Annotated in this window: 210 protein-coding genes, 1 tRNA gene, 4 pseudogenes and 2 riboswitches (1 of these 217 running past the window's edge); of the genes and pseudogenes, 130 read left to right on the forward strand and 85 right to left on the reverse strand. The window is 72.5% G+C overall.

What is annotated here, in order from left to right; genetic code table 11:
* Both ABZ808_RS03985 and ABZ808_RS03990 read right to left on the reverse strand, forming a co-directional pair.
* Positions 1 to 1,340, reverse strand: partial view of a contractile injection system protein, VgrG/Pvc8 family gene (locus tag ABZ808_RS03985; RefSeq protein ID WP_357000561.1) — the 5' portion only. It extends 256 nt beyond the left edge of the window; 1,340 of the gene's 1,596 nt are visible here — the first part of the coding sequence; the start codon lies at positions 1,338 to 1,340; its stop codon lies beyond the left edge, outside the window.
* Positions 1,337 to 2,359: a hypothetical protein gene (locus ABZ808_RS03990; protein ID WP_357000564.1), complete on the reverse strand. Its 1,023-nt coding sequence runs from the start codon at positions 2,357 to 2,359 to the stop codon at positions 1,337 to 1,339. The genes ABZ808_RS03985 and ABZ808_RS03990 overlap by 4 nt, the downstream gene beginning before the upstream one ends.
* 692 nt (positions 2,360 to 3,051) lie before the next feature.
* Between ABZ808_RS03990 and ABZ808_RS03995 the strand changes: the two genes are divergently transcribed.
* A complete protein-coding gene (locus ABZ808_RS03995) occupies positions 3,052 to 3,531 on the forward strand; it encodes a hypothetical protein (RefSeq protein WP_357000567.1) in 480 nt (159 codons plus the stop codon).
* Between the two features lie 754 nt (positions 3,532 to 4,285).
* Here the strand turns inward: ABZ808_RS03995 and ABZ808_RS04000 are convergent.
* From ABZ808_RS04000 to ABZ808_RS04025, 6 genes are all read right to left on the reverse strand, one after another.
* On the reverse strand, positions 4,286 to 4,768 hold the full coding sequence (locus ABZ808_RS04000; RefSeq protein ID WP_357000569.1) for a phage tail protein: 483 nt from the start codon (positions 4,766 to 4,768) through the stop codon (positions 4,286 to 4,288).
* A 3-nt stretch (positions 4,769 to 4,771) separates the two neighbouring features.
* Positions 4,772 to 6,013, reverse strand: a complete 1,242-nt coding sequence (locus ABZ808_RS04005) for a phage tail sheath subtilisin-like domain-containing protein (protein ID WP_357000572.1) — start codon at positions 6,011 to 6,013, stop codon at positions 4,772 to 4,774.
* A gap of 23 nt (positions 6,014 to 6,036) precedes the next feature.
* Positions 6,037 to 6,735 (reverse strand): carboxypeptidase regulatory-like domain-containing protein, encoded by a 699-nt coding sequence (locus ABZ808_RS04010; RefSeq protein ID WP_357000575.1) that lies wholly within the window; start codon positions 6,733 to 6,735, stop codon positions 6,037 to 6,039.
* Positions 6,732 to 7,340: a glycine zipper family protein gene (locus ABZ808_RS04015; protein WP_357000578.1), complete on the reverse strand. Its 609-nt coding sequence runs from the start codon at positions 7,338 to 7,340 to the stop codon at positions 6,732 to 6,734. Before ABZ808_RS04015 ends, ABZ808_RS04010 begins: the two co-directional genes overlap by 4 nt.
* 11 nt (positions 7,341 to 7,351) lie before the next feature.
* Positions 7,352 to 7,696: a hypothetical protein gene (locus ABZ808_RS04020; RefSeq protein ID WP_357000581.1), complete on the reverse strand. Its 345-nt coding sequence runs from the start codon at positions 7,694 to 7,696 to the stop codon at positions 7,352 to 7,354.
* A gap of 145 nt (positions 7,697 to 7,841) precedes the next feature.
* Positions 7,842 to 8,621 carry a DUF3153 domain-containing protein gene (locus tag ABZ808_RS04025; protein ID WP_357000584.1) on the reverse strand — a complete coding sequence of 260 codons (780 nt, stop codon included), beginning with the start codon at positions 8,619 to 8,621 and terminating at the stop codon, positions 7,842 to 7,844.
* Positions 8,622 to 8,823: 202 nt separating this feature from the next.
* Between ABZ808_RS04025 and ABZ808_RS04030 the strand changes: the two genes are divergently transcribed.
* Positions 8,824 to 9,240: an NUDIX domain-containing protein gene (locus tag ABZ808_RS04030; protein WP_357002736.1), complete on the forward strand. Its 417-nt coding sequence runs from the start codon at positions 8,824 to 8,826 to the stop codon at positions 9,238 to 9,240.
* A gap of 201 nt (positions 9,241 to 9,441) precedes the next feature.
* On the opposite strand, the gene ABZ808_RS04035 is transcribed toward ABZ808_RS04030, so the two are convergent.
* Entirely contained in the window at positions 9,442 to 10,431 is a 990-nt protein-coding gene (locus ABZ808_RS04035; protein WP_357000586.1) for a LacI family DNA-binding transcriptional regulator, read from the reverse strand.
* A 206-nt stretch (positions 10,432 to 10,637) separates the two neighbouring features.
* Here ABZ808_RS04035 and ABZ808_RS04040 point away from each other — a divergent pair, with 206 nt between their 5' ends.
* A complete protein-coding gene (locus tag ABZ808_RS04040; protein WP_357002738.1) occupies positions 10,638 to 11,858 on the forward strand; it encodes an MFS transporter in 1,221 nt (406 codons plus the stop codon).
* A gap of 73 nt (positions 11,859 to 11,931) precedes the next feature.
* Positions 11,932 to 12,828 carry an aldo/keto reductase gene (locus ABZ808_RS04045; protein WP_357000589.1) on the forward strand — a complete coding sequence of 299 codons (897 nt, stop codon included), beginning with the start codon at positions 11,932 to 11,934 and terminating at the stop codon, positions 12,826 to 12,828.
* Between the two features lie 106 nt (positions 12,829 to 12,934).
* On the opposite strand, the gene helR is transcribed toward ABZ808_RS04045, so the two are convergent.
* From helR to ABZ808_RS04065, 4 genes are all read right to left on the reverse strand, one after another.
* Positions 12,935 to 15,118: an RNA polymerase recycling motor ATPase HelR gene (helR, locus tag ABZ808_RS04050; protein WP_357000592.1), complete on the reverse strand. Its 2,184-nt coding sequence runs from the start codon at positions 15,116 to 15,118 to the stop codon at positions 12,935 to 12,937.
* Positions 15,119 to 15,245: 127 nt separating this feature from the next.
* The gene (locus ABZ808_RS04055; protein WP_357000594.1) at positions 15,246 to 15,734 is read right to left on the reverse strand and encodes a hypothetical protein; all 489 of its coding nucleotides are present in this window, start codon (positions 15,732 to 15,734) and stop codon (positions 15,246 to 15,248) included.
* A 69-nt stretch (positions 15,735 to 15,803) separates the two neighbouring features.
* Positions 15,804 to 16,517, reverse strand: a complete 714-nt coding sequence (locus ABZ808_RS04060; protein ID WP_357000597.1) for a hypothetical protein — start codon at positions 16,515 to 16,517, stop codon at positions 15,804 to 15,806.
* Positions 16,510 to 17,091, reverse strand: coding sequence for an RNA polymerase sigma factor (locus tag ABZ808_RS04065; RefSeq protein ID WP_357000600.1), 582 nt, complete (start codon positions 17,089 to 17,091; stop codon positions 16,510 to 16,512). Before ABZ808_RS04065 ends, ABZ808_RS04060 begins: the two co-directional genes overlap by 8 nt.
* A 119-nt stretch (positions 17,092 to 17,210) precedes the next feature.
* On the opposite strand from ABZ808_RS04065, the gene ABZ808_RS04070 reads away from it, so the two are divergent.
* The gene (locus ABZ808_RS04070; RefSeq protein ID WP_357000603.1) at positions 17,211 to 17,546 is read left to right on the forward strand and encodes a hypothetical protein; all 336 of its coding nucleotides are present in this window, start codon (positions 17,211 to 17,213) and stop codon (positions 17,544 to 17,546) included.
* Between the two features lie 66 nt (positions 17,547 to 17,612).
* Here ABZ808_RS04070 and ABZ808_RS04075 read toward each other — a convergent pair whose 3' ends face one another.
* The 6 genes from ABZ808_RS04075 to ABZ808_RS04100 form a co-directional block, all read right to left on the reverse strand.
* Positions 17,613 to 19,772, reverse strand: a complete 2,160-nt coding sequence (locus tag ABZ808_RS04075) for an FtsX-like permease family protein (protein WP_357000606.1) — start codon at positions 19,770 to 19,772, stop codon at positions 17,613 to 17,615.
* Positions 19,769 to 20,449: an ABC transporter ATP-binding protein gene (locus ABZ808_RS04080; RefSeq protein WP_357000609.1), complete on the reverse strand. Its 681-nt coding sequence runs from the start codon at positions 20,447 to 20,449 to the stop codon at positions 19,769 to 19,771. The genes ABZ808_RS04075 and ABZ808_RS04080 overlap by 4 nt, the downstream gene beginning before the upstream one ends.
* On the reverse strand, positions 20,446 to 20,970 hold the full coding sequence (locus ABZ808_RS04085; protein WP_357000612.1) for a PadR family transcriptional regulator: 525 nt from the start codon (positions 20,968 to 20,970) through the stop codon (positions 20,446 to 20,448). The genes ABZ808_RS04080 and ABZ808_RS04085 overlap by 4 nt, the downstream gene beginning before the upstream one ends.
* A 124-nt stretch (positions 20,971 to 21,094) precedes the next feature.
* On the reverse strand, positions 21,095 to 21,457 hold the full coding sequence (gene crcB, locus ABZ808_RS04090; RefSeq protein WP_357000616.1) for a fluoride efflux transporter CrcB: 363 nt from the start codon (positions 21,455 to 21,457) through the stop codon (positions 21,095 to 21,097).
* Positions 21,454 to 21,930 (reverse strand): CrcB family protein, encoded by a 477-nt coding sequence (locus ABZ808_RS04095; protein ID WP_357000619.1) that lies wholly within the window; start codon positions 21,928 to 21,930, stop codon positions 21,454 to 21,456. The genes crcB and ABZ808_RS04095 overlap by 4 nt, the downstream gene beginning before the upstream one ends.
* Positions 21,931 to 22,284: 354 nt before the next feature.
* On the reverse strand, positions 22,285 to 23,043 hold the full coding sequence (locus tag ABZ808_RS04100; RefSeq protein ID WP_357000622.1) for a class I SAM-dependent methyltransferase: 759 nt from the start codon (positions 23,041 to 23,043) through the stop codon (positions 22,285 to 22,287).
* Between the two features lie 565 nt (positions 23,044 to 23,608).
* Here ABZ808_RS04100 and ABZ808_RS04105 point away from each other — a divergent pair.
* The 3 genes from ABZ808_RS04105 to ABZ808_RS04115 are packed head-to-tail and all read left to right on the forward strand — an operon-like array spanning position 23,609 to position 25,230.
* Complete coding sequence (locus tag ABZ808_RS04105) at positions 23,609 to 24,175, forward strand: dienelactone hydrolase family protein (RefSeq protein WP_357000625.1); 567 nt, start codon at positions 23,609 to 23,611, stop codon at positions 24,173 to 24,175.
* Between the two features lie 56 nt (positions 24,176 to 24,231).
* Positions 24,232 to 24,627, forward strand: a complete 396-nt coding sequence (locus tag ABZ808_RS04110) for a hypothetical protein (RefSeq protein ID WP_357000627.1) — start codon at positions 24,232 to 24,234, stop codon at positions 24,625 to 24,627.
* Between the two features lie 57 nt (positions 24,628 to 24,684).
* Positions 24,685 to 25,230 (forward strand): YciI family protein, encoded by a 546-nt coding sequence (locus ABZ808_RS04115; RefSeq protein ID WP_357000629.1) that lies wholly within the window; start codon positions 24,685 to 24,687, stop codon positions 25,228 to 25,230.
* 2 nt (positions 25,231 to 25,232) lie between these two features.
* Here the strand turns inward: ABZ808_RS04115 and ABZ808_RS04120 are convergent, their stop codons facing one another.
* Positions 25,233 to 27,389, reverse strand: coding sequence for an adenylate/guanylate cyclase domain-containing protein (locus ABZ808_RS04120; protein ID WP_357000631.1), 2,157 nt, complete (start codon positions 27,387 to 27,389; stop codon positions 25,233 to 25,235).
* A 192-nt stretch (positions 27,390 to 27,581) separates the two neighbouring features.
* Between ABZ808_RS04120 and ABZ808_RS04125 the strand changes: the two genes are divergently transcribed.
* From ABZ808_RS04125 to ABZ808_RS04145, 5 genes are all read left to right on the forward strand, one after another.
* Complete coding sequence (locus tag ABZ808_RS04125; RefSeq protein ID WP_357000633.1) at positions 27,582 to 30,479, forward strand: AAA family ATPase; 2,898 nt, start codon at positions 27,582 to 27,584, stop codon at positions 30,477 to 30,479.
* Between the two features lie 131 nt (positions 30,480 to 30,610).
* Positions 30,611 to 31,381: a DUF5995 family protein gene (locus ABZ808_RS04130; protein WP_357000636.1), complete on the forward strand. Its 771-nt coding sequence runs from the start codon at positions 30,611 to 30,613 to the stop codon at positions 31,379 to 31,381.
* A gap of 355 nt (positions 31,382 to 31,736) precedes the next feature.
* Positions 31,737 to 32,138: a hypothetical protein gene (locus ABZ808_RS04135; protein WP_357000637.1), complete on the forward strand. Its 402-nt coding sequence runs from the start codon at positions 31,737 to 31,739 to the stop codon at positions 32,136 to 32,138.
* An 87-nt stretch (positions 32,139 to 32,225) separates the two neighbouring features.
* A complete protein-coding gene (locus ABZ808_RS04140; protein ID WP_357000640.1) occupies positions 32,226 to 34,322 on the forward strand; it encodes an amino acid transporter in 2,097 nt (698 codons plus the stop codon).
* A 171-nt stretch (positions 34,323 to 34,493) separates the two neighbouring features.
* Complete coding sequence (locus ABZ808_RS04145; protein WP_357000642.1) at positions 34,494 to 35,999, forward strand: hypothetical protein; 1,506 nt, start codon at positions 34,494 to 34,496, stop codon at positions 35,997 to 35,999.
* Positions 36,000 to 36,223: 224 nt separating this feature from the next.
* On the opposite strand, the gene ABZ808_RS04150 is transcribed toward ABZ808_RS04145, so the two are convergent.
* Positions 36,224 to 36,430: a hypothetical protein gene (locus ABZ808_RS04150; RefSeq protein ID WP_306271566.1), complete on the reverse strand. Its 207-nt coding sequence runs from the start codon at positions 36,428 to 36,430 to the stop codon at positions 36,224 to 36,226.
* Positions 36,431 to 36,682: 252 nt separating this feature from the next.
* Here ABZ808_RS04150 and ABZ808_RS04155 point away from each other — a divergent pair, with 252 nt between their 5' ends.
* Positions 36,683 to 37,510 (forward strand): hypothetical protein, encoded by an 828-nt coding sequence (locus tag ABZ808_RS04155; protein ID WP_357000644.1) that lies wholly within the window; start codon positions 36,683 to 36,685, stop codon positions 37,508 to 37,510.
* Positions 37,511 to 37,525: 15 nt separating this feature from the next.
* Here ABZ808_RS04155 and ABZ808_RS04160 read toward each other — a convergent pair whose 3' ends face one another.
* The 5 genes and pseudogenes from ABZ808_RS04160 to ABZ808_RS04180 form a co-directional block, all read right to left on the reverse strand.
* Positions 37,526 to 38,731, reverse strand: coding sequence for a low temperature requirement protein A (locus tag ABZ808_RS04160; RefSeq protein WP_357000647.1), 1,206 nt, complete (start codon positions 38,729 to 38,731; stop codon positions 37,526 to 37,528).
* A gap of 267 nt (positions 38,732 to 38,998) precedes the next feature.
* Positions 38,999 to 39,316: pseudogene (locus ABZ808_RS04165) on the reverse strand (helix-hairpin-helix domain-containing protein); the annotation flags it as partial.
* A 1,030-nt stretch (positions 39,317 to 40,346) separates the two neighbouring features.
* Complete coding sequence (locus ABZ808_RS04170; protein ID WP_357000650.1) at positions 40,347 to 41,696, reverse strand: NAD(P)/FAD-dependent oxidoreductase; 1,350 nt, start codon at positions 41,694 to 41,696, stop codon at positions 40,347 to 40,349.
* A gap of 1 nt (position 41,697) precedes the next feature.
* Positions 41,698 to 42,045, reverse strand: a complete 348-nt coding sequence (locus ABZ808_RS04175; protein ID WP_357000652.1) for a TcmI family type II polyketide cyclase — start codon at positions 42,043 to 42,045, stop codon at positions 41,698 to 41,700.
* A gap of 93 nt (positions 42,046 to 42,138) precedes the next feature.
* Positions 42,139 to 42,933: a BTAD domain-containing putative transcriptional regulator gene (locus ABZ808_RS04180; protein WP_357002740.1), complete on the reverse strand. Its 795-nt coding sequence runs from the start codon at positions 42,931 to 42,933 to the stop codon at positions 42,139 to 42,141.
* 449 nt (positions 42,934 to 43,382) lie between these two features.
* On the opposite strand from ABZ808_RS04180, the gene ABZ808_RS04185 reads away from it, so the two are divergent.
* The 10 genes from ABZ808_RS04185 (at position 43,383) to ABZ808_RS04230 (ending at position 53,298) form a co-directional block, all read left to right on the forward strand.
* The gene (locus tag ABZ808_RS04185) at positions 43,383 to 43,721 is read left to right on the forward strand and encodes a TcmI family type II polyketide cyclase (RefSeq protein WP_357000655.1); all 339 of its coding nucleotides are present in this window, start codon (positions 43,383 to 43,385) and stop codon (positions 43,719 to 43,721) included.
* Positions 43,718 to 45,463, forward strand: coding sequence for an acetyl-CoA carboxylase carboxyltransferase subunit alpha (locus ABZ808_RS04190; RefSeq protein ID WP_357000658.1), 1,746 nt, complete (start codon positions 43,718 to 43,720; stop codon positions 45,461 to 45,463). Before ABZ808_RS04185 ends, ABZ808_RS04190 begins: the two co-directional genes overlap by 4 nt.
* Complete coding sequence (locus tag ABZ808_RS04195; protein WP_357000660.1) at positions 45,460 to 46,125, forward strand: biotin/lipoyl-containing protein; 666 nt, start codon at positions 45,460 to 45,462, stop codon at positions 46,123 to 46,125. The genes ABZ808_RS04190 and ABZ808_RS04195 overlap by 4 nt, the downstream gene beginning before the upstream one ends.
* An 18-nt stretch (positions 46,126 to 46,143) precedes the next feature.
* Complete coding sequence (locus ABZ808_RS04200; RefSeq protein ID WP_357002742.1) at positions 46,144 to 47,586, forward strand: acetyl-CoA carboxylase biotin carboxylase subunit; 1,443 nt, start codon at positions 46,144 to 46,146, stop codon at positions 47,584 to 47,586.
* A complete protein-coding gene (locus ABZ808_RS04205; RefSeq protein ID WP_357000663.1) occupies positions 47,583 to 48,338 on the forward strand; it encodes an SRPBCC family protein in 756 nt (251 codons plus the stop codon). Before ABZ808_RS04200 ends, ABZ808_RS04205 begins: the two co-directional genes overlap by 4 nt.
* Positions 48,331 to 48,726, forward strand: coding sequence for a cupin domain-containing protein (locus ABZ808_RS04210; protein WP_357000665.1), 396 nt, complete (start codon positions 48,331 to 48,333; stop codon positions 48,724 to 48,726). Before ABZ808_RS04205 ends, ABZ808_RS04210 begins: the two co-directional genes overlap by 8 nt.
* The gene (locus ABZ808_RS04215) at positions 48,723 to 49,994 is read left to right on the forward strand and encodes a beta-ketoacyl-[acyl-carrier-protein] synthase family protein (protein WP_357000668.1); all 1,272 of its coding nucleotides are present in this window, start codon (positions 48,723 to 48,725) and stop codon (positions 49,992 to 49,994) included. Before ABZ808_RS04210 ends, ABZ808_RS04215 begins: the two co-directional genes overlap by 4 nt.
* Positions 49,991 to 51,238, forward strand: coding sequence for a beta-ketoacyl synthase N-terminal-like domain-containing protein (locus ABZ808_RS04220; RefSeq protein WP_357000671.1), 1,248 nt, complete (start codon positions 49,991 to 49,993; stop codon positions 51,236 to 51,238). The genes ABZ808_RS04215 and ABZ808_RS04220 overlap by 4 nt, the downstream gene beginning before the upstream one ends.
* The gene (locus ABZ808_RS04225) at positions 51,235 to 51,552 is read left to right on the forward strand and encodes an antibiotic biosynthesis monooxygenase family protein (protein ID WP_357000675.1); all 318 of its coding nucleotides are present in this window, start codon (positions 51,235 to 51,237) and stop codon (positions 51,550 to 51,552) included. The genes ABZ808_RS04220 and ABZ808_RS04225 overlap by 4 nt, the downstream gene beginning before the upstream one ends.
* A gap of 357 nt (positions 51,553 to 51,909) precedes the next feature.
* Positions 51,910 to 53,298 (forward strand): class I adenylate-forming enzyme family protein, encoded by a 1,389-nt coding sequence (locus ABZ808_RS04230; protein ID WP_357000678.1) that lies wholly within the window; start codon positions 51,910 to 51,912, stop codon positions 53,296 to 53,298.
* Here ABZ808_RS04230 and ABZ808_RS04235 read toward each other — a convergent pair.
* Complete coding sequence (locus ABZ808_RS04235) at positions 53,226 to 53,888, reverse strand: 4'-phosphopantetheinyl transferase superfamily protein (protein ID WP_357002744.1); 663 nt, start codon at positions 53,886 to 53,888, stop codon at positions 53,226 to 53,228. The two genes, ABZ808_RS04230 and ABZ808_RS04235, sit on opposite strands and share 73 nt — an antisense overlap.
* Before the next feature lie 30 nt (positions 53,889 to 53,918).
* Here ABZ808_RS04235 and ABZ808_RS04240 point away from each other — a divergent pair, with 30 nt between their 5' ends.
* From ABZ808_RS04240 to ABZ808_RS04295, 12 genes are all read left to right on the forward strand, one after another.
* Positions 53,919 to 54,185 carry an acyl carrier protein gene (locus ABZ808_RS04240; RefSeq protein ID WP_007460627.1) on the forward strand — a complete coding sequence of 89 codons (267 nt, stop codon included), beginning with the start codon at positions 53,919 to 53,921 and terminating at the stop codon, positions 54,183 to 54,185.
* On the forward strand, positions 54,185 to 54,430 hold the full coding sequence (locus ABZ808_RS04245; RefSeq protein ID WP_357000681.1) for an acyl carrier protein: 246 nt from the start codon (positions 54,185 to 54,187) through the stop codon (positions 54,428 to 54,430). Before ABZ808_RS04240 ends, ABZ808_RS04245 begins: the two co-directional genes overlap by 1 nt.
* Positions 54,423 to 55,517 carry a beta-ketoacyl synthase N-terminal-like domain-containing protein gene (locus ABZ808_RS04250; protein WP_357000684.1) on the forward strand — a complete coding sequence of 365 codons (1,095 nt, stop codon included), beginning with the start codon at positions 54,423 to 54,425 and terminating at the stop codon, positions 55,515 to 55,517. Before ABZ808_RS04245 ends, ABZ808_RS04250 begins: the two co-directional genes overlap by 8 nt.
* Positions 55,518 to 55,624: 107 nt before the next feature.
* Positions 55,625 to 56,113: a beta-ketoacyl synthase chain length factor gene (locus ABZ808_RS04255; RefSeq protein WP_357000686.1), complete on the forward strand. Its 489-nt coding sequence runs from the start codon at positions 55,625 to 55,627 to the stop codon at positions 56,111 to 56,113.
* The gene (locus ABZ808_RS04260; protein ID WP_357000689.1) at positions 56,110 to 57,726 is read left to right on the forward strand and encodes a class I adenylate-forming enzyme family protein; all 1,617 of its coding nucleotides are present in this window, start codon (positions 56,110 to 56,112) and stop codon (positions 57,724 to 57,726) included. Before ABZ808_RS04255 ends, ABZ808_RS04260 begins: the two co-directional genes overlap by 4 nt.
* 22 nt (positions 57,727 to 57,748) lie before the next feature.
* Positions 57,749 to 58,987: a beta-ketoacyl-[acyl-carrier-protein] synthase family protein gene (locus ABZ808_RS04265; protein ID WP_357000692.1), complete on the forward strand. Its 1,239-nt coding sequence runs from the start codon at positions 57,749 to 57,751 to the stop codon at positions 58,985 to 58,987.
* 71 nt (positions 58,988 to 59,058) lie between these two features.
* The gene (gene hppD / locus ABZ808_RS04270; RefSeq protein WP_357000694.1) at positions 59,059 to 60,144 is read left to right on the forward strand and encodes a 4-hydroxyphenylpyruvate dioxygenase; all 1,086 of its coding nucleotides are present in this window, start codon (positions 59,059 to 59,061) and stop codon (positions 60,142 to 60,144) included.
* Complete coding sequence (locus tag ABZ808_RS04275; RefSeq protein WP_357000696.1) at positions 60,141 to 61,070, forward strand: phytanoyl-CoA dioxygenase family protein; 930 nt, start codon at positions 60,141 to 60,143, stop codon at positions 61,068 to 61,070. Before hppD ends, ABZ808_RS04275 begins: the two co-directional genes overlap by 4 nt.
* A gap of 1 nt (position 61,071) precedes the next feature.
* Entirely contained in the window at positions 61,072 to 61,863 is a 792-nt protein-coding gene (locus ABZ808_RS04280; RefSeq protein ID WP_357000698.1) for a DUF3050 domain-containing protein, read from the forward strand.
* On the forward strand, positions 61,860 to 62,831 hold the full coding sequence (locus ABZ808_RS04285) for a thiamine pyrophosphate-dependent dehydrogenase E1 component subunit alpha (RefSeq protein ID WP_357000701.1): 972 nt from the start codon (positions 61,860 to 61,862) through the stop codon (positions 62,829 to 62,831). The genes ABZ808_RS04280 and ABZ808_RS04285 overlap by 4 nt, the downstream gene beginning before the upstream one ends.
* A complete protein-coding gene (locus ABZ808_RS04290) occupies positions 62,831 to 63,805 on the forward strand; it encodes a transketolase C-terminal domain-containing protein (RefSeq protein ID WP_357000704.1) in 975 nt (324 codons plus the stop codon). The genes ABZ808_RS04285 and ABZ808_RS04290 overlap by 1 nt, the downstream gene beginning before the upstream one ends.
* Positions 63,802 to 65,160: a hypothetical protein gene (locus tag ABZ808_RS04295; RefSeq protein WP_357000707.1), complete on the forward strand. Its 1,359-nt coding sequence runs from the start codon at positions 63,802 to 63,804 to the stop codon at positions 65,158 to 65,160. Before ABZ808_RS04290 ends, ABZ808_RS04295 begins: the two co-directional genes overlap by 4 nt.
* Before the next feature lie 39 nt (positions 65,161 to 65,199).
* Here the strand turns inward: ABZ808_RS04295 and ABZ808_RS04300 are convergent, their stop codons facing one another.
* Both ABZ808_RS04300 and ABZ808_RS04305 read right to left on the reverse strand, forming a co-directional pair.
* On the reverse strand, positions 65,200 to 65,937 hold the full coding sequence (locus ABZ808_RS04300; protein WP_357000709.1) for an SGNH/GDSL hydrolase family protein: 738 nt from the start codon (positions 65,935 to 65,937) through the stop codon (positions 65,200 to 65,202).
* Between the two features lie 43 nt (positions 65,938 to 65,980).
* Positions 65,981 to 66,919, reverse strand: a complete 939-nt coding sequence (locus tag ABZ808_RS04305) for a sialidase family protein (RefSeq protein WP_357000711.1) — start codon at positions 66,917 to 66,919, stop codon at positions 65,981 to 65,983.
* 242 nt (positions 66,920 to 67,161) lie between these two features.
* Here ABZ808_RS04305 and ABZ808_RS04310 point away from each other — a divergent pair, with 242 nt between their 5' ends.
* Positions 67,162 to 67,734, forward strand: a complete 573-nt coding sequence (locus ABZ808_RS04310) for a hypothetical protein (RefSeq protein WP_357000714.1) — start codon at positions 67,162 to 67,164, stop codon at positions 67,732 to 67,734.
* A 228-nt stretch (positions 67,735 to 67,962) separates the two neighbouring features.
* Here the strand turns inward: ABZ808_RS04310 and ABZ808_RS04315 are convergent, their stop codons facing one another.
* Both ABZ808_RS04315 and ABZ808_RS04320 read right to left on the reverse strand, forming a co-directional pair.
* Entirely contained in the window at positions 67,963 to 69,207 is a 1,245-nt protein-coding gene (locus tag ABZ808_RS04315) for an MFS transporter (RefSeq protein WP_357000716.1), read from the reverse strand.
* Entirely contained in the window at positions 69,204 to 70,766 is a 1,563-nt protein-coding gene (locus ABZ808_RS04320; RefSeq protein WP_357000719.1) for an AMP-binding protein, read from the reverse strand. The genes ABZ808_RS04315 and ABZ808_RS04320 overlap by 4 nt, the downstream gene beginning before the upstream one ends.
* Before the next feature lie 308 nt (positions 70,767 to 71,074).
* Between ABZ808_RS04320 and ABZ808_RS04325 the strand changes: the two genes are divergently transcribed.
* The 5 genes from ABZ808_RS04325 (at position 71,075) to ABZ808_RS04345 (ending at position 76,256) form a co-directional block, all read left to right on the forward strand.
* Positions 71,075 to 72,349 carry an SGNH/GDSL hydrolase family protein gene (locus ABZ808_RS04325; protein WP_357002746.1) on the forward strand — a complete coding sequence of 425 codons (1,275 nt, stop codon included), beginning with the start codon at positions 71,075 to 71,077 and terminating at the stop codon, positions 72,347 to 72,349.
* Between the two features lie 182 nt (positions 72,350 to 72,531).
* Entirely contained in the window at positions 72,532 to 73,500 is a 969-nt protein-coding gene (locus ABZ808_RS04330; RefSeq protein ID WP_357000722.1) for an alpha/beta hydrolase, read from the forward strand.
* Positions 73,493 to 74,596, forward strand: a complete 1,104-nt coding sequence (locus ABZ808_RS04335; protein ID WP_357000724.1) for an alpha-hydroxy acid oxidase — start codon at positions 73,493 to 73,495, stop codon at positions 74,594 to 74,596. The genes ABZ808_RS04330 and ABZ808_RS04335 overlap by 8 nt, the downstream gene beginning before the upstream one ends.
* Positions 74,597 to 74,602: 6 nt before the next feature.
* Positions 74,603 to 75,928 carry a PLP-dependent aminotransferase family protein gene (locus ABZ808_RS04340; RefSeq protein ID WP_357000726.1) on the forward strand — a complete coding sequence of 442 codons (1,326 nt, stop codon included), beginning with the start codon at positions 74,603 to 74,605 and terminating at the stop codon, positions 75,926 to 75,928.
* 67 nt (positions 75,929 to 75,995) lie between these two features.
* The gene (locus ABZ808_RS04345) at positions 75,996 to 76,256 is read left to right on the forward strand and encodes a hypothetical protein (protein ID WP_357000729.1); all 261 of its coding nucleotides are present in this window, start codon (positions 75,996 to 75,998) and stop codon (positions 76,254 to 76,256) included.
* A 153-nt stretch (positions 76,257 to 76,409) separates the two neighbouring features.
* Here the strand turns inward: ABZ808_RS04345 and ABZ808_RS04350 are convergent, their stop codons facing one another.
* The 4 genes from ABZ808_RS04350 to ABZ808_RS04365 form a co-directional block, all read right to left on the reverse strand.
* Positions 76,410 to 77,846: a glycine hydroxymethyltransferase gene (locus ABZ808_RS04350; RefSeq protein ID WP_357000732.1), complete on the reverse strand. Its 1,437-nt coding sequence runs from the start codon at positions 77,844 to 77,846 to the stop codon at positions 76,410 to 76,412.
* A gap of 18 nt (positions 77,847 to 77,864) precedes the next feature.
* A riboswitch (ZMP/ZTP riboswitch) is annotated at positions 77,865 to 77,954 on the reverse strand.
* 103 nt (positions 77,955 to 78,057) lie between these two features.
* A complete protein-coding gene (locus ABZ808_RS04355) occupies positions 78,058 to 78,927 on the reverse strand; it encodes an NAD(P)H-hydrate dehydratase (protein ID WP_357000735.1) in 870 nt (289 codons plus the stop codon).
* Entirely contained in the window at positions 78,911 to 79,642 is a 732-nt protein-coding gene (locus ABZ808_RS04360; protein WP_357000738.1) for a histidine phosphatase family protein, read from the reverse strand. Before ABZ808_RS04360 ends, ABZ808_RS04355 begins: the two co-directional genes overlap by 17 nt.
* A 72-nt stretch (positions 79,643 to 79,714) precedes the next feature.
* Positions 79,715 to 81,274 (reverse strand): glycosyltransferase family 39 protein, encoded by a 1,560-nt coding sequence (locus ABZ808_RS04365; protein ID WP_357000741.1) that lies wholly within the window; start codon positions 81,272 to 81,274, stop codon positions 79,715 to 79,717.
* Between the two features lie 210 nt (positions 81,275 to 81,484).
* Between ABZ808_RS04365 and ABZ808_RS04370 the strand changes: the two genes are divergently transcribed.
* The 4 genes from ABZ808_RS04370 to ABZ808_RS04385 are packed head-to-tail and all read left to right on the forward strand — an operon-like array spanning position 81,485 to position 85,706.
* A complete protein-coding gene (locus tag ABZ808_RS04370) occupies positions 81,485 to 82,375 on the forward strand; it encodes a glycosyltransferase (RefSeq protein ID WP_357000744.1) in 891 nt (296 codons plus the stop codon).
* A 20-nt stretch (positions 82,376 to 82,395) separates the two neighbouring features.
* Positions 82,396 to 83,370 (forward strand): NAD(P)-dependent oxidoreductase, encoded by a 975-nt coding sequence (locus tag ABZ808_RS04375; protein WP_357000747.1) that lies wholly within the window; start codon positions 82,396 to 82,398, stop codon positions 83,368 to 83,370.
* Positions 83,371 to 83,392: 22 nt separating this feature from the next.
* Positions 83,393 to 84,697: an acyltransferase gene (locus ABZ808_RS04380; protein ID WP_357000750.1), complete on the forward strand. Its 1,305-nt coding sequence runs from the start codon at positions 83,393 to 83,395 to the stop codon at positions 84,695 to 84,697.
* A 37-nt stretch (positions 84,698 to 84,734) separates the two neighbouring features.
* Positions 84,735 to 85,706, forward strand: a complete 972-nt coding sequence (locus tag ABZ808_RS04385) for a DNA primase small subunit domain-containing protein (RefSeq protein ID WP_357000753.1) — start codon at positions 84,735 to 84,737, stop codon at positions 85,704 to 85,706.
* Between the two features lie 4 nt (positions 85,707 to 85,710).
* Here the strand turns inward: ABZ808_RS04385 and ABZ808_RS04390 are convergent, their stop codons facing one another.
* Positions 85,711 to 86,145, reverse strand: coding sequence for an Lrp/AsnC family transcriptional regulator (locus ABZ808_RS04390; protein ID WP_357002748.1), 435 nt, complete (start codon positions 86,143 to 86,145; stop codon positions 85,711 to 85,713).
* A gap of 177 nt (positions 86,146 to 86,322) precedes the next feature.
* Here ABZ808_RS04390 and pdhA point away from each other — a divergent pair, with 177 nt between their 5' ends.
* The 4 genes from pdhA to ABZ808_RS04410 all read left to right on the forward strand — a co-directional run bounded on the left by pdhA (position 86,323) and on the right by ABZ808_RS04410 (position 91,687).
* Positions 86,323 to 87,489 (forward strand): pyruvate dehydrogenase (acetyl-transferring) E1 component subunit alpha, encoded by a 1,167-nt coding sequence (gene pdhA / locus ABZ808_RS04395; protein WP_357000755.1) that lies wholly within the window; start codon positions 86,323 to 86,325, stop codon positions 87,487 to 87,489.
* Entirely contained in the window at positions 87,486 to 88,502 is a 1,017-nt protein-coding gene (locus ABZ808_RS04400; RefSeq protein WP_357002751.1) for an alpha-ketoacid dehydrogenase subunit beta, read from the forward strand. Before pdhA ends, ABZ808_RS04400 begins: the two co-directional genes overlap by 4 nt.
* Complete coding sequence (locus tag ABZ808_RS04405) at positions 88,499 to 89,875, forward strand: dihydrolipoamide acetyltransferase family protein (RefSeq protein WP_357000757.1); 1,377 nt, start codon at positions 88,499 to 88,501, stop codon at positions 89,873 to 89,875. The genes ABZ808_RS04400 and ABZ808_RS04405 overlap by 4 nt, the downstream gene beginning before the upstream one ends.
* A gap of 132 nt (positions 89,876 to 90,007) precedes the next feature.
* The gene (locus ABZ808_RS04410; RefSeq protein ID WP_357000759.1) at positions 90,008 to 91,687 is read left to right on the forward strand and encodes a right-handed parallel beta-helix repeat-containing protein; all 1,680 of its coding nucleotides are present in this window, start codon (positions 90,008 to 90,010) and stop codon (positions 91,685 to 91,687) included.
* A gap of 136 nt (positions 91,688 to 91,823) precedes the next feature.
* On the opposite strand, the gene ABZ808_RS04415 is transcribed toward ABZ808_RS04410, so the two are convergent.
* Positions 91,824 to 93,929, reverse strand: coding sequence for a PQQ-dependent sugar dehydrogenase (locus tag ABZ808_RS04415; RefSeq protein WP_357000761.1), 2,106 nt, complete (start codon positions 93,927 to 93,929; stop codon positions 91,824 to 91,826).
* A gap of 23 nt (positions 93,930 to 93,952) precedes the next feature.
* On the reverse strand, positions 93,953 to 94,909 hold the full coding sequence (locus ABZ808_RS04420; RefSeq protein ID WP_357000764.1) for a sugar phosphate isomerase/epimerase: 957 nt from the start codon (positions 94,907 to 94,909) through the stop codon (positions 93,953 to 93,955).
* Between the two features lie 646 nt (positions 94,910 to 95,555).
* On the opposite strand from ABZ808_RS04420, the gene ABZ808_RS04425 reads away from it, so the two are divergent.
* Complete coding sequence (locus tag ABZ808_RS04425) at positions 95,556 to 96,824, forward strand: Ig-like domain-containing protein (protein WP_357000767.1); 1,269 nt, start codon at positions 95,556 to 95,558, stop codon at positions 96,822 to 96,824.
* Between the two features lie 86 nt (positions 96,825 to 96,910).
* On the opposite strand, the gene ABZ808_RS04430 is transcribed toward ABZ808_RS04425, so the two are convergent.
* On the reverse strand, positions 96,911 to 97,927 hold the full coding sequence (locus ABZ808_RS04430; protein ID WP_357000769.1) for an SMP-30/gluconolactonase/LRE family protein: 1,017 nt from the start codon (positions 97,925 to 97,927) through the stop codon (positions 96,911 to 96,913).
* 372 nt (positions 97,928 to 98,299) lie between these two features.
* Between ABZ808_RS04430 and ABZ808_RS04435 the strand changes: the two genes are divergently transcribed.
* A complete protein-coding gene (locus ABZ808_RS04435) occupies positions 98,300 to 98,752 on the forward strand; it encodes an STAS domain-containing protein (protein ID WP_357000772.1) in 453 nt (150 codons plus the stop codon).
* Positions 98,753 to 99,012: 260 nt separating this feature from the next.
* Here ABZ808_RS04435 and ABZ808_RS04440 read toward each other — a convergent pair whose 3' ends face one another.
* Both ABZ808_RS04440 and ABZ808_RS04445 read right to left on the reverse strand, forming a co-directional pair.
* Positions 99,013 to 99,405 carry an FKBP-type peptidyl-prolyl cis-trans isomerase gene (locus tag ABZ808_RS04440; protein WP_357000775.1) on the reverse strand — a complete coding sequence of 131 codons (393 nt, stop codon included), beginning with the start codon at positions 99,403 to 99,405 and terminating at the stop codon, positions 99,013 to 99,015.
* 348 nt (positions 99,406 to 99,753) lie between these two features.
* A complete protein-coding gene (locus ABZ808_RS04445) occupies positions 99,754 to 100,311 on the reverse strand; it encodes a hypothetical protein (protein WP_357000778.1) in 558 nt (185 codons plus the stop codon).
* Positions 100,312 to 100,502: 191 nt separating this feature from the next.
* Here ABZ808_RS04445 and ABZ808_RS04450 point away from each other — a divergent pair, with 191 nt between their 5' ends.
* Complete coding sequence (locus tag ABZ808_RS04450) at positions 100,503 to 101,192, forward strand: CBS domain-containing protein (protein ID WP_357000782.1); 690 nt, start codon at positions 100,503 to 100,505, stop codon at positions 101,190 to 101,192.
* 141 nt (positions 101,193 to 101,333) lie between these two features.
* Positions 101,334 to 102,293 (forward strand): annotated as a pseudogene (locus ABZ808_RS04455) (TerC/Alx family metal homeostasis membrane protein); the annotation flags it as partial.
* A 42-nt stretch (positions 102,294 to 102,335) separates the two neighbouring features.
* Here the strand turns inward: ABZ808_RS04455 and ABZ808_RS04460 are convergent.
* The 4 genes from ABZ808_RS04460 to ABZ808_RS04475 are packed head-to-tail and all read right to left on the reverse strand — an operon-like array spanning position 102,336 to position 103,933.
* Entirely contained in the window at positions 102,336 to 102,890 is a 555-nt protein-coding gene (locus tag ABZ808_RS04460) for a hypothetical protein (protein ID WP_357000783.1), read from the reverse strand.
* Positions 102,887 to 103,411, reverse strand: coding sequence for a DUF6286 domain-containing protein (locus ABZ808_RS04465; RefSeq protein ID WP_357000785.1), 525 nt, complete (start codon positions 103,409 to 103,411; stop codon positions 102,887 to 102,889). The genes ABZ808_RS04460 and ABZ808_RS04465 overlap by 4 nt, the downstream gene beginning before the upstream one ends.
* 1 nt (position 103,412) lies before the next feature.
* Positions 103,413 to 103,748 (reverse strand): Asp23/Gls24 family envelope stress response protein, encoded by a 336-nt coding sequence (locus ABZ808_RS04470; RefSeq protein ID WP_357000788.1) that lies wholly within the window; start codon positions 103,746 to 103,748, stop codon positions 103,413 to 103,415.
* On the reverse strand, positions 103,745 to 103,933 hold the full coding sequence (locus ABZ808_RS04475) for a hypothetical protein (RefSeq protein WP_357000790.1): 189 nt from the start codon (positions 103,931 to 103,933) through the stop codon (positions 103,745 to 103,747). Before ABZ808_RS04475 ends, ABZ808_RS04470 begins: the two co-directional genes overlap by 4 nt.
* A gap of 160 nt (positions 103,934 to 104,093) precedes the next feature.
* Between ABZ808_RS04475 and ABZ808_RS04480 the strand changes: the two genes are divergently transcribed.
* Together ABZ808_RS04480 and ABZ808_RS04485 are read left to right on the forward strand one after the other, a co-directional pair.
* Positions 104,094 to 104,972 (forward strand): DUF2726 domain-containing protein, encoded by an 879-nt coding sequence (locus ABZ808_RS04480; RefSeq protein WP_357000793.1) that lies wholly within the window; start codon positions 104,094 to 104,096, stop codon positions 104,970 to 104,972.
* 292 nt (positions 104,973 to 105,264) lie between these two features.
* Positions 105,265 to 106,605: a hypothetical protein gene (locus tag ABZ808_RS04485; protein WP_357000795.1), complete on the forward strand. Its 1,341-nt coding sequence runs from the start codon at positions 105,265 to 105,267 to the stop codon at positions 106,603 to 106,605.
* Between the two features lie 107 nt (positions 106,606 to 106,712).
* Here the strand turns inward: ABZ808_RS04485 and ABZ808_RS04490 are convergent, their stop codons facing one another.
* Positions 106,713 to 107,060 (reverse strand): Lsr2 family protein, encoded by a 348-nt coding sequence (locus ABZ808_RS04490; protein WP_357000797.1) that lies wholly within the window; start codon positions 107,058 to 107,060, stop codon positions 106,713 to 106,715.
* Positions 107,061 to 107,169: 109 nt separating this feature from the next.
* Positions 107,170 to 107,547 (reverse strand): hypothetical protein, encoded by a 378-nt coding sequence (locus ABZ808_RS04495; protein ID WP_357000800.1) that lies wholly within the window; start codon positions 107,545 to 107,547, stop codon positions 107,170 to 107,172.
* Positions 107,548 to 107,570: 23 nt separating this feature from the next.
* On the opposite strand from ABZ808_RS04495, the gene lon reads away from it, so the two are divergent.
* On the forward strand, positions 107,571 to 109,901 hold the full coding sequence (gene lon / locus ABZ808_RS04500; protein WP_357000802.1) for an endopeptidase La: 2,331 nt from the start codon (positions 107,571 to 107,573) through the stop codon (positions 109,899 to 109,901).
* Between the two features lie 133 nt (positions 109,902 to 110,034).
* The gene (locus ABZ808_RS04505) at positions 110,035 to 110,439 is read left to right on the forward strand and encodes a DoxX family protein (protein ID WP_357000805.1); all 405 of its coding nucleotides are present in this window, start codon (positions 110,035 to 110,037) and stop codon (positions 110,437 to 110,439) included.
* A 48-nt stretch (positions 110,440 to 110,487) separates the two neighbouring features.
* On the opposite strand, the gene ABZ808_RS04510 is transcribed toward ABZ808_RS04505, so the two are convergent.
* On the reverse strand, positions 110,488 to 112,221 hold the full coding sequence (locus ABZ808_RS04510; protein WP_357000808.1) for a DEAD/DEAH box helicase: 1,734 nt from the start codon (positions 112,219 to 112,221) through the stop codon (positions 110,488 to 110,490).
* A 132-nt stretch (positions 112,222 to 112,353) separates the two neighbouring features.
* The gene (locus tag ABZ808_RS04515) at positions 112,354 to 113,118 is read right to left on the reverse strand and encodes a hypothetical protein (protein WP_357000810.1); all 765 of its coding nucleotides are present in this window, start codon (positions 113,116 to 113,118) and stop codon (positions 112,354 to 112,356) included.
* Positions 113,119 to 113,159: 41 nt separating this feature from the next.
* Here ABZ808_RS04515 and ABZ808_RS04520 point away from each other — a divergent pair, with 41 nt between their 5' ends.
* From ABZ808_RS04520 to ABZ808_RS04570, 11 genes are all read left to right on the forward strand, one after another.
* The gene (locus tag ABZ808_RS04520; protein WP_357000813.1) at positions 113,160 to 113,324 is read left to right on the forward strand and encodes a hypothetical protein; all 165 of its coding nucleotides are present in this window, start codon (positions 113,160 to 113,162) and stop codon (positions 113,322 to 113,324) included.
* A 160-nt stretch (positions 113,325 to 113,484) separates the two neighbouring features.
* Positions 113,485 to 114,639: a histidine kinase gene (locus ABZ808_RS04525; RefSeq protein ID WP_357000816.1), complete on the forward strand. Its 1,155-nt coding sequence runs from the start codon at positions 113,485 to 113,487 to the stop codon at positions 114,637 to 114,639.
* The gene (locus tag ABZ808_RS04530) at positions 114,636 to 115,241 is read left to right on the forward strand and encodes a response regulator transcription factor (RefSeq protein ID WP_357000819.1); all 606 of its coding nucleotides are present in this window, start codon (positions 114,636 to 114,638) and stop codon (positions 115,239 to 115,241) included. The genes ABZ808_RS04525 and ABZ808_RS04530 overlap by 4 nt, the downstream gene beginning before the upstream one ends.
* Before the next feature lie 106 nt (positions 115,242 to 115,347).
* Positions 115,348 to 115,866: a 2'-5' RNA ligase family protein gene (locus tag ABZ808_RS04535; RefSeq protein WP_357000822.1), complete on the forward strand. Its 519-nt coding sequence runs from the start codon at positions 115,348 to 115,350 to the stop codon at positions 115,864 to 115,866.
* Between the two features lie 166 nt (positions 115,867 to 116,032).
* Positions 116,033 to 116,776 carry a winged helix-turn-helix domain-containing protein gene (locus ABZ808_RS04540; protein ID WP_357000825.1) on the forward strand — a complete coding sequence of 248 codons (744 nt, stop codon included), beginning with the start codon at positions 116,033 to 116,035 and terminating at the stop codon, positions 116,774 to 116,776.
* Positions 116,777 to 116,874: 98 nt separating this feature from the next.
* Positions 116,875 to 117,909 (forward strand): cytochrome P450, encoded by a 1,035-nt coding sequence (locus tag ABZ808_RS04545; protein ID WP_357000828.1) that lies wholly within the window; start codon positions 116,875 to 116,877, stop codon positions 117,907 to 117,909.
* Positions 117,906 to 118,757: an isocitrate lyase/phosphoenolpyruvate mutase family protein gene (locus ABZ808_RS04550; RefSeq protein ID WP_357000830.1), complete on the forward strand. Its 852-nt coding sequence runs from the start codon at positions 117,906 to 117,908 to the stop codon at positions 118,755 to 118,757. Before ABZ808_RS04545 ends, ABZ808_RS04550 begins: the two co-directional genes overlap by 4 nt.
* 157 nt (positions 118,758 to 118,914) lie before the next feature.
* Entirely contained in the window at positions 118,915 to 119,883 is a 969-nt protein-coding gene (locus ABZ808_RS04555) for a DUF5715 family protein (protein ID WP_357000833.1), read from the forward strand.
* A gap of 4 nt (positions 119,884 to 119,887) precedes the next feature.
* Positions 119,888 to 121,477 (forward strand): asparagine synthase-related protein, encoded by a 1,590-nt coding sequence (locus ABZ808_RS04560; protein WP_357000836.1) that lies wholly within the window; start codon positions 119,888 to 119,890, stop codon positions 121,475 to 121,477.
* Positions 121,478 to 121,555: 78 nt separating this feature from the next.
* Positions 121,556 to 122,383, forward strand: coding sequence for a MerR family transcriptional regulator (locus tag ABZ808_RS04565; RefSeq protein ID WP_357000839.1), 828 nt, complete (start codon positions 121,556 to 121,558; stop codon positions 122,381 to 122,383).
* A 63-nt stretch (positions 122,384 to 122,446) separates the two neighbouring features.
* Complete coding sequence (locus ABZ808_RS04570) at positions 122,447 to 122,920, forward strand: DUF1203 domain-containing protein (RefSeq protein ID WP_357000842.1); 474 nt, start codon at positions 122,447 to 122,449, stop codon at positions 122,918 to 122,920.
* Positions 122,921 to 122,937: 17 nt separating this feature from the next.
* On the opposite strand, the gene ABZ808_RS04575 is transcribed toward ABZ808_RS04570, so the two are convergent.
* Both ABZ808_RS04575 and ABZ808_RS04580 read right to left on the reverse strand, forming a co-directional pair.
* The gene (locus ABZ808_RS04575) at positions 122,938 to 124,176 is read right to left on the reverse strand and encodes an SLC13 family permease (protein WP_357000845.1); all 1,239 of its coding nucleotides are present in this window, start codon (positions 124,174 to 124,176) and stop codon (positions 122,938 to 122,940) included.
* 248 nt (positions 124,177 to 124,424) lie between these two features.
* Entirely contained in the window at positions 124,425 to 125,870 is a 1,446-nt protein-coding gene (locus tag ABZ808_RS04580) for a hypothetical protein (RefSeq protein ID WP_357000848.1), read from the reverse strand.
* Between the two features lie 138 nt (positions 125,871 to 126,008).
* Here ABZ808_RS04580 and ABZ808_RS04585 point away from each other — a divergent pair, with 138 nt between their 5' ends.
* The 4 genes from ABZ808_RS04585 to ABZ808_RS04600 all read left to right on the forward strand — a co-directional run bounded on the left by ABZ808_RS04585 (position 126,009) and on the right by ABZ808_RS04600 (position 131,245).
* Positions 126,009 to 126,710, forward strand: coding sequence for a DUF305 domain-containing protein (locus ABZ808_RS04585; protein WP_357000850.1), 702 nt, complete (start codon positions 126,009 to 126,011; stop codon positions 126,708 to 126,710).
* Positions 126,711 to 126,744: 34 nt separating this feature from the next.
* Complete coding sequence (locus ABZ808_RS04590) at positions 126,745 to 127,953, forward strand: sensor histidine kinase (protein ID WP_357002753.1); 1,209 nt, start codon at positions 126,745 to 126,747, stop codon at positions 127,951 to 127,953.
* Entirely contained in the window at positions 127,950 to 128,615 is a 666-nt protein-coding gene (locus ABZ808_RS04595) for a response regulator transcription factor (RefSeq protein ID WP_357000853.1), read from the forward strand. Before ABZ808_RS04590 ends, ABZ808_RS04595 begins: the two co-directional genes overlap by 4 nt.
* Positions 128,616 to 128,761: 146 nt before the next feature.
* A complete protein-coding gene (locus ABZ808_RS04600) occupies positions 128,762 to 131,245 on the forward strand; it encodes an ABC transporter permease (protein ID WP_357000856.1) in 2,484 nt (827 codons plus the stop codon).
* 105 nt (positions 131,246 to 131,350) lie between these two features.
* Here ABZ808_RS04600 and ABZ808_RS04605 read toward each other — a convergent pair whose 3' ends face one another.
* Together ABZ808_RS04605 and ABZ808_RS04610 are read right to left on the reverse strand one after the other, a co-directional pair.
* Positions 131,351 to 132,613: a nucleotide sugar dehydrogenase gene (locus ABZ808_RS04605; protein ID WP_357000858.1), complete on the reverse strand. Its 1,263-nt coding sequence runs from the start codon at positions 132,611 to 132,613 to the stop codon at positions 131,351 to 131,353.
* Positions 132,614 to 132,709: 96 nt separating this feature from the next.
* Positions 132,710 to 134,074, reverse strand: a complete 1,365-nt coding sequence (locus tag ABZ808_RS04610) for a serine/threonine-protein kinase (protein WP_357000860.1) — start codon at positions 134,072 to 134,074, stop codon at positions 132,710 to 132,712.
* 515 nt (positions 134,075 to 134,589) lie between these two features.
* Here ABZ808_RS04610 and ABZ808_RS04615 point away from each other — a divergent pair.
* The 9 genes from ABZ808_RS04615 to ABZ808_RS04655 all read left to right on the forward strand — a co-directional run bounded on the left by ABZ808_RS04615 (position 134,590) and on the right by ABZ808_RS04655 (position 142,369).
* Positions 134,590 to 135,339, forward strand: a complete 750-nt coding sequence (locus ABZ808_RS04615; protein ID WP_357000863.1) for an RNA polymerase sigma factor — start codon at positions 134,590 to 134,592, stop codon at positions 135,337 to 135,339.
* 1 nt (position 135,340) lies between these two features.
* Positions 135,341 to 136,210 carry a hypothetical protein gene (locus ABZ808_RS04620; RefSeq protein ID WP_357000865.1) on the forward strand — a complete coding sequence of 290 codons (870 nt, stop codon included), beginning with the start codon at positions 135,341 to 135,343 and terminating at the stop codon, positions 136,208 to 136,210.
* 152 nt (positions 136,211 to 136,362) lie between these two features.
* Positions 136,363 to 137,598, forward strand: coding sequence for an ergothioneine biosynthesis glutamate--cysteine ligase EgtA (gene egtA, locus ABZ808_RS04625; protein WP_357000868.1), 1,236 nt, complete (start codon positions 136,363 to 136,365; stop codon positions 137,596 to 137,598).
* A gap of 116 nt (positions 137,599 to 137,714) precedes the next feature.
* Positions 137,715 to 139,052, forward strand: coding sequence for an ergothioneine biosynthesis protein EgtB (gene egtB, locus ABZ808_RS04630; RefSeq protein ID WP_357000871.1), 1,338 nt, complete (start codon positions 137,715 to 137,717; stop codon positions 139,050 to 139,052).
* A 40-nt stretch (positions 139,053 to 139,092) separates the two neighbouring features.
* Complete coding sequence (gene egtC / locus ABZ808_RS04635) at positions 139,093 to 139,839, forward strand: ergothioneine biosynthesis protein EgtC (RefSeq protein ID WP_357000874.1); 747 nt, start codon at positions 139,093 to 139,095, stop codon at positions 139,837 to 139,839.
* 45 nt (positions 139,840 to 139,884) lie between these two features.
* A complete protein-coding gene (gene egtD, locus ABZ808_RS04640; protein WP_357000877.1) occupies positions 139,885 to 140,850 on the forward strand; it encodes an L-histidine N(alpha)-methyltransferase in 966 nt (321 codons plus the stop codon).
* 215 nt (positions 140,851 to 141,065) lie between these two features.
* Entirely contained in the window at positions 141,066 to 141,653 is a 588-nt protein-coding gene (locus ABZ808_RS04645) for a TMEM165/GDT1 family protein (RefSeq protein WP_357000879.1), read from the forward strand.
* A gap of 39 nt (positions 141,654 to 141,692) precedes the next feature.
* Positions 141,693 to 142,055, forward strand: coding sequence for a DUF1622 domain-containing protein (locus ABZ808_RS04650; RefSeq protein WP_357000882.1), 363 nt, complete (start codon positions 141,693 to 141,695; stop codon positions 142,053 to 142,055).
* On the forward strand, positions 142,052 to 142,369 hold the full coding sequence (locus ABZ808_RS04655) for a hypothetical protein (RefSeq protein ID WP_357000884.1): 318 nt from the start codon (positions 142,052 to 142,054) through the stop codon (positions 142,367 to 142,369). Before ABZ808_RS04650 ends, ABZ808_RS04655 begins: the two co-directional genes overlap by 4 nt.
* A 29-nt stretch (positions 142,370 to 142,398) precedes the next feature.
* Here the strand turns inward: ABZ808_RS04655 and nhaA are convergent, their stop codons facing one another.
* A complete protein-coding gene (gene nhaA / locus ABZ808_RS04660) occupies positions 142,399 to 143,760 on the reverse strand; it encodes a Na+/H+ antiporter NhaA (RefSeq protein ID WP_357000887.1) in 1,362 nt (453 codons plus the stop codon).
* Positions 143,761 to 144,142: 382 nt separating this feature from the next.
* On the opposite strand from nhaA, the gene ABZ808_RS04665 reads away from it, so the two are divergent.
* Positions 144,143 to 145,603 (forward strand): polysaccharide biosynthesis tyrosine autokinase, encoded by a 1,461-nt coding sequence (locus tag ABZ808_RS04665; protein ID WP_357000890.1) that lies wholly within the window; start codon positions 144,143 to 144,145, stop codon positions 145,601 to 145,603.
* On the opposite strand, the gene ABZ808_RS04670 is transcribed toward ABZ808_RS04665, so the two are convergent.
* Entirely contained in the window at positions 145,584 to 146,138 is a 555-nt protein-coding gene (locus ABZ808_RS04670; protein WP_357000893.1) for a low molecular weight phosphatase family protein, read from the reverse strand. The genes ABZ808_RS04665 and ABZ808_RS04670 overlap by 20 nt on opposite strands.
* Before the next feature lie 168 nt (positions 146,139 to 146,306).
* Here ABZ808_RS04670 and ABZ808_RS04675 point away from each other — a divergent pair, with 168 nt between their 5' ends.
* The 4 genes from ABZ808_RS04675 (at position 146,307) to ABZ808_RS04690 (ending at position 151,890) form a co-directional block, all read left to right on the forward strand.
* Complete coding sequence (locus ABZ808_RS04675; protein WP_357000895.1) at positions 146,307 to 147,554, forward strand: glycosyltransferase family 4 protein; 1,248 nt, start codon at positions 146,307 to 146,309, stop codon at positions 147,552 to 147,554.
* Between the two features lie 99 nt (positions 147,555 to 147,653).
* Positions 147,654 to 149,438, forward strand: coding sequence for a DUF4012 domain-containing protein (locus ABZ808_RS04680; protein ID WP_357000898.1), 1,785 nt, complete (start codon positions 147,654 to 147,656; stop codon positions 149,436 to 149,438).
* A gap of 13 nt (positions 149,439 to 149,451) precedes the next feature.
* Positions 149,452 to 150,075, forward strand: coding sequence for a hypothetical protein (locus ABZ808_RS04685; RefSeq protein WP_357000901.1), 624 nt, complete (start codon positions 149,452 to 149,454; stop codon positions 150,073 to 150,075).
* A 1,254-nt stretch (positions 150,076 to 151,329) separates the two neighbouring features.
* Positions 151,330 to 151,890, forward strand: coding sequence for a hypothetical protein (locus tag ABZ808_RS04690; RefSeq protein ID WP_357000903.1), 561 nt, complete (start codon positions 151,330 to 151,332; stop codon positions 151,888 to 151,890).
* Between the two features lie 341 nt (positions 151,891 to 152,231).
* On the opposite strand, the gene ABZ808_RS04695 is transcribed toward ABZ808_RS04690, so the two are convergent.
* Positions 152,232 to 153,704, reverse strand: a complete 1,473-nt coding sequence (locus tag ABZ808_RS04695) for an MFS transporter (protein WP_357000905.1) — start codon at positions 153,702 to 153,704, stop codon at positions 152,232 to 152,234.
* A gap of 55 nt (positions 153,705 to 153,759) precedes the next feature.
* The gene (locus ABZ808_RS04700; protein ID WP_357000907.1) at positions 153,760 to 153,996 is read right to left on the reverse strand and encodes a hypothetical protein; all 237 of its coding nucleotides are present in this window, start codon (positions 153,994 to 153,996) and stop codon (positions 153,760 to 153,762) included.
* Positions 153,997 to 154,147: 151 nt separating this feature from the next.
* Here ABZ808_RS04700 and ABZ808_RS04705 point away from each other — a divergent pair, with 151 nt between their 5' ends.
* Both ABZ808_RS04705 and ABZ808_RS04710 read left to right on the forward strand, forming a co-directional pair.
* A complete protein-coding gene (locus ABZ808_RS04705) occupies positions 154,148 to 155,305 on the forward strand; it encodes a geranylgeranyl reductase family protein (RefSeq protein WP_357000910.1) in 1,158 nt (385 codons plus the stop codon).
* A gap of 263 nt (positions 155,306 to 155,568) precedes the next feature.
* A complete protein-coding gene (locus tag ABZ808_RS04710) occupies positions 155,569 to 155,742 on the forward strand; it encodes a hypothetical protein (RefSeq protein WP_167524833.1) in 174 nt (57 codons plus the stop codon).
* Positions 155,743 to 155,797: 55 nt separating this feature from the next.
* Here the strand turns inward: ABZ808_RS04710 and ABZ808_RS04715 are convergent, their stop codons facing one another.
* Positions 155,798 to 157,588, reverse strand: a complete 1,791-nt coding sequence (locus ABZ808_RS04715) for a 5'-nucleotidase C-terminal domain-containing protein (RefSeq protein ID WP_357000912.1) — start codon at positions 157,586 to 157,588, stop codon at positions 155,798 to 155,800.
* A gap of 163 nt (positions 157,589 to 157,751) precedes the next feature.
* On the opposite strand from ABZ808_RS04715, the gene ABZ808_RS04720 reads away from it, so the two are divergent.
* The gene (locus ABZ808_RS04720) at positions 157,752 to 158,654 is read left to right on the forward strand and encodes an SDR family oxidoreductase (protein WP_357000914.1); all 903 of its coding nucleotides are present in this window, start codon (positions 157,752 to 157,754) and stop codon (positions 158,652 to 158,654) included.
* A 243-nt stretch (positions 158,655 to 158,897) separates the two neighbouring features.
* Here ABZ808_RS04720 and ABZ808_RS04725 read toward each other — a convergent pair whose 3' ends face one another.
* Together ABZ808_RS04725 and ABZ808_RS04730 are read right to left on the reverse strand one after the other, a co-directional pair.
* A complete protein-coding gene (locus tag ABZ808_RS04725) occupies positions 158,898 to 159,557 on the reverse strand; it encodes a nucleotidyl transferase AbiEii/AbiGii toxin family protein (RefSeq protein WP_357000916.1) in 660 nt (219 codons plus the stop codon).
* Positions 159,554 to 159,895: a hypothetical protein gene (locus ABZ808_RS04730; RefSeq protein WP_357000918.1), complete on the reverse strand. Its 342-nt coding sequence runs from the start codon at positions 159,893 to 159,895 to the stop codon at positions 159,554 to 159,556. Before ABZ808_RS04730 ends, ABZ808_RS04725 begins: the two co-directional genes overlap by 4 nt.
* 1,042 nt (positions 159,896 to 160,937) lie before the next feature.
* Here ABZ808_RS04730 and ABZ808_RS04735 point away from each other — a divergent pair.
* The 10 genes from ABZ808_RS04735 to ABZ808_RS04780 all read left to right on the forward strand — a co-directional run bounded on the left by ABZ808_RS04735 (position 160,938) and on the right by ABZ808_RS04780 (position 172,536).
* The gene (locus ABZ808_RS04735; RefSeq protein WP_357000921.1) at positions 160,938 to 161,522 is read left to right on the forward strand and encodes a hypothetical protein; all 585 of its coding nucleotides are present in this window, start codon (positions 160,938 to 160,940) and stop codon (positions 161,520 to 161,522) included.
* Positions 161,523 to 162,046: 524 nt separating this feature from the next.
* Positions 162,047 to 165,319, forward strand: a complete 3,273-nt coding sequence (gene fdh, locus ABZ808_RS04740; protein ID WP_357002755.1) for a formate dehydrogenase — start codon at positions 162,047 to 162,049, stop codon at positions 165,317 to 165,319.
* A complete protein-coding gene (locus ABZ808_RS04745) occupies positions 165,294 to 166,283 on the forward strand; it encodes a 4Fe-4S dicluster domain-containing protein (RefSeq protein WP_357000923.1) in 990 nt (329 codons plus the stop codon). The genes fdh and ABZ808_RS04745 overlap by 26 nt, the downstream gene beginning before the upstream one ends.
* On the forward strand, positions 166,280 to 167,452 hold the full coding sequence (gene nrfD, locus ABZ808_RS04750) for an NrfD/PsrC family molybdoenzyme membrane anchor subunit (protein ID WP_357000925.1): 1,173 nt from the start codon (positions 166,280 to 166,282) through the stop codon (positions 167,450 to 167,452). Before ABZ808_RS04745 ends, nrfD begins: the two co-directional genes overlap by 4 nt.
* Before the next feature lie 34 nt (positions 167,453 to 167,486).
* Positions 167,487 to 167,582: transfer RNA gene (locus ABZ808_RS04755), tRNA-Sec, on the forward strand.
* Between the two features lie 21 nt (positions 167,583 to 167,603).
* Entirely contained in the window at positions 167,604 to 168,908 is a 1,305-nt protein-coding gene (gene selA / locus ABZ808_RS04760; protein WP_357000928.1) for an L-seryl-tRNA(Sec) selenium transferase, read from the forward strand.
* Between the two features lies 1 nt (position 168,909).
* On the forward strand, positions 168,910 to 170,664 hold the full coding sequence (gene selB / locus ABZ808_RS04765) for a selenocysteine-specific translation elongation factor (protein ID WP_357000931.1): 1,755 nt from the start codon (positions 168,910 to 168,912) through the stop codon (positions 170,662 to 170,664).
* Between the two features lie 69 nt (positions 170,665 to 170,733).
* Entirely contained in the window at positions 170,734 to 170,931 is a 198-nt protein-coding gene (locus tag ABZ808_RS04770; RefSeq protein WP_030327722.1) for a hypothetical protein, read from the forward strand.
* 70 nt (positions 170,932 to 171,001) lie between these two features.
* Positions 171,002 to 172,279: a hemolysin family protein gene (locus ABZ808_RS04775; protein ID WP_357000934.1), complete on the forward strand. Its 1,278-nt coding sequence runs from the start codon at positions 171,002 to 171,004 to the stop codon at positions 172,277 to 172,279.
* 71 nt (positions 172,280 to 172,350) lie between these two features.
* The gene (locus tag ABZ808_RS04780; RefSeq protein ID WP_357000937.1) at positions 172,351 to 172,536 is read left to right on the forward strand and encodes a hypothetical protein; all 186 of its coding nucleotides are present in this window, start codon (positions 172,351 to 172,353) and stop codon (positions 172,534 to 172,536) included.
* A gap of 5 nt (positions 172,537 to 172,541) precedes the next feature.
* Here ABZ808_RS04780 and ABZ808_RS04785 read toward each other — a convergent pair whose 3' ends face one another.
* Entirely contained in the window at positions 172,542 to 173,192 is a 651-nt protein-coding gene (locus ABZ808_RS04785) for a hypothetical protein (RefSeq protein WP_357000940.1), read from the reverse strand.
* 133 nt (positions 173,193 to 173,325) lie between these two features.
* Here ABZ808_RS04785 and ABZ808_RS04790 point away from each other — a divergent pair, with 133 nt between their 5' ends.
* Positions 173,326 to 173,532 (forward strand): hypothetical protein, encoded by a 207-nt coding sequence (locus tag ABZ808_RS04790; protein ID WP_357000943.1) that lies wholly within the window; start codon positions 173,326 to 173,328, stop codon positions 173,530 to 173,532.
* On the opposite strand, the gene ABZ808_RS04795 is transcribed toward ABZ808_RS04790, so the two are convergent.
* From ABZ808_RS04795 to ABZ808_RS04805, 3 genes are all read right to left on the reverse strand, one after another.
* Positions 173,529 to 174,005 (reverse strand): hypothetical protein, encoded by a 477-nt coding sequence (locus tag ABZ808_RS04795; RefSeq protein ID WP_357000946.1) that lies wholly within the window; start codon positions 174,003 to 174,005, stop codon positions 173,529 to 173,531. The genes ABZ808_RS04790 and ABZ808_RS04795 overlap by 4 nt on opposite strands.
* Complete coding sequence (locus ABZ808_RS04800; RefSeq protein ID WP_053661037.1) at positions 174,002 to 174,214, reverse strand: hypothetical protein; 213 nt, start codon at positions 174,212 to 174,214, stop codon at positions 174,002 to 174,004. The genes ABZ808_RS04795 and ABZ808_RS04800 overlap by 4 nt, the downstream gene beginning before the upstream one ends.
* A 71-nt stretch (positions 174,215 to 174,285) precedes the next feature.
* Positions 174,286 to 175,170, reverse strand: a complete 885-nt coding sequence (locus tag ABZ808_RS04805; protein ID WP_357000949.1) for a universal stress protein — start codon at positions 175,168 to 175,170, stop codon at positions 174,286 to 174,288.
* A gap of 112 nt (positions 175,171 to 175,282) precedes the next feature.
* Between ABZ808_RS04805 and ABZ808_RS04810 the strand changes: the two genes are divergently transcribed.
* The 15 genes from ABZ808_RS04810 (at position 175,283) to ABZ808_RS04880 (ending at position 186,886) form a co-directional block, all read left to right on the forward strand.
* Positions 175,283 to 176,029 (forward strand): SAM-dependent methyltransferase, encoded by a 747-nt coding sequence (locus tag ABZ808_RS04810; protein WP_357000952.1) that lies wholly within the window; start codon positions 175,283 to 175,285, stop codon positions 176,027 to 176,029.
* Between the two features lie 71 nt (positions 176,030 to 176,100).
* On the forward strand, positions 176,101 to 177,279 hold the full coding sequence (locus ABZ808_RS04815; RefSeq protein ID WP_357000955.1) for a PP2C family protein-serine/threonine phosphatase: 1,179 nt from the start codon (positions 176,101 to 176,103) through the stop codon (positions 177,277 to 177,279).
* Between the two features lie 53 nt (positions 177,280 to 177,332).
* A complete protein-coding gene (locus ABZ808_RS04820; protein WP_357002757.1) occupies positions 177,333 to 177,797 on the forward strand; it encodes a MarR family transcriptional regulator in 465 nt (154 codons plus the stop codon).
* 330 nt (positions 177,798 to 178,127) lie between these two features.
* Positions 178,128 to 178,721 (forward strand): CDP-alcohol phosphatidyltransferase family protein, encoded by a 594-nt coding sequence (locus ABZ808_RS04825; protein WP_357002759.1) that lies wholly within the window; start codon positions 178,128 to 178,130, stop codon positions 178,719 to 178,721.
* Positions 178,718 to 179,671, forward strand: coding sequence for a DUF881 domain-containing protein (locus ABZ808_RS04830; protein WP_357000959.1), 954 nt, complete (start codon positions 178,718 to 178,720; stop codon positions 179,669 to 179,671). The genes ABZ808_RS04825 and ABZ808_RS04830 overlap by 4 nt, the downstream gene beginning before the upstream one ends.
* Positions 179,668 to 180,000, forward strand: a complete 333-nt coding sequence (locus ABZ808_RS04835) for a small basic family protein (RefSeq protein ID WP_007460356.1) — start codon at positions 179,668 to 179,670, stop codon at positions 179,998 to 180,000. Before ABZ808_RS04830 ends, ABZ808_RS04835 begins: the two co-directional genes overlap by 4 nt.
* Before the next feature lie 10 nt (positions 180,001 to 180,010).
* Positions 180,011 to 181,015: a DUF881 domain-containing protein gene (locus tag ABZ808_RS04840; RefSeq protein ID WP_357000962.1), complete on the forward strand. Its 1,005-nt coding sequence runs from the start codon at positions 180,011 to 180,013 to the stop codon at positions 181,013 to 181,015.
* Positions 181,016 to 181,074: 59 nt separating this feature from the next.
* Positions 181,075 to 181,455 carry a glycine cleavage system protein GcvH gene (gene gcvH, locus ABZ808_RS04845; protein WP_357000965.1) on the forward strand — a complete coding sequence of 127 codons (381 nt, stop codon included), beginning with the start codon at positions 181,075 to 181,077 and terminating at the stop codon, positions 181,453 to 181,455.
* Between the two features lie 217 nt (positions 181,456 to 181,672).
* Positions 181,673 to 182,125 carry an FHA domain-containing protein gene (locus tag ABZ808_RS04850; RefSeq protein ID WP_007071101.1) on the forward strand — a complete coding sequence of 151 codons (453 nt, stop codon included), beginning with the start codon at positions 181,673 to 181,675 and terminating at the stop codon, positions 182,123 to 182,125.
* A 50-nt stretch (positions 182,126 to 182,175) separates the two neighbouring features.
* On the forward strand, positions 182,176 to 182,868 hold the full coding sequence (locus tag ABZ808_RS04855) for a MerR family transcriptional regulator (protein WP_357002761.1): 693 nt from the start codon (positions 182,176 to 182,178) through the stop codon (positions 182,866 to 182,868).
* Between the two features lie 185 nt (positions 182,869 to 183,053).
* Positions 183,054 to 183,518, forward strand: coding sequence for a bifunctional nuclease family protein (locus ABZ808_RS04860; protein WP_030327706.1), 465 nt, complete (start codon positions 183,054 to 183,056; stop codon positions 183,516 to 183,518).
* A 189-nt stretch (positions 183,519 to 183,707) separates the two neighbouring features.
* Positions 183,708 to 184,304 (forward strand): MerR family transcriptional regulator, encoded by a 597-nt coding sequence (locus ABZ808_RS04865; RefSeq protein WP_357000967.1) that lies wholly within the window; start codon positions 183,708 to 183,710, stop codon positions 184,302 to 184,304.
* Between the two features lie 319 nt (positions 184,305 to 184,623).
* Complete coding sequence (locus tag ABZ808_RS04870) at positions 184,624 to 185,022, forward strand: group 1 truncated hemoglobin (RefSeq protein ID WP_357000969.1); 399 nt, start codon at positions 184,624 to 184,626, stop codon at positions 185,020 to 185,022.
* A 2-nt stretch (positions 185,023 to 185,024) separates the two neighbouring features.
* A complete protein-coding gene (locus ABZ808_RS04875; protein WP_357000971.1) occupies positions 185,025 to 186,194 on the forward strand; it encodes a globin domain-containing protein in 1,170 nt (389 codons plus the stop codon).
* A complete protein-coding gene (locus tag ABZ808_RS04880; RefSeq protein WP_357000974.1) occupies positions 186,191 to 186,886 on the forward strand; it encodes a cell division protein DivIVA in 696 nt (231 codons plus the stop codon). Before ABZ808_RS04875 ends, ABZ808_RS04880 begins: the two co-directional genes overlap by 4 nt.
* A gap of 52 nt (positions 186,887 to 186,938) precedes the next feature.
* Here the strand turns inward: ABZ808_RS04880 and ABZ808_RS04885 are convergent, their stop codons facing one another.
* On the reverse strand, positions 186,939 to 187,595 hold the full coding sequence (locus ABZ808_RS04885) for an SDR family oxidoreductase (protein WP_357000977.1): 657 nt from the start codon (positions 187,593 to 187,595) through the stop codon (positions 186,939 to 186,941).
* Positions 187,596 to 187,716: 121 nt separating this feature from the next.
* Here ABZ808_RS04885 and ABZ808_RS04890 point away from each other — a divergent pair, with 121 nt between their 5' ends.
* Both ABZ808_RS04890 and gcvP read left to right on the forward strand, forming a co-directional pair.
* The gene (locus ABZ808_RS04890; protein WP_357000979.1) at positions 187,717 to 188,556 is read left to right on the forward strand and encodes an NAD-dependent protein deacetylase; all 840 of its coding nucleotides are present in this window, start codon (positions 187,717 to 187,719) and stop codon (positions 188,554 to 188,556) included.
* A gap of 60 nt (positions 188,557 to 188,616) precedes the next feature.
* Positions 188,617 to 188,715: riboswitch (glycine riboswitch) on the forward strand.
* Between the two features lie 73 nt (positions 188,716 to 188,788).
* Complete coding sequence (gene gcvP / locus ABZ808_RS04895) at positions 188,789 to 191,611, forward strand: aminomethyl-transferring glycine dehydrogenase (protein ID WP_357000981.1); 2,823 nt, start codon at positions 188,789 to 188,791, stop codon at positions 191,609 to 191,611.
* A gap of 125 nt (positions 191,612 to 191,736) precedes the next feature.
* Here gcvP and ABZ808_RS04900 read toward each other — a convergent pair whose 3' ends face one another.
* Positions 191,737 to 191,937 carry a DUF5999 family protein gene (locus ABZ808_RS04900; RefSeq protein ID WP_357000983.1) on the reverse strand — a complete coding sequence of 67 codons (201 nt, stop codon included), beginning with the start codon at positions 191,935 to 191,937 and terminating at the stop codon, positions 191,737 to 191,739.
* Between the two features lie 123 nt (positions 191,938 to 192,060).
* Between ABZ808_RS04900 and ABZ808_RS04905 the strand changes: the two genes are divergently transcribed.
* Together ABZ808_RS04905 and def are read left to right on the forward strand one after the other, a co-directional pair.
* Positions 192,061 to 193,260: a chorismate-binding protein gene (locus ABZ808_RS04905; protein ID WP_357000985.1), complete on the forward strand. Its 1,200-nt coding sequence runs from the start codon at positions 192,061 to 192,063 to the stop codon at positions 193,258 to 193,260.
* Positions 193,261 to 193,291: 31 nt separating this feature from the next.
* On the forward strand, positions 193,292 to 193,801 hold the full coding sequence (gene def, locus ABZ808_RS04910; RefSeq protein WP_357000988.1) for a peptide deformylase: 510 nt from the start codon (positions 193,292 to 193,294) through the stop codon (positions 193,799 to 193,801).
* A 14-nt stretch (positions 193,802 to 193,815) separates the two neighbouring features.
* Here def and ABZ808_RS04915 read toward each other — a convergent pair whose 3' ends face one another.
* Positions 193,816 to 194,589 (reverse strand): TSUP family transporter, encoded by a 774-nt coding sequence (locus ABZ808_RS04915; protein ID WP_357000990.1) that lies wholly within the window; start codon positions 194,587 to 194,589, stop codon positions 193,816 to 193,818.
* 184 nt (positions 194,590 to 194,773) lie between these two features.
* Between ABZ808_RS04915 and ABZ808_RS04920 the strand changes: the two genes are divergently transcribed.
* The 3 genes from ABZ808_RS04920 to ABZ808_RS04930 all read left to right on the forward strand — a co-directional run bounded on the left by ABZ808_RS04920 (position 194,774) and on the right by ABZ808_RS04930 (position 198,498).
* Complete coding sequence (locus ABZ808_RS04920) at positions 194,774 to 195,553, forward strand: endonuclease/exonuclease/phosphatase family protein (RefSeq protein ID WP_357000993.1); 780 nt, start codon at positions 194,774 to 194,776, stop codon at positions 195,551 to 195,553.
* Between the two features lie 113 nt (positions 195,554 to 195,666).
* Positions 195,667 to 197,766 (forward strand): M14 family zinc carboxypeptidase, encoded by a 2,100-nt coding sequence (locus ABZ808_RS04925; RefSeq protein ID WP_357000995.1) that lies wholly within the window; start codon positions 195,667 to 195,669, stop codon positions 197,764 to 197,766.
* Between the two features lie 90 nt (positions 197,767 to 197,856).
* Entirely contained in the window at positions 197,857 to 198,498 is a 642-nt protein-coding gene (locus ABZ808_RS04930; protein ID WP_357000998.1) for a fasciclin domain-containing protein, read from the forward strand.
* On the opposite strand, the gene ABZ808_RS04935 is transcribed toward ABZ808_RS04930, so the two are convergent.
* Positions 198,499 to 199,515, reverse strand: coding sequence for a tyrosine-type recombinase/integrase (locus ABZ808_RS04935; RefSeq protein ID WP_357001001.1), 1,017 nt, complete (start codon positions 199,513 to 199,515; stop codon positions 198,499 to 198,501).
* 57 nt (positions 199,516 to 199,572) lie between these two features.
* Between ABZ808_RS04935 and ABZ808_RS04940 the strand changes: the two are divergent.
* Positions 199,573 to 199,719: pseudogene (locus ABZ808_RS04940) on the forward strand (AAA family ATPase); the annotation flags it as partial.
* A 79-nt stretch (positions 199,720 to 199,798) separates the two neighbouring features.
* Positions 199,799 to 200,167 carry an AAA family ATPase gene (locus tag ABZ808_RS04945; RefSeq protein ID WP_357001003.1) on the forward strand — a complete coding sequence of 123 codons (369 nt, stop codon included), beginning with the start codon at positions 199,799 to 199,801 and terminating at the stop codon, positions 200,165 to 200,167.
* A gap of 441 nt (positions 200,168 to 200,608) precedes the next feature.
* On the opposite strand, the gene ABZ808_RS04950 is transcribed toward ABZ808_RS04945, so the two are convergent.
* Positions 200,609 to 202,330, reverse strand: coding sequence for an L-lactate permease (locus ABZ808_RS04950; protein ID WP_357001005.1), 1,722 nt, complete (start codon positions 202,328 to 202,330; stop codon positions 200,609 to 200,611).
* 159 nt (positions 202,331 to 202,489) lie between these two features.
* On the opposite strand from ABZ808_RS04950, the pseudogene ABZ808_RS04955 reads away from it, so the two are divergent.
* The 5 genes and pseudogenes from ABZ808_RS04955 to ABZ808_RS04975 all read left to right on the forward strand — a co-directional run.
* A pseudogene (locus ABZ808_RS04955) lies at positions 202,490 to 202,618 on the forward strand (MerR family DNA-binding transcriptional regulator); the annotation flags it as partial.
* Between the two features lie 561 nt (positions 202,619 to 203,179).
* Positions 203,180 to 204,856, forward strand: coding sequence for a hypothetical protein (locus ABZ808_RS04960; RefSeq protein ID WP_357001007.1), 1,677 nt, complete (start codon positions 203,180 to 203,182; stop codon positions 204,854 to 204,856).
* Entirely contained in the window at positions 204,853 to 206,418 is a 1,566-nt protein-coding gene (locus tag ABZ808_RS04965; RefSeq protein WP_357001009.1) for a hypothetical protein, read from the forward strand. Before ABZ808_RS04960 ends, ABZ808_RS04965 begins: the two co-directional genes overlap by 4 nt.
* 14 nt (positions 206,419 to 206,432) lie before the next feature.
* Entirely contained in the window at positions 206,433 to 209,210 is a 2,778-nt protein-coding gene (locus tag ABZ808_RS04970; protein ID WP_357001011.1) for a hypothetical protein, read from the forward strand.
* A gap of 114 nt (positions 209,211 to 209,324) precedes the next feature.
* Positions 209,325 to 210,077, forward strand: a complete 753-nt coding sequence (locus ABZ808_RS04975; RefSeq protein WP_357001013.1) for an FCD domain-containing protein — start codon at positions 209,325 to 209,327, stop codon at positions 210,075 to 210,077.
* Between the two features lie 6 nt (positions 210,078 to 210,083).
* Here the strand turns inward: ABZ808_RS04975 and ABZ808_RS04980 are convergent, their stop codons facing one another.
* The 16 genes from ABZ808_RS04980 to ABZ808_RS05055 all read right to left on the reverse strand — a co-directional run bounded on the left by ABZ808_RS04980 (position 210,084) and on the right by ABZ808_RS05055 (position 227,654).
* Positions 210,084 to 211,295, reverse strand: a complete 1,212-nt coding sequence (locus tag ABZ808_RS04980) for an LLM class flavin-dependent oxidoreductase (protein WP_357001015.1) — start codon at positions 211,293 to 211,295, stop codon at positions 210,084 to 210,086.
* Positions 211,292 to 212,038: an alpha/beta hydrolase gene (locus tag ABZ808_RS04985; RefSeq protein WP_357001017.1), complete on the reverse strand. Its 747-nt coding sequence runs from the start codon at positions 212,036 to 212,038 to the stop codon at positions 211,292 to 211,294. Before ABZ808_RS04985 ends, ABZ808_RS04980 begins: the two co-directional genes overlap by 4 nt.
* Complete coding sequence (locus ABZ808_RS04990; RefSeq protein WP_357001019.1) at positions 212,035 to 212,880, reverse strand: alpha/beta hydrolase; 846 nt, start codon at positions 212,878 to 212,880, stop codon at positions 212,035 to 212,037. The genes ABZ808_RS04985 and ABZ808_RS04990 overlap by 4 nt, the downstream gene beginning before the upstream one ends.
* Positions 212,877 to 213,401 carry a flavin reductase family protein gene (locus ABZ808_RS04995; RefSeq protein WP_357001021.1) on the reverse strand — a complete coding sequence of 175 codons (525 nt, stop codon included), beginning with the start codon at positions 213,399 to 213,401 and terminating at the stop codon, positions 212,877 to 212,879. The genes ABZ808_RS04990 and ABZ808_RS04995 overlap by 4 nt, the downstream gene beginning before the upstream one ends.
* Positions 213,398 to 214,273, reverse strand: a complete 876-nt coding sequence (locus tag ABZ808_RS05000) for an FAD:protein FMN transferase (protein WP_357001024.1) — start codon at positions 214,271 to 214,273, stop codon at positions 213,398 to 213,400. The genes ABZ808_RS04995 and ABZ808_RS05000 overlap by 4 nt, the downstream gene beginning before the upstream one ends.
* A gap of 136 nt (positions 214,274 to 214,409) precedes the next feature.
* Positions 214,410 to 215,243 carry a CoA ester lyase gene (locus tag ABZ808_RS05005; RefSeq protein WP_357001026.1) on the reverse strand — a complete coding sequence of 278 codons (834 nt, stop codon included), beginning with the start codon at positions 215,241 to 215,243 and terminating at the stop codon, positions 214,410 to 214,412.
* The gene (locus ABZ808_RS05010) at positions 215,240 to 216,706 is read right to left on the reverse strand and encodes a dihydroorotase family protein (RefSeq protein WP_357001028.1); all 1,467 of its coding nucleotides are present in this window, start codon (positions 216,704 to 216,706) and stop codon (positions 215,240 to 215,242) included. The genes ABZ808_RS05005 and ABZ808_RS05010 overlap by 4 nt, the downstream gene beginning before the upstream one ends.
* Before the next feature lie 43 nt (positions 216,707 to 216,749).
* The gene (locus tag ABZ808_RS05015) at positions 216,750 to 218,180 is read right to left on the reverse strand and encodes an MmgE/PrpD family protein (protein WP_357001030.1); all 1,431 of its coding nucleotides are present in this window, start codon (positions 218,178 to 218,180) and stop codon (positions 216,750 to 216,752) included.
* Entirely contained in the window at positions 218,173 to 219,027 is an 855-nt protein-coding gene (locus tag ABZ808_RS05020) for a cyclase family protein (protein ID WP_357001032.1), read from the reverse strand. The genes ABZ808_RS05015 and ABZ808_RS05020 overlap by 8 nt, the downstream gene beginning before the upstream one ends.
* 30 nt (positions 219,028 to 219,057) lie before the next feature.
* The gene (locus tag ABZ808_RS05025) at positions 219,058 to 220,257 is read right to left on the reverse strand and encodes a CoA transferase (protein WP_357001035.1); all 1,200 of its coding nucleotides are present in this window, start codon (positions 220,255 to 220,257) and stop codon (positions 219,058 to 219,060) included.
* A 95-nt stretch (positions 220,258 to 220,352) separates the two neighbouring features.
* The gene (locus ABZ808_RS05030; RefSeq protein WP_357001037.1) at positions 220,353 to 221,627 is read right to left on the reverse strand and encodes an MFS transporter; all 1,275 of its coding nucleotides are present in this window, start codon (positions 221,625 to 221,627) and stop codon (positions 220,353 to 220,355) included.
* Entirely contained in the window at positions 221,614 to 223,038 is a 1,425-nt protein-coding gene (locus ABZ808_RS05035) for an aldehyde dehydrogenase family protein (protein WP_357001040.1), read from the reverse strand. Before ABZ808_RS05035 ends, ABZ808_RS05030 begins: the two co-directional genes overlap by 14 nt.
* Positions 223,031 to 224,764: a thiamine pyrophosphate-dependent enzyme gene (locus ABZ808_RS05040; RefSeq protein WP_357001042.1), complete on the reverse strand. Its 1,734-nt coding sequence runs from the start codon at positions 224,762 to 224,764 to the stop codon at positions 223,031 to 223,033. Before ABZ808_RS05040 ends, ABZ808_RS05035 begins: the two co-directional genes overlap by 8 nt.
* The gene (locus ABZ808_RS05045; protein ID WP_357001044.1) at positions 224,761 to 225,834 is read right to left on the reverse strand and encodes an ABC transporter substrate-binding protein; all 1,074 of its coding nucleotides are present in this window, start codon (positions 225,832 to 225,834) and stop codon (positions 224,761 to 224,763) included. The genes ABZ808_RS05040 and ABZ808_RS05045 overlap by 4 nt, the downstream gene beginning before the upstream one ends.
* 128 nt (positions 225,835 to 225,962) lie before the next feature.
* Positions 225,963 to 226,835, reverse strand: coding sequence for an ABC transporter permease (locus tag ABZ808_RS05050; protein ID WP_357001046.1), 873 nt, complete (start codon positions 226,833 to 226,835; stop codon positions 225,963 to 225,965).
* 21 nt (positions 226,836 to 226,856) lie between these two features.
* A complete protein-coding gene (locus ABZ808_RS05055; protein ID WP_357001050.1) occupies positions 226,857 to 227,654 on the reverse strand; it encodes an ABC transporter ATP-binding protein in 798 nt (265 codons plus the stop codon).
* Positions 227,655 to 227,770: the final 116 nt, after the last annotated feature.

A 227,770-nucleotide genomic window follows, 5' to 3' on the forward strand; every position in this document is an offset into this window, starting at 1 on the left:
CCTGCGGTGCGCAGCGACCAGCGTCGGGCCCGCCCGTCGTCGATGCCCGCGTCGTACGGCTCGACGGCGCCGAAGAGCGAGCCCAGCACGATGCCCGAGGCCGGCTCGCCGCCCGGCAGCACCACCAGCACGGTGTCGTCCGGGTCGGGCAGCGCCACCAGCCCCTTCCCGCGCCCCGCACCCGGGCAGAGCACGCCGAGCCAGCCGGCGTCCAGGTCCCCGTACGCCGGCAGGGTCAGCCGTACCCGGCCCAGCCCGTCCGGGTCGGCGACGTCGGTGACGGTGCCGAGCGTGACCACCGCACCGGCGCTCGTCGGATGGGACGGTGCTGCCGGCGGCACGGTGGAGAACCGGGTCAGGTGCCCGTTGCCGTCCACGGTGTGCACTACCTCGGTCAGCACGTACGCCCCGGCGACCGGGTCCGGCACGCCGGTCAGCGCGATCCGTCGGCCCGGCCGCAGCGCCGGATCGCCGTCGGCCACCCCCTCGGCGGTGACCAGTGCGGCGGCGCGCGTGTCCAGCCGTGCCTGGGCCAGCGCTGCCAACTCGTCGTCGCTGCGGCCGGGCTGGTCCACCGCCGTGCGTACCCCGTCTGCGCCCACGTCGGCCGGGTCCGGCCGGTCCCGGGCCGGCCGCCCGCAGCGCGCCTCGTCGACCTGCTGGCTGATCGGCTCGGCCCGCTGCGGATGCCAGCCCAGCGCCGCGCTCGCGCCGCTGGCCTGGTCGGCGTTCGTAGCCAACCGCAGGGTGTGCACGTCCACGCCGAGAGCCAACGCGACCGGCTCGCCATAGCCGGCCAGGGTGATCAGGCGTACCCCGTCGCCGTCGGCGGCCAGGTGCAGCCCGGCCCGGCCGGTCACCTCGCACAGCAGCTCAAGGTCGCTGTGCCGGTGCTGCAACAGACGCTCCAGCCGTGGCCCGTCGCTGTCGGCGGTCACGCTCAACCCCACCTCGCCGCACAGCTCACCGGCCAGTTCGGCCGCCGTCACCGACGTGAAGACCCGCAGCCCCTGCCGCTTGCGCAGCCGGTGCAACGCGTCGTACGCCCGCAGCCGCAGCACCGCCGCGCCATCGGCGGCGTACTCGACCTCCACGCAGGTGACCTCCCCGGTGAACAGCGCGTCGGCATGGTCGGCGAGCCGCACGCCGAGGGTCGTGCCTGGCCGCACCGGGGGGTCGAACGCGCCGATCCCGGCGCCGGTGGCGAGCACCAACTCGGCCTGGGTGGGCTGGTCGAGTCGCGCGGACACCCGCAGCGAGCGGACCCGCTGGCGGGCCGCTGCGCTCAGCTCGGCGCCGTCCAGCAGGACGGTCAATGCCCGGGGCGCGATGCTCGTCATGGCGTACCCCCCGGGTCGGTGCTCGGGTTGGTGCCGCTTGGCTCGGTGCTGCTCGGGTCGGTGCCGCCTGGGTTGGTGCTGCCGGGGCTCGGGCTGGTTGGGGTGGGGGTGGGTGTGGGGCTGGTGGTCGGGGACCAGCCTGCGGCGGTGGCGACGGACGTGCCCACGAACGACGCGCCGGCGCCCACCGCGCCCGCCACCGCCCGGGCCATCCCGGTCAGCGTCAACCCGCCGCCGCCGTCCGTGCCCCCGATGCCCCCGCCGCCGATGCCGCCGCCCCCGATGCCGATGCCGCCGCCCGGCGTGCTGGTGGGGGGCGGGACGGCCAGTGTGGTGCCGGCCGGCACCGCCAGCGGATCGGTGATCCGGTTGTGTTCGGCCAGCAACCGCCAGCGCAGCGGCGACCCCAGCGCGTCGTTGGCCAGCAGATCGAAGCGCACCCCGGTGCGGCCCGGCTCGGCGGCACCGTCACCGGCGGCGACCACCGCGCTGCCGGGGGCGGCGGTCGGGGTGCTCGCGGCGGCCAACTCCTCGGCGAATCCGGCCTCCGCCTGGTCGGCCGTCTCGGCGGCCCGGACCAGCTTCAGCCGCAACCAGGAACGCCGCGGTGAACCGGTACCGGTGAACGCGTCGAACCGCTCGGCCACCGCGATGATCACGCCCGGCACGTTCCAGGTCTTGCCCCAGACCAGCCGCACCAGCGGCGGTCGCAGCCACCCGTGCTCGGCGCTGGAGTTCTCCGCCAGCATCCACAACGGACGGGTGAGCACCCGCACGTCGGCCGGGCGGACCTGCGCCTCCACGAAGTCGACGTCGAAGAGCAGGTCGAGCACCAGCTCGGTGCGACCGCCTCCGGTGAAGACCAGCGGATCGTCCGCCAGCCCGGACCCGGTGAGCTGCCCGCCGGCCACGCCCCGATGGCGTACCCCGGCGAGCCTGGTCACCTGCACGGTCTCCGGGTTGAGCAGGCAGTCCACCCGCTCCCCGGAGGAGTCGATGAGGAAGGCGACGCGTTCCATCAGCCGCCCGCCTGTTCCCGATCCAGCCGGTCCACCTGGGTCGCGCCCAGCGTCTCGCCGGGCACCGCCCACAGCGGTCGGTCATCCGGCAACGCCGGCCACGGGTCGGCAGTCCTGGACGCCCATCCGCCGTTCCTCAGTCCATCGGCCCCGCCAGTCGCAGCGGCCCGCTGTCCGGGCCACACCGTCTCGTCTGGCAGCGCAGGCCAGGGCCCGCTGCCGGCGGCGCGAGCCACCTCAAGCGGCCCGCCGCCAGCCCCGCCCTTAGCGCTCGCTGCGGCGACGCCGCCACCACCCGCTACGAACCGGCTACCCAAGCCGCCTCCAGCTACGAACCCGGCGCCGGCGGCAAACCCCGCACCTACCGCAAATCCAGTCCCTGCCGCGAGCGCCGCCCTCGCTGTCGACCCGTTCCGTGCCGCGAGCCCGGCCCCTGCCGTCAACCCGGCCTCTGCCGCGAGCCCGGCTTCTGGTGTCAACCCTGCGGCGGTCGCCCCGGAACCTTCGACGGCCCTCGTACCGGGCGGCCTCGCGCCCGCCGCGAACGCGGCAGCGGCCGAACCGCTCTGCCCGGCCGGCCAGGGGACTTCGCGCGAACCCCGTTCAGACCATCCGCCGTCCACCGCCGACCTGCCGAGATCACCACGAGCGCCCGGATCATTCGGTGCGAACCGATCGCCCTCGACTCCGCGATGGCCGCCCCGGACTCCACGCTGACCGCCCTCGACTCCGCGTTGGTCGCTCTTGACTTCGCGCTGGTCGCCTACGACTCCGCGTTGGCCGCCGCCGATTCCGTGTTGCTCGCCCTCGACTTCGCGCTGACCGCCCTCGACTCGGCGTCGGTCGCCCTCGACTGCGCGTTGGTCGCCGCCGATCCCGTGTTGCTCGCCGTCGGCTGCGCGTTGGTCGCCGTCGATTTCGCGTTGGCTGTCGCTGGACCGCCGCTGGCCGCTCGCCAAGCCGCGCTGGTCACCAGGCCATCGTGTGTCGTGCCCGAGCCCTCGCGGGTCGTCCTGGAAGGCGCGCGGGTTGCGCCCGAACTCGCTTCGCTCGCCTCCGAACCCTTCGTCACCGCCCTCGTGCGCGGTCGCCCCCACCGAACGCCCTCGTCCACCCGATGCGGAGCGCCCCCAACCCCGCAAACCCGTCCCAAACCAACCCCAGCCCCCTGAGTACCGACCGCCGTCCGGGGTCGCAGCAGATCTTGGAAGGAAACCGCCCCTGGAGGGGCCGGAATCTTCCAAGATCTGCGCTGGCCAGTCGGACGGGGGGCGGGTACTGGTGGGGTGGGGGACTGCGGGGCGGATCGTCGGGCGGGTTCGCGTGGTGGATTCTCTGGCTGGGGCGGCAGAGTGACTCCCTGTCGAGCTGCCACGGTCGGTCGAACTGGCCATCCACGAGCGTCCCAGCGGCATTCCGCCGCTCGCCGGGTCACCCGGCACACCGAAACCGTCAGCTCCACCGACAACAGCCGAGCCGGCCACGCCGAGCGAGCTGCTGGTGCCTGACTCCGGGAACCTAACCTCCGCCGCGACCGGGCCCGCCGGATCGGCGGGGGACGGCCGTCCCGGGCCGACGTCTTCGCTGGCCCACCCGGTCGAATGGGGTACGCCGGAGCGTTCGTCCTGGTGGCCGGTTGGGGGCCGGTCGAGGTCCAGTTCGCGCAGCAGCCCGGGGGCGTGGGCCGCGACGAGGTCCAGCCAGTGCCGCGGTGGTTCCCCGAACCGGCGTGGCGTTGCCTCGCGGACGTCCGTCGGCGCAGGCCTGCCCGAGGCCGGGCCGGGTAGCACGGTCAACCGGCTCTGCGCCGACGGCCGATCCGACGGCCGATCCGATGGACGGTGCGTGGTCGCGTCGGCGTGCTCGACCTGGCCGGCGAGGCGCAGCACCGCCCCGGCGGCCGAGCGCAGCTGACCGGCCAGCCAGCTACGCGGGGGTCGGCGCGGTGGCACCGCCGGACTCCAACTCAAGGCCTTCGTAGCGCAGCGTCAGCGACGCGACGGCGATCTCGTGGCTGAGGGTGTTGAGGTGCGCGCCGCGCCACCGGGTGGGCCAGGCGTCGATCAGGTTCCAGCGCAGCACCTCGGCGGTGCCCACGGAGTCCAGCAGCACCACCGACACGTTGCGGCGGTTGAGGGTGCCCTGGGCGGTGGCGTTCACCCAGTCCCACAGCTCGCGGGACGCGGTGAGGCCGAAGTGCAGCGTCACCGGCTCGTACTCGGCCTGGCCGGGCACCATCCGCATCCGGCCGAGGCCGTGCTCGCGGTACGGCTGCCCGGGGATGTTCACCTCCAGCCCGCTCATCTCGGTGAAGTGGCCGTTGGTGACGCCGTTGATGAGCAGCCGGAAGTTGTACGCCCGGTACGGGTCGACCGGGGCGCCGGGCTGCGGGGTGGCTGTGGTGGGCATAGGTCAGCCTCCGATCGTCTCGGTCTCGGTGCCGCCGGCCCACTGGCTCAGCTTGAACACCACGAATTCCGCGGGCTTGACGACGGCGATGCCGATGTGGGCGATGACCATGCCCGCGTCGCGTACGTCCGGCGGGTTGGTCTCCTCGTCGCACTTGACGAAGAACGCCTCCTCGGGGCTGCGCCCGAGCAGCGCGCCGTCACGCCACACCCGGGTGAGGAACGCCCCGATGTCGCGTCGGATCGAGCGCCAGAGCGTGAAGTCGTTCGGTTCGAAGACCATCCAGCGGGTGCCGTTGGCGATGGCCTGCTCGATGGCGATGCTGAGCCGACGTACGTTGAGGTAGCGCCACTCGCTGGCCTCGGCGGCGAGCGTACGGGCGCCCCAGACGCGGATGCCCTCGCCGGCGAAGTAGCGGATCACGTTGACGCCCTTGGGGTTGAGCACGTCGTGCTCGGGTCGGGTGACCAGGTAGCCCAGGTCGACGGCGCCGCGCACCGGCTCGTTGGCCGGTGCCTTGTGCACGCCGCGCAGGGCGTCGGTGCGGGCCCAGATGCCGGCGAGGTGCCCGCTCGGCGGGGTGAGTTCCAACTCCCCGCTGATCGGGTCGCGCACCCGCAGCCAGGGGTAGTAGAACGCGCCGAACTCGGACTGCCGGGGCCGGTACGCCGCCCCCTCCGCGCCACCCGAGCCAGCAGAGCCCCCCGAGCCAGCAGAGCCCGTACCCTCGGCGGGTTTCGGGGGTTTGCCGGAGGACGGCGTGGCGACCTTGGTCAGCGCGGCGATGTCGTCGATGTCGGGAGCCGGATCGCAGATCGCCACCATGGTGCGGGTCCGCTCGGCCATGCTGAGCAGGGCCTCGTGGGACACCACGTCGTGGAAACCGGGCGCGGCGATGATGGAGATCTCGTCGACCGCCTCCAGCAGTTGCAGGCCGGCGCGGCGCTGGCCGGTGCCGGTGATGGCGCCGCCCTCGCCGACGTTTACCACCCAGCAACGAGCGCCGCCGTTGTCCAGGAAGCCGAAGACGGCTCGCGCCAGTGGGGTGCTCTCGGTCTGGTCCCCGTCGGCGAAGAGCCGCAGGAACTCGGTCCAGTTGTTGACCGGCACCGCCCTGCCCAGTTGGGCGGTGCGGTTCGGGGCGACGCCGACGAACGCGGCGATGCTGGTGCTCGCCGGTCCGATCGGTCGGGCGCCGCTGGGGACCTCCTCGACGTAGATGCCGGGGGAGAAGTAGCTGGGCATCGGTCCTCCTGTGCGGGTGAGCGTCAGTGGGTCGGTGGCGCGCAGACGATGACGATGTCGTCCTCGCCCGCGTCGACGTCGGCGGTGAGCACGAGCCCGCGCCCGCTCAGTCGGAGCCGTACCGGCGCGGGGTGTTCGGGGTCGTGCGGCACCCCGCCGATGCGGAACCGGCCGTCGGGGCCGGTGCGGACGGCGGACGCCGTGGCGGGCAGTTCGACGCGCATGGCGGCAAGGGGTTGGTCCTCGGGGCCGACCACCCGGCCGGTGAGCGTGCGGACCTCCAGCTGGCGCAGCCGCAGCGGTTGCAGGACCGGCGGCGCGGCCGGCGTCGGGTGGTCCACCTGTGCCGGTACGTCGATCAGCAGCGCCGGGCGGGGCGCGGCGCCGAACGCGCTCCACAGCGGAGCGTCGCCGGCCTCCAACACCACCGGGTACCTGCCGTCACTGGTCGCGGCGGTGAGCACCCGATCCAGTCGGGGCAGCCCGGCCGGCCCGCTCACGCAGAGCAGGTAGCGGACCGTGAACCGGTACGGCTCGCGGACCACGCCGCTGGAGCGGGTCTGCCGGGCCGGGCGCAGGTCGAGGGGCCAGAGGGTGAGCCCGGCGGCGTCGCCGTCGGTGCGGGGCGGGCCGATCGGGACGGGTTCCCCCGCCGCGCTGGTCAGCCAGGCGGCCAGCTCGGCGGTGGCCGTCTCGATCGGTCCGCGCCCGTCGGTGCTCATCGCGGCGGCGTCCCCTGGATCCGGTACGCGATGGCCTCGTTCCACACGTGCGGGTAGACGCCGATCTCGAAGTAGCGGGTGAAGCGGTTGATCGGCGCGTTGGTGTGGTCGTGGTAGAGCAGCCAGACCGGTGCGATGGTGAACAGCACGTAGTTGGCCAGCACCAGCGGGATGTAGAGCGGGCCGAGCAGGCGGCCCTGGAAGATGTGCACGTCCTCGTGCCGTTGGATGCCGGAGCTGGAGCCGGCGCAGACGGTGCCGATGGTGGTGGCGTAGCGGGGCGAGACCCCCTCCACCACGCTGACCCGGCCGCTGCCGGCCGAGGTGGGCCGGTCCAGCGAGTGCCCGAAGATCAGGTGCACGGCCAGGTAGATGGCCCCGACGACCGTGTTGGGCAGGCTCCACGTGTGGTCGACGACGAAGAGGAAGATGCCGCGGGCGTCCGGCGCGTACACCCCGGCGGAGGCGACCGCCCAGCCGAACACCGCGCCGACCAGCAGGCCCACGACGGCGCCGATGAGCAGCCCGATCGGGCCGCCGGCCAGGAGACCGAACAGGGCGCCCAGGATGACCTGGAGCGCCGCGCTGATGATTCCGAAGATCATGATGACACTCCTCAGACCCAGGAGCGGAAGACACGGGGCTCGCGACCCTGCGCGAGCTGGGTTGGCGACGCCTGGGTCGCCTGCCGGTTGCCGGGCGGGATCTGGTTGACGCCGAGCGCGGCCGAGAAGATCACCAGCGCGTTGAAGAACGCGATGATCCACTTCTCGCCGCCGGCGTCGTCCGCGAACGCCGCGGTCACATAGGACAACAGCAGCGCGATGCCGATGGCGATCCACTTGCGGGCCTTGTCCCCGCTGGGACCGATCAGCCCGCCGATGACGTTGGTGGCCAGCAGGGTGGCGGCGCTCGCGCCGGCCAGACTGCCGAGGGCGGCCCAGGTGAAGAGATCGTTCACGGCGATCCCCCTTTTCTGCGATGGTGCGACCGGGATGTGGTGGTGGTGAGGTCCGGTGCTCCCGGTTGGGAGCACCGACGCCGGTCGCCGTCGTCGCGGGGCGGCCGGGGCCGGGCGCGGCCGGCAGAGCCGGCCACCGAGTGGATCAGCCGGGCGGCCCCGACGAGGTCGGGCCGGAGGCGGGCGGCGTGGTCGGGGCGCCGGCGGCCGGCGCCGTCGGGCGTCGGCGTCGCAGCAGGAGTACGCCCACCGCGGCGAGCACCAGCACCAGGAGTACGCCGCCGACGATCAGCAGCCACGGGAACCCGCCTGCGTCGGCGGCGGCGACCGGCGAGCCCGAGGGTCGGGGCGGCGCCTCGGCGACGGCACGCAGCTCGGTCGGCTTGTCCTGGTTGGAGTCCACCTTCCAGGTGACCGACCGGCCGTTGACGGTGCCATTGGTGTCGATCACCCGGCCGGGAAATGTCACCGAGATCTCGAACGACATCAACTTGAGGAAGGCCTGCTGCTGCTGGGGATTCTGCTGGGCTATTTTCCCGCCGTATTTCTTCGGGTCGAGCGACAACGTGAAACGGTAGAAATCGCCATCCCGCACCAGTTTGACGCTGTCGCTGTCGAAGCCCGCCAGCGGCGCCCGGTGATAACTGATCTGGGTGCCGAAGAGTTTGTTGTCCTCGTAGCCGGTCTCCTCGCCGGGCGGCAGCGCGGGAATGTTCTGCCGCAGCTCCGCGAAGGCCGCCGGGATGTTCTTGTTCCGGGAGCTGAGCAGGGATTTCTGCGCGGTCAGCAGGAGCTGCCCGTCGACCGTGTCGTCGGCGTTCACGGTGAGACCCATGCTGAGTTGCATGCAGCCGCTCAGAGCGGCGAGAAGAAGGAGGCACACCGCGACGCGGAGTGCCTTACCGCGGTTGACTCTCCTGTTCATGGAGTCAGTGTGTGTGATCGCTTTCACCATGAGCAGTCAGCGATCAGTCACAACGCAGTCGCCGATCTTACCGGTGGGCTGTCACATTAGGATGAGGTCGATCCCAGCGCGAATGGCTATTCTGGAGTTTTGGGCCCAGCGCCGTTTCAGATCGCCGTTTCGACCCTCGGGGCACCCGCTGGCATAGGCTGCGGGGGTGCTCATGAACGCGTGTGTGCTACTGGTGGATCCCGACGGGCGGGTGCTGCTGCAACTGCGCGACGGCAACGCCGCCTTCTACCCGAACGTCTGGGGATTGCCCGGTGGCTACGGCGAGGCGGGGGAGACCCCGCAGCAGGCCGCCGAGCGGGAGCTGTGGGAGGAGACCGGCCTACGCGCCGACGGTCCGCTACGCCCGCTCGCCGTGCAGTCGCTGACCGAGCTGGGCCTGGAGGTGCACTACTTCGTCGGCAGCACCCACGCCCGGCAGGAGGACGTGGTGCTCGGCGAGGGCGCGGCGATGCTCTTCGTGCCCGGTGATGAGGTTCTCGACGGTCGCCCCTACACGCCGGGCACCGTCGAGGTGCTGACCCGGTTCCTCACCTCACCCGAGTACGCCGACACAACCCCCGCCAGCTAAGCCCACGCGCGTGCCCCCCGCGCGCCGCCCCGTGCCCCCGCGCGCCGCGCCCCGCCCCGCGCGCCCCGCCCCGCCCCGCCCCCCTCGCGCGTCGATCATGGAGTTGTGGTGGGCGATTGAGGCTGATGCACGGCTTTTGCGAGGCACCACAACTCCATGATCGACCGGGCCGGGTGGGCCGGGGGAGGGGGACTGTTGGCGTCAGGCGCTGGCTCGGGCCACCAGGGCGGACGGGAAGACGGTCACCGGTGCGGCCGGGCGGCTGTCCAGCACTGCGATGGCCGCGGCGGTGGCGATCCGCCCCACCGGGTGACTCGCGGTGGTCAGCGCCGGGGTGGTCAGGCCGGCCAACGGAATGTCGTCGAAGCCGGCCACCGCGACGTCGCCGGGCACGCGTACCCCGCCGCCGCGCAGCGCCGCGATCACCCCGAGGGCGGTCTCGTCGCTGATCGCGTAGATCGCGTCGAGGTCCGGCCAGCGGCGCATCGCCTCGTTGGCCGCCACCCGGCCACGCGCGGCGGTGAAGTCACCGGGCAGCACCCGCTCCGGCAGGCCGGCCTGGTGCATCAACCGGCGGTACGCCGCCACCGGGCGCTGGGAGCACGGGAGCCATTGGGGGCCGGTCACCATGGCGATCCGGCGGCAGCCCGTGGCGTACAGGTGGCGCAGCACGTCGCCGGCGCCGCTGGCGTTGTCGACGTCGAACGACGGGACGGTGGCCGAGCCGATGCCGATCGAGACCACCCGGCCGCGCAGCGATCGTGGCACGGCGGCCAGCAGATCCTCGGTGGTGTTGACCAGCACCACGCCGCACACGCTGCGGTCCCCGGCGAGTTGGTCGAGGGGCCTCCGCTCGCCGAGCGGCAACCAGTGCAGTGCCACCCCGACGCCGGCTGGCCCGCAGACCCGGGCGGCCGATCCGACGACCCGGTGGACGTACGGGTCGTCCAGCACCGCTTCGCTGGTCCCCGCGACTGCCACCACCAGTCGTACGCCGCCGCCCCGGACCAGCGCTCGGGCGGCCGGGTTGGGCACGTAGCCGAGCTGGTCGACGGCCACCGCCACCCTTTCCCGGGCGGCCGGCGAGGCGAACCCGGTCCCGGCGATCACCCGCGAGGCCGTGGACCGGGACACCCCGGCGATGCGAGCGACGTCCTCCAGGGTGGCCGGTCGGTGTGCCGCTGTCGTCATCGTGCCCTCCCCGTGGTCGCCGTCCGGGTGAACGTACGCCTGCCAGGAATCATCCCCGGCCGTGGCGTCCCTGGTAAGGGGCCGTAACCCGCTTGTGGTGGTAGCGCTCTCAGGTGTGCGATCGTGCAAGAAGATCGCCCCCCGAGGAAGAGGAACCACCCCACGTGAGCGCCCCCACCAGCTCAACTGTCGCCCCGGACACCGACCTGCCGTCGAGGGTCGTCCGGCTCGCCCGCAACGGTGTGGCCGTGACCTTCACCCTGAACGGCCTGGCTGTCGGCAGCTGGTTCTCCCGGGTGCCGGCGGTCCGCGAGGCGTTGGATCTCTCCGCCGGCCGGCTCGGTCTGCTGCTGCTGGCGATGAGCGTCGGCGCGCTGCTCGCCATGCCCACGGCTGGCCTGCTCGCCCAGCGTCTCGGCCCGGCCCGCACCGTGACGCTCGCCACGGTGCTGGTGGCGGTCGGCCTGACCGTGGCCGGGCTGGGCGCGACGGTCGCCGGGTCGGTGGTCGTCGTCGCGGTGGGGCTGCTCTTCTTCGGCTACGGCTCCGGCGCCTGCGACGTGGCGATGAACGTGGAGGGCGTGGCGGTCGAGCGACGGTTGGGGCGTACCATCCTGCCTCGTTTCCACGCGGCGTGGAGCCTCGGGTCGGTGGCCGGCGCAGGGCTCGGCGCCGGGGCGGCCCGCCTGGACGTGGCGGTCGGCGCGCATCTCTGCGCGGTGGCGGTGGTGGTGTTGACCGGCACCCTGCTCGCCACACGGACGTACCTGCCGCAGTCGGTGCACGATCCGGTCGGCGACCCGGCGGACGCCACCCCGGCAGGCCGTCGCCGGGCGCAACTCGCCGCGTGGCGGGAGCCCCGTACCCTGCTGATCGGGCTGTTCGTGCTGGTCGCGGCGTTCACCGAAGGCGCTGCGAACGACTGGCTGGCGGTCGCGTTCGTGGATGGCCGGGACATGAGCGAGGCGGCGGGAGCGGCCGTCTTCGGTGTCTTCGTCGTCGGCATGACCCTGGGGCGCACCGCGGGCACCGTCGCGCTGGACCGGTGGGGTCGCGTGCCGGTGCTCAGCGGCACGATCGGGCTCGCCGTGCTCGGCGCGGGCCTGGCGGTGCTGGCCGGCTCGGGGCCGGTGGCGATCGTCGGTGTCGCGTTGTGGGGCCTCGGCGCGTCGCTGGGCTTCCCGGTCGGCATGAGTGCGGCAGCCGACGAGGAGGCGCACGCACCGGTGCGGGTCAGCGTGGTCGCGGTGATCGGCTACACGGCGTTCCTGGCCGGCCCGCCGCTGCTGGGGCTGCTCGGCGACCACGTGGGCATGTTGCGCGCGCTGCTGGTGGTGCCGTTGCTGCTGCTGCCGACCCTGTTGCTGGTGCCGGTGCTACGTCCGTCGCACACCGCCGAGCCGGCCCGCCCTACCCCCAAAATCTAACCCGGCCGGCAGCTCAGCGGTATCGGGTGCGCGGCCGACTGCGGGCCGCGCCCCGGCTCGCTACGGTCGCCCGGTGCCAATCGAGGAGATCACCGCCGCCGCGGCGGGCAGCTGGACCCTGGGCGACCGCACGGTCCACCGGATGGGCTTCGGCTCCATGCGGATCACCGCGAACCCCGACCGGGACCGGGCCGTCGCCCTGCTGCGCCGCGCCGTGGAGCTGGGCGTCAACCACATCGACACCGCCGCCTTCTACGTCTCGCCGGGCGGGACGCTGCGGGTGGGCACCGGGCCGGCCCGGTACGCCACCGAGCTGATCCGTGCGGCGCTCTCCCCGTACCCGGAGGATCTGGCGATCGCCACCAAGGTCGGCTTCGGGTACGACCCGGTGGAGGGCTTCACCGAGGCGTACACCTCGGCGCAGTTGCGTGCCCAGGTCGAGGAGAACCTGCGCCGGCTCGGCCGCGACCACCTGGACGTGGTCAACCTGCGGCTCGGCCGGGGGGTCGGCCCGGTGCCGTTGGCCGATCGTTTCGGCGCGCTGGCCGAGCTGCGCGCCGCCGGGCTGATCCGGCACCTCGGGCTCTCCAACGTCCGGCCCGAGCAGCTGGACGAGGTGGCGGGCATCGCGCCGGTGGTCTGCGTGCAGAACAACTACGGCGTGGACGCCTACCGGGAGCAGGACGCGTTCGTGCGGCTCTGCGGTGAGCGGGGGATCGCCTACGTGCCGTTCTTCGCGGTGGCCGGCACCGGCCGGGAGGCGGGCGCGAGCGCCGAGCAGGGCGAGGCCGTGGAAGCCGTCGCGCGAGCCCACGGCGTCACCCCGCACCAGGTACGCCTGGCCTGGACCCTCCACCAGGGCCCCCACGTGCTGGCCATCCCCGGCACCAACAACCCGAAACACCTGGAGGCCAACATCGCCGCCGCCAACCTCAACCTGACAAAAGAAGACCTAACCCTCCTAACCTGACCCCGCCCCGCCCCGCCCGCCCAACCCCGTCGATCATGAAGTTAGAGCCGTCGAGGCCGGCGTGTCGCGCCGCTAACTTCATGATCAACGGGGGTGGGGCGGGGGCTTAGGGCGAGGTGAGGACGACGAGTTGTTGGGTCGCGCGGGTCATCGCGACGTAGCGGTCGACCGCGCCTTCGACGCCCTCGCCGAACGCGTCGGGGTCGACGAGCACGACCAGGTCGAATTCGAGCCCCTTCGCCAGCTCCGGGGTCAGCGACCGGACGCGGGGCGTCGCCGCGAAGGTGGGATCGCCGATGACGCAGGCGATGCCCTCGGCGTGCGCGGCGAGCCAGGTGTCGAGGACCGAATCCAGATCAACAGCAGATCCGTGTACGACGGGGACGCCGCTGCCGCGGATCGAGGTCGGCACGTTGGCGTCCGGGAGTACGGCCCGGATGACCGGCTCAGCCTCCGCCATGACCTCTTCGGGCGTCCGGTAGTTGATGCTCAGGGTGGCCAGGTTGATCCGGTCCAGCCCGATCCGTTCGAGCCGTTCCCGCCACGACTCAGTGAACCCGTGCCGGGCCTGGGCGCGGTCCCCGACGATGGTGAAGCTCCGCGACGGGCAGCGCAGCAGCAGCATCTGCCACTCGGCGTCGGTCAACTCCTGGGCCTCGTCCACGACGATGTGTGCGAACGGGCCGGCGAGCAGGTCCGGTTCGACGCTGGGCAGCGCGGCCTCGTCGACCAGGGCGTCCTGGAGGTCCAGTTGGCGCAGGCTCGACAGCACACCTTCACCGTCGTCGTACGCGTGGGCTTCGATCAGGTCGTCGACGACCTCGGCCATGCGTTCGCGTTCGACGGCGATGGTGGCGTCGTGCCGGTGCTGGCGTCCGGACGCCTCCCGGTCGCCGAGCCGCTGCCGTGCCGCGTCCAGCAGCGGCAGGTCGGACACCGTCCAGGCTCGGGCGTCGCCGCGCTGGAGCGTGCGGACCTCGTCGGTGCTGAGCCAGGGAGCGCATCTGCGCAGGTAGGCGGGCACTGACCACAGGTCTCCGACGAGGTCGGCCGCGTCGAGCAGCGGCCACGCGCGGTTGAAGGCCGTCCGCAGCTCCCGGTTGCGCGACAGCGACCCGCGGACCAGGCCCTCCGGCTCGTCGCCGTCGTACTTGTCCAGCAGGATCGTGAGTAGCGCCTCCCAGATCTCGTCCCGCGCCTCGTTGTGCGGCGTGCCAGGACCCGGCGCCTCGAACGCCTCGGCCCAGTCGTCGGCGCCGAGCCTGAGATCGGCGTCCTCGGTCTCGACCGTCATCGCGGTGGACGGTGGCTCCTCGTAGAACCGGACGGCCGCCTCGATCGCCGTCACCAGCTCCGCGGACGACTTCAGCCGGGCCACGTCGGGGTCGGTCTCGATGGTGGCTCCGACGCCCTCGGGGACCAGGTCCCGCAGGGTGCAGGTCTGCACGTCCTCCTCGCCGAGGCTGGGCAGGACGTCGGCGACGTACGCCAGGTAGGGCTGGTGTGGCCCGACGAACAGCACGCCGCCGCGTCGGTGACCGAGGCGCGGGTCGGCGTAGAGGAGGTAGGCGGTGCGGTGCAGCGCGACGACGGTCTTCCCCGTACCCGGCCCGCCGTCGACGACGAGCGCGCCGCTGGATCCGGCGCGGATGATGGCGTCCTGGTCGGCCTGGATGGTGCTCAGCACGTCCCGCATCCGGCTCGACCGGCTGCTGCCCAGGCTGGCGATGAAGGCGGACTGGTCGTCGAGCGCGACGTGCCCCTCCAGCCCGTCCGGGGCGAACACCTCGTCCCAGTAGTCGGTGATGCGGCCCAGGGTCCAGCGGTACCGGCGGCGGCTCGCCAGCCCCATCGGGTTGGCGTGGGTCGCCCCGAAGAACGGCTCGGCGGCGGGGGAGCGCCAGTCGAGGAGCAACCGTCGGCCCGTGCTGTCGGTGAGGCCGCGTCGTCCGACGTACACCGGGTCGAGGTTGTCGGCGCTCACCATGCGTCCGAGGCACAGGTCCAGACCGAAGCGCCGCAGCGTCCGCAGCCGGCCGGTCAACCGGCGGACCTCCTGGTCCCGGTCCGATGCCTGCCGGCCCTTGCCGGCGGGCGCCCTGCGCGCGGTGTCGAGGCGGTCGGACAGGTCGGCGAACGCCTGCTCCAGGCTCTCCGCGATGGCCGTGAAGTGGTGCTCGTCGCGGGCGATCAGCGTCGGGTCGGCCTTGGCGCGGAGGCGGTCGGGGAGGTCGAACACGCTTGTGGTCAGCGGCGTGACGTCATCAGCCCGCATTCTTGTGACTCCCATTTCCGCAGGTTATGGCGTTGGCTGGGCAATTCTGGGGGATCACCCGGGTCTTGCCACAAGGCCCAGCCTGCGGTATATGTTGAGAGTGGAAGGGAGTGGGTAGGTACCTCCCTTTTCCTCGACCCGGTCAGGGCAGTTGTTCGGCGTACACCAGGGCCATCGTGTCGGTGTGCCCGGCCCATCGGAGCTCCAGGTGCCAGCAGCCCGCCTGAGGCAGGTCGATGATCGACGGACCGGGGCCGCCCGCGACCTCCCGGGCCACCCTGGTGTCGGTGCCGTCCAGGGTCGCGGTGATCGCCAGCGTGTCGGACGACGTCGGGGCAGGGCGGGGGACCCACAGGATCTTGTTGTTCGACCCGTCCCGCCTGACCTGCGTCAGCGGGTGGCCGAACAGCACGGCCACGATGTCGCCCTTCGCGCCGAACACGTGCGGGACGCGGGCGTCCCCGCTGAACCCGGCGTCCGCCCAGTCCGGCAGGGCCCCGGTCTCGACCCGCGAGCCGCATCCGGCCGACGTGCCGGTGGCCGGAGCGCCGTCCGGCGTGGCTGGCTGGCCGCTCGTGCAGCCCGCCAGCAGGACCGCCGACACCAGCAGGACTCTGCCCCAGGAACCCATCTCGCCCCTCCCGACCAGTGTGGACGTACGTCTCACCAGCACGACACCGGCCGAGCCCGCCAGGTTCCGCTAGCGCAGCGATTCGGCGATCGCGATCGCCTCGGGCCTGGTGAGGTCGCCCTCCAGTCGGTAGCTCACGCCACGGTCCTGCCAGATCAGGGTCGAGGCGGCGAGCCGGCCGGTCTCCGTTCTCACCTGCCCGGTCCGGTCCACATAGGTCAGGGTGTGGGGGCCGTCGACCCACACGGCGAAGTCGCCGTTGACCTGCGTCCACTCCGCCACCGGGCTGCTGGCCTGCTTGTGGAAGGCCAGGTCGAGACGACCATCGAAGGCGTCGATGCGCAGCGCGCCCCCGTCGTACAGCAGCGTCGCCACCCGGTAACTGCCCGCGCCGTCGGGGTCAGCGACCAGCACCCGCTCGGGTACGCCCAGCCCTGCCGGGAGGCGGATGGGGAAGCGCACCGCTCGTTGCGCCTCATCCAGGGCCGCGGTCCGCTGCAACGGCAACGTCGACGGAGTGCCGGTGGGCGGTTCCGGGGCGGGCGACGTGGCGACGGTGACTCCGGCGAAGCGCAGCAGCCCGGTGACGGCGTCGGCGAGGGCGGCCCGTCCCGGCGGCAGCACCGCCACCAGCAGGGCGACGAGCGCCGCGACGGCGTACCGGCGCCACCGGCGTCGACGGGGCGCGGTGAGCTGTGCGCGTACGCGCGCGGTCACGTCGGGCGCGTCGGGTGTCTCCAACCAGGCCGTGAGGTCGCGCAGCTCCCTTTCGAGGTCACCCATGCCGGACCTCCGCACCGTCGAGCAGGCCGCGGAGCTTCGCCAGTGCCCGCGAGGTCCGCGACTTCACCGTGCCCCGGGGCCAGCCCAGCATCGCCACCGTCTCCTCCTCGCTGAGGTCGAGGAGGAACCGGCAGACGATCACCTCGCGATCCCGCTCGGGCAGTTGACGCAGGGCCCCCACCAGCATGACCCGGCGCTCCCCGGCCAGGACCGCGTCGACCGCGTCGTCCCCGGCGATCCCGGACGCCGGGCTCGCCGCCGCGGCCCGCAGGACGAGCCCGTCCCGCCGGTTGCGCGACCGGTGCAGGTTGCGGGTCTCGTTGGCGACGATCGCCAGCAGCCAGGACCGGAAGGACGAATCGCCCCGATAACGGACAAGGCTGCGGTACGCCTTCACGAACGCCTCCTGGATGACGTCCTCGGAGTCCGAGCCCGCGCCGAGCAGCACCGCCGTCCGGTACGCGGACGCGGTGTGCCGGGCGACCAGGAGGTCGTACGCCTCCAGGTCACCTGCCCGAGCGCGGGTGACGAGTACGTCGTCGTCCAGGGGTGCCTCCGGTTGGGTCACACTCATGACACCGCCCGCGCTCCGGAGGTTCCATCCGTGGCTCGACCAGGTCACTCCCACCTGGCGTGCAGCGTATTGCCAGGATTCGGTGGTGCACTGGAGGACGTCGAGGAGAGGGGTGGGGCATGGGCTGGTTCAGTCGACGGTCCCGGGGCACCGAGGCGACCCCGACGAAGCTGGACCGGGAGGCGACCCGGGAGGACCTCGCGGCGCTGGAGGCGTTCGTCACCAGCCGGCAGGGGGTGGAGTTCTACCTGGAGCCGGAGACCACCGCGACCGACACCACAGTGATGGCGATCGCCCACGACGGCGAGTGGATCCGCCGCCGGACCGGCACGCCGCGCGCGGCGGGTGCCATCGCCCGCAAGCACGCGGTGCCGCTCTACGAGGCGGCCCGCACCGGCTATCCGGAGCGGATGCGGGTGTGGAACCGGGCACACCCGGAACGCCACGCCCGCTGAAATCCGGCGGCGGTTGGCCGCCGTCCTCGGCCCGGTGGTCGCTCTCACGACCACCGGGCCCGGCGCTCATTCGCTGCGGGCGGTCTCGGGGCCGGTGATGCTCTCCAACAGCGGCAGGGTGGACGCGATGATGCCGAGACAGGCCGCCAACCCGACGAGCACGATCCCGTAGAAGCCCGGCCCCGGCGCGATGAGCGTGTAGGCCATCTGCGCCCGCAGGAACAGGTGCGCGGCGAGCAGACCCATCCCGACGGCGACCCCGGCGACGGCGAGCATCGGTACGGCGCTCTCCAACGCGACCACCCGACGCAGGACCCGCACCGGTGCGCCGCTGAGGCGCAGCAGGCTGAACGGGCGTCGGCGTTCGGTGAGGCCGCCGATCACGCTGACCGCGAGGCTGCACCCGGCCAGCGCGAGGCTGGTGATGATGGTGACGTTGGCCAGTTGTTCCCAACCGCGCAGCGTGTTGGCGAACTCCGACTCGAAGTCGCCGGGCACGTTCGGTGCCACCCGGAAGGCCGGGAAGGTGGTCTCGAGGACGGTGCGCGTGCGCTCTACGGCGGCGGCGGACCCGTCGGTGCCGACGACGATCGACATCACCGGCAGCCGCTGAAGGTCGCCGAGCGGGACCGACGCGGCCGGCCAGACCCTTGTGGACGACGCCGACTCCCGGAAGGGGACGAGACCCGTCGCCACCTCGGCCACATCCGCGCCGTCGACACACCGGCCGTACGCGCTCGGAAGGTCCGTGCACGCGATCAGGCCGGGCTCGCTGGCGCTCATCATGTCCGGGTTCTCGACGACCGCGGTCGCGTGCCGCACGCCGGTGGCCGCGCGCAGATCCGCGAGCAGTGTGTCGGGCGCCGACGGTGACTTCTCCCCGAAGTACATGGACACGGTGCCCGCCTCTGTCGAGCCGATCGGCGCCGGGCCGCGCTCGGCCACGATCGTGGTGATCGTGCCGACGGCCACGCTCGTGACGAAGAGCGCGAGCATGATTCCGCTGATCGCCCGGAAACCGGCCTTCGGGTTGTCGGCGAGGCGGCGGGCGGCGATGAGGGTGGCGGGGCGGCCGGCGTACCGGGCCATGACGCGGGCGCCGACCATCGTCAACCACGGGCCGGCGAGGACCAGGCCGGCCATGATGAGAAGCAGACCGGGCAGGAAGATGGCCGTCTGGCCGCCGGACGTCTCGGGCCGGTAGCCGAGCGCGAACACCAGCACACCGACGCCGAGCAGGAGCGGGATCAGCCGGTACGCGCTCGGTGCGCCCGGGGTGACCCGGCGGGTGACGCCCAGCGGCGAGATCCGTACCCGGCGCAGGGAGACCTGGGCCGCCACCGCCGCGCCGGCCGGGACGCCGAGCGCGACGAGGAAGACGTCCAGCACGCCCAGCGACATGTCGCTGGGGAAGAACGGCATGCCGGTGAACGGGATGCCGGCGAGTGAGCCCCGGAACGCGGCGAACAGCAGGAAGCCGACGGCGGTGCCGGCGACGGCGGCGGTGGCCGCCTCCACCGCGGCGACCACCGAGATCTGCTTCGGTGTCGCGCCGACCAGACGCATCGCGGCGAAGCGCTGCTCGCGTCGGGCGGCGCTGAGCCGGGTGGCCGTGCCGATGAAGATCAACACCGGGAACAGCAGCCCACCGGCGACCACACCCAGGATGAGGTTCACCGTGGTCTCGGGCAGCGCGGGCGCGTCGCCGACGCTGGTGACCCGCTTGGCGAGGGGCAGCTTGGCGACGGCATCGGGGGTGCCGCCCATGACGACGAGCAGGCTGCCCGGGGAGGCCAGTCCGGCCGGCCCGATGGTGCCGAGGTCGCGCCCCGGATAGCGGTCGCCCAGTTGGTCGGCCGGGTGGGTGGCCAGCAGCTTCTGCATAGAGGGCGAGGCGTAGTACTCCCCGGGACCGGGAGTGGTGGGGATGCCGACCGGGGTGGGCGCGTCCGGACCGGTGGCGGCGACGTCGATCCGGATGATCTGTTTGCCGTGGAAGTAGTCCTCCCGGGTCGACCACCACAGCGGGTCGACGTCGCCGCCGCCCGCCGAGGCGCTGGGATACATCGATGCGTACCGGGTGAGTTGTGTGTTGACGGCGTTGACACCGGCGAGGGTGGTCAGCAGCAGCCCGCTGCCGACCGCCACGGCGGCGGCGATGATGGCCAGCCGGGTGAGCGCCTCGCGGCCACCGGCCACGGCGAGGCGGAGCCCGAAGCCGATCACGAGGCGATCCGGTCCGGCGCGTTCACGCGCCCGTCGCGGACCATGATCTCGCGGTCGGCGTACGCCGCGATCCTGGGTTCGTGGGTGACCAGGATGACCGTGGTGCCCTGCTCGCGGGCGGCGCTGACCAGCAGGTCCATGACCTGCTCGCCGGTGAGCGAGTCGAGCGCGCCGGTCGGCTCGTCGGCGAAGAGCACCCGCGGCTCGGCGACCAGACCGCGGGCGAGGGCGACCCGCTGCGCCTGCCCGCCGGACAGCTCGCCCGAGCGGCGCTGCTCCATGCCGTCCAGGCCGAGGCGCTCGAACCAGATGTACGCCCTGCGCAGCGCCTCCGTCCGGCGTACCCCGCTGAGCAGCAGTGGCAGGGCGACGTTCTCCGCCGCGGTGAGCTCGGGGACGAGCTGGCCGAACTGGAACACGAAGCCGAAGCGGTCCCGACGCAGGCTGCTGCGTGCGGTCTCGGCCAGGGTGTCGACCCGGGCCCCGTCGAAGAGGACCTCCCCGGAGTCGGGCACGAGGATGCCGGCCAGACAGTGCAGCAGGGTCGACTTGCCCGAGCCGCTGGGGCCCATGACGGCGAGGATCTCGCCGGTGTCCACGGCGATGCTGGCACCGCGCAGCGCGGGCGTCCGGCCGAAGGAGAACTCCACGTCGCGTGCTTCGATCACGACGCTCATGGCCGCACCGCCTTTCTCAGGGCGTCCAGTCGGGCGCCGGTCATCTCGATCCACCGGAGGTCCGCCTCCAGGTGGTAGAGGCCGTGGTCGGCGAGCAGCGCGTCGACGAGGCTGCCGGCGCGCTTGATCTCGGTGAGCTCGCGCATCCGCCGCAGGTGCGCGCGACGCTGGGTGTCGAGGTATTCGTCGGCGGGACGGTCCAGCATCAGCGCGAGCACGACCTTGGCGAAGAGCACCGTCTGCAGGTGCGGTTCCGGATCGACCGGCTGGATCAGCCACTGTTCGACCTCGGTCGCACCCCGGTCGGTGATGATGTAGCGCTTGCGGTCGGGGCCGGAGCCGGGTGCGACGTCGCTGATCACCACCTTCCCGTCCCGGGCCAGCCGGCTGAGGGTGGAGTAGACCTGGCCAAACGGCAGCGGCTTGCCCCGCCCGAAGAAGGCGTCGTAGTCGCGCTTCAGGTCGTAGCCGTGGCTGGGCTCCCGTTCGAGGAGGCCGAGAAGGGTCAGTGGCACGCTCATGCCAGGAGACTACACCGAGGGTATACCTCGCGTATATACCTTCGGTGTACGTTGGGCCGCGACGGGTCTCGGGCGTGGGTTGGGTGGGGCGGTCAGTCGGTCAGTCGGTCAGCCGGTCAGTCGGTCAGCCGGTCAGGGCGCGAGCCAGGGCGAAGCCGGCAGTGGCGGCGGCGAGCCCGGCGGCGACACTGACCGACACGTTTGTCAGCGCGAGGAGCCGTCTGCCGGCCTGCGCCAGGCGCAGCGTCTCGTAGCTGAAGGTGGAGTAGGTGGTAAGCGCGCCGCAGAACCCGGTGCCGAGCAACGCGGTGACCGCCGGGCCGGCCGGCAACCCGACGAGTACGCCGAGCAGCAGCGAGCCGACCACGTTGACGGTCAGCGTGCCCCAGGGGAACGCCGAGTCGTGCCGGGACTGCACGGCCCGGTCGGTGAGGTAGCGCAGCGGTGCCCCGACGGCCGCGCCCAGCGCGATGAGCAGGACGCTCATCGGGCTGCCCTGCGCCGCAGCAGTCCGCCGGTGACGGCGTCGCCCAGCCCGACGGCGACGAGCGCCCCGAGCACCGTCGCGGCCAGGTACGCCAACGCGATGCCCGGAGCACCAGCGACCAGCGCCTGCTGGACGTCCACCGCGTAGGTGGAGAACGTGGTGAACCCGCCGAGCACCCCGACCCCGAGGAACGGGCGGGCCAGCGGGTGCCCGCCGCCGAGGTGCCCGAGCACCGCCATCAGCACGCCGATCAGCAGGCAGCCGGACAGGTTGACGCCGAAGGTCGCCCACGGGAAACCGGTCGGCGGGTGCGGGACGGCGTGTTGCAGGCCGGCCCGGGCCAGCGCGCCGAGCACCCCGCCGACCGCGATCGTGGCGAGGATCGTCGCCGGCCGCGCGGTCAACTCCCGCCGGTCGGCGCGGACGCGTAGGTCGACGTCGGGGTCGGTACGCGGCTCGAACGGCTCTGACACGGGGCCTCCCCACCAGCACGGGCATCACTGGCAGGGACCGTTGGCGAGCGACGTCGCGGTTCTCCCGACCTGCGCGGGACGGCGGGCCCCACCGCCGGGAACCACTGCGGTTCCGGGCGTCAGCATATCGCCGCGCCCGCTCAGCGGCGCGCTCGACGGCAGGTCAACGCACGCGGCGGCGTCGTCCGTGCTGCCGTGCCGTCGGTGCTGCTGTGCCGTCGTGCTGCCGTGCGGTGCCGTGCCGCAGTGCTGCGGTGCTGCGGTGCCGCTGTGCCGCTGTGCCGCTGTGCCGCAGTGCCGTCGTGCCCGCGTGCCCGTGCTGCCGTGCTGCCGTGCCGGCGCGACGGCGGCGGCTCAGCGCACGGCCGCGACGGCAGCGTCCGAGCCGCCGCGCCACACCGTTCCGACCTCGGTGAACCCCGCTGCGGTGAGCGCCGTCAGGTGCCAGGACGCCGGAGGGTTCCACTCGGGGCTGTGCCCGCTCGGGTAGATGGCGTGCCGCTGGGCGACCAGCGGGGCCAGCGTCGGGTCCGCGCCGGCCCGCGCCCACCAGTCCGACCAGGACGGCACCGAGCCGGCGGCGTACCGCGCGTTGCGGCGGTCGCGTGCCCGGTCGGCCAGCCGCTTGGTCAGCTCGGGCAGGGTGTCGTCGGGCATGTGGTCGGCGTTGACGAAGATCCCGCCCGGTCGCAGCACGTCGCGGATCTCGCCGTACAGCGCGCCGAGCCGGTCGCCCGGCAGCCAGTGCAGCGCGGTGGCGGTGAGCACGCCGTCGTACTCCCGGTGGGGGAGCGCCGAGCGCCATTCCGGGGTGCCGAGGTCGGCGGTGACAATGGTGGCCCGATCGGCCAGCGAGGCGCCGGCGATGGCGAGCAGCGCCGGGTCCAGATCCAGCAGGGTCACCTCGGCCCCGGGGAAGCGCGCCAAGGCCCGCAGCGAGATGGTGCCGGTGCCGCCGGCCAGGTCGAGCAGGCGTGGCGGCCGGCCATCGAGGACCGCGTCGAGGGCGTCGAGCATCGCGGTGAACCGGTGCTCCCGGTCCGGCATGTACGCCTCCTGCTGGCGGTCCCAGCTCTCCTGCCACGCCCAGGAATCCATCATGTAAGGAGTCATGCCGAACAGGCTAGTTACGTCTCGCGGCAGATGTCCAGAGCTTGTTGCACATAATTTGCAACTGCGAGAGACTGGCAACGCGATGATCAGAGGTGCGCCGGGTCGGTCATCCGCCCGGCCCGGCGCACCGCGCATTCCCGGGTCAGGTTGCCCGGTCGACGGAGGTCCCGAGCGGCGTCGCCGGTCGACGCCCTGCCGCCTGCCGCCACCCGGCCCGGCCCGGTACCCCGGCTCCGGCCCGCTACCCCGGCCCGCCTCGCTACCCCGGCCCGACCCGCTGCCCGCTGGCCCGTCCGGCCGTCCGGCGACCAACGGCAGGCCGGCTGAACGGCCGGCCGCGCCTGGTCGGCACCGTCCGGCCACCCGGTGATCGACTCCATGTCGCCGACATGGGGGTATCCGAGCGCCCGGTTACCCCCATGTCGGCGATGCGGTGTCGATCACGCGAGGTGCGAGCCGGGACCGTCCCTCGGATGTCGTGACCGGTCGGCGACGCAGGGGCTGGTCCGACGTCCGTCCCGCGTGGCCACACCGGACGGACGCCCGGCTGCGGCAGGATGATCGGATGCGACACGTCGTGCTGTTCCACTCCGTGTACGGGCTGCGGCCCGCCGTGCGTACCGCCGCCGACCGGATGCGCGCCGCCGGGCACCGGGTCACCACCCCCGACCTGTACGGCGTCGCGGCCACGGACACCGTCGAGGACGGCTTCGCGCTGCTCGACAAGATCGGCCACGAGGTGGTGCTCGACCGGGCCCGGGCAGCGCTGCGCGACCTGCCAGCGGAGACGGTGCTCGCCGGCTTCTCGATGGGCGCCGGTGTGGCCGGTGCGCTGCTGGCCGAACGCCCCGACTCCGCCGGTCTGCTCCTGCTGCACGGCACCGGTGGCGCGCCGGACGTGGTCCGCGCCGGGCTGCCGGTGCACCTGCACCTCGCCGACCCCGACCCGTACGACGCGCCGGACGAGGTCGATGAGTGGCAGCAGGCGATGATCGACACCGGCGCCGACCTGACGGTCTTCCGCTATCCCGGCGTGGGACACCTGTTCACCGACCCGGACCTGCCCGAGTACGCCCCGGAAGCTGCCGCGGAGGCGTGGCCGAGGGTGCTGGGGTTCCTGGCGGCCTGCTGACCGCCGGTCGGTTGTCGACCGGCGGCGGTCATCGAAGGCACCTTCGATCCGATACGTTGGGGCCTCACCCAGGTCCGCCCCGGGCACAGGGTCTCTGGGCCGAGATCTTCCAGGCCGCCGGGGTCGCGCGCCTGACGGCTGCGCCCAAGGTGGACGCGGACAAGGACTTCCCGCGTACGTCCGATGGGTTGGCGGGTCTGCTCGACGCCGCCGGGCTCACCGGAGTGCGTTGCAGGACGGTCAGCTGGGCGCATCGCACGGACCCGGAGGCGTGGTGGAGCGGCCCGGCCAACGGCATCAGCACGCCGGGTCTGGTGATGGAGGCCCAGCCGCCAGAGATGATCTCCCGCATTCGTGCCGCATACGACGAGCTGACAACCGCCTACCGCAACACGGAAGGACTGCTGGCGCTCCCCACCGCGGCGCTGCTGGCCTCGGCGTCCGTGCCGTAGGACGACCAACCAGGGCCCGTCCCGTGGCGGCGTGCCACCGCGTCGAGAATGGGGGGCATGGAGTTTCTGTGCTATCACCGTGACCGGCCCGGCTCGGCGACGCTGCGGGACGAGCTGCGGGAAGAGCACTGGTCCTACATGGACCGGTACGCGGCGACGATGATCGCCCGTGGCCCGACATTCGTCGGCGACACGCCCACCGGGAGCGTGCACATCGTCGGTGTGCCCGATCCGGCCGCTGCTCGGGCGTTCGCCTTCGACGAGCCGAACTATCAGGCCGGCGCGTACCGGGACGTGCTGCTGCGCCGGTGGCGCAACGCGCTCGGCCGCACGATGTGGGATTTTCCTGGAGGTCGGACTGGCGGCGACCGGTACCTGGTGCTCGGCCTCGGTCGAGGGCAGGCCGCCGACCTGGCCGTGCCGCCCGACTCGCAAGACCTGATCGCGTACGGGCCGATGCTGTCCGACGACGCCGCCACGTGGCTCGGTACCGCCGCACTGGTGCGGGCGTCGGACCCGGACGCGGCGCGTGCCATCCTGACCCGGGATCGGTACGCCGACATCGAAGTGCACAACTGGCAGTTCGGCGGGCGGCCGTCCTGACCTCAGGCGGCGGCCAGATGGCCCGAACGGCGGATCAGCGGCGAAAGCGGCACCGCGTGTGCGGTGCCAGGCGGAGCGCCGACGCCGGAGAGTGGGCCGCGTCCGGCTGATCCCAGGACAGCGGGCGGCGTGCGGGTCGACGCTGGGCGTCGGTCGCGGCCCGGGGACCGGTGAACACCCGTGTTGGCGGGCGGCCCGGACGAGTGGGTCGGCGGCACGGCACCGGCCGCCGCGACGGCTCGCAGGTGGCGGTAGGACGGCGGACGGCTGATACCGGGAGTCGGCGTGGCCGCTCGGGTGAGTGTCGTCGCGGTGGGGATGAGCTGGTGCACATCCTCCACGTGCGGGGCGGCGGCACGAACGGCACCAGCGCGATCCTCGCGCGGGACGGCGCGCGGCCGGACGGTGTCCAGGCGCGGGGTGTCCAGGCGAGGGACGTCGGCGCCCCGGCGGACGAAGACGGCCCGCAGCGCGCGCGGTAGCCGCTCGGCGGCGACCTGGCGCAGAGCGGGCGCGGCGAACACGTAGCCGCCGGCGCGGCGGGGGAGCAGCAGGCCGGCGGCGACCAGGTCGCGCAGCGCCTCGGTCGACCGCCCGGGCGTCCAACCGAGGGCCCGGTCGACGGTCGCTCCGGAGATCTCGCCGCCGAGGGTGCCGGCCGCCATCAGCACCGCCCGGTGCTCACCGCCGAACTGGTCCAGCTCCGCGCCGGCGTCCCGACGGACCGCCTCGGGCAGCTCGGGCGCCGCCGGGTCCGCGCCCGCCGTGACCGCCGCGACGTACGCGACCGCGTGCCCGGCTCGCCCGCCCACCAACGGCAGCAGCCGATCCACCAGGGCGACCGGCTGGCCGGCACGGGCCAGCAGATGACGCAGCAGCCGGCCGGACTGCACGGTGGCCAGCGGCCGGACCGTCACCCGGCGGGCGGGGCCGGGCCGGGTGTCGGCCCACTGCGGCTGGTGCACGGTGATGACGGCCAGCGGCAGCCCGCGCGCCGTCGCCGCGCTGAACAGCGTGTGCAGGAACCGGCTCGCCGCGGGCGCAGCCCGGTCCACGTCGTCCACGGCGACGACCAACGGTCGGTCAGCGGCCAGGCGCAGCAGGACGTCCCGGCAGATCGCGGCGCCGGTCAGCGCCTCGGCCGTGCCGTCCGGGGCGGCCAACAGGCGCTGCAACGCCGGCACCGCCGTGGCGACCCGGTCCGGCGCAAACAGCGGCGTCAGGGTGCCGGTCAGGCGTTCGCGGACGGTTGCCAGGCCGTCACCGTGACGGATCCCGGCGAGGCCGCGGAGCAGCTCCGCGACCGGGGCGAGGACCTGGTCCGGGTACGGCGGGCAGGCCACCACGCACCAGCGCACCGGCGTGCCGTCCACCGTGGGCAGTGCCCGGGTCAGCTCGTGCAGCAGTCGGCTGCGGCCGCTGCCGGTGGGGCCGACCAGGGACACCCAGCGGGGGCTGCGCTCGTGCAGCGCCCGGGTGAGCTGCTCGGAGATGGTGGCCAGCTCGCGGCGGCGGCCGATCAGCGGACCGTCGTGCCGGTCGGCTCTGGCGCGTACCGGGCCGACGGCGTGCCAGACGGGCATCGGCGGGACCCGGCCGCTGACCGGCACCGGCGCCAGTTGGCGTTGGGCGATCAGGCCGGCGGTGGCCCGGGCGGTGGTGGCGCAGAGCGCGACGGCGCCGGCTGGGGCGTACTCCTGGAGGCGGGCCGCAGTGGTGATCACCGCGCCGCTGGCCACGCCGTGGCCGCCGCTGACCGCGTCGCCCAGGTCGACCACCACCTCGCCGGTGGCCACGCCCACGCGGACCCGCAGCCTGATGTCGTCGACCATCGGCCGACGGTCCAGCGCGGCCTGGATCTCCAGCCCCGCGCGCACCGCCCGGTACGCGTCGAAGCCGTCGGAGTGCCGTGCCCCGAACAATGCCATCACCGCGTCGCCGACGTACTTCTCGACCACGCCCTGCCAGCGGTGCAGTACGCCGGCGACGGTGTCGAAGTACGCGCGTTGCAGGGCGCGGACGTCCTCCGGGTCGAGCCGGTCGACCAGCGCGGTGGAGCCGACGATGTCGACGAACAGCACGGTGACGGTGCGTCTCTCCGCCGGCACCGGCCAGTGTGGGTGGTCGGTCCGCGGACTGTCGGCGACAATGGTGATCATGGGTAGCGCACCGGTCCTTCCCCGCTGACGGCTGACGACCTCCGGAGATTGGCATCTGTGGGCTGACAGGGGATCTGCTGAACGACGTATGTCGGCCACACGCAACCTTTAGTCGCAATGTCGACGCGAGGAGTACCACAAGCGGCAGATGGCCGTAGAACGGTCCGGGGCGGTGTGATTAGGCTGCGTGCCATGGCCAGCGATGTGGACACCGCACCGCTCGTGGGCCGGGCCGAGCTGGTGCAGACGGTTCGGTCCGCCCTGATCGGTGACGTGGCACAGGGGCAGACGGCCGCCGTCTTCCTCACCGGCGAGAGCGGTGTGGGCAAGACGCGCCTCCTCGGTGAAATCGGTGCCGGCCTGCGTGACCAGGGCGCACTCGTGCTGACCGGCAGTTGCCTGGACATCGGCGACGCCTCCCCGCTGCACCCGTTGCTGCAGGCGCTGCGGCGTTTCGACAACGACCTGGCCCCCTCGCAGACGCGTACCTCCGCGGCGGTGCGGGGCCTGTTGCAGATGTTCGCCGACGAGACCGGCAGCCCCGACGGCGCGGGCGCGCTGCTGGAGCGGGTGTCCCGTGGGCTGCACCTGATCGCCGAGGGGCGACCGCTGGTGCTGATCCTGGACGACCTGCAGTGGGTCGACCGCAGCACCCGGCAACTCCTGCTCTACCTGCTGGCCGGTCTCGGTGACCTCCAGCTGTCCGTGCTGGCCGCGGTGCGCGCCGAGTCGTTGCAGGGCGCGCACCCGTTGCGCCGGGTGCTCACCGAGCTGCGCCGGCTGCGGACGGTGCGGGTGCTCGACCTGGCGCCGCTGGATCGCGCCGACACCGAGGTGCTCGCCGCCGCGGTGGTCGGCCGTGCGCTAGCCGCCGAGGCGGCCGAGCAGGTGTGGCAGCGCAGCGGCGGAAACCCTTTCGTCGTCGAGGAGTTGGCGCGCGATCTGCGCGACGGGCGGGACGGGCTGTCCGAGACGCTGCGGGAGATCTTCCTCGACCGGGTGGACGCGCTGCCGCAGCACGCGCACGCCGTGGTGCACGCGGTGGCCGCCGGCGTCGAGCCGGTGCAGCACTGGCTGCTGGCCGAGGTGCTGCGGCTGCCGGAGGAGGAGCTGATCGACGCGGCCCGCGCCGCCGTCGCCCACCGGCTGCTGGTCGGCGCCGACGACGGCTACCGGCTGCGACACCGTCTCGTCGCCGAGGTGCTGGCACACGAGTTGCTCCCGGCCGAACGCTCCGGGCTGCACCGTCGCTACGCCGAGGCGCTGACTGCGGCGCCGGGCGAGCTGCACCAGGCCCGGTTGGCGCATCACTGGCGGCTGGCCGGCGAGCCGGCCCGGGCGTTGCCGGCGGCGGTGGCCGCGGCCCAGGAGGCCGAGCGGCTGCACGGCTACGCCGAGGCGCACCGGCACTGGTCGGCGGCGTTGCAGTTGGCCGGCGACTCGGGTTCGGTGGCGGCCGACCGCGTCGAGCTGCTCGGCAACGCGGCCGAATCGGCCCACCACTGCGGGGAGCACGCCCGCGCGCTGGCCCTGCTGGAGGAGCTGGCCGAGGTGCAGGGCGGGGAGCCGACCTGCGCGCTGCACATCCGCCGGGCCCGTTACCTGGCCGCGGCGGGGCGTTCGGCGCTGGCCGAGGAGGAGTACGAGCGGGCGCTGGAGGCGGCGGACTGCTCGCCGCGCGAGCGGGCCACCGCCGCCGCGCGCCTCGCCGAGCTGCTGCTGCACCTGGGCCGGTACGCGGACGCCGGGCAGCGGGCCCGGGAGGCGCTGGCACTGGCCGCCGACGTGGAGGGCTCGGCCACCGAGGTGGTGTTGGCCAGCTCGGCGCTGGGCTTCAGCGACGCCTGCCTGGAGGACCCGGAGGCCGGGCTGGCCGTCATGCGCCAGGCCCTCGACACCGCCGAACGCGCCGGTCAGCCGGAGGACGTGGCCTGCGCGTACCTGCACCTGGCGGAGCTGTTGACCGGGCCACTGAACATCCTCGAGGAGGGGGTGGTGGTGGCCCGGCGGGGCGCCGAGCGGGTGGCCGAGCTGGGTCTGGGCCGTACCTGGGAGACCCGGCTGCTGGCCATCGCCACCAACGGGCTGTTCCGGGTGGGCCAGTGGGCCGAGGCGGAGAAGGTGGTCGCCGCCGCGCTGCGACACCGACCGTCCGGAGCGGACGCTGTCGAGCTGCTGCTGGCCCGCTGCCGACTCTCGGTGGGCTACGGCGACATCGAGGCCGCCGACCGGGATCTCGACGCGGTCGCGACAGTGCTCGCCGGTGGCGGCGCCCGGCACGTCATCCCGCTGCTCACCCTGCGCGCCGGACTGGCCATGTGGGAGGGCCGGCACGACGTGGCGCGGCAGGCGGTGCAGCGCGGCCTGATCGAGAGCCGTTCGGACGACGTCACGATCCTGTCCGCGCTGGTCTGGCACGGCCTGCGCGCCGAGGCGGAGGCGCACGCGAGCCGCACCGTCGAGGTGGACCCCACGGCGGTACGTCGGCTGCGCGACGTGGCCGACCGCGTCGCTCGCAAGAGTCTCTCCGCGGCCCCGCCGGTGCGGTCGGTGGTGGACGGCTTCCTGGCCCTCTGCGCCGCCGAGGTGAGCCGCCTCGACGGCAGCGACCCGGAGCTGTGGGCCACCTCGGCCGCCGAGTGGGACCGGCGTAACCACCCCTACCCGGCGGCGTACTCGCGGCTGCGGCAGGCCGAGGCCCTGCTGGCCCGGCGCAGTCGGCTGGCCACCGCCGGCCGGCTGCTCCGTGAGGCGTACCAGATGGCGCAGGGGTTGGGCGCGGTGCCGTTGACCTCGGAGATCCGGGAGCTGGCCGGGCGGGCCCGGGTGCCGCTGCAGGAACACGACAACGCCGGCGCCCGGGGCGGCGCGCCGGCCGAGTCGGTCGACGACGATCTGGCCGCACTCACCGCGCGCGAGCGGGAGGTGCTCGCCCTGGTCGCCGAGGGGTTGACCAACAAGGAGATCGGGCAGCGGCTGTTCATCAGCGAGCGGACGATCGGCGTGCACGTGTCGCACATCTTCGACAAGCTCCAGGTCCGCACCCGGGTCCAGGCCAGCGCGATCCAGCTGCGCAACGGGCGCGGCTGACCGGCCGGTCCGTCAGCGGCGCCTGTGCGCGCCGGATACGTCGTTCTACTGATCCCGCGTACGGGTGGTGGCTGAGAGGCTGTGCCCCGTCGACGGCGGCACAGTGGTGCTGCGCACACCATGGAGGAGAGATGACCGAACCGGTCTGGGGGCCTGTCCACCGGGACATCGTCGACCTGCTCGCCGATCACCCCGCGGACGTGCCGGCGGTGGTCGATCACCTCACGAAGCTCCAGGACATGCTGGTGCGACTGCCGCCGTTGGAGGAGAGCTGCCCGCTCGCCGACTTCAACAAGCTCTACCTGACGATCACCAGCAGCGTGCTCGACGGCCTGTACGACGACCGTTTCGTCGACCCGGTGTTCCTCTCGCGGCTGGACGTCGAGTTCGCCGCCCGGTACTTCGACGCGATGCGGTTGTGGACCGACTCCAGCCCCGGCACGCCGAAGGCGTGGTCGTGCCTCTTCGAGCGGATGCGCGGGCCGGACGCCCGTCCGTTGCCGTCGGCGGCGGCCGGCGTGAACGCGCACATCAACTTCGACCTGCCGTTCGCGCTGGTGACGACGTTCGACCACCTGGAGTCGGAGCCGGTCGACGGCAGCGACCAGCACCACGACTACCTCGAGATCAACAACATCTTCGCGGACAAGATCCCCGGTCTGCGCCGCGGCTACCTGGAGCGGTGGCAGCTGCTGATCGACATGCTCAACGGTGAGATCGACGACTGGTACCAGGGGGAACTGGTCGAGTACACCCGCGATGTCGCCTGGCGCAACGCGCAGAGGATCTGGCGGTGCCGGCACGATCCGGACGCCCACGAACGTGAGCGCAGGCGGTTGGACAACAACGCCGCCGCGCTCGGCCGGCTGCTGCTCTCGCCCCTGGGGGCGTTCCTGCAGTAGCCGGGACGGGGGGTCCCCGCGTTCCGCCCGGTGGGGGGCGGCGGAGCGCGGGGGCGCGTCCCGTCCGCTCCGCCCACCCCGCGTTCGTGTTCCGCGGCGCGGGGGGAGGTGGCCGGTCGGCCCCGGGGGGTGTCGACCGTCCGCCGCCGTCGGCCGGCCCGGGGGGTGCCGGCCGGCGGGGGAGCGGCCTGGCGTCGGCCGAAAATCCCGGGTGTCGGGGGGCCGGTACGGGGTACGCCCGCGCCATGACCGTCCTGGCCCGGCGCCGGCCCGCCGCCCGACCCCGGCCCGCCCGACCCGGCCCGCTGCGCCCGGGTGGCCCGGTGCCCCGGCCCGCCGCCCGGCCGGGTGCGCGATGACCGGCACCCCGATCCGGTTTCCGTTCCGCTTCGACCCGGTGTTCCGCCCCGCGCTGGCGCTGCTGGGTGTCCGGCCGGCGACCGCCTGGGTCGCGGTCACCGAGCGGGATCTGCTGATCCGGTACGGGCCGTGGCGCCTGCGGACCGACCGACGGAACGTGACCGCCGCCGAGGTGACCGGCCCGTACCGCTGGTGGCGGGTGATCGGCCCGCACCTGTCGCTGGCCGACGGTGGTGTGAGCTTCGGCAGCAGCACGGCCGGCGGCCTCTGCCTGCGCTTCGGCGTACCGGTGCCGGCCCTGGCGCCCGGGGGGTGGCCCCGGCATCCGGCGGCCACGGTGACCGTGGCCGACCCACCCGCGCTGAGCCGGCTGCTCAGCGCACCGGACCGACCCTGAGCAGGCCATCCACGTGCCCGGTTCCGCCGGTCGGGCCGTGGGCTACCGCCTACCGTCGGATCAGAACCTGCGAGGGTGGGACGGGCGATGGCTGACGAGCACCAGGGGAGACCGCGACGGTGGAGCGGCCGACGCCACACATCGACCGGGCCGGACCCGGCGCTGCGCGCCGCCCGCGACCCGGCCCGCCCGCATCGGGGCGGCCGCCGGGGTGTCGTGGTGCCCGAGCGGGTCGCCAGCCCGGCCCGGTCGGCGCCGCCGACGAGCCCGCTGCGCCGGTGGCTGTTCCAGCACCAGGTGCAGCCGCCCGGCCCGGAGACGGCCGAGGGGCAGAACCGCCGGCACGCCTGGTGGCAGGTGATGTGCCTGACCGGGGTGGACTACTTCTCCACCCTGTCGTACCTGCCGGGCATCGCGGCGGTGGCGGCCGGTGCGCTCTCCCCGCTGGCGACGCTGCTGATCGTCGCGCTCACCCTGTTCGGCATGCTGCCGATGTACCGCCGGGTGGCCCAGGAGAGCCCGCACGGGCAGGGCTCGGTGGCGATGCTGGAGCGGCTGTTGCCGTTCTGGCGGGGCAAGATCTTCGTGCTGGTGCTGCTCGGGTTCGTGGCCACCTCGTGGATCATCACGATCACCCTGTCGTCGGCCGACGCCACCGTGCACCTGCTGGAGAACCCGTACCTGCCGGACGCCATGCACGGCCCCGTCGTCCCGGTCGTGGTCACGGTCGTGCTGCTGCTCGTCCTCGGCGGGGTGTTCCTGCTCGGGTTCCGCGAGGCGGTGGTGGTCGCGATCCCGCTGGTGGCGGTCTTCCTGCTGCTCAACGCGGTGATCGTGGTGGTCGCGGTGTCCCGGATCGTCGCCGACCCGGCCATCGTGTCGGACTGGACCGCGGCGCTGACCGAGGGCGGCGCTGGCCCGGGCCAGGTGCTCCTCACCGCCGTGCTGGCCTTCCCGCTGCTGGTGCTGGGCCTGTCCGGGTTCGAGACCGGGGTCAGCATGATGCCCCTGGTGGCGGCCGACGGGCCGGACCGGCAGGCCCGGCTGGCGGCCCGGATCCGCAACACCCGCCGGCTGCTCACCACCGCCGCGCTGATCATGTCGGTCTACCTGATCTCGACGACGTTCGTGACCACCGCGCTCATCCCGGCCGAGGAGTTCCGCCCGGGCGGCGGCGCGAACGGCCGGGCGCTGGCCTTCCTGGCGCACGCCTACCTCGGCGAGGCCTTCGGCACGATCTACGACGTGAGCAGCGTGTTCATCCTGTGGTTCGCCGGCGCCTCGGCGATGGCCGGGTTGATCAACATCGTGCCGCGGTACCTGCCGTCGTACGGCATGGCCCCGGAGTGGGCTCGGGCGGTGCGCCCCGTGGTGATCGTCTACACCGTGGTCAGCGTCGCCATCACGATCGCCTTCCGGGCCGACGTCAACGCCCAGGCCGGCGCGTACGCGACAGGCATCCTGGCGATGATGGTCTCCGGCGCGGTGGCGGTGACCATCTCCGCGGCCCGCCGCCACCAACGCCGTGCCGCCGTCGGCTTCAGCGTGCTGAGCCTGGTGCTGCTGTACGCGCTGATCGAGAACGTCTTCGAGCAGCCGGACGGGATCACCATCTCGGCGCTGTTCATCCTCGGCATCGTCGCGGTGTCGCTGATCTCCCGGATCACCCGGACCACCGAACTGCGGGCCGAGCGGATCGAGTTCGACGAGCCGGCCCGCCGGTTCATCACCGAGTCGTTGGCCCACGACGGGCAACTGCACCTGATCGCCAACAAGCGGCAGAACGGCTCGCTGAAGGAGTACACGATCAAGGAGCGTGCGCAGCGGGGGATGAACCCGGTGCCCGGCGCCGCCGACGTGCTGTTCCTGGAGATCGACGTGGTGGACCCGTCGGAGTTCAGTCAGGTGCTGCGGGTGCACGGGGTCGAGGTGGGCGGCTTCCGGCTGCTGCGGGCCAGCAGCCCGGCCGCGCCGAACGCGATCGCCGCGATCCTGCTGGCGTTGCGGGACGCCACCGGGGTCCGGCCGCACGCGCACTTCGAGTGGTCGGAGGGGAGCCCGATCGCGCACCTGCTGCGCTATCTGATCCTCGGCCGGGGTGACACCCCACCGGTCGTACGGGAGATCCTGCGCCGTACCGAGCCGGATCCGTCACGTCGACCGGGCATCCACGTCGGCGGGTGAGTTGCGCACCATCTGGTGAAGAAAAGATGAATGACAGCGTTCTTCACGTTCACACCTTCCTGTCCGTATTGCGGACATATCGTGACGTTTGGTGGTCGGCGGTTCGTCGAGTGCCCCGCGCCCGGATCGGCGCGCGGTCACGTTTACGCAGCCAGGAAGGCAGGCACCCTGATGTCCACGTACCAAGGAGGAGACCCGGCACGACCCAGACGGCGGTCCCGATGGTTCTTAGCCGGCGGCTTCCTGGCCGGGAGCCTGGTGGTGGGGGCGGCCGGAGTGGCGGGCGTCGCCGCCGCGGCCGACCGCGACCTTTCGCTCCCGGGCCTGGGCAGGCTCAGCGCCGCGGCCCGCGAGGACGACCGGCGGGTCGACGACCGGCCGGAGCGTGCCGGCGACGACGCCGCGCGGGCCCCACGACAGGCGCCGGGCACCGGCAGGCGTGGCGTGGTCGAGGTGCCCTGCGACCCGGCGAAGCTGGTGGCGGCGCTGGTGACGGCCAACGCGGAGGGCGGCGGGGAGCTGCGGCTCGCGCCGAAGTGCCGCTACACCCTCGCCGACGCGTTCCAGGAGAAGGACCAGTACGACGGTGGGATCCGCGACGCACGGGAGGCGGCCGACGCCGCGGAGACCCCCGGTGACGCGGAAGCGCCGCCGCGCAACCCGGCCGACGACACCGCTGGCCTGCCGGTGATCTACCAGCCCATCACGATCGACGGGGCGGGCGCCACCATCGCCCGGGACGCCCAGGCCGCCGCGTTCCGCTTCTTCACCGTCCGCGACGGTGGCGAGCTGACCCTTCGCGACGTGGAACTGCACAACGGCCGCTCGGCCATCGAGGGTGGCAGCCTGCACGTGGTGCACGGCGCCACCGCCGTGGTGGAGCGCGTCACCGTCACGCAGAGCACGTCGCTGTCGCCCGAGGGTGGCGGCGGTGGCTTCTTCAACGACGGCAACATGGTGGTCACCGACTCCACGTTCATCGGCAACAGCGCCGCCGGCGCCGCGGGCAAGGGCGGGGGCCTGCTCAACGGTGGTGTGCTGACGCTGAAGCGCTCCGAGTTCCACCGCAACAGTGCCAACGCGTACGGCGGCGGGCTGGGCAACTACCGGGGCGCGGCCGAGGTGGAGGGCGCCTCCTTCACCCAGAACAGTGCCGTGCAGGGCGGCGGGCTTGCCAGCTTCTCGGCCCGGACGAAGGTCTTCGACACCGAGCTGTTGAACAACACCGCGCAGATCGGTGGCGGCGCCGCGAACTCCGACGCGGTGCTGGTGATGCGCAAGATGACCATCCGCGGTAACACGTCCACCGTCAACGGTGGCGGCATCTCGACCGTGAAGGGCCTGACGCCGCTCGACGACAGCGTGGTCGACGGCAACACCACCCACGGCCTCGGTGGCGGCATCTACGCCGAGAAGGCGAACCTGCTGGTACGCGGCAGCGACGTGACCCGCAACGAGGCGGTCGGCGCGACGTCCAAGGGTGGCGGCATCTACGCCACGGCGGGCTCGGTGGCGCTCTACACCAGCAAGGTCACCCACAACGCGGCGACGGTGAAGCCCGGCGGCATCTTCGCCTCGCACGCCCAGGTCAAGCTCGACGACGAGAGCGTGGTCGTCGAGAACGAGCCGACCAACTGCGAGGGCAGCGCCGTGCCGATCTCGCACTGCTTCCGCTGAGCGTCAGACGCGCTACCCACCCCGAGCACGCTGCCGGTCGCCCGGACGATCATCGATCGTCCGGGCGACCGGCACGGTTCCCGCCCTCCGCGCCGACAAACGCGATCCGGAGGAGCGCAGGCCAGCCTCCTAGGACGCCCAAGGCGGTGTGTGCGGAGTGACGACTGGCGGGCAGCGAACGGCCCGCGCCCCTGGTCGGGCGCGGGCCGGCGGCTCGTGGTGTCCTACTTGGACGGCTCGGGCAGCTTGCAGTCGACCTTGGGGTTGGCGCCGATGTAGTTCAACGGCCCGGCCACGATGGTGACCAGGATGGTGCCGGCCTCGGCGCAGTTGGTGTCGTCTCCGCTGTAGTAGCCCCGCTGGCCCGCGGCGACCGCGCCGATCACCAACCAGATCACGACGATGACTCCGAGTATCGAGGTGCCGCGCATCGCTGCCTCCTGAAGGAATGTGGTGGATCTGAGGTGTACGCGTTGTACCCAATCGGGTCGCGCGGCTAACGGTGGTCGCCCACGACCCCGCCGGCTCATCCGTCCGGCCGATGCCATCGGCCCGTCGGTACCGCACCGGCATCGGCCGCCCGCACCGCGTACCGGTGCCCGGCTATCGGATCGACGACGGACCTCGCCGTCGCACGGGTCGCTGGACGTAGAACTGCGTCACGGCCTTGCCCAGGAGGACTCATGGACGCCCCGATACCGCCCCTGTACATCGACTGCCCGGAGGACGTCGCGGTCGCCGCCCGCGCGTTGGCCGGCGGCGCGGTCGTCGCGGCGGCGTTCGCCAACTTCTACGCCATCGTCACCCGTCCGGACGCCGCCACGGTGCGCCGGGTCAACCTGGCCAAGGGTCGCCCGATCAACCAGGTCGGCAGCGTCACCACCGGCGTCGGGCGGATTCCGGCGATGTTCGACTGGTCGCGGATCTCGCCCCGGTTGCCGGTGGGCCGGGTGCGGGCCCTGATGGACGCCCTCTACGGCGCCGGGCCGTTCGGCTTCCGGGGCCCGGCCACCGACGGGCTGCCCGAGCACCTGACCCAGGTCGACTGCGGTCTGCGCACCACCCAGGTCATCGCGCCCGGACTGACCTGCCCGTCGAACGCCTTCTTCGAGAGGGCGCTCGCCGAGACGGGCTCCGATCACCTCTACATCACCTCGGCGAACCGGTCCCGGCACCGCACCGGCGCGACCGACGAGCCGGCGCACTGGAAGTCCGGGGCCCTCGCCGCCGACTTCGCCGACCTCGACGACCTGGTGGTCCTCGTGCACCGCGACGAGGCGGCGGCCCGCGCCGCCTACCCCGGCTACCTCACCACCTCGGTGACCCTGCTCTCCTTCCACGCACCGGAGGGCGAGCTGGAGGAGCCGCCGGTGCTCACCGTGGACCGGCACGGCTCGCTGCACCTGGACGACGTACGCCGGGCCGCGGCGCCGCTCGGCCTGCAGGTGCGCCTCGGCGGTGCCGCCGGGCAGCGGCTGCGGGTCCGGGGGTACGCGGGCGCGCTGGTGTGAGGGGGACCGCCCAGCTCAGTGCGGTGGGACCGGCACCTCGGGTGGTCTGCCCCGACTGCGGCGATAGTCGGCGTAGGCGACGCCGGCCAGCACCAGCATGGCGCCGAGCGAGGCGAAGAACGGCGGCAGGAACAGCGCCGGCGACGCGATGGTCAGCAGCGCCAGGATGCCGCCCGGCCGGGACAGCGACACCCGGCTGAACACCTCGTACTCGAAGGCGGACCGGCCGGCCAGGAACAGCGCCGGGCCGCCGAGGATCACCGTCAGCCAGGCCGGTGGCGTACGGCCGGGGTGTTCGCGCAGCAGCAGCTCGAACCCGGAGGCGGTGGCCACCACTCCGGCGATCATCAGCAGATGGGTGTACGGCGCGCTGACCAGGAACCTGCTCGGTGACCGGGCCGTCTGGATGGCCACCGGCAGCAGCTGGCCGGACTTGTGGACGTAGATCCGCCACAGCAGCAGGGTGGTCCCGAACGCCACCGCGAACGCCCCGATGTTCACCGCCTCGGAGTGCGCCAGGCTGAACATGGTGCCGATGGTCAGGATGGCGTTGCCGAGGGCGATGATGAAGAACTGCTGGTACCGCTCGGAGAGATGCTCGGCGGTGACGTTGCGCTGCGCCTCCGGCACCACTCCGAGGCCCGGCACCGGGTACGCGAGCCGGAAGCCGACGTAGTCGATGGCGAGCGCGAGAGCCCAGCAGGCCAGCCGGGCATCACCACTGACGAACGCGCCGACGAGCCAGGGAATCGCCGACACCGCGAACCAGGTGAAGATCCGCGCCGCCCGGCGCTGGAACTGCGGGTCGTGACGCACGGTCGGCATCAGGAACAGCCCGCGCCCGAGGTGGATCGCCACGTAGGCGCCGGCGAAGACGAGACCCCGGGCGCCGAACGCCTCCGGGATCGCGGTCGTCATCAGCAGCGCGCCGAACATCACCGCGCTGATCAGCAGCTTGATCTCGGTTCGTTCCGGGTCGTACAGGTCGGTGACCAGAGTGGTGATCGCCCACGTCCACCAGACGGCGGCCAGCAGAATCAGCGCCTCGCCGGCCCGGTGCCAGTCGAGCCGCTCGACCAACTCGCGGGAGATGAGAGCGAGCGCGACCACGTACACCAGGTCGAAGAAGAGTTCGAGCAGCGTCACCCGGCGAGAGGCCTCCGGGTCGCGTGCCCGCACCCGGGCCTCGCGGGGCCCGGGCTCCGACGCGGAGTGGGGCACTGTCGCTCCTGCGGTGCCGGTCGACTCGGCGGACCATCCGGTCCACGTCGACCGACGCTAGCGAGCAGACGGCCGCGCTGCCCGGACTCGTCCGGTTTCCCCCCCGAACGAGGGTGATCCCTCTGGTCCCCTGGACGTCCGGGCGGCGCACTGTCCACGGTCGTGCGGCCGAGCCGATCACGGGCAGCGTGCGGTTGCCCGCCCGAACGGGCCGAGCCCCCGGCCGGCCGTCCCGTGGGAACGGCCGCCAGGGGCTCGATGTCACCGTCAGCCCTGGTCGCCGCCGGGCAGCACCGCGACCGCCTCGTCCGCGGCACCCGCCAGCACCCGCGCCTGCTGGGGCCAGGTCGCCAGGCTGGGCGCGGCCCGCAGGCCGGCGGCCCGGATCAGGTCCCGCAGCGCCGCCTCGTCCAGCTCGGCGAGCTGGCCGTACGTGCGGACTCCGGCGGACTGCAACGCCGCCGCCATCTTCGGCCCGACCCCCTGGATCCGGCGGAAGTCGTCGGCCGGGCCGGCGTCCGTGGCATCCGGTGCGCTGTCGGTGACCGAAGGCGCCAGCGGCGTGGCGGCCGGCCGGACCGGCGGCGTGGCCCGCGCCGGCTCGGCGTCGTCGGCGTCCGCCGACGTCGCGCCCGCCGCAACCGCAGCCGTCGTCTCGGCCGGGATGACCTCGGTGTACGCGACCTCGGCCGGCGTCGTCTCGGCCGGGATGACCTCGGTGTACGCGACCTCGGCCGGCGTGGCGTCGGCCGGCGTGGCGTCGGCCGGCGTGGCGTCGGCCGGCGTGACCTCGGCCTGCGGGGCGTCGGCCTGGGTGGCCTCGGCCGCCGGGGTGTCGGTGTGCGGGATGTCGTCCGCCGGCTCGCGGGGAGCGACGATGGTCGCCGGGGCGGGCTGCTCCTCGGTCGCGGCAGGCTCCGGCTCGGCGCGCACGTCCGCCGCGTCCGCCGCGTCCGCCGCGTCCGCCGCGTCCGCCGCGTCCGCCGCGTCCGCCGCGTCCGCCACGTCCGTGGCCGTCGCGGCCGGGACGGGCGGCGGGGCGTCGGTCAGGGCCATGTCGCCCAGGTCGACGGTGTTCGGGGCGTCCGCCGGGGCGGGATCGTCCGACGTGGTCACCGCGGCCGGAGCGCTGACCGTGTCGACCGGGGCCGGCTCGTCGACGAGCGCTACCGGGGCGGGGTCGACGGTCGCCGCCGGCCGGGCCTCGTCGGTGGTGGCCGGCGCCACCGGAGTGGCCACCCTGGCCAGGCCGGCGACCGGGTCACCATCCACGATCGACGGACCCTGCCCGCTGGCCCGTGCGTCCTGCCGGCCGCGCAGCAACCACCCTGCGGCCAGGCCCAGCACCAGTGCCAGTACCACTATCAGCGAGTGTCCGATAGACCACTCCACGGCGAACCTCCCTCTCCTGTCGTCGGAAAAGTCACGAGAAAAACTCGCCGCAGCTTCGCACATGCGCTGTGACGACGACAGGAGGGATCGGTCGGGGAGGGTGTGGGTGGGACGAGCACCTCGCGGGGTGCGTGACAGGTGACGCAGCGTCGCGCCGGGACGCCCTCGCGCGGCAACCGACCCGGGCGCGGGGACGCCGTGCCCGGGTCGGTGGCGGCGGGGCTCAGTCCTGGTCGCCCTCGTAGGTGTGGAAGTCGTCGACGAACCGGCGACGCAGGCGCGGGACCCGGCTGGTCACTCCGAAGTAGCCGCGTGCGCCGAGCAGCGCGAGCCGACCCACCACCGGCCGGTACATCCGGTCGTCGCCGTTGGTGCCGCTGCGGTTGAGCGACTCGGTGACCCGCGCGAAGCCGTACGGCACCATCGCTGCCTCGTAGTCGGCCACGGCCTGCACCAGCGTCTTGTCGCCGTCGACGGCGCGGGTGAGCTGCTGGCAGAGCAGGCGGGCGTCGCGCAGCGCGGTGTTCGCGCCCACCCCGCGTCCCGGTGTCATGGTGTGGATGGCGTCGCCGAGCAGCGTGACAGTGGTGCTCTTCCAGGGCGGCACCGGCACGGAGGTGGCCACCCTGATCGGCAGGGCGCTGCCCGGATCGGCGCGACTGAGCAGTTCCCGCAGGTGCGGATGCCAGTTCGGGGTGAGGTCCAGGGCGAGCCCGATCAGGGCGTCACCCCGTAACTGCATGACATCGGCGGGAAAACGGCGGGCGGTGCTCCAGATGATCAGGTTGATGTTGTCGGTCGTGGTGTCGTGGGCCAGGCCGGGCCAGCCGCGCAGCAGAGCGGCGTCGGCGTCACCGACGCCAGGTTTGATCGCCCGGTCGGCGCCCCACTTGAACTCCATGACGTGCAGGACGCCCATCATCCCGCCGGTGCCGAAGATCAGCGAGATGCCCTGACGGACCCGCTCCGGAACGAGGTCGCGGGTGTGCGGGGTGAGCGGGATCCTCGTGGCGATGTTGATGGTGCCGGCGTCCCGGATGACCGCGTGCGGCAGGTACTGCCGGCGTACCGCCGAATGTGTGCCGTCGGCGGCCACCAGCAGGTCGCCGGTGGCGTTGGTGCCGTCGGCGAAGTACGCGGTGACGGTGCCGTCGTCGCGCTGCTCGTACCGGACGAAGGTCTTGTCGAAGTGCACCACGTCGGTCAGGCCGGTCAGCAGGACCTGGCGCATCGTCATCCGGGCCACCGAGTGCTCGGTGTGCACCGGGTCGGCATCCGGTCGCAGCGCGAACGAGGCGGTTTCGCTCAGCTTCTGGGTGACCACGTTGAAGTAGCGCGGCGGCCGGGCGCAGGTGGCCAGGAAGGTGGCGAACAACTCCGGGGGAAGGCACTCGCGCAGCGCCCGGCTACCGGTCGGGCCGATGCCCACCCGGTAGCCGAGCAGCCCTTCGGTGCGGTGGTGGTGCCGTTCGTAGACGGCGACGCTGATCCCGGCGCGGCGCAGGCCGTGCGCCAGGCACAGCCCGCCGGTGCCGGCACCGATGATCAGGACGTGGGGCGTCGTGGCGGACACGTCAGCCGGCCGGGTGCGCCGCGGTCGCGTCGACCGCGTCCCATCGGTAGAAGCAGGCGGCGATCGCGTCCTGTGGGGAGCGCCAGGTCGACAGGTACGGCGACGTGTGCGCGGCGAGCCGCTCGTTGACCTGCCGAAAGAGCGGATGGTTGCGGGCGGCGGCGAGCGCGTCCGGGTCGACGTCCGAGGTCTCGATCAGGTGCACGTACAGGTCGTTCAGGCTGTAGAGGGATCGGTGGACGACACCGGTGAGACCCGGCAACTCGGTCGCGTCGGACTCGGCGAAGATCTGCGCGACCCGACCCTCCGCGCCCGGGACGATCCGGCTGACGATCAGCAGACGACTCATGGAACCCCTTCCGCCGGTGGCCGCTTCCGGCCCTCGGGCCGGCGGTCACGTGCTCGTTTCGCCCACCGTCGCGCAGGGTGTGTCACCTCGCCGTCACGTGCGCCGGCCCGCCGGTGACGGCCGGCCGGAGACCTCCCGGCCGGTGCCCACCGGGCGGGAGGCCGCGCGGATCGGGGCGAGCGTGTCGTCGAGCAGGGCGCTCATCGCCGGGCTGGGCTCCAGCCGCAGCTCGCGGCGCAGCAGGTCGCGGTAGACGTAGAAGGCGTGCACGGCCTCGAAGGCGTTGCCCTCGGCGAGATGGATGCGGACCACCAGCCGGTGTGGCGTTTCGCGGAGCGGCTCGGCGGCCATCGCCTCCAGCGCGGCCTGCAACGCCTCGCCGTGCCGGCCCGCGACGAGGTGCTGCGCGGCCACCTGCTCCAGCATGTGCAGGCGCAGTTGACGCAGTCGCTCGCGTTCCAGCAGCACCCAGTCGTCGTACCAGCCGGGCAGCAGGTCGTGGCGGCCGGCGGCGAGCGCCCCGGCGGTGGTCCGCACGTCGTCGCCGTCGCGGACCCGGGCGGCCGTGCCGACCAGCTCGTCGACGTCCAATCGGACCGTCGGGTGCAGCCGGACCGTGTCGCCGGCCATGGTCATCGGGCAGCACGGGTCCTGTCGCAGCCGCCACAGCGCGGTGCGCAGCGACGACAGCGCCCTCTCCTCCGACGCGTCGGGCCAGAGCAGCCCGGCCAACTGGCTGCGAGGGGCGCCGGGGCGCAGCCCGATCAGCGCCATCACGCGCTGCAGACCGCGCGGCACGACGACCGGTGTGGTGTCGCGCAGGAGCCGGAAGCCGCCGAGCAGGTGCAGCGAGACGTCGGCTGCTTGAGGACCTCCGGCGGTCGGCATGGGCGGATCAGCGGTCACGGCGGCACCCCCTGCGGAACGCTCGTCCCGACTGTCTGCTGTGTCCCGGATGGTTGCCCGTGACGCCGCTGTCGACCCCTGCGGTGGGGCGCGACCACGGCCACCCGGGCGCGGCGCCGCCCGCCGGAGCCGCCGGGCTGACCGCGGTGAAGATTATCAATCGCGGTCACGGTGAGTCAACGGCGGCGTCAGCCTTCTGTCGATAGTCGGGCAACCGTGAGATCGGTTCTGAACTGCTCAAACATTGATCGAGGGGCAGCGTGCACATAGCTGACTCACAGGTTGAATCAACGCAGCGTCACCATCTGGCGTCGCTGGCCGGTCGGTCGCGGTGACGCCGTCGTGACGAGGGCTGCCGCATCGTGTCGGCAGTCGTCCAGCGCGCCCGGGGGCTCACCCGCCGGCCGGACGCCGTGGGGGGAGGCCCAGCCATGGACCGATCGTTGATTGTCGCGAAGGTCGTCCCGACCGCCGAGGAACAGGTGGCCGAGATCTTCGCCGAGTCGGACGCGACGGAGTTGCCGCGCCTGGTCGGCGTCCGGCACCGCTCGCTGTACCGACTGCACGACCTCTACGTGCACCTGCTCGAAACCGAGCATCCGGCGCAGGGGGCCGTGGAGGCCGTCCGGGACCACCCCGAGTTCGTACGGGTCAGCGATCGGCTCCGGCCGTACGTCTCGCCGTACCTGCCGACCTGGCGTTCGCCGCGCGACGCGATGGCGCAGTGCTTCTACCGGTTCGACGCCGCGGACGCCGGGCGGCGCTCGTGACCGCCACCGCGCCTCGGGAGGAGCAGCTGTGGTCCCGCTGCGCCGGTTGCGCGAGCCTGCTCTACCGCAAGCGGTTGCGGCGCAACCTGGACGTCTGCCCGGAGTGCGGGAAGCACGCCCGGCTCGGCGCCCCGGAACGGTTGCGGCAGCTCGTGGACCCGGGGTCGCTGTGCCTCCTGCCCGACCTGCTGCCCGAGGTGGACCCGATCGACTTCGTCGACGTGCTGCCGTACCCGCACCGACTCACCGCCGCGCGGGCCGGCACCGGCCTGCCCGAGGCGGTCGTCTGCGGCACCGCCACCATCGGCGGGCACCCGGCGGCCCTGGCGGTGATGGACTTCCGCTTCCTCGGGGGCAGCCTGGGCTGCGCGGTGGGCGAAATGATCACCCGGACCGCCGAGCGGGCGCTGGACGACCGCATCCCCCTCATCCTCGTTACCGCGTCCGGCGGGGCGCGGATGCAGGAGGGCGCGCTGTCGCTGATGCAGATGGCCACCGTCAGCCAGGCCATCGCCGCGCTGCGCGAGGCGGGTCTGCTCACGGTCAGCGTGCTCACCGACCCGACCTACGGTGGGGTGGCGGCGTCGTTCGCCACCAACACCGATCTGGTGCTGGCCGAGAGCGGTGCCCGGATGGGCTTCGCCGGCCCTCGGGTGATCCGCCAGGTCACCGGCCGGGCGCTGCCCGAGGGGTTCCAGACCGCCGACTTCCTGCTGCGCCACGGCCAGGTGGACATGGTGGTGCAGCGCCGTTCACTGCGCGGCCGACTGGCGGCGCTGCTCGCCGCCGCTCCCGGTGGCCGCCCGGCCCGTCCGCCCGTACCCCGGCAGGAGCCGGCGTCGTACCGCGGGCGCCTGACCGGCGGCGGCCCGGTGGTGGACGCGACGCGCGGGGCCGCCGTCGACGGCGGCCCGCAGCCGGCGGGACAGGACGCCTGGGACACCGTGCGGATCGCCCGTCACCCGGGCCGACCGACCACACTGGACTATCTCGACTCCGTCTTCGACGGGTTCGTGGAGCTGCACGGCGACCGCCTCGGCGGGGACTGCCCGGCCGTCGTCGGCGGCGTGGCCCGGCTGGCCGACCGGCACGTGATGGTGATCGGCCACCAGAAGGGCCACACCACCGCAGAGCTGGTGGCCCGCAACTTCGGCATGGCCAGCCCGGCCGGGCACCGCAAGGCGCTGCGGTTGATGCGCCTCGCCGCCCGGCTCGGCCTGCCGGTGGTCACCCTCGTCGACACGCCCGGCGCCGATCCGGGCGTCAGTGCCGAGGAGCACGGCCAGGCGGCGGCGATCGCGGAGAACATCCTCGCCCTCACCGTGCTGCCCACCCCCGTGCTCGCGGTGATCACCGGGGAGGGTGGCAGCGGCGGCGCGCTGGCCCTGGCGGTCGCCGACCGGGTGCTGATGCTCCAGCACGCCGTCTACTCGGTGATCAGCCCGGAGGGCTGCGCGGCCATCCTCTGGCCGGACCGACCCGCGGCGCCGCAGGCCGCCCGCGCGCTCCGGCTGACCGCGCCCGAGCTGTGCCGCCTCGGCGTGGTCGACGAGATCGTGCCGGAGCCGGCGACGGCGGCGCACGACGACCCGGCGGAGACGGCCCAGCGGCTGCGTGCCGCGTTGCTGACCAACCTGCTGCCGCTGCTGGACGTGCCGCCCGCGATCCTGGTCCGCCAGCGCAGGCAGCGGTTCCGCCGGTTCGGCGCGGCCCGCGCCGGCACCCGGGCGGGTGCCCGGTGACCGCCGGACCGGGCGCCGACATCGCCGCGACCGACAGCCTCGTCGGCCTCGACGACCGGCTCGGCGGGCACGACGAACCCCGTCGCGACACCCACCCGCCGCGCGACCCGAGCCCCGTCGCCACGACGTCGAACGGCGGCGTCCGCCTCGACGGGCGCCGCCCGAAGGACGAGCCCGGATCCGCCGACGACGCGGTGGACGGCGAGGAGGTGCTCGCCGGGCTGCGCCGACAGGCACGGCACCTGATCGCCGAGTTGGCCGGGCCGGTACGCCGCATCCAGTTGCGCAGCGGGCCGACGGTGCTGGAGGTGGAGTGGCACCCCGGCGAGGCGGCGGCACGGCCGGACGTACCCCCGGATCCGCCGCCGAGTGGGACGGCTCCCACCCCGCCGGTGTCGCTGATCCGGCCGCCGGTTCCCGGGCGTACGGCCGTCCGGGCACCCATCGTCGGCACCTTCTACCGGGCGCCGGAACCCGGCGCCGGACCGTTCGTCGCGGTGGGCGACCTGGTCCGCCCGGGACAACCGGTCGCCATCGTCGAGGCGATGAAACTGATGAACGAGGTGACCGCCGACCGTGCCGGTCGGGTGGTCGCGATCCTCGTCGAGGACGGTCAGCCGGTGGAGTACGACCAGCCGCTGGTCGAACTGGATCCGGCCTGACGGCGCGGGTGAATGACCATGTTCGAGACCGTGCTGATCGCCAACCGGGGCGAGATCGCGCTACGGGTGCTGCGGGCCTGCCGCGAACTCGGCGTCCGGACGGCGGTCGTCTACTCCGCCGCCGACGCGGACTCGGCGGCGGTTCGCCTCGCCGACCAGGCCGTCCGGATCGGCCCGGCGTCGAGCCGCCGCAGCTATCTCAACGCCGCCGCCATCGTGGAGGCGGCCCGGCAGGTGGGCGCGCAGGCCGTGCACCCCGGGTACGGCTTCCTCTCCGAGGACGCCGACTTCGCCGAGATCTGCGCGGACAACGGGCTGATCTTCATCGGCCCGCCGCCCGCGGTGATGGCGGCGCTGGCCGACAAGTCGTCCGCGCGAGCCCTGATGAGCAGGGCCGGCCTGCCGCTGCCGCCGGGCAGCGTCGCGCCGGTGCCGACCGCCGCAGAGGCGGCCGAGGTGGCCGACGCGATCGGCTACCCGGTGATCGTGAAGGCCGCCGCCGGAGGTGGCGGCCGGGGGATGACCGTGGTGCACGCCCCGAGGGAACTGGCCCGGGCGTACGCGCGGACCCGCGCCGCCGCGCAGGCCGCCTTCGGCGACGACCGGGTGTACGTCGAGCGGTACCTCAGCACGGCCCGGCACGTCGAGGTGCAGGTGCTCTGTGACTCGCACGGCAACGGTGTGCACCTGGGCACCCGGGACTGCTCGGTGCAGCGCCGGCACCAGAAACTCGTCGAGGAGGCACCCGCCCCGACGCTGCCCGCCGCCACCCTCGACACCATCGCCCGGACGGCGCTGCGCGGTGCGCTGGAGGTCGGTTTCGTGGGCGCCGGAACGCTGGAGTTCCTGGTCGACGCGGAGGAGGCGTTCCACTTCCTGGAGATCAACTGCCGGATTCAGGTGGAGCACCCGGTCACCGAGATGATCACCGGGATCGACCTGGTGCACGAGCAGTTGCACATCGCCGCCGGGGTGCCGCTGCGCTGGCGGCAGGAGGAGATCCGGCTGCACGGCGTCGCCGTGGAGTGCCGGGTCAACACCGAGGACCCCGACCGCGACTTCGCACCCACCCCCGGCCGGCTGGAACGGTTCACCCCGCCCGGCGGCCCGTTCACCCGAGTGGACACCCACGCCCGCGCCGGCTACCTGGTCGGCCCGTGGTACGACTCCCTGCTGGCCAAGGTGGTGGTCTGGGCGCCCGACCGGGAGTTGGCGCTCAACCGGCTGGAGCGCGCCCTGGAGGAGTTCGACATCGCCGGGCCGGGCGTGCACACCACCATCCCGTTCGTCCGGCGGGTGCTCGACGACGCCGCGTTCCGCAAGGGCCGCTACACCACCGGCCTGGTCGACCGCCTGCTCGCCACACCACCTCCGACGCCCGCGCAGCGGTCGACGGCCACCACCGCAGCCCGCACCGCGACCGCCGCGGAGCCCGACGTACCCCACAGGAGGACCCGATGACCGTCACCCATGGTCGCCCGATGACCGCCGAGATCACCGACATCCTGGTGGCGCACTGCGGGCTGGACGCGGACGCCGCGGCCCGCGCGCCCGCCGCGTCGCTGGAGGAGTTGGGCATGGACTCGCTCGCCCTGCTGGAACTCTCCGCGGTCGTCGCCGACCGGTGGCAGGTGAGCATCCCGGAGCAGGCCGGGCAGCTGAGCATCCCCGCGGTGGCCGACCTGGTGGCCCGCCGCGCCGACCCGCCCGGGCACACCGAGAACTCCATCGTCATCGACGCGCCGCTGCCTGTGGTCTGGGAGGTCACCAACGACGTGGCGAACTGGACCGAACTGTTCACCGAGTACGCCGTGGTGGAGATCCTGCAGCGCGACGGGCACACGGTGCGGTTCCGGCTCACCATGTACCCCGACGAGAACGGCGTGTCCTGGAGTTGGGTGAGTGAACGCACCGCGGACCCGGTGAGCCGGCAGGTCCGGGCGCACCGGGTCGAGACCGGGCCGTTCGAGTACATGCGGATCCACTGGCGCTACACCGAGGAGGCCGGCGGCACCCGGATGGCCTGGACGCAGGACTTCGCGATGAAGCCGACCGCGCCGGTCGACAACGCGGCGATGACCGAGCGGATCAACACCAACAGCGTCATCCAACTCACGGTGATCAAGGACCGGGTGGAGCGGATCGCCCGGCACCGCGCCGAGCAGGGCGACCCCACCGACCGCGACGAGCCGACGGAGGCCGGCGATGAGTGACCTGAGCACCCGGCCGATCGCCGCCCAGGACGTACCCGCCGACCGTCGGCGCGGCGGTGAGCTGCGGGTGCTGCTCGGCCCCCGCACCGTCGGCAGCACGTCGGGCTTCCTCGGGGTGGCGACGCTCGCGCCGGGGGAGCGGATCGCCGAGCACTACCACCCGTACAGCGAGGAGTTCCTGTACGTGGCGCGCGGCGCGATCACCGTGGACCTGGACGACCAGCCCACGTTGCTGGCCGCCGGTGAGGCGCTGTTCGTGCCGGTCAACGTGCGACACCGGCTGCGCAACACCGGCGTCGAACCGGCCGAGGTGGTCTTCCACCTGGGCCCGCTGGCGCCCCGCCCCGAGTTGGGGCACGTCGACACCGAGCTGGTCGAGGCACCGTGAGCGGGCGTCGCACGGTGGTGACGGGCGTCGGGGTGGTCGCCCCCGGCGGGGCCAGCCGGGACCGCTTCTGGAAGACCATCACCGAGGGGCGTACGGCCACCCGGCGGATCAGCTTCTTCGACCCGTCGGCGTTCCGCTCGCAGATCGCCGCCGAGTGCGACTTCGACCCGGTCGCCGCCGGGCTGACCGACGCCGAGCGACGCCGGGCCGACCGGTACGTGCAGTTCGCGCTGGCCTGCTCGGCGGAGGCAATCGCCGACGCCGGCCTGGTGCTCACCGACGCCGAGCGGGACCGGGCCGGGGTGGTGCTCGGCACCGCCGTGGGCGGCACGATGGCCCTGGAACAGGAGTACGTCCGGGTCAGCGAGCACGGTCGACGCTGGCTGGTCGACGCGGCGCTCGGTGGCCCGTACCTCTATCAGGCGTTGGTGCCCAGCAGCCTGGCCGCCGACGTGGCCTGCCGGCACGGGCTGCACGGCCCGGCGCAGGTCGTCTCCACCGGCTGCACCTCCGGCATCGACGCCATCGGCTACGCCCATCAGATGATCGTGGACGGCGAGGCCGACGTGGTGCTCGCCGGGGCCGCCGACTCGCCGATCTCGCCGGTCACCGTCGCCTCGTTTGACGCGATCAAGGCGACCAGCCCGGACAATGACGACCCGGCGCACGCCTCCCGCCCGTTCGACGCCGACCGGCACGGGTTCGTGCTGGCCGAGGGCGCGGCGGTGCTGGTGCTGGAGGAGGCCGGGCACGCCCGGCGGCGCGGCGCCCACGTCTACTGCGAGGTCGCCGGCTACGCCAGCCGTAGCAACGGCTACCACATGACGGGGCTGCGCCCGGACGGGCTGGAGATGGGCCTGGCGGTCACCGACGCGCTCCGGCAGGGCCGGATCGCCCCCGAGCAGGTCTCCTACATCAGCGCACACGGCTCCGGCACCCGGCAGAACGACAGGCACGAGACGGCCGCGTTCAAGCGGGCGCTGGGCCAGGCCGCCTACCGGGTGCCGATCAGCTCGATCAAGTCGATGGTGGGGCACTCGCTCGGCGCGATCGGGTCGATCGAGATGGCGGCCTGCGCCCTCGCCATCGAGTTCGGCGTGGTGCCGCCAACAGCGAACTGGAGCACCCGCGACCCCGAGTGCGACCTGGACTACGTGCCGAACGAGGCGCGGGAGGTCCCGGTGGACGTGGCCCTGTCGGTGGGCAGCGGGTTCGGCGGGTTCCAGTCGGCGATGGTGTTCCGCCGCCTGACCGGAGCGGTGGCGTGACCGCCCGAGCGGTGGTGACCGGCATCGGGGTGGTCGCGCCCAGCGGCATCGGCGCGGACGCGCACTGGCGTACGGTCCTCGCTGGCACCCGCCGGACCGGGCCGATCACCCTGTTCGACCCGTCCGGCTACCCGACCCGCCACGGCGGGGAGGTGCCCGGCTTCGCCGCCGACTCGTACGCCGACAGCCGACAGTTGGTGCAGACCGACAGGTGGACGCACCTCGGGTTCGCCGCCACCCGGCTGGCGTTGGCCGACGCGGGTCTGCCCGACCGTGCACCCGACCCGTACGGCTACGCGGTGACCCTGGCCAGCTCGTCCGGCGGCAACCTGTTCGGCCAGCGGGAGCTGCAACGGCTCTGGGGCGGTACGTCGCGCACCGTCGGCGCGTACCAGTCGATCGCCTGGTTCTATGCGGCGAGCGTCGGGCAGCTCTCCATCCACCACCAGTTCAAGGGCCCGAGTGGCGTGCTGGTAGCGGAAGCCGCCGGTGGGTTGGACAGCCTCGCGCACGCCGCCCGGGCGGTGCGCCGGGGCACCCCGGTGGTGATCGCCGGGGCGACCGAGTGCCCGCTGAGCCCGTACGCGCTGGCCTGTCAGCTGCGCTCCGGGCTGCTCAGCGACGTCGCCGACCCGGAGCGGGCGTACCGGCCGTTCGACGCCACGGCCAGCGGTTACCTGCCGGCCGAGGGCGGCGCGGTGTTCGTGGTGGAGGAGTTGGGGCACGCGCTGTCGCGGGGCGCCCGGGTCTACGGCGAGGTGAGCGGTTGGGGCTCCACCCACGACGCCGCGCACACCACGGCGGACAGCGCCGGCGATCCGGCCCAGTACGCCCGCGCGATGCGGCTGGCCCTGGACCGGGCCGGCGTCGCGGCGGCCGGGATCGACGTGGTGCTGCCCGACGCCCTCGGCGTGCCCCGCTACGACCGCAGCGAGGCCGAGGCGCTGCGTGCGGTGTTCGCGGACCGGCCGCCCCCGGTGACCACGCAGAAGCCGCTCACCGGGCGGGCGCACCAGGGCGGGTCGGCGTTGGACGTGGCCACCGCGTTGCTCGCCTTCGCGCACGACACACTGCCCGCGTCCGCCGGCCCGGACGAGGTGGCCGCCGGGTGCGAACTGGACTTCCTGCGCGAGCACCGCCGGCCGCGTGGTCGGCTCGCGCTGGTCTGCGCGCGGGGCTTCGACGGGTTCAACAGCGCGCTGGTCCTGCGGGGGGCCGCGCCGACGACGGGAGGAACGTCATGAGCGAGCAGCGGGCGCGGGTGGTCTTTCTGGTCCGGGTGCCGGTGCCGCGCACCGAGGCGTTCCTGGCCGCGTACGAGGAGGTCCGGCACCTGGTGGCCGGTGGTGTGCCGGGGCATCTGGTCGACCAGGTCTGCCGCTCGTCGACGGACCCGGAGCAGTGGCTGATCACCAGCGAGTGGGCGAGTCTCGCCGACTTCGAGAACTGGGAGCGCAGCCCCGAGCATCGGGACCTGGTGCGTCCGATGCGGGAGTGCTTCACCGACGCCCGCTCGCTGCGCTTTCACATCCACGCCCAGACGCCGGCCCTGGCCTGAGGGTCCGCACGCCGCCGAGTCGATCGCGCTCGATCCATGATGTAGTGGCCTCGCCCTCGGGTGGAGGCCACTATTTCGTGGTACGAGCCGGATCGGTACGACCGCGACGCCATCGGCCATCCGGCTCAGGGCGCGCGACGTCTGTACGAGGCGTCATTCACCGATCACACTGTGTCGGCACATCCGCCCGATGTTGCCCGTCGAACGGGCGGTCGGCAATCCGGCCAGCCGCCTCTATTGATCCAGCCATTTGCATCTGGCGATGGCTTTGCGGGCACCGTATGGTTCCCCGCAACACCCCGACAGGCGCACTCTATGGGCAGATTTGCCCTCATTGATGCTGGGCGGTGATCGACAGTGGTGGCAGAAAATCCTCCGGCGGCAGACCCCGGATGGGTGGACGAAGTCCTCCTCACCGGCCGCCCGACGGATGTTTGTCTCCGATTGTCCGAACCGATCGACCGGGCCACCCTGCACCGGCTGGTCACCGCCGCACAGGACCGCCTCACCGAGGCCGGACTGCGCCCCGGCGGCGCCGCCGCGCTGCGGCTGCCGCCCTCGCTGGCGTACGTGGTCAACCTGCTGGCCACCTGGCGCGCCGGGGGGCAGGCGATCCTGCTCGACCATCGGCTGACCGACCACGAGGTGGACCGGGCGCTGGCCCGGCTCACCCCGCAGGTGGTCGTCGCGCCCCTGCGGACCGGCGGCGGCGCGCTGAAGATCTTCGTCGACGTCACCGAGACCATCACCCGGTACGCCGACCGTCCGGCGGTCAGCGGCCACGCCGTCATCCAGCTCAGCTCGGGCTCCACCGGACCCTCCAAGGTGATCGGCCGCACCGCCGCCGACCTGGTCGCCGAGGTGCACCGCTACACCCGGATCGACGGGGTGGCGCTGCCCGGCGAGCGGATCATCCTGCTGCCGTCCATGGTGCACGTTCTCGGGCTGGTCGGAGGCCTGCTCTACGGCCTGCACGCCGGCGTCGAGCTGGTCCCGCCGCAGCGGCTCAGCGGCGACGCCGTGCTGGCGGCCATCGCCGCCGACCCGACGCCCGCCACCGTGCTCGGCGTGCCGTTCCACATCGGCCTGCTCGCCTCCACCCGACCCGCCGGCCCGCTGCCGCAGCTGCGGCGCATGACCACCGGCGGGGAGCTGGTGCCGGCGGCGGTGGCCCGGGCGTTCGCCGACCGGTACGGCGTGCCGCTGGGCAACATGTACGGGATGACCGAGGTCGGGGTGATCGGCACCGACCTGCACGGCACACACCGTCCGTCGATCGTCCCGGCGCCCGGCATCGAGGTCCGCGAGTCCGGCGGTGAGCTGTGGGTCTCCTGCCCGGCGTCGCCGTACGTCGGGCTCAGCGACGAGACCCGGTGGGCCGACGGCTGGCTGCGCACCCGCGACGCCGGCACCGTCGACCCCGACAGCGGCCTGGTCACCGTCCGCGGACGGCTCGACTCGCAGGTCTCCGTGGGCGGCCTGAAGGTCGACCTCACCGAGGTGGAGTCCACGGTCGCCCAGCTGCCCGGGGTGACCGCCGCCGTGGTGGTGTGGGACGACGGCATCACCGCGTACGTCCAACCCGACGGCCCGCTGTCCGAGGAGACGCTGGACAAGCTCCTGGCCGAACGGCTGGCCGGCTTCAAGCGCCCCCGGGTGCTGCGCCTGCTCGATCAGCTGCCCCGCACCACCACCGGCAAGCTCGTACGCTCGATCGACGCCCTGCGCGCGGCGGCCACACCGTGACCAGTCCACTGCACCACCTCGACGTCGACCGACGCCTGCGCCTGCACCGCGACCGCCACGACGAGACCCCCGCCCAGCTCCGGATGGCCGACCCGCAGGGGCTCGCCACCGGGCACCGGCCGCAACGACCGCCCTGGTGGTGGCATCGGCCGGAGCAGCCCGCCGTCGCGCAGACCCCGCCCGAGCGCCTTGCCGACCGCCTCCTTCGCGGTCCACAGCCGCAGGAAGTCCACCGCCCGTTCGGCCTCGGGCCGACCGGCGAGCCAGGCCAGCTCGGCCGGCGGGAACCAGCGGCGGGCCAGCGCGAGCGCCGGCAGCGGGCGGACCCGCTCCACGTCCACGCCGACCGGGCCGGCGACGCGGGCGGCGACCACCACGATCCCGGCGGTGCGGCTGACGCTCACCGGCAGGGTCGCCCTCCCGTCGACCCGGACGAGCGGTTGTCCTCCGGTGTCGTGCGTCAGCACCACCTCCGACTCCGCACCGCCGAGCAGCGCGGCACCCGCCCGCCGCAGCAACCCTCCGGCCGGGCCCGGCTGACCGCCGGCGTCCCGACCGACCCACACGTAGGCGGTGTCCCGACCGGACATCGTCAGCTGGCCCACGCAGAGAGGGTATCCATGAGAGCCGAGGTCCGCGCCTTCGTCGTCGAGCAGCTCGCCGACATGAACTACGACGTCGAAGGGCTCGACGACGACACCACGCTCGGCCCGTCCGGCGTCGACCTGGAATCGCTCGCCCTGGCCGACCTGTCCGTCCGTGTCGAGGACCGCTACGGCCTGACGTTCGCCGACGACGAGTCGGAGAAGCTGGCCCTGATGACGGTCGGCGAGTTCACCACCATGGTCGCCGACCGTGTCGCCGAGGCGACGAGCGACAACGCCTGATGACCGGTCAGCCCGACCTGGGGCGAGCTGACCTGCTGACCATGCTCGCCGAACTCACCGCGAAACCCGCCACCGAGGTGCCCGACCGGATCGGGTCGATGGAGCTCGCCTGGCTGGTGCACCTCGTCGAGCAGCGCTACGAGCGGCGACTCGACCTCACCGACGACGACCTGGCCGGTATCCGTACCGTCGACGACGCCCTCGCGGTGTTCCGCGCGTCGTTGACCGCTCCCGCAGATGGCTGAGTCACGCGTCGCCCAGCTCACCGGTGTGCACGCGGTAAGCGCCCTGGGCCGGGGCGCGGACGCGCAGCTCACCGGCGTCCTGGCCGGCGCGGCGGCCTTCGCCCCGGTACGGCGCTTCGACACCGCAGCCCGCCGGGTGACCGTGGCGGCCACCCTGCCCGACGTCGGCACCCTCGCCGACGAGCTGGCCGCCGCGATCGACGCGGCCTGCGCGGCGGCCGGACTGGACCGCCCGCGACGGGCCGAGTGCGCGCTGCTGCTCGCCGTGCACGGCGGGCCGGTGGCGTCCGTGCTGGCCGGTCAACTGGCCGACCACTGTGGACTCGGCGGTCGTACCCGGGTCTACACCAGCGCCTGTGTGTCGGCCAGCACGGCGGTGGCCGACGCGGCGGCACTGATCGGCCGTGGTGACCTGGACCGGGTGGTGGTGGCCGCCGGTTACCTGGTCGAGCCGGACCAGTTCGCGCTCTTCGACGCCGGCCGCGCCCTCGCCGACGACGGGGCGGTACGCCCGTTCAGCGCCGGCCGGCGCGGGCTGCTGCTCGGCGACGGGGTGGCCGCGGTGGTCCTCGAATCCCGCGCGGTCAGCCGTCGCAGTGGCGTCGATCCCCTGGCCACCGTGGTCGGCTGGGGACGCGCCGGGGACGCCTTCCACCCGTGCCAGCCGGACCCCAGCGGCACCGGACTGGCCCACGCGGTCAGCTCCGCGCTGCGTTGGGCCGGGCTGCCACCGCAGGCCGTCGGCTACGTCAACGCCAACGCCACCGGCACCGCGCAGAGCGACGCGGCCGAGGCGGCGGCGCTGCACCGGGCGCTCGGCGGTCACGCCGCGCGGGTCCCGGTCAGCTCCACGAAGTCGGTGCACGGGCACGCCCTGGAGGCGTCCGGGTTGCTCGAACTGGTGGTCACCGCGTACGCGCTGCGTCACGGCGAACTGCCGGTCAACGCCGGCTGGCTGGCCCCCGACGAGGCGTGCCCGGTCACCGTCGTCACCGACGCGTCCCGCCGCTCGACAGCGACCCACGCCCTGACCCTCAACGCCGCCTTCGGTGGCGCCAACACCGCCCTGCTGGTGGGCATCCCGTGACCGCCCCCCAACACCCAACGCGATCTTGCACTTCCTGCCCTGGCGAAGCCGACAAAAGCCCCGATTCGGCGACCGAAACTGCAAGATCGCCGGGGGAGGGGGTGGGCGTGCGGGCGTGGGCGCGGTGGCCTGAGGTTGGCGACGGGGAGGCGCCGGGGGTTCCGGGGTTCGTGCACTCGGGGTTCGCGCCGACGGTGGTGGCGGTCGCGGAGCGGTGTCTGCGGCGGGGGTACGGGGCGGCACCGGCGCCTTCCGGGGTGCGGACGGGGATCGTGCTGGTCAGTGCCAGTGGGGACCTCGCCAGCGCCGAGCACGTGCGGGCCACGGTGGAGACCGGCGGGCGGGTTGGTCCGCTGTTCTTCTTCCAGTCCGTGCCCAACAGCGTCGCCGGGCACATCGCCGCCCGATGGGGGCTGCGCGGTCCGGTGGTCTGCCTGAGCCCGACCGGTGACCCGTACGCCGACGGTGCTGCCGAGGCGGACCTGCTGCGGTACGACGGCGACGCCGACGAGGTGTTGCTGATCCTGATCGAACAGGCACCCGACACGCCCACCGAGGCGGTCGCGGTGCTGCTGGGTGAAGGAGCACAGCCATGAGGACCAGGGGACTGCGCGGCGCGTTGGCCGCCGACACCGAGCTGGGCGCGGGCAACATGCTGGCCCGGGTGCTGGCGCACGGGGCCGACCCGGACGGACCGGGGTTGACGTTCGACACCGCCGTCGACGGGCACCCGGCCGAGGCGCCGCTCACGCTGGGCCGGCTCGACGAGCGGGTCGCCGCCCGCGCCGCCTGGCTGCACGAGCGCGGCGTACGCCCCCGCGACCCGGTCGCCGTCTGGGCCACCGCCGCCGCCGACATGGTGCTCAGCTTCCTGGCGCTGGCCCGGCTCGGGGCGATCCCGGCGCTGATGAACGGCAAGCTCCGTCCGGAGATCGCCACCGAGTACATCCGCCGCCTGCGGGGCGTCGGTGTGCTCGCCGACGACGAACACACCGCGCTGCTGGCCGGGCACGATGTCGGCGTACCGCTGCTCGGCACACCCGCGCGGGCCGGCACGGGCGACCCGGCCGCCGCCCCGGCGCACTACCGGCACCACCCCGACGACCCGATCGTGATCACCCACACCTCCGGGACCACGGGGGTGCCCAAGGCGGTGCTGCACTCGCACGCCAGCCTCTTCGCCGCCACCCGGCACCTGCTCACCATGCCGCAGGCGCAGGGCACCAGCCGGATCCTCAATGCGCTGCCCGCCCCGCACACCGCGACGGTGCTGATGGTCAACCAGGCGCTGGGCAACCGAGCGGAGATGTTCCTGCTGTCCGAGCAGGGCGGTGAGCGGGTGCTGGACGCGATCCAACGGTGGCGTCCCGACGGGGTGTTCGGGTTCTCGGTCACCTGGGCCGAGCTGGCCCGGTTCGACCTGTCCGGGTACGACCTGGAGTCGGTGCGGCTCTGGTTCAACACCGGCGACGCCTCGCACGAGCCGCACATCCGCCGCCTCGTCGCGGTCGGCTCCCGGGACACCGTCACCCGCGACGGTGTGGTGCGGGTGCCCGGCTCGGTCTTCATCGACGGTCTGGGCTCCAGCGAGATGGGGCACTCCATGTTCCACATCACCCACCGCGCCGACACCGACCGGTACGGCCGCTGCATCGGTAGGCCGTACCGGTTCACCCGGGTCGCGGTGCTGGACGCCGACGGTGAGCCGGTGCCGGTCGGCGAGGTGGGTTTCCTGGGCATCGACTCGCCGTCGCTGTTCCGGGGCTACTGGAACGACTCGGTCACCACGTACCGGTTCCGCCAGCGCGGTTGGTACCTCACCGGCGACCTGGTCCGCGCCGACGCCGAAGGTCGCTACTACCACCTGGACCGGGCGGTCGACTCGGTCGACGTCGGCGACGGTCGGCGCTTCTACACCGCGCTGTCGGAGGAGCGGATCCTGGCCGCCTGCCCGGACGTCACCGACTGCACGGTGGTGATCGTCGCCGAGGCCGCCGGTGTGGTCACCGACGTGCTGCTGGAGTTGGCCGCCGGCGCGGACGACGCCGAGGACCGCACCGAACGGGTTCGCGCCGCGCTCGGCCCGGACGTCGGCGCCACGCTGCGCCGGGTGGTGCCGGTCCGCTCCGCCGACATCCCGGTCACCGTCACCGGCAAGGTCCGCAAGGTCGTCCTGCGCGAGCGCTACCTCACCGAGGCGTCGTCGTGACCGGGCGGTCCGGAGCGCCGTCGTGACCGCCCTGATCACCGGGATGGGCCTGTTCACGCCGGTCGGACGGGGCGTCGAGGAGACCTTCGACGCGCTGACCACCGGCCGGTCCGGGCTGACCCGCCCACCCGAGGGACACCCGGCGCGCGAGTCACTCGACGTCGCCGGCCTGCTGCCCGACATCGACCCGCGCACCGTCGCGTCCGGGCCGGAGACCCGGGTGCTGGACCGGATCGTGGTGCTCGCGCTGCTGGCCGCCGCCGACGCGCTCGCCGACGCCGGCATCGAGGTGGGCCGCGACGTCGACCCCGACCGGATCGGGGTGATCGTCGGTGGTGTCGGCGGGATGGCCACCCTGGAGTCACAGGTGCTGGCCCGCGCCGCCCGGGGCCGCGCGGCGGTCAGCCCGTACCTGCTCACTGGCATCCTGCCCAACATGCCGGCGGCGCGGATCGCCATCGCGCACGGCATTCGGGGCTACAGCTCGTCGGTCGGCACCGCCTGCGCGTCCGGCGCCCAGGCCATCGCCGACGCGGTCCGGCTGATCCGGGCCGGGGAGGCCGACGTGGTGGTCTGCGGTGCCAGCGAGGCCCCGCTCTTCCCGACCTTCGCCGACACGTTCGGCAACGCGCGGGCACTGGCCCGCGCCGGCGGCGACCCGGCCCGGGCGAGCCGACCGTTCGACACCTCCCGCAGCGGGTTCGTGCTGGCCGAGGGCGCCGCGCTGCTGGTTCTCGAAGCCGCCGACCACGCCGCCGCACGCGGCGTCACCGGGTACGCCGAGGTGGCCGGCTACGGGGCGACCACCGACGCGTATCACCCGACCGCGCCCCGCCCGGACGGCGCCGGCGCGGCGGCGTGCATCCGCCACGCGCTGCGCGGCGCCCGCGTGCCCGCGGCGGCGGTCGGCTACGTCAACGCGCACGGCACCGGCACCAAGCTCGGCGACATCGCGGAGACCACCGCCCTCGCGGACGTCTTCGGCGTCGGCGGCGTGCCGGTCAGCTCCACCAAGGCGCTCACCGGCCACCTGCTCGGCGCCTCCGGGGCACTGGAGGCGGCGGCCACCGCGCTGGCGCTCGGTCGGGGGCTGCTGCCACCGACGTACCACCTCGACGACCCGGACCCGGCCTGCCCGGCGGACCACATCCGTGGCACGCCCCGCAAGGCCGACCCGGAGTACGCGCTGACCAACTCGTTCGGGTTCGGCGGCCAGAACGTGAGCCTGCTGCTCGCGCGCGTCGCCGAGCCGAGGAGGTGATCGACGCGGCATCCCGGGCGGGGCGCGTCCGGACGGCAACACGGGGGATCCGTGGGAAGGGCACAGGAGACATGGACATCCGTGGCATTGACCACATCGAACTCTACGTGGGGGACGCCCGGCAGGCGGCCTTCTACTTCAGCACCGCCGTCGGCTTCCAGCTCTGCGGCCAGGGCGGCCCGGAGACCGGGCTGGCGGGGCAGCGCTCACTGCTGCTCTGCCACGGTGACATCCGGTTGCTGCTCACCTCCGGGCTGAGCGCTGAGCATCCGGCGGCCCGGTACGTGCAGCGGCACGGCGACGGCATCGCGGTGATCGCGGTCGAGGTCGACGACGTCGCCGACGCGTACGCCGAGTTGGTGGGTCGGGGGGCGACCGGGGTGACGCCGCCGACCACCGTCACCGGCGCGGACGCCGAGGTGGTGACCGCCGAGGTGAACGGCTTCGCCGACGTGCGGCACCGCCTGGTGCAGCGCCGTGGCGACCGGAGCGACTTTCTGCCGGGCGTCATCACACCGTCCACGACGGACGCGCCACCACCGGTGCTCGTCGAGGTCGACCACCTGGCCGTCTGCGTGCCCCCCGGCGAACTCGACGAGACGGTCCGGCACTTCGAGCGGCTGTTCGACTTCTCCCAGATCTTCGAGGAGCACATCGAGGTCGACGGGCAGGGAATGAACTCCAAGGTGGTGCAGAGCCCGTCCGGGCGGGTCACCGTGGTGCTGCTGGAACCGGACAACACCCGCCGGCCGGGGCAGATCGACGCGTTCCTCGACCAGCACGCGGGCGGCGGCGTGCAGCACCTGGGGCTGCGCACCGACGACATCGTCGCCGCCGTCGAGGCGTTGGCGCGGCGCGGGGTGCGCTTCGCGGGCACCCCCGGGAGCTACTACGACTCCCTCGAAGCGCGGGTCGGCCGGGTCGACGGGCCGCTGGACCGACTGCGTGAGCTGGGCGTGCTTGTCGACTCCGACCACGGCGGCCAGCTGTTGCAGATCTTCGCCGAGTCGATGCACGTGCGCCGCACGCTCTTCCTGGAGCTGATCGAGCGGCGCGGCGCGAGTGGCTTCGGCAGCGGCAACATCAAGGCCCTCTACGAGGCCAAGGAACGGGAACTGGCCGCAGCGGCGGCCACACCACAGGGGGTGGGGGCATGACCGCGACGGAGTACGAGCCGACGCTGACCGCGCAGGAGCGGGCGCTGTTGCCCTCCGACGACGACGTGCGGCACTACGCCGAGCACGGCTGGTACCTGTCGAAGAAGCTCTTCACCGACGACGAGGTGGACGCCCTCACCGCCGCCGCGCGGCGCTACTACGACGGGGAGCGCGACCGTCGGCTGCCCGTCCGGCCGCCGAAGCTCGCCTACTGGGAGCCGTCCCGGGGGCCGGTGCAGCGGCACAACGACTACGTCCACCACGAGCACGACGGGTTCGGCGCGATCCTGCGCAAGCCGCTGATCGGCGCGGTCGCCGCCCGGCTGGCCCAGGCCGACGAGATCCGGATCTTCCAGTCCACGCTGATCTACAAGCCGCCGATCTCCGGCGAACCGAGCAACATCGTGCCCTGGCACTTCGACAAGCACTACTGGGCGGCGTCGTCGTCGGAGAAGATGCTCACCGCGTTCATCCCCTTCCACGACTGCGGGGAGGAGATGGGCACCATCACCATGGTCGACGGTTCGCACCGGTGGAGGGAGTTCGGCGCGGACGACACAGTGGTGCGGCACTTCGCCGACCGCGACCACGGCCAGTTGGAGGCGATGCTGGCCGAGAACGCGGCGCACAACGACGCCGAGATCCGCAAGATCCCGATGGTGATCCCCAAGGGACACATGAGCTTCCACCACTGCCGCACCTACCACGGCAGCGGCCCCAACGTCAGCGGCCGCCCCCGACAGGCGATTTCGCTGCACCTACAGGACGGCGACAACGCCTGGCGGGAGTTTCCGCTCTCCGACGGCACGTTCGCCTCGTACAACCACGACGTGCTGGTCCGCCGCACCCACGACGGGCGGCCGGACTACGCGGACCCCGACTACTGCCCGGTCATCTGGCGCCACCGCGCCCAGCAGGGAGGCTGACATGTCACGGTACGACTGGGGTAAGACGCACCCGGGCATCGAGCGGTTGGAGCGGGCGGTGACCGAGCGGCGCGACGTCGTGGTCAAGCACCCCCTCTACGCCAACCTGGACACCCACGAGGCGCTTGTCACGTTCATGGAGCACCACGTCTTCGCGGTCTGGGACTTCATGTCCCTGCTGAAGTCGTTGCAGCGGCAGCTGACCTGCGTCAGCGTGCCGTGGATCCCGACCGGCCCGACCGGCAGCCGCCGCCTCATCAACGACATCGTCATGGTGGAGGAGAGCGACGAGCTGGACGGGGGCTACATCAGCCACTTCGAGCTGTACGTGCAGGGCATGGCCGAGGCCGGCGCGGATACCACCGCCGTGAACACCCTGATCGACCTGCTGCGCGCCGGCCGGCCCGTCACCGACGCCCTCGCCGAGGCCGGGGTGCCGGCGGCGTCGACCGCGTTCGCCGCCACCACCTGGCAGATCATCGAGTCCACCCCGGTGCACTGCCAGGCGGCGGCGTTCGCGTTCGGCCGGGAGGACCTGATCCCGGACATGTTCACCCAGGTCGTCGCGGTCAACGAGCGCAGCAACCGGCTGCACACGTTCGTCGACTACCTGGAACGGCACATCGAGGTCGACGGCGAGCAGCACACCCCGATGGCCATGCAGATGCTCGCCGACCTGTGCGGCGACGACGACACCAAGTGGCAGGAGTGCGCCGACACGGTGAACACCGCCCTCGCTGCCCGCGCCCGACTCTGGGACGACATCCTCAACGCGATCAAGGGACCGGCGTGACCGACGCCGACCCGGTCCGGCTCTACCGCACCGTCCGGCTGATCCGCCGGTTCGAACAGCGGGCGGTGGAGCTGGTCCACGGCGGGCAGATCGTCGGCGGCATCCACCCGTACCTCGGTCAGGAGGGGATCGCCGCCGGCGTCTGCGCCGCCCTCGGTGCCGACGACGTGCTCGCCGGCACCCACCGCGGGCACGGGCACGTGCTGGCCCGCGGCACCGACCCGGCCCGGATGCTCGCCGAGCTGTGCGGTCGGGTCACCGGCCTCAACGCCGGGCGCGGCGGCTCGATGCACGCCGCCGACCTCAGCCTCGGCGTGCTCGGCGCCAACGCGATCGTCGGCGCATCCGGGGCGATCATCACGGGTGCGGTCTGGGCCCACCGCCGCCGGGGGCGCGACACCGTCGGGGTGAGCTTCTTCGGTGACGGCGCGGTCAACGAGGGGATGCTGCTGGAGGCGTTCAACCTGGCCGCGCTCTGGCGGGTGCCGGTGCTGTTCGTCTGCGAGAACAACGGTTACGCCACCACCATGCCGGTCGCCGGCGCGGTCGCCGGCAGCATCGCCGGCCGCGCCGCCGCGTTCGGCATCCCGGCGGTCCAGGTCGACGGCCAGGACCCCGAGGTGGTACGCGCCAGCGCGGCCGCCGCCGTCGACCGGATGCGCGCCGGCGGCGGCCCCGAACTGATCGAGGCCCTCACCTACCGCTTCGACGCCCACCACACCTTCGAACACGCGGTACGCCTCGACTACCGCGCCCCCGACGAGGTGACCCGGGGCCGGTCCCGGGACCCGGTGCTCATCCAGGGCGAACGGCTCACCGACACCGACCGCGCCGCCGTCGACGCGGAGGTCGAGGCGACCCTCGACGCGGCGGTGCGGTACGCCCTGACCAGCCCGGAACCCGACCCGGCCGACGCGCTGGCGTACCTGTACGCCAGCGGCATGACCGCCCGCACCGGAGGTGGCTAGTGCCCCGACTGTCGTACCGCCGGGCGTTGACCCGGGCCCTCGCCGACGAGCTGGCCCGCGACGAGGCGGTGTTCCTGCTCGGCGAGGACATCCAGGTCGGCGCCTCGCTGGTGACCACCGGGCTGGCCAAGCGGTTCGGCGTCGACCGGGTACGCGACACCCCGCTGTCGGAGCAGGCGTTCACCAGCTTCGCCACCGGGGCGGCGCTGGCCGGGCTGCGACCGGTGATCGAGTTCCAGATCCCGTCCCTGCTGTTCCTGGTCTTCGAGCAGATCGTCAACCACGCCCACAAGTTCCCGCTGATGACCGGTGGGCAGTGCGCCGTGCCGGTCACCTACCTGGTGCCCGGCTCCGGCTCGCGTACCGGCTGGGCGGGGCAGCACTCCGACCACCCGTACAGCCTCTTCGCCCACGTCGGGGTGGTCACCGTCGTGCCCGCCACCCCCGCCGACGCGTACGGGCTGCTGGTCACGGCGATCCGGCACGACGACCCGGTGGTGGTGTTCGCCCCGGCCGGCGCGATGGACGTACGCGAGGACGTCGACGCCGTCGATCTGGCGCCGGTGCCGCTGGGTCGGGGCCGGATCCACCGCGCCGGCGACGACGTGACAGTGGTCGCGGTCGGGCACCTGGTGCACGACGCGCTCGCCGTGGCCGAGGACCTGGCCGACCAGGTCTCGGTGGAGGTGTTCGACCCCCGCACGCTCTACCCGTTCGACTGGGACGGGTTGGCCGAGTCGGTGGCCCGCACCGGGCGCCTGGTCGTGTTCGACGACGCCAACCGCTCGTGCGGGATGGCCGCCGAGATCATCGCGTCGGTGGTGGAACGGGTGCGGCTGCTCGCGCCGCCGCGCCGGGTCACCCGGCCGGACGGGGCGGTGCTCCCGTTCGCCCCGGCGCTGGACCGGGCGGTGCAGCCCGGCCGGGACCACCTCGCCACCGCCATCCACCTGACCATGAAGGACGGAACATGATCGACCCGAGCTACTCGTGGCCGCCGGCCGACCGCGCCTGGGCCGACCTGCCGGAGCAGGCCCGCCAGGCCATGGTGGCCAGTGGCGCGGCGGCCTGGGAGTCGGTCTTCCACGGCCGGGCGACCTACAACAAGCAGTGGCGGTTGGCCCGGCCCCCGGTGCTCAGCGCCGACGCGTGGCGGGAGCTGAACGAGGTCTGCGACCGGCTCGCCCACCTGATCCTCGACACCTGCCGCCGTCGGGTGGGCACCGCCGGGGAGCTGCGCCGGCTGCTCGGCGTACCGGCGGGGGAGACCCGGCTGCTCGACGAGTCCGAGCCACTGACCGAGGCGTTGCTCGCCGCGTACCGGCCGGACGTGCTCTTCACCGACGGGGTGCCGAAGTTTGTCGAGTACAACATCGACAGCAGCCTCGGCGGCGGCTTCGACGCCGACACCGTGATCCAGCGGTTCGCCCAGCTCTACCGGGAGCGGGGCATCCTCGACGACCTGCCGGTGCGGGCCGCGCCGTCGCTGCTGGACCAGCGGTTCGTGGCGATCCGCGAGGAGCTGCGGCTGCCCGACGGCGCCCGGGTGGCGCTGCTGATGGACTTCGACGCCGACTACCCGGGCCTCGACGACCCCGAGACGTTCATCCGCATCCTCAGCCCTCTCGCGGTACGCGCCCGGGACTTCGGCATCGACCTGGTCATCGCACCGGTGTCCACGGCCACCCTGGACGCCGACCAACGCCTCGTCGTCGACGGCGCGCCGGTCGACGCGCTGTTCCGACTCTTCGTGCCCAACCGGGTCACCCCGACCGACGGCCTGGACGCGGTGGCCGGGGCCCTGGCCGCCGGCACGCTGCCGATGTTCGTGTCGACGGCGGCCTGGCTGCTCGGCAACAAGACCACGTTCGCCTGGCTGTGGGAGGACGTGGACGCGCTGCCCGCCGACGACCAGGCGCTGATCCGCCGGCACGTGCCGTACACGGTGCCGTTGACCGCCGAGGTGCTCGACCGGGCGATGGCCGAGCAGGCCGAACTGGTGGCGAAGCCGGCCGACGGCTCCGCCGGGCACGGGGTGCTGATCGGCCCGGAGCTGAGCCCGGCGGACTGGGCCAACGGCCTACGCGCCGCCGTGGAGCAGGGCGGGACGATCCTGCAGGAGTACCTGCCGACCGACCGGGTGCCGATGGACTTCGTCCAGATCGAGACCGGCGAGACGGTCACGGCCGACGTCCCGTACACCCTGGCCCCGTACCTGTTCGGCCGCCAAGCCTCCGGCGCCCTGGCGAGGGTCGGCTACCCCGGCTGCGACGGAGTCCTCAACCTGGCCCACGGCGTCCTCCTAACCGGAATCCTCCTCAAAACCTAACACCCCCACCCCCGGGCCGGCCCCCCGGTGATCATGAAGTTATTGCCACGACTCGCCGAGGTTGGGGGCAACAACTTCATGATCACCGTGGGGTCCGGGGGTGGGGTGGGGGCGGGTGGACAGGGCGCGGAGGGTTTCTGCTGTTGCTATGGCGTCGCTGCGGGCGCTGCCGTGGCGGCCGTCGGTGCTGTAGAGGGTCGGGTCGGCCGTCAGGGGATGGTCGGTCAGGTGGACGTGCAGGGTGCTCAGCCGCTCGGCCAGCCTTGCGGTGTGGGCGGACAGTCGGCGCATCCGCTCGGCGAGACCGGCGCGCAGCGCCTCGGGGACCGCCGGGCTGTGCGACACGTCGAACATGCCGACCGTGATGACGTCGGCGCCGGCCCCGCGCAGCGCGCTGATCATCGCGGTCAGCTCGGCGTCCACCGCATCGGCGTCGTAGGCCGGGTGGAAGGCGTCGTTGCCGCCGCAGACCACCAGCGCCAGGTCCGGCTCGAAGGCCAGCGCCGGGGCGAGCTGGGTGGCCCGCACCTGGTGCGCGCGCAGCCCGCGTCGGCCCAGATTCCGGTACGCCAGCTCGGGGCGGACGGCTGCCAGTTCGGCGGCGATCCGGTCGGCCCACTGCACGTCCGGGTAGCCCGGCGTCGGCTCGCACATGCCCTCCACCACACTGTCGCCGAGCGCCACGAACCGCCGCCACGGATGCCCGCGCAGCAGCTCGGCGGCCTCGCCGGGGCGCAGGCAGTACGGGTCCGTCGATTCGGTGAGCGTCGATGGCATGTCGGCACGCTAACCGACGCGGCACGCCTCGGCCATGGCCCGCTCAGCCGGTCACGGTGACCTCGGCCAGGTAGACGCAGGTCCGCTCCTCGTGGGAGGAGTAGTAGCTGACCCACAACAGGTCGTCGTGCCAGACCAGACCGGGATAGCTGGTGTCGCCGCCGGAGGGCAGCGCGACGAGTTCGGTCAGCTCGCCCCGCTCCGGGTCGACGGCGCAGATCGCGGTACGCACGTCGCCGTCGAGCAGGCGTACCCCGGCCAGCAGGCGTCCGTCGGGCAGCCGGAGCAGCGCCGGGCCGCCCACCTGGACACCCAGGTCGGTCCAGCACCAGTCCCGGTACGGCGGCACGGACCGGCCGAGCTGGGCGGTGGCGCTGTCCCCGTCGCGGCGCAGCAGGCAGAGGGCGGTGCCGTCCGGTTCGAAGACGAGCCCCGACTCGTTGGGATAGCCGCCCTCGAACAGGGTCGGCACCCACGGCTGAAGGTCGATGCCGTCGGCGCTGCGGTAGAGGCGGGCGAACCGGGGCTCCCGGGTGGCGTAGCCGACGCCGTACATCGCATCGTCGTGCCAGGCGGCCCGCCACACCCAGACGCCCGGCTCACCGACCGGGGTCGGGTCGCCCCAGGCGCGCCCGTCGCCGGAGAGCCAGGTCAGCGTGTCGAACGTCCTGCTGCTCGCGCCGGTGACGGCCGCCGCCAGGAGTTGCAGGCGTCCGTCGGGCCGTACGACGAAACGCGGGTCGCGCAGGTCGGCGCCGGCCTGGCGGATCGTCGTGGCGTCGGTCCACGATCGCCCGTCGGTGGAGGTCAGCACCCGGATCACGCCGTCGTCGAGGAGGTGGGTCCGCCCTTCGCGGAAGGCGCAGAACCACCGTCCGTCGTGCCGGACGAGGTCGGTGAACGCGCTGTGCGGCGCGCGGTCGCCGATCCGGTGGACGGCGGCGACCTCGGCGGTGGTGCGGCGGGTGGGTGACGACGTCATGGGCGACTGCCTCCTGGCGCTGGGGGAGCGCGACGACGCTAGCCGCCGCCGACGACGCCCACACGGCCACGAGACGAACGCGCGTCGAACTCCCCGCCTGTCGGATAGGCGTCGCCGGCCCAACGGTGTCGGCGCGCTGAGCGGGGAAGGTGGTGTCGGGCGGTCACGATGGTGCAGAGGGCTCGCACCGCGTCCGCTGTGGATGCGTTCGTGCCGGTCACGTCGGTGCGGAGGTGGCAGCCGTGCTCAGTTCGTTCCTGCAGTCTTTGGCGACCAAACTGGTCGAGGAGATCCTCAAGCGGGTCGTCGAGTGGCTCGCGCCGAAGGCGCTGCGGTCCGTTCCGCATTCCGCCTCGCCGAACTGCCCGCGCTGCGGCGGGTACGGCGTCGCCCGCTGGGCGCCCGGTCGGGTGCGGCTGCTCTTCGTGCCGTCCCTGCTGGTCTTCACGTGGGGCTTCGCGGCCCTTCTGCTCGGCGTGCCGGCGACGGTGTTGGTCGTGGTCGGCGCGGTGTTGTCCGACGGCGTCGGCGAGATGACCGTCCTCGTCGCGCTGCTGGGTCTGCCGTTCGCCGCCACCGTCATGATCGCGGGCGCGTTGGGGCTGGCCTACTACCACAGCTACCCGCCGAAGCGGTGCCACCGCTGCCAGGGCAGCTGGCCACGGCGTGAGCGCGACGAATATCTGCGGTCGACCCGGCCGGTGTTCACCTGTGGTTGCGGCCAGCGGCTCCGGGTGCCTCGGGCCGCCGGGGCGCGGCTGCGCTGCCCGCGCTGCGGCGCCGAACACGCCGTCCCGACCCCGGCGGGCCGCTGACGCGACGGGGGCGGGACCGACGATCACCTGCGCACCCTCGGCGACCTGGGCGGGAGGCGGCTGCGCTAAGAACGCCGCCCCACCCAAACCGGCCGCTGCCCCGGGGCCACCTCGTTCGTCGCCTTTGCTCTGCTTCAACGGACGCAACACTGACGTGCCGAATCCGTTGCGTGGGGTGAAGCAGAGCAAAGGTGGTGAGCCGACCCATGGGTGGTCGCGCCTTGGCGATCAGCCGCCGTCGGTCGCCGCAGCCGGGGTGGTGGCGGGGGTGGGGCGTCGTGGGGGGCTTGAGTCGTCCACACGGGTCAGCAGAGAGAACGCGCTGACCAGCAGGCTGGCCACGGCCATGGCCAGCAGCGCCGGGGTGAACCCGAGCGCGTCCACCGACCAGCCGCCGAGCAGCGCGCCGACCGGCAGCCCGACGAAGGCCAGCGAACCGGAGATGCCGATCACCCGGGTCTGCAGATCCGGCGGCACCCGTTCGTAGAGCGCCACCCCGAGCAGCGGGTTGACGGCCGCGATGCCGATTCCGGACAGGAAGGTCACCACGAGCACCACCGGCAACTCGTCGCTGATCGCCAACGCGACCAGCCGGGGTGCGCCGCCGACCATCGCGCCGATCAGGAACGTCAACCGGCGCGGCAGTCGGGGCCCGAGCGCGGTGAACAGCACGTTGCCCAGCAGCGCGCCCGCCGAGAACGTCGCCAGCACGACGCCGAGCCCACTCGGGCCGTGCAGTTCCCGGGCGACCCAGAACGGGATGTAGACAGCCACGCTGGCGTTGGCCACCATGTTCAGGGCCGAGACGACCCCCAGCATGCCCAGCAGGGGCCGGTCCCGCCCGAGGTACCCGAACCCGGCACGCAGCGCGCGCAGGTAGCTCACCGGCTCGGCGGCCTGCGCCGGGGCCGCCGGTGGCCGGACCAGGACGCCGATCAGCAGCGCGCAGATCCCGAAGCTGGCCGCGTCGATGAGGAGCGCCTCGGTCACCCCGAACGCGGCGATCAGCACGCCACCCACGGCCGCGCCGAACAGGGTCACCACCCGGCTCAACCCGTCGTACGCCGAGGTCAGCCGGATCAGCGGCACCCCGGCGGCCTCGGCGACCGGCCGGAACATGACGTTCTTGACCCGGTCCCCGATGCCGCGCAGCGCGCCGGCCACCGCCACCAGCGCCACCAGCGGAACGAACCCCAGCCACGGAGTCAACGCGACGACGACCATGGCCACCGCGCTGCCCGCGTCACACAGGATCGAGGTGCGGCGCAGCCCGATCCGGTCCGCCCACGGCGTGCCCAGCGCACTGGACAGCAGGTACGGCAGCGTCTCGGCGAACGCGACCAGGCCCATCTTGGTGGGGCTGCCGGTGGTTACGAGGACCAGCCACGGGATGGTCACCACCGAGATGCGGGTGCCCAGGTTGGAGATCAGGTCCGCGCTGACCAGGACGGCCAGCTGCCGACGGGGGGTCACGCCCCGACCGTCGCCGCCCGACGGGCGGCGTAGTCCTCGCGCAGCGCTCGTTTGTCGATTTTTGCCGACCGGTTCAGCGGCAGCCGGTCGGTGAACTTCACCCCGGCTGGCGCCCACATCTCGTTGAGCTCGGTGGTGACCAGGTCGATCAGCTCCGCGGCGGTGACCGTGGCGCCCGGGGCCGGCACCACGTACGCGTACGGGACCTCGCCGACCGCGTCGTCCGGCACGCCGATGACGGCGGCGGCCCGTACCTGCGGATGCCCGGCCAGCACGTCCTCGATGGGGCGGCAGAAGATGGCCCAGTTCCGACGATGCGTGACGATCATGTCGTGTGCCCGGTCGACGAGGTAGAGGTAGCCGTCGTCGTCCAGGTGGCCGATGTCGCGGGTACGCACCCAGCCGTCGACAATCGTCTGCGCGGTCAGCTCCGGTTGACCGTGGTAGCCGGCGAAGCTCAGCCGGGTGTGCACCCACACCTCGCCGTCGCGGCCCGTCGGCAGCACCGCACCGTCGTCGTCGCGGATCTCGATGCGTACGTCGCCGTAGGGGCGGCCGCAGGAGCGCAGCCGCTCCGGGTGCTCCGGATCGTCGGTCAGGCCGGGCAGCGCGGTGATCACGACGGCCTCGCTGAGGCCGTACACGATGCGCAGCACCGGGCCGAACCGCGCGATGGCCTGGCGCAGCCGGGCGGGCGCGGCGGGCCCGGCGCCCACGTTGAACATGAACATGGCGGAGAAGTCGGCGCCGACCAGCGCCGGGTGGTCCAGCAACTCGTAGAGCATCGGCGGGGTGACGAACGTGGAGTTGATCCGCTCGCGCCGCACGGTGTCCACGAAGGCCACCGGGTCCCAGTCGTCGCGCAGCACCAGCACCCCGCCGGTGAAGAGGTTGAACAGGGTGGTGATCTGGCCGCTGGCCAGCCACATCGGCGAATGCGACAGGTGCCGCAGCAGCGGGAACCCGGCGGCGCGGAAGTCCGCGGCCAGCGTGAGGATCTGGTCGTAGAAGCTCTCCCGGTGGTGCACCAGCTTGGGACTGCCGGTGGTGCCGCTGGTCTGTAGGAACGACTCGGGCGCCGGCACCCGCGCCGGCGGCGCCACGGCCTCGCCGGCGTCGGCAGTGAGGTCCGGGCCGGCGCCGCCGGGGCCGAGGCAGCACACCGGGGTGCCGGGCAGGGCGGCGGCCAGCGCCGGACCCAGACTGGCCGGGTCCCGCGCGTCGTAGACCAGGGCGTCGGGGCGGGCCAGCCCGATGAACTCGTCGACCTCCCGGCGGGCCGTGACCGGGGCGACCCACATCGTTCGGCAGCCGATCAGGTGCAGGGCGAGTTGCAGCAGCGGCCCCTCCACGGCGTTCGCCACGGTCACCAGCACCGCCGCGCCCGGCCGCACGCCCTGCCGGGTCAGCGTCGCGGCCATCGCGCGCACCAGCGCGGCAGCCTCGGTGTACGTGAGGCGACGGCCCCCGCCGACGAGCGCCTCCCGGTCACCGAAGCCGGCGAAGAGGTCCAGCGCCCTGTCCACGTAGGTCGTCCCGTGCCCGGGTCCGTCAGTCATCCGGCAGCCCCCATCCACGAAAGCGGCGGTCTCCGGGCAGCACCCCGGTGAACGACGTGGCGGTGGGCACCCCTCGGGCGACCGCACCGTCGCCTGCGAGCCTAGGCCGGCGAGGGCCGCCCGGGACCGGGCCGACGGGCGGTCCAGCAGGCCCGGCGGACATTTGATGGCGTCGATCAGGTCGATTGACGCTCATCATCGGCGGCGGCTAGGTTTCTGGACCATCGTCCAGGCAGGAGCTGTCAGCGGACGGCCCTGGGCTTCCACACGATGGAGGTTCGATGTCAATCCCGAAGAGATGGCACGTCATCGCCGCCGCGGCCGTACTGCTGGTCGCCGGAACACCCGCTGTCGTCGCGAGCGCCGGCCCGTCCGGGACCGCCGGCCGACCTGACCAGGCCGTATGGGCGGGCAGTTGGGCCGCCGCGGTCACCCGGGGCAACTCGGTCGGGCTGACCAACACCGGCCTGAACGACCAGAGCGTCCGGATGGTCGTGCACGTCTCGGTGGGCGGCCCGGCGCTGCGGGTCCGCCTGAGCAACCTCTACGGCGAGCAGGCGGTCGAGGTCGGTCGGGCCACCATCGCCCGTCCGAACACCGCGACCGTCGACGACGTCTCCGACATTGACCCGGCCTCGCTGCGTCCGCTGCGCTTCAACGGCGGCGCCTCGGCGACCATGCTCCGGGGCGCGGAGCTGCTCAGCGACCCGCTGACCTTCCCGGTCGCGGACGACAGCGACCTGGTGATCACCCTGCACTTCCCGACGCCGACCGGACCGACGACCTTCCACGGTCAGTCCCAGCAGAACAACTTCATCGGCGCGGGCGACCTGACCGGTGCCGCCGACGGTGCGGGCTTCACCATCCGGCCCACCTGCTGCTGGTTCTTCCTCTCCGGAGTCGACGTGCAGCGCAAGGCCAGCCCCGGCGCGCTGGTCGTGCTCAGCGACTCCATGGGTGACGGCAACGGCAGCACCGTCAACGCCAACCGGCGCTGGCCCGACCTGCTCTCCGACCGGCTGCTCGCCGACCGGCCGGACAAGCGCACCCCGGGTGTGCTCAACCTGAGCCTGGCCGGCAACCGGCTCAACCACGAGGGCACCGAGCCGGGCGACGGCAACTACCCCGGTTACTTCCAGCTCGGCCCGAACGCGGCGGCCCGCCTCAACGAGGACGTCTTCGCCCAGACCGGCGTGCGGACCGTCGTCACTCACCTGGGCATCAACGACATCTGGATGTCCAACGACTCACCCGAGGCGATCATCGCCACCCTGCGGCAGATCAACCAGCAGCTCCAGCAGCGCGGGTTGACCAGCCTGGTGGCCACGCTGACGCCGTACGAGGGGCACGGCGCGCCGGGCGTGTGGACGCCGCAGAAGGAGGCCACCCGGCAGGCGGTGAACGCCTACCTGCGCGGCAGCCGGGAGTTCGACGGGCTGCTCGACTTCGACCGGGTGCTGCGTGACCCGGCGCGACCCAGCCAGCTGCGGCCCGCGTACGACTCGGGGGATCACATCCACCCGAACGACGCCGGCAACAAGGCGCTGGCCGACTCCGTGCCGCTGCGGCTGCTCGGGCTGTGACACCTGCAGGGGGCGGCGGATGACGCGCCGCCCCCTGTGCCGGCATCGGGGGAGGACCCCGGTTGGAGGGACCACTCGCGATGCCCCGGCTGGCAGTCACCGAGAAGCCGCCGTACAGCGGCAGTCTCTTCCTGCGTGGCATCGACAAGCTGCTGGTCAGCACCGGCGGATAGGAGACCCGCATGGCCCTGCACCCGGAGGTGGCGGCCTACCGGGCCGCGCGTGCCGCGGCCGACACGCCGCCGCTGTACACCCAGACCCTGCCCGAGGCACGCGCCGCGGACCTGGCGGCGATCCGCGCCGGGGGCGGCGCGGTCGAGCCGGTGACCGAGGTACGCGACGAGCTGATCCCCGGCCCCGCCGGGGACCTGCCGATCCGGGTGTACCGGCCGGCCGGCCGGGGACCACTGCCCACCCTGCTGTACTTCTTCGGTGGCGGGTGGACGCTCGGCAGTGTCGACACCGCCGACGGCATCTGCCGACGGCTGGCCAACGCGGTGCCGTGCCAGGTGGTGACCGTCGGCTACCGGCTGGCTCCGGAGCACCCCTTCCCGGCCGCGGTGCACGACTGCCACGCGGCCACCGCCTGGATCGCCGACAACGCCGACCGGCTCGGCGCGGACCCGGATCGGTTGGCGGTGGGCGGGGACAGCGCGGGCGGGAACCTGGCCGCCGCGGTGACCCTGCTCTGCCGCGCGGACGGGCCGGCCCTCGCCGCGCAGCTGCTGGTCTACCCGAACACCGACCAGAGCGGCGAGCCGGAGGGCCCTGTCGGCGACGACCCGGCGCTGTTCAACAGTCGGTCGGTGGCCTGGTACCGCGCGCACTACCTGACCGATCCGGCGCACGCCCGGGACCCCCTCGCATCGCCGCTGCTCGCCGACGACCTGTCGGGCCTGCCCCCGGCGCTGGTGGTCACCGCCGAGCTGGATCCGCTCTGCGCCGAGGGGCAGCGCTACGCCGAGCGGCTGCGCGCCGCCGGGGTGCCCACCCGCCTCGACCACTACCCGGGGATGATCCACGGCTTCTTCGCCATGCCCGGCACGTTCACCGACGGCCGGCGGGCACAGCGCGTCGCGGCGACGTTCCTGCGCGAGGTGTTCGGGCTGCCGCCCGAACCGGCCGACGCGGCGGGGGTGCGTGGTGCCTGAGCGGGTACGCGCCGAGACGCCGCCGGTGTCGTTCGACGACTACGCCGGGCGCGCCCGCGCGGTGCTGGCCCCGGACGTGTGGGACTACGTGGCCGGTGGCAGCGCGGCCGAGGTGACCCTGGCCGCCAACCGGACCGCGCTGGACCGGGTCGCGGTGCTGCCCCGGGTGCTGCGCGCCAGCCACACCGTGGACCTCGGCACCCGGCTGCTCGGCCGCCCGTACGCGATGCCGGTCGGGGTGGCGCCGATGGCGTACCAGCGGCTCGTGCACCCGGACGGGGAGCTGGGCCTGGCGGCGGCGGCCGGCGCGGCCGGGGTGCCCTACCTGGCGAGCACGTTGAGCAGCACGCCGATCGAACAGGTCGCGGGCGCGGGCGCGGAGGTCTGGTTCCAGCTCTACTGGCTGCGCGAGCGCGCCCTGGTCCGCGACCTGCTGGACCGGGTCGTCGCGGCGGGGTGCCGGGCGCTGGTGGTCACCGTGGACGTCCCGGTGCTCGGCCGGCGCCCCCGTGACCTGCGCAACGCGTTCCAGTTGCCCCCCGACGTGGTCGCCGCGAACCTGCCGCAGGGCCGCGACGCGCTGGCGCACAGCGGCGCGCCCGGCGTGTCCGCGATCGCCGCGCACACCGACGCGTCGTTCGAGTCGGCCCTGCGGTGGACGGATCTGGCCTGGCTGCGCGAGCACGTCGACCTGCCGCTGGTCGTCAAGGGGGTGCTGGACCCCCGGGACGCGATCGAGGCGGTGCGGGTCGGCGCGGACGCGGTGGTCGTGTCCAACCACGGCGGTCGGCAACTGGACGGGGTGCCGGCCAGCGTCACCATGCTGCCGGAGGTCCTCGCTGCGGTCGGTGACCGCTGCCAGGTGCTGCTGGACAGCGGCATCCGCGGCGGCACCGATGTGCTGCGGGCGCTCGCGCTGGGTGCCGCCGGGGTGCTGGTCGGCCGGCCGATGCTCTGGGCGCTGGCCGTCGGGGGGCAGCAGGGCGCGCGGGACGCGCTGGTGTTGCTCGCCGCCGAACTGCGCGACGCCCTCACCCTGGCCGGCTGCGCCGACCCGGCGGCGGCGGCCGATCTGCGTACGCTCGGGGCGGGTTGAGCGGGCGTGACCACTGAAGCGGTCGACCTGCTCGTCGCCGACCTGCACCCCGCGCTGGGTGACCCGGCGCTGACGTCGATGAACTTCCTCAACGAGGTGTCCGAACGCTATCCGGCGGCGGTGTCGCTGGCCGCCGGACGGCCGTACGAGGAGTTCTTCGACGTGGCGGCGGTGCACCGGCACCTGGAGACGTTCCACCGGCACCTCGTCGACGATCTGGGCCACCGGCCCGAGCAGGCCCGGCGGCTGCTGCTGCAGTACGGCCGGACCAAGGGCATCGTGCACCACCTGATCGCCCGCAACCTCGCCGTCGACGAGCAGATCACGGTCGACCCGGAGGCTGTGGTGGTGACCGTCGGCTGCCAGGAGGCGATGTTCCTGGTGTTGCGGGCGCTGCGGGCCGGGCCGGCCGACGTGCTGCTCGCGGTCGCCCCGACCTACGTCGGGCTGACCGGCGCGGCCCGGCTCGTGGACCTGCCGGTGTGGCCGGTCGCCGGTGGACCAACCGGGGTGGACCTGGCGGACCTCCGGGCCCAGGTGCGCCGGGCACGCGCGCAGGGCCACCGGCCGCGGGCCTGCTACGTCATGCCGGACTTCGCCAACCCGTCCGGGGTCAGCATCGACACCGCCGACCGGCGGAGGCTGTTGGCGCTGGCCGCCGAGGAGGACCTGCTGCTGCTGGAGGACAACCCGTACGGGCTGTTCCCCGTCGACGACGGGCCGCGCCCGCCCACCCTCAAGGCGCTGGACACCGACCGGCGGGTGGTCTATCTCGGCTCGTTCGCGAAGACCGTGCTGCCCGGCGCGCGGGTCGGCTACGTGGTCGCCGACCAGCGGGTGGCGGGTACGGACGGCCGGGTCGGCCCGCTCGCCGACCAACTCGCCATGATCAAGAGCATGGTCACGGTGAACACCTCGCCGATCGCGCAGGCGGTGATCGGTGGCCGTCTGCTGGAGCACGGGTGCAGTCTGGTGCCGGCGAACACCCGGGAGCGGGCCGCGTACTCCCGGAACATGCGCCACCTGGTCGCCGGCCTGACCCGGCGCTTCCCGGCCGACCCGGACCGGCCGGCGGCGGTGCGGTGGACGGTGCCCGCCGGTGGGTTCTTCGTGGTGGTGACCGTGCCGTTCGAGGTCGACGACGCGCTGCTGGACATCTCGGCGCGCGACTACGGAGTGCTCTGGACGCCGATGGCGCACTTCTACGACGACACCGTGCCGGTGCGTGCGCTGCGGTTGTCGGTCAGCGCGGTGACACCGGAGCAGATCGACGTGGGGCTCGACCGCCTCGCCGCCCTGATCACCGACGTGCTGGCCCGCTCTGCGGATTGACACACCGCGTTCACCGGATAGCAATGTGCGACGGCCGATTCACCGCCGTCCTTGTTGGACGGTCATAATGGGACGCATGGTTGCCTGGGAGTACGCCTTGCTCGTCCGTCGCTATCAGGGACAGGGCCGCAATTTTCACGTCTCGTTCGTCTGGTACGGCCCTGACGGGTCACGCAAGGACATCACGGCCTTCGGGGACACCGCCATCGCGCACCTCAACCGCGCCGGCCGGGAGGGCTGGGAGCTGGTCTCCGCCGCCGAGGACGTCAACAACGTCCAGGGCAGCACCGAAGTCCACCGCTACCACCTAAAGCGCCCCCTAGCCTGACCACCCGCCCCACCCCGCGCTGCCCACCCCTGCCCGCCCCGCCCCCGCCCGCGTCGATCATGGAGTTGTGGTGGTGGACGAAAGTCGCCCACCGGCCCTTATCGGGCACCACAACTCCATGATCGACGCGCCTGGCTGGTTGAGGGCTGGGCTTTAGGACAGGTTGATGCTGGGGTAGAGGGGGTGCGGGGCCAGCAGGTCGGTGGCCTGGCGGGACACCTTGTCGGCCAGGGCCGGGTCGAGGGTGTACTTGGCCTTCGACGGGGTGCCGTCGGCGTTGGCGCCGGCGGTGGTGTGGGTCAGCACCGTGTGGATCAGCTCCGCCGTCTGGTCCATCTCGGCGGTGCCGAGCCCCCGCGTGGTCAGCGCCGGCGTGCCGATCCGGATGCCGGACGTGTACCAGGCGCCGTTCGGGTCCTGCGGGACCGAGTTGCGGTTGGTGACGACGCCCGAGTCCAGCAGAGCCTGCTCGGCCTGCCGGCCGGTGAGCCCGTAGCCGGACACGTCGATCAGCACCAGGTGGTTGTCGGTGCCCCCGGTGACCAGCTTCGCGCCGCGCCGCAGCAGCCCTTCGGCCAGGGCCTGCGAGTTGGCCACGATCCGCGACGCGTAGTCGGCGAAGTCGGGGCGACGGGCCTCGGCGAGGGCGACCGCCTTGGCCGCCATCACGTGCGGCAGCGGGCCACCGAGCACCATCGGGCAGCCCCGGTCCACCTGGTCGGCCAGCTCCGGCCCGCAGAGCACCATGCCGCCACGGGGGCCGCGCAGCGACTTGTGGGTGGTGGTGGTGACGATGTGCGCGTGCGGCACCGGGTCGAAGTCGCCGGTGAAGACCTTGCCCGCCACCAGGCCGGCGAAGTGCGCCATGTCGACCATGAAGGTCGCGCCGACCGAGTCGGCGATCTCCCGCAGGATCCGGAAGTTCACCTTCCGGGGGTACGCCGAGTAGCCGCCGACCAGGATCAGCGGCTTGAACTCGCGGGCTGCCTCGGCCACCCGGTCGTAGTCGATCAGGCCGGTCGTCGGGTCGGTGCCGTAGCTGCGCTGGTCGAACATCTTGCCGGAGATGTTCGGCCGGAAGCCGTGGGTCAGGTGACCGCCGGCGTCCAGCGACATGCCGAGCATCCGCTGGTTGCCCAGCTCACGCCGCAGCGCGAACCAGTCCGCCTCGGTGAGGTCGTTGACCTGGCGCACCTGCGCCTTCTTCAGCGCGGGGGCCTCCACCCGGTCGGCGAGGATCGCCCAGAAGGCGACCAGGTTGGCGTCGATACCCGAGTGCGGCTGCACGTACGCGTGCGCGGCGCCGAACAGCTCGCGGGCGTGCTCGGCGGCGAGGGCCTCGACGGTGTCGACGTTCTGGCAGCCGGCGTAGAAGCGGCGCCCGACGGTGCCCTCGGCGTACTTGTCGCTGAACCAGTTGCCCATGGCCAGCAGGGTGGCCGGGGAGGCGTAGTTCTCGCTGGCGATGAGCTTGAGCGACTCTCGCTGGTCGGTCAGCTCGGCGCCGATGGCGTCGGCGACCCGCGGCTCGACAGCCCGGATCACCTCAAGGGCACTCCGGAATGCGGTGGACTCGGCGTTGTGCGACATACGACCTCCTACAGACGTGCGGAAGGCCCAGGCGCTCGGCAAACGTCCTCGTGACGGGGCCGCTCCCTGATGGTTGTCCATCCCCACGCGCCAGTAACGGCCCGCGCCGATCCTACCGGGCCGGCCACGGCCCACCCGGCCGGCCTCCGGACGTGACCACCGAAGGTGCCCGGACGGCTGCCGAGCCCGTGGGGACGAGGCAGCCGTCCGGTCAGACGGTGGCGAGGGTGCGGGGGATCTCGTCGAGCAGTTCCCGGGCCAGGAAGCCGATCCGCCCGTACCGGGGGATCAGCCGTTGACCGCTCACCGCGTGCGCGAAGGCCCCCCAGCAGGCGGCCTGGGCCGGGTCGGTTCCCCGGGAGAGCAGCCCGGCCAGCAGGCCGGCGAGCACGTCCCCACTGCCGGAGGTGCCGAGCCCGGCGTCCCCGCTCTCCTCCCGCCACCCGCGCCCGTCCGGTGCGGCCACATGCCCGTAGAGCGACACGACGGCCTCGTACCGGGCGGCCAATTCGGCGGCCTCGGCGTCCAGGTCGTCGCCCGGCTCCCGGCCGAGCAGGTGCCCGGCCTCGGTGACGTTGGGGGTGAGCACCACCGGGCGGCCCGAGCCGACCAGCAGCGTCGGCTCGTGGCTGAGCGCACCGAGGGCGTACGCGTCGAGCACCAGCGGGGTGCGCGGCCCCGCCGCGTCCAGGACCAGGCCGAGCAGCTGGACGGTCTCGTCGATGCCCGTGAGGCCGGGGCCCAGGGCCACCACGTCGGCCTGGCCGACCAGCTCGTCGAGTTGGCCGCCCCGGTCGGCGACGACGGCGCCGTCGGAGGTCTCCGGGAGCCCGACCACCAGCGCCTCGGGCACCTGGATGCTCAGCGTGGCGGCGGTGGACTCGGCGGCGGCGAGCTGGAGCACCCCGGCGCCGGCGCGCAGCGCGGCCACCCCGGCGAGCAGCACCGCGCCGGGGGTGAAGCGGGAGCCGCCGACCACCAGCACGGTGCCCCGGCTCTCCTTGCCGCCGGTCGGCACCGGCAGCGCCCACTCCCGCAGCAGTCCCGGCGTGATCACCTGCACCTCAGACCGGCTCGGCATGGACCTCGTCCTCCCTGGTCGGCTCGGCGCCCTGCCGGCGCAGGTGGCCGATCTCGTTGAAACCGCCCAGCGTCAGCCGGCCCTGGGCGTCGGCCGACCAGTCGGTGATCGAGCAGTTGGCGATGACGTGCTCGCGGGTCAGCTCCATCAGCTCCGGCTCGGTCAGCCCTTCGACCAGGTAACGCAGCAGGAACACCAGCGCGTCGTGGCCGAAGAGCAGCACCCGCTGACCGGCGTGGTCCCGGCGCAGGTCACCGAGGAGGCCCCGCAGGCGCAGCGCCACGTCGGTCCAGGCTTCGCCGCCGGGCGGCCGGTAGTAGAACTTGCCCAGCCGGGCGCGGCGCTCGGCCTCGTCCGGAAACCGCTGACGCACCCCGTGCCCGGTCAGGCCGTCGAGGATGCCCAGCTCCCGGTCGCGCAGCCGTTCGTCCCGGCTGACCGGGACCCCGGTGTCGTGCAGCGCCAGCTCGGCGGTGGAGACCGCCCGCAGGTACGGCGAGACCACCGCCACGTCGGGGCGGCGGTCCTCGGGCAGCCCGGCGAGCCAGCGGCCGGTCGCCCGGGCCTGCTCCTCGCCGGTGGGGGAGAGCGGCACGTCGGCGTCGCGGTGACCGAGCCCGATCAGCTCCGCGCCGGTGGCCTCGGCCCGGGTGGCCGCCACGTTCGCGGTGCTCTCCCCGTGCCGGATGATCCAGAGCGTCGACAGTTCCGCCATGCCCGACCCCCTACCCGGGTGCCGCCGACGGTAACCGTGTCACGGCCGGCACCGCGCCGGCCGTCGTGTCGCTCAGCCGCGCCGTTGCAGCAGTGCCACGGTCAGCCCGGTCACGTGTGTGACGCGGACCACGTCGTAGCGCTCGGCGAGCGCCGCCGACTGCTTCTTCGGCAGCCCGGTCAGCGGTGCGTCGGTGACGGTCGGCAGCAGCACCCACAGTCGGGGCTCGTCTCGCAGGCAGCGGGCCGGGTTGGCGCAGTCCGCGCCGAACAGTTCGTCGCGCTGGGCCGCCGACCGCTGCTGGAAGACGTTGCGGGGGGAGACGTCGTCAGGGAGGTAGTAGCGCACCCCGGGCTCGTGCATCCACCACCACGGGCCGCCCGCGACGAGGCCGTCGCCGGGCTGGTAGCCGGCTTCGATGACGCGCGCCGCCTCGGAGTAGGACAGCGGCGTGAACGCCCGCGCCTGCGGGTACGTGTACCAGCCATGCGAGAACTCGTCGCGCAGCGCGAGCTGACCGGGCACGGACAGGGCCGCGAGCACCACCAGCGCCGCCGCCACCAGCGGCGCGCGGCGCAGCGCGGCGATCCCCGCACCGGCGAGCACCGCCCAGGCCGGCACGAGGAAGAGCAGGTACTTGGAGAAGAAGTAGTTGATGTCGCCGGTCGAGGCCAGCAGGATCACCGGCAGCGGCAGGACGGCGATCACCGCCGCCATGACGGTCCGGGACGCGGCGTCGCGCCGCAGGTGGGTCAGGACGCCCACCACGGCCAGCGCGGTCACCGCGACGGCCAGCAACGTCGAGCCGAGGACCTGCTCCCAGACCGTCCAGGGCGCGCTGTCCGGGATCCAGCTGATCTGCCGCCCCGCCTGCTTCATGCCCCGCAGGATCACCGGCGCGGCGATGCCCGCCCCGGCGGCGGAGGCGAGCACGAACCAGGCCAGCGACCACCAGCGGCGCTGGCGCCAGCAGTGCAGGAGAACGGCCACGCCGTGCCCGAGGAGCAGGGTGAGCGCCACCACGTTCACCAGGCCGATTCCGGCCACGGCGAGCACGTACGCCGCCCACCGCAGCCACCCCGGCCGCTCCAACGCCCGGAGCAGGAACAGGGTGGCCACGGCCGCGGCGAGGACGACGAAGGCGTACGAGCGGGTCTCCTGGCCGAACCGGGTGACGGTGGGCACCAGGGCGAAGACGAAACCGGCGGCGACCCCCGCCGTCTGACCGAAGACCCGCCGCCCGACAAGCGCCACGCACGCGGTCGCCAGGATCATGGCCAGCGCCGACGGCAGGCGCACGGCGGCCGGCCCGGTGCCGAACAGGGTGGTCCAGCCGTGCATGAACAGGTAGTACGCCCCGTGCACGGCGTCGACGTTCGCCAGCATGTCGATGATCTGCCCGGTGGAGCGGGTCGCCACGTCGACGGTGACCAGCTCGTCGTGCCACATCTCCGGGCTGCCGATGCGCCAGCCGACCGCGAGGGCGGCGAACGCCGTCGGCCAGAACCAGACGCTCAGCGCCAGCCGACGCAGGAGTGGCAGTGACCGGCTGTCCGGTCCGGTGGTCGGCGAGGGCGAACCCACGTCGGTCTGCGCGGGAGGCGCGTCCGTGGTGACGGCGCGGTCTGACATCGGCATCCGATCGGGGGGCGTGCGGAGCGGGCGCGACGATGATAGCCGTCACCGGGCCCGCCGTCGGACCCCTCACCGTGGCGTGGCCCGCAGCGGTGTCGCGGCGCGTCGCGTCGGCGGTTCGCCCGTCACCGATCCGGACGGGATGCCTGATAATGTGGCCCGCGCCTGTCGCGCACTTCCACCACGCACAGTTAGGCCTGCGGACCGATGATTGTCGACATCATGCTGCCGTACTACGGGAGTGTGCCCCTCATGCAGGCGGCGGTACGCAGCGTGATGGCACAGAGTGACCCTGGCTGGCGCCTGACGGTAGTCGACGACGGCCGGGAGCCGGGGGTGCCGGAGTGGTTCGCGGGCATCACCGACGAGCGGGTCCGCTACCAGCGCAACGAGCGCAACCTCGGCGTCACCGGCAACTACCGCAAGTGCGTCGGCCTCGCCGAGCACGAGTACCTGGTGATGATGGGCACGGACGACATCATGCACCCCAACTACGTCGCGACCGTGCGATCGGTGATCGAGGAGTACCCGGGCGTCTGCATGATCCAGCCCGGGGTCGAGATCATCGACGCCGACGGCAACGTGGTCAACACGATGGTCGACGAGGCCAAGCGGCGGCTCTACGCCCCCCGGATCGAGACCCGGGAGCTGATGGGCGGCGAAGACCTGGCGGCCAGCCTGCTGCGCGGCTGCTGGTTCTACTTCCCGTCGATCTGCTGGCGGACGGACGCGCTCAAGACCGTCAACTTCCGCGACGAGTTCCAGGTCATCCAGGATCTGGCCCTGGTGATCGACCTGGTCCAGCGGGGCGAGCAGATGGCTGTCGACAGCACCCTCTGCTTCCAGTTCCGCCGACACGCGGTCAGCAAGTCCGCCGCCGACGCGGTCAACGGCTCCCGGTTCACCGAGGCACGGGCCTACTTCGTCGACGTCGCACGGCGGATGGACGAGCAGGGCTGGCCCCGGGCGGCCCGGGCGGCCCGCCGCTACACCTCGTCGCGACTGCACGCCATCACGCTGCTGCCGGCGGCCGTCCGGTCGGGCAAGATGACCGGCGTGCGCAGCCTGTCGCGGCACGCGTTCGGGCCGGGCCGATGAGCGACAGCCAGGGGAGCGGCATGAACGTCAGACCGTGGCACCGTGGCGAGGACGCCGGGCCGTCCCTGCGGGTGGCGGTGCTCGGCGGTACGGGCTTCCTCGGTCGTCCCATCTGCCGCGCGCTGGCCGACCAGGGGCACGCCGTGGTCGCCGTCGCGCGCCAGCCGAGGGACCTCGGCCCGGGGGTGGTGGTCCGCGCCCTGGACCTGGCCGCCGCCGACGTCGACGAGATCACCGACGTGCTGCGGGAGCTCGACTCCGACGTGGTGATCAACGCGGCGGGTGGGATGTGGGGGCTGACCGACGAGCAGATGCTCGCGGTCAACGTCACCCTGGTCGAGCGGCTGATCGAGGCCGCCGGCCGGTTGCCCCGGCGGGTCCGGGTGATCCAGCTCGGCAGCGTGCACGAGTACGGGCTGGTCCCGGTCGACACGTCGATGCCCGAGACGCTGCCCGCCGCCCCGGTCATGCCGTACGGCGAGTTCAAGGTGCGCTGCACCACCGCGGTCGCCGAGGCCGACCGGCGGGGTCTGATCGAGGGCGTCACGCTGCGGGTCGGCAACGTCATCGGCGCCGGCCAGCCCGGGCACAGCCTGCTCGGCGTGGTCGCGGGAAAGCTGCGCGACGCCCAGCGGGCCGGTGAGCGGGCCCGACTGGAGTTGGCCCCGCTGGGTTCCCGCCGTGACTTCGTCGGGCTCAGCGACGTCGTCGCCGCCGTGTTGCTGGCCGCGGTCCGACCCCAGGCGGCCGGTCGCGTGATCAACATCGGTCGGGGGGTGGCGGCCAGCGCGCGTGATATGGTCCAGCTTCTCATCGATGTGAGTGGGGTCCCGACCGACCTCATCGAGGGCGAGCGCACCGGCCCGGCCGAGACGACCTGGCAGCGGCTGGACGTCGGGTTGGCCGCCGAGGTGCTCGGCTGGGCGCCGAGCGATGATCTGCACACCGAGATGAAGCAGTTGTGGGAGCACGCCGGCGCCGAGGTGCCCGCCTGATGGTCGAGAGGTTCCTGGCCGCATGACTACCCCCGCCCTCGTCCGGTCCCGCGGCACGCTGGCCGACATGCTCTCCGGCCGCAGCAACGGCATCGGGCTGATCCGGCTCTGCCTCGCGGTGGGCGTCGTGCTGTCGCACTCCAAGCCGCTCGGCTTCGGCGCCAGCGACCTCGGCTACCACCTCACCGGTCGGCAGACCAACGTCGGCACCATGGCCGTGTACGGCTTCTTCGTGCTCTCCGGCCTGCTGATCACCCGCAGCGCCCGGCGTACCGGCATCATCCGCTACACGTGGCACCGCGCCCTGCGCATCTTCCCCGGTCTCTGGGTCTGCCTGCTGATCACCGCGCTGGTGGTCGCCCCGCTGGTCGCGCTGCGCGAGCACGGCACCACCGGCGGCTTCTTCGACAACGCCTGGGACCGGGGCGGCCCGCTGGCGTACCTGCAGGCGAACTGGTGGACCGGCGTCCGTCAGTACGGCATCCAGGACCTGCTCAAGGAGACCACCCCGTGGGGTGAGAAGAGCAATTCCAGCGTCTTCAACGGCGCGCTGTGGTCGCTCAAGTACGAGATGTTCTGCTACGTCGTGGTGGGCGTGCTGGCCGTGACGGCGGTGCTGCGCAACGCCCGCCGGTTCGTGCTGTTCCTGACCGTCGCCCTCTACCTGAGCATCCTGCAGGACTGGGTGAGCTCGGGGCGGGTGAGCGGCCCGGTGTCCACGGCGGCCTGGACCTTCGACTCGCCCCTGGTGGGCGTCATGAGCTTCCACTACATCGTCTACCTGGGCTTCCTGTTCGCCTTCGGCGCGACCCTGGACCTCTACCGGGAGCGGGTGCCGATCAACGACGCGCTCGGCATCGGCTCGGCGCTGGCACTCGGGCTGTCGCTGCTCTTCGGCGGCTTCTTCGTCATCGGGCTGCCCGCATTCGCGTACCTGCTGGTCTGGCTGTCGGTGCGGATGCCGCGTCAACTGCACTGGGTGGGTCGCAAGAACGACTACTCGTACGGCATCTACATCTACGGGTTCATCTTCCAGCAGGTGATGGCGAGCCTGGGCTGGAGCCGCTGGGGGTACGTGCCGTTCGCGGCGATGTCGGTGGCGGCGGCCTTCGCCGCGGCGTTCGTGTCCTGGAAGCTGGTCGAGCGGCCGGCGTTGCGGTTGAAGGACTGGACGCCGGGCTTCGTGGCCCGCCGGTCGTCGCAGACGGTGCCGGTCGAGCAGCAGACCGCGGTGGCCGAGGAACCGCCCTCCACGTCGCCGGTGTCGGTCGGCGACGTGACGCAGGAGTTGCCGCAGCAGCGCGCCACGCTGGTCCCCGGCCGGTAGCCCTCGGGCCCGCCGTCGGCGTCGTACCCTCGGGGGCGTGGCCACGGCGGCGCAGGAGATCCAGGTGGGGGAGCGGCTGGTCCGCGTCTCCAGCCCCGACAAGCCGTACTTTCCCGAGCGTGGGCTCACCAAGCTCGACGTGGTGCGGTACTTCCTGGCGGTGGGCGACGGCATCCTGCGCGCGTTGCGCGACCGGCCGACGATGCTGGAACGCTGGCCGCGCGGCGTCTTCGAGGGCGCGACGATCGCCACCCGGCAGACCAACCGGGGTGACGCCTTCTACCAGAAGCGGCTGCCGGCGGGCGCGCCCGACTGGGTGCGTACCGCGCACATCACCTTCCCCAGTGGCCGCACCGCCGACGAGGTCGCGCCCAGCGAGTTGGCCGTGGTGATCTGGGCGGCCAACCTGGGCACCCTGCGCTTCCACCCGTGGCCGGTGTCGGCCGCCGACGTGGAACGCCCCGACCAGCTGCGCATCGACCTGGACCCGATGCCGGGCGTCGGCTTCGAGCAGGTGGTGCCGGTGGCCCGGGAGGTGCGGGCGTTCCTCGCCGAGTTGGGCCTGACCGGCTACCCGAAGACCACCGGCGGGCGGGGCCTGCACATCTATCTGTCGATCGAGCCGCGCTGGAGCTTCGGCGAGTGCCGCCGGGCGGTGCTCGCGCTGGGCCGGGAGATGCAGCGCCGTCTGCCGGAGCTGGTCACCACCACCTGGTGGCGCGACAAGCGGGACCGGCCCGTGTTCGTCGACTACAACCAGATGTCGCGGGACCACACGATGGCCTCGGCGTACTCGATTCGGCCGACGCCCCGGGCGTTGGTGTCGGCGCCGCTGGACTGGGCGGAGCTGGACGACGCCCGGCCGGAGGACTTCGACGTGCTGTCCGTGCCGGCGCGGTTCGCCGAGCGGGGTGACCCGCACGCCGGCCTCGACGGCGAGCGGCACTCGTTGGAGCCGCTGCTGGAGCTGGCCGACCGGGACGGCGTGGAGGCTCCGCCGGAGCGCTGAGCGGTCACGCCCAGGGGCTGCCGGCCCCGTCGAACTCCTCGTAGACCAGCCAGGTGCGGGTGGACAGCACTCCGGGGATGCTCTGCACCCGGCCCAGCACCACGTCCCGCAGCGCGGCATTGTCCGGCGCGCGGACCAGCGCGAGCACGTCGTGGTCGCCGCCGAGCAGGGCGGCGTGCTCGATGTAGCGCACCTGGGCCAGCTCGGCCGACACCTCCCGCCAGGTGTTCTGCTGGATCGTCAACGCGATGTACGCCGAGGTGCCCAACCCGGCCGCCTCGGGCGCCACCTGGGCCCGGAACCCGGTGATGACCCCGTCGCGCAGCAGGCGCTCCACCCGGGCGTACGCGTTGGTGCGGGAGATGTGGATCCGTTCGGCCAGGGTCCGCACCGAGGTCCGCCCGTCCCGGGCCAACTCGTCGAGGATCCGGCGGTCCACCTCGTCCAGCGCTCGGGCCGAACGTCCCGATCCGATGGCGCGGCCCACCCCGTCGGCGGCCTCCTGGCTCACCGAAGCGCCCTTTCCATGCCGATCGTCCCGCCTTCGCCGTGGATCTTGAGTCAATCATCCGATGGCGGAAGCATAGGCCCACCACACGTCCCAGGAGGTCCCGCCGTGACGACCACACCCCAGGCGGTCCGCAGGGCATCCCCGCGCACCCGTCGGGCGGCCACCCCGCCCGACCCGGCGCGCCCGCTGCTGCCGACCGCCGAACCGGTCCGCCTGCTCGACCAGCGCGGCACGCCGCTGCCCGCCCGCACCGACTATCCGGAGCCGCCCGTCGAGGCGCTGCGCGAGCTGTACCGCCGGATGGTGCTCGGCCGCCGGTTCGACACCCAGGCGACCGCCCTGACCAAGCAGGGCCGGCTGGCCGTCTATCCGTCCTCCCGGGGCCAGGAGGCCTGCCAGGTCGCCGCGGTGCTCGCGGTCCGGGACACCGACTGGGTGTTCCCCACCTACCGGGAGTCGATGGCGCTGGTCGCCCGGGGCATCGACCCGGTCGAGGTGCTCACCCTGCTGCGCGGCGACTGGCACTGTGGCTACGACCCGACCGAGGTGCGGACCGCGCCGCAGTGCACCCCCCTGGCGACGCAGTGCGTGCACGCCGCCGGGCTGGCGCACGGTGAGGCGTACCAGGGCCGCGACACCGTGGCGCTGGCCTTCATCGGCGACGGCGCGACCAGCGAGGGCGACTTCCACGAGGGCATCAACTTCGCCGCCGTGTTCAAGGCGCCGGTCGTCTACTTCGTTCAGAACAACCGGTACGCCATCAGCGTCCCGCTGTCCCGGCAGACCGCCGCGCCGTCGCTGGCGTACAAGGGCGTCGGCTACGGGGTGCCCAGCGAGCAGGTCGACGGCAACGACCCGGTGGCGGTGCTCGCCGTGCTGACCCGCGCGGTGGAGCACGCCCGCGCCGGCAACGGGCCGTTCCTGGTGGAGGCGCACACCTACCGGATGGAGCCGCACACCAACGCCGACGACGCGACCCGCTACCGCGACAGCGCCGAGGTCGACGCCTGGCGCGACCGCGACCCGGTCGCCCGCCTGGAGACCTACCTGCGGGCGCGCGGGGTGCTCGACGACGCGGCGGTCGCCGAGGTCGCCGAGCAGGCCGAGGCGTACGCGGCGGACCTGCGGGCCCGGATGAACACCCAACCCACCGTCGACCCGCTGAGCCTCTTCGACCACGTCTACGCCGAGCCGACTCCGCAGTTGGTCGAGCAGCGCGAGCAGGTACGCGCCGAACTGGCCGCCGCGAGCGACGAGGACGGTGCCGCCTGATGGCCACCACCATGGCGAAGGCCCTCAACACCGCGCTCGCCGACGCCCTCGCGGCCGACGATCGGGTCGTCGTCTTCGGTGAGGACGTCGGCCAGCTCGGCGGCGTCTTCCGGATCACCGACGGCCTCCAGGCCCGCTTCGGTGAGAAGCGCTGCTTCGACACGCCCCTCGCCGAGGCCGGCATCGTCGGCTTCGCCGTCGGCCTGGCCATGTCCGGGCTGCGGCCGGTCGTCGAGATGCAGTTCGACGCGTTCGCGTACCCGGCGTTCGAGCAGATCGCCTCGCACGTGGCGAAGCTGCGCAACCGGACCCGGGGTGCGCTGAGCGTGCCCATCGTCATCCGGGTGCCGTACGCCGGCGGCATCGGCGGGGTGGAACACCACTGTGACTCGTCCGAGGCGTACTACGCGCACACCCCCGGCCTGAAGGTCGTCACCCCGGCGACCGTGGCCGACGCGTACTCGCTGCTGCGCGAGGCGATCGACGACCCCGACCCGGTGGTCTTCATGGAGCCCAAGAAGCTCTACTTCGCCAGCGCCGAGGCTGAGCTGCCGACGCGCGCCGAACCGTTCGGCCGGGCCGTGGTGCGCCGGCCGGGACGCGACGCCACCCTGGTGGCGTACGGGCCGGCGGTGCCGGTGGCGTTGGAGGCCGCCGAGGCCGCCCGCGAGGAGGGCTGGGACCTGGAGGTGGTGGACGTACGCACCATCGTGCCGTTCGACGACGCCACCATCACCGCCTCGGTGCGGCGTACCGGCCGGTGCGTGGTGATCCAGGAGGCGCCCGGGTTCGCCGGTGTCGGCGCGGAGATCGCCGCCCGCGTGCAGGAGCGCTGCTTCCACGCGCTGCACGCGCCGGTGCTGCGGGTGGCCGGGCTGGACATCCCGTACCCGGCGCCGATGCTGGAGCACACCCACCTTCCCGGGGTGGACCGGGTGCTCGACGCGGTGGCCCGGTTGCAGTGGGACGACCAGCCGGACGCGCGCTGGTCGACGCAGGGCAGCGCGGCATGACCACGGTCGAGCGGACGCAGGTCTTCCTCCTGCCCGACCTGGGCGAGGGGCTGAGCGAGGCCGAGATCGTCGAGTGGCGGGTGGCCGTGGGTGACGTGGTCACGGTCGACCAGAGCGTGGTCGAGGTGGAGACCGCCAAGGCGGTCGTCGACGTGCCCTGCCCGTACGCCGGACGGGTGGTTACCCTGCACGGCGCGGCCGGTGAGGTCCGTCCGGTCGGCCAACCACTGATCACCATCGCCCCGCTGGACGGCGACGGCGACGAGCCGGCCGGGCACGCCACCTACCGCGAGGAGGAGCGGGCCGGCTCCGGCAACGTGCTGATCGGGTACGGCACCGGGCACGGCGGCGCGACCCGCCGTCGACGCCGGCCCCGGCTGGCGGTGGCGCCCGAGCCGACCGACTCCCCGCAGGGCGCGGCACCTGACACGGCCGCCGGGAGCAGCCCGGCGGACGGCACAGGCCCGGCCGCACGCGCCGCGGTGCCGGGCGCGGCGCTGGTCATCTCGCCGATCGTCCGGCGGCTGGCCCGCGACCGGGGCGTCGACCTGAGCACGGTACGCGGCACCGGCCCCGGTGGAGTGATCCGTCGCGCCGACGTGGAGGCGGTGCTGGCCCCGCCCGCGGCCCGGCTCGCCGCCGCTCCGGACCCGCACGTCGCCCCGGCCCCCGCCGGGGACAGCGACGTGATCGTTCCGCTCACCGGCGTGCGCAAGGTGATCGCGGACAAGCTGTCCCGCAGCCGGCGGGAGATCCCCGAGGTGACCATCTGGGTCGACGTGGACGCTACCGGCCTGCTGGAGACCCGGGCCGCGATCAACGCGGCGACCCCGGACGCGCCGGTGAGCATCCTGGCCCTGCTGGCCCGGATCTGCCTCAGCGGGCTGCGCAGGTTCCCGCAGCTCAACGCCCGGGTCGACACCGAGGGGCAGCGGATCGTCCAGTCCGCAGGCGTGCACCTGGGTATCGCCGCGCAGACCGACCGGGGTCTGCTCGTTCCGGTGCTGCGCGACGCCCAGCGGCTCACCACCGCCGAATTGGCCGCCGAGCTGGCGGCCACCACGGCGCAGGCGCGGGCGGGCACGCTGCCGCCGGCCCGGCTGACCGGCGGCACGTTCACGCTCAACAACTACGGGGTGTTCGGCGTGGACGGCTCCACACCGATCATCAACCACCCGGAGGCGGCCCTGCTCGGCGTGGGCCGGATCGTGGACAAGCCGTGGGTGGTCGACGGGCAGTTGGCCGTGCGCAAGGTGACCCAGCTGAGCCTCACCTTCGACCACCGGGTCTGCGACGGCGGGGTGGCCGGCGGCTTCCTGCGGCACGTCGCCGACTGCGTGGAGCGCCCGGCGCTGCTGATCGCCGCCGTCTGAGACGACGTACCCCGGCCCCGGCGCCGCCCTGTGCGGGCGCCGGGGCCGTCCGCGTCCCGGGGGTTTCCCGGACGTCGGATCGGGAAGTCGGCTCCGCCGGAGCGCACCAGGCGCGTCGAAGGGAGTCGGTCCGTGACGTACCAGGAGCTTCGTAATGCCGTCCGGGAGCGACGACCCGCCTCGGCCGGCGCTCCACTGCACTGCGACGCGCGGGAGTACGGCCTGCGCGGCGACGGCGAGACGAACGACCAGCCGGCGCTGGCCGCCCTCGTGGACCGCCTGGGCGCCGGCTACGCGTCGGACGGGCGAGCCCGGGTCATCTACTGCCCACCGGGCATCTACTCGATCCGGGACGCCGGCACGGTGTGGCGCAGCGGCGTCTCCCTGATCGGGGCGGGCCCGGCGGCGACCCGGTTCCTGCTCAGCAACGAGGGCAACCGCACCGACCCCACCCCGTTGGCGTTCTGGACCACCCTGCAGCACGGCGCCGACCGGGACCGGCACATCGCCGACTGCACCTTCGCCGACTTCGAGATCGACGGATCCGGCGTGGCGATGGCCGAGTACAACTACCTCGCCAAGGGCCTGGGCCTGCAGTACATGGTGCGCGGTGTTTTCCGCAACCTCTTCATCCACCACACCGCGGCCACCGGCCTGGGCTGCGACTTCCTCCAGGACAGCCTGATCGACGGCGTGGTGGTGGTCGGCTGCGGCCGGCTGGACAACGGCGAGCAGATGGGCGGCGCCGGCATCGGTGTGGGCATCGGCGGGTGGGGCGACATGGAGCGGTTGACCATCGCCAACTGCACCACCCTGGCCAACGGCACCAACGGCATCTTCCTGGAGCTTCAGAAGGACTACTGGACGCCGCCACGCGGCTACCGCATCATCGGCTGCCACAGCCAGGGCAACCGGTTCGGGATCTCCGACTGGGGCGCCGACGGTCTCATCGTCTCCGCCTGCACGATGGTCGGCAACCTGGAGGCCGGCTTCGACATCTCGGCGCAGGGCACGGCGGGCGTGGCCGGACGAGGTGGGCTGCTCAGCGACTGCGTCATCGACGGCAACCTCCGCGACGGCGTCAGCATCGGCAACAGCCCCGGCCCGTACACCATCCGGGGCAACCGGATCAGCGGCAACGGCCGGCACGGCTATCACGGGCACGACCTCGGGCGTGGTTACCTGGGCCCGATCCGGGACGTGGTGATCGAGAGCAACGAGTTCTGGAACAACGGGCTGGACGCCGTCCGGATCGACCACCAGATGACCGACGCGGTGCTGCTGAACAACCGGATCCGCAACAACGGCCAGCAGCGCGCCGACGGCACCGGCGGCGCCGGCGAGAGCGTCCGCTACGCCGAGCGGTCCGTGGTGGACCGGGCCGCCCACTGGCCAACCGACGGGCACCGGGGAAAGGTCCTGCGGGTCGGGCGGTCGGTGGCCGTGGTCGCCTCGAACACCGGCGAGGAGTTGGTGCTGGCGCCGGTCCGGCCCGACGCGATAGGCGCGTGGAGTGGCGACGTCCCGCCACCGGGCTGCCGGTACGAGCTGTCCGCGGCACCCGGGCGGCGGGCCGGCATCACCATCGACGCGGCGTTCGACTCGGCCACGATTCGCGGCAACCGGATCTGGGACAACCACGAGGACAAGACCCAGACCCACGGGTTGTGGATCACCGAGCGGGGCAGTTGCGTGGACTGCCGGGTCGAGGACAACGACCTCGCCGGCAACGCCGAGGACGGGATGCGGCTGGACACTCCGCCGGTGGGCGGACGCTGGCGCGACAACCACGTCGACAGCGACTGGGCCTGAACGACTGGATCTGGGCGGGCTGCTCGGCGGCAGCCTGGGCCTGAGCGGGCGTCCGGTGGCGGCGGCCTGGGGTTGAGCGGCGTCCGGTGGCGGCGGCCGGAGTGGTCCGGCCGCCGCCACCGTCAGTCCGCGTCGGTCAGCCGGCCAGGCCGGCCACCGGGTCGGGATCCAGCACGACAGTCGCCGTACCGGTCTGCGCCGGCACACCGGGATCGGTCGGCGCGTCGGTGTACTCCGCGACGAAGACCGCGGTCAGGTTGTCCGCCCCACCGTGCCCACCGTCGACGAAGGTGGCGATGGTCCCGGAGCACCCGGTCGCCGAGGAGAGCGGATGCCCGTGCTCATCGTGGCCGAGCACGTAGGTGACCTTCACCCGTGAGCAGTCCACCGGCAGGTCGTCGGTGACCCGCACCTCGTACGCGACCGTCTGCCCGAACTGGAAGGGCTGCCCGGCCACCGGGGCGACGAACTCGACGACCGGCGCGCGTGGCCCGACCAGCAGCGGCAGGGTGGCCGCGGCCGACCGTCCGGTGCGGTCGGTCACCTTCACCGTCGGGGTGTACGCCCCGTTCTCCTGGAACGTCCAGGTCGGGTTCGCCGCGGTGCTGTCCACCGAGCCGTCCGCGTTGAAGTCCCACGCGTAGCTGAGCCGGTCGCCGTCCGGGTCCGTGGTGCCGGCGCTGGAGAACGCCACGGTCAACGGCGCCTGCCCGGCGGTCGGGGTCGCGCTGATCTTCGGGATCGGCGTGCGGTTGCCACGGACGAAGTCGATCCGGGACAGCTGGGCGTCCGGGTTCTCGGCGAAGTAGCCGTCGCCGTACTCCAGCACGTAGAGCGCGCCGTCCGGGCCGAACTCCATGTCCATCGGGTTGTCCACCACCAGGGACGGCACCACCGACCGGATGTCCTTGACGTCACCGCGGGAGTCGAGTCGGAACTCCTTGATGTAGTCCCGGGTCCACTCGTAGAACAGCGGCACACCGTCGTAGTAGGCCGGCCAGCGGGTCCGCGAGGTGCTGGTCCCGTCGTAGTCGTACGCCGGGCCGCCCATCGGGCCGATGCCGCCGGTGCCCAGCTGCGGGAACTCACCCGACGCGGCGGAGGGGTACCAGACCTCCGGCTGCTCGACCGGCGGCAGTTGCCGCTTGCCGGTGTTGTGGGGCGAGTCGTTGACCGGGCGCTTGCAGTTGAACTTCGGGCCGGACTGGCCGGTCGCGAAGTCGTAGTCGCGGTAGGCGATGGTCGGTGTCACGCAGTACGGCCAGCCGTAGTTCGCCGGCTTGTCGATCAGCATCCACCGGCCGTGCCCGGCCGGCCCGCGCTGCGGGTTGGCCGTGGAGGCGTCCGGGGAGTAGTCGGCCAGGTACACGTTGTCGGTGCGCCGGTCGACGGCGAACCGGAACGCGTTGCGCAGCCCCATCGCGTAGATCTCCGGGCGGGTCTGCGCCGTCCCCTTCTTGAAGAGGTTGCCGGCCGGCACCGTGTAACCCCCACCGGCCTTCACCTTGATGCGCAGCAGCTTGCCGCGCAGGTCGTTGGTGTTGGCGGAGGTGCGCTGGGCGTCGAACGCCGGGTTGCGGTCGGCCCGTTCGTCGATCGGAATGTAGCCGTCGGAGAAGAACGGGTTCGTGTCGTCACCGGTCGACAGGTACAGGTTGCCCTTGCTGTCGAAGTCGATCTGACCGCCGACGTGGCAGCAGATGCCGCGGTCGGTGGGCACGTCGATGATCTGCTGCTCGGTGCTGAGGTTGAGCTTCATCCCCTCCAGCTTGAACCGGGACAGCCGCAGCGCGCCTCGGAACCGCTGCCAGTCCGCCTCGGTGCCGACCAGCGGCGCGTCCCCCTCGTTGACGTCGGGGGTGGCCGGGTCGTCGACCGGGGTGTTCATCGGCGGCGAATAGTAGAGGTAGACCCACTTGTTCTTGGCGAAGTTCGGGTCGATGGCGACCCCTTGCAGCCCCTCCTCGTCGTGCTCGTACACCGGGATGTCGGCGGCGAGGGTGTTCAGCCCGGTGCGCGGGTCGTGGATGCGGACCTCACCGGTGCGGGAGGTGTGCAGCACGCGCAGGTCGGGCAGGACGGCGAGGCTCATCGGCTCGCCGGGGAAGTCGTTGAGCGTCACCTTCTGGAAGCTGCTGTCCGGCGGCGCGGCGGCCGCCGCGGGAGCTGCCGCCGCTGCCGTCGGTACGGCCAGGCCGGCCGTCACCAGGAGCAGGGCGGACGCGAAAGCGGTCCTGTTCATCAGGTAGTCCCCCGAAGTGGTGGTCAGTACCGGAGTGAGGCGAGATAGTCGAAGCCGACCCGGGCGGTGTCCAGGGCGTCGGCGGGGGCGCGTGGCGGGGTGCCCGCGTCGTCGCGCTCCACGATGTACTCCTCGATGCCCGCCTCCCGCTCGTGGGCGAAGATCCGGCCGAAGTCGATGACGCCGTCGCCGAGGTCGGCGAAGCCACCCTCGACGTCCAGGTCCTTGACGTGCACCTGGCGGATCCGGCCACGGTTGGCCTGGATCACGTCGACGGGGTCGTGCGCGCCTCGCCAGGTCCAGTAGAGGTCGAGTTCGAAGTGCACCAGCCGAGGATCGGTCTGCCCGGCGAGGATCTCGAAGCCGGTCGACCCGTTGGTCAGCGGCACGAACTCCAACTGGTGGTTGTGGTACCCGAAGTCCAGCCCGGCGCGCTCGGCCAGCCGGCCGGCCTGGTTGAGGTCCCGGGCCAGGGCACGGTAGACGGCGGGGTCCCGGATCGGGCGCCCCTGCGCGTCGCGACCGAAGTACGGGTGGACGATCTTCTTGCTGCCCACCACGTTCGCGTCGGCGAGGGCGCGTTCCCAGGTGGCGGCGTCGAACGGCTGCGGGATGCCGACGTGCCCGGAGGTGGAGCGCAGCCCGGCCGCGTCGAGCGCGGCGCGGAACTGTGCGGCCGTACGCCCGACGAAGCCGGCGTGCTCCACCCTGCGGTAGCCGATGCGCCGCAGGGCGGCCAGGGTGCCGGGCAGGTCGGCGGCGAGCTGGTCGCGCACGGTGTAGAGCTGGATGCTGATCCGGTCGGTCGGCACCCGGCGCCGGCCGTGGGAGTGCCCCGCCGGTGCGGCGCTGGCCGGGCCGGCGAGCAGGCCGGCGGTGCCGACGGCGGCAGCGGAGACGGTCGCGGCGCGGAGCACACCGCGTCTGCTGACCGGCTCGGACGCCGTTGTCGGCACCGGCTGGTTTCTCTGGTGATCCATGGTGGTGGTCCCTTCCTGACGGCTGGTGTGCCGTCGGCGGCAGTCGACCGGCTGCCGCCGTCCGGGCGCGCCGAACCGGCCGGAGGCGGACTCCGGCTGGACGGTGCGGGACGGCGCGCGGGTGCGGCCCGGACCCGTGTGGGTCGGAACGCGGCGACCCGGTGTGGGCGGCGGCAGGCTGATCGACGGATGGGCAACCCTCTATCTGAATCGGGACCCTACCCTTGCCTCCGGACGAAGGCAAAGCTTTGTATCGATTGGCAGAAGTTTCGCTCCACCTGACAAAAGTGCGCCCACCAGGTGCGGCGGTCGGTCGCACGGCCCACAGCCCGTGCCCCGCATCGTCGATCTCGCGTCGCTCGTCGCCCCGCCGTGCGGGGTCGCGCGCCGCACGGCCGAAAGCGGCGCATCCGTGGCAACAGGTGCGACGGCGGCGTGCCGAGGATGGGACGGGACGTTGCGGGCCGGGTGGGTTGGCGGGGGTCGGGCGGGACCCACAGGCGGCAGTTGTGCGCTTTATTCGTCAACGGCACAGCGCCGGAAAATGCACCGATAAATGCGCCGCCGATTATTTCCGAATGGCATGGACGACCCTGGCCGGGCCGCCAGAATGTGGCGGAGGGAAGTCGAAACGGGGGGACTGAACATGACGCCTAGGCGGCGATTGACGCTGTTGGCGGTAACCATCGCAGCCGCACCGCTCGTGCTGGGTGGATGCACCGCCGATCGGGACTCGGCAGCCAAGACGGCCAAGGAACACGCCCCGCCGCCGGAGCTCGCCGTGACGCCGGGGGACAAGACCCGGGACGTTCCGGTCAGTGCCGAGGTGGGCACGGTGGTCAAGGGCGGGCGGGTCACCGCCGTCCGGCTCACCGACGACAAGGGTAAGCAGGTCTCGGCTGAGCCGCGGGAGGACGGCTCGGGGTGGGTGCCGAGCGCGCCGCTGCAACCCCGACGTACGTACACGGCGGAGGTGACCGCAACCGGTGACTCGGGTGCGACGACCACCCGGACCACGACCTTCACCACGATGCCCAAGTCCACCAAACCGCAGATCACCAGCACCCTCTATTTCGTCGGTAACCGGACGTATGGCACGGCGATGCCGGTAACCGTGGCGTTCGACCCGGCAATTCCGAAAGAGGCCAGGGCAGATGTCCAGCGTCGGTTGTTCGTAAAGACGAATCCGCCGCAACCGGGGGCCTGGTCGTGGTTGGAGGACGGAAGCCAGGTGTATTACCGGGCGCCCGATTTCTGGCGGCCGGGGACGACGATCAGCGTTCGTGCCGGGCTGGAGGGGCTGCCCATCGGCAAGAAGCTCGTCGGTGACGCCGAGCGGACCGCGACCTCCAAGATCGGCAAGCAGGTCGCATTGGAGATCGACAACGCCACCAAGCAGATGACCGTGCTGCGCGACGGCAAGCAGATCCGCCGGATCCCGGTCAGCCTCGGCAAGCCGAGCACGCCCAGTTCCAGCGGCAAGATGGTGATCATGGAGAAGCACGAGCGGACCACCTTCGACACCCGGGGCGAGCCGAACGGTGGCTACGTGGTCGACGTGGACGACGCCCAGCGCTACACCTGGGGCGGCGAGTTCATCCACTCCGCCCCATGGTCGGAGGGGGACCAGGGCAACACCAACGTCTCGCACGGCTGCGCGAACGTCTCCGCCGCCGCCGCGGACTGGCTGATGGGGGTGACCCAGGTTGGCGACCTGGTCACCGTCAAGGGCACCGAGGTCGAGTTGCAGCCAGGCAACGGCTGGACGGCGTGGAACGTGAGCTGGGACGAGTTCGTCAAGGGCAGCGCCCTGCCGGTGCCGCCCGGGCTCAAGCCCGCGCCGGTCGCCCCGGCGCACCCGGGCGCGGTGGCCGGCGGCTCACCCGCCCCGGCGCCCTCGGTCAGCGGTCGCTGACACACGGTCGACCAGGCCGGCCCGCCAGCACGGCGGGCCGGCCCGTCAGGCCGCCACCCTTGCCGGCGCGCAGCGCCGAGGCGCGTTCAATCCAGCGGTACGCGGGCCACGCCGGACCCGGTCAGGCTGCCCAGCCAGAGTTGGTCGCCGTGCTGGCGTACCCCGGTGATCATCCAGTAGTGCCCGGCCGGGCCGTGCAGCGTCCGGCGGACCGCGCCCTCCCCGTCGACCAGGGCGACCAGCCCGTAGCGGCGCGGCTGCGGCTGCATCGCGTCGGGTAGCAACGCGGCGATCTGGCGCAGCCGGGGGTGCGGCAGAAGCCGCTCGGCGATCGGCACCCGAGGGCTGGGCAGCGCGATCCAGTACGTCCCGTCGCCCACCGCGGAGAGATTGTCCGGGTACGCGGGCAGGTCGGCGAGCACCCGGACCCCGCCGCCCAACTCGACGCGCAGCAGCCGGTGGGTGGTGGTCTCCACCACCATCAACGCCGACTCGTCCGGGGTCAGCGCGATCCCGTTGGGGAAGTACAACCCGTCCACCACCACGTCGGTGCGCCCGCTGCCCGGATGGTGGGCCAGCACGCGGCCGTTGGGGCGGTGCTCCAGCAGGTCCCGCTTCCAGTGCGAGACCGGGAACCGGTCGGAGCTGTCGGTGAAATAGACCGTGCCGTCGCGGGCCGCCGTCGCGTTGTTGGCCAGGTGCACCGGGGGTGCCGTCCCGGTCAGCTCGCGAACCGCCCCGTCGGGAGTGACCCGCAGCAACCCGCGGTACGCGTCGCAGACGACCAGCGCCTCACCGGACGGGTCCACCTCGATGCCGAGCGGCCGGCCACCGGTCTCGGCCAGTAACCGGGGTCGGGTGCCCGCCGGAGCGTCGGTCGGCCACCACCAGAGGTTGCCGTCCTCGTCGCCGCTGATCACCCGCCCAGCCGCGTCGACCAGCACGTCCTCGGGCCCGACGGCGCCGTCGGGCAGGGGCAGCAGGTCGACGTGGTCGAGCCGGCGGTCGGTGGCGGCCCACGCTCCGGTGAGCGGGGGCGGAACGGTGGCCGGCTCGCGGACGGGCCGGATCAGCCGGGGCGGCCGGGGCCGGGGAATCACCATCGGGTCATTCTCCACCCGGAACACCGCCCGCGAGGCGCACGACCGCGCCGCTTCGGCGACCTGTGTCGGCGTGCCTGGTGGCGTGTTCGGCGCCGACCCGGGCCGGCGTGCCCGTCGACGGTGACGGGGTGCCCAAGGCGACGAGTGATCGACACCGTATCGGCGATGTGGGGGTGTCCCGAGACTTGGACACACCCACATCGCCGATGTCGAGTGGATCAATGGCCGTCGGTGGCCGAAAGGCCCGAGGCGGGAGCGCTGGCCTGCACCCTGAGAGGGAGTAGGGGGTACCCCGGGGGTTGACCCTGGACGTACCCGGAATCACCCCGTCGAGGGACGAAACTGTCGGTGGTGGCGGCTAGATTTCATGGCATGGAAGATCGCAGCGACCGGATCGACGTGCAGGTCATCGTGGGCGACCGGGTGGTCCAGGTGCGGGTGGCCGGCGAGGTCGACATCGCCACGGTGGCCGCGTTCCGGTCCGCGCTGTGGTCCGCGCCGGCCCGTCCGGTCGTCCAGCTGGAGATGTCCGAGTTGCGGCTGCTCTCCGCCGCCGGGGTGCGCGCGTTGCTCGCCGCGCACCTGCGGATCCGGGCACGGGGCGGCGAGCTCGTCCTGGTCGACCCGACGCCGGTGGTGGCCCGGGTGCTGCGCGTCACCGGCCTGCACCGGGTGATGACGATTCTGGAGCCCGCTCGGGTGGTCGAGGCCGCACGTCGGCCGGTTCCCGCCGGGGTGGTCGGGGCGCCGCGTCGCTCGGTTCCGGCCGTGGCCGCACACCGCCCGCCGACTGTGACCACCGGCCGTCTGCCGGTCGCCGCCTGACCGCCCGGCCTCCTGACAGTCTGACAACCCGGTCGCCCGGCAGCCTGACATCCCGGCAGCCTGACATCCCGGCAGCCTGACATCCCGGCAGCCTGACAACTCGGCAGCCTGACAGCCCGGCCTCCTGAGCCCGGCCGTCTGCCGGTCGCTGCCTGACCGCCCGGTCGTCTGACAGCCCGGTCGCCTGCGGTCGCCGCCTGGCCAGTGAAGACGAAGCGGTGGGGTCACCGGCGTGCGCCGACGACCCCACCGATGATCCGTCAGCGCACGCCGAGCAGGTCGACGACGAAGATCAGCGTCTCGCCCGGCTTGATGACGCCGGCCGCGCCCCGGTCGCCGTACCCCAGGTGTGGCGGGATGGTGAGCCGGCGCCGACCGCCGACGCGCATGCCGACGACACCCTGGTCCCAGCCGGCGATGACCTGACCGCCGCCGAGCGGGAACTCGAACGCCTCGCCCCGGTTCCAGGACGAGTCGAACTCGCCGCCGGTGGAGTGCGACACGCCTACGTAGTGCACGCTGGCGAGCTGGCCCGGTTCGGCCTGCGGGCCCTCGCCCACGGTGATGTCCTCGATCACGAGGTCGGCCGGCGGCGCACCCTCGATCGGACCCACCTCGGGCTTGCCCGAACGGGCGCCTGCTGCCTGGTTCATGCGGGAACTCCTGCCGTGTTGGGTGATGTGTCCGGTCACCTCGATCCTGCCGGATCGCCTGTCGCCGATGCCCGGCGGTCCCGCCACCTGCCCAGGCCGGCCCGGCAACACCCCTGGGCGCGACCTACCGGACCGCCGTGTCGATCATGAGCGTGACCGCGGTCGACCTCATGATCGACGGCGGAGGCCGGCAGCCGGGTCGGGTCGCCGGCACCCCTCGCGAGTGCGGCCCTCTTGCGAGGGCCGGCTTCCCGTGCGAGTGCGCGCCTCCTGCGGGAGTGCGGGCAAACGAGTCGGCGGACGTCACCGGTGGTGACGTCCGCCGTGGGGGAGGTGCGGTCTGTGTGGTCACCGCAGCCAGGGCGCCTGTCGGACGATCGGCAGCTTCGCCCAGGCCCCGCCGAGGCCCCAGGTGTCGCCGGCGTTGACCAGCGCCAGGACGGCGAGCACCGCGGCGTAGATCAGGTGGTCGTCCATGAAGGGGTTGTTCTCCGGAGGCAGGACGGCGGTCCACATGAGCACCAGCAGCAGCCCACCGGCGACGGCGGCGACCCGCATGCCGATGCCGAGCAGGAGAGCGACGCCGATCCCGGCCAGGCCGAGCATGAACAGCCAGTCCGCCCAGGCCGCGCCGGCGATCCCGGTGTAGAGGTCCTTGAACGGCCCGGCCACGCCGAAGGTGAGGAAACCCTTGGTGGGGCTGCCCCCGTTGATCCAGGCGTTCTTCGCCTCGGTGCCGTGCCCGAGGCCGAACAGCTTGTCGATGAACGCCCAGAGGAAGATCCAGCCGAGAGCCATCCGGGTGCCGGCCAGGATGTACCGGACTGCCCTCTCCCGGGTGGTGCCCGCCGCCGGAGCGGTGGTCTCGCCGGTGTTCCGCTCGATCGTCGCGGTCATGGTCTCCACGTCCCTTCGTTGCCTCGCACCGCGCTTCCCGGTGGCATCTCCATTGGACACTCGTCGCGTCGGCCTGAGCAGGGTCGATAGGACCGCGATGACCCGGGACCTTGTACCCCTCATGGCCCGGTCCGACGGCACTGACCACCGTCACTGTGCGGCCCTAACGTCCGAGGTGGAGGACTGAGAGGGAGGCCGTGATGAGGACCTGGCAGGTGGGCGACGTGATGACCCGGGACGTCGTGACCGTGGAGGCGGGGACCCCGTACCGGGAGATCGTCGACGTGGTGCTGCGCCGCGGGGTCAGCGCGGTGCCGGTGATCGACGGGTTCCGTCGGGTGCTGGGCGTGGTGTCCGAAGCCGACCTGCTGCACCGGGTCGAGCGTGCTGGTGAGCCGGCGCAGCGGCGGGTCTTCGAAAGCCGCCGTCGGCGCGGCGCGCGGGACAAGAGCGAGGCGTTGCTGGCCGGCGGCCTGATGACCGCGCCGGCGGTGAGCACGTACCCGGAGGCGCCCTTGTCGGCCGCCGCCCGGCTGATGGACCGTGAGCAGGTCAAGCGGCTGCCGGTCCTGGATGACCTGGGCCGGCTCGTCGGCATCGTCAGCCGTTCCGACCTGCTGCGGGTGCACCTGCGGTCGGACGCCGAGATCCGCGAGGACGTGGTGCAGGAGGTGCTGCGCCGGGTGCTGGCCGTGCGGGACGGCCTGGTGACGGTCGAGGTCCGCCACGGAGAGGTGACCCTGGCCGGCAGGTTGGACCGCCGTTCCGCCGTCGACCTCGCGGGCCGGCTCGCGGGCCAGGTCAGCGGCGTCGTGCGGGTGATCAACGCGATCGCCTACAACGCCGACGACACGGTCACCGATCCGGGCCAGGTGATGCCGGTCGCCTGAGGACCGCCGGGCCGCCACGCACAGCGCTTTCGCCGGAGCGCCGACGACGGGCGGGCCGTTCGCCTAGGCTCGGGAACGGCCCGCCGGCGAGCCAGATCAGCTGTCAGCGGCGGCGTACGAGCGAGGTGGCAGTGCGGTGCGCCGTGGTCGAGGCGGTGGGCGCCGGTGACTGACGTGACGGTCGCGGTGCCGCTGTGGGCCTGGGTGGCGGTCGGTGCGGTGATCATCGTGCTGCTCGCAGTCGACCTGGTGTCGCACCGGGACAGCCACGTCATCGAACTGCCCGAGGCGCTGCTCTGGAGCGCCGCCTGGATCTGCGCGGGCCTGCTGTTCGGGCTGGGCGTCTGGTGGGGCCTCGGCGGGGACGCGGCCATCGCGTACTACTCCGGCTACCTGCTGGAGAAGGCGCTCTCGGTGGACAACGTCTTCGTCTTCGCCCTGCTCTTCGGCTATTTTCGGGTGCCGTCGGGCTATCAGCACAAGGTGCTGTTCTGGGGGGTCGTCGGCGCGCTCGCGTTCCGCCTGCTGTTCATCGTGGCGGGCGCCGAGCTGCTGGAGCGGCTGGCCTGGGCCGGGTTCGTGCTGGGCGCCTTCCTGATCTGGACCGGGTGGCGGCTGGCCGTACGCGGGGAGCCGGACGTCGACCCGGACCGCAACGTGGTGGTCCGGCTGTTCCGTCGGGTGGTGCCCACCGACGCCCGGTTCCACGGCGACCACTTCACCGCCCGGGTCGACGGTCGACGGGTGGCGACTCTGCTGCTGGTGGCGCTGGTCGCCATCGAGGCCACCGACGTGATCTTCGCCATCGACTCGGTGGCGGCGATCCTCGCCATCACCACCAACATCTTCCTTGTCTGGACGGCGACCGCGTTCGCCGTGCTCGGGCTGCGTAGCCTCTACTTCTGCCTCGCGGGCCTGTTGCGGCACTTCGGCTACCTGCGCTACGGGCTGGCTCTGCTGCTCGCCTTCGCGGGGTTGAAGCTGATCCTGGCCGAGACGCCGGTGGGCAAGCTGCCGATCTGGTTGACGCTCGCCGTGGTGGTGCTGACCCTGGCGGTAGCCGTCGGGGCGAGCATCCTGGCCGCCCGGCGCGCCCGCTGAATCCGGGCGTCCCAGCCGCCAGCCACCGCGATGATGCGCGGGTCAGGGGCGACCGGGCTCGATCCGGGCCGTCACGTCGAGGTGCGCCGGGTGGCAGTCGGCCGTCACGGCGAACCGGCGGACGGCGGCGTCGACGTGCTCGCGGACGCTGCCGGCATCGGCCGTCAGGTCCACGCTGATCCACACGTCGGGGTGCGGCGGTGCGCCGGTCAGCACGACCCGCGCCCGGCGTACGCCCGGGGCGGCGGTCAGGTCGCGTTCCAGCGCGTGGGCGAGAACGTCGGCGGCCAGTCGGGTCCGGCCCGGACGTCGACCGGGCTGGCTGAGCGTTCCGTGCAGTGCGGTGCCGGGCCGGCGTAGCTCTCGGGCGAGCATGCGTTGCCCGGTCAGGGCGAGCAGCACGCCGGCGACCGCCGCTGCCAGGGTGCTCCACGGGGCGGCCAGTCGCCACCGGTCCAGCAGCCCGGCGTTGAGCAACGCCGTGCCCGGATCACCTCCGGGTATCCCGCCGAACCCGAGGGCCAGCGCCGTCGTGCCGCCCGCCACCAGCAGCAGCGCGAGGATGGTCCACAGCAGGCGGTGCGCGGCGTTGGTCATGCCGGCCGTCCACGACGGGGCAACCGGACCTCGATCCGGCCGGTCCGTGGCGCGGCCAGCCGGTGCAACTCCTGGCGTACGGCGTACTCGACCTCGGCCCGGGCCGACGGATCGCCGGTGGCACTGACCCGGGGGCGCCACCGGCCGCCGCGCTGGCGGACCCGGACGCGGGCCCGGCGTACGCCCGGGACGGCGCCCGCCACGTCGGCGAGTCGCCGTTCCACGCTGCGGCGGTGCAGGTGCCAGCCGTCGGCCTCGTCGACCCGCAGCCGCACCGGTGTCCACCGGCGCAGTTGGGCGACGAGGATGGCCAGGCCGAGCAGCACGGCCGCGCCAGCGACCGCCCGGACCGTCGGGTCGCGCCACCGGGCGGCGCTCAGCGTGGCGTACCAGCCCGTCCGGTCCAGGACCGACGCCGGGCGGTGCAGGCTGACCAACAGGGCCTGGACGGCCAGCAGGGCGCCGCCGACGAGCAGCGCGGCGGCCAGCAACACCGAGGCGACCCGGTTGACGGTACGCATCTCAGCCGGTCGTCCCCGCGGCGCTGACGTCCACGCCGGGGACGAGCAGGTCGTCCACGGTGACGGTCACCGTCGTCACGGTCAGGCCGGTGCGGGCGGCGATCCCGTCGGCCACCGCTGCCCGGACCGACTCGGCGACGGCGGCCACGCTGTGCCCGTACCAGGTGATCAGATGCAGGTCGAGGCCCACGGACCGGTCGTGCAGGCGTACGGACGCCGGGTTGACCGCGCAGACGCCGCGTACCTGACGGGCCGCTTCGGTCGCGATCCGCGTGACGGTCGGCACGTCGATGTCGGTCGGGGCGACGCCGGTCGTGGTGGACGGGCGGGTGGTCATCGGCGGCGCCGGGAGCCGGTGCGGTCGCCCAGCCCGGTGACCGCGAGGTCGCCGTCGAGCACCCGGACGACGAGCCAGCCGAGCAGGCCGGCGAGTACGGCGACGGCGGTCACCTCGACGCCGGCGAGCGCCCAGACCGCCACCCCGAGGAAGCCGGCGAGGAAGCCGAACTGCTGTCGCGACATGTCACCTCCCGGCCGGTGCGCTACCGGCGATGCCGCTGGATACACCGAGCGGCCATCCCTGGAACGTCGCGTCGATGTGATCCGCATCACATCACGCCTCGGCTCGCCATGATCGGGCACCTAGACTCGGCCCGGTTCGACCGACCGGGGGATGGGGCAGATGACGAGCAGCGACGATCGCGGCTGGCTGCGGGCCCTGCCCGCCGACGGTGGGCGCGATGCGCTGTTCGCCCGCGCCGGCCACCGGGTGTACGCGGCACGCCGACTCAGCGATCTGGTCCAGGGTCGTCCTCCGGGTGTGACCGGCAGCCAGTGGAGTTCGGCCAGCCGGACGGCGTTCGACCTCGTGGTCTGCGCCGCCGACTCCGGCCGGCCGGTCGTCGCGGTGGAGATCGGCCCGGTCGCGCTGCCCGGTTCGGCCCAGCAGCGCGCCGAGCGACTCACGGACGCGGTCAGCGCCGCGGTGGGGCTGCCCGTGCTGCGGGTCGGGTCGCCCACGCTGCGGGCCGCCGAGCACGGCCGGCGTCTGGTCGAGTACGTGATCGACGCGCGGGCCTACGCGGCGGGCGCCGGGCTGGGTGGTGGCGAGGACGAGCCCGCCCCGGTGGGCTTCCGGGACATCCTCGGGCGGCTTCCGGACGGTCGCACCGGCCCGGTCAACGACCTCGGCGCGGTGACCCGCGCGGCGGCCGTCGAGGCGTACGTGGCCGGGCGGCTGGCCGACCCGATCGTCCGCGCGCTGCACGTGCGTTGGGTGGACGGCCCGGCGCAGGGTTGGGGTTGGGTGCAGGTGCGCCCGGACGTGTGTCTGGTGGAGCGGGTCTCGGTGACGGAGCAGCGGTTCTCCTGTGGCGTCGACGCGGCCCGATTGGCCGAGGATCTCGCGGCGGTCGCCGTCGGTGCGCGGCTGCGCGCACTGGAGGCCGACGGCCCGGCACTGCTGGCTCGGGCCGATCTCACCGCGGAGATCGTCGCGTTGAGCCGTCGCCGTCACGAACTGGTGGGTGGTTTCGCCTTCGACCACCTCTGCGTCGACTGACCGAACACTTTCCGCGTTCGCCCCTGCCCCGCACTCGATCCGCGTCGGGTAGGGGCCAATTTTCTGTGCGCCGGTTGAACCTTCCCGAGCGCGGTCCCGTACTCCTGCGCGAATGAACAGGATCTCCCCATCCGCGTCGACGGGACGCGGGAGACGGTGCGGAAAGGGCATCGTCGGCCATCGACACGTTACCGGGTAGGTCGCGGTGGTCGCCGCCGTGGCGTGCCATCTGACATCCGTCGGTCCGCCGAGGGCAGGAATCCACTACCGGATCGAGAAGGAGAGCAATTCGATGCGCAGGTCCACTCGGGCGCGCCGGCCATCCGGCATCGCGCGGAGCAAGCGTCTGTTGGCTGTTGTCGGCACGCTCGTGGTCTTCGGCGGAGTAGTCGCCGTCACCCAGATTTCGTCGGCCCAGGACCGGCGGACGAACAAGCCCCGTCCGGCCTCGGGGCAATGCGTGGAGCCGAGCCCGGGATCGACCGCGCCGAGCGGCGCCTCGACCAGTCGGACCTGGCAGAACGGCCGATGGGTACGCAATCACTGGGGTGACGGGCAGCAGACGGTCGCGGAGTGCGAGGACGGCAAGGACGGCACGGTCGGCACCGGTTCGGCCATCGCCTGTCCGGATGTGGCGGCCAAGCTGCCGCAGGTGCCGGACCGGGCGCGGGCCGAGGTCGACCGCAACCTGGCGCAGTTGCAGACCCAGATCGCGGATGCCGACCGCCGGCTGGCCGCCGAGGGCAACAAGGGTGAGGCGTTCATCCGCAACGCGATCCTGCAGCCGTTGGCCTCCAAGCGGAAGGCGGTGCTGGATCGGATCACGCTCGCCATCGACCGGGTCGGGCCTCGCCCGCAGGGTCTGGCGCAACTCGCCGAGTGCCAGGTGCAGCCGACCGGCAACAACGGTGGCGGCAACAACGGTGGCGGCAACAACGGTGGCGGTGGGAACACCGGCGGTGGCAACACCGGCGGTGGCAACAACGGCGGTGGCAACAACGGCGGTGGCAACAACGGCGGCGGTGGGAACACCGGCGGTGGCAACAACGGTGGTGGCAACAACGGTGGCGGGAACGCCCCCGGCGCCGGGCTCGGCGTGCTCGCCAACAACTGCGACGAGAGCCAGTTGCAGGCGCACGACGGTTTCCAGAACGGCAACCGCTGCGTGAGCACCGCGTTCGGTGAGGTCGGCGCCGCCGCCAACAACCCGTCGCTGCTGATCACCCAGTTCCCGCAGCAGGTCGCCCGCGACCAGTCCTTCACCCTGCGGATCAGCACCCGCAACCTGGTCCGGGATCGCTTCCTCGCGGCCGGTCAGGGCGGGTACTACGTGGAGAGTTCGCTGCTCAACGGCCAGGGCCTGGTCCGGGGCCACTTCCACACCGCCTGCCGGATGCTGGACAGCCTGACCGCGCCGCCGGAGCCGCAGGAGGTGCCGGCGTTCTTCGTCGCCACCGAGGACGGTCGCGGCGGTGCCCAGCCGGACGAGGTGACCATCCAGATCCCGGGTCTGCCGGAGTCGGGTACGGCGCAGTGCGCGGTCTGGGCCGGTGACGGTTCACACCGTCTGCCGATGATGGAGCGGGCCAACCAGACCCCGGCGTTCGACGCGGTACGTATCGAAGTCAACTGATTCTGGAGTAGGCCGGTCACCCGGGGCGAGCAGCCTCGGGTGACCGGCCGTACACAAACTGACGGGGTCACGCCGTTACCGGCGGGACCCCGTCCTGTGTCGCCCGATCAGCGGTTCTTGTACGCCTCGACGACCTCGACCGGGATCCGACCCCGTTCGGAAATCTTGTAGCCGTTCTTGACCGCCCATTCCCGGATGGCGCGGTTTTGCTCCCGGTCCATTCCCGCGCCGCTGGGTCGCCCTGGGCGCCGGACTGTCCGCGTGCTCTCCGCCGGACCGCGACCGATCCGCCGACCGGCATTGATGTACGGATCCAGTGCCTTGCGCAGGACGCCAGCATTCTCGTCCGAGACGTCGATGGTGTAGGCCACGCCGTCGAGGCTGAACTCGACGGTGCGGTCGGCCTTCCCGCCGTCGAGGTCGTCCGTCAGCACCGTGATTACTTTTCTCGCCATTGCCAATTACTCCCTGTGTGTGGCGGGATGTGTCCAAAGTCTGACCTACTACCCGGGGAAACCGCAACAATATGCGTGCCATTCATTTCGGCGCGTCGCGATTGAGTGCTCAGCAAAACCGGGATCGGGTGCTGAATCGACGGCGCGGACGCAATGTCATTCGTGAGCAGGCCAGGCCAGCCCGCCGGCGACGGACACCTCCGCCCGCGTGGAAACCCGCAGCTTGCGCGGCAGTGCGGCGGTCATCCATTTTCACCGTCCGCTCCGATGCGTGCAGTTCGTCGGCGGCGTTGCGACCGGCGGCGATCGCCCGCAGCAGCCGGCGCTCCGCGCTGTTCAAGTCGACGGGCACGGGCCACGACGGCAGCAGCGGCGCGACCGGCCCCGAGTTCGCCGGACGCCGACTCGTCGTCGGCACGTCGGCAGTGGTCTGGGTCACACCCCGGAACAAGGGGAACGCTTTGTTACTTGAGTGGTACACGCTCAACTCAACGCGATAGCAGGTGTTCGATGGCAACTCTTCCGGTACTTCCCCTGACCGACGCCGTTCTGCTGCCCGGCATGGTCATCCCGGTGACCCTCGACCCGACCACCCAGGCCGCCATCGACGCGGCGCGGGCGACCGGCGACCGCAAGCTGCTGGCCGTGCCGCGTATCGACGGCGAGTACGGCCCGGTCGGAGTGGTCGCCACCATCGAGAAGGTCGGCCGGCTGCCCGAGGGCGAGCCCGCCGCCGTCATCCGTGGCCTGTCCCGGGCCCGGATCGGTTCCGGCGTGCCCGGCCCCGGCGCCGCACTCTGGGTCGAGGCGACCGAACTCGACGAACCCGCGCCCGCCGGCCGCGCCCGGGAACTCGCCCGCGAGTACCGGGCCCTGGTGACCTCCGTGCTCCAGCAGCGGGGCGCCTGGCAGGTCATCGACGCGGTGGAACGCATGACGGACCTCTCCGAGCTGGCCGACTCGGCCGGCTACGCGCCCTGGCTGACTCTGGACCAGAAGACCGAGCTGCTCGCCGCGCCGGACGTCACCGCCCGACTGGAGCTGCTGGTCGGCTGGGTGAAGGACTACCTGGCCGAGCAGGAGGTCACCGAGCAGATCAACAGCGACGTCCGCGAGGGGCTGGAGAAGTCCCAGCGGGAGTTCCTGCTGCGCCAGCAGCTCGCCGCGATCCGCAAGGAGCTGGGCGAGGACGAGCCGGACGGCTCGGCCGACTACCGCAGCCGGGTCGAGAGCGCCGAGCTGCCGGAGAAGGTCCGCGAGGCGGCCCTGCGGGAGGTCGGCAAGTTGGAGCGGGCCAGTGATGCCTCCCCGGAGGCGGGCTGGATCCGCACCTGGCTGGACACCGTGCTCGAAATGCCGTGGGGCACGCGTACCCAGGACAACACCGACCTGGCCGCGGCCCGTGCGGTGCTCGACGACGACCACGCCGGCCTGGCCGACGTCAAGGACCGCATCCTGGAATACCTGGCCGTGCGCAACCGGCGGGCCGAGCGCAACCTCGGCGTGGTCGGTGGTCGCGGCTCCGGCGCGGTGCTCGCCCTCGCCGGCCCTCCCGGGGTCGGCAAGACCAGCCTCGGCGAGTCGGTGGCGCGGGCGCTCGGGCGGAACTTCGTGCGGGTCTCGCTCGGCGGTGTGCGCGACGAGGCCGAGATCCGGGGCCACCGGCGCACGTACGTCGGCGCGCTGCCCGGCCGGATCGTCCGTGCGCTGCGGGAGGCCGGCTCGATGAACCCGGTCGTGCTCCTCGACGAGGTGGACAAGCTGGCCGCCGGCTACGCCGGCGACCCGGCCGCCGCCCTGCTGGAGGTGCTGGACCCGGCGCAGAACCACACCTTCCGGGACCACTACCTGGAGGTCGACCTGGACCTGTCCGACGTGCTCTTCCTGGCCACCGCCAACGTGGTGGAGTCCATCCCCGGCCCGCTGCTGGACCGGATGGAGCTGGTCATGCTGGACGGCTACACCGAGGACGAGAAGGTCGCCATCGCCCGGGACCACCTGCTGCCCCGGCAGCGGGAGCGGGCCGGGCTGACCGCCGACGAGGTCAGCATCGCCGACGAGGCGCTCGCGCTGATCGCGGGGGAGTACACCCGGGAGGCCGGCGTCCGGCAGCTCGAACGTGGCCTGGCCAAGATCCTGCGCAAGGTGGCGGTGGCGCTGGCGACCGACCCGACGCCGGTACGTGTCGACACCGACAACCTCGCCACCTACCTGGGGCGGCCGAAGTTCACCCCGGAGTCGGCCGAGCGCACCGCGGTGCCCGGCGTGGCCACCGGCCTCGCCGTCACCGGCGCCGGCGGGGACGTGCTGTTCATCGAGGCGACAAGCATGGAGGGTGAGCCGGGGCTGACCCTGACCGGTCAGCTCGGTGACGTGATGAAGGAGTCGGCACACATCGCCCTGTCGTACCTGCGCTCCAACGGGCGGCGGTTCGGCATCGACCCGAACGTCCTGGCCGGACGCCGGATCCACGTCCACTTCCCGGCGGGCGCGGTGCCCAAGGACGGCCCGAGCGCCGGCATCACCATGGTCACGGCCCTGGCGTCACTGGTCACCGGCCGACCGGTCCGCCCGGAGTTCGGGATGACCGGCGAGGTGACGCTCTCCGGTCGGGTGCTGCCGATCGGCGGGGTGAAGCAGAAGCTGCTCGCCGCGCACCGGGCCGGCCTCACCGAGGTCATCATCCCGGCCCGCAACGAGCCGGACCTGGACGACCTGCCGACCGAGGTGCGCGAGGCGCTGACCGTGCACACCCTGGCCGACGTGGCCGACGTGCTCGCCCTGGCGCTGCGCCCGGCCGAGGTCGAGGCGCTGGACGGCCCGGCGCTCGCCGCGGCCTGACGCTCCACCGCAATGGCCCCCGCCGTCTTAGAGACGGCGGGGGCCATTGATGTACGCGCACAGCGGGCTACTGTCTCGCTTGAGCCCTCAACTACCTCTCCGCCGCGAGGCGGTGCCCCTGGAGGAAACCCCCGTGAACGTGCTGCTCTGGATCATCCAGATCCTGCTCGCCGCTGTCTTCGCCGGCGCCGGCCTGGCCAAGCTGACCCAGCCGAAGGAGAAGCTGCGCGACCGGATGGGCTGGGTCGACCCCGTTCCGCCGACCCAGGTCAAGGCGCTCGGCGCCGTCGAGGTGCTGGCCGCCCTCGGGCTCGTGCTGCCCGCCCTCACCGGCATCGCCACCGTGCTCACCCCGCTGGCCGCCCTCGGGCTGGTCATCGTCATGATCGGCGGCATCCTGGTGCACCTGCGCGATCTGAAGAAGCAGGACACGCAGGACGGCCGGCGGACGGAGATCCAGGGCGCGATCACCTGCGCGGTGCTGCTCGTCCTCGCCGCCGTGGTGGTGTGGGGCCGCTTCGGCCCGTACTCCTTCTGACCGGCACCGTCGGCGACCGCCGTACCCCGGCGGTCGCCGACGGCGTGCTCAGCGCTCGTCGCCCCCGCGGTCGCGACGCACGGTGGCCTTGCGGCCCTTGATTGTGCTGGACCGAAGCCCGGAGATCACGTCGTCCGCCACCGACTGCGGCACCTCCACCAGCGAGAACCGGTCGGCGATCTCGATCGAGCCGATGTCGCGGCCGCGGATCCCGGTCTCCCCGGTGATCGCGCCGACCAGATCCTGCGGGCGCACCCCCGCGCGCCGGCCCAGGCCGACGAAGACCTGGACGGTGTTGCCGCCGCCTGAACGCGGTCGACCCCCGCCACGCCGATCGCCGCCCCGGCCGCCGGTCTCCGGTCGACCCTCGCGTGGGCCGCGCACCGGCACCTGCGGGATCTCCTCCTCGTCGTCGGAGCCCGGCGAGGTCAGCTCGTGCGCGAGCTTCACGGCGGCGAGGGCGACCTCCATCAGGTCGAACTCGTCGGTCAGCGTCTCGACGATCACCCGGTACGGGTCGAGGTCGTCCTCCAGCAGGCTCTCCCGCAGCGCCGCCTGGGTCAGCTCCAACCGGCGGGTACGCATGTCCGCCACGGTGGGGATCTTGTCGATGGTGATCCGCTGGCCGGTCACCCGCTCGATCGTCTTGAGCATCCGGTGCTCACGCGGCTCGGCGAGGGTGATCGCCACGCCCTCGCGCCCGGCCCGGCCCACCCGGCCGATCCGGTGCACGTACGACTCCGGCGCCGACGGCACGTCGTAGTTGACCACGTGGGTGAGCTGCTCGATGTCCAGCCCACGGGCTGCCACGTCGGTGGCCACCAGCAGGTCGGCGGTGCCCGCCCGCAGCCGGCCCATCACCCGGTCCCGCTGCTCCTGGCTCATCCCACCGTGCAGCGCCTCGGAGCGGTAGCCCCGGCCGTTCATCGTCTCGGTCAGCCGGTCCACCTCCTCCCGGCTGCGGCAGAACACGATCGCTGCGGTCGGCGACTCCACGTCCAGCACCCGACCCAGGGCGGCCGGCTTGTGCGCCCGCGTCACGATGTACGCGCTCTGCCGCACCCGGGGCGCCTCGCCGGCCACCGTCTGCTCCCGGCCGATCTCGATCCGGACCGGCTCGCGCAGATGCTGACGGGCCATCCCGTCGATCCGCGCCGGCATCGTGGCCGAGAAGAGCACCGTCTGTCGCTGCGCCGGGGCGTGCTCCAGGATCGCCTCGATGTCCTCGGCGAAGCCCATGTCGAGCATCTCGTCGGCCTCGTCGAGCACCACCGTGGCCAGGCCGCCGAGGCGCAGGGTGCCCCGGGCGATGTGATCGAGCGCCCGACCCGGGGTGGCCACCACCACGTCGACCCCGCTGTCCAGAGCCCGCAACTGCCGCCCGATCGGCTGCCCACCGTAGATCGGCAGCACCCGCGCGCCCAGGTCCTTGCCGTAGCGGTGGAACGCCTCGGACACCTGCACCGCCAGCTCCCGCGTCGGCACCAGCACCAGCGCGACCGGGTCGCCACCCTGGCGGTGTGCCGTCATGAGGTTCAGCAGCGGCAGCGCGAACGCCGCCGTCTTGCCGGTGCCGGTGGCCGCCTGACCCAGGAGGTCCCGCCCCTCCAGCAACGGTGGGATGGCTTCCCGCTGGATGGGGGTCGGCTCCTCGTAACCGAGGGCGGCCAACGCGCCCAACAGCTCGGAGCGCAGCCCCAGCTCCGTGAAGGCGTTCGCCTCGTCGGTGCCGTCGGGGGTGGTGTCGGTCGGTGCGTCGTGCTGTGCAGGTGCGGAACTCATGTGCCAAGCTTTTCATCACCTCGTCGTGGGCGCTGCGCCGACCGGCACAACGCCCACGGCCGGCGGTGTGCGGGGCCGGCCCACGATCGACCGGCGGGCCGCCCGCCGCCCCGTGACGGCGGGCGGGGCCGGTCAGCCGCCGGTGCTGAGGAGAGCCACCACCATCGATGCGCCGAGGGCCGCGTCCAACACCCCGCACCACTCGGCGAAGGCGCGCGGCACCACCCGGCCGGCGCGGTGGTGGAACAGGTCCCAGCCGGCGTGCGCCAGCCACCCGAACGCCACCAGCCACCCGGCGGTCCGCCCGCCGGCCGCGACCGCGACCAGCACCAATGCGACCCAGCCGGCCAGGCCGAGCAGTTGGGTGGCGAGCACGCCCGGCCCGCGCAGCGTCCGTCGTGCAAGGCCGATCAGCAGGTACGCCCCGGGCAGCACCAGCATCGTCCACGGGCTGAGCACACCCGGGTCGAGCCACATGTCGGCGGTCATCAGCAGCGCCAGGCCGGTCGGCCAGCGGCGGGCGAGCGCTACCACGGCGGGGTGTCGGTCAATCGCCGTCGGTGTCTCGTGCCGGTGCCGCACCGCCACCAGCACCATCGCCGGCACCATCAAGAGGTGGCCGCCGATCAGCAGGGCGTCACCGTCGAGCAGGCCGGCCCGGAAGGGTACGAGCAGCAGCAGGAACGGCACGTACATCGCGGCGGCCATCTCGCCCACCCCTCGCCAGTGGTGTGCCCGGTAGCGCATCCACACCGTCATGCCGGCGGTCATGTTGGTGGCCATCACCAGGGCGGCCACCTCGGGGCGGCCCAGCGACCCGCCGATCCCCAGGGCGGTGCCGGCCATGTCCCACAGCGGGCCGAGCAGCACCATCCCGGCGACCATCGCGATCGCCATCTCACCGAGGTGCCGGAGCAGCCGCCGCGCTCCGCCGGCCGGTGCCGATCCCGGCGGCGCTGCTGCCGGCGGCGTTGTTCCCAGCGGCGCCGATCCTGGCAGCGTTGTTCTCGGCGGTGCCGTTCCCGGCGGCGCTGCTGTCGGCGGTTCGGCGGGTGTGGTTGGCGATGGCCGGTCGACCGGCGGCGGCCCGGTCTTCCGCATGACGAGAGCGTGTGAATTTGTCTGTCCCATGGCGTTCACCCTGCCGGCGTCCCCGCACAGTGGGCAGACTCGCGCGTCACCGGAAAACCGTGCGGATCGCACGGTCCAACCGTGACAGTTCGCGGGGGCGGACCGCGCGTCGACCGGTCCTAGGATCGGTGCGTGGCGAGCGAGGCGGTGACCCCCCGGGCGGACCGTCGACTGCACCGGGCCCGGCAGGCGACCCTGCTGTCACTGGCCACCGGCGTCTGGGCGAGCGTCCTGCTACCGGCGGTCGGTCTGACCCGCGAACCCGACCCGGGCCGGGTGGCGCTCGGCGCGGCCGGCATCCTCGCCTTCATGATCGCCCAGACCGCCGTGCTGTACGCGGCCGTGACGCCGTGGCTCGACCCGCGCTGGCGGCGCCGCGCCCAGCTGAGCCTGGCCGGCACGGCGGCGCTGAGCGTCCCGTTGGTGGGGCCGGTGGCGGCCGGCGCCTGGCCGACCTGGGCCTGGCTGGGCGCCGCACTGATCGGCATGGCGCCGCTGCTGCTCCGGCTGCGGGCCGCCGTCGCGATGACGGCCGGCGTCCTGCTGGTGACGGTGGCGGTCGCCGTGTGGACCGGTGGCTCCATCGCGCGCCACCTCGCCGTGACCGGCGGGATCGGGGTCGCCGTCGCCGCCGTCAACGGGTTCCAGGTCTGGTTTTGGGACCTGCTCGTGGAGGCCCGGCAGGGGCAGGCCGCCCAGGCCCGGCTGGCCGCCGCCGAGGAACGGCTGCGCTTCGCCCGCGACGTGCACGACCTGCTGGGGCACAGTCTCACCGTCATCGCGTTGAAGGCCGAACTCGCCGCCCGGCTCGCCCCGGTCGACCCCGAGCGGGCCGGTCGTGAGGCTGCCGAGGTGCAACGGCTCGCCGCGTCCGCGCTCACCGAGGTCCGCGAGACCGTGCACGGCTACCGGGCCGTCGACCTCGACGAACAACTCACCTCCGTGGCGGGGGTGCTGCGCTCCTGCGGCGTACGCTGCACGGTCCTGCCGCCCCCGGCGGACCTGCCGCCGACCGTCGCCGCCGAACTGGCGGCGGTGTTGCGGGAGGCGGGCACGAACGTGCTGCGACACAGCCGGGCCGACTGGTGCCGGATCCGCATCGACCGGGAGGACGACGTGGCCAGGATGACGGTGACCAACGACGGCGCCGACGATCGGGGGCCGGACGCGCACAGCCACGGCCTGCGCGGGCTGACCGACCGGCTCGCGGCCGCCGGGGGCGAGCTGCGGGTCCGCCGGGAGGGTGCGGTGTTCACGCTTGAGGCCACCGTGCCGGTGCCGGCGTGATCCGCGTCCTGCTCGCCGACGACGAGGACCTGATCCGCGTCGCGGTCGCCGCGCTGCTCAGCCTGGAGCCGGACATCGAGGTGGTGGCCCATGCCGCGGACGGGCCGGCGGCGGTGACCGCGGCACTGGCGCACCGGCCGGACGTGGCCGTGGTGGACCTGGAGATGCCCGGCCTGGACGGCATCGCGGTCGCCGCCGAACTGGCCCGGGCCCGGCCCGACTGCGCGGTGGTCGTCCTCACCGGGCACGGCCGGCCGGGTCACCTGCGGCAGGCGCTGACCGCCGGTGCCCGGGGCTTCCTGCCCAAGGGTTCGCCCGGTGGCGCGCTCGCCGACGTGATCCGCCGGGTGCACGCAGGCGGCCGGTACGTCGACCCGTCGCTCGCCGCGGACGCGTTGACGCTGCCCGCCTGCCCGCTGACACCTCGGGAGCTGGAGACGCTGAGACTGGCCGAGTTCGGCGCCCCGGTCGCGGTGATCGCCCGGCGGGTGCACCTGTCCACCGGGACGGTGCGCAACCACCTCTCCGCCGCCGTGCAGAAACTCGGCGCGACCGACCGGGCCGAGGCGCTCCGCACCGCCCGCGACAACGGCTGGCTCTAACCCCACCCCGGTGGGCCGCCGCCCCCTCGTGATCATGAGGTTGAGGGCGTTCGTACCGGCGTGTCGTGACGCTAACTTCATGATCGACGGGGGTTAGCGTGCGGAGGTGCGTACGGTCGAGTTGATCTGCTCCGCGGAGATGGACGACGCGGTCCGGGCCGCCTGGGGTCGGCTGGCCGCGGCCGGGCTGCCGAGCCTGGCCCGCAACACCCATCCCACCAACCGGCCGCACCTGACCCTCGCGGCGGTGGACGAGTTTCCGCCCGGGGTCGAGCACCGCCTCGCCGTGCTGTTCGACGCCGCGCTGCCGGTGCCGGTCACGCTCGAGCGCGTGGTCGTCCTCGACGGCAGCGCCCCGCTGGTCTGGCTCGTACGGCCCACACCGGCGTTGCGCGCGCTGCACGCCGCCGTCTGGGACGTCCTCGACCAGGCCGACGGACACCGCCCCTGGCACGCGCCCGGAGCGTGGGTGCCGCACCTGAGTCTGGCGCTGCGGTTCCGCGACGCGGACCTGCGGTTGGCCCGCGCGGTCGCCGGCGGGCAGCGGCCGACGGGCTCGTTCGTCGCGGCCCGCAGCTACGACGGCACGGACCGTTCGGTGACGCCGTTGACCCGACTCCGATAGCGCCGTCGCGTCGCCGGCACCGCGTCGGCCCGGACGGCCCGGGAGCACCCGTCGTCCTCCTGCCCGATCTGGGCGAGGGGCTGAGCGAGGGGTGTGCTCGTCGCACGGGTGGCTCGGCGGGGATCCGCCTGACCGGTGCGTCGGGGGCCGGGGTGATGATGGGGTCATGAGTGGTGGCACCGAGGGACGGGCGATGGCCGAGCTGGCCGCCCTGCTGGCCGACGGCACCCGGGCCGGCATGTGTCTCGCGCTGCTCGACGGCCGCGCCTGGACCGCCGGCGAGCTGGCCCGGCGGGCCGGGGTCGCCCGGTCGACGGCCAGCGACCACCTCACCCGGCTCGTCCGAGGCGGGCTGCTGGTCGAGGAGCGGCAGGGCCGGCACCGCTACCTGCGGCTCGCCGGGCCGTCCGTCGCCCAGTTGATCGAGGACCTGGCCGGGCACGTCCCGGCCGCACCCCCACCGACCGGCACGCTGCGCGCGGCCACCGCCGCTACCGCGATGGCGTACGCCCGAACCTGCTACGACCACCTCGCCGGGCGGCTGGGAGTGCTGATGTACGACGCGCTGCTGGCAGACGGGCGCCTGGACCGGACCAGCGGGTTGGCAGTGACCCCCGACGGGTGGGCGTGGGCGGCGGGCTTGGGCGTACCGGTGAACGCGCTGCGTACCGCCCGTCGCCCCGTGGTCCGCGACTGTCTGGACTGGACCGAACGCCGCCCACACCTCGCCGGTGGACTCGGCGCGGCGCTCTGTCGCCGCTTCGCCGAGGTGGGCTGGACGACGCCGGGCGCCGGCCGCGCGCTCCGGCTCACCCCGACCGGCCGGACCGCCCTGGCCGGGGCGTTTGGCGTCCCCGAGGAAACCCTCGCCACCACGGGCTCCCCGGCCCTCACCAGCGGCCGAGCCTGACGTCCGCCCCGCGTCGGGGCGCTCAGGGTGCGCGGGGTGCGCGGGGTGCGCGGGATTGTTCGGTCGGGGGCGAACGGTTCGGGCCCTACGGTCGGGCGGTGACTGAGACCTGGCCCGTTATTGCGCCAGCCGCCGGAACGCCGGCGTGCGGCCCGCCCTCGTTCGAGCCCGTCCGTGGTTGGTGGGTGACGCGCCACGCGGACGTCCGGGCAGCGTTGACCAGCCCGGCACTTCAGGTGCCGGCCGTCGACACCGGCCGGGAGGGCACCCTCGCCTGGCTGCGCGCCGAGGTCAGCAGGTTCAGCCCGCCGGAGCGGCACGCCGCGCGCCGGGCGATCGGGGTGAGCGCGTTGGCCGCCCTGGACCCGGACGAGTTGCGGCACGAGGCGACCCGCCTGACGACCACCGCCGTGGACCGTCCGCCTGGCCGTCTCGACGTGATGCGTGACCTGGCCAGAGCGGTTCCGCTGCGGGTGCTGGCCGGGCGACTGGGCTGGGCCGATCCGGCCGCCGCCGCAACGGCGGTCGAGGTCGTCGCTGCCGCGTACCACCCGGGGGTCGACCCGGCGTTGGCCGCGCGGGCCGATGGGGCGGTGGCGACGTTGCTGGCGCTCGCGCCGCCGGGCCAGCCGGAGGTACGGGCGAACCTGATCGGCCTGCTGGTCCAGGCGTGCGACGCGACCGCCGGTCTGATCGGCGCGGCCGCCCATCACCTGCTGGCACCGACCGCCGCCCGACCGCCGGTCGCGGCGAGGAGCACCGACCTGCTGGCCGAGGTGCTGCGGCTCGACCCGCCGGTACGGGCCACCCGTCGGGTCACCGTCGCCGGGGTACGGCTCGGCGGGCAGGACCTGCCGCCGGGCAGCCCGGTGCTCCTGCGGTTCGACGCGGCCAACCGGGATCCGCGGGAGTTCGCCGATCCGGAGGTGTTCCGGCCTGGCCGGCCCGGTGTGCGGATGCTGACCTTCGGGGCGGGGGAGCGCGGTTGCCCGGGTGATCGGCACGCCCTGGCCCTCGCCGCCGGGGTGTTCGACGTGCTGCGTGAGCGGTGCCGACGTACCGAAGCGGCCCTGGGCTATGCGCCCCATCCCACCCTGCGCGTTCCGACGACCCTGGAGGTGACCGTCCGATGACCGACCGTCCCGCGATGACCGAGCAACCCGCGATGACCGAGCGCCAAGATGCGGCCGAGCGCCGTGCGATGTTCCGCGCGCTGCACCGCCCCGGCCGCCCGCTGCTGCTGCCGAACGCCTGGGACCACGCCTCGGCGGCGGCGCTCGTGGCGCGCGGCCACCCGGCGATCGGCACCACCAGCCTCGGGGTCGCGGCGGCCGCCGGCCAACCCGACGGCGTCGCGGCCACCGCCGTGGAGACCCTCGCCCTGGCCCGCCGGCTCGCCCGGCTGCCGGTGCTGCTCACCGTCGACGTGGAGGCCGGGTTCAGCGACGATCCGTCGACGGTCGCCGGGTACGTGGCGGAGTTGGCGGGGCTCGGCGTGGTCGGGATCAACCTGGAGGACGGGCGCGCCGACGGCACGCTCGCCGACTCCGAGGGCATCGCCGACACGATCGCGGCGGTGAAGGCGGCGGTGCCGGACCTGTTTGTCAACGCCCGTACCGACACCTGGTGGCTGGGCGTGGCCGACCCGTTGCCGCAGAGCCTCTCCCGCGCCCGGACCTACCGGTCGGCGGGGGCCGACGGGATCTTCGTGCCGGGAGTCGTCGACGAGTCGACGCTGCGCCTGCTCACCGAGCGGATCGACGCGCCGGTGAACGCGCTGTACCAGCCGGGCGGGCCGGGCCTGGACGAGCTGGCCCGCGCCGGGGTCGCCCGGGTCAGCACCGGCTCCCTACTGTTCCGGGCCGCGCTGGCCGCCGCGCTTGCCGCTGCCGACGAGGTGCGTTCCGGAGGGTCCGTGACCCGCGTCGGGCTGCTGTCGTACGCCGAGGTGCAGGGTCTGGTGACGACGGACGGTGACTGACGGGCATATGCCCGACCTCGGCGGTCCTGTCCGCGCAGCCGGTTGACACGCTCCGTTCGGGGCAGATAGGAGGATTGTTCGGTCCATCCCGGTCCCGATGATTACGGTGTGTTTCAGGGCGATCCGCCAGTGCCGTGACCGGAGAAGGGACCCCGTCATGCGAGTGCCCAGTCGTAGTCCGGGACAGCAGCCCGGCACGCCCGCGTCGCCCACCGCCCCGGCCCGCCGCCGGCCACCTGGCGCCGCCCCCCGCCGGCCCGCCACCACCGAGCCCGACCTCGCCGCCTACCGGGCGGCAGTGGCCGAGCTGCTGGTCGAGGTGGGCGCCCTGGCCGACGCGGCCAGCACCCGGGCCCGCCAGGTGCTCATCGACCAACGGCTGCGCGAGCCGGCCCTGGCGGCGGTGCTCGACGCCACCCCGCAGGGTCTGCTCGGCGCTCGCGAGACGCTGCTGCTGGAGATGGCCCGCTACCAGCCGAACGAGCGCACCTCGGCGCGTGACCTCGCGGCGCTGGTCCGGATCTACCTGCTCTCCCGCATCGACGTGCTGTGGTGGCAGGACGCACCGGCGTTCGTCACCGACGACCAGGTCAACGGCAGCGCCGACCTGGTCGACCTGGAATGGCTGCGCCGCCGCGACCTGCTGCGCTTCCGGTACCAGGAGCAGCCCGCCACCGTGCTGGGCCGCGCCGCACGCGGGCTACGCCGTCGACTGCGGCCGGACGCGACCCCGCGCACCGCGGGACTGCTGTTCCGCCGCGCCCGGCGGGAGGTCGTGGCGCTGCTCAACGACCTCGGACGGGAGTTCGCCGCCGCCGCGCCGCCGGCCACGCCGCCCCTGTGGGTGACCAGCCTCGTCCGCAGCACGGAACACCAGTACCGGCTGCGTCGCCTGGGCTACGCGGCGATGCTGCCCAGTGGGCACTGCCTCGGCTACTCGGTCGACGTCGAGCTGGCCTGGTTCGAACGGTTCGGCGCGCGTGACACGCTCGCCGAGCTGCTGCTGGCGCGGCAGGAGGCCGGCGAGCTGAACGTGATCGACGAGGGACAGGCCTGGCACCTGTGCCTCGCACCCACCGCCCGGCGTCGTCTGCGCCGGGCGTACGAGGCCGAGTTGGGGGTCTGAGCCGGTGTGCGGCATCGCGTTGAGTATCGGCCCCGAGGCCGACCCGGCCACCTTCCGGCGGATGCTCGCCGCCCTCGCCCCGCGAGGTGAGGTCACCGAGACCCGCTCCGAGAGTGGGCTGCTCGCCGGCACCCGTCGGCTGCGGATCGTGGACCGGGACCGGGCCGTGCAGCCCTGGACCTCCACCGACGAGCGTTGGCTGCTCTGCTTCAACGGCGAGATCTTCAACCATCTCCAGTTGCGCGCACAGCTCACCCGCCTTGGGCAGGTGTTCCGCACCCACAGCGACACCGAGGTGCTGCTCGCCGCGTTCCAGCAGTGGGGCGAGGCGGCGGTGACCCGACTGCGCGGCGAGTACGCGTTCGCCGTCGTCGAACGGGCCACCGGCCGGGCGTACCTGGCCCGCGACCCGCTCGGGGTGAAGCCCCTGTACTGGTCGCGGCGGCCCGGCTGCCTCCACCTCGCCTCCGAGGTGAAGGCGCTCGTCGGGCACCACGCCCCGATCGCCGAGGTGCCGCCCGGGCACCACGGCTGGGCCGAGCCGGACGGGTACGTGCGGCTGCGCCCGTACGTCGACCTGCTCACCATCGGCGAGGGACTGCCGGTCATCGACGACCCGGACGAGGCCACCCTGCTCGTCCGCGCCGCGCTGACCGACGCCATCCGGATGCGGGTGGACACCGACCTGACCGTCGGGGTGGTGCTCTCCGGCGGGCTGGACAGCTCGTTGACCCTGCGGCAGGTGCGGGACATCCACCCGGACTGCGTGGCGGTGACGGTCGGTGTGCCGGACAGCCCCGACGTCGCGTACGCCCGGCGGCTCGCCGCCGACCTCGACGTGCCGCACGTCGTGGTCGAGCTGCGCCCGCGTGACATCCGGCTCGCCGATGTGCGCGAGGCCATCCGGATCTCCGAGCTGACCGAGTACGGCGACATCATCAACGCGGTCGTCTCGGTGCCGATCTTCCGGCGGCTGCGGGATCTGGGCGTCAAGGTGGTGCTCACCGGCGACGGCTCCGACGAGCTGTTCGGGGGCTACCCGATGTACCACCAGGTCGGTTCGCTCGCGTCCCGCCGACTGTTCCTGCACCGCATCCGCAACCTGTGCCGCACGGAGTTGCAGCGGGTCGACCGGGCCGCCATGGGCCACGGCGTGGAGGCCCGGGTGCCGTTTCTGGACCTCAGCGTGGTGGAGTTGGCGATGCGGCTGCCGCTGGAGCTGAAGCTGCGCGACGGTCAGGAGAAGTGGATCGTCCGCCGGGCGTTCGCCGACGCGCTGCCCGACTACGTCCTGCGGCGGCCGAAGAACCCGATGTCGTACTCGTCCGGGCTGCACGAGCGGGTCCGCCTGTACAAGCCGCTGTTCGCCCGGATGCACCGCGCGTTCGGCTACGACCTGCTGGAACCGGTCCGCCGGGACTTCGACACGGTGCTGAGCCGGTGCGGCAACGACCTGGACCGCGCGATCGCCGACGGGATGAACCGGCCCGACTACACCGTCCTGGAGCACGCCCGTGACCTGGTCGGTGCGGCGAAGTGGAACGCCGCGCCGATGGTCCGCCGGCTGGTGGGCCCGCGCCCGCCCCGCCGCTGACCGGTGCCCCCGCGCAACCGCCGGCCGGTGCGGCGCGCTTGACTCTGACACGGTGTCAGGGACGAGCGTGGGGGGACCATGTTCACCATCGGAGACTTCGCCAGACTCGGCCGGGTGTCGGTCCGGATGCTGCGCCACTACGACAGCATCGGGCTGCTCCGCCCGGCCAGCGTCGACCCGCACACCGGATACCGGTTCTACCGGGCGGACCAACTGCGCCGGCTCAACCGGGTGATCGCCCTCAAGGACCTGGGTCTCACTCTCGACCAGGTGCGGGCGATCCTCGACGACGCCGTCGACGTCGTCGAGCTGCGCGGGATGCTCCGGCTGCGCCGGAGCCAGCTGGCCGAACAGCTCGCCGCCGACACCGCACGGTTGGCGGCCGTCGAGGCGAGACTCCGGATGATCGAGTCGGAGGGAACCATGACCACCCAGGACGTCGTCCTCAAGGAGATCGCGCCGGTCCGCGTCGCTGAGCTGACCGCCGTGGCGTCGAGCTACCAGAGCGAGGACATCAGCCCGGTGATCCAGCCGCTCTACCCTGAGCTGTTCGGGCGGTTGTCGGCCGCCGGTGTCACCCCGACCGGGCCGGCCATCGCCTGGTACGAGCCCGTCGACCCGGGCGGTGACGCGGTCGTCGTGCACGCCGGGGTGATCGTCGATGCCGAGCCGTCCGCGGCTCCGGACGTCTCGGTGCGTGACCTGCCGGAGCTGCGCAGCGCCGCGACGATCATCCACCACGGCGCGATGGACGACGTCGAGCCGAGCATGCAGGCGCTCGCCCGGTGGATCGAGGAGAACGGCTACCGCACCGACGGCTTCGCCCGCGAGGTGTACCTGGAGTACTGCCAGGACACCCCGGAGAAGGGCGTCACCGAGCTTCAGCTCGCCGTGTACCGGGACTGACCCGCACAGCGTGAGGTCCGATCGCCGCCAGCGTCCACGCGGTCGCCGGGCCAGGCTGGACGGATGACGAACAGCACGTTCCGCGTCCACGCCCTGCCGGCCGCGGCGCTCGACACCGTCCGCCGTACCGGCCGCGACGCCGCCGACCGACCCGTCGAGGTGCTCGCGGCCGGGGGCGGGGAACCCCTGCGCTGCTGCCTGCGCGATGCCGAGCAGGGGGAAGAGCTGCTCCTCTTCGGTTACGCGCCGCCGGTCGCCGCCGGCCCGTACCGGGAGGTCGGCCCGGTCTTCGCGCACGCCGCCGCCTGCCCGGGCCCGGCCTCCGCGGGCGGCCACCCGCCGGCGTGGCGGGGGCGACCCCAGGTCCTGCGGGCGTACGACCGGCAGGGCCGGATCTGCGGCGGCCGGTTGCACGACGGCACGGATCCGGAGGCGGTGATCGGCGAGCTGTTCGCCGACCCGGCGGTGCACCAACTGCACAGCCGCAACGTGGTCTACGGCTGCTTCATGTTCGCCGTGCGGCGCGCCGCCGAATGACAGCGGGCGCTCCGCGCTCAGCTCACCAGCAGCAGCGCGCCGACCGCGGCGAGCGTGCCGGTGACCGCGAGCAGGATGCTGGTCAGCACGAACCGGCGCACCGGCACGGTCACCCCGGCCGCCCGGCACCGCTCGAACCACAGCAGGGTGGCCAGCGACGCCCAGGGCGCGGCCAGCGGGCCGACGTTGGTGCCGATCAGCAGAGCCAGCAGGCGGGTCTCGTCGCCGGCCGGAAGCACCGACTCACCGGCCAGGTACGCCGGCAGATTGTTGACCACGTTGGCCAGCAGCGCCCCGGTGCCTCCGGCGCGCAACGCCCCGGCGGGCCCGTCGTCGGCACCGAGCAGCCCGGCGACCAGGTCATCCAGCCCGTAGCGGCCGAGCGTCTGCACCACCAGGAACAGACCGGTGACGAAGAGCAGCAGCCGCAGCGGCACCAGAGCGGGGCGCAGCGTGGCGGGGGAGCGGACGAGGAAACCGACAAGCACCAGCGCGAGCGCGACGGTGGAGGCGACGCCGATCTCCACTCCGGCCACGATGCCGGCGACGAAGAGCAGGCAGGCGGCCAGCGCGGTGCGGTGCAGCACCGGATCGGCGGGCACGTGGCGGGCCGGTGGATCGAAGCGTCCACCGGCCGGCCGGTCCCGCCGCCACCAGGCGTACCAGAGCACCACCATGGTGACCGCCACGGCGGCGGCCTGTGGCAGCGCCATCCGGACCGCGTACGCCAGGGGTGCGAGCCCGACCCGGTCTGCGGCCAGCAGGTTGGTCAGGTTGGACACCGGCAGCAGCAGGCTGGCGGTGTTGGCCAGCCAGACCGTGGTGACGGCGAGCGGGCCGGCCGGGACGCGCAGGCTGCGGGCCAGCGCGAGCAGCACCGGCGTGAGCAGCACGGCGGTGGTGTCGAGGTTGAGCACGATGGTGGTCAGCGTGGCCAGGCCGCCGCAGAGCAGGAAGAGCGCCGCCCAGCTGCCCCGGGCGGCGATGGCCAGCCGACTCGCCAGCACGTCGAAAACCCCGGCCACGGCGGTCAGCTCGGCCAGCACGATCACGGTGCCGAGGAACAGCAGCAGCGGCAGGACCCGGTGCAGGGTGTCGGCGGTCTCGGCGCGGGGCAGCAACCCGCCCAGCACGCAGGCCGCCCCGGCCACCGCGAGGACGACCGCGACCAGGTCGAGAGGGTGGGGACGCCAGCGCCCGGTCGGCTCGGGCGGGGAGGGCGGTGCGTCGGCGACGGCGACGGCGACAGGCTTCACGGCTGACCACGTTCGCACCAACTCCGGCGCGCCGCCCGCGCTGGCCCCGTCGTGGTGACCAGTCCCACCCGGCACACCCGCTGGTCGGTGACGTACGGCCTGCGCGGCGGCGAGGTCCGGCTGGTCACCGCGACCGGCGGCGGCGAGCGGCACTATCAGCTGCCGATGGGCTGATCCCCGGACCCCTGGAACGTGGCCGGGCCCGGCCCCCGGGATTCGGGGACCGGGCCCGGCGTGGTGCGCGGTGCCTACCAGCCCAGGTAGCTGGGCTGGGTCTGCACGTTGAGCTCCTTGTACTTGACCAGCTTGGCCGTCCAGGTGCGCCAGTCGTTCAGCTCCAGGACGTCCAGGCCCTTCACCATGTCGTTGGAGTAGATGTATCCGTTGTAGTAGTACGCGGACCAGGTGCCACCGCCGACGAGCGTGTCGGCCGAGAGCGGGCCCCGCTCCCAGAACGCGATCTCCTTCGGCTTGGCCGAGTCGGTGAAGTCCCAGACCGAGATGCCGCCCTGGTACCACGCCTGGACCATGATGTCCCGCCCGAGCACCGGGATCAGCGAGCCGTTGTGCGCCACGCAGTTCTCGGTGTCGGCGTTGTTGCGGGGGATCTTGTAGTAGCTGCGGAACTTCATCTTCCGGGCGTCACCGCGACCGGTGATGTCGTAGATGGCGTCCGCGCCCCGGTTCGGGCCGATGGCCTCGTTGCAGGTCGCCGCGCCGCCGCCGCCCAGCTCGTCGGTGAAGATCACCTTGGTGCCGGCGTTGTTGAACGTGGCCGAGTGCCAGAACGCGAAGTTGGTCGTGTCCTGTACTCGGTTGATCACCCGGGGGGCCTCCCGGTTGCGGATGTCCAGCAGGATGCCGTCACCCATGCAGGCGCCGGCGGCCAGGTCCTTCTCCGGGTAGGCGGTGATGTCGTGGCAACCGGTGGTCGCCGAGCCGTTCTCGCTGCCCGGGAAACCGCCGTCCGGGAAGAGGTTCGGCGTCGAGATCACCGCCGCGTCGGTGGGCTTCTTCAGCGGCACCTTGACGATGGAGATGGAGTCGTGCGGCGGCTGGCAGTCCGGGAACTCGGCCCGCGGGCTGTACGACGAGACGTACAGGTAGATGGCCTTGCGGTCCTTGCCCGGGACCAGGGTGTGGGTGTGCGATCCGCAGGCCGTCTCGACGGACTTGATGTACCGCGGGTTGGCCTTGTTCTTGATGTCGAAGATCTTGATGCCCTCCCACGACTCCTTCACGGACGCCGGCTGCGTGGTGCTGTTGCAGGAGTCGTCGCTGCGGGACGAGTCGGTGGAGAGGAAGAGCAGGTCACCGTGGACGGAGATGTCGTTCTGCGACCCCGGGCAGAGCACCCGCGACGTGACCTTCGGCGCGCTGGGCCGCGAGATGTCGTAGATGACGAAGCCGTTGTAGTTGCCGGCGAAGGCGTACTTGCCCTGGAAGGCGATGTCGCTGTTGGTCGCGTCCAGAGGCGCGACCTTGGGGACGTTGGCGATCTGGCGGAGGTTGGGGCTGCTCCGGATCTCGTCGACGCCGGGGATCGTGTTCGTGGCGGCGGCCACCGGCGCCGACTGCGACGCGACCTGCGCGTTGCCTGCCGGTGCGACGAAGACGCTGGCGATGAGGAGGCCGGTGGCAGCGAGTGCCACGATCGGGATTTGTCGTAACCGTGGCTTGTGGAGTCTGATCATCGGCGAGGCCCTTCGCAAGGGGGAGACGATGGCCCGCACATTACCGCCGGACGAAGAGCGTCGATGTGACGTGGGTCACTTCCTGTCGTCTTTATCAATGGATAGCATCGCGATGACCTCGACCCCAGGGAGTGGCCCATGACCAGTCGGCGCGCACGGACCCTGACGATCGTCACACTGGTGCTCCTATTGCCGCTGGTGGCGTTCATCGTGGTCCGCGCGGGGGACGACTCCGGCACAAGCGCCGCGCCGCCGGTCTCCGCGCCCACCACGGCCGCGCCGACGGTCAGTCCCGTCCCCACCGACCTGACGGTCATCGCACCCGGCCGGCCTGGCGAGTCGGCGGCCACCCGGCTGGCCCACGAGGTCCGCGACGCCGGCCCCGCCCCGCACAACTCGTTGGACGTCTGGTTCGTCCGGATGATGCTCCCGCACCACGCGCAGGCCCTGGAGATGGCGGAGTTGGCGCCGGAGCGGGCCGCCAACCCGGCCATCCGCGCCCTCGCCGACCGGATCCGGGCCAGCCAGGGCCCGGAGATGGGCATGCTGCGCGGCTGGCTGCAGACCCGTGGCCTCGCGGCGGATGCCCCTGGCCACGACCACGGCACGATGCGCGGAATGCAGTCACCGGAGGCGATCAAGCAACTGGCCGCCGCCCGCGGCGCCGATTTCGACCAGCTCTTCGTCCGGATGATGACCGACCACCACGAGGGTGCCATCCAGATGGCCACCGACCTGCTGAAGGTCGGCTCCGACCTGACGCTCAACGAGTTCGCCAACTCGGTCGCCACCGAGCAGGCCGTCGAGATCCACCGCATGCGCCAGGCCCTCGCCGGCTGAGCGAAGGGGCTCGGCCACCCGGCACGTACGCTGGCTGACCGTGAGACGCACGATGTTTGGCCGCCCGCTGCGCGCTGTCGCGTTCGACGTGGCCGTCTCGGCCGCCGTGGTGCTCTTCGGGCTTGCCGGCGCGGCCAACCAGCCGGGCGGCTGGGCCGCCACCGGCATCGGCGCGGCGATGGCGGTGGTGCTGTTGTTCCGCCGCACGCACCCGGGCGTGACGACCACGGTGGTCGCGGCGCTCGCCCTGGTCCAGGTGATCGCCGGGTGGGGTCCGCTCGCCTTCGACATCGCCGTCCTGATCGCGCTCTACAGCGTCGTCAAATACGGCAGACGTCTGCGCGACGGCCTCCTGGCCGGCGCGGTCGCCGCCGTGGGCGTGCTGCTCGCCGCGGCGCAGACCCCCAGCGGCATCAGATGGTGGGCCACGGCGCTGTGGTACGCGCTGGTCACCGGAGCGGTGTGGCTCGTCGCGCTGAACGTGCGGACCCGCCGGCTGTATGTGCTCAGCCTGGAGGAACGCGCCACCACCCTGGAACGCGAGCGGGAGGCCGAGTCCCGGGCGGCGGTCGCCGAGGAGCGCACCCGAATCGCCCGTGAGTTGCACGACGTGGTGGCGCACAGCATGGCGGTGATGATCGTCCAGGCGGACGGGGCACGGTTCATGCTCGACCGCGACCCCGAGCAGGCCCGCACCGCCGTGAAGGTGGTCGCGGACACCGGCCGGGCGGCGTTGGAGGAGATGCGCCGGCTGGTCGGCGTACTGCGCGACGCGGGACCGTCCGACTCCGGCGACTCCGTGGTGGCCGACCCGGAGCACCGCCGCCTCGCCCTGGCCGAGTTGCCCGATCTGCTGGCCCGGTTCCGCGACGCCGGACTGGTCGTACGGGACACCGTCACGGGCGACGCGCTGGCGCTGCCGCCCGGCCTGGAGCTGACCGTCTACCGGGTGGTGCAGGAGGCGCTGACCAACGCGCTCAAACACGCCGGCGTCGGCGCCGGCGTCGAGGTGACCCTGGCCTACACCGACGACGCCGTCGCGGTCCGGGTGATCGACGACGGTCAGGGCCGCCCGGTGGTCAGCCCGGCGCCGTCCGGCGGTCACGGTCTGCTCGGCATGCGCGAGCGGGTGACGGTGTACGACGGCACCCTCACCGCCGGCCCCCGACCGACCGGGGGCTGGCAGGTCGACGCCCGGCTACCGCTACCGTCAGAGCCCGCAACGGAGGTGATCGCGGCATGACGGTCCGGGTGGTGATCGTGGATGACCAGGCGCTGGTGCGCGCCGGGTTCCGGATGGTGCTGGACTCCCAGCCCGACCTGGAGGTGGTCGGGGAGGCCATCGACGGTGCGGACGCGCTGCGCGTGCTGGCCCGCACCGAGGCCGACGTGGTGGTGATGGACATCCGGATGCCGACCATGGACGGCGTGGAGGCGACCCGCCGGCTCTGCGCCGAGCGCCCGTCGGGCCCGCCCCGCGTGCTGGTGCTGACCACCTTCGACACCGAGGCCGACGCGTTCGCGGCGCTGCAGGCCGGGGCGAGCGGCTTCCTGCTCAAGAACGTCCCGCCGGAGGAGCTGCTGTCCGCGATCCGGGTGGTGGCCCAGGGCGACTCGGTGGTCGCGCCGTCGATCACCCGGCGACTGCTGGACCGCTTCGCCGGTCAGTTCGCCGCCGGCCCGACCGTCGACCCCCGGCTGGCGCAGCTCACCGAGCGGGAGCACGAGGTGCTGCTGCTGGTCGCGCAAGGGCTGTCCAACGCCGAGATCGCCGCGAAGGCCCACGTGGCCGAGGCGACGGTGAAGACCCACGTCGGACGGATCCTGGCGAAACTCCAGCTCCGCGACCGGGTTCAGGCGGTGGTGCTGGCGTACGAGAGCGGGCTGGTCACCCCCGGCAGGTGAGCCGACGTACGACCCGGGTCGTACCTCCGGCGGGGTCGACCGCGACTCAAGCCGTACGCAGGTCGAGCGCGTAGGTGGAGATCAACTAGCCTGCGCCGGCCCTAGCGTTGAGGGGTCCGATCCGCGCCTGCACCGGGAGCCCTTCCATGATCCGATTGACGCTGCGTTCACTGCGTGCCGAGGCGCTGCGGATACTGCTCTCCGCGCTGGCCGTCGTGCTCGGCGTCGCGTTCATCGCCGGCACCCTGATCTTCGTCGACGGGATGCGCTCCGGCGCGTACGACCGGGCCGGCACGTTCGACCGGCACACCGACCTCGGTGTCTACCCGAGCGGCGACACTCCGCTGCCGGCCAGCCTGGTCGAGCGGGTCCGGACGGTCGACGGGGTGGCCGCCGCGGCCGGGGAACTGACCGGCACAGCCGGGATTGTCGGCCTCGACGGTCGCCCGGTCCTCGGCTTCGCGGTGCTCGCCGCCATTCCCACCGAAGCCGCCCTGCGCTCGTACGACGTGGTCGCCGGTCGCCTGCCCGACCGCACGGGAGAGGTGGTGCTCGACGCGCCCACCGTGGCCGAGGAGGGCTTCACCCTCGGCGGCCCGGTCCAGATCGGCGGCACCGGCGGCGCCGCCCGCCCGTACACCCTGGTCGGCACCGTCGACGTGGCCGGCACCGTCCGCGACATCGGCGGACCGTTCATCGGCCTCGTCGGGCCGGACGCCCTCGCGGTCACCGACGAGCAGGGGTACGGCCGGATCATGGTGGCGGCGCGACCGGACACCTCCGATGCGGCGCTGGCCGAGCGGGTGCGTGCGGCCGTCGGCGCCGACGTCGAGGTGAAGGGCCGCCAGCAGATCCTCGACGAGGCCGTCGACGACGCGGTCCGTGATCTCAACCAGTTCACCATGCTGCTGCTCATGTTCGTCGGCGTCGCCGTGGTGGTGGCCGGCTTCGTGATCGCCAACACCTTCGCGATCGTGCTGGCCCAGCGCACCCGGCGGACCGCGCTGCTGCGCCTGGTCGGCGCCACCCGAGGGCAGGTCTTCCGGGCCGCCCTGCTGGAGGCGGCACTGGTCGGGTTGGTCGCCTCCGCGCTCGGGGTGCTGCTCGGGGTGGGCCTCGCCGCCGCGATGCGGGCGCTGATGTCCCGGCTGGACGTGCCGTTCTCCGGTGGCCTGACCGTGGCCGGCTCGACTGTGCTGACAAGCCTGCTCCTCGGTACCGCGCTCACCGTGGCCGCCGCCCTGCTGCCGGCCTGGCGGGGCACCCGGGTCGCCCCGGTGGCCGCCCTCACCGACGCCGCGGTGCAGCCCAGCCGGGGCGCGGGCGAGGTGCGGCTGTTCCTCGGCGCGGTGGTGCTCGGCCTCGGCGTCGCCGCGTTGGCCGGCGCCGCCAGCGCCGGGCAGGTGCTGCTGGTGGCCCTGGGCGGAGTGCTCGCCTTCTTCGGCATCGTGCTGTTCGGGCCGGTGCTCGTCCCGGCGATGGTCCGCGTGATCGGCTGGCCCGTCCGCCGGCTCGTCGGGACGACCGCCGGGCTCGCGGTCGAGAACGCGGTCCGCAACCCGCGTCGGGTCGCCGCGACCGCGACGGCCCTGGTGATCGGGATCGGGCTGGTGTCGGCGTTCGTGGTCGGGGCACGCAGCACCAAGGACGGCATCGAGCGCAGCGTGGACGACCAGATCGGGACGGACTTCGTGGTCAGCGGCATCGGTCAGAGCCTGCCCGTGCCGCTCACCGGCGAGCTGGCGGCCCGGCCCGAACTGGGCGTGGTGCACGAGCAGCGCACGGTGATCCGCGACGACGTCCGAATCCGCAGCGCCCACCCGGCGCTGGTCGGTCGGACGCTGGGCGGTGTGCTGGGCGGCGACGTCGGACGGCTCGGGCCGGGGCAGGTGCTGGTGCACCGGGAACTGGCGCAGGAACGCGGCTGGCAGGCGGGCTCCCCGCTCACCGTCGAGGGGCGGCGGTTCCGGGTGGCCGCGGTGGTCGCCGACGATGAGGCCGCCATGGTCGCCGATGCCGTGCCCGCAGGTCACGTCATCGACCTGGTCGACGCGGACTTCGCGGCCCTCTTTCCCGACCGGCGGGGTTTCCTGGCCGAGATCGACCCCGCCGAGGGGGTGAGCGCCGAACGCGCCCGGGAGGCGATCGAGGCGGTGCTGGCCCGCTACCCGACGGCCAACATTCTGGACCAGGGCGCGTACAAGAAGATGCTCACCGGCACGGTCGACATGCTGCTGGCGTTCGTCACCGCGCTGCTCGGTCTCGCCGTGGTCATCGCCCTGGTGGGTGTGGCGAACACGCTGAGCCTGTCGGTGGTGGAGCGCACCCGGGAGAACGGGGTGCTGCGGGCGGTCGGGCTGACCCGGAGCCGGATGCGGGCCATGCTCGCCGTGGAGGCGGTGCTGATGGCGCTGGTCGGCGCGGTGCTCGGCATCGGGCTGGGCACCGGGGTCAGCGCGGCGGCGATGGCCGTGCTGAACCGCATCGGTGGCGACTTCCACGTGGTGCTGCCGTTCGGCCAACTCGGGCTGATCCTCGGCGTCGCGGTGCTGGCCGCCCTGCTCGCCTCGGTGCTGCCGGCACGCCGGGCGCTGTCCCGACCCGTCGTCGAGGCGCTCGCCGAGCAGTGACCTCACGGCGGTCTGCCGGGCCGGGCGGCGGTGCCGGTCAGGTCGACATCCGCCGGCCGGCCCCGCCGTCTTCCCCGGCGGCGGGACCGGCCAGCGGTGCCGGGCCTAGAGGCGCTCGACCATCGGGCCGGCGCACCGGTTGCGGGTGTCGAAGACGTAGCGGGCGTGCTGGACCACCAGGTCGTAGTCGAAGGTGTCGTGGTCGGTGACCACCACCACCGCGTCCGCGGCCCGCACCTCGCGTTCGGTCAACCCGACGACGGTGACCCCGGCCGGGATCTGGTGCGCCTCGGCGTACGGCTCGACGGCGTGGACCTCGGCGCCGAGCCCCTGCAGGCGGCGGGCCACGTCGACGGCGGGGGAGTCCCGCATGTCCCCGGTGTTCTTCTTGTACGACAGACCGAGCAGCAGCAGCCGCGCGCCGCTCACCGCCCGGCCGTCCCGGTTCAGACCCGCCATGATCCGTTGTGTGACGTGCTCGGGCATCTCGTGGTTGACGTCGTTGGCCAGCTCGATGAACCGGAACTGTCGGCCGAGGCGGCGCTTGACCTGCCACGACAGGTAGCACGGGTCGATCGGCAGGCAGTGCCCGCCGACGCCGGGGCCGGGTCGGAACGGCATGAAGCCGAACGGCTTGGTCTCGGCGGCCTCGATCGCCTGCCACACGTCGATGTCCAGGTGGTGCGAGAGCATCGTCAGCTCGTTGATCAGCGCGATGTTGACCTGGCGGAAGGTGTTCTCGATCAGCTTGGTCAGCTCGGCGACCTTGGTGGAGTCCACCGGCACCGTGCGCTCCACCAGGCGCTGGTAGAAACCGTCCACCCGGGCCAGCGACGCCGAGTCCACACCGGAGACAACCTTCGGGGTGTTCTCCAGGCGCCAGGTCGGGTTACCCGGGTCGATCCGCTCCGGGCTGTAGCCGAGGTGGAAGTCGCCGGGGCTGGTCAGCCCGCTGGCCGACTCCAGCAGCGGGCGCAGCAACTCCTCGGTGGTGCCCGGGTAGGTGGTCGACTCCAGGATGACCGTGCAGCCCGGCCGCACGTACGGGCCGATGCCGATGCCGGCCTGCTCGACAAAGCTCAGGTCGGGGGTGCCGTCGCGCAGCGGCGTCGGCACGGTGATGACGCAGATGTCAAAGCCCTCGGCGTCGGTGTACTCGGTGCTGGGGCGGTATCGGCCGCTGCCCAGCGCCCGGCCCAGCCGATCGGTGGGGATGTCCTCGACGAACGACTCGCCGGACGCGAGCCGCTTCACGCGGTCGGCGTCCACGTCGAGGCCGATCACGTCGAGCCCGGCCTCGACGGCGCGCATCGCCAACGGCAGTCCGACATACCCCTGGCCGATCACGACCAGTTTCTCAGCGCTCACGCAGGCTCCCGGCAGATGGTGGAAATGACCTGCTGAGAGCCTAGAGAGGATTTCGGCGACGTAAGTCCGTTTTGGGGATAGTGGTGCCGGTGGGACTCAGAGGCCGACCGAGCCTTCCGGTGCCGCCGGGGTGGTCGTGGTAGGCGGCGACGGGGTGTCGGTGGTCTGTGGCGGCGCCGGCGGCGAGCTCGGCGGGGTTGGCGGCGTGCTGGGGGCGCTCGCCGTCGGCGACGGGGTCGGCGACTCGCTGGGCTGCACACTCGGCGTGGCGGTGACCGAGGCCGACGGGGTCGGGTCCGGGACGGGCGGCCGGTTCGGGCGGCCCGGGTCCTCGGTGATCTCCTCGTTGGCCGCCGGCACCTCCATCTGCTCGGTCGGCGCCTGCGTCGGCGCGTTGGTCGGTAGGTTGACCGCCGGCGAGTCGCCGGCGTTGCCCGCCGCGCCCAACGCCGCCCCGAGGCCGACCAGCGCGACAAGCATCGCCGCCGCCGCGCCGACCAACGGCCCTCGACGACGCCGACGCCCCGCCTCTGCCGCGGTCGCCACCGCCGCGCCCATCGGCGCATCGGTGCGGGTGCCCGGCCCGGCTTCGCGCAGCGGGACCGCCGCTGCCATCGCCGTCGGCGGCTCGCCGCCGGTCACCGCGGTGCGGGCAGCCTCGGCCATCGCCGAGCCACTGGTGAACCGGTCGGACGGATCCTTCGCCAGGGCCCGCGACACCAGCGCGCGGACCGCCTCCGGGATGTCGTGCGGCAGCTCCGGCGGCTCGTCGTCCAGGTGCCGGACGGCGACCTGGAGGGGATTGTCGCCGGTGAACGGCGGGCCGCCGGTGAGGCAGCAGTACGCGACCGCGCCGAGCGCGTAGATGTCGGTGGCGCCGCTGACCGGGCGCCCGGCGGCCTGCTCGGGTGCCATGTAGAGGGCGGTGCCCGGCACCGCGTTGGTGCTGGTGATGCTTGTCACGTTGGTGGAACGGGCGACGCCGAAGTCGACCAGGACGACCGTGCCGTCCTCCTGGACCAGGAGGTTGCTGGGCTTGACGTCGCGGTGCACGATGCCGCCCCGGTGCGCCGCGCTCAGCGCGTGAGCCGCCTGGGCCACGATCGACATCGTCTCGGCCACGTCCAGTCGACCGGCCGCCTCGATCCGCCTGGACAACGGCTCGCCGTCGACGAACTCCATGACGAGATAGTCCGCTCGACCGCCGGAGGGCAGGTCGTCCTCGCCGCAGTCGTACACCTGCACGATCCCGGGGTGCCGCAGCGCCGCCATGATCCGTGCCTCGGCCCGGAACCGGGCGATGAAATCCGGGTCGGAGACCAGTGCCGGCAGCAGGACCTTGACCGCGACCTGCCGGCCGAGGATCAGGTCGGTGCCACGCCAGACGTCGCCCATGCCGCCGGTGGCGACACGTACGTCCAGGCGGTACCGCCCGCTGAGCACAACCTCCGGTGACAACACAGCCTTACCGTACCCAGAGTGGCGCGCAACGGCGCGCCGCGGCTGACCGTCCAGATGGTCGTACTCGCTGCCCCATCCGGTCCGACCTCTGTGGACAGGCCCCTCTGTGTAACGCCGTGGCGACACCGCGTGACGAAACCCGTCACGGCTGCTCGTACCCCCGCGTGATCACCACCGACCGCCGTCACCAGCGCGCGGAGCGTCCGCCGCTGATCGCCCGTTACGGCGGCACGCCGCCCCACTGGCTTGAGAATTGTCACTCATCCGTGACACGGTGCCGACTTGTCGCCCCGGTGGTCCGCTCCTACCGTTAGCCCGGCTCGGGCCGCCCCGGCGGGCAGCGCGTCGAGAGCTGACCACCATGGCGCTGGCCCTGACACTCCGCCCGGCCGACCCGGAGGCGGGCGGGATCGGATTCGGCGGAGGGCGGTGCGGGTGCGGGAGCTGGTCCGGCCGCCGGTTCGCGCCGTACGGGGGGCACGGCAGGTTGGTCCCGGACGACCCTTGAGCCGCGGATGACCGCCGAGCTCTCCGAGACGGTCGCCGCCGCCCAGGCCGGGGACGAGGACGCTTTCCGCATCCTCTACCGCAGCCTCCAGCCGGGCCTCCTGCGCTACCTGACCGCCCTGGTCGGCGCGGATGCCGAGGACGTCGCCTCGGAGACCTGGTTGCAGATCTCCCGCGACCTGCCCAGCTTCACCGGCGGCGAGTTCCGCGCCTGGACGGTCACCATCGCCCGCAACCGCGCGATGGACCACCTGCGTCGGCTGCGCCGACGACCGTCGCTTCCGGTTCCGGTGCAGGCGCTCACCGAGTTGGCCGGCGACGCGGACACCGCCGAGCGGGCGGGCGAGACGATCGGCACCGAGGCCGCCCTGGCGTTGATCGCGACCCTGCCGCCCCGCGAGGCCGAGGCGGTCCTGTTGCGGGCCGTGGTCGGGCTGGACGCCGAGTCCGCCGGCCGGGTGCTGGGCCGGCGCGCCGGCGCTGTCCGGACCGCCGCCCACCGTGGCCTGCGACGACTCGCCGCCCTGCTGGACCGGCAGGCGGTCGCGGACCTGCCGTCGCCGGGTGCCGACGCCCCGTCGCCGGGTGCCGACGCCCCGCCATCGTCGGGCGTCGACGTCACGACCCCGTTGGCCGGCGCGGACGGCACACGCGTCATCCCGCTGGCCGGCGCGGTCCCGGCGGTCGGCGCCGACGGTGTCGCACCGCGGACCGGTCGCTCCCGCCGGACGTCGCAGGCCGAGCAGGTGGACGGCTGACATGAGGAGATTCCGGATCAACCCGTACCGGCCGGACCGGCGTTCCGGCCGCGCCGAAACCGAACGGCGGCTCGACGCGGCCCGCGCCGACGCGACGGTCGACCAGGGCGGGGCCGGCGGCCCTGCCACGCCGGCCCACCCTCGCGCGGGCGTGGACCCGCCGACGGCCGGCGCCTCGGAGGCCGTGCCGGAGCGGAACTCCGCGTCGGCCGCCGACCCGCTGGCCCGGCTGCTCGCCGCCGCCGCCGCACCGGCTCGACCGGGGGAACTGGCCGGCGAGGAGGCCGCGCTCGCCGCGTTCCGGGCCGCCCGGGCCTCCGCCGCCGCGCCGGCCGTGGCCCGCCGACCGCGTCGCCGCCGACTGACCACCGGCGCGCTGGCCTGGATCGGGGCGCTGGCGGTCACCGCCACGGCAGGCGCCGCGTTCGCCGCCGCCGGCCTGGACCTGGCACCGGATCCGGATCCGCCGACACCCACCAGCGCGCCACCCACCTCCGGTGGCACCGAGACGACCCCGCCCGTCGCGCCGAGCCGGTCGGCGCCGCCGGCCAGGCCGTCCGGCACGCCGTCGACCCCCGCCACACCGCCGGCCGGGGCGGCGCCGAACGGCCAGTTGCGCGGGCTGTGCCGTGCCTGGCAGGCCAAGAAGCCCGCGCAGCGGGACAAGGCCCTGCGGACGCCGGCCTTCCAGCGGCTGGTGGAGGCCGCCGGCGGGGCCGGTGCGATCGAGGCGTACTGCCAGCGGCTGGTGCCCGAGGCGAAGCCCGGCCCGGCGAAGCCAGCGCCCTCGGCGGAGCCGTCCGAGTCGTCGAACCCGCCCGGATCGGCGAAGGTCAAGCCGTCGCAACCGGCGGGGCATGTCCCGCACTGAGCGGTGGTCGGCGCGGTTCGTTCCGCCCTGCGGGGGGAAATTCGTCTGTTAGACAGGGGTTGGTGGCGTCGTCGACGCCCCGACGGTGTCGCAGGGCGGGTTTACGGTGGCACAGTGTCTCGGACCTGACGCACGGAGAGGAGGCACCACTGGTGGTGACATCGCCCGAGCTGGACCGCGGCGCGATCCTGCGGGAGTCCGCTGCCGCAGGCCGGCATCTCGCCCGGATCTGCTTCAAGACCGGCCCACCGACACGCACGGGTGTCGAACTGGAATGGACCGTGCACGACGCCGACGATCCCGCTCGGCCCGTCGACCTGGGGCGCCTGCGGGCGGCACTGGGCCGACACAGCCCCGTCACGCTGGACGCCACGAGCCCCGCCGAGCCGCTGCGACACGGCGGCGCGGTGACCCTGGAGCCGGGCGGTCAGCTGGAGATCTCCACCCCGCCGCGTTCCTCGACCGCCGCGCTGATCCAGGCCACCGAGGCCGACATCGCCCAGGTCACCGGCCTGTTGGCCGCCGCCGGCCTGATTCTCGGCCGCAGCGGCATCGACCCACACCGTCGGCCCCGCCCGGTGCTGGAAACTCCCCGCTACCGCGCCATGCGCGGCGCCTTCGACAGGCGTGGTCCGGCCGGCCGGACGATGATGTACAGCACCGCCGGCCTGCAGGTCTGTCTCGACGCTGGGGAGCCCGACCAGGTGGCGGCACGCTGGGCGGCGGCCCACGCGGTCGGGCCGCCGTTGCTCGCGGCGTTCGCCTCGGCCGACCGGCACGCGGGCCGGCGCACCGGTTGGGCCTCCGCGCGGATGGCCGCCTGGTTGGCCATCGACCCGGCCCGCACCCGGCCGGTCTGGGCGCCGGGCCGCGCCGACGAGGACCCGTCGGCCACCTGGATTCGGTACGTCCTCGCGGCGCCGCTGCTCTGCCTGCGTCGCCAGAGCTCCGACTGGGCTCCACCGCCCGGCGTGACGTTCGCCGACTGGCTCGACGGGGCGCTGCCCGACCCGCCGACCACCGACGACCTCGACTACCACGTCAGCACGCTCTTTCCGCCGGTACGCCCGCGCGGCTACCTGGAGTTGCGATATCTGGACGCCCAACCCGGCCGGGACTGGCGCCTTCCGCTGGCGGTGCTGAGTGCCTTGTTCGCCGACCCCGGCACGGTGCGGGCGGCCTACACGATCGGCGCTCCGGCGGCGCACCGATGGTCGGCCGCGGCCCGGCACGGCCTGGCCGACCCCGAGTTGGCCGCCACCGCGGCGGCGCTGCTCGAGCTGGCCCTGACCGCACTGCCCCGGCTGGAGCTGCCGGCCGCCATCCACGACGAGATCCACCGAGGTGTACGGCGGCGGTTGGCCGCCACAGAGAGGGGAGACCGGTGACCGCGAGGAGTGAGCCGGGGTTGCGAGCCCCGCAGTCGGGAGCGGATGGCGTCGCGGTGACCGCGAGGAGTGAGCCGGGGTTGCGAGCCCCGCAGTCGGGAACGAGGGAGATCGCGGTGAGCGCGAGCCTGGCGGGGCAGGCCGACGGTGAGCAGTTGCGTGGCCGCATCGCGGCGGAGTTGGCTCGTGCCCGCTCGCGTACGACCCTGTTGACCGAGGTGGTCGACGACGCCGACCTGATGCGCCAGCACTCGCCGCTGATGTCGCCGCTGGTCTGGGATTTGGCGCACGTCGGCAACCAGGAGGAGTTGTGGCTGGTCCGCGATGTCGGCGGCCGGGAGCCGGTCCGGTGCGACATCGACGAGTTGTACGACGCGTTCAAGCAGCCCCGCCGTGATCGCCCCGCGCTGCCCCTGCTGCCGCCCGCGGAGGCGCGTGCCTACCTGGGCACGGTTCGCGACAAGGTGCACGACCTGCTCGACGCGGTGCGCTTCACGGATCGGCCGCTGGTGGCCGACGGGTTCGCCTTCGGCATGATCGTCCAGCACGAGCAGCAGCATGACGAGACGATGCTCGCCACCCACCAGTTGCGTTCGGGGCCGGCGGTGCTGCACGCCCCGCCGCCGCCCGAGCCGACCGCCCGCGTCGGCGGGGAGGTGCTGGTGCCGGCCGGTGAGTTCGTCATGGGCACCGACGCCGACCCGTGGGCGCTGGACAACGAGCGCCCCGCGCACCGCGTCGACCTGCCCGCGTACGTCATCGACGCGGCACCGGTCACGAACGGCGCGTATCAGGCCTTCATCGCCGACGGCGGCTACTCCGATCCGCGCTGGTGGAGTGCGGCCGGCTGGGCGCACCGGGTCCGGGAGCAGCTCGACGCGCCGATGCACTGGCGTCGTGACGGCGACGGCTGGGCGTACCGGCGCTTCGGCCGGTGGGATCCGGTCCGCGCCGACGAGCCGGTGGTGCACGTGTGCTGGTACGAGGCGCAGGCGTACGCGACGTGGGTCGGTAAGCGTCTGCCGACCGAGGCGGAGTGGGAGAAGGCCGCGCGGTGGGATCCGGCGACCGGGCGGTCTCGGCGCTACCCGTGGGGTGACGACGACCCGACCGAGGTGCACGCCAACCTCGACCAGCGCCATCTGCGGCCGGCGCCGGTGGGCGCGTACCCGGCCGGCGCCTCGCCGCTGGGCGTGCACCAGCTCATCGGCGATGTGTGGGAGTGGACGTCGAGCACCTTCACCGGTCATCCGGGTTTCACCGCGTTCCCGTACCGGGAGTATTCGGAGGTTTTCTTCGGCGGCGATTACCGGGTGCTGCGCGGTGGCTCGTTCGGCACCGACCGGTCGGCCTGTCGGGGCACCTTCCGTAACTGGGACTATCCGATCCGACGGCAGATCTTCAGCGGCTTCCGCTGCGCCCGCGACGCCGGCCCGGACGAGTCGCGCCGGTGAGCGGTCGCCGGGCCGACCGGGTGGCGGGTGGGGCGCGCTGATGTGTCGCCACCTGGCCTATCTGGGCCCGCCGGTCACGCTGGCCGAGCTGTTGTTCGACCCGGAGCACTCGCTGGTGCGGCAGTCGTGGGCGCCGCGCGACATGCGTGGTGGCGGCACGATCAACGCCGACGGGTTCGGCGTCGGCTGGTACCCGGGCGACGGTGATCCGGTGCGGTACCGGCGTGCCCAGCCGATCTGGAGTGACCCGACGATCGCCGATCTCGCGGCGGTGACCCGCGCCGGCGCGGTGCTGGCCGCGGTCCGCTCGGCGACCGTCGGTATGGCGGTGCTCGACGGCGCCGCCGCGCCGTTCGCCGAGGGGCGGTGGCTGTTCAGCCACAACGGTGTGGTCCGGGGCTGGCCGGACGCCGTGGTGCCGCTCGCCGCAGGCCTGCCGGTGCGTGACCTGCTGACCCTGGACGCCGCCACCGACTCGGCGCTGCTGTGGGCGCTGGTCCGGCATCGGCTGCGCGCCGGTGACGACCCGGCGGAGGCAGTCGCCCGGACGGTGGCCGACGTGGCCGCGGCGGCTCCGGGGTCGCGGTTGAACCTGCTGCTCACCGATGGGCGGCGGGTGGTGGCGAGCGTGTCCGGGCACGCGCTGTCGGTGCGTGCGCAGCCGGGTTCGGTGCTGCTCGCCTCCGAGCCACACGACGACGACCCGGGGTGGCGGTCGGTGCCGGAGGGGCACCTGGTCACCGCCACGGCGGACGAGGTGCGGGTACGCCCACTGCCGGCCCGGTGAGCCGGGCGGTCGGGCACGTGTTGACGAAGCAGAGAGGCAGGACCGATGACCGCTGAGCCGTTGGAGATCTACCTTGAGCAGCAGGATGTGGAGCATGGTCTGCGCGAGGACGTCCGGGCCGGGCTGACCGCCGAGCCGAAGTGGTTGCCGCCGAAGTGGTTCTACGACTCCCGGGGCAGCGAGTTGTTCGAGGAGATCACCCGGTTGCCCGAGTATTACCCGACCCGGGCCGAGCGGGTGGTGCTGGCCGAACACGCCGACGACATCGCGACTCTGACCGGTGCCAAGACCCTGATCGAGCTCGGTTCGGGCTCGTCGGAGAAGACCCGGCTGCTGTTGGACGCGTTCACCCGCCAGGGCGGGCTGGGCACGTTCGTCCCGCTCGACGTGTCGGTCAGCGCGCTGCTGGGGTCGACCGCGCAGATCGCCGCCGACTATCCGGGGCTGCGGGTCCGGGGCATCGTCGGGGACTTCACCCGGCAGCTCGACCGGCTGCCCGCGGGCGGTCGGCGGCTGGTGGTGTTCCTCGGCGGCACCATCGGCAACCTGCTGCCGGCCGAGCGGGCCGAGTTCCTGGCCGCGATGCGCGCCGCGCTGGAGGTCGGCGACTGGCTGCTGCTCGGCACCGACCTGGTGAAGGACCCGTCGGTGATCGTGCCCGCGTACGACGACGCGGCCGGCGTGACCGCCGAGTTCAACCGCAACGTCCTGCACGTGATCAACCGGGAGTTGGGCGCTGACTTCGACCCGGAGGCGTTCGCGCACGTCGCGTGCTGGGATCCGGGCCACGAGTGGATCGAGATGCGGCTGCGGGCGACGCGGCCGATGCGGGTCCGGGTGCTGGACCTGACCGTGGAGTTCGCCGAGGGGGAGGAGCTGCGCACCGAGGTGTCGGCGAAGTTCCGCCCGGAGGGGATCGCCACCGAGTTGGCGGGTGCGGGCTTCGCCGTGTCGGAGTTCTGGACCGACCCGCGAGGGCTGTTCGGGGTGAGCCTCGCCCGGGCGCGTTGAGGCTGCTCACCCGTCCCGTCGGGTCGGTTGGTGATCGGCTAGGCTGGTCGCGCGAAGGGGAGTAGCCCCCAATGTCGTGGTCGACATACTGGTGCGTTCCGCATCCGGCCACGCGGCCTCGGTTATCCGAGGCGGGCGAGACCTTCGACTCAGGCTGTTGCAGCCGGGTCGAGGGCGCCCCGTACCTCCTCCCGGCATGATCGGGAAAGGACGTCATGGAGGGATTTTTCGCCGCGCTCGTCGTCAGCTTCGGCGTCATCTTCGTCGCCGAGCTGGGAGACAAGTCCCAGCTGATGGCGCTGACCTTCGCCACGCGGTTCAAGACGATGCCCGTGCTGATCGGCATCACCATCGCCACGGCGGTGGTGCACCTGGCGTCGGTCGCCATCGGTTCGGGTCTGGGCGCTGTGCTCCCCACGGAGTGGATCTCCCTGGTGGCCGGTGTGGCGTTCCTCGGCTTCGGCGCGTGGACGCTGCGCGGTGACAAGCTCACCGAGGAGGAGAAGCGCAAGGCCGAGAAGACCAGCAAGACCGCCATCGTGGCGGTTTCGGTGGCGTTCTTCCTGGCCGAGTTGGGCGACAAGACGATGCTCGCGACGATCACCCTGGCCACCCAGTACGGCTGGTTCGGCACCTGGCTCGGCTCCACGGTCGGCATGGTGGCCGCGGACGCGCTGGCCATCCTCGTCGGCCGGATGCTCGGCCGCCGGCTGCCCGAGAAGACCATCAAGTACGGCGCGGCGGTGCTCTTCGCCATCTCGGGTCTCTGGCTGATCCTGGAGGCGGTGAACGACCTGACCTGAGCACCGACTACCCGCCCCGGTGGCGGGTAACGGCTCCGGGTGGAGCCGGCGGAGCTGCTACGCCAGGGCGACGAGGTGCTGGTCGCTGTGGTGGAGGTCGCCGGAGCACTGGTGATCTTCGTGGGTGCGCTCTGGGCGGCGGTGCGGTTCGTGGTCGAGGGGCTGCGACACCGCACCGCCGCCGTCTTCACCCCGATCCGGCTCTCCCTGGGCCGGTTCCTGACCCTCGGCCTGGAGTTCCAGCTCGCGGCGGACGTGCTGCGCACCGCCGTGTCGCCGTCGTTCACCCAGATCGGTCAGTTGGCGGCGATCGCCACGATCCGGACGGCGCTGAACTACTTCCTGGGCCGGGAGATCCGTCAGGAGCAGCGGCAGGTGGCCGACGGGGAGCGCGGGACGTGATCGCCGTACTGGTCGACGTGGTGACCGCCCTCGCGCTGCTGGCCGGTGTGGTCACGGTGCTCAGCGCCCGCGCGGCCCGCTCCGCCGTCCGGGTGCTGTTGGACCTGCTGACGGCGGCCGGCCTGCTGCGCCTCGCCGGCACCCCGACCTGGAGCGGCCTGGCCGCCGCGGCGGCGATCATCGCGCTGCGCCAACTGCTCGCGGCGGCCATGAGCGCCGCACCCTCGTGGTCGAGTCGAGGATCCGGGCCGGGCAGCGCCGACGATCACCACCGGCCGCCGGCAGCCGCGAAGCAGGGCACCGCCGGGGGATGACCACAACGCCGGCGCCCGCGCGGCGGCGGTCAGCCCCGGCCCGGTTCCTGGAAGACGTCGGGCACCCCGTCGCCGTCGGCGTCCAGCCGTTCCCGCTCGGCCACCCGCCGGTACGCGGCGTTGCGCCGGACCAGCACGATGGCTGCCAGGCCGGCGGAGATCACCGAACCGGCCAGCACGGCCGCCTTGACCCGGTCGTCGGCCGTGCTGCCGGCGCCGAAGGCCAGGTCGCCGATGAGCAGCGAGACGGTGAACCCGACGCCGGCCAGCAGGGCGATACCGAGCAGGTCGGGCCAGGTGATGTCCTCGTCCAACTCGGCGCGGGTGAACCGGGCCAGCAGGTAGGTCGAGCCGAAGATGCCGATGCTCTTGCCGAGCACGAGGCCGGCGACGATGGCGATCACCACGGGTTCGGTCAGCAGGGCGCCCAGGTCGGTGCCGCGCAGCGTCACGCCGGCGGCGAACAGGGCGAAGACCGGTACGGCGATGCCGGCTGACACCGGCCGCCAACGGTGCTCCAGGCGCGCGGCGAGCCCGCCGACCTGCCCGCTGTCGTCGCCCGCCGGGGCTGCGCCCACGCGTCGGCGGGCCAGCACCGGCACGGTGAAGCCGAGCAGGACGCCGGCCACCGTGGCGTGCACCCCGGAGGCGTGGACCAGGGACCAGGTGGCCAGCGCGAGGGGGATGAGTGCCCACCACCAGGTACGACCGCGCTGCACCAGCCACGCGAAGAGCCCGATCGGCGCGAGCGCGGCGAGCAGAGGCAGCGGGTGGAAGTCGGCGGTGTAGAAGACGGCGATGATGGTGATCGCGAACAGGTCGTCGACGACGGCGAGGGTGAGCAGGAAAGCGCGCAGGCCCTGGGGCAGGTGCGAGCTGACCACCGCGAGTACGGCCAGCGCGAACGCGATGTCGGTGGCGGTGGGAATCGCCCAGCCGCGGAGACCGTCACCGCCCGCCGTCAGGATGACCGCCACGTAGATCAGCGCGGGCAGCGCCATCCCGCCGAGGGCCGCGACCACCGGCAGCGCCGCGCGTCGCGGGTCCCGTAGGTCACCGGCGACGAACTCACGCTTGAGTTCCAGGCCGACCACGAAGAAGAAGATGGCCAGCAGGCCGTCGGCGGTCCAGGTGGCAAGCGTCAGGTCGAGGTGCCAGCGTTCGCCGCCGGGCCAGGGCACCCAGTTCGACAGCCGGGTGTACGACGCGGCCCACGGGGAGTTCGCCCAGACCAGCGCGAGTACGGCCCCGACCAGCAGCAGGGCGCCGCCGACGGTCTCGGTGCGCAGCACGTCGGCCAGGTGTCGGGCCTCGGGCCAGGACGATCGCGTCAGGATCCGGGCGCGCGGACGGTCGGACGGCCGATCGGGCAGCGGGGTGCGGTCGGGCATCTGGCGGGTTCACCTCGGGCATCGGGACGGCAGGGGGCCAATCGCCGACCAGACTTCCCGGCACACCGTGCTCGACCCTATCCGGGCCGCGGGGGGACGAGGAGCGCGGGCACCCGTGTTGACCGGCGTCGATCGGCCTCCGGTCGTCGGCGCGGATGGGTGCGGTTGCCGTCAGATCGGCTGTGGACTTTTCCGCGCTGTCACCGCTGCCGAATGGTCGTCTTCCGGGTTGGGCATGCGAGCGCACCTAGCGCCGCCGAAAATACGTAACTCCGGACATAAGGCGTATGAGCCGCTTTAATGGTTTCACGAGTTAACAAACGACCTTGGGGGTTTTCGTGAAGTTCTTTGGCGTAACCGGACCGGCACGGAGGCGCACCTGATGGACCTGCTCCGCCAATTGCGCCACGTGCGTCGGCACTGGTGGGTCGTACTGGTCACGGTCATGGTGGCCCTGGGCGTCTCGGCGTTCCTGACCGTACGGGCCCAGCCCCGGTACGTCGCCTCGGTGACCTTCTTCGTCACCACTCCCAACTCGGGCGTCACCGACGCCTACCAGGGTGGTCTCTTCCTGCAGCAGCGCGTCAAGTCGTACGCCGATCTGCTCACCAGTGACCGCCTGGCGCAGAGCGTGGTGGCCGAGACCCCCGTCGGGCTCACCGCGGACCAGGTGCAGCGTCGGGTGAGCACCTCCACTGAGACCGGCACGGTCCTGCTGCGCGCGTCGGTCACCGACACCGACCAGACCCGCGCGCTGCGGGTCACCGAGACCCTCGCCGCCAAGTTCGTCGACCTCGTGCAGAAGGTCGAGACGACGCCCGAGGGCAAGGCGCCGATCAAGATCGAGGTGGTCAGCGGCCCCCGGGTCAGCGCGAGCCCCGTGTCGCCGCAGCCGGTGCGCAACCTCGTCCTCGGTGGACTGCTCGGTCTGGTGCTCGGCATCGGCCTGGCGATCCTGCGCGGCGTCGCCGACATCCGGCTGCGGGACTCCGCCGGTCTGCAACGCGCCACCGGCAGCCCGCTGCTCGGCGAGATTCCGTTCGAGAGCACCGCCCGCACCGCCCCGCTGATCGTCGGTGATGCCGCGACCTCGGCACGCGCCGAGGCGGTCCGCAAGCTGCGTACCAACCTGCGGTTCGTGGACGTGCACGAGCCGGCCCGGGTCATCGCCGTGACCAGCGCGTTGCAGGGCGAGGGCAAGACCACGCTCTCCTGCAACCTGGCCATCGCGCTGGCCGAGGCGGGCTGGCGGGTGCTGCTGGTCGACGCGGACCTGCGCCGCCCGAAGGTCGACGAGTACCTGGGCCTGGACGCCGGGGTCGGCCTCACCGACGTGCTGGTCGGTGACGTGCTGGTCGGTGACGTCGTGCAGCGCTGGGGCGACAAGTCGCTCCTCGTGCTGCCCAGCGGCTCCGCCCCACCGAACCCGAGCGAACTGCTTGGCTCCAAGGCGATGGCGGATCTGCTGCTCGCTCTGCGCGAGTCGGCCGACATCGTGATCATCGACACCGCGCCGCTGCTCGCGGTGACCGACGGTGTCGTGGTGGCCGTCCAGGCCGACGGCGCGTTGCTGGTCAGCCAGCAGGGCCGCACCTCGCGGGCCCAGGTCGCGGCGGCGGCCCGCTCGCTGCACTCGGTGTCGGTGCGGCTGCTCGGCTGCGTGCTCAACATGGCCAAGGTGGCCAAGGCCGAGGCCTACCAGTACGAGGCCTACCGGGTGGTCGCGTCCGCGGTCAAGCCGTCGGTGCCGGCCGACCGGGCCACGTCCGCCCGGCACAGCGAGGACGCCGGAGTCAACGGCGTCAGCGACCGCACCCAGGAACTCACCCGGTTGCCCCGATGAGCGCGGCGAGGGGTCGTAGCGACCGTTCGATCTCCTCAGCGCAGCGTCGGAAGTCGGCGGCGGTGCCGCCGATCGGGTCCCGCAGGTCGTCGGCATCCGGGGCGGCGGGTTGCAGCCGTCCCCGGGCGTTGGCGGCGGCGACGATCGCGGCCCGCAGCGGGTCGCCGGCTGGCTCGGCGGGGGTCTCGGCCGCCGCCGCCAACCGGCCGAACTGCCGCAGGGTGAACGTGCGGTGCAGCGCGCCGGGCGCCAGCGCGGTGCAGACGGAGCGTTGCCGGCGGGTCGCGGTCAGCACGAGCGTCGCGTCGGCCAGGTGCTCTGGGCGCAGCGTCCGACTGGCGAACACCGTCGGGTCGGCGCCGTTCTCGGCGGCGATCTCCAGGGCGTACGGATGCATGGCCATGCCGTCCATCGCGTCGGTGCCAGCGCTGGACACCAGCACCGAGCGGTCGGCCAGCAGCCGCCGCGCCAGGTACTCCGCCATCGGTGAACGGCACAGGTTGGCGTGGCAGACGAACAGCACGTGGTCGACCATCGGTGGCCCTCTCGTCGGTGCGGACGCGGGCCGCCGCACCGCGGGGGCGGTGCGTCGACGCCGGTGGCCGCGCGGGGAGGGGTTGTTGGCATCGTACGCGGGCCGGGTGCCCGCCCGGCGCGGTGCCGCGCCGAGCGACGCCGTTGCGCGGCCGACGGCGGTGGCACGGTGAGGGTTGGCATCCTGTCCTACCACTTCCCGCCCGAGCCGGCCTTCATCCCGGGCAGCCTCGCCGAGGAGTTGGCCGCGCGGGGTCACGAGGTCCGGGTGCTCACCGGCTTCCCGGACTACCCCGGCGGCCACGTCTATCCGGGCTGGCGGCAGCGCTGGCACCACGAGACGCACAGTCAACGGTTGTCCGTCCGGCGGGTGCCGCGATACTCCGCCGGCGCCGGCTCCACCGGCGCGCGGATGGCCAGCTATCTCTCCTTCGCCGGCAGCGCCTCGCTGGCCGCGCGCCGGTTCCTGGGCGACGTGGACGTGCTCTACGTCTTCCAGTTACCGGCCACCACGTTCGCCACCGCCGCCGTGCTGCGGCTGCTGCCGAAGGTGCCGGCGGTGCTGCACGTGCAGGACGTCTGGGCGCGCGACGGCGCCGACGAGGCGAACGACCGCCGCTGGTCGGCGCGGATGGGCACCGCGATGACCCGGATCTACCGGACCGCCGCGCGGGTCGCGGTGACCGCGCCCTCGATGCGGGATCTGGTCGTCGCCGCCGGCGCCGACCCGGCCCGGGTCCGACTGGTGCTGAACTGGACCGACGAGCGGATCTTCCACCCGGCGACGCCCGGAGCGGCGGCCCGCCAACTGGTCCGCCGCGACGACCGCTGCGTGGTCATGCATGCCGGAACCATCGGCGCCCGTCAGGGGCTGGAGACGGCGGTACGGGCCGCTGCGGCGCTGGACCGCACGATGGACCTGGTCCTGGTCGGTTCGGGCGCGGACGAGCGGCGGGTGCGGGGGCTCGCCGCCGAGTTGAGCGCGGAGAACGTCCGCTTCCTGGAGCGACGGTCCCCGGTCGACATGCCCGAGTTGTACGCCGCCGCCGACTACCAGTTGGTCATGCTGCGCGACCTGCCGGAGCTTCGCGGCATGGTGCCCGCCAAGCTGCAGGCCGCGCTCTCCTGCGCCGTGCCGGTGGTGGCCTCGGCCGGTGGTGACACCGCCGAACTGGTCGAACGTGCGCGAGCGGGGCTGTCCTGCCCGCCGGAGGACTGGGCCGCGCTGGCCGACCGGTTCTGGTTGGCCGCCACCATCCCGCCGCCGACGCGCGTCGACATGGGTCGCCGGGGCCGGGAGGCGTACCTGCGGGAGATGTCCCTGCCGGCCGGGGTGGATCGGATCGAGCGGTTGCTGCACGAGGCGGCCGGCCGGGTTCCGCAGCCCGCCGAGGAGCCGCGAGGAAACCTCGCGTAATAGGCCATAAATGCCATAACGGTACGAGATTGCCCGCAGCATGTTAAGAACGTCAGGGAATCAGGCCTACTGTCCGATTCCGCGAAACGGAGTGTGCTTGTGACGGAGAGCGAACGGCCAGGTCGACGGCGAAGCCGATCCCGGCGGCGCCGACGGGCGCGCCTGCGCCGGGCTCTGCTCGGTGCGCTGGTGGTCGGCTCGCTGCTGCTGGCGAGCGGCGGATGGGTCGGCTTCCGTGGCTGGCAGGCGCGTACTCACCTGCTCAACGCCGCCGGCCTGGCGCGGGAGTTGAGCGCGCAGGTGGTGGGCGGGGACACCGACCGCGCCCTGCGCACCCTGGCCGCCCTGCAGGAGCAGGCCGGCGCCGCTCGCGCCGCCACGGCCGACCCGAGCTGGCACGTCGGACGCCGTACCCCGTTCGCCGGCGACGACCTCGACGCGGTCCGGCGGATCGCGGTCGCCATCGACGAGCTGGCCCGGCAGGCGTTCCCCACCCTGCTGCGCGCCGACCTGACCAGCCTGGTGCCCTCCGGAAACCGGTTGGACCTGGCGAAGCTCACCGCGGTCTCCGCCGAGCTGTCCCGGGCGGACGCCGCCGTGCAGACCACACGCCGTGACCTGGCCGCCGTGCCCGCCGACCGCCTGGTCAGCCAGATCCGGCAGGCGCTGACCGACCTGCGTGGCGAGATCGACCGCCTGGCCAGCCTCACCGCCGCCGCCGACCAGGGCGCCCGGCTGCTGCCGCCGCTGCTCGGCGCCAACGGCCCGCGGCGATACCTGCTGGTCTCGCAGAACCTGGCCGAGCTGCGCGCCACCGGCGGCATGTTCGGCGCGTACGCGATGATCGAGGCCGACAAGGGTTCGGTCCGGATGGGCCGGCAGGGCAGCAGTTCCTCGCTCGAGAGGTTCGTGCCGCCGCTGAAGTTGTCCGCCGAAATCCGGGCCCTCTGGACCGATCTGCCCGGCATGTACCCCGCCGACGTCAACCTGACCCCGCACTTCCCGACCGCCGCGGCCCTGTACCGGGAGATGTTCCGGCGCAGGACCGGCACCACGGTCGACGGCGTGCTCGCCGTGGACCCGGTGGTGCTGTCGTACCTGCTCAAGGCGACCGGCCCGGTCACGGTGCCCGGCGGAGTGTCACTGGCCAGCGAAAAGGTCGTGCAGACCCTGCTCAACGAGAGCTACCAGCGGCTGGACGTGAAGCAGCAGGACGAGTTCTTCGCCGCGTCCGCCGCTGCGGTGTTCGACGCCTTCTTTACGAAGAATGTCAACCCACGGGTGTTGTTGTCCGCATTCGACCGTGCTATCACCGAACGCCGGATATTGTTCTGGAGTGCCCGACCGGAAGAACAACGGACGTTCGGCGACAGCCGGATGGCCGGGACGCTCCCGGAACAGGACACCGTGCCGACGGTCGGCGTCTTCCTCAACGACGGCAGCGGCGCGAAGCTCGGCTACTACCTGCGGCCGACGGCGAACCTGACAGTCGGCGAATGCCGGCCCGACGGCCGCCGCGAGCTCCGGCTGCGGGTCACCCTGCGCTCCACGGCGCCGAAGTCAGGACTCAGCAAGTCCGTCCTCGGCCTCGGCATGGCTGGTGATCCGTACACCGCTCGCACGTTGGTGTCGGTCTTCAGCCCGGCAGGGGGCGCAGTGCTCGACGCCCGGCTCGACGGGTCGGACACCGCGCTCGGAAGCGGCACCGAACGACGCCGCCAGGTCGCCACGGCCAACCTCGAGGTCGGCCCCGGCGCCGAGCGGACGTTGGAGATGACGGTCCTGACCGCCAAAACCAGCGTCGGGCAGGCCGAGCTGTGGCTGACGCCGACAGCCAGCCCATGGACCACCCAAGTTCATTCCGCACCACGATGTGACCAGTAGGAGGGAACCAATCATGCGGCTATCCCGCATCATCATGGCGCTCACGGTCGGTCTGGCCGTGGTGGCCGTGCCGACCGCAGCGGGGGCGGCAGCGCCGCAGCCGACGCCGTCCGCGACCACGGACCCACCCCAGCCGCCGCCGTACACGCCGCAGCTCACCTCGCTGACGGTCAACCGGCCGACGATCTACCTCGGCGAGACGGTCGTGCTCACCGGCACCGGCTTCCGCGGGAACGAGACCGTCACGATCTCGGTGACCGTCACGCCGCTGGCGGCCCCGGCCCGCGGCCAGGCGCCGGCCCGCCGCAGCGACGGCAGCACCGTGGCCATGGCCCCGGTCGCCTACCAGGCGAGCGCCCCGCTGACCTTCACGGCGCGCACCAACGCCCAGGGCAGCTTCACCAAGAGCTACCGGCCGTCGGTGACGGGTCTGCTGACCTTCACCGCCAGCGGCCGGGACCGGTCCGCCAGCGCCGAACTGCGGGTGCTGGACAAGAAGCAGCCGTTGCCCGTCACCGGTGACAGCATCGGTACTCCCATGAAGCTCGGCGGCGGCCTCGTCGGTGCCGGCGCGATCATGCTGCTGCTGACCCTGGCCTGGCGTCGCCGCCAGCGCCTCGGTGGAGTCGCGCACTGATCCGCACCCCCAACCGGGCAGTGCCCGGATCGCACCTCAGGCTGGCGCCCGTCGGAGTGTTCCGACGGGCGCCAGCCTCGTCCGTACCGTCGACCCAGCCGTGTGGCGTCGTCACGGTGCAGTTGAAGACGACGTCGACGGATCCGACCCCGCACGGCGACCCTCTGACCATCACCCGGCAGCGGCTCCGTACGCGAGATCGTCACCGGCGTCGACCGGCTGTTGCGGTTCGTCGTGCGCGTGCGCGTGGGCGTTGACAGGGCCAGGGCGTGGGCGTGTCCGGGCTCTGCCCTCGTGGGCGGGGCGTGGGCGTGTCCGGGCTCCGCCCTCGTGGGCGGGACGTGGCAGGGGCCCACCGTGTCCGGCTCTGGGCCGGTCAGGCGTGACCGTGTCCTGGCACGGGCCGACCCGTGCGGTGGCTTGGGGTGTTCGGGCGGCTCGGGTTGGGTTGGGGTGTGGGCCGCCCGGGTGGGATGTGTGGACGGCGCGGGCTTGGGGTGTTTGGGCGGGTATCTGGAGATCGCGGGCGTAAATGTCCCCCGTCCGCGCACCGCGCCCAGCGCTCAGCGCCCAGCGGTGGCAAGGCGGGTTGATCGACTCGGCATCGCCGATATCGGGGTATCCCGGTGCCGTTGATACACCGATATCGCCGATGTGGAGTGGATCATCTCCGAGCGGCCGGTCTGGCCGGGCCGAGCCATGCCTGCCTGGGTGATATGTCGCTCGTGGGTGGTTTCTGGGTGTGACCGGCGGCATCCTGGGGCCGGAATGGTGGCGGCCCCGGACGGGTTACATACCCTGACGATCGCAGTACCACCGGCCGTTGGCCGGCCCCGTACCGGGGTTTGGAATGCCAGGCCGCGCCCGGTCGTTGTATTCCCCACGACCGACCGCATGGGTTTCGCCCGTGCCAGCGGATGGGCCGCCTCCGGGAATGACCCCCGGCCCCCGGTCGTTGTATCCCCCACGACCGACCGCACCGGTTCGACGGGCCACCCCGGAATGACCCCCGGCCTGCCGGTCGTTACACCCTCCACGACCGGCCGCACCGGTTCGATGTGTGGATGGGCCGCCCCCCGGAATGAGCCTGGCCTGTCGGTCGTTATATCTGGACCCGGCGCCACGAGCCCCCCGCTCGTAGGCAGCCGACGTTAAGACTTTCCCCCGTTTGTGCAGCGCCGGACGAGGTGCTCACACCCGCGCCACCGTCCCCCTGGTGGGTGGGTGTTCTTACCCCCGAAGGAGCTAACCCTCATGAACACGATCATTCGTAAGAGTGTGTTGTCTGTTGCTGGTCTCGCGTTCGCCGGTGGCGTCTTCGCCGGTCCGATCGCCGCCCACGCCGCCGCGCCGGCTGTGGATGCCAAGCCTGTCGCCGTGGCCGTGCAGTCGGTCAAGCCGCAGGGCGAGCAGTCGCATATCTCCCTCAACGACGAGCAGACCGCGAACGTGAAGGCGATCATCGCCGCGACGAAGAAGGCTGGTCTGCCGGAGCGGGCTGCGGTGATCTCGATCGCGACGAGTCTGCAGGAGTCGAAGCTGGAGAACCTGGGTCACCTGGGTGACCGTAACGACCACGACTCGCTGGGCCTGTTCCAGCAGCGCCCGTCCAGTGGTTGGGGTTCGCCGGAGCAGATCACCGACCCCGACTACTCCACCACCGCGTTCCTGAAGGGTTTGAAGCAGGTTGATGGTTGGCAGGACATGCCGCTGACCGTCGCCGCGCAGACCGTGCAGGTCTCGGCCTACCCGGACGCCTACGCCCAGTGGGAGCAGCAGGCCGCCGACCTCGTCGGCCAGTACTGGAACAGCTGACCCCGCCCGTATGACACCGACCGCTGGCCGGCACCCCGAACACGGGGGGCCGGCCAGCGGCATGTCCAGACCCAGGCGCGCCAGCGCCATGACGGGTTCGACGCTGGCCCGGGCAGCCGGTGGCTCCGGGCAGCCGCCGGGACTGGGGTAACGGCAGGCGCGGGGTAACGGCAGGCCCGGGCTAATGGCGGGACCGGGGCAACGCCGGGACCGGGGCAACGGCGCGACCGGGCTGGCGGCGGGAGCGGGCTAATGGCGGGACCGGGGCAGCGGCGGGACCTGGGCAACGGCAGGACCGGGCTGGCGGCGGGACCGGGGCTGGCGGCGTACCCCTGAGGTTTTCAGGTTTTGGTGTGGTTGCGGCTGCGGAAGATGTCGATCAGCGCGGCGACGAGCGCCAGCGCGATGATTCCGGTGGCGAGCAGGAGGGACATCTCGAAGGCGGTGGCCCAGTTGCCGTGGTTGTCGGCCAGCGAGGAGAAGAACATCGATCCGACGGCGGCGATGCCGGCGGCCGCGCCGATGCGTTGACCGGTCTGGAGCATGCCGGCGCCGCTGCCGGCCTGGGGTACGGGCACCTGGGCGAGGGTGAGGGTCTGGTTGGGGGCGATGACCAGGCCGCTGCCGATGCCGGCGATGAGGAGCGGCCCGGCGGTGACCCACGGTGCGGGGGCGTGCGGCCAGAGGCGTAGCGCCAGCACTGTCGCGGCCAGCCCGAGCACCACGCCGAGCAGGCCGATGGCGACCAGGGGCCGGCCGAAGCGGTTGACGATGCGTCCGCCCAGCGCGGACGCGGCGGCCGACCCGAGGGCGAACGGGGTGATGGCCAGGCCGGCGATGAGCGCGCTGTAGCCGAGGCCGTTCTGCAGGAACAGCGTGAAGATGAAGAAGATCGCGGTGAAGCCACCGAAGTAGACCAGCGCGATGATCGATCCCAGTGTGTACGACTGGAAGGTGAACAGCCGCAGGTCGAAAAGGGGCTCGCGGTGTCGCTCGTACCACCGCTCCCAGAGTCCGAAGGCGACCAGCACCGCCAGGCCGGCGGGGATGAGTGCCCACTTCCAGGGGGTCCGCCACTGCTGCTCCTGCACGAGGGGCAGCAGGACCAGGACCACTCCGACGCCGGGCAGCAGCACCCCGATCGGGTCGAGCCGCCGTCGGCCAGCCCGTCCCGCGGCGCGTTCGGGCAGCAGGCGCCAGCCGAGGATCATCGCGACGATGCCGACGGGTACGTTGACGAAGAAGACCCACCGCCATCCGTGGTCCTCGCCGCCGATGGCGATGAGCAGCCCGCCGAGCAGCGGCCCGATGGCGGTGGAGATGCCGATGGTCGCGCCGAGCAGCCCGAACGGGCGGGCCCTCTCCGGCCCCCGGAACAGTTCCTGGATCAACCCGGTCACCTGCGGGTTGACCACACCGGCGGCGGCGCCCTGGAGTAGCCGGGCGGCGACCAGCCAGGTGGGGGAGGTGGCCAGGCCGGCGAGGGCGCTGGTCGCGGTGAACAGCGCGATGCCCAACACGAACGCGTTGCGCCGGCCTCGGGCGTCACCGAAGCGGCCGGCGGGCACGAGGACCAGGCCAAAGGTCAGCGCGTACCCGGACAGGACCCACTGCAGGTCGCTCGGGGAGGCGTGCAGCGCGCGGTCGATGGACGGTACCGCGACGTTGACGATGCTCACGTCGAGCAGCGTCATGAACGCGGCGACGAGTCCGACGCCGACGGCCTGCCAGCGTCTGCGGTTCTCCGCCGCGTCGACCGGCTGGGGCGGTTGTGCCGTGCTCATCGTGCCCCCCGCTGACGGTCGATCACGCATTCCTGACCGCTACCCGGGCCAGCGGGGGGCGAATCGTCGCGGGTGGAGCGACGGGTCACGCCATCTGGCGGGCGCAGAACCGGGGGCCGAAGTCGAGGCCGGCCATCGGCGAGTCCTCGCGGTGCAGCAGGCCCTTCTCGGTGAGTATGTGCAGCGGTTCGTGCACCTGTTCCTCGGTGAGCCCGGACCCTTCGGCGATCAGATCCGGGTAGGGCACCTGGCCGCGTGCTTCGAGGGTGGTGACGGCCTGGTACACCCGTTGCTCGATCTCCGACAGCGGCACCTGCTGCATGATCGCCTCCTTCTCGACCCGTCCGCCTCAGCGCGGACGGTTGCGCCGCGTCGATTACCCCCTGGGTAGCCGAAGATGCCCACCCGATCGGGCGGTCGGCGGCCCGCCGTGCCCGGGTCGGGGGGGCCGGATGGTGCCCTAGGCTGCATCCGTGATCGTCTGGGATCTCGTCGTCGTCGGCGCCGGCCCCGCCGGGCTCTCCGCGGCACACGCCGCCGCCCGTGCCGGCGTCCGCACCCTGGTTGTCGAGCGGGCCGAGCACCCGCGCTACAAGACCTGCGGCGGTGGCCTGATCGGCACCTCGCTGGCGGCCGTGCGGGACCGGATCGAGGTGCCCGCGAACGACCGGGTGGACCGGGTGACGTTCACCCGCGACGGCCGTCGGGAGTTCACCCGTGGCAACGGCAGTCCGGTGCTGACCATGGTGCGCCGCGAGGAGTTCGACGACCGGCTGCGCGCGGCGGCGGTCGCCGCCGGCGCGCAGATGCGGGAGCGGGTCGCGGTCCGCGCGATCGAGCAGGACCCTGAGGGGGTACGCCTGCGGCTGGCCGACGGTACGACCCTCACCGCCCGTGCGGTGATCGGCGCGGACGGCTCCTCAGGGGTGACCGCCCGGCACGTGGGCGTGCGGTACCGGCAGGTGGATCTGGGGCTGGAGTTGGAGGTGCCCGTCCCGCCCGCCGAGCAGGAGCGCTGGCGGGGGCGGCTCCTGTTGGACTGGGGCGCGATGCCCGGCTCCTATGCGTGGGTGTTCCCGAAGGGCGACCGGTTGACCGTCGGTGTGATCGCGGGCCGGGGTGCGGGGGAGGGGACCCGCGCGTACCTGCGGCAGTTCGTGGACCGGTTGGGGCTGACCGGGTTGCCGGCGGAGCACGACTCGGGTCACCTGACCCGGTGCCGCGAGGAGGATTCGCCGTTGCGGAACGGCCGGGTGCTCGTGGTGGGGGACGCGGCCGGGCTGCTCGAGCCATGGAGCCGAGAGGGCATCAGCTTCGCGCTGCGCTCCGGTGAGTTGGCCGGTGTGGCTGTCGCCGACAGGGACCTGGCCGGCTACGAGCGGGCGGTCGCCGAGCGACTGGTGCCGTCGATGCGGGCGGGGTTCCGGCTGCTCGATCTGTTCACCCGTCGCCCGGCGGTGTTCCACGCCCTGTTGGCGACCCCGGCGGGGTGGCGGATGTTCGTCCGGTTCTGCCAGGGCCGGGCGAGCTTCGACGAGATGCTGGACCGCCGGCCGATCCGGGCGGCGCTCGCGGTGCTGGAACGGCTGCCCGAACCTCGCCGGCCGTCGCTCGCCGACGCCCACAGCTGATCCGCCGTATCCCAACGAGCGCTCGCCACCTGGGCCGCGGCGCCCACCAGGAAATCGACGACCGCAAGCAGGCCGGTCTTTGCGGCTCCCTGACCGGGGCGACGCGCCTGATCGACCAGCCTTCATCAATCACCCAGGATCCTAGGACGCCTTACGCGGGGTGTGCGGCCGCACCCGAAGGGCACGCGCAAACCACAGCAACGTGACAGGTGGCACCGGACCGCTCGGCAGCCGGACAATGACGGGGAGCAGGGGAGGCGCCGATGGCCGAGCAGCCGTTCACCGACGACGAGTACGCGTTCCTGCGCCACATCCGGTTCGGAGAGTTGCCGCCCGCCGTCCGTCCGGACGAGCGGGTCGCGCTGACCGAAACCGATCCCGGGCGTGACCGCCCGGAGAAGGCCGAGGACCCGGTGCGCTGGAACGTGCAGGGCTGAGAACACGCGACGGGCCGCGGGTGTCGCCACCCACGGCCCGCCTGTCGTACCGCGGTCAGAAGACCGGCACGCCTTCGCGTACCAGCCGCCAGTTGGGCTGGAAGAAGTCGTCCGGGTTGATCGTCCCGTGCTCCTGCGCCCAGTCGATGAGCAACTGGCGGATCTCCTGCTGCGCGTTGTAGACCTGGCTCTTCACGATGCCCGGGAAGTTGCCGCCGCCACTGCGCCGGTAGTTATTCACCGCCACCACGAACTGCGCGTTGTCCGCGACCGGGGTGTCCGTTCCCGGCAGGATCAGCCGGGTGATCCGCTGACCCACCGGCTTGGAGATGTCGATGTCGTAGTCCAGGCCGGAGAAGACGTCGTAGTTGTAGTCCGGTACCGCCGGGTCGCTGATCTGCTCCGGGTCCACCGGGGCGCCCGGGGCGAGGGTGCGGAAGTACTTCGCCGAGTACTCCAGGTACGCGCGCACCTCGGCGCCGCTGAGCACGACCGCTTCGAGGGTGTTGTCGTACACGTACAGCCCAGCCACGTCGCGGATCTTGACGTCGCCAGCGGGGAAAACCGCGGTACGACTGAACGGCGCCGCGATCGACAGCACCGGCAGATCGGCGTACGCGGTGCCGGCCAGCGCCGCCCCCACCACCTCGGTCTGCACGTGGTTGATGAAGTCCAGGATCGGCGTGTCCTTGTACCGCGACTCGGCCGCCGACAACTCCACCGTGGACTGGGCGACCACCTGGTTGACGTACGCCACGGTCTTCTGGTGTTGGGCCCGCACCGCGGCGAGGACCTTCGGGTCCTCGACCACCGTGTTGGAGTTGAGCATGCTGGCGGCCTTCTTGGTGATCGTCCACCGGCCACGCTCACGGGCGAGGGTGAAGTCCATCCGGGTGAGCCGCTGGCCCCACTTCGACGGCTCGGAGAGCAGCACCTGCGCGCCGGTCCGCTCGTTGGTGACGAACCGCTCCACCACCTCGTTGTGGGCGTGACCGAAGAGGATCGCGTCGATCCCCGGCACCTGCTGGGCGATCAGCGCCACCGGGTTCTCGTTCGGCAGCTCCGGGCCGTAGCTGGAGGTGCCGCTGTCGCCGCCGTGCGCGGAGATCAGCACGAGGTCCGCGCCGCGTGCACGCATGACCGGTACCCACTTCGCCGCGGTGGCGATCATGTCGTCGAAGCGCAGCCTGCCCTCGACGTTGCCTCGGTCCCAGATGGCCACGCCGGGGTTGGTGAGGCCGAGAATGCCCACCCGCAGGGTCGGCGCGGCGAAGCCGAGGGAGACCTTCTTGATGACGTACGGCAGGAAGGCCGGCTTGCCGGTCTTCGCGTTGACCGCGTTGGCGGCGAGCGCCGGGAAGCCGAGCTGGCGGATCCACAGGTCCAGCAGCGGCAGGCCGTAGTTGAACTCGTGGTTGCCCAGCGTCACGGCGTCGTAGTCGATGATGTTCATCGCCCGCGCCATCGGATGCTTCACACCGGTCTCGGTGATCGGCTCCTGCTTGGCGTAGTACGTCGCCAGGGGAGTGCCCTGGATGGTGTCGCCGGCGTCGAGCACCAGCGTCGCCTTGCCGCGGCGCTCCCGACGGATCTGGTTGATGAGGGTCGCCAGCTTCGCCACGCCGATGTCGTTCTGCCTGCTGTCGTCGTACTCGGCGTCGCGGTAGTAGTCCCAGTTGTAGACGTTGCCGTGAGTGTCCGACGTGCCCAGCAGGGTGAGGTCCCAGGTGCGGGGCCGGGCCGGGCCGGCCGCCTGCGCGGGGGCGGCGGCGATCAGCGGCGCGCTCGCCGCCGCGGCCGCGGCGGCGAGCACCCGGCGACGCGACGGGCCGGAGGGAGAGGTCATGTCGTGCCCTTCCATGGGGGTCGATGCGCCTCGTGAGCGCCTCGCGCACCATAACCAGCGCCGGTCGCTGCCGCCATGCCCGCCCCGCCGACCCTACGGTTTCCGCAGGCCACCGCAGGGTAGGGCAGTCAGGGACCGAGTCGCGCCGCAGGAGGAGATGTCGGTGAGCAAGGACCAGCACACCCAACAGGACCCGACCAACCAGTACGGCCAGCAGTCCGGCCAGCCCGGCCAGCAGCAGACGCCGCCCGGCTCGACCGGCGAGATGACGCCCAAGCCCGACCACGGCGAGGAGTCGTACCGGGGCAGCGGAAAGCTCGACGGCAAGCGGGCGCTGATCACCGGCGGTGACTCGGGGATCGGCCGGGCCGTCGCCATCGCCTTCGCACGCGAGGGCGCGGACGTCCTCATCTCGTACCTGGGCGAGGAGGAGGACGCCGACGCCCGGGAGACCATCCGCCTCGTCGAGGGCGCCGGGCGGCGGGGCATCGCGGTACGCGGCGACATCACCGACGAGGCGCACTGCCAGGACCTGATCGACCGGACCGTACGTGACCTGGGCGGCATCGACATCCTGGTCAACAACGCGGCCTACCAGATGTCGCAGGACAAGGGGATTCTCGGGATCAGCACCGAACAGTTCGACCGCGTCCTCAAGACCAACCTGTACGCGATGTTCTGGCTCTGCAAGGCCGCCGTCCCGCACCTGCCCGAGGGGTCGGCGATCATCAACACGGCGTCGATCCAGGCGTTCGACCCGTCGCCGCAGTTGCTGGACTACGCCACCACCAAGGCGGGGATCGCGAACTTCACCAAGGCCCTCGCCGCCGACCTGGCCGAGCAGGGCATCCGGGTCAACGCGGTGGCGCCCGGTCCGATCTGGACGCCCCTGATCCCGGCCACCATGCCGAAGGAGAAGGTCGAGCAGTTCGGCACCGACACCCCGCAGGGCCGGCCTGGTCAGCCGGCGGAGCTCGCCCCGGCGTACGTCTTCTTCGCGTCCCAGGAGTCCAGCTACGTCACCGGCGAGATCCTTGGGGTCACCGGCGGTCGACCGACCAAGTGATCCGCCGCCGGGTGGGCGTTCCCCGGGTCGTCCGCCCGGCGGCCGTCTGGGCCAGCGGTGCGGCGCCTTCGGTGCGGCAGTGCGGCGCCTTGGCTGGGGGGCCGTTTGGCCGAGCGGTTTGGCGCGGTGCCGTTTGGTGCGGCGGCGGTCCGGCTGTGGTTTGACACGGCGGTGCGGTAGCGCAGCGCGTTTCGGTGGGTCGTTCGCGTTCGCCTCGGTCTCGGGCCTCAGCCGGTGTCGGCGTCAGCGTGGCCAGGCGGCGAAGCGCTGCCGGACCTGGGCGACGTCGACCGCGCTCAGCCCGTAGCGGCCGAAGCGCTGCTCGGACAGTCGGTCCAGGTAACGGCCAGCGGCCCGCACGTCCGCCGGATCCAGGGCCGGGTCGACCTGCCGGGCCAGCTCCAGCAACTCCGTCACGTCATAGTGCTCCAGGGCGGCCGCCACGTCGATGAAGTCACGGACCTCCCGCCGGTTGACCAACGCCGCGATCTTGTTGGCGACCAGGTCGCGGACGTCCATCACCGGGCCGAGGTCCATCACCACCGGGCTCTGCTGCCGGTCGAGCCGGGCAAGGCTGAGCCGGATCTGCCGCCCGTCCCGGCTCACCACGAAATCCTTCATGTCCTGGTCGTACCCGTCGAACAGTTCGGCCAGCTCACTGTCAGGGTCGGCGTCGGTGACGGTGAACCCGGCGCGCTCGAGCGCCACGCGTACTCCGTTGGAAGCGGCCGCCGCGGCGCCCTCCACGTCGGCGAAGAGGTCCACGTCCTCCGTCGGGCGGGCGACCAACCCGTGCGCGGCCCAGGCCACCCCGCCACCCAGGACGAACCGGTGCGGCCCGGCGGCGGTCAGCGCGACCCGGGCCACCTCCCGGTAGAACTCGTGCAAATGGGGCGCGATCACGCCGCGCGCAGGCCGCGGTGCCGGCTCTCCCACGCCAGGCGTACGCCTCGCGGCAGGTTGAGCAGCCGCCACACCCGGCGCAATGTCCGCCCGTTGATCAGGACGCGCAGGTCCTCAGCGCGGGTGGTCTCCCGGAGTACGTTTTCGTACATCCAGAGCAGTTGGTCCGGGTCGCCCAGGTCGAAGGTGCGCTCGGCGTTCCACATCAACCGCACCGGCAGCTCCACCACGCCCTGGGTGGGACCGGCAAGCTCGGCGAGCGTCCGCGCCACCACGGCAGGGCGACCCGGACGGGCCAGGAAGGCCACGCCGGTCGCGGTGGGGGAAACGGCCTGCATGGTGTCAGGGTAACGCCCGCCCGAGCCGGTGTCGCTCACCGCGCACCTACCGCCTCGGATCGGCTCCTCGTCGTGCCCGAGTTGCCGGGGTGGCGTGTGGCTGATACCGCCCGGTGGTGAGCGGTTGTCGGTGAGGGGTGGCGGGCTGTGGCGGGTTTGTCGTGAATGGGGCCGTGTTCGCCGTGTCCGTCTCTGGACCGGTCACGCGTGTTGTGCGGCCCTGGGTCGTCGGACGATGCTGCCGACCGTGTCGGACGATGCCGCCGACCGTGCCGGGACGACGCCACCGACCGTGCGCTGGGCACGGGCCGACCCGCGCGCTGGGTTCGGGTGTTCGGGCGGCCGGGGTTGGGGTGTGTGTGGGCGGCGTGGTCTGGGGTTTTTGGGTGATTTTCTGCGGATTGCGGGAGTTGCCGCCCCCGTTCGGGCACCGCGCCCAGCGCCCAGCGGCGGCAAGGCGGGTTGATCGACTCGACATCGCCGATATCGCGGTATCACCGGTCCGTTGATACACCGATATCGGCGATGTGGTGTGGATCATCCCCGACCGGCGGGGTCTGGCCGGGCCGAGCCATGCCGGTCTGGGCGAAATGTTGCTCGTGGGTGGTTTCTGGGTGTGACCGGTGGCATCCTGAGGCCGGAATCGAGGCGGCCCCGGACGGGTTACATACCCTGACGATCGCAGTACCACCGGCCGCCGGCCCGCCCCGCGTACCCCGCGTACCGGGGGTTGGAATGCCAGGCCCGGCCCGGTCGTTACATCCCCCACGACCGACCGCACTGGCTCGACGGGCCGCCGGAATGACTTCGGCCCTCGGGTCGTTACATCCCCCACGATCGAGGTTCGACGTGTGGATGGGCCGCCCCCGGAATGAGCCTGGCCCGTCGGTCGTTACATCTGGACCCGGCGCCACGAGGCCCGCCCGTAGGCCGCCGAACCCCAAGACTTTCCCCCGTTTGTGCAGCGCCGGACGAGGTGCTCACACCCGCGCCACCGTCCCCTGGTGGGTGGGTGTCCTTACCCCCGAAGGAGCTAACCCTCATGAACACGATCATTCGTAAGAGCGTGCTGTCTGTTGCTGGTCTCGCGTTCGCCGGTGGCGTCTTCGCCGGCCCGATCGCCCACGCCGCCACCCCGGTGGATGCCAAGCCGGCAGCGGTCGCCGTGCAGGCTGACAAGCCCGACACCGCCAAGCTGATCCCGCACGGCGTGCAGGGCGCCCAGTCGCACATCACCCTCAACGACGAGCAGACCGCCAACGTGAAGGCGATCATCGCCGCCACGAAGAAGGCCGGCCTGCCCGAGCGGGCCGCGGTGATCTCGATCGCGACGAGTCTGCAGGAGTCGAAGCTGGAGAACCTGGGTCACCTGGGTGACCGTAACGACCACGACTCGCTGGGTCTGTTCCAGCAGCGCCCGAGCTCGGGTTGGGGTACGCCGGAGCAGATCACCGACCCGGACTACTCGACCACCGCGTTCCTGAAGGGTTTGAAGCAGGTTGATGGTTGGCAGGACATGCCGTTGACCGTCGCCGCGCAGACCGTGCAGGTCTCGGCCTACCCGGACGCCTACGCCCAGTGGGAGCAGCAGGCCGCCGATCTGGTCGGCCAGTACTGGAACAGCTGACCCCAGCACCACGAGAGAACCGCTGGCCGGCACCCCCACCACGGGGTGCCGGCCAGCGGCATGTCCAGACCCAGACGCCAACGCCACGACGGGGTTCGACGTCTGGTGTAGGTCGGGTTGGCGCGCGACGCGTCGCTGGCTGGCGCGGGGTAGGTGGATGGCCTGCCGCACCTGAAACTGTCCAAGATCTCGTGGCGACGCGGGGCTTGGGCGATGAGGGGCCGCAATACGGTGCGGTCGGCGGGGTGGGGAACAAGGTGGGGCGCTGGGTGGTTGTGGACGAGTGTCGGTGTGACTCAGTGTCCCCGGGCCTCACCTAATATCGCCGTCGCGGAATACCGTCAGGCTGGAGCCGCGTCGCGCCACTCGCCGAGAGGCGACCTGCACACCGACACCAGCGCCGCCCCCGACCCACCCGGTCGAGGGCGGCGCTGTCTGTGCCCAGCTGCTGAAACCCTGGTTCGCGAAGATGGCTCGTCTGACTTATGTTCATGAGGTCGCTCGCGTGGGAGGGGGTGTCGGAGATGGGTCTGCGGACGTTCATCGAGGGTTGGCCGGTTTATCGGCAGCTCACCGGCACCGATCCGCTCGGCCGGGGTGCCGCGGCGCAGTCCGCCCGTTCGGCGGGGCTGACCGCCCGCACCGAGATCGCCGACAGTGTCGCGCGGTCCGTGTGCCCGTACTGCGCTGTGGGTTGCGGTCAGCGGGTGTTCGTCAAGGACGGGCAGGTCACGCAGATCGAGGGTGACCCGGACAGCCCGATCTCGCGGGGTCGGCTCTGCCCGAAGGGCTCGGCGAGCAAGAGCCTGGTGACCAGTCCACTGAGGCAGACGAAGGTCCGCTATCGCCGGCCGTACTCGACGCAGTGGGAAGACCTGGAGCTCGACACCGCGCTCGACATGATCGCCGACCGGGTGCTCGCCGCACGCGAGCAGACCTGGGAGGACGTCGACACGCAGGGCCGGCCGCTCAACCGGACGCTGGGGATTTCCAGCCTGGGTGGGGCGACGCTGGACAACGAGGAGAACTACCTCATCAAGAAGTTGTTCACCGCGATGGGGGCACTCCAGATCGAGAACCAGGCCCGTATTTGACACTCCGCCACCGTCCCCGGTCTGGGGGCCAGCTTCGGTCGTGGCGGTGCGACGGATTTCCAGCAGGACATCGCCAACGCTGACGTCATCGTCATTCAGGGTTCGAACATGGCCGAGGCGCATCCGGTGGGTTTCCAGTGGGTGATGGAGGCCAAGCGTCGTGGTGCGAAGGTGTTCCATGTCGACCCACGGTTCACTCGGACGAGTGCGGTGGCTGATGCGTACCTGCCGATCCGGGCGGGCACCGACATCGCGCTGCTCGGTGGGGTGGTGCGCTACATCTTGGACAACGAGTTGGACTTCCGGGAGTACGTGCTGTCGTACACGAACGCGGCCACGATCGTCAGTGAGCAGTTCAGCGACACCGAGGACGGCGACGGGTTCTTCTCCGGCTTCGACCCGGAGACCGGAAGCTACGTGCAGGACAGCTGGCAGTACGCGGGGAACGAGGATTCCTCGGGCAGCGGCCACACGGCCAAGGAGCGCGACACCGCGGCCGGGTTGGAGCACGAGTCGCACGGCGCGCCGGTGGGCGGGCAGACCCAGCGCGACGAGACGTTGCAGCACCCGCGCTGCGTCTACCAGATCCTCAAGCGGCACTTCGCCCGCTACACCCCGGAGATGGTGGAGCGGGTCTGCGGCATCCCCCAGGACCAGTTCCTGGAGCTGGCCCAGGCGTGGACGCGGAACTCCGGCCGGGACCGCACCGGCATGCTGATCTACTCGGTGGGGTGGACGCAGCACAGCGTGGGTGTGCAGTACATCCGGACCGGCGCGATCATCCAGCTCCTGCTGGGCAACATGGGCCGCCCCGGTGGTGGGGTCATGGCGCTGCGCGGGCACGCCAGCATCCAGGGCTCCACCGACATTCCGACGCTGTTCAACCTGCTGCCGGGTTACCTGCCTATGCCGCACCACGCCGATCACCCGACCTTCGACGAGTGGGTGGACAGCATCCGCCACCCCGGCCAGAAGGGCTTCTGGGGCAACGCCGGGTCGTTCGCCGCCAGCCTGCTCAAGGCGTACTGGGGCGACGCGGCGACACCGGAGAACGACTTCTGCTACGGCTACCTGCCTCGCCTGACTGGCGATCACGGCACGTACCAGCAGGTGTTGAACATGATCGACGGGAAGATCAAGGGATACTTCCTGCTCGGCCAGAACCCGGCGGTCGGCTCGGCGCACGGGCGGGCACAGCGGCTCGGGATGGCGAACCTGGACTGGTTGGTGGTCCGGGACCTGTTCATGATCGAGAGCGCGACGTTCTGGCAGAACGGCCCCGAGGTGGCCACCGGGGAAATCGTTCCGGAGGAGTGCCGCACGGAGGTGTTCCTCCTGCCCGCCGCCTCACACGTGGAGAAGGAGGGCACGTTCACCCAGACCCAACGCTTGTTGCAGTGGCGGGAGAAGGCTGTCGAACCGCCGGGCGACGCCCGCTCCGAGCTGTGGTTCTTCTACCACCTCGGCCGCAAGCTACGGGAGAAGCTGGCCGACTCGCGGTTGCCCCGCGACCGGGCGTTGCTCGACCTCACCTGGGACTATCCCACGCACGGTCCGCACGACGAGCCGAGCGCCGAGGCGGTCCTGCGCGAGATCAACGGGTACGACGTGACGACCGGCCGCCCGCTGTCCACGTTCGCCGATGCCCGCGACGATGGCTCCACCGCGATCGGCTGCTGGATCTACACGGGCGTCTACGCCGACGGCGTCAACCAGGCGGCCCGCCGCAAGTCCCGCCACGAGCAGGACTGGGTGGCCGCCGAGTGGGGCTGGGCGTGGCCGGCGAACCGGCGGATCCTCTACAACCGCGCCTCCGCCGACCCGGACGGAAATCCGTGGAGCGAACGTAAGAAGTACGTCTGGTGGGACCCGGAGAAGGGCGAGTGGACCGGCTACGACGTGCCGGACTTCGAGAAGACCAAACCGCCGTCGTACCGGCCGCCGCCCGGTGCCTCCGGGCCGGAGGGCATCGCCGGTGACGATCCGTTCGTCATGCAGGGCGACGGCAAGGGCTGGTTGTACGCGCCCAGCGGCGTCCTGGACGGGCCGCTGCCGACGCACTACGAGCCGGTCGAGTCGCCGGTGCGCAACCCGCTCTACCGGCAGCAGGCCAACCCGACCCGCAAGTCGTACGCGCACCCGGTGAACTCGGTGAACCCGAGCCCGCCGGAGGAACACAGCCACGTCTTCCCGTACGTCTTCACGGTCAGCCGGCTCACCGAGCACCACACGGCCGGCGGGATGAGCCGTACCGTGTCGCCGCTGGCCGAGTTGCAGCCGGAGATGTTCGTGGAGGTGTCGCCGGAGTTGGCGGTCGAGCGTGGCCTCACCCATCTCGACTGGGCGCATCTGGTGACTGCCCGCGCGGCCATCGAGGCGAAGGTGCTGGTGACCGATCGGCTCACCCCGCTGCGCGTGGACGGCCGGGTGATTCACCAGGTCTGGTTGCCGTACCACTTCGGTTTCGAAGGTCTGGTCACCGGTGACTCGGCCAACGACCTGTTCGGCATCAGCCTCGACCCGAACGTGCTGATCCAGGAGAGCAAGGTCGGCACCTGCGACGTGCGGCCCGGCCGTCGCCCGCGAGGACAACACCTGCTGGACCTGGTCGCCGACTACCAGCGCCGGGCCGGGATCACCGCGGGCGGGCACGCGCCGGCCGTCACCACGGACAGCGATGGGGAGGGACACGGTGCTTCCTGACCCGAACAGCCTGTACGGGCCGCTCGACCCGGCGCCTGACGCCGGCTATGTGGACGCGCCGCCGCGGATGGGGTTCTTCACCGACACCAGCGTCTGCATCGGCTGCAAGGCGTGCGAGGTCGCCTGCAAGGAGTGGAACGGGGTGCCCGGCTCCGGCCTGGACCTGCTGGGCATGTCGTACGACAACACCGGCGCGCTGACCGCGAACTCGTGGCGCCACGTCGCGTTCATCGAGCAGCCCCGCCCGGCTGGGCAGCACCCGCCGTCGGCGGACGTGCTCGGCGAGCCGGTGAACGCCGGCCCGCAGCGGTCGGTCGACGCGGGCGCGGGACCGCAGTTCCTGGGGATGCCGGGGGCGCAGCCGCCGGGTCGGGGTACCGGTGCGGAGGGGCGTAGTGATTTTCGTTGGTTGATGATGTCGGATGTGTGTAAGCACTGCACTCATGCGGCGTGTCTGGATGTGTGTCCGACGGGTTCGTTGTTTCGGACGGAGTTCGGGACGGTGGTGGTGCAGGAGGATATCTGTAATGGGTGTGGTTACTGCATTTCGGCGTGTCCGTATGGGGTGATTGATCAGCGTAAGGGTGATGGTCGGGCGTGGAAGTGCACGCTGTGTTATGACCGGTTGGGTGCGGGGATGACGCCGGCGTGTGCGCAGGCGTGTCCGACGGAGTCGATTCAGTATGGGGTCCTTGATGAGTTGCGGGAGCGGGCCGCGACGAGGGTCGCCACGCTGCATGAGCGGGGGGTGTCCGAGGCGCGGTTGTATGGGCATGACCCGAACGACGGTGTCGGTGGGGATGGGGCGTTCTTCCTGCTGTTGGATGAGCCGGAGGTGTATGGGTTGCCGCCGGATCCGGTGGTGACCACGCGGGACCTGCCGGCGATGTGGAAACGCGCCGGCCTCGCCGCACTGGCCATGGCGGCGGCAACCGTCGTCGCTTTCGTCGGGAGAAACTCGTGAGTCCACACCGCCCCCCGGTGGGCGACCTGTTCCGCCGCTTCCGCGACCGCCTCGCCGCCGAGAGCACCGGCCAGCTTGCCGCCGAGAGCACCGGCCGCGCGGACACGCCCACGGACCCGGCTCCATCGCCACCCGGGGCCGCCCGACCCACCGCCCGAGGCTCCGGCCGGCAGGGCGGTCGGCGCGGTGGCCGGCGCGGTGGCGGCGAGGAACTGCGGGTGCCGGAGGCCGAGTTCACCTCGTACTACGGCCGGCCGATCCTGAAGGCGCCGGTCTGGAAGTGGGACATCGCCGCGTACCTGTTCACCGGAGGTCTGGCCGCCGGTTCGTCGCTGCTCGCCGCCGGAGGGCAGGTCACCGGCCGGCCGACGCTGCGCCGAGCAGGCCGGGTCACCGCCCTGACCGCCGTGACCGCCAGCGCCGTGTTCCTGATCAGAGACCTGGGTCGGCCGGCGCGGTTCCACCACATGCTGCGGGTGGCGAAGCCGACCTCGCCCATGTCGGTGGGCACCTGGATCCTCACCGCGTACGGGCCGGCCGCCGCGATCGCCGCGATCGCCGAGAGCGCCGGTCTGCTGCCCCGGCGTGGGCTGCTCGGGCTCGCCCGCCGGACGTTGCCACCGGTGGGGCACGCGGCTGGGCTGCTCGCCGCCGCCACGGCACCGGCGCTGGCCACGTACACCGGGGTGTTGCTCGCCGACACGGCGGTGCCGTCGTGGCATGAGGCGTACCCCGAGTTGCCGATCGTCTTCGCGGGCAGCGCGCTGGCCAGCGGCGCCGGCGTGGGTCTGCTCGCCGCGCCGCCCGCCGAGGCCGGGCCGGCCCGGCGGATGGCGGTGGCCGGGGCGGCCCTGGAGTTGTACGGCGCGCACCGGGTGGAGACCCGGCTCGGGCTGCTCAGCGAGCCCTACCGGCGGGGTCGGCCCGGTCGGCTGCTGCGCGCCGGCCGGTGGCTGACCGCCGCCGGGGTCACCGGGGCGCTGCTCGGCCGACGCAGCAGGACGGTCGGCGCGCTCTCCGGTGCCGCGTTGCTGGGCGCGTCGGTCGCCACCCGTTTCGGCATCTTCTACGGCGGTGTCGCGTCGGCCCGCGACCCGCGCTACACGGTCGTGCCGCAACGCGAGCGGGTGAACGCCCGGCGGGCCGGGGCGGATCTGCCGGCTGACTGAGCGCCCACGTCGGCGTTGTGATCGAATGGCCGACGGAGGCGTTCAGGCGGCTGGTGCCCCTCCCGGTCTTCAAAACCGGTGTGGTCCGGGACCCGGGCCAGGCGGGTTCGATTCCCGTCCGTCTCCGCCAACATGGGCAGGAGATGACGCGATGCGCGACGGTGCGGTGGATCCGCGACGCCGGGTGCCTCGCACCGACACGTTGCTGGCCGATCCGCAGTTGGCCGCGGCCACCTCGACCCTTGGCCGGGATCGGGTCAAGGCGCTCGTCGTCCGGACGCAGGAGCGGGCCCGCCGAGGCGAGATCAGGCCCGACGAGGTTCGGGACGCGGCGGTCGCGGCGTTGCCGGCGCCGAGCCCTCGCGCGGTGTTGAACGCGACCGGCGTGGTGCTGCACACCAACCTGGGTCGGGCGGCACTGTCGACCACCGCTGTCGCCGCCGTCGTGGCCGCCGCCGGTCACACCGACGTGGAGTTGGACCTGAGCACCGGGCGACGTGCTCGCCGCGGCCGGGACGCGCTCGCCGCGCTCGCCGCCGCCGTGCCCGACGCGGGCGCCGTACACGTGGTCAACAACGGCGCCGCCGCGCTGGTGTTGGCCGCCACCGCGTTGGCCGCCGGCCGGGAGATCGTCGTCAGCCGGGGCGAGCTGGTCGAGATCGGGGACGGCTTCCGCCTGCCCGACCTGCTGGAGAGCACCGGTGCCCGGCTGCGGGAGGTGGGCACCACCAACCGCACCACCCTCGCCGACTACGCCGCCGTGCTCGGCCCGCAGACCGGCTTCGTGCTCAAGGTGCACCCGTCGAACTTCCAGGTCACCGGCTTCACCTCGGCCACGCCGGTGCGGCAACTGGCCACGCTGGGCGTGCCGGTGGTCGCCGACATCGGCTCCGGTCTGCTCACCCCGGATCCGTTGCTGCCCGACGAACCGGACGCGGCCACCACCCTGCGCGCCGGCGCCGCGCTTGTCACCGCGAGCGGTGACAAGTTGCTCGGTGGGCCGCAGGCGGGGCTGCTGCTCGGCGACGTCGAGCTGATCGACCGGCTGCGCCGCCATCCGCTGGCCCGGGCGCTGCGGGTGGACAAGCTCACCCTGGCCGCGCTCGCCGCCACCCTGCACCAGCCGGACACCCCCACCCGGGCGGCGCTGCACGCCGACCCGGGTGCCCTGCGCCGCCGGGTGGAGCGGCTCCGTGACCGGCTCGGCGCGGACGGCCGCAAGGCGGAGGTGGTGCCGGCCGTCGCGGTGGTCGGCGGCGGGGGCGCCCCCGGCGTGGAGTTGGACTCGTGGGCGTTGAGCCTGCCCGAGCGGTACGCGGCGCCGCTGCGCACCGGAGACCAGCCGATCCTCGGCCGGGTGGTGCGGGGTCGACTCCTGCTCGACCTGCGCTGTGTGCCCGCCGACGCCGACGAGGCCGTCCGAGCGGCCGTGCTCCGGGTGCCCGGGGACGACTGACGTGTTCGTCGTCGCCACCGCCGGGCACGTGGACCACGGCAAGTCGACCCTGGTCCGGGCGTTGACGGGGATGGAACCGGACCGGTGGGCCGAGGAACGACGCCGGGGAATGACCATCGACCTGGGCTTCGCCTGGACGACGCTGCCGTCGGGCGGCACCATCGCCTTCGTCGACGTGCCCGGTCACGAGCGGTTCGTGCCGAACATGCTCGCCGGGGTCGGTCCGGTGCCCGCCGCGCTGATCGTGGTCGCCGCCGACGAGGGGTGGATGCCGCAGTCCGCCGAGCACCTGGCCGCGCTCGACGCGCTCGGCGTCGGGCACGGCCTGCTGGCGGTGACCCGCGCCGACCTGGCCGATCCGGGGCCGGCGACGGCCCAGGCCCGCGCCGAGATCGCCGCGAGCAGCCTCGGCGCGGTGGAGGCGGTGGCGGTCAGCGGTCTGACCGGCGCCGGCCTGCCGGAGCTGCGCACCGCCCTGGACCGGCTCGCCGCCGGGCTGCCGGCGCCGGCCGTGGACGATCCGGTCCGGCTCTGGGTGGACCGCAGCTTCACCGTGCGCGGCAGCGGCACCGTGGTCACCGGCACCCTCGGCGCCGGTCGCCTCCGGGTGGGCGACGAGTTGGAGTTGGCCGACACGCAGGAGACGGTCCGGGTCCGTGGCCTGCACTCGCTGGGTGAGGCCCGACCGGAGGCCGCGGCCGTCGCCCGGGTGGCGGTCAACCTCCGGGGTACGTCCCGCGACCGGATCGGCCGAGGCGACGCGCTGCTCACCCCGGGCCGGTTCCACCGCACCGACGTCGTCGACGTCCGGCTCACCGGCGACCCGGCCGCCGACCTGCCGGCCACCCTCACCCTGCACGTCGGGTCGGCGGCGGTGCCGGTGCGGGTTCGGCCGCTCGGCGCGGACACCGTCCGGCTCCGGCTGGCCCGGCCGCTGCCGCTGCTGGTCGGCGACCGGGCGCTGCTGCGCGATCCGGGTCGACACCACGTCTCCGGTGGCGTACGCGTGCTGGACGTCGCGCCACCACCGCTGGCCCGAAGAGGTGCCGCCGCGGCCCGCGCGCAGGTCCTCGCCGACCTGGACGGTCGACCCGACCTGGCCGGGGAACTGCGCCGCCGTCGACTGATCCGTGCCGGCACGCTCATCCGGATGGGTGTGCCGGCACATGTCGCGCCCGTGGCCGGTGACTGGCTGGCCGACCCCGCGCACTGGCGGCGGCTCGGCGACCAGGTGACCGAGGAGGTCGCCCGTTACGCCCGGGAACACCCGCTGGAGCCCGGGATGCCTGTGGACGTGCTGCGTCAGCGCCTGGCACTGCCCGACCGGGTGCTGGTCGAGGCCCTGATCCGGCCGCCGCTGCGCGTCCACGCGGGTCGGGTTGGTGCGGCGGGTGTGGCCGATCTGCCCGAGCCGGTGGCCCGGGCCGTGCAGCGGGTCCGCGACGAGTACGGCGACCGGCCGTTCCGTGCCCCCGAGGCGGACCACCTCGTCGACCTGGGCCTGGGTCCCCGGGAGATCGGAGCCGCCGTGCGCGCCGGGGCTCTCCTGCGACTGGCCGACAACGTGGTGCTGCTGCCCGACGCGCTCGACGACGCGGTCCGGGTGTTGGCCGGGCTGCCCCAGCCGTTCACCCTGTCGGCGGCCCGGCAGGCGCTTGACACCACCCGCCGGGTGGCGGTGCCACTGCTGGAGTTGCTGGACCGCCGGGGCGCCACCCGCCGACTGCCCGACGACGCCCGGATCGTCGTGACCTGAGCGCTCGTGCGCGCGGTGGTGTCGGGCCAATGGCCTCCCAGGTCAGCGGCGGTCACCTACGGTGACGCCATGGACCCTTCGGCGGTCTGGCGGGACCGGCAGCACCGGTGGCGGATCGAGGCGTACCGCGCGCCGGACCTGCGGTTCGCCATCTACGCGACAAACGGCCCCACCGAGTCGGTTCCGCTGTGGCTGTTCGGCATGTCGGCGCTGGCCCGGTGGCTGATGACGCACGCCATCTCGCTGGACGACCTGGAGGTCGACTGAGCGCCGGAAACCGGACCGGGGCCGGGTCCGCTGCGGTTGAGTGACCTGAGGCGGCGGACGGGGGTGCGCGATGGGCGGCCATCTCGGGCAGTTGGCGCTGGTGGCCGTGCTGGTGCTGATCAACGCGGCGCTCTCCGGCAGCGAGATGGCGCTTGTGACGCTGCGCGAGGGGCAGCTGCGGCGGCTGGGGCGGCGAACCCGTGCCGGCGACCGGTTGGTGCGGCTCGCCCGCGACCCGAACCGCTACCTGGCCACCATCCAGCTCGGCATCACCCTGGCCGGGTTTCTCGCCTCGGCGGCAGCCGCCGTGTCGCTGGCCCAGCCGCTCGTCGCCCCGCTGGGCTTCCTCGGCGCGGCGGCCCGTCCCGCCGCGGTCCTGCTGGTGACGGTGGCGCTGACCTTCGTCACGTTGGTGTTCGGTGAGTTGGCGCCGAAGCGGCTGGCCATGCAGCGGGCGGAGCGCTGGGCGCTGCTCAGCGCCGGGCCGCTGGACCTGCTCGCCCGGGTGTCCCGGCCGGCGGTCTGGCTGCTCAGTTGGGCCACCGACCTGGTGGTCCGGCTCGCCGGCGGCGACCCACGGGCCAGCCGGGAGGAGATGAGCGAGGAGGAACTGCGCGAGATGCTGGTCAGTCAGCGCGGCCTGTCGGCGCAGCAGCGGGAGATCCTCAGCGGCGCGTTCGACATCGCCGGCCGGACACTGCGCGAGATCCTGGTGGCGCGGCGGGAGGTGACCACGTTGCCGGGCGACCTGGCCGTCGACGAGGGTGTGCGTCGGCTCGCCGCCGCGGGCCGGTCCCGTGCGCCGGTGACCGGCCCTGGTGGGCTGGACGACGTGAGCGGCGTGGTCCACATCCGCGACCTGGTGCGGGCTGGCACGGGCACGGTGGGGGAGTGGTGCCGGTCGCCGCTGCTGCTGCCGGTCACCCTGCCGGTCGCCGACGCGCTGCGGCAGTTGCGCCAGGAACACCAGCAACTGGCCCTGGTCGTCGACGAGCACGGCGGCATCGACGGCATCGTCACCCTGGAGGACCTGCTGGCCGAGGTGGTCGGCGAGTTGTACGACGAGACCGACCGCGACGTGCGCGGCGCGACCCGGGAGCCGGACGGGTCGCTGCTGGTGCCCGGTGACTTCCCGCTGCACGACCTGCCCGACCTGGGGGTGCGGCTGAGCTTTCCACTGTCCCGGGAGTACACCACGGTGGCCGGGCTGGTGTTGGCGCGGCTGGGTCACCTGCCGAGTGAGCCGGGTGAGACGCTGCGGCTGCCCGGGTTGACCATCGAGGTGGTGGAGGTCGCCGACCGGGCGGTGCGGCGGGTACGGCTGCGGGGGTTCGCCACCGACCGGTGACCGTCGCCCGATCGGGGGTTGATCCGCCCAAAACATCCCGAAGTGACGTCGCGCCGCCTAGCGTGCGGTATGTGAAGGACCGAGGGTTTCGCAAGTTCGTCGCCGTGCTCGCCGGCCTCGCGGTGATCTACTTCGGCACCGCCGGCCGCAGCCCCGAGGAGGGCCGTGGCATCTCCGGCGGCTTGGTCGTCCTGGCGCTGCTCGCCGCGCTGCTGGTGTGGCACCTGACCCGCCCGGGTGACAAGACGGTCAAGTGAGCGCCTCACCGGGCGGCGACCCGGGTGACCTCACCGGCGGACTCCTCGCCGAGCGCCACCCGGACCAGCGCCGAGGCCAGGCGACCGAAGTCCGGGCCGTCGACCAGCCCGGCCAGCCGGTCCGGTGAGCCCGGCAGACCCAGCCGCTTCGCGCCGGCCAGCGCACGCCGGTCGGCGTACGGGCGCAGGTCGGACCAGACCGTCTGGGCCTCGCGCAGGTAGATGTCCGCGCCGGTGGGCCCGATGCCGGGAAACTCGGTGAGCCGGCGACGCAGCCCGGCCGGATCGCCCTGAGCCTCCCGGTGCAGCCTGCGCAGGTCGCCGTGCCAGCGGTCCAGGCACAGTCGGGCGCCGGTGCCCAGCATGGTGGCGGTCCGCTCGTCGTAGCGGCGGTAGTGACCCCGGCCCAGCGCGTCGACCCGCTGCTGCCAACTGGCCGCCTCCATCGCCTGCGGGGTGCGGTAGCCGGCCGCGAACAGCTCCCGCGCGGCGTCGACGGCCACGCACGCCCGGATCCGGGTGCTCAGCAGGGTGGCCAGCACCAGCAGTTGGTACAGCGGCCCGGGTCGGTCGGAGAGCCGGATCCCGGCCTCCTCCGCGTACGTGTTGCCACGCCGGTCCAGCAGGACCCGCACCACCGCTCGATCGTCGCCCACGCCCGGTGCGTACCCGCCGGGAGGGCGAGTAGCCCTCCCGGCGGCCGGCGGGGCCGGAATGGCCCCGGGCCGGGCGGGTATGCGTGCGGTGGAGGCGGTCGATACCGCCCGCCCTACCTGGAGGGAGACACCCGTGGTCAACCCGCAGCAGGAGGAGTTCCGGCGTAACGCCAAGGGAGCAACCAGTCAGGACAGCAAGGGGCCCCAGCCGACCGGGCACCCGCTCAACCGTGGTTCGTCGCGCGGGGACGCCGGTCGGCCGGTGCCCAAGGGCCAGGTGTCGCCGTACGGCCCGGCGGGTGAGCCCGTCGCCGAGGACGACAGCGACACCCGGGCCTAACGGTCGCGACCTGACGGCCGCCGCAACCTGTTCCAGGTGGCGGCGGCCGTCAGCCCGTACGCCAGGTGCGGAATGATGTCGGAGATCCAGTCGGAGCGCCCCCACGTCCGCGGGTTGCTGATGCCCAGCGCGGTGATCGACCCGTCGGTCATCGCCATGACGCCTGCGCCGAGCACGCCGCTGGCCATCGGCAGTGGCTGCCGCCGTCCGCCCGCGTAGAGCGCGAACGCCATGCCGGCGGCGATGCCCAGCCCATAGCCGATCAGCGGCCCGAGCCCCGAGCGGCGGGTCGCCGCCCGGGGCCCCGACCCCAGGTCCACGTGCGCGATGTCGGCCAGCCGACCGACGGTCTGCTCCGCTGTGGTGCTCGCCGGCCGTGCCCGCAGGGCGATGTCCAGATAGCCGACCACGTTCAGCGCGGTGCTGCCGACCGCGCCCGCGATGGCGCCGTCGGCCAGGTCGACCCTCCTCACTTCGGGTCGCCCGGTTCGCGCTCACCCTTGGGGCCGTAGGTGCGCTCGCCGCGCACGACGCCCCGCTGGCCGCGATCCTCCTGGAGGATCTTGTTGGCGACCTGGTTGGCCTTGCCGTCGGGCACCCGCCGTCCGGAGTCGTCGATCGCGTTGCGCAACCGCGCCCGCTGCTTGTCGTACGCGTTGCTTCCCGGCCGTGGTCCTGGCATCTGCTGCCTCCTTCGTCGCCGTTGGCATACCGCGGCCGTCTACCCGTCTCGCGGCGGGCCAACCCCGGGTATCAGCGCGGGGCGCGGAGCACGGCGACGGGGCAGTGCGCGTGGTGCAGCACCGACTGGCTCACCGACCCCAGCAGCAACCCGGTCACCTCGCCGCGGCCCTGCCCGCCGACGACGACCAGTTGGGCCGAGCGGGACGCCTCGGCGAGCACGGCGCCGGCACGGCCGTGTGTGGCCCGCCAGGTCAGCCGCAGCCCGGGGTGGTCCTCGACCAGCCCGGACAGCCATCCGGTGAGCATCCGCTCCTGCTCGGTGTGCAGGCCGGTCTCGTCGTACACCAGGGGTTGCATGTCGCCGGGGCCGCTGCTGCCCGGATGCCGGTAGGCGTGCACCGCGTGCAGCGGCACGCCGCGCGTCACGGCGGTCTCGGCGGCGAACTCCGCGGCGAGCCGGGACGCCGCCGAGCCGTCCATCCCCACCAGCACCGGCTCGTCGGGGCGGTGCGGGTCGCCGCGGGCCACCAGCACCGGGCAGTCGGCGTACGCGGCGACCTGCACCGCCACCGAGCCGACGATCAGCGCGGAGAAACCGCCCAGCCCTCGGTCGCCGAGCACGATGAGCGCCGCGGTGGGGGATTCGCCCACCAGCACCGCGGCGGCCTCGCCGTCGATGATCTCGCCGGAGATCGACAGGCCGGGCACGGCAGCCTCGGCCTCGGCCACCGCGGCGGCGACCAGTTCCTCGGCCTGGTGGCGCAGCCCGCCGCCGGGCGGCGCGTCCGGCGCGGGGGAGACCGGCACGTGCAGCAGCGGCCAGATGAACCCGTGTACGACCCGCAGTGGCCGGTGCCGACGGGCGGCCTCCATGGCGGCGAGACGCACCGCGCGCAGGGACGGCTCCGAGCCGTCCACGCCGACCACCACCGCCGCGCTGTTCGCCGAGTTCACCGCGCACCTCCCGCCGGGCCAGTATCGCGGGCGGGGCGAGTCGGCGGAGCGATACCGCCCAGCGGGTCCGGGTCGGTACGCTGGGCGGTGATCGCCGGAGGGAGCGTCGTCGATGGGTGAACCGGCCGAGCCGAGCACCGCCCGCATGATCGACTTTTGGTTGGGCGGGGAGCATCATTTCCCGGTCGACGTGGCCGCCGCCAACGCCTTCGAGCAGGCGTACGGGCCATGTGCGCCGGTCTTTCGCGAGCTGCGGGCCTTTCTCGGGCGGGCGGTCCGGGCGATCGCCGAGCAGGGCGTGGACGGTTTCCTGGTCTTCGGCGCGGGGGTGCCCACGATGGGCAACGTGCACGAGGTCGCCGAGGACGCCACCGTGCTCTACACCGACGTGGATCCGGTCACCATCCGGCTGGGGCAGCGCATCCTCGCCGGCAGCGACCGGGCCGGCTACGGGTACGGCGACGCCACCGACATCGGCACCATCGACCCGGCGCAGCTGCACCGCTTCGTGCCGGGCTGGGGGCGGCGGCCGGTCGGGGTTGTCTTCCTGGGTCTCGCCGCGTTCCTCGACGACGACACCCTGACCCGCACCCTCGACGAGTTGTACGCGGCGGCGGCGCCGGGCAGTCTGCTGGCGGTGGATTTCGACACCGAGGAGCTGGCCGGGCATCCTCAGGCGCTGGCGATGATGGGGCCGGCGTTCCGGATGCGCCCGCCGGCGGCGTTCCCGGCACTGCTGGGGCGGTGGACGCCGACGTCGGACGGGATCGTCCCGGTCAACCGGTGGCGGCCGGACGGCCCGCCGGCCGAGGTGCCGGACGCGTTCCACGGGGTGCTGGCCACGCGCGACGCCGACTGACCCGCGCCGACCGGTGGTCCGGCGGCGTCCGTATGATGCTTGCCCTACAGCAAGTTTCTGGAGGAGCAAGCATGGTGGACGCGCCGGACGTGGTGTCGCGGGCGCTGCGTGAGGCGCCGCCGGACCAGTTGGCGGAAGCCGCGGACCGGGCGATCCGCGCAGCGCTGGGCGCCGTGCGCACCGACGTGTTCGTCGCCGACTACCGCATCAGCGGGCTCTGGCCGGTGCTGGATCCGGACCTGCCGGCGGCCGGCTTCCTGGCGTGCCACACCGTGGCGCAGCGCTGCTTCAGCAGTCAGCAACCGGTGCGCGACAACGCCGACGGCGGCGCGTGCCGGCTCTACCTGCCGCTGACGGTGTGGGGGGAGCGGCTCGGCGTGCTGCTCATCGAGCTGCCGGCCGTGCCCGGCCCTGCCGTCACGGGTCGCGCCACCGACATCGCCGGCGACCTGGCGGTGGCGCTGCGGGCCGCGGACCGGGAGACCGACCGTTACCGGCGGGTCCGCCGACGCGAGCGGCTCAGCATGGCTGCCGAGATGCAGTGGGACCTGCTGCCGGGTCGCAGTGTGGCGCACCGCGCGTTTCACCTGGCCGGTCAGCTGGAGCCGGCGTACACGGTGGGTGGCGACCACTTCGACTGGTCGTTGGACGGTGACCGGCTCACCCTGACGGTGCTCAACGGCGAGGGCAACGGGCTGGCGGCGTCGCTGCTGACCTCGGTCACGGTGAACGCGATGCGCAACGCGCGGCGCTCCGGCGGTGGTCTCGTGGAGCAGGCGGAACTGGCGTCGGACACGGTCTTCTACCAGCACCGGGGTCGCCGGCACGTGGCCACCTTGCTGCTGGAGTTGGACATCCGGACGGGGCTGACGCGGGCGGTCGACGCCGGCTCGCCGCGCATGCTGCGGATGCGCGGCGCGACGGTCGAGCCGATGGAGCTGGAGCAGCAGTTGCCGCTGGGCATGTTCGCCGAGACCCGCTACGAGCTGCAGGAGTTCCAGCTCGCGCCGGGTGAGCGGGTCTTCGTCGTCAGTGACGGGGTGTGGGCCGCGGAGCCGGCGGGCCGGGAGCCGTACGGTCAGCGGGTGATGGCGCGTTCCCTGCGTGCCACGCGGTTGCAGCCAGCGACGGAGGCGGTTGGTACGGTGATGCGCGAACTGCACGCCTATCACGCGGATTCCGATTTGCGCGACGACGCCGTCGTGGTCTGCTTGGATTGGCATGGTCCGCGCGAGCGGGACGGCGCATGAGGATCGCCGCCGCGTCGGGCGGGCACCAGCGCGACGACGGCAGGGGACATCGGGTGGAGCGACCTGAGGATCTCGCCTCGGCGATCGACGCGGCCGCCGAGACGTTGATCGCCGTACTGGACTCGGCGGCGTCGCGGCATCCGGTGCCGCCGACCCAGCTGCGGGTGCTGACGCTGATCAGCAGCCGGCCGGAGACCAATGTCAACGGGTTGGCCGAGCTGCTGGATGTGGTGCCCTCGTCGGCCAGCCGGCTCTGTGACCGGTTGGAGGCGACAGGTCTGCTGCGCCGGGTCGCCGATCCGCGGGACCGGCGGGAGGTGCGGCTGGTGCCGACGGCCGCCGCGCAGACCCTGCTGCTGGAGTTGGCTGAGCGGCGACAGCACGCGGTGCAGGTCGTGTTGGATCGGATGCCGCCTCGGATGCAGCACGACCTGTTGCAGGCGCTGCGTGCCTTCGCCCGGGCGGCGACCCAGACGGTGCCGGAGCAGCAGACCGAGTCGGCCGTGCAGACGGCCTGAGGCACCACACCCCTCCACTAGTATCCTAGGACGCACTACGCGTGGTGACCCACGCCACAATGCGGCAACGCCGCACCGACCCACGCGTAACGGCACCCCTGGCCCGGACGCGAGCCCGATATAGTGGCAGCGCACTTACCCGGCCCGTGATCATCGATCGCGGGCCGCGTCAGGGAAGAGGTCCCGTCCCGGGGCCGCAGGGGAGCCGGTGGTTGCCGGCCCGACAGCGCGTACGACCTCCGCCGCGCCCGACGACGGCCGGGTGCCGGAGCGTGCCGTGGAGGAGGTTCGGTGTCGCGTCGGCCGGCTCGGGAAGAGCACCCACGGGACATCGACGACCAGACTCCTGGCGACCAGGTGCTCACCCTGCCCAACCTGATCAGCTTCGGGCGACTGCTGGGCGTGCCGATCTTCCTCTACCTGTTCCTGGTGGCCCGCGCGGACGTGGCGGCCGTGGTCGTGCTGGCCATCGGCGGCACCACCGACTGGGTGGACGGCTGGATCGCCCGCCGGCTGCGCCAGGTGAGCCGGCTGGGGGAGCTGCTCGACCCGCTGGCCGACCGGCTCTACATTCTCGCCACCCTGATCGCCTTCACCGTCCGGGAGGTGGTGCCGTGGCAGTTCACCGCGGCGCTGCTGGCCCGGGAGCTGCTGCTGCTCGGCTCGCTGGCGGTGCTGCGCCGCTACGGGTACGGCCCGCCTCCGGTGCACTACGTCGGCAAGACCGCCACCTTCCTGCTGCTGGCGGCGTTCCCGGTGCTGCTGTTGGCGACCGCGGCGACCGGCGTGGCCACGGCCGCCGCCGCCATCGGCTGGGGCCTGGCCTGGTGGGGTCTGGTGCTCTACTGGGTGGCCGGCGCGATGTACGTGGTGCAGGCCGCGCGCCTGGTGCGCGCGGCGCGTGACCCGGGAGCGGCGGCGTGAGCGCGCCGCCGCCCGAGCGGCCCCGCCCAGATCGGGTGTACGCGCCGGACTTCCTCACCGAACTGTTCCGCAACCCGCTGGACCCGGGGTACGCCGACGCGGCAGCGGCGCGCCGGCGGAGGGGTTCGTCGGAGCCGCCCCAGGGCTGGCAGGCCTGGTCGGGGCGTTCGATCAGCCTGTTCGTGGTGCTGGTGCTGGGTTTCCTGTTCGCGATCGCGTACCGGCAGACGATGGCCGACGAGCCGGGGCGCGCGCAGGCGCGCTCCGGGTTGGTGACGCAGATCAAGGATCGGGAGAGTCAGACCGACCGGTTGTCCACGCGTGCGGACCAGCTGCGCGAGGAGGTCAACCGGCAGCGGGACGCGGCGTTGAGCGGGTCGGCGGCGGCGCGGCTGCGGGACCTGGAGGCGGGCACCGGGTTCGGTCGGGTGCGCGGCGACGGCGTGGTGGTGCGGTTGGCGGACGCGCCGGGTAAGGCGGACGCGGTGACCGGTGCGGGCGCGGGGCCGCCGCGGGTGCTCTACAGCGACCTGCAGGGTGTGGCGAACGCGTTGTGGAGTGCCGGTGCGGAGGCGGTCGCCATCAACGGGCAGCGGTTGACCTCGACGTCGACGATCCGTTCGGCGGGTGAGGCGATCCTGGTGGATTTCCGGCCGGTGACCGGGCCGTACGAGGTGTCGGCGATCGGGCCGGGGTCGATGCGGCGCGCGTTCGACGACAGCCGTAGCGCGGCGTTGATGCGGCGGGTGGCGCAGGAGACCGGTCTGTCGTTCGGTGTGCGGGGTGCCGATGACCTCACCCTGCCGGCGGCTCCGGAGCCGCAGCTACGCTACGCCAAGCCGTCGGTCAGTCCGAGCCCGTCCGTGTCGGGTGGCCGGTCCGGCAGTCCCGGCAGTCCCGGGTCGTCGGGTTCCCCGGCGACCGCTAGCCCTTCCGGAGGTGGCCGATGATCGCGGTGCTGGCGTTGCTCGCCGGTGTGGTGCTCGGGGTGTGGCTTGATCCCACGGTGCCGGCGGCGTTGCAGCCGTACCTGCCGATCGCGGTGGTTGCCGCGTTGGACGCGGTGTTCGGGGGGGTGCGGGCGAAGTTGGACCGCATCTTCGACGACAAGCAGTTCGTGGTGTCGTTCATCTCGAATGTGCTGGTGGCGGGTCTGATCGTGTATCTGGGTGACCAGTTGGGGGTGGGCGGGCAGTTGTCCACTGGTGTGGTCGTCGTGTTGGGTGTGCGGATCTTCGGGAACGTGGCGGCGATCCGTCGGCACCTGTTCCGGGCGTAGGTTTGACGCGATGAGCGACGAGCAGACGGAGACGGGGACGGGTTGGCCGCAGCCGGCGGGTCCGGCGCGTCCGGGTGGGCCGGCGGGTGAGCCGGATCCTCGGCCGGATGCGCCGGATCCGGACGAGCTGAGCCCGTTGGCGCCGCACGGCCCGGTGGAGCCGGAGTCGCCGGCTGTGGAGCCCGGGGCGGCGCCGGTCGATGACGAGGGCGCGACGGTGGATCTGAGCGCGGTGTCGCGGTCGGAGCAGCCGGTCGAGCGGACGGACGGGCTGGAGGAGCTGCCGGTGCGGCGGGCCGGGCCGGTGGTGGCGGGTCGGTGGCGGTTGAGTACGGCCGGGGTGATGATCGCGGCGTTGTTGGCGTTGCTGGGCTTCACGCTGGTGGTGCAGTTGAAGACGACGTCGACGGATCCGACGTTGGGGGCGACGCGTCAGGAGGACCTGGTGCGGATCCTGTCGGATCTGGATGCGCGGGAGAACCGTCTTCAGCAGGACATCCGGGCGTTGGAGGACAGCCAGCGGCAGTTGGCCTCGGGTGAGCAGGGTCGTCAGGCGGCGTTGGACGAGGCGACCCGTCGGGCGGACGAGCTGGGTGTGCTGGCGGGCACGTTGCCGGCGGTGGGCCCGGGGTTGACGGTGCAGTTCTACGGTGGAACCAAGCCGATCTCGGCGAACCGGGTGTTGGACGCGGTGCAGGAGTTGCGGGGTGCCGGCGCGGAGGCGATGCAGATCTCCGGTGGTGACCGGGCGACGGTGCGGGTCATCGCGTCGACGTACTTCCTGGATGGGGAGAACGGGTCGTTGGTGGTGGAGGGGCGGCGGTTGTCGGCGCCGTTCACGATCACGGTGATCGGTGATCCGGCGACGATGCGTACGGCGTTGAACATTCCTGGCGGGGTGGTCGCGTCGGTCCGGGGTGACGGCGGTAACGTGACGTTTGGGGAGCGTGAGGTTGCCGAGGTTTCGGCGCTGCACCTGCCGATCAAGTTGGAACACGCCCGTCCGGTCTCCTGACCGGCGCGGCCGCGCCGGGCCCGGGTGGTCCGGGGCACCGATGGATGAGGACGCGTCTGGTGATTCCCGAGGATCTGCGATACACCGCCGAGCATGAGTGGGTGGCGGGTGACGGCACGGGTTCGGCCCGGATCGGCATCACGCACTTCGCGCAGGACGCGCTGGGTGACATCGTGTACGTGCAGTTGCCCGAGGTCGGTGCGGTGGTAGCGGCCGGTGATTCGTTGGGTGAGATCGAGTCGACCAAGAGCGTGTCGGAGATCTACGCGCCGGTGGCGGGTACGGTGGCGGCGCGCAACGAGGCGCTGGGTGACACTCCTGAGCTGATCAACACTGATCCGTATGGTGCGGGTTGGTTGGTGGAGATCACGCCGAATGATCCGACCGCGGTGGACGGGTTGCTGACGGCGGGTGCGTACCAGAAGATCACCGAAGGCTGAGTGTGCTTGATCCGGCGGGCGTGTTGTCTGCGCGCGTCCGGTTGCCCTGCATTTCGGCGCTGGCTAGGCTCGCCCAGTCGACCGAGAAGAAACCATTAGTTGAGCGTTGCGGAATTGCCTTCCCGGGCACGGGGAGCCAGCCGCCGGGTGTTCGAGTGCCCGGCGGCCAGACCCGCCATTACCCGACGCCGACCGAACAGATCCGTGAGGTGGTCCCATGACGCGGCCAGACGACGAGTTCCCCCCGCTCGACGTCACTTCGACGCTCAATCTCGGTTCGCTCGACGAAGTGCTGGAGGGGCCGGACACCGATGTGGTGCCGAGCCGGATGTCCGGTTCGCTGCCGCCCGGTATGGCGCTGCTGGTGGTTCGTCGCGGTCCGAATGCGGGTGCCCGGTTCCTGTTGGACCACGATGTGACGACCAGTGGCCGGCACCCGGACAGTGACATCTTCCTCGACGACGTGACGGTGTCGCGTCGGCATGCGGAGTTCCATCGGGACGGTGGCACGTTCACGGTGCGGGATGTGGGCAGCCTCAACGGCACGTACGTGAATCGTGAGCGGGTCGAGGCGGCCACGTTGAGCAATGGTGACGAGGTTCAGATCGGTAAGTTCCGGGTGGTGTTCATCGCCGGTCCGCGCCCGGAGGAGGAGGCCGGCCGGGGGTGAACGAGCCTGCGGCCTCCACGCCACCCGGGGCGGCCCGGTCCCAGCCGCTGATGAGCATCGGTGAGGTGCTGGGGCAGTTGCGGGTGGATTTCCCGGATACCACGATTTCGAAGCTGCGGTTCCTTGAGGCCGAGGGGCTGGTTGAGCCGCAGCGGACGGCGGCGGGTTACCGGAAGTACAGCTGGGATGATGTGGCGCGGTTGCGGTTCGTGCTGGCCGCGCAGCGGGACCGGTATCTGCCGTTGCGGGTGATCCGTGAGCAGTTGGCGGAGTGGGATTCGTCCGGTGAGCAGCCGGGGCGTTCGCGGCCGTCGTTGGTCGCGGTGGGTCCTGATGGTGCGGTGCCGGGTCGGGAGCCGGCCGAGTCGTCGCAGGTGCGGCTCGGCCGGCTTGATCTGGTGGCCCGTAGTGGGATCGACGAGTCGACGTTGACGGAGTTGGAGCGGCTCGGTGTGCTCGTGTCGGATCCGCCGGGGTGGTATGACGCGGATGCGTTGATCATCGCGTCGGCGGTGGCGGGGTTGGCGGCGTACGGGTTGGAGCCGCGGCACCTGCGGGGTTACCGGAGCGCGGCGGACCGTGAGGTCGGGTTGTTCGCGCAGTTGGTGGCGCCGTTGGCGCGGCAGAGTGATCCGGCGGCGCGGGCGCGGGCGGCGGAGACGGCGCGGGAGTTGGTGGCGTTGTCGGAGCAGCTGCACGCGGCGTTGGTGCGGGTGGGTCTGCGGTCGACGTTGGGTCGGTGAGGGTGCCCGGTGGGCGGCGGCGGAGCGGAAAGATCTCTGTCGGGAAGCGTGCCGTAGGCTTGCCGGGGTAACCCCTTTCTGGCGCGGGCGTGGTGCTGTAGCGCATGGGACGGCCGTGTCGCGGTCCGTGTACCGTGCAGGGAACGGCGCGGTGCGGCGTAGGTGACAACGACACGGAGGCGGCGGTGCGCGAGCTGAGCGTGGTCGGAGTTCGGGTGGAGCTGCCCAGCAACCAGCCGATCGTCCTGCTCAGGGAGGTCGAGGGCGACCGCTATCTGCCGATCTGGATCGGCGCGGTCGAGGCCACGGCTATCGCTTATGAGCAGCAGGGGGTCAAGCCGGCCCGTCCGTTGACGCATGATCTTCTGCGGGACGTGTTGGCGGCGTTGAAGGCGCCGTTGCAGGCGGTGGAGATCACCGAGCTCAAGGAGAACGTGTTCTACGCGGATCTGTTGATCGGCGATGGGGTGCGGGTGTCGGCGCGGCCGAGCGATTCGATCGCGTTGGCGTTGCGGGTTGGTGCGCCGATTCGTTGTGCGGAGCAGGTCCTCAGCGAGGCGGGGATCGTTATCCCTGACGAGCAGGAGGACGAGGTGGAGAAGTTCCGCGAGTTCCTGGAGCAGGTGCGTCCGGAGGATTTCGCGGGCTGACGGGCTCGGTTCCGGGTGGCTGTCACTGTGGGTGATGCCCCGGGCGGTTGGTGATCTTTCTCGGTGGCTGCGCGGCGTGTCGTGCCGGTTCCTCCGCGGTAACCCCTGAGCGTGGCGATAGGGTTGCCGTGTCGAGGGGTGCGCGTCCCGGAAACGACGCGTCGCCGCACTGACGGGGAGGTTGTCCGGATGCACGAACCGCAGGATTCCGATCCGGGTACACAGTTGAGCGAGCCGGGCGCGTCGTCGCCCGGCGCGGCAACTGAGAGTGACGGTTCGGTGGGCTACCGAGGTGTGACGGCATGTCACGCGGTGGGCATCAGTTATCGGCAGTTGGATTACTGGGCGCGTACGACGCTGGTGGTGCCGAGCGTGCGGGACGCGTCGGGTTCGGGGACGCAGCGGTTGTACTCGTTCCGCGACCTGGTGGTGTTGAAGGTCGTGAAGCGGTTGTTGGACGCGGGTGTGTCCCTACAGAACATCCGTAAGGCGATTGAGGCGTTGCGGTCGCGTGGCGTGGAGGATCTGGCCGGGATCACGCTGATCTCTGATGGGACGACGGTGTACGAGTGCCGGTCTCCGGAGGAGGTGGTTGACCTGTTGCAGGGTGGCCAGGGCGTGTTCGGCATCGCGATCGGTGGAGCTTTCAAGGAGATCCAGGGGTCGTTGTCGCATCTGCCGGCGGAGCCGGCGGTGAGCGGTCCGGTGGAGCCGGCGGTGGCGTCGGATGTGGATCCGGTGGGCGACGAGTTGGCGGCGCGGCGGGCGCGGCGTCGCGCGGGCTGAGTTCACGGGGTTTCGCGTGACCGGCTGGTGGCGGTAAGTCAGGCCGGGAGGCCCGGGTGGTGGTTCCCTGGGCGGTTGATTCCACAGTGGATGCCGTGGGTGGTTGCGCGGTTGCCGTTTGTGGAGCATGAGCCCACCTTTGGTGACTCTGTGTGTGTGCTCTGGTGAGAATTGGATAGGGGGGGCCTGACCGCTGGTCGGCGGCACGCTATGGTCCGAACGGCCAATTGGCGCGACGTCGTGACTAGCGGGGCCGCTCCGATGGGCCGATGCCCCTCCGCGCTGCCCGGCGCGATTTCTCACCCTGGAAGGAACGACCGTGACGGTTACCCAGGAGACCGCTCCCGTCTCGCACTACGACCGCATCGGCGGTGCGAACGCGGTGAAGGCGGCCGTGGAGCTGTTCTACGACAAGGTGCTCGCCGATCCCGACCTGGCTGACTACTTCGCCACTGTGGACATGGTGGGTCAGCGTCGGCACCTCGCCCTGATGTTGGCGGTGGTGTTGGGCGGCCCGAACGAGTACGCCGGCCGCGGGTTGGCCGAGGCCCACCAGCCGATGGGCATCACGCTGGAGCACTACGCCAAGGTGGGTGGGCACCTGAGCGCGGCGCTGACCGAGTTGGGTGTGCCGGCGGACATCCTGACCGATGTGCAGGCGGTGCTGGCGCAGGTGCAGGACCAGGTGGTGGCCACCGGGACGCGTCCGGGCGCCTGAGCGTGGACGCGTCCCGACTCAAGCAGAGTTGGTCGCTGGTCGCCGCGCACGGCGACCAGGTGCCGCTCTATTTCTATTCGACGTTGTTCCTGGCCCATCCCGAGACGCGGCAGATGTTCCCCACGAACATGGCCGGTCAGCGGGACCGCCTGGTGACCGCGCTGGGGCACATCGTGTCGCATGTGGACCAGGTGGACCGGGTGGTGGGTTACCTGCAGGATCTCGGCGCGGACCACCGCAAGTTCGCGGTACGCGCGGAGCACTACCCGGCGGTCGGTGAGGCGCTGCTGGCGACGTTGCAGCATTTCCTGGCGGAGCAGTGGACCGATGAGCTGGCCCAGGACTGGGCGGCGGCGTACGGGCTGATCGCGCAGGTGATGACGGAGGCGGCGCAGGCCGCGGAGGCGGTGAACCCGCCGTGGTGGGTGGCGGAGATCGTGGCCCATGAGCGGCGTGCGTTCGACGTGGCGGTGTTGACGGTGCGCCCGCAGTACCTGTTGCCGTTCATCCCGGGTCAGTCGATCGGGGTGTCGCATCCGTCGGTGCGGTCGTGGCGGTACTACTCGCCGGCGAACGCGCCGCGGGCGGACGGCACGTTGGAGTTGCACGTGCGGGCCGCGCCGGGTGGCGCGGTGTCGTCGCGGTTGGTGTACGGCTCGGCGGTGGGTGACGTCGTGCATCTGGCCGCGCCGGTGGGGGAGCGGCTGGCGTTGTGGTCGGCTGGTTCCAGTGATCTGTTGCTGCTGGCGGCGGGCACCGGCTGGGCGCCGGTGAAGGCGTTGGTGGAGCAGGTCGCCGCGGAGGGTTCCCGCCGCCGGGTGGACCTGTATGTGGGTGCCCGTTCGCGCAGCGAGTTCTACGACAGCGACGCGATCGACAAGTTGGCGTCGTCGTGTCCGTGGTTGACGGTGACGTACGTGGAGGGTGCGGACGTGACCCGGCCAGGGGAGTTCGTGCACGCGGTGGATCGGGCGCTGGGTGATGGTGACTGGCGCTCGCGGCACGTGTACGTGTGCGGGTCCGACGAGATGGTGTCGCATTCGGTGCAGGCGTTGGCCCGGGCGGGCTATCACGCGGGTCAGGTGCACCACGAGGGCCTGGGTGCGCAGTGGTACGGCGCGTCCTGGCGTACGTCGGTGCAGCAGCAGTCAAACGAAAGGGGTGAGCAGTGAGCGCGACCCCGATCAGCCGGTACGACGGTGTGCAGGTTTCCGGTGGTGTGCAGGTGCGGATGACGGCCGACCGGGTCCGGCGGTGGGAGTTCGGAGCGGCGCCGTTCACGCGGCGTGGCTACGACAGCGCCGACGTGGACCGGTTCCGGGTGCAGGTCGCCGACGAACTCGATCTGATGGCGACGCAGATCGCTAATCTGCGGGCGGAGAATGAGCGCCTCACCGACCGGGTGGAGTTGCACCGGCACGGGGTGATCCCGAGCGCGGATGCGGCGGCGAAGACGCCGGCGGCCAAGGAGGTGAATCTGCTCTCGGCGGCGCAGCGCGAGGCGGAGCAGATCATCGCTCAGGCGCACGACTACGCGCGGCGGGTCGCCGAGTACGCCCGGGTGCAGTACGAGAGTTACATGCGGGCCGCGGCGGAGGAGGCGAAGCAGGAGGCCGAGCGGGCGGTGACGGAGTACCGCGCGTCGGCCGGGTCGAGCTTCGACGACACGGTGGCGACCCGGGAGGCGCTGCGGATCTTCGGGGAGATGATGGTGTCGCACATGCAGGCGGCGGCACGGCATCTCGACGACGGCAGTGAGCAGTTGGCGCGCACGATGGACCGGATCGCGAGCCAGACGCCGGGGGCGCCGTTCGTGGGCGGTGCGTCGGGGCAGGCGGCGCTGCCGCGTCACCACCAGCGGTGATTGCTTCCCGGGTGGGGTCCGCCGCGAGCGGCCCCCACCCGGGGCGGCCCGCTCAGGCGCGGGCGGCGTGGACGGCGTCGGTGATCGGCGTCGAGCCGCCGACGAGTTCCAGGGTCGCGCCGGCGGTGTGGGGCGTGTCGAGGAGCGCGGCGAGGACGTGGGCGACGTCGGCGCGGCTGATCGCGCCACGGCCGGCGTGCCGGGTGAGGGTGACGCGTCCGGTGGGCGCGTCGTCGGTGAGCCGGCCGGGGCGGAGCACCGTCCAGGCCAGGTCACGGGCACGTAGGTCGTCCTCGGCGGCTCGCTTGGCCCGCAGGTACGCCGCCCACACGTCGTCGGTGCCGTCGGCGGGTGGGTCGTCCACGCCCATCGAGGAGACCAGCAGGTAGCGGTGGACGCCAGCGCGGGTGGCGGCGTCGGCGAGCAGCGCGGCGGCGGCCCGGTCGACGGTGTCCTTGCGGGCGACGCCGCTGCCGGGACCGGCGCCAGCGGCGAAGATCACCGCGTCGGCGCCGTCGAGGTGCCCGGCGAGTTCGGTGACGTCGGCGTGTTCGAGGTCGCAGACGACCGGGGTGGCGCCGGCGGCGCGCAGCGCGGGCGCCTGGTCGGGGTTGCGGATGAGGCCGACGGCGGTGTCGCCGCGCTCGGCGAGGTGATGCTCCAGCAGACGGGCGATCTTGCCGTGGCCTCCGGCGATGACGACGCGCATCCGCTCAACCTACCGGCACCAGGCGGCCCGGGCCCGTCGCGCGCCGCGACCGGCGCCAAGGAGGGCAGGAGCGCCGGACCGGGGTTCGCCGTCGGCGGGTGCGCTGAGGCAGCATGAAGGGGTGACGGAGAGCCTGGAGGTGTTGGCGTCGCTGCTGGCCGGCGGGCGGGTGGTGGTGCTCAGCGGCGCGGGCCTGTCCACCGAGTCCGGCATCCCGGATTACCGGGGGCCCAGCGGGGTGGCCCGCCGGCACACCCCGATGACGTTCCAGGCGTTCACCGGTGATCCCCTCGCGCGGCGGCGGTACTGGGCGCGCAGTCACCTGGGGTGGCGGTTGATCGCGCGGGCCGCGCCGAACGCCGGGCATCGGGCGGTGGCGCGGCTGCAACGCGCCGGCCTGGTCGACGCGGTGATCACCCAGAACGTCGACGGGTTGCACGGCGCGGCCGGCAGCGGATCGGTGGTCGAGTTGCACGGCCGCCTCGACGAGGTGACCTGCCTGGACTGCGGCAACCTGACCTCCCGGGAGGAGGTGGACCGGCGGCTGCGCGAGGCCAACCCGGACTTCGTGGCCCGGGTCGCCGCGGTCAACCCGGACGGTGATGTGGATCTCCCCGACGAGCAGGTGGTGGGGTTCCGGCCGGTGGACTGCGGGATCTGCGGGACGGGGATGCTGAAACCGGACGTGGTGTTCTTCGGCGAGACGGTGCCGCCGCAGCGGGTGGCGCGGTGTTTCGCCCTGGTGGAGCAGGCCCGGGCGTTGGTGGTGCTCGGGTCGTCGTTGACGGTGATGTCGGGCCGCCGGTTCGTGATTCGCGCGGCGAAAGGCGGCATTCCGGTGGCGATCGTCAACCAGGGGCCGACCCGGGGTGACGGGCACGCCACCGTGTGCGTCGACGCGCCGTTGGGTGAGGTGCTGCCCGCGCTGGCCGACCGGGTGGCCGGCGGGCTGCGGGTGTGACGGCGCGGGGGTAGGACATCTGCCGGTAACACCGACGCTGGTAGCGTTGACCATGCCGGTAACACCCACGTGGGAGAGACCGCCCGACAGCATCCGGGGCGGCGCCGAAGGGGCAAATCCTCCCCGGAACCTCTCAGGCAAAAGGACCTCGTGGGCAGGCACTGTGGAGCGCTCTTTTGGGGTGCGACAGAGGGGGAGGCCGACACGTCGACCTCGCCCGGGAGTGCCCCTGATGACCGTAGAGCAGTTCGCCACCCGTCACATCGGTCCCGGACCGGACGATGAGCGCCGCATGTTGGAGGTCGTCGGGCACGGCTCGATCGACGAGCTGATGGACGCCGCGATCCCCGAGGTGATCCGCTGGCACGGCACCCTCGACCTGCCGGAGGCCGCCACCGAGGCCGAGGCGATCGCCGAGCTGCGGGCCCTGGCGGCGCGCAATACCGTCGCCGTGTCGATGATCGGCCTCGGCTACCACGGCACGCACACCCCGGCGGTGATCCGCCGCAACGTCCTCGAGGACCCGGCCTGGTACACGGCGTACACGCCGTACCAGCCGGAGATCAGCCAGGGCCGCCTGGAGGCGCTGCTGAACTTCCAGACGATGGTCACCGACCTGACCGGCCTGGCCACCGCGAACGCCTCCATGCTCGACGAGGGCACCGCCGCGGCGGAGGCGATGACCCTGGCCCGCCGGGCCTCCAAGAGCAAGAGCCGGGTGTACGTCGTCGACGCCGACACGCTGCCGCAGACCATCGCGGTGATCAGCAGCCGGGCGGAGCCGCTGGGCATCGAGGTGCGGGTCGTCGACGTCGACCGTGACGAACTGCCGGCGGAGTTCTTCGGCCTGCACCTGCAGTACCCGGGCGCGTCCGGGGCGATCCGCGACCACGCGGCCCTCGTCGAGGCGGCACACGCCGTCGGCGCGTTGGTGACGGTCGCGGCGGACCTGCTGGCGTTGACGCTGCTGCGCGCCCCGGGGCAGATCGGCGTGGACATCGCCGCCGGCACCACCCAGCGGTTCGGCGTACCGATGGGCTTCGGTGGGCCGCACGCCGGTTACCTGGCGGTGCGCTCGGGCCTGGAGCGGATGCTGCCGGGCCGGCTGGTCGGGGTGTCGCGGGACGCCGACGGCAACCCGGCGTACCGGTTGGCGTTGCAGACCCGTGAGCAGCACATCCGGCGGGAGAAGGCGACAAGCAACATCTGCACGGCGCAGGTGCTGCTCGCGGTGATGGCCGGCATGTACGCCGTCTACCACGGCCCGGACGGGCTGCGGGACATCGCGACGCGTACCCACGCCATGGCGGCGCGGCTCGCGGCCGGGCTGCGCGCCGGCGGCGTGGACGTCGCGGACGTCGCGTTCTTCGACACGATCACCGCGACCGTGCCCGGCCGGGCGCAGCGGGTGGTCGCGGACGCCGCGCAGCGGGGCGTCAACCTGCGGCTGGTCGACGCCGACCGGGTGGGGATGTCCTGCGACGAGACGACCACCGTGGCGCACCTTCAGGCGGTGTGGGCGGCGTTCGGTGTGCCCGCGTTCGACGGCGACACCGACGCGGCCCTGCCGGCCGAGCTTCGCCGCACGACCGACTTCCTGACCCACCCGGTGTTCCGCAGCCACCACTCGGAGACGGCGATGCTGCGCTACCTGCGGCGGCTGTCGGACTTCGACTACGCCCTGGACCGGGGCATGATCCCCCTCGGGTCGTGCACGATGAAGCTGAACGCGACCACCGAGATGGAGCCGGTCAGCTGGGCGGAGTTCGCGCACATCCACCCGTTCGCGCCGGACGCGCAGACCGTCGGGTACCGGGAGATGATCGGCCAACTGGAGTCGTGGCTGGCCGAGGTGACCGGCTACGACGCGGTGAGCGTGCAACCCAACGCCGGGTCGCAGGGTGAGCTGGCCGGGCTGCTGGCCATCCGCTCCTACCACGCGTCGCGGGGCGAGTCGCACCGCGACGTGTGCCTCATCCCGTCGTCGGCGCACGGCACGAACGCGGCGTCGGCGGTGATGGCCGGCATGCGGGTCGTCGTGGTGGCCTGCGACGACGACGGCAACATCGACCTGGTCGACCTCGACACGAAGATCGACAAGCACCGCGACGCGCTCGCCGGGATCATGGTGACGTACCCGTCGACGCACGGGGTGTACGAGACGGGCATCGCGTCGCTGTGCGCGAAGGTCCACGACGCCGGCGGGCAGGTGTACGTCGACGGGGCGAACCTCAACGCGCTGGTCGGGTTCGCCAAGCCGGGCAGGTTCGGCGCGGACGTGTCGCACCTCAACCTGCACAAGACGTTCTGCATCCCGCACGGCGGCGGCGGCCCGGGCGTGGGTCCGGTGGCGGTGCGCTCCCACCTGGCGCCGTTCCTGCCCGGCGACCCGCTGGGCGCGCACGCCGACGCGACGCCGGCGATCTCGGCGGCGAAGTACGGGTCGGCGGGGATCCTGCCGATCCCGTGGGCGTACCTGCGGATGATGGGCGCGGCCGGCCTGACCCGGGCGACCGGCGTGGCGGTGCTGGCCGCGAACTACGTGGCGGCGCGGCTGCGCGGGCACTTCCCGGTGCTGTACGCCGGCAACAAGGGCCTGGTGGCGCACGAGTGCATCCTCGACCTGCGGCCGTTGACGAAGGAGACCGGGGTGAGCGTGGACGACGTGGCGAAGCGGCTCATCGACTACGGCTTCCACGCGCCGACGATGTCGTTCCCCGTCGCGGGGACGCTGATGGTGGAGCCGACCGAGAGCGAGGACCTGGCCGAGCTGGACCGGTTCTGCGACGCGATGATCGCGATCCGGGCGGAGATCGACCAGGTGGGGTCGGGGCAGTGGCCGGCGGGGGACAACCCCCTGGCGAACGCGCCGCACACCGCGGCGATGGTCAGCGGTGACGAGTGGCCGCACCCGTACCCGCGGTCGGTGGGCGCGTACCCAACCGGGGTGGACCGGGCCGGCAAGTACTGGCCGCCGGTGCGGCGTGTCGACGGCGCGTACGGCGACCGGAACCTGGTCTGCTCGTGCCCGTCACCGGAGGCGTTCGAGGACTGACAACGGCGGGCCGGGGCGGGCGGTGCGTGGCCGCCCCGGCAACCGCGCCGACCTGGGCTCAGACGTCCCGTACCGGGGGACTAGCCTGGGTCGACGGCGGCGATTCGGTAACGCTGGGTGGTCGGTCAGGCCGCGAGGGCGTGTCGGGCGGGGCCGCGGTGCGGGGCGATGCTGCTGCCGTCGGGGAGCAACTCGCCGGTGTCCTCGAAGACGATGACACCGTTGCAGAGCAGGCTCCAGCCCTGCTCAGGGAAGCAGGCGAGGACCCGGGCGGCTTCCCGGTCGGTGGCTTCAGCGGAGGGGCAGGTCGGTTGGTGCTGGCACATCGGGTTCTCCGGACTGTGGGGGCACTGTGTCATGGTTCACATGACCAGTGACGCACAGTACCAAGCGAATGTGTCCAACGCCGAGCAGGTGTCGGTCTTGGACACGGGAAATCCACTGAACGGATGAGGAAGGTCGGGCCATACGGCGTGGAAACGCTCCCAGAGGTGCTGGTCGATGTACCCGCCGCGCCCGCCGGCTGCCGGGGCGCGCTCGTCGAACGCGCCCGTCTGCACTGGCGCCTCGCCGACGGAGGCGACCCCGCCGCCCTCGCCGAGGAATTCCTCGCCGCGCACGGCCTGCCCCTGCACGACCTGACCCGACCCGCCCCCGACCACCACGACACCGACACCCGGCTCTGCGGCGCCGCCCTCTACCTGTCCGCGGCCGCCGGCGCGCTCCTGGCCGGCGCCCCACCCGCCGCCCCGGAGCCCGCACCGGCCCTGCCCGACCTCGCCGTCGTCGTCTACGACCACCGCCCGACCCGTACCCCCACCGGGGGGCCGCCGACGCCGTGGTGGCTCGGCGAGTGGACCGAGAGCTGGACCCCCGACCAACACGCCGACGCCGTCGACGCGGTCCGCGCCGCCATCGGCCGCGGCGACGTCTACCAGACCAACCTCGTCGGACACGCCGCCGCCCGCTACACCGGCGACCCGCTACCCGCCCTGAGCCGCCTCGGCGCGCTCCCCGGCGCCCGCTACGGCGGCGTGCTCACCGGCGACGGCTGGGCCATCGGCTGCGCCTCACCGGAAACCCTCATCGAGGTCCACAACGGCACGCTGACCACCCGACCCATCAAGGGCACCCGCCCAGCAACCCCCGCCGGCCGGGCCGAGCTGCTCGCCAGCGCCAAGGAACGCGCCGAACACATCATGATCGTCGACCTGGAACGCAACGACCTCGCCCGCATCGCCCGCAACGGCACCGTCGCCGTCGACGACCTCTTCGCCGTACGCCGCTGGTGCGACCTGTGGCAGGCCGAGTCGACCGTCCACGCCTCCGCCGCCGACGGCCTCGGCCTGGCCGACCTGCTGCGCGCCACCTGCCCCGGCGGCTCCGTCACCGGCGCGCCCAAACGCGCCGCCCTCACCCAGATCACCCGCCTCGAACCCGTCGGCCGGGGCGCCAGCATGGGCGCCCTCGGCTGGGTCGCCCCCGGCCGCATCGACCTCGGCCTCACCATCCGCACCGCCGCCGCCGACGGCGAGAAGCTGCACACCTGGGCCGGCGGCGGCATCACCTGGGACAGCGACGCACACGCCGAAGTCGCCGAAGCCGCCGCGAAGACCGCCCCGATCCGCGCCACCCTGGCCGGGCGCTGAACCCACCCCCACCGGCGATACGCTGACCCGCATGACCATGCGGCCCATCCGGATCATCGGCGACCCCGTCCTGCGCACCCCGGCCGAACCCGTCACCACGTTCGACGCCGACCTGCGCGGCCTGGTCACCGACCTGATGGACACCCTGCTCGGCGCACCCGGCCGCGCCGGCGTCGCCGCCCCGCAGATCGGCGTCAGCGCCCAGGTGTTCGTCTACGACGCCGACGGGCACCGCGGCCACCTCATCAACCCCACCCTGGAGCTGTCCGACGAACTCCAGGACGACGAGGAGGGCTGCCTGTCCATCCCCGGGCTGTACTTCCCGACCACACGCGCGCTGCACGCCACCGCCCACGGCGTCGACCAGCACGGCGAACCCCTGAGCATCACCGGCAGCGGCTTCCTCGCCCGCGCCCTGCAACACGAGACCGACCACCTGCGCGGCACCCTCTACGTCGACACCCTGCGCGGCGACGTGCGCCGCCGCGCCCTGCGCGAGATCCGCGCCGGCCGCTTCGACTCACCCAGCCGCCGCCGCTGACCCCTACCGGGCCGTCAGCGGGCCACCCACTGGTCGTGACCCAACTTCGCCACCAACGCCACCACGACCACCAGCAGGACCACCCGCACGAACCCCGACCCACGACGCAACGCCATCCGCGCGCCCAGCACCGCCCCGGCGATGTTGCACACCGCCATCGCCGCGCCCAGCAACCACCACACGTGCCCGGTCACCCCGAACACCACCAGCGCACCCAGGTTCGTACCCGCGTTGACCACCTTCGCCATCGCCGAACCGTGCACGAAGTCCGCACCCACCAGCGCCGTGAACGCCAACACCAGGAACGTGCCCGTACCCGGGCCGATCAACCCGTCGTACAGGGCGATGCCGACCCCGGCCACGCCGATCACCACCGCCACCCGCACCGGGGTACGCCGCGCCGGCTGCGCCACCACCCCCAGCCGCGGACGCAGCAGCACGAACAGCGCCACCGACACCAGCACCACCAACACCACCGGCCGGTACGCCGACGCCGGCACCGCCCCGGCCAACGCCGCGCCCACCCCCGCGCTGAGCACCGCCAACCCCGCCGCCGGACCCGCCACCCGCCAGTCGACCTTCGTGCGCCGCGCGTACGTCGCCGCCGCCGTCGCCGTACCGAAGATCGCCGCCAACTTGTTGGTGCCCAACGCCGTCGCCACTGGCAAACCCGGCGCCGCCACCAGCAACGCCGGCAGCAGCAGCAACCCGCCACCGCCCACCACGGCATCGACCCACCCGGCCATCGCGGCGGCGGCTAGCAGCGTACTCAGCGTCACGGCGTCCACGGCCGGCAATTCTGCCCACCCCACCGCGCCTGACCGGCACTCAAGTGGCCAGTCTCACCTGGTCACCGACCCCGCCGACGCCGCAGCCACACCCCCAACGCGCCGACCGCCACGAAGACCAGCACGGAACACAGCAGCAGTTTCACCACCGGGCAACCATGCCACGGGGACGTAGGGTGCAGGGGTGCGCCTGGCCACCTTCAACCTGCTGCACGGACGATCCCTCACCGACGGGCTCGTCGACCCCGACCGGCTCACCGCCGCCGTCCGCGCCCTCGACGCTGACGTCCTCGCCCTACAGGAAGTCGACCGCGACCAGAGCCGCAGCGGGCACCTCGACCTCACCGCCATCGCCGCCCGCGCCCTCGACGCGCCCCACCACCGCTTCGCCGCCGCCGTCGTCGGCACCCCCGGCGAACAGTTCCGCCCGCTGCGCCACGACGACGACGGGCACGGCGAACCCTGCTACGGCATCGGCCTCATCAGCCGCCACCCCGTCCGCAGTTGGCACGTCACCCGACTCAAACCCGCGCCGGTGCGATCCCCGGTCTACGTCCCCGGCCCCGGCGGCGGCCTCATCCTGCTGCACGACGAACCCCGCGTCGTCCTCGCCGCGATCCTGGACACCCCCCACGGCCCGCTGACCGTCGCCGCGACCCACCTGTCGTTCGTCCCCGGCTGGAACGCCCACCAACTCCGCCGGACCATCCGCGCGCTGCGCACCCTGCCCGGCCCCCGCGTCCTGCTCGGCGACCTCAACCTGCCCGCCGGCCCGGCCCGCCTCATTACCGGCTGGCGCCCCCTGGGCCGCCGCCCCACCTACCCCGCAGGGCAGCCCCGCGTGCAACTCGACCACGTCCTCGCCGACCGGCAGGCCCTCGACCAGCTCCCACCGGTACGGGCCGTGACCGCGCCGCTGTCCACCATCTCCGACCACCGCCCGCTGCTGGTCGACCTCGGCTGAAAACGGACGCTTCGGCCCGGGAAGTCGCAAGATTCCCTCAAGATCATTGCATCGACGTACTCCGACAACCATGCTGAGCGAATCGTGCCCACGATCAACTAGTCGGAGGCCACATGGGACGCCAGCGATCCACGATCATCGCCATATCCACGGTCATCGCATTAACACTGACCATCAGCCCCACCCCCGCCAGCGCCGCGGAAGCGAACCAGGTCGCCAACCTCACCGTCCGCCAGGCCGACGGGTACGCCACCCTCGCCTGGCAGCCGGTCGAGGGAGCGACTGACTACCAGATCGAACGCACCGCCGTCGACGCCAACGGCAACGCCACCGGCGCGCCGACCATCGTCGGCATCTGGCGACCCAACCGCCAGATCAACCAGCAGGCACCCACCTTCGCCGACGCCGGTTTCAACCCCGGGGACACGTTCCAGTGGCGAGTCCGTGCCCGCGCCGGCACCACCGAGCAGCCCTACTCCGCGCCGGTCGTCGCCACGACCACCGCGCCCTGGGGCAACCCCGACACCCCCGGCCAGCAGCTGCGCACCCAGTGGGAGACCACCCGCGGCGCGCAGTACACCAGCGACGTCAACGAGTACGCCTACACCGAGGCCATCGACGCCCTCAGTGACCGCGTCCGCGTCGTCGAGCTCGGCCGCACCCTGCAGAACCGGCCCGTCAACATGATGGTCATCGGCTACCCCGCCCCGGCGGCCACCCCGGAGACCGTCGCCGCCACCGCACCCGTTGCCATCAACTGCAACGTGCACGGCAACGAGCCCGGCGACCGCGAAGCCTGCCTCATCATGGCCCGGCAACTCGCCTTCAGCACCGACCCCCGGATCATCGACCTGCTCAGCCGCACCAACGTGCTGATCGTCCCCACCATCAACGGTGACGGCCGGGCCAACAACACCCGCGGCAACTCCGCAGGCCAGGACCTCAACCGCGACTACTCGCTGATCCGTCAGCCCGAGACCGCCGCGTACATCAAGATGGTCCGCGACTACCGGCCCGTCGCCGGCTACGACGGCCACGAGTACGGCAACGCCCGCGCCGGCGACCTGCCGATGCTGCCGCCCCGCCACCAGAACGTGCCCCAGTCCATCTTCGACCAGTCCCAGGACATGATCGAAGGCCACATGTACACCAAGGGCGCCGAAGACGGCTGGTGGGCCTGCCCCTACGGCTGCGAAGGCGGCAGCACCGTCGGCAACAGCGAGGAAACCATCCTGCGCAACACCCTCGGCCTCAAGAACGTCGCCAACTCCCTGCTGGAGCTGCGCAGCTCCGGCGGGCAGACCCGACCCGACGAGGGCAACACCGCCAACAACCGGCGCCGCAAGACCTACTCCGCGCTGTGGACGTTCCACCAGTTCCTCGACTACCAGCGCGCCAACAAGGCAGAGATCCTCGCCTCCCGCGCCGAGGGCATCGAGGGCCAGGCCGCCAACAACGGCCGTCTCGTCTTCCGCGGATCCCGACCGATCCCCGCCTACCCGGCCCCGCACCCCGGTGACAGCCCGCCGGGGCTCGACGCCCCCCGCGCCGACCTCATCCTCGACAACGCGCCGTGCGCCTACAAGCTCACCGAAGCGCAGTACAACGGCGCACGCACCGACGGCCCGGGCGGCGTCGGCGCCACCGTCGCGCAGCGCATCGCGTCACACGGCTGGAAGGTCGTCAAGACCGCCGACGGCTACTACGTGCCCCTCAACCAGCCCGAACGCGGCCTCATCCCGCTGCTGCTGGACACCAAGGGCGTCGAGAAGCTCGTCGACGGCGAGCGCATCTACCCGAACCTCACCGGCCGCCGCAACGGACCACTGACCATCTCCGGCTTCACCTGCGCCGCCGACGCCACCATCAACGGCCCGGTCACCATCAAGGCCGGCGCGGCACTCGTCGCGACCGGAACCACCATCAGCGGCCCGATCACCGCCACCGGCGCAGCCGGCGTCATGCTCGCCGACAGCACCATCAACGGCCCGGTCCAGCTCACGAAGACCACCAACGCGATCTCCATCATCGACGTCGCCATCTCCGGCCCGGTCAACCTGACCGGCAACACCACCGGCGCCGACGTGCCCCTGCTGGCCGGCAACATCATCCGCGGCCCGCTCAACTGCACCACGAACAGCTCCGCCCCGATCAACCTCGGCGTAGCCAACACCGTGCACGGCCCGCGCAACGCCCAGTGCGCGGCACTGTGACCGTCAGCTAGGTGAACCACCGTGCCGGCGGCGCGGGCGTCAGCCCACGCCGCCGGCACACCCATCGACCCGAGACCCATGGAGAACGCCGTGTCGCAACCCGCCACCTCGAACGGCATCCGACCGCGGCGACTCCGCCTGCTCGTGCCCACCCTGCTGCTCGCCCTCACCGCGTGCAGCGGCGCCCCCGCCGACCCTCGCCCGGTCGCGGTAGCCGAGATCACCGGCCCGCTCTGCGCCGCCCTGCCCGCCGCCGACGACCCCGGCAACCCCACCTTCCTCGCCGGTCAACCCGTCAACGAGGCGCTGCGCTGGATGCCCACCCTCACCACCTTCGAGGCAGCCCTGCGCACCAGCGGCGTCCTCACCGAACTGCCACCGGACGGCCTCACCGTCCTCGCGCCGTCCGACGACGCCTTCGCCGCGAAGTTCTCCGAGGACAACTGGGACGACCTCATGGTCCGACACACCGACCAACTGCGCCCCCTGCTGAAGGCACACCTCATCGCGGGAACCCACTCGATCGACGACCTGCTCAAGGCCGGCACCGCCACCACCCTCGACGGCACCACCATCACCGTCACCGGCGCCGCCCCCACGGTGCGCCTCGCCGACCGCGCCGACACCGTCTGCGCCGACTACCGGGCCACCAACACCCGCATCCACATCATCAACGCGGTCCTCGGCACCCTGCCCACCACCGCCAACGACTCCGACCACAAGGCCCACTGATCACCGCGCCGCAGCATCCTGCCGGCCCGCCGGCAGGAGCGCCGCCAACGCACGGTTGGTCCGGTTGGCCCGCACCGCGTCGCGCTGCTGCCCGGCCGTCACCTCGATGTACGTCTGCGACGACGCCAACGACGCGTGCCCCAACAACCGCATGATCTCCGCGGCGCTCGCCCCGTCCTCGGCCAACCGCGTCGCGAACGTGTGCCGCAACGCGTGCAACCGCGCGCCACGCGGCACCCGGTCACCGATGCCCGCCCGCCGGTAACACGACTCCACCAGATACTGCAGCCCACCACGGCGCAGCGGCTCACCCTGCCGGTCCACCAGCAACACCGAGTCGGGGCGCACCGACCGCGAACCGAAGCGCCGCCGCCGACTGTCCAGATAGTCCACCAGCACCCGGTCCAGATCCGCCTCGATCGGCACCACCCGAGGCCGCCCGCCCTTGCCGACGACCTCGATGCGCCGCTCACCCGGCCGACCGGCGAGCGAACCGACCCGCAGCGCCAGCAGCTCCGACAGACGCAGCCCGGCGCACAGCGCCACCGCAAGCACCGCCACGTCCCGCTCCGGCCACGGGTCACGCTGCCGGCCCTCGTCACGGGCCACCGAGGCCAGCAGCACCTCGGGAGTGTCCGCGCCACGCAACGGCTTCGGCTGGGGGAGTAGCGCCCGTGGGCGGCCCACCGCCGGCATCGGGTTGCCCGCCACGACCCCGTCGGCCACGAGGAACGTGAAGAAGCTGTTCCAGGTGGACCACGCCCGGTGCACCGACGCGGGCGCCCGGGGTGCGGCGAACCGGGCGAAGGCCGCCCGCATCACCCGGGGGGAGAGGTCGGTGATCAACAGCGCGTCGAGGGGGAGGGGAGTGGTGGCGTCCTCGGCGACCAGGGCGGCCACCGCGCGCAGATCCCGCCGGTAGGCCGCGAGGGTGTGGGGGGAGGGCTTGCGGGTGGCCCGGGCGGTCAGGAACTCCTCGATCAAAACAACGAGCGATTCGTCCTTTTTGTCATGCATAAGGGATATTATGCATGATTTTCGCGTTGCCTGGAAGGGGGGGAGAGTGGAGCGGGCATGACCGAGCGGAGGCGTTACGTGCTCACCGGAGCACCGGGGGCCGGCAAGACCACCCTGATCGACGCACTACGCCAACGGGGACACCTGGTGGTCCGGGAGGCGGCCACCGACGTCATCAAGGCCCGGCAGGCGCAGGGGTGCGCCGAGCCCTGGCAGGAACCCGGATTCGTCGACGCCGTTGCCAGGCTCCGGCGCCGGCGCCGGCGCCGGATCATGGCCGATTATGGCCGATTCGCGCGGAGCCCCGCAGATCCACGACAGGTCACCGTTGTGCACCCTCGCGCTGGCGCGCCACCTGGGCCGGGACGTCGGGCCCCATCTCGCCGCCGAACTGGACCGGATCACCCGCGAGGGGATCTACCAGCGGCTGGTGTTCCTGATCGGGCCGCTGGGCTTCGTCACGCGTACGGCCGCGCGCCGGATCAGCTACGCCGAGTCGCTCGCCTTCGCGAAGGTCCATGAACGGGTGTACGAGGCGTACGGGCACCGACTGGTCGACGTACCCGTCGGTCCGGTCCACGAGCGGGTCGCCCTGATCGAGAAGCACCTGACCCCGATCGAGGGGACGCCCAGATTCCCCAACTTTACATAATGTGCATTATCGAATCTCTGCCCAGGTCGGTCCGGATTGACAGCTGGCGCATCGGCGACAGTGTTCACGCCGCGCCGCCGCCGCACGTCCTCGCGGAACTCAGAGGAGTAGGAAGTGTTCTCTTGGGCGCCGCGGAGGTACAGAAACAGCACGGCGAGGAGCGCGGCGATGGCGTCAGGGTGCCGCGGTCTTCCCTGCTCGCTGATCAGTTGCTTCCAGCGGTTCCACCGCTCGGCGTTCGTCTCTGTCCTCCGGCTGGCCGAGACCGTCGAGCCTCCAGCCGCTGTCCGCACTCATCACGTCATCCTTCCGACTCGTCGTGTCCCGCCGTAGGTGTGACGGGTGCGGGCGCGAAAACTCATCACCAAGCCGTACCCACGAGGGGAGCGCAACCGGCGGTCGGCCGGAAGCGCTCCCCTCGCACAAGTGGTCAGGAGGCCGCTAGGGCACCATCCAGCTCAACACCGGGGTCGCCTGTAGGCCGACCAGCAACGCCATCGCGGAGATCAGAACCACGCTCCAGCCGAACATGCGGCGGAACAGGTCGCCCTCCCGGCCACTCAGTCCCACCGCGCTCGCCGCGATCGTCAGGTTCTGCAACGAGATCATCTTCCCGACCACGCCGCCGGACGCGTTGGCCGCGGCGAGCAGCACCGGGTCCAGGCCGGCGCGCTGCGCGGCGGTGACCTGGAGTGCGCCGAACAGCGAGTTGGACGACGTGTCCGAGCCGGTGAGCGCCACACCCAACCAGCCAAGCACCGGCGAGAGCAGCGCGAACAGCCCGCCGGCACCGGCCATCCAGGTGCCCAGCGTCGCGGTCTGCCCGCTGCCGTTCATCACGAACGCCAGCGCCAGCAGCCCGCAGACGGTGAGGATCGCCCAGCGCAGCGACGCCAACGTCTGCCCGTACGCGACGAGTGCGGCGCGCGGTGTGACGCGCAGGATCGCCATCGTGACCAGGCCAGCCAGCACCAGCAGCGTGCCGGTCGAGGAGAGCCAGTTGAAGCGGAAGACCGGCAGCGACGACGGCGTGCCGGCCACGGTCAGCAGATGCAGTCCCGGCCAGTCGAAGGTCACGGTGACCGCGTTGAGCGCGTCCGCGATCGTGGGCACCTGGGACAGGCCGAAGATCGCCACGATCACCAGGTACGGGGCGTACGCCCGCCAGACCTCCACCGGGGCGTCCGGCTGGTTCGGCGCCACCGCCGGGCGGCTGGCGAGGGCCACCCCACGGTCCGGCTGGCTCACCGACCCAACCGGCCCGCCCGATTCGGCCGTCGGCCGGGGCCCTGCCGGTCCTTCCTGCGGCGGGGCGTCGGACGCGCCACCGGTCACCTGGTCCTCGTGGCGCCGGGGCGGCCACGCCCGCGCGGTCACGGCCACGACCACGGCGCTGACCAGCCCCGCGACGATGTCGGCGAGGGCAACCGAGAGGTAGTTCGACGTGAGGAACTGCGCCAGCGCGAACGACCCGCCGCAGGCGACTGCCACGTGCCAGGTTCCGCGCAGCCCTCGGCGACCGCCGACCATGCCCACCAGCAGCAGCGGAATGAACACCGCGATCACCGGTACCTGACGCCCGGCCATCGCGCCCAGGTCGCCCGCCGGCAGGTCGGTGACCCGGGCCAGCGTGGTGATCGGCAGGCCGAGCGGCCCGAATGCGGCCGGCACGGTGTTGGCCACCAGCGCCACCGTGGCCGCCTTCATCGGACCGAAGCCCAGCGCCAACAACATCACCGTGGTGATCGCGACCGGAGTGCCCTGCCCGGCCAGCCCTTCGAGCAGTGAGCCGAAGCAGAACGCGATCACCAGGGCCTGCACCTGCCGGTCGTCGCTGACCCGGGCAAACGAGCGCCGAAGCACGTCGAAGTGCCCACTCGTCACGGTCATCCGGTAGATCCAGATGGCGGTGCCGAACGTCCACACGAGCGGGAACAGCGCGAACGTGGCACCTTGACTCGCGGTGAGCAGCGCCTGACCGGTCGGCATCGCGTAGACCACGATGGACACCAGTAGTGCGACGGAAAGCGCGCCGAGCGCAGCCAGCCACGCCCGTACCCGTACGACGCCGAGCAGCAGGAACAGCGTGATGATCGGCAGCCCGGCGACGAGGGCACTCAACGCCAGTGAGTCGGCGAGAGGATCCAGAGTCGGACGGTACACGCACACCTCCAGCAGCACGTCGACCAGAGGCCGTCGTATCGAAGGGGCTCACTTTAATGCGGCCGACGGCGGCGAACTTACTTCGAAAATGCGCGGTACGAGGACATGCTGGACCGGGGGCTTGTGTCTCAAGCCGCTTGAGGTCGCATAGTGGGCGTCGTGGACAGGAATGAGCTGTACCCGATCGGGGATGTCGCCCGGCGGACCGGCCTGAGCGTCAGCGCCGTCCGGTACTACGCGGACGCCGGTGTCGTCCTGCCGGCCGCCAGCACCCCGGCCGGCCACCGCCCAGGACGCCCACGGGCTCCCGCGCCCGCCGAGAGACCCGCTCCCGCGGGTCTCTCGTGCTTTGTCGCAATCTTGCGGCGGACGGGCGTGGACGTCGTCGCGTAGTCATCAGCACCGAAGGCCGTAGACCTTCGTGGCCGGCGAGGGTGACATTGCGGCTGTCGGCCGCCGTGCGGGGCGTATGCGGGTGGAGGCAGCCGAACCCGCCGGTGGCGTAGTGCGTGATGCCACCGACCGCCACTGCGAAGCAACTCCCACCAACCTTTCGAACTCATCCCGTTAGGAGCCACAATCCTCGCAATTCACCACACTTGCTCCAGTCGCACAGGCAGCCCTGCTCCCCAGAGAGGCCAAACCCGTTCAATGCGAAGCCCTGGACTCGAAGTCCGCGTTTGGGCCCGAGATAATGAGAAGGCTTGCACCTGGCCCGAGATAATGAGAGCCATGACTCTTCAGGGATTCTCACTAACTTGGGCCACTGCAGATCAGGAGCCGACCGTGTGGCCTAGGTCAACTGAGAAATGACAAGTGTTCATGGTCGATGCGGGCTAGCCTCCTGCCATGGTGGACGTCACCAGACTTGAGGCCGCCGGATCTGCCGTTCAGCATCTGAGCGGCCTGCTGGCGGACGTCTGGCTGGCGATAGACGCTCCGGATCACGTCGGCGGGCGATGGTTGGAGCTGTGCCGCGGGTCTCCGGTCGACCCGGCGTTCGTGTGCGTCGATGCCATGAGCAATGTGCTGCACGTGCGGTATCTCGGCCCGGAGAACCTCTCCATCGTCTACCTGCCCGGCTGGTTCTACGAGGTGGCGACGGCCGCCTCGCTGGGCCGTCCACTCGACGTGTCTGCCGTGACGGTGCTGGACTTCGCGACCGCGCGTCCCCTGGCCTTCGACCTGACCGTCGAGCACAGGATCCGGGATGCGGTGCATACCGTCACGTTTCCGTCGGGGCGGGAGCCGGTCGAGTACGAGCCACTCCCCTACGGCTACGCGTTCGCGCCGGCGCGTGGCTTCGGTATCACCGATACGGCGGGCGACCCGGCGACGGACACATCGATGATCTTCCACTGGGGTGCGATGTCGCTGCGGGTCGCCGCAGCACCCGGCGTCACGTTCGAGCAGCGACCGCTGCTGGGCGAGGTGGCCCTGGGTGCCGTCCGGGCGGCCTACCGTCCGAGTGACGGCAGGGTCACCTGTGATCAGGCGTTGCGCTTCGAGTTCGAGCGGCACCGTCACCCGATGACGCTGCCGCCGCTCGGAGCGCCGTTGCGTCCCGTACCGCTGCTGGAGCCGGACGTCGTCGCGAACGCGGTGGCCCTGGTTCGGGCGCTCGACGAGCCGCGGCCGGTTGCCGTGCAGGAGACCCGGGCGGACGGGGTGGACCTGGTGTTGATGAAGCCGGATCTGCGTCGGCTGCCCCGGGGAGCCCCGTGGAGTTGGCAGCCGGATTGGTTGGTCGAAGCGGCGAAGGTCGTCGACGACGCCGTGTTCGCGGTGATGACGGGTCTGCTCGACACGTACGTGCAGTGGCTCGGCGGGCTGCCGGAGAGCGCACCCGTGCCGATTCGTCTGCGTGTCGATCCGGCGAGCGCGGAGGACCGCTTCGCCTATCGGCTCGATTTTCTGGACGCGGACGGTGAGGTGTCGGTCGAGCCGCCGGCGACGACCGCGCCTTTCGCGCCGTGCTTCCGGTTGACAGTGGTCCGCACGAAGAACGTGCGGGTGTTGGTGGACCTGCCCCTCGGCGTGGCCGGCGGATCGGACATCGAGGGTGTCGTGCAGTACCGGGAGAAGATCGTGACGCACGTCGACGACGTGCCGCTGATGGTCGCCGACGGTGACGGCGACACCGAGCCGCAGCTGGAGGCGCGGCCGGCGACGATCGAGGAGATCGTCCATGTCGCCGTGGCGGTTGGCGAGTTCGTTCCGTTCCCACCCGTGCAGGTCATGTACGACCTGCGTGATCTGGGCAGCGTCGGGGTGTACGTGCTGACCGGGAAGGACCTCTACGGCGAGCCGATGGGCGGCCTGGAGGCGGCGATCACCCTCGGGGGTGTGGTGGTTCCCGAGGTTGCCGAGCGGGCGGTCGGCTCGTTGCTGGCCTCGGGTCGGCGCGTCACGACCCTCGGCGATGATCCCGGTCGGCGTCTGCGCGAGGCGGCGGAGGCGGTGGTGCCCGACGATGTGGTGTTGGCCCGTTCGCTTGTCGAACGCGTCGAGGGACGTGCGCCATGACGCGTGTGCCGGGCAGCGACGGCCTGTCCGTTCCGGAGCGGCTCGCGTTGGTGGGCCAGCACCAGCGTGTGACGCCGCAGGTTCGGGCGTTCCTGCGGCCGGATGTCGCGCCGCTGGCGTTCCTGCGCGATGTCGAGCAGTTGGTCGATCCGTCCGGCGTCTGCCTTCGGTCCGGCTTCGTGCAGCACGCCTTCGAGGCAACGCGTCGGGACTTCCCGACGATCTCGATGGAGGGGTTCCTGGCCGGTGCGCCTCAGGGGTCGTTGCTGGCCGGTGTGGTCGACGCGCTGCTCGGGGAGGCGTCCGCGACGCTGCTGCGCACGTCGGACCCCGCGCGCTACATCGACGCGTTGCGGCGTTCGTACGCCGATTTCCGGACGGTCGCGACGCCGTTCGACGGTGGGGTGTCCTACGGGTCGTACCGGTACCACGAGGGTTTCCACGTCGAGTTGCCCGAGGATCTGAACGTCACTCCGATGAACGCTCCGGTCGGCCCGGTTCCGCGCTACCCGGCGTACGGCGCGGCGGTGACCAGCCGGGGTCACCGCTCGATCGGCATGGTCGTGGCGTCGCGGTTGTGGGATCGGGAGATCCCGTTGACCGCGCGAGGTCCGGAGCTGTTCCGGGAGCTGCAGGTGCGCAGTCTCGACGAGGTGCACGCCTGGGACTACGACCCCGACCTGTTGATGTCCGAGGTGCAGATCGCCCACATGATCTCGACCGGGGACGCCCCGATCTACCGCTTCTCGTTCGAGAAGGGGCCGCCTCGGGATCGGACGGTGGCGCAGGCGCGGTGGGAGCTCGCGGCGCGGCTGGAGGACGAGCGGATCCTGACCGGCGACACCGTCGAGCTCCAGCGGTTGTGGGATCGCCACGGTCGTAGTGCGACCACGCCGCGCGGGGATCCGCTGGACATGCGCAGCCGGTACGGCCGTGATCCGTACTACCGGCTGTCCCGGGATGAGCTGTTCGAGATGGCCATGGGGCTCCCGTCGGCGCGGAACGTGGCGATCCGTGTGTATGAGTGGGAGCACGCGAGACCTCAGCGGTTCATCAGGGAGTTGCAGCGTTGGGTTCGGACGTTGCGCAGGAAGCTCGACGAGGATGTGTGGAGCAGTCGGCTGTCGATGCTGACCGGGGCGAGTGAGCCGGGCAATCTGCACCTGCTCTCCCCCAGGGACCACGCGCTGACCGACCTGTATGCCGGACGGATGATGGGCGGGATGACCCGGTTGGACCGCTGGGGTAACCGGGTGGTCCCGACCGTCGTGGAAGAGGCCGACTACGACTTCGCGGCGCGGGCGCAGGATTACACGTCGAAGTACGGCGCGCCCGTGGGGTCGTTTCCCCTGACCGACATCGCTCGGGTGGCCGAGCCGGTCGTCGCGTTCGACCAGCGGACCCTGGCCGAGTTGGTGGTCGCGTTGCGGGACGACGAGTGGCAGAGGGCGTTGGCCTCGACCCCGGAGGCGCTCGGGGCCTGGAATGAACTTGTGCGACGACTCAACAGCCACGTCGACGGCTACGGCATGCCGACCGCGCTGCGTCTGCCTCAACTTTGACGGGAGGATCGGCCATGCCGGTGACACCAGAGGCTGTGCTCCGTTTCGTGCAGGTGCGTCGGGTGGGTGAGCCCGCGGGCGCTGAGGACGGTGCCTGTACCGCCGGACCGACGGTGATCGGGCCGGTCCTCGACTTCCGCGACGACTGGTCGCCGCCGGTCCGCAACGCGGTGACCAGCCGCGATGTGAAGCAGGCCTGGGCGTTGTACGCGGCGCGCAGGAGAGAGCAGGACGACGCGGTCGAGGATCTCGGTCGTCTGGTCGTGGCTCTGGTGCGGCGGGCCGAGATCGATTCGCGGCTCACTGTCGGGAAGGTGCGTCGGGTCATCGCCGAGTGGGCGGCCGAGCGGCAGGTGACCTCGGAACAGTTCGGGGGTTCGGTGGCCGTCCTTACGCGTTGGGCTGTGGACATGACGGCGCTCGGTCGGTTCCTGGGGCGGCCGCGTGGCGTGGTGTCGGGTGTCCTTCTGCGTCTGCTGCGTGGTGTCACGCTGGTCCGTCTCGCTGACAGTGCCGCCGAGGACGCCTGCCTGGTCCGCTCGTTGGTCGGTGGCCGGGACCTGGAGTTGCCGTCCGCGCCGAAGCCGGCGCCGCAGGTCGACGCCGACATCGGACTTGCCGATCAGTTCGCCGAGTTGGCGGTGCACGTCGGGCGGATGCTCAGCCGGGCGCGTGTCACCGGTTCCCCCGATCCAACGCTCGCCGACGTGCGGGCGGCCGGCTTTGCCGACCTTGGCCCGGCCATCGAGGCGACGTCGCGCGCCGCGGGTGAACTGGGCGTTGCGGCCACCGTCACGCTGCGCGCCCTGCGCACGCTGTTCGACGCCGAGCGGGAGGCTGCCCGCCGTCGTGTGGACCGGCGGGTCGACGCGGCGGACTCGGGGCGGCAGGTGGAGAGCGTGCCCATCGGTGACGACATCGAGTACGTACCGCCGCGTGTGCCGGTGCTGGGCACGCAGGCGCGGGTCGTCGGCCGGGGTGACCTCATGGTCATTCGTACCGCGCATCTGCGCTACGAGTTGGGTGAGATCTCGCATGTGGAGAACGTGCTGGCCAGCGAGGTGCGCGGGCGGACCCACGTGGTCGACACCAGCACCCGGGAGTCGGTCACGACGTCGACGCAGTCGATCGCCGAGACCACGCAGGAGTTGGAGACCACGGAGCAGAACAGCCTGGACCGGGCGCTGACCACCGCGGCGACGCAGAGCACGTCGACGTCGTTGGGGGTCAGCGTCTCCGGTGGTTTCGGCCCGGTCCAGGCTGGTGTGGACATCAACGCCGACCGGTCCACGACCACCGCGAGCAGCATGAGTTCGGCGGTGTCGTACTCGAAGACCCTGACCGAGCGGGCGTCGGAGTTGCTGCGCAGCGAGGTGTCCGAGCGTCGCTCGATCACCAGCACGACGCGGGTGACCGAGACCAACGAGCACCGGTTCGACAACGGCGACGGGTCGGTGAACATCACCGGCGTGTACCGCTGGCTCACGAAGGTCGACCAGGCGCAGGTCTACAACTACGGGGAACGGTTGCTGCTGCAGTTCGTGGTGCCGGAGCCGGCGGCCGTGCTGGTTTACCTGGCGCAGCTGAGCACCGACGAGGGTGCGGTCGCGAAGCCGGCCGGCTGGTTCCTCGACGTGGCTGATCTGACCGAGGAGAACTACGCCGACAAGGCGGCGCGCTGGGATGTGGTCGGCGTCGAACCACCGCCCGAGCCGGAGGTGTCGGCCACGATCACGTTCGCCGATCCGCCGGCTCGCCCGTTCGACTATCCCCGCAACTCCACGGACAAGTCGCAGCCGGAGTGGGGCTACAGCTCGTATGTCGGTGAGGTGCCGGTGCCGGCCGGTTACCAGGCGACCGAGGCGTACGTGACCACGACGTGGGGGCTGGTGGAGGGTGAGTACACCGTGGAGGAGGGCAGCCCTCCGCAGGCGGTGCAGATCGCGATCGGTGAGAAGCGGGTCAGCAGCAGCGACGGTGGTGACGGCCGGATGATTGTGTCGCTGGACCAGGTGCTTCCCGGGGCGCTGCCGGTCGGGATCAGCGCCGATCAGCGTGGCGGGCTCACGGTGGTGGTGCGGGTGCGTTGCGAGCGCACCGCCGCCGCGTACGAGGCGTGGCGGTTGCGGGCGTACGAGGCGATCCGGGCCAGCTATCTGGCGCAGGTGGCGGCGTACGAGAATGACCAGCGTCTGCGGTTGGCTCGGGCGGTGTACCGGTCCGAGCAGCCGGCGGAGGTGAACCGGCGGGTCGAGCAGTTGGAGTTGAAACGGGCCTGCCAGAGTGTGCTCTTCGGCCACGAGTTCGACCAGTTCGGCGGTCTGACGTTCCCGGCCGACGACGCGCCTCGTATCGACCGTGTCGAGATCAGCGCGGAGGCGGACCAGATCCAGTTCGGTGAGGATCTCTTCGAGTGGGAGAACATGGTCTACCTGTTCTACCCGTACCAGTGGGCCGGTCGGGAGCGGTGGGCGACGTTACGGACCCGGACCAGCTCGGACGGGGTTCATGAGGCGTTTTTGCAGGCCGGTGCCGCTCGGGTGACGGTGCCGGTGCGAGCCGGTTACGAGCACGCGGTCGGGCGGTACCTGGAGACCTCTCAGATCCCGGCGCTGACGCCGCGTCCCTGGCGCGACGGTGGGAACCCGTACCCGCCGATCGAGGATCTGATCGGTGACGCTCTCGACCGCCCGGGTGAGGAGGTCGCCGTGGACGAGCCCTGGGAGGTGCGCACCCCGACGGCGCTGATCTGTCTGCAGACGGGAGCCGAGCTGAACCCGGAGTCGGCGTGACCGTCGGAGGGGTGCACACGTACGCCGGGAGCTCGGGAACGACCGGGCGCTCCCCCGTCGACCGGCGGCGAAGGCGTCGCCGGCGGCAAGATCGTGGGCCCGTAGGATCGGGTCATGTCTGAGGCCCAGCCGACCCCGCGGTTCCGCCAGCACGCGGCGAAGATGGGTGAGCTGGTGGCCCGGCAGATCCTGGAGGACATCGTCGAGCAGGGGCTGTCGGCCGGGGCGGCGCTGCCCACCGAGGCGCAGATGCTGCAGGCGTACGGGGTCAGTCGCGGCACCCTGCGGGAGGCGCTGCGGATTCTGGAGATCAACGGTCTGGTGCGGGTGCGGCCGGGTCGTGGTGGTGGGCCGATCGTCGGGTCGGTCGATCCGCACACCTTCGGTCGGACGATGGCGCTGTTCATGCAGATGGGCCGGACCCGGTTCGGTGAGCTGGTCGAGGCGCGCGTGATCATGGAGCCGTTGATGGCCCGGTTGGCGGCCGAGCGGCGCGATGCCGCGCACCTGCGTGAGTTGGCGGAGTCGATGCGGGAGCACGCCACGTTGGAGGAGCGCGACGAGGCCAGCTACCTGGCGGTGATGCAGCGTTTCCACGGTGTGGTGGCGGGGTTGTCGGGCAATGGGGTGCTGGATCTGTTCGGTCGGGCGCTGAAGGAGATCTACACCGAGCGGGTCGTCGCGGCTGAGCGTCGTCCGGAGCGGTGGGAGGACGTGCGGCGGGAGCATCAGGCGGTCGCGGCGGCGATCGCCGACGGCGACGGGGTTGCGGCGGAGACGTTGATGCGGGCGCACATGGTCGCCCTGGCCGATCACCTCGAACGCGACTACGCCGGTCTGCACGACGAGGTGATCGGCTGGTGGTGACGCCGGTCAGGACAGTGCGCTGGACAGCACCGCCTGTACCGGTGTGCGGTCCTGGTCGACGCGCCGGGTGGTGTCCTGGTCGCGCCAGTCGGTGCCGAGGGCGCTGACGGCGGGCATGACCTCCCTGGCGAACAGGGTGAGGTGGTCGCGTACCTCGTTGCTGGTCATGTCGCCGGCGTGGTTCATCAGGATGAGGTGTCCGGCGCCGGTCTGCTCGTAGAGGCGGTGGATCTGTGCGGTGACCTGGTCGGGGGTGCCGATGAGCAGGATGCCGGCGTCGATGAGGTCTTCGTAGCTCATTCGGCGGACGGCGCCGAGGCGGCCCTGGAGCGCGGCCACGGCGGCTGCCGGTGGGAAGTAGCCGGGTGGGCTGGCGGCGCCGAGGCGCAGGTTTCCGGGCTTGAGGTAGTACATGAGTTTGCGGCCGATCTCGCGGGCTTTCTCCTCGGTCGGGGCGACGTGGCACAGGGCCATGTAGGCGAACCGGTCCGGGCCGGGTTCGGGAAGGCCTGCGGCGACGGCCGTTCGGCGGTAGAGCCGGAACGAGGTCGCGGTGTCGTCGTAGGTGCCGAGCAGGTTGCACAGGGTGTAGCCGTGTCGGGCGGTCCATTCGACGAGTCGGGTCGAGGTGCCGCTGATCCAGATCGGTGGGTGTGGCTGTTGGTACGGGCGGGGCCAGACGCTGACGTACCGGTAGTGGTAGTGGCGGCCCTCCCAGGAGAAGATGTCGCCGCTGGTCCACGCCTTTTTGATCAGGTCGTGGGCTTCGATGAACATGTCCAGGTTGTGCACGGGGTTCTGGTTGGAGGGGAACGTCTCGCCCTGGACGCCGCGGACGAAGCCGCAGTCGATGCGGCCGCCGCTGACCGAGTCCAGGTAGGCGATCTCCTCGGCGACGCGGATGGGGCTTTCGCGGTGCGGCAGTGGGGTGCCGAGCACCAGGACCCGGCCGCGTCGGGTGCGGTGCAGGACGGAGGCGGCGCTGAGGGTGGCCGAGACCTGCAGGGTGGAGGCGGACTGGTGGTGCTCGTTGACCATCAGGTCGAAGCCCAGTTCGTCGGCGAGTTCGTACTCGTCGAGGTAGCGCTGGTAGAGCTCGTGGCCGAGGACGGGGTCGTAGTAGCGGTTGGGCATGAAGTATTTGAGGCCGCGGTTGGCCTCTTCGGCCTCGGGTGCGACGAACGGGTAGGGCATTTCGGTGAAGTGGTAGAGCTTCACGGGGCCTCTCCGATCAGGAAGGACCGGAGCAGCCGGTGGAATTCGTCGGGGCGCTCCAGGTACGAGTAGTGCCCGGCGTGTGGCAACTCGACGAAGCGCGCGCAGGGCAGGAGGTCGGCCAGCGCGGCGCTGTGTCGTGGCGGTACCAGCCGGTCGTGGGTGCCGGCGAGCACGAGGGTGGGCATGGTGGCCAGGTGCAGCCATCGGCGTAGTCGGGGATCGTGCAGGAAGGGTTTCCAGGCGTACCGGGACAGGGCGGCCCGGTCGGCGAAGGCCCGTTCGTACTCGTCGTCGGTGAGGCCGGTCGGGAAGCCGGGCATGCGCAGGTCGTGGCAGGCGGTGGGGTCGGCCCAGCCCAGGTCGACGATCTCGGTGGGGTCGAGCAGGAGGATGTCGGCGAAGTCGGGTTCGGTCACCCCGGACAGTTTCACCCCGTACGGGGAGACGAGGGTGAGTGAGGCGAACAGGTGGGGTGCGCGTACCGCCATCTCCAGGGCGATCCAGCCGCCGAAGCCCGCGCCGGCGAGGTGGACGGGGCCGTTGGTCAGGTCGGTGACGGGGCCGGCCAGGTAGTGCTGGGCGAGGTCGGCGACGCTGTCCCACTCCTGTGCGGTGTCGTCCAGTGGTGTGCCGAAGCCGGGGTGTCGGGGTACGACGACGTCCAGGTCGTCGGCGAGGAGGGTGAGGGCGCCGACCGGTCCGGGGAGAACGTCCGCGTCGTGCAGGAACAGCAGGGTGCTCACGGTGTGGTCCTCCCCCGGGTGAAGAAGGTTCGCAGGAGGGTGGCGAGGGCTTCGGGTTGGTCGAGGTTCGGTGCGTGTCGGGCGTCCATGCGGTGCACGTGCACCTGCGGGGACAGGTTCTCGAGGTGTCGGCCCCAGTCCGGTTCGAGGAGGTCGTCGCGGGTGGCCTCGACGACCAGGATCGGCACGGGGGTGTCGCGCAGGGGCGCTGGCCAGTCGTCGGGGCCGGGCTTGGGCAGTGTGGGGTGGCGTAGGCGGGGGGCCAGGCACGCCTGGACGTGGCCGGGTTTGCGGGTGTTGGCGTAGCGGACGCCGACGGTGTCGTCGAAGCCGGCGTAGTCGTCGGTCATGAGGGCGACGAGGCGGCGGACGTCCTGTTCGGTGCCGTCGAACTGGCCGAGTTCGGTGGTGCCCTTGGTGGAGCGCCAGGGGCCGCCGGTGCCGCAGATGCTCACCGCGGACAGGGCTGGCAGGGTGGGCGCGGGTGTGGCGAGTGCGCGTAGCAGGAGGGATCCGCCGAAGGACTGGCCGACGAAGTGGGCGGCGTCGACGTCGAGGGCGGCGCAGAACGCGGCGAGGTGGTCGGTGCGGAAGGAGTACGGCGAGCGGTCCAGGTAGACGACCTTGTCGGTGTCGCCGTAGCCGAGCATGTCGGGTGCGAGGACCCGGTAGTGCGTGGCGAGGAGGGGCATGACGCTGGCCCAGCTGCCGATGGCGTCGCCGCCGAATGCGCCGTCGTGGACGAGGACGACGGTGCCGTCGGGTTGTCCGGGTGGTGCGCATTCCCAGTAGCGGGTGGTGAAGCCGCCGGCGTCGATGGTGTGGGTCCGTGGTTGGGTCATTGTCCTGCCTCGGAGTGGAAGGTGCCGTAGCGGCCGTTGAGGTAGAGCAGGGGCTGGGCGTCGGTCTGGGATCGGGCGTGCAGCACCTCGCCGCAGAGGATCCAGTGGTCGCCGCCCTGGTGGATGGTGGTGGTGCGGCATTCGAGGACGGCGGTGGTGCCGGTGGCGAGGGTGGGTACCGGTGTGCGGCCGGCGACCACGGCGGCGGCGAGGTCGTCGAGGTCCCGGCCGCGGGTGGCGAAGGCTCGGGCCCAGGCGGTGCGGTCGGCGGCGAGGTAGTTGACGCTGAACCGGCCGGCTTGTTCGGCCAGCGGCGCGAGGCCGGTCTTGGTGTCGACGGCGACCATCACCATCGGTGGTTCGCCGGACAGGGACGCGGCGGAGGTGCAGGTGAGCCCGGTGACGCCGGCGGCGCCGCCGGGCACGAGAAGGATCGCCACGGGTGCGGGCACCTGGCGGAAGGCGGCGCGGAACCGGGGGGTTTCGACGAGGCGGTCCCGGGTGGTGAGGTCAGGGTTCATGGCGCCGCTCCCCTATCGGTGGGTTTGGTTGTTCGGGTCAGCCACAGGCGGTGCACGTCGGCGCGGGCGTTGAGGTGCGCGGCGGCGGGGCTGCCGCCGATCACCGTCGCCGAGGCGACCCAGTCGGCGCAGGCGCCGGTGCGGGCCAGGACGGTGCTCTGGGTGATGTCGGAGGCGCAGGGTTGGCCGGTGCGCGGGTCGATGAGGTGGTGGCCGTCGGTGCCCCAGCGGCGTTTGCCGGTGCCGCTGGTGGCGACGCCGCCGTCGCGGACCAGCAGCACGTGGCCGTTGGGCAGGTTGACGGGCCAGCCGTCGCCGTTGGGGCCGGGGCCGCGGCAGGTGACGTCTCCGCCGATGCTGGCTGCCGAGTTGGGGCCGAGCCAGGTCACGACGTCGTCGGCCCATCTGCCCTTGGCCAGTGCGCCGACGTCGACGCCGTATCCGGGTGCCAGGCGGGCGGTGTGGCCGCGTAGTTCCAGCAGCTCTGCCAGTGGTGGCACGGGTGTCGGTGTCGTGGGTGCGGCGGTGGGTGGGGTGCCGGTGGCCCAGGAGCGTACGTAGCCGGCGGCGAGGAGCCGGGGCAGCATCGCCGCGTTGACGAGGTTGGCGCTGGCGGCGGCGACGGCCAGGGCGTGTCGGAGCATGGCGTGCAGGTCGGCGGAGATGGGGTGCCATCGGCCGGCGGCGGCGTTCAGTTGGGACAGTTCGCTGTCGGGGCGGAAGCGGGAGTAGCGCCGGTCCAGTGCGTGTAGCCGCCGCTGCACCTCGGTGAAGGGTGTGGCCGGTGGTCCGTGGCTGGCCAGGGTCACTTCGCAGGTGAACACCGGGCAGGTGTAGCGCTGCACGGAGAGCGGGTGGTGCGCGACGGTCATGCGGTTCTCCCTCCACCACCAGTTTTAACATGCTAAACATGATGATGTTTAGGGAGCAAGGGTCCGTCCGGGTAGTTCCCGGCCGGCCCCTCCACCACAGGGGCCGGCCGGGAAGACGCGGTCGACGACGGCCGGCCTACCGGCCTGCCGCGTCGCGGTCCAGCACCTCCCGCGCGCTGCGGGCGACCGCGGCGTCGATCATTCGCCCGTCGGCGGCGACTGCCACCCCGGAGCCGTTGCGTTCGGCGTCGGCCAGCCGGTCGACGACGTCGCGGGCCGCGTCGATCTCGGCCGCCGTCGGCGAGAACACCCGGTTGACGACGGGCACCTGCGCGGGATGGATCGCCGTGCGGCCACGGAATCCCTGACGCAGCAGCAGCCGGCTGGTGGCCTCGAGCCGTTCCGGGTCGCGCAGGGCCGTCTCGGTCGGGCCGACCGGCGCGGCGAGGCCGACCGCCGCGCAGGCCAGGACGACGCGCGAGCGGTACGGCCACAACTCCTCCCGGTCCGGGCCGGGTTGCAGCCGCAGTTCCGCCGCGAGGTCCGCCTCGCCCAGGCCCAGGCGCTCGACCCGGGGGGCGGCGGCCACGGCCTCGGCGCGCAGCACGCCGCTGGCCGTCTCCAGCAGCGCGAACACCGCGATCTGCCCGGCCGGGAGGCCACTGTCGCGTTCGGCGTCGCCGAGCAGCCGGTGCACCTCGGCCAGCAGGTCGACGTCGGCTTTCGGCACGACCACGCCGGTCAGGTGCGGGCCGACCACCGCGGCGATGTCGGCCGCCGGTGTGTCCGCGTTGATGCGTACCCACCACTGCGGGGCGGTGGTCTTGTTCGGCAGCGCCACCGCGTCCTCAAGGTCGAGGATGCAGGCGTCGGCGCCCCGGGACGCCGCACGCGCCACCTTGTCCGGCTGGTCCCCCGGCACGTACAGGTAGCTGCGGGCGGTGGCCCGGGGTCGTCCGACGGCCGTCACGGGCGGGTGGGACGGGCCAGGTACCGGCCGCGCGGCTGCCCGACCACGGCGCCGCCACGCAGGATCTGCTCACCACGCAGGAACGTGTCGGTGACGCGGGCGGTCAACTCCATGCCCTCGAACGGCGTGTACTCCTGCGTCGACAGCGACTCCTCGGCCCGTACCGTCCAGGTGTGGTTCTCGTCGACCAGGCAGAAGTCGGCGTCCAGGCCCTCGGCGATGGCCCCCTTGGTGGCCAGACCGAAGCGGCGGGCCGGCGCCCACGAGGTCAGCTCGGCGACCCGGGCGTACGACAGGCCGCGCTTGGAGCCCTCGCTGACCAGGCCCGGCAGCAGGTACTCGGCGCCGCCGAAGCCGGATTTGGCGACGAAGATGTCGTCGGCCGGCTCACCGAACTTGGTCTCGGCGCGGCAGCACGCGTGGTCGCTGACGACCCAGTCGAGGTGGCCGTCGATCAGGTGGCCCCAGAGCGCCTCCACGTCCTCGCGGGGACGCAGCGGCGGGTTGACCTTGCCGCCGAGGCCGTACGCGGTGTCGATGCTGGCCAGCAGGTGGCCGATGGTCACCTCGCGGCGGAAGTCGACGTGCGGGAACGCCTTGGCCATGCGCAGCGCCGCGTCGACGGCCTTCTCCGACGTCAGGTGCAGCAGGTTGATGGTGGGCAGGCCGGTCTCGTGGGCGAGGTAGGAGGCGATGCTGATCGCGAGGCCCTCGGAGTGCGGCGGCCGGGAGGCGCTGTAGGCGGCCAGCCCGGTGAGGCTGCCCTCCTCCTCGACCAGGCGGGTGTACGCCCGCATGATCTCGGCCGTCTCGCAGTGCAGCGACAGCGAGATCTCGTCGGCCAGGTCTGGGAACTGCTCGCGGGCGGCCTGCACGCCGCGCATGACGAACTCGAAGTGCGCGTAGTCGTAGCGGGCGTCCGGCGGGATCATGAGGAAGGAGCTCTGGTCGGTGGAGCGGCCGTGCAGGCCGTGGCCACCGTAGAACATGAAGACCTTGAACGAGGTGACGCCGTGGTCGCGGATCAGCTCGGGGATCTCGTCGATGTGCTCGGCGGTCATCGGCGCGACGTGGAACGCGAAGTCGACGTAGGACTTCTGGTCGGTGGCGCTGCGCACCTCCGGGAAGAACTCGCGGTACGGTCCGCCGCGGTTGAGGTAGTACTGCCCGGTGCGGATGTAGTTGATGGCGGAGGTGACGCCGCCCTGCGCGCAGGCGCGGCTCTCCGTCGCGGTGTCCTCGGCCAGGGGGTGGTAGATGCCCCAGTGCTGGTGGGCGTCGACGACGCCGGGGAAGGCGAGCTTGCCGCCACCGTCGACGACGGCCTTCGCGCCGGTGGGGTCGATCGACGGCGCGAGGTGGGCCACGCGGCCGTCGCGGACGCCGATGTCCAGCGCTGCCGGCTCGGCCTGGTCGTGCCGCACCACTCTGACGTTCTTCACTACGAGGTCGAAAGGTTCCACGGTGTGCTCCTGGGGATTGGCGGACAGCGAGTCGGTGACGGCGTCAGTCGGCGCCGGTGCCGGCCTGTAGTCGGGTCAGGGGGCGCAGCAGGTCGCTGACGTCGGTGACGTCGGCGAGGCCGAGCACCGCGGCGACCACCTGGTCGGCGGTGTCCGGGTCGACGCGCCCGGCGACGTTGTCCCGGAACTTCAACGCCAGTTCCGCGTCGGACAGTGGCCGCTGCGGCCCACCGCGGTTGGTCAGCACCTCCTCGCGCCACGTCTGGCCGTCGTCGGTGCGTACCGCCACGACGGCCGGGAACTGGTGCGGGAAGATCGCGTTGCACTCGTCGTCGGGGACGACGTCCACGCGGGCCATCAGCGCGCGGCGCTGCGGGTCACGGGCCAGCTCGTCGGTGAAGTCGCCCAGCCCGAGGCCGAGTCCGCCGCCGCCGAGCAGGCCGGCGACGACCGCGTACGGGCCGCTGAACTGGGCCTGGTAGCCGGTGTCCGGGGCGCGTTTGGTGGCGATCGGCTCTCCGATGGTGCGGATCACCGCGGCGGGTACCCGCAGTTCGATGTGCGTGATCCGGTCCACGGGCACGCCTCGGGCGCGCAGGGCCAGGCCGGCGTCGATGGCGGCGTGGGTGAAGTGGTTGGCGGGGTACGGCTTGAAGAAGATGTCCGGCACCGCCCACCGCTCGCCGAGCCCGTCGGTGACCTGGTCGTGGTCGGCCTCGCCGCGCAGGAAGGCGGTGAAGAAGCCGAACCGGCCCTCCAGCACGGTGGGTGGTCCGGTGAAGCCGCGCCGGACCAGGTCGGCGGCGGTGACGGCGCTGTGTGCGGCCCAGCCGCAGTGCAGCCGCTTGACGGTGCCGCCGGTCCGGTTGGCCTCGATGACCCCGGAGGCCATGGAGGCGGTCACTCCGAGGACGTCCAGCAGGCCGTCCTCGTCGAGGCCGAGCAGCATGCCGGCGGCCACGGCGCCACCCATCGCGCCGCAGATGGAGGTGGCGTGCTGGCCGTGTTCGAAGAACACCGAGTTGTTCAGCACCGGGTCGAAGCCGGCCATCCCCAGCCGTACGGTCGTCTCGATGCCGACCGCGATCGCGTTGGTGAGCGCGACGCCGTCCGCGCCGGCGGCCTGGGCGGCGGCCAGGGCCGCCGGGACCACGGCGGCGCTGGGGTGCAGCACCGAGGGCAGGTGGGTGTCGTCGTAGTCCAGGGAGTGCGCCAGGACGCCGTTGCCGAACGCGGCCTGCGCGGCGGGCACCGCGTCGGGCAGCCCGACGACGTGGGCCTGGGCGCGCCCGCCCTGGTCGGCGACGTAGTCCAGGGCGGCGCGGCTGGTGGGCAGCCGGTGCGCGGCCACGCACAGCCCGAGGATGTCGAGCACCCGTTGGCGCACGCTGGTGGCGAGCCGTTCGGGCAGCGGTTCGTCGCCGGTGCGGGCGGCGAAGGCGGCCAGTTGCCGGGCGAGGGTCTGCTCAGCCATTGGCGATCACCGCCAGGGGGCGGACCGGCGAGCCGGTGGCGCCGAAGATGGCCAGGGGCGACAGGACGAACAGGAACTCGTGGACGTTGTCGGCGGCCAGTTCCTCCAGCGCCATCGTCTCGATGATGTAGACGCCGCGTTCGACCAGCAGCACGCGGTGCGCGGGCAGGACGCTGTGCCCGGCGCCCGGTCGCAGGCACTCGAAGGCGATCGTGTCCGCCCCGGCGGCGTGGATGCCCTGGTCGGCGAGCCAGGTGGCGCCGGCCTCGCCGACGCCGGGTACGCCGGTGGTGAGCCCGATGTAGCGGTTGCGGTCCTCGTGGTCGAACAGTCGGCCCCAGCCGCTGCGGACCAGCACCACGTCGCCCGGCCGGATCGGGGTGCCCTGCCGGTCGGCGGCGGCCGACAGGTCCGCCGGGGTGATCTCGTAGCCGGGGTCGCAGCCGTCGGGCTGGCCCAGGGCGGCCGGGACGTCGAGCAGCACGCCCCGGCGGACCATCGGGGCGATGGTGTGCGCGCCCAGTTCGGCGTACCGGCCGCCGCGTCCGGCGTCGGAGGCGTCGGAGCCGTCGAACAGCCGCCCGTCCTGGGAGACGTGGGAGAAGGCGTCGACGTGGGTGCCGACGTGGGTGCCCATGGTGATGATGTCGTTGGCGGCGGAGCCGCCGTCGGAGCGCACCGCGTCACCGTGCCGGCGGGGCAGGGCGTGCCAGAACGGCGGATGGTTCGGCGACTGCGGCATGCCGATGCTCAGGCGACGACCCAGGTCGTACGTCCGGACTCCGGCGTCGACGGCGGCTAGGAGCGCGGCCGTGCCGGTGTCGGTGGTGATGTTCGTTGTGGTCACGGCAATCCTTACCTTCGGTGGTGGCGGCCGTCAGGCCACGATCTCCCGCGAGCGCAGCTCCGCGACGGTGTCGGGGGTGCAGCCGAGTTCGTTGACGAGGAGCTGGTCGGTGTCGGCGCCGAGGGGTCGGCCGGTGAAACGGATGCGGCCTGGCGTGTCGGACATACGCCACAGCACGTTGTGCATGAGGACCTCGCCGAGGTCGGGGTCGGGCACCTTGACGACCATCTCGGCGGCCTGGACGTGTTCGTCGGCGACGATGTCGCGGGCGGTGTAGACGGCCGCGACGGCGGCGCCGGCCTCTTCGAAGGCGCGCATGACCTCGTCGCGGGTGCGCTCGGCGATCCACCCGCCCACGTACTCGTCGAGCAGGTCGGCGTGCGCGGCCCGCTGCCGCCCGGAGGCGAACCACGGCTCGTCGATGACCTCGGGGTGACCGACGAGGCGCAGCACCCGCTCGGCGATGGACTGGGCGCTGGTGGACACGGCCACCCAGTCGCCGTCGCGGGTGCGGTAGGTGTTGCGCGGGGAGTTGTTCGTGGACCGGTTGCCGTGCCGGTGCTCGACCACGCCGAGCTGGTCGTACACGGTGGGGCCGGGGCCGACCGCCATCATGATCGGCTCCAGCAGGCTCATGTCGACGACCTGACCCTTGCCGCCGTTGCGGTCGCGGGCGAACAGCGCCACCATCGTGGCCGAGGACGCCGCGATGCCGCAGATGCTGTCGGCCAGGCCGAACGCCGGCAGCGTCGGCGGGCCGTCCTCGTCGCCGGTCAGGTGGGCGAAGCCGCTCATCGCCTCGGCGAGGGTGCCGAAGCCGGGCCGCTTGGCGTACGGGCCCTGCTGGCCGAAGCCGGAGATACGCACGATGACCAGGCCGGGGTTGACCTCGTGGAGTTGCTCCGGGCCGATCCCCCACCGTTCCAGCGTGCCGGGGCGGAAGTTCTCCACCAGCACGTCGGCGGTGGCGGCCAGGCGGAGCAGCAGGTCGGCGCCCTCGGGCGCGGACAGCTTGAGGCCGAGTGTGCGCTTGTTGCGGGAGATCTCCTTCCACCACAGCGGTACGCCGTCCTTGGCGTGGCCGTGTCCGCGCATGCTGTCACCGGCGACGGGGTGTTCGACCTTGATGACGTCGGCTCCGAAGTCGCCGAGGATCTGGCAGCACAGTGGGCCGGCCAGGATCGTCGAGGCGTCGATGACACGGAGTCCGGTCAGCGGTCCGTCGTGCACTGGGCCTCCCCAACTCGGCTCGTTCGCTTCAAGCGAACGATGTTTCGCTCAGCAGAATAGATTGTGATGAGGTTCGGGGTCAACGGCAACGCCTGTCACCCCTGCCGGACAGGCCCGGTGGCCGAACGACGCCGGGTCAGCCGACCGCGCAGGACCACCGCGGCGGCCACCGCGGACGCCGCCGCGACGAACGCGCCGGTAGGTGCCGAGAACGTGTCCCCCAGCCAGCCGTGCAGCATCGCCGCGCCCGGCCGGATACCGAGGAAGCACATCGACCACAGCGCCATCACCCGGCCGCGTACCGCGTCGGACAGTCCCTCCTGCATCGTGGCGTTGACGTCGCTCACGGCCAGCAGGTAGCCGGCCCCGCCCACGGCGATGCCCACCGTGGCCAGCACCGGTCCGGGGCTGACCGCCAGCACCACCATCCCGACGCCCAGCGCGGCCACGCCGACCGCGCCCGTCCGGCCGCTGCCCACCGAGCGCCGCAGCCGGCCCACCCAGATGGCGATCAACGCCGAGCCGACACCGAAGAAGGTGATGAACACACCCACCAGCAGGTCGCCGCCGCCGAAGCTCTCCGCGAACAGCGGGGACAACGTGTTGATCGGCTCCATCGCCAACCCGATCAGGGCCACGGCGACCAGGCACCGCACCAACTCGGGTCGGTGCCGCACATAGGCGACCCCGCCGAACACGCCCAGCCGACCGCGCCCCCCGGCCCGGTCGGCGCGGGGCAGCCGCACACCGGTCAGCGCCAGCGCGAACACCAGGAAGCTGGCGGCGTTGACGGCGAACGCCGTACCGGCGCCGGCCACCGCGTACGTGGCCGCACCGGCCACCGGGCCGATGGCCCGCGACAGGTTGAACGTCAGCGAGTGCAGGGCGATCGCCTGGGGCACGTCGGCCCGTCCGACGATGTTGGGCACCAGCGCCTGCGCGGCCGGGCCTGTGATCGCCTGACCCACCCCGGACAACCCGATGAACGTCAGCAGCAGCCCCGGGTTCAACGCGTCCAGGAACGCCAGCAGCGCGAGCACCGCGGCGGCGGAACCACCCAGCGTCTGCCCCACGATGATCAGCAGCCGCCGGTCCACGCGGTCGGCCAACGCCCCGATCACCGGGGCGAGGACCAACTGCATGGCGAACTGCAGGGCGGTCACCAGACCCACCATGAACGCCGAGCGGGTCAGCGCGTAGATGGTCAGGATCGCCGCGACGTTCTGGAACCACGTGCCGGTGTTCGACGCCAGCGACCCGAAGAAGTACGGGCCGAAGCGGCGGTCCCGCAGCAACGCGAGACCGCCGCGGCCTCTGTCGTCGGCTGGCGCGTCGGCCGGTGGCTCGGCCGGGCGGTCAGCCTGCCGCACCCGCGCCTCCCATTCCGTACCCCTGGGGGGTGCCGCTGGTCAGCGAGGTCCACACCGACTTCGGGCGCAGGTAGAGCCGGGCCGCCTCGGTGCCGTTCTCGCGGCCGTACCCGGACAGGCCGACACCGCCGAACGGCACCAGGTCGGACAGCACCCGGTACGTGTTGATCCACACCGTGCCCGCCCGCACCTGCCCGGCGAACCGGTGCGCCCGGGCGATGTCGGCGGTCCAGACGCCCGCCGCCAGGCCGAACTCGGTGTCGTTGGCCAGCCGCAGGGCGTCGGCGTCGTCGCGGAACGACGACACCGCCAGGACCGGCCCGAAGACCTCCTCACGCAGCAGGCGGGCATCGTCGTCCAACCGGTCGAACACCGTCGGCGGTACGTAGAAGCCGTTGCGCAGCCGCTCGGTGTCGGGCAGGGCGGCCTGCGCGACCAGCCGACCCACGCCGCTGGACTCGGCGATGAACGCCGCCGTCTTGTCCCGCTGCGCCGCGGTGATCTGCGGACCCAGGTCCGTCTGCTTGTCGAACGGGTCGCCCACCCGCAGCGCCCGCACCCGCTCGGCCACCCGGTCGAGGACCTCGTCGTAGATGGACTCGTGCAGGACCAGCCGCGAACCGGCGATGCACATCTGCCCGCAGGAGGCGAAGACGCCCAGCACCACGGCGTCGACCGCCCGATCCAGGTCGGCGTCGGGGAAGAGGATCTGCGGCGACTTGCCGCCCAACTCCAACGCCACCGGGGTGAGGTTGGCCGCCGCCGAACGGGCGATGGCCTTTCCGGTGTCGTGGTGGCCGGTGAACACGATCAGGTCGACGTCCGGGTGCGACACCAGCGCCACGCCGGTCTCCCGACCGCCCGGCAGCACCCGCACCAGACCCTCCGGCACGCCCGCCTCGGCCAGCAGCTCGCCCAGCCGCAGGGCGGTCAACGGCGTCTCCTCGGCCGGTTTGAGCACGCAGGCGTTGCCGAAGGCGAGCGCCGGGGCGATCTTCTTGGCCGCGAAGAAGAACGGCACGTTCCACGGGATGACGCCGGCGACGACGCCGTGCGGCTCGGGCACCGTGTAGGTGTGGTACTCCGGTCCGACCGGGATGGTCTCACCACGAACCTGCTCGGCCCAGCCCGCGTAGTAGCGGAAGCTGCCGGCCGCCCGGAGGACCTCCCGCCGGGTGTCGCTGAGGATCTTGCCGGTGTTGCGGGTCTCGGTCTCGGACAGCTCGTCGACCCGGGCCTCGATGAGATCCGCGACCGCGTGCAGGATCCGGCCCCGGTCGCTGCCGGTACGGCGGGCCCACGCCGGTTGGGCGGCGCGTGCCGCCCGGACGGCGGCGTCCACGTCGGCCGGCGAGGCCGGCGCGACGTGGGTCAGGACCTGGCCGTCGATGGGCGAAAAGACATCAGCCATCGGTGTTCCTTTCGTCGTGAGCCGAGCGCGCCCGGCGTCCCGGGTCCATCGACCCGGTGAGGTGCTCGGGCACCCAGACGTCCAGTACGGCCGGGACGCGGTCCCGCGCCACCGCCGTGCGGGCCCGGTCCAGGGCCGCGGTCAGGTCGGCTGCGGCGACCACCCGCTCGCCGTAGCAGCCCTGTGAGCGGGCGTGCGCGGCGAAGTCCGGCGACGGGGTGAGGTGCCCGCCGATCACCGTGGGTTCGGTGACGGCCAGGCCGTCCGGGTAGTGCGCGGCCAGCGTGGTCGTGCCGGTGCGGTAGCCGCCGTTGTTGACGACCACGGTGACCACCGGGGCGTCGTGCTGCTGCTGCAACCACAGGCACGAGTCCGGCGAGCCGAACAGGTACGAGCCGTCTCCGGTCACCGCCACCGCGTGGGCGCCGCCGGCGGCCATGCTGGCGCCGGTCGCCGCCGCCACCGACCAGCCGAGGCTGGACCCACCCTTCTCGAAGAGGGTGCCCGGCTTCGTCCGGCGGATCGGCGCGGTGTCGAACACCTCCCAGGTCAGCAGGTCGTCGGGGCGCAGGTGCTCATCCAGCGCCGCGGCGATCAGCGCCGGCGTGGGTGCGCCGGAGACCGCTCCGCCGCCGGCGGCCCGGGCCGCCGCAGCGGTGCGCGGCTGTTGCCGCCGTCGGCGCACGGCGTCGGCGTCGCCCGGACCTGCGGCGCCGACCTCGGCCAGGACGGCTGCGAGGAACGCCGCCGGGTCGGCGGTGGTACGGGCGTCGGCGCGCAGCTCGTACAGGGGGACGCGGCCCTCGATCGGGTCAGGTCCCGCCCAGCCGATCCAGGCGTCGTCGCGTGGTCGTTCCACCGCGGGCATCCAGGGCACCGGGTGGTCCAGCACGACGACGACGTCGAACTCGTCCAGTGGCGCGTTGGTGTGCCACGGGTTGTCGTCGGGCAGGTTCATCCGGTAGCGGGTGGCGCGCACCTCCACGCCGAGGGTGTCGGCCAACTCGGCCAACAACGTCACGGCGTGCGGGTTGACGCCGACGCGGTCGGTGACGATGACGGGCCGCCGGGCGGTCGTGAGGCGGCGGGCCACCTCGCTGACCACGCCCGGGTCGCCCGGTCCCAGGGTCGGGATGCCGAGCCGTTGGGCGCTGGGGACCGGGTTACCGACCGGGATCGGGTACCGGCCCACCTCTTCGGGCATCGCCAGGTAGACGGGGCCCCGCCGGGGCGCGAGTGCCACCTGGAGGCCACGCGCCACGACCAGGGCGGCGTCGTCGAGGGCGGACAGCTTGTAGTCCCACTTGACGTACTGCCGCACGATCGAGCCCTGGTCCCAGCGCTGCTGCTTCCAGAACACCGGCGAGTTACGCGACTCCGTCCGGGTGGGCGGATAACCCGACATGATCATGATGGGGTGGTCGCCCCACATGGCGTTGTGGATGGCGCCGCCGTGGTGCAGCAGGCCGAGGTCGGCGTGGGCCGCGGTCATGGAGGGCTGACCGGAGACCATCGTCTCGCCCATCGCCGCGGTGAGCGCGACGTGCTCGTGCGGGCAGGTGATGACCTCCGGGGTCGGCTCGCCCCGATGCCGGGCCTGCGCGCTGGCCTCCTGGAACGAGGTCAGCTCGGAGCCGCTGTTGAACCACAGCCGCCGCACGCCGCTGGCCGCGGCCGCCGCCAGCACCGCCGAGGCGGCGCTGGCGGCGGCCGGGCCGCCCGTCACAGGTTCCTCGCGCGCTCGAGGTAGCTGCCGTTGATCAATTTGTCGATCGGCGCGGCGGACTTGACCAGGTTGGCCTTGATGAGGCTCTCCTGACCCTTGAGCCAGGTCTGGTCGTTCATCTGCAGGGCCTTGTCCGGGCCGGCTGCCAGCCAGCTCTCCACCAGCAGCGGCAGCTCGGTGCGCGCCTGGGCAGGGTCGGCCTCCGGGTTGTACTTGCGCAGGTCGGTGATGACCTGGTCCCAGTTCTCTTCCTTGCTGGCGTACTCGATGGCCTTGAGCACGCCGGCGAGGAACTTCACCGGCATGTCGCTGCCCGACTCCACCATCTTGGAACTGGTGTTGTACGAGTCCGACGGCATCGGCGCGAAGTCGTCGGTGCTGAAGAAGACGACCTCGCCGACATCCTTCTGGATGGTGGCCCGGTCGGTGTTGACGCAGATCCAGGCGTCCACCTGGCCCTTGCGGGCCAACTCGTACGCGGCGGTGCCGACACCGGTGACCGGACGCTTCACCGACTTGGGGTTGACCCCCGCGTTGATCAGCATGACGTCGAGCAGGTTCTCGGTGGCGCCGCCGGTGGACACGATGCCGCAGGTGCGCCCGGCCAGCTCGGCCGGATTGCGGATCGGCTTGTTCGGCAGGGACACCACCTCGAACTGCGACTTCTGCCGCACGCTGGCGATGCTGATGAACGGCGCCTGCTCGTTGGCCACCGCGATGATCGCGTTGATGCCGTTGGCCCGGGTCAGGTCGGCCGAACCGCCGAGCACCGCCTGGATGGCCGTGGCGGTGCCCTGCCCACCCTTGATGTCCAGGTTCAGGCCGTACTCGGAGAAGAAGCCGCGCTCCTTGGCGACCATCGTCTCCACGAAGCTCAGCGTCATGCCGGACGCGGTCATGTACGAGCCGGAGAGGCTGCCGTCGGCGTTGACCTTGTTGTCGTCGCCGCCGCAGCCAGTGAGCAGCAAGGTCATGCCGCCGGCAGTGGGCAGCAGGAGCCCTGCTGTGGTGCTGGCCCGGAGGAACGAGCGCCGTGAAACCGGCGCGCCGATGGAACGGTCGTTTTTCATGAATATCTCCCGGTGCCGAGGGGGGAATGGAGAAGGTGCGACGGATAGAGGCAAGGAGGGACCTGCCCGCGCCGCGTCGCGGCGCCGACCATGGATCGGAGGTGGGGGTGGGTGTGGAGCGCGGCCCGTCAGGGGGTGCGGCGGGGCTGCACGGATTCGTGCCAGGGGATCAGCAGCCGGCGGGCACCGGTCACGACGCTGTAGAGGGTGAAGCCGAACAACGCCATGATCAGGATGGCGCCGAACAGTTTGTCCACCTGGAGACCGTTCTGCAGGTTGACGGCGTACCGGCCGAGGCCCTTGTCACCGCCGAGGTACTCGCCGACGATCGCGCCGATGGTCGCCTGGACGACCGCCAGTTCCATGCCGGCCAGGATGAACGGCATCGTGTACGGCAGGTCGGCCCGCCAGAACCGCTCCCAGCGCGACGCCTTCAGGGTCGTCATCAGGTCGTGCATGGAGCCCGGCACGGAGCGGACGCCGAACGAGGTGTTGATCAGCAGCGGGAAGAAGGCCAGCAGCGCTGCCATGACCACCTTCGACGACGGGCCGAAGCCCAGCCAGAGGATGAACAGGGGCACCAGCGCGACCTTCGGCACCACCTGGGTGGCGACGATGAACGGGCGGGCGATCCGGTCGAACAGCGGCGACTTGCCGATCATCAGGCCGAGCCCGACACCCAGGACGATGGCCAACGCCAGGCCCATCATGACCTCGTAGAAGGTCGTCCAGATGTGCGTCTGCCACACGAACGGGTCGGTGATCTGCTCGATGAATGACTTGAACACCGCCTCCGGTGCCGGCAGCACGAACCGGGACAGGTCCGTGACCTCGACGTACACCTTCCAGGCGACCAGGAACAACGCGATCAGCAGGGGGCTGGTGTAGAAGGACAACCAGCGGTTGTTGCGCAGCCGCTGCGACAGGGTCGGCGGCGGGGGGCGGAGCTGTTGTCCGGAAGACGTCGTCGGCGCCGGGTGGCGCTGATCTGTAGTGGTCACGTGCGACACCTCAAGTGCTGCTCAGGCCGAGACGGCGGGTCGAATGTCGTTGTCCTGCTGCACCTCGCCGATCTGCCGACGCAGCTCGGTGGCGAGGGCGCGGAACTCGGCGGACTCGGTCATCGCGAGGGTGCGCGGCCGGGGCAGCGTCACCTCGGTGATGGAGTGGATGTGCCCGGGCTTGGTCCCCAGCATCACGATGCGGTCGGCCAGGAACACCGCCTCGGAGACGGAGTGCGTCACGAAGACGACCGTCTTGCGGTTCTCCAGCCAGATGCGCTGCAACTCCGCGTTCATCATGTCGCGGGTCTGCGCGTCCAGGGCGCCGAACGGCTCGTCCATGAGCAGCACCTGCGGGTCGTGTGCCAACGCCCTGGCGATGGAGACCCGCTGCCGCATGCCGCCGGACAGCTGGTGCGGGAGCTTGTTCTCCGCGTCGGGGAGCCCGACCAGGGACAGCATCTCCCGGACCTTCTCCGTGCGCTCGCGCCGGCCGACGCCGGCCATCTCCAGCGGCAGGGCGACGTTGGCGCCCGTCGACCGCCACGGCATCAGGGTGGCCTCCTGGAAGACGAAGCCCAGCGGGCGGTCGGCGTTCTCCTGCCGCTCGCCGTGGTCGAGCCGTACCCGTCCCACGGTCGGGCTCTCCAGCTGGCCGATGATCCGCAGCAGCGTCGTCTTGCCACAGCCGGACGGGCCCAACAGCACGACGAACTCGCCGTCGGCGATGTCGAGTGAGACATCGCTCAACGCGACCATCGACTGCCCACCGGCGCCGGCGAAGACCTTGCTGACGCCCTCCACTTTGATCGCACTCATATGGCTACCCCTGTCACCGACCGGTCCGCGATTAACGCGAGATTGTTCGCTTGTGCAGTACGCCGTTCTGTTGGAGGGAACGTAAGCTATGTTCGGCGGCGAGGTCAATGGCCCAC

Origin of the sequence: Micromonospora sp. NPDC047527 (genome assembly GCF_040643015.1) — a bacterium.
GTDB lineage: Bacteria > Actinomycetota > Actinomycetes > Mycobacteriales > Micromonosporaceae > Micromonospora.

Bases quoted from the DNA above. Each gene is read 5' to 3' on its own strand.
- ABZ808_RS04815 (WP_357000955.1), top strand. From the start codon at position 176,101: ATGGTGGACGCGCCGGACGTGGTGTCGCGGGCGCTGCGTGAGGCGCCG.
- ABZ808_RS04585 (WP_357000850.1), top strand. From the start codon at position 126,009: ATGACCAGTCGGCGCGCACGGACCCTGACGATCGTCACACTGGTGCTC.
- ABZ808_RS04240 (WP_007460627.1), top strand. From the start codon at position 53,919: ATGAGAGCCGAGGTCCGCGCCTTCGTCGTCGAGCAGCTCGCCGACATG.
- ABZ808_RS04615 (WP_357000863.1), top strand. From the start codon at position 134,590: ATGACCGCCGAGCTCTCCGAGACGGTCGCCGCCGCCCAGGCCGGGGAC.
- ABZ808_RS04800 (WP_053661037.1), bottom strand. From the start codon at position 174,214: ATGCCAGGACCACGGCCGGGAAGCAACGCGTACGACAAGCAGCGGGCG.
- ABZ808_RS04960 (WP_357001007.1), top strand. From the start codon at position 203,180: ATGGTGGACGTCACCAGACTTGAGGCCGCCGGATCTGCCGTTCAGCAT.
- ABZ808_RS04945 (WP_357001003.1), top strand. From the start codon at position 199,799: ATGGCCGATTCGCGCGGAGCCCCGCAGATCCACGACAGGTCACCGTTG.
- ABZ808_RS04150 (WP_306271566.1), bottom strand. From the start codon at position 36,430: ATGCGCGGCACCTCGATACTCGGAGTCATCGTCGTGATCTGGTTGGTG.
- ABZ808_RS04000 (WP_357000569.1), bottom strand. From the start codon at position 4,768: ATGCCCACCACAGCCACCCCGCAGCCCGGCGCCCCGGTCGACCCGTAC.
- ABZ808_RS04225 (WP_357000675.1), top strand. From the start codon at position 51,235: ATGAGCGAGCAGCGGGCGCGGGTGGTCTTTCTGGTCCGGGTGCCGGTG.
- ABZ808_RS04295 (WP_357000707.1), top strand. From the start codon at position 63,802: ATGATCGACCCGAGCTACTCGTGGCCGCCGGCCGACCGCGCCTGGGCC.
- ABZ808_RS05045 (WP_357001044.1), bottom strand. From the start codon at position 225,834: ATGAAAAACGACCGTTCCATCGGCGCGCCGGTTTCACGGCGCTCGTTC.
- ABZ808_RS04200 (WP_357002742.1), top strand. From the start codon at position 46,144: ATGTTCGAGACCGTGCTGATCGCCAACCGGGGCGAGATCGCGCTACGG.
- ABZ808_RS04145 (WP_357000642.1), top strand. From the start codon at position 34,494: ATGTCCACGTACCAAGGAGGAGACCCGGCACGACCCAGACGGCGGTCC.
- ABZ808_RS04280 (WP_357000698.1), top strand. From the start codon at position 61,072: ATGTCACGGTACGACTGGGGTAAGACGCACCCGGGCATCGAGCGGTTG.
- ABZ808_RS04600 (WP_357000856.1), top strand. From the start codon at position 128,762: ATGATCCGATTGACGCTGCGTTCACTGCGTGCCGAGGCGCTGCGGATA.
- ABZ808_RS04250 (WP_357000684.1), top strand. From the start codon at position 54,423: ATGGCTGAGTCACGCGTCGCCCAGCTCACCGGTGTGCACGCGGTAAGC.
- ABZ808_RS04835 (WP_007460356.1), top strand. From the start codon at position 179,668: ATGATCGCGGTGCTGGCGTTGCTCGCCGGTGTGGTGCTCGGGGTGTGG.
- ABZ808_RS04175 (WP_357000652.1), bottom strand. From the start codon at position 42,045: ATGAGTCGTCTGCTGATCGTCAGCCGGATCGTCCCGGGCGCGGAGGGT.
- ABZ808_RS04155 (WP_357000644.1), top strand. From the start codon at position 36,683: ATGGACGCCCCGATACCGCCCCTGTACATCGACTGCCCGGAGGACGTC.
- ABZ808_RS04970 (WP_357001011.1), top strand. From the start codon at position 206,433: ATGCCGGTGACACCAGAGGCTGTGCTCCGTTTCGTGCAGGTGCGTCGG.
- ABZ808_RS04555 (WP_357000833.1), top strand. From the start codon at position 118,915: ATGCGAGTGCCCAGTCGTAGTCCGGGACAGCAGCCCGGCACGCCCGCG.
- ABZ808_RS04355 (WP_357000735.1), bottom strand. From the start codon at position 78,927: ATGCCGAGCCGGTCTGAGGTGCAGGTGATCACGCCGGGACTGCTGCGG.
- ABZ808_RS04665 (WP_357000890.1), top strand. From the start codon at position 144,143: ATGGACCTGCTCCGCCAATTGCGCCACGTGCGTCGGCACTGGTGGGTC.
- ABZ808_RS04775 (WP_357000934.1), top strand. From the start codon at position 171,002: ATGGGCGGCCATCTCGGGCAGTTGGCGCTGGTGGCCGTGCTGGTGCTG.
- ABZ808_RS04965 (WP_357001009.1), top strand. From the start codon at position 204,853: ATGACGCGTGTGCCGGGCAGCGACGGCCTGTCCGTTCCGGAGCGGCTC.
- ABZ808_RS04015 (WP_357000578.1), bottom strand. From the start codon at position 7,340: ATGATCTTCGGAATCATCAGCGCGGCGCTCCAGGTCATCCTGGGCGCC.
- ABZ808_RS04595 (WP_357000853.1), top strand. From the start codon at position 127,950: ATGACGGTCCGGGTGGTGATCGTGGATGACCAGGCGCTGGTGCGCGCC.
- ABZ808_RS04105 (WP_357000625.1), top strand. From the start codon at position 23,609: ATGCGACACGTCGTGCTGTTCCACTCCGTGTACGGGCTGCGGCCCGCC.
- ABZ808_RS04415 (WP_357000761.1), bottom strand. From the start codon at position 93,929: ATGAACAGGACCGCTTTCGCGTCCGCCCTGCTCCTGGTGACGGCCGGC.
- ABZ808_RS04840 (WP_357000962.1), top strand. From the start codon at position 180,011: ATGAGCGACGAGCAGACGGAGACGGGGACGGGTTGGCCGCAGCCGGCG.
- ABZ808_RS04900 (WP_357000983.1), bottom strand. From the start codon at position 191,937: ATGTGCCAGCACCAACCGACCTGCCCCTCCGCTGAAGCCACCGACCGG.
- ABZ808_RS04480 (WP_357000793.1), top strand. From the start codon at position 104,094: ATGACGAGCAGCGACGATCGCGGCTGGCTGCGGGCCCTGCCCGCCGAC.
- ABZ808_RS04975 (WP_357001013.1), top strand. From the start codon at position 209,325: ATGTCTGAGGCCCAGCCGACCCCGCGGTTCCGCCAGCACGCGGCGAAG.
- ABZ808_RS04100 (WP_357000622.1), bottom strand. From the start codon at position 23,043: ATGACTCCTTACATGATGGATTCCTGGGCGTGGCAGGAGAGCTGGGAC.
- ABZ808_RS04515 (WP_357000810.1), bottom strand. From the start codon at position 113,118: ATGGCGATCGCGATGGTCGCCGGGATGGTGCTGCTCGGCCCGCTGTGG.
- ABZ808_RS04485 (WP_357000795.1), top strand. From the start codon at position 105,265: ATGCGCAGGTCCACTCGGGCGCGCCGGCCATCCGGCATCGCGCGGAGC.
- ABZ808_RS04205 (WP_357000663.1), top strand. From the start codon at position 47,583: ATGACCGTCACCCATGGTCGCCCGATGACCGCCGAGATCACCGACATC.
- crcB (WP_357000616.1), bottom strand. From the start codon at position 21,457: ATGAGCGTCCTGCTCATCGCGCTGGGCGCGGCCGTCGGGGCACCGCTG.
- ABZ808_RS04135 (WP_357000637.1), top strand. From the start codon at position 31,737: ATGACCGGCACCCCGATCCGGTTTCCGTTCCGCTTCGACCCGGTGTTC.
- ABZ808_RS04065 (WP_357000600.1), bottom strand. From the start codon at position 17,091: ATGAGTGTGACCCAACCGGAGGCACCCCTGGACGACGACGTACTCGTC.
- ABZ808_RS04320 (WP_357000719.1), bottom strand. From the start codon at position 70,766: ATGACTGACGGACCCGGGCACGGGACGACCTACGTGGACAGGGCGCTG.
- lon (WP_357000802.1), top strand. From the start codon at position 107,571: ATGGCAACTCTTCCGGTACTTCCCCTGACCGACGCCGTTCTGCTGCCC.
- ABZ808_RS04700 (WP_357000907.1), bottom strand. From the start codon at position 153,996: ATGCAGCAGGTGCCGCTGTCGGAGATCGAGCAACGGGTGTACCAGGCC.
- ABZ808_RS04345 (WP_357000729.1), top strand. From the start codon at position 75,996: ATGGGACGCATGGTTGCCTGGGAGTACGCCTTGCTCGTCCGTCGCTAT.
- ABZ808_RS04030 (WP_357002736.1), top strand. From the start codon at position 8,824: ATGAACGCGTGTGTGCTACTGGTGGATCCCGACGGGCGGGTGCTGCTG.
- ABZ808_RS03995 (WP_357000567.1), top strand. From the start codon at position 3,052: ATGGCCGCCCCGGACTCCACGCTGACCGCCCTCGACTCCGCGTTGGTC.
- ABZ808_RS04550 (WP_357000830.1), top strand. From the start codon at position 117,906: ATGACCGACCGTCCCGCGATGACCGAGCAACCCGCGATGACCGAGCGC.
- ABZ808_RS04140 (WP_357000640.1), top strand. From the start codon at position 32,226: ATGGCTGACGAGCACCAGGGGAGACCGCGACGGTGGAGCGGCCGACGC.
- ABZ808_RS04715 (WP_357000912.1), bottom strand. From the start codon at position 157,588: ATGACCTCTCCCTCCGGCCCGTCGCGTCGCCGGGTGCTCGCCGCCGCG.
- ABZ808_RS04475 (WP_357000790.1), bottom strand. From the start codon at position 103,933: ATGTCGCGACAGCAGTTCGGCTTCCTCGCCGGCTTCCTCGGGGTGGCG.
- ABZ808_RS04420 (WP_357000764.1), bottom strand. From the start codon at position 94,909: ATGGATCACCAGAGAAACCAGCCGGTGCCGACAACGGCGTCCGAGCCG.
- ABZ808_RS04735 (WP_357000921.1), top strand. From the start codon at position 160,938: ATGAACACGATCATTCGTAAGAGCGTGCTGTCTGTTGCTGGTCTCGCG.
- ABZ808_RS04180 (WP_357002740.1), bottom strand. From the start codon at position 42,933: ATGCCGACCGCCGGAGGTCCTCAAGCAGCCGACGTCTCGCTGCACCTG.
- ABZ808_RS04935 (WP_357001001.1), bottom strand. From the start codon at position 199,515: ATGCATGACAAAAAGGACGAATCGCTCGTTGTTTTGATCGAGGAGTTC.
- ABZ808_RS04035 (WP_357000586.1), bottom strand. From the start codon at position 10,431: ATGACGACAGCGGCACACCGACCGGCCACCCTGGAGGACGTCGCTCGC.
- ABZ808_RS04645 (WP_357000879.1), top strand. From the start codon at position 141,066: ATGGAGGGATTTTTCGCCGCGCTCGTCGTCAGCTTCGGCGTCATCTTC.
- ABZ808_RS04510 (WP_357000808.1), bottom strand. From the start codon at position 112,221: ATGAGTTCCGCACCTGCACAGCACGACGCACCGACCGACACCACCCCC.
- ABZ808_RS04375 (WP_357000747.1), top strand. From the start codon at position 82,396: ATGAACGTCAGACCGTGGCACCGTGGCGAGGACGCCGGGCCGTCCCTG.
- ABZ808_RS04730 (WP_357000918.1), bottom strand. From the start codon at position 159,895: ATGCAGGCCGTTTCCCCCACCGCGACCGGCGTGGCCTTCCTGGCCCGT.
- ABZ808_RS04115 (WP_357000629.1), top strand. From the start codon at position 24,685: ATGGAGTTTCTGTGCTATCACCGTGACCGGCCCGGCTCGGCGACGCTG.
- ABZ808_RS04810 (WP_357000952.1), top strand. From the start codon at position 175,283: ATGGGTGAACCGGCCGAGCCGAGCACCGCCCGCATGATCGACTTTTGG.
- ABZ808_RS04235 (WP_357002744.1), bottom strand. From the start codon at position 53,888: ATGTCCGGTCGGGACACCGCCTACGTGTGGGTCGGTCGGGACGCCGGC.
- ABZ808_RS04460 (WP_357000783.1), bottom strand. From the start codon at position 102,890: ATGACCAACGCCGCGCACCGCCTGCTGTGGACCATCCTCGCGCTGCTG.
- ABZ808_RS04330 (WP_357000722.1), top strand. From the start codon at position 72,532: ATGGCCCTGCACCCGGAGGTGGCGGCCTACCGGGCCGCGCGTGCCGCG.
- ABZ808_RS04425 (WP_357000767.1), top strand. From the start codon at position 95,556: ATGACGCCTAGGCGGCGATTGACGCTGTTGGCGGTAACCATCGCAGCC.
- ABZ808_RS04275 (WP_357000696.1), top strand. From the start codon at position 60,141: ATGACCGCGACGGAGTACGAGCCGACGCTGACCGCGCAGGAGCGGGCG.
- egtD (WP_357000877.1), top strand. From the start codon at position 139,885: ATGACCGCTGAGCCGTTGGAGATCTACCTTGAGCAGCAGGATGTGGAG.
- egtC (WP_357000874.1), top strand. From the start codon at position 139,093: ATGTGTCGCCACCTGGCCTATCTGGGCCCGCCGGTCACGCTGGCCGAG.
- ABZ808_RS04690 (WP_357000903.1), top strand. From the start codon at position 151,330: ATGAACACGATCATTCGTAAGAGTGTGTTGTCTGTTGCTGGTCTCGCG.
- ABZ808_RS04885 (WP_357000977.1), bottom strand. From the start codon at position 187,595: ATGCGCGTCGTCATCGCCGGAGGCCACGGCAAGATCGCCCGTCTGCTG.
- ABZ808_RS04925 (WP_357000995.1), top strand. From the start codon at position 195,667: ATGGGACGCCAGCGATCCACGATCATCGCCATATCCACGGTCATCGCA.
- ABZ808_RS04465 (WP_357000785.1), bottom strand. From the start codon at position 103,411: ATGCGTACCGTCAACCGGGTCGCCTCGGTGTTGCTGGCCGCCGCGCTG.
- ABZ808_RS03990 (WP_357000564.1), bottom strand. From the start codon at position 2,359: ATGGAACGCGTCGCCTTCCTCATCGACTCCTCCGGGGAGCGGGTGGAC.
- ABZ808_RS04060 (WP_357000597.1), bottom strand. From the start codon at position 16,517: ATGGGTGACCTCGAAAGGGAGCTGCGCGACCTCACGGCCTGGTTGGAG.
- helR (WP_357000592.1), bottom strand. From the start codon at position 15,118: ATGGGAGTCACAAGAATGCGGGCTGATGACGTCACGCCGCTGACCACA.
- ABZ808_RS04745 (WP_357000923.1), top strand. From the start codon at position 165,294: ATGGGGAGGGACACGGTGCTTCCTGACCCGAACAGCCTGTACGGGCCG.
- ABZ808_RS04490 (WP_357000797.1), bottom strand. From the start codon at position 107,060: ATGGCGAGAAAAGTAATCACGGTGCTGACGGACGACCTCGACGGCGGG.
- ABZ808_RS04580 (WP_357000848.1), bottom strand. From the start codon at position 125,870: ATGATCAGACTCCACAAGCCACGGTTACGACAAATCCCGATCGTGGCA.
- ABZ808_RS04620 (WP_357000865.1), top strand. From the start codon at position 135,341: ATGAGGAGATTCCGGATCAACCCGTACCGGCCGGACCGGCGTTCCGGC.
- ABZ808_RS04990 (WP_357001019.1), bottom strand. From the start codon at position 212,880: ATGACCCAACCACGGACCCACACCATCGACGCCGGCGGCTTCACCACC.
- ABZ808_RS05000 (WP_357001024.1), bottom strand. From the start codon at position 214,273: ATGACCGTCGCGCACCACCCGCTCTCCGTGCAGCGCTACACCTGCCCG.
- ABZ808_RS04360 (WP_357000738.1), bottom strand. From the start codon at position 79,642: ATGGCGGAACTGTCGACGCTCTGGATCATCCGGCACGGGGAGAGCACC.
- ABZ808_RS04305 (WP_357000711.1), bottom strand. From the start codon at position 66,919: ATGACGTCGTCACCCACCCGCCGCACCACCGCCGAGGTCGCCGCCGTC.
- ABZ808_RS04350 (WP_357000732.1), bottom strand. From the start codon at position 77,846: ATGTCGCACAACGCCGAGTCCACCGCATTCCGGAGTGCCCTTGAGGTG.
- ABZ808_RS04435 (WP_357000772.1), top strand. From the start codon at position 98,300: ATGGAAGATCGCAGCGACCGGATCGACGTGCAGGTCATCGTGGGCGAC.
- ABZ808_RS05015 (WP_357001030.1), bottom strand. From the start codon at position 218,180: ATGGCTGAGCAGACCCTCGCCCGGCAACTGGCCGCCTTCGCCGCCCGC.
- ABZ808_RS04185 (WP_357000655.1), top strand. From the start codon at position 43,383: ATGGACCGATCGTTGATTGTCGCGAAGGTCGTCCCGACCGCCGAGGAA.
- ABZ808_RS04685 (WP_357000901.1), top strand. From the start codon at position 149,452: ATGCGGCTATCCCGCATCATCATGGCGCTCACGGTCGGTCTGGCCGTG.
- ABZ808_RS04540 (WP_357000825.1), top strand. From the start codon at position 116,033: ATGAGTGGTGGCACCGAGGGACGGGCGATGGCCGAGCTGGCCGCCCTG.
- ABZ808_RS04260 (WP_357000689.1), top strand. From the start codon at position 56,110: ATGAGGACCAGGGGACTGCGCGGCGCGTTGGCCGCCGACACCGAGCTG.
- ABZ808_RS04855 (WP_357002761.1), top strand. From the start codon at position 182,176: ATGAGCATCGGTGAGGTGCTGGGGCAGTTGCGGGTGGATTTCCCGGAT.
- hppD (WP_357000694.1), top strand. From the start codon at position 59,059: ATGGACATCCGTGGCATTGACCACATCGAACTCTACGTGGGGGACGCC.
- ABZ808_RS04440 (WP_357000775.1), bottom strand. From the start codon at position 99,405: ATGAACCAGGCAGCAGGCGCCCGTTCGGGCAAGCCCGAGGTGGGTCCG.
- nhaA (WP_357000887.1), bottom strand. From the start codon at position 143,760: ATGCCCGACCGCACCCCGCTGCCCGATCGGCCGTCCGACCGTCCGCGC.
- ABZ808_RS04710 (WP_167524833.1), top strand. From the start codon at position 155,569: ATGGCCGAGCAGCCGTTCACCGACGACGAGTACGCGTTCCTGCGCCAC.
- ABZ808_RS04070 (WP_357000603.1), top strand. From the start codon at position 17,211: ATGGGCTGGTTCAGTCGACGGTCCCGGGGCACCGAGGCGACCCCGACG.
- ABZ808_RS04565 (WP_357000839.1), top strand. From the start codon at position 121,556: ATGTTCACCATCGGAGACTTCGCCAGACTCGGCCGGGTGTCGGTCCGG.
- ABZ808_RS04470 (WP_357000788.1), bottom strand. From the start codon at position 103,748: ATGACCACCCGCCCGTCCACCACGACCGGCGTCGCCCCGACCGACATC.
- ABZ808_RS04210 (WP_357000665.1), top strand. From the start codon at position 48,331: ATGAGTGACCTGAGCACCCGGCCGATCGCCGCCCAGGACGTACCCGCC.
- ABZ808_RS04130 (WP_357000636.1), top strand. From the start codon at position 30,611: ATGACCGAACCGGTCTGGGGGCCTGTCCACCGGGACATCGTCGACCTG.
- ABZ808_RS04380 (WP_357000750.1), top strand. From the start codon at position 83,393: ATGACTACCCCCGCCCTCGTCCGGTCCCGCGGCACGCTGGCCGACATG.
- ABZ808_RS04450 (WP_357000782.1), top strand. From the start codon at position 100,503: ATGAGGACCTGGCAGGTGGGCGACGTGATGACCCGGGACGTCGTGACC.
- ABZ808_RS04085 (WP_357000612.1), bottom strand. From the start codon at position 20,970: ATGAGCGTGCCACTGACCCTTCTCGGCCTCCTCGAACGGGAGCCCAGC.
- ABZ808_RS04995 (WP_357001021.1), bottom strand. From the start codon at position 213,401: ATGAACCCTGACCTCACCACCCGGGACCGCCTCGTCGAAACCCCCCGG.
- selA (WP_357000928.1), top strand. From the start codon at position 167,604: ATGCGCGACGGTGCGGTGGATCCGCGACGCCGGGTGCCTCGCACCGAC.
- ABZ808_RS05055 (WP_357001050.1), bottom strand. From the start codon at position 227,654: ATGAGTGCGATCAAAGTGGAGGGCGTCAGCAAGGTCTTCGCCGGCGCC.
- ABZ808_RS04005 (WP_357000572.1), bottom strand. From the start codon at position 6,013: ATGCCCAGCTACTTCTCCCCCGGCATCTACGTCGAGGAGGTCCCCAGC.
- ABZ808_RS04430 (WP_357000769.1), bottom strand. From the start codon at position 97,927: ATGGTGATTCCCCGGCCCCGGCCGCCCCGGCTGATCCGGCCCGTCCGC.
- ABZ808_RS04865 (WP_357000967.1), top strand. From the start codon at position 183,708: ATGCACGAACCGCAGGATTCCGATCCGGGTACACAGTTGAGCGAGCCG.
- ABZ808_RS04695 (WP_357000905.1), bottom strand. From the start codon at position 153,704: ATGCGTGATCGACCGTCAGCGGGGGGCACGATGAGCACGGCACAACCG.
- ABZ808_RS04055 (WP_357000594.1), bottom strand. From the start codon at position 15,734: ATGGGTTCCTGGGGCAGAGTCCTGCTGGTGTCGGCGGTCCTGCTGGCG.
- ABZ808_RS04120 (WP_357000631.1), bottom strand. From the start codon at position 27,389: ATGATCACCATTGTCGCCGACAGTCCGCGGACCGACCACCCACACTGG.
- ABZ808_RS04905 (WP_357000985.1), top strand. From the start codon at position 192,061: ATGAGGAAGGTCGGGCCATACGGCGTGGAAACGCTCCCAGAGGTGCTG.
- ABZ808_RS04010 (WP_357000575.1), bottom strand. From the start codon at position 6,735: ATGAGCACCGACGGGCGCGGACCGATCGAGACGGCCACCGCCGAGCTG.
- ABZ808_RS04080 (WP_357000609.1), bottom strand. From the start codon at position 20,449: ATGAGCGTCGTGATCGAAGCACGCGACGTGGAGTTCTCCTTCGGCCGG.
- ABZ808_RS04770 (WP_030327722.1), top strand. From the start codon at position 170,734: ATGGACCCTTCGGCGGTCTGGCGGGACCGGCAGCACCGGTGGCGGATC.
- ABZ808_RS04125 (WP_357000633.1), top strand. From the start codon at position 27,582: ATGGCCAGCGATGTGGACACCGCACCGCTCGTGGGCCGGGCCGAGCTG.
- ABZ808_RS04245 (WP_357000681.1), top strand. From the start codon at position 54,185: ATGACCGGTCAGCCCGACCTGGGGCGAGCTGACCTGCTGACCATGCTC.
- ABZ808_RS04570 (WP_357000842.1), top strand. From the start codon at position 122,447: ATGACGAACAGCACGTTCCGCGTCCACGCCCTGCCGGCCGCGGCGCTC.
- ABZ808_RS04405 (WP_357000757.1), top strand. From the start codon at position 88,499: ATGACCACGGTCGAGCGGACGCAGGTCTTCCTCCTGCCCGACCTGGGC.
- gcvP (WP_357000981.1), top strand. From the start codon at position 188,789: ATGACCGTAGAGCAGTTCGCCACCCGTCACATCGGTCCCGGACCGGAC.
- ABZ808_RS05035 (WP_357001040.1), bottom strand. From the start codon at position 223,038: ATGGCTGATGTCTTTTCGCCCATCGACGGCCAGGTCCTGACCCACGTC.
- def (WP_357000988.1), top strand. From the start codon at position 193,292: ATGACCATGCGGCCCATCCGGATCATCGGCGACCCCGTCCTGCGCACC.
- ABZ808_RS04850 (WP_007071101.1), top strand. From the start codon at position 181,673: ATGACGCGGCCAGACGACGAGTTCCCCCCGCTCGACGTCACTTCGACG.
- ABZ808_RS04300 (WP_357000709.1), bottom strand. From the start codon at position 65,937: ATGCCATCGACGCTCACCGAATCGACGGACCCGTACTGCCTGCGCCCC.
- ABZ808_RS04370 (WP_357000744.1), top strand. From the start codon at position 81,485: ATGATTGTCGACATCATGCTGCCGTACTACGGGAGTGTGCCCCTCATG.
- ABZ808_RS04670 (WP_357000893.1), bottom strand. From the start codon at position 146,138: ATGGTCGACCACGTGCTGTTCGTCTGCCACGCCAACCTGTGCCGTTCA.
- ABZ808_RS04025 (WP_357000584.1), bottom strand. From the start codon at position 8,621: ATGAACAGGAGAGTCAACCGCGGTAAGGCACTCCGCGTCGCGGTGTGC.
- ABZ808_RS04365 (WP_357000741.1), bottom strand. From the start codon at position 81,274: ATGTCAGACCGCGCCGTCACCACGGACGCGCCTCCCGCGCAGACCGAC.